At 40.6% G+C, this 230,686-nt stretch carries 220 protein-coding genes, 4 tRNA genes and 1 pseudogene (1 of these 225 cut by a window edge); 180 read left to right on the forward strand and 45 right to left on the reverse strand.

Annotated elements, in window-relative coordinates:
* Window positions 1-316 precede the first annotated feature (316 nt).
* The 7 genes from gyrA to dnaA all read right to left on the reverse strand — a co-directional run bounded on the left by gyrA (window position 317) and on the right by dnaA (window position 9,394).
* Window positions 317-2,884: a DNA gyrase subunit A gene (gene gyrA, locus SFC47_RS14365; protein ID WP_411254990.1), complete on the reverse strand. Its 2,568-nt coding sequence runs from the start codon at window positions 2,882-2,884 to the stop codon at window positions 317-319.
* A gap of 116 nt (window positions 2,885-3,000) precedes the next feature.
* Entirely contained in the window at window positions 3,001-4,923 is a 1,923-nt protein-coding gene (gene gyrB / locus SFC47_RS14370) for a DNA topoisomerase (ATP-hydrolyzing) subunit B (RefSeq protein ID WP_411254991.1), read from the reverse strand.
* Between the two features lie 61 nt (window positions 4,924-4,984).
* Window positions 4,985-5,233, reverse strand: coding sequence for an extracellular matrix regulator RemB (gene remB, locus SFC47_RS14375; protein WP_411254992.1), 249 nt, complete (start codon window positions 5,231-5,233; stop codon window positions 4,985-4,987).
* 9 nt (window positions 5,234-5,242) lie between these two features.
* On the reverse strand, window positions 5,243-6,361 hold the full coding sequence (gene recF / locus SFC47_RS14380) for a DNA replication/repair protein RecF (protein ID WP_411254993.1): 1,119 nt from the start codon (window positions 6,359-6,361) through the stop codon (window positions 5,243-5,245).
* 20 nt (window positions 6,362-6,381) lie between these two features.
* Entirely contained in the window at window positions 6,382-6,597 is a 216-nt protein-coding gene (gene yaaA / locus SFC47_RS14385) for a S4 domain-containing protein YaaA (RefSeq protein ID WP_045519335.1), read from the reverse strand.
* 105 nt (window positions 6,598-6,702) lie between these two features.
* Complete coding sequence (dnaN, locus tag SFC47_RS14390; protein WP_411254994.1) at window positions 6,703-7,839, reverse strand: DNA polymerase III subunit beta; 1,137 nt, start codon at window positions 7,837-7,839, stop codon at window positions 6,703-6,705.
* A 208-nt stretch (window positions 7,840-8,047) separates the two neighbouring features.
* Window positions 8,048-9,394 carry a chromosomal replication initiator protein DnaA gene (gene dnaA / locus SFC47_RS14395; protein WP_411254995.1) on the reverse strand — a complete coding sequence of 449 codons (1,347 nt, stop codon included), beginning with the start codon at window positions 9,392-9,394 and terminating at the stop codon, window positions 8,048-8,050.
* Window positions 9,395-10,092: 698 nt separating this feature from the next.
* On the opposite strand from dnaA, the gene rpmH reads away from it, so the two are divergent.
* From rpmH to SFC47_RS14450, 11 genes are all read left to right on the forward strand, one after another.
* The gene (rpmH, locus tag SFC47_RS14400; RefSeq protein WP_192654778.1) at window positions 10,093-10,227 is read left to right on the forward strand and encodes a 50S ribosomal protein L34; all 135 of its coding nucleotides are present in this window, start codon (window positions 10,093-10,095) and stop codon (window positions 10,225-10,227) included.
* A gap of 82 nt (window positions 10,228-10,309) precedes the next feature.
* Window positions 10,310-10,654 (forward strand): ribonuclease P protein component, encoded by a 345-nt coding sequence (gene rnpA / locus SFC47_RS14405; protein ID WP_411254996.1) that lies wholly within the window; start codon window positions 10,310-10,312, stop codon window positions 10,652-10,654.
* Between the two features lie 153 nt (window positions 10,655-10,807).
* Complete coding sequence (gene spoIIIJ, locus SFC47_RS14410; RefSeq protein ID WP_411254997.1) at window positions 10,808-11,584, forward strand: YidC family membrane integrase SpoIIIJ; 777 nt, start codon at window positions 10,808-10,810, stop codon at window positions 11,582-11,584.
* Window positions 11,581-12,201: an RNA-binding cell elongation regulator Jag/EloR gene (gene jag, locus SFC47_RS14415; RefSeq protein WP_411254998.1), complete on the forward strand. Its 621-nt coding sequence runs from the start codon at window positions 11,581-11,583 to the stop codon at window positions 12,199-12,201. Before spoIIIJ ends, jag begins: the two co-directional genes overlap by 4 nt.
* A 325-nt stretch (window positions 12,202-12,526) precedes the next feature.
* On the forward strand, window positions 12,527-13,912 hold the full coding sequence (mnmE, locus tag SFC47_RS14420) for a tRNA uridine-5-carboxymethylaminomethyl(34) synthesis GTPase MnmE (RefSeq protein WP_411254999.1): 1,386 nt from the start codon (window positions 12,527-12,529) through the stop codon (window positions 13,910-13,912).
* A 153-nt stretch (window positions 13,913-14,065) separates the two neighbouring features.
* On the forward strand, window positions 14,066-15,955 hold the full coding sequence (gene mnmG / locus SFC47_RS14425) for a tRNA uridine-5-carboxymethylaminomethyl(34) synthesis enzyme MnmG (protein WP_411255000.1): 1,890 nt from the start codon (window positions 14,066-14,068) through the stop codon (window positions 15,953-15,955).
* Between the two features lie 24 nt (window positions 15,956-15,979).
* Window positions 15,980-16,696, forward strand: coding sequence for a 16S rRNA (guanine(527)-N(7))-methyltransferase RsmG (gene rsmG, locus SFC47_RS14430; RefSeq protein WP_411255001.1), 717 nt, complete (start codon window positions 15,980-15,982; stop codon window positions 16,694-16,696).
* A 102-nt stretch (window positions 16,697-16,798) separates the two neighbouring features.
* The gene (noc, locus tag SFC47_RS14435; protein ID WP_411255002.1) at window positions 16,799-17,680 is read left to right on the forward strand and encodes a nucleoid occlusion protein; all 882 of its coding nucleotides are present in this window, start codon (window positions 16,799-16,801) and stop codon (window positions 17,678-17,680) included.
* A gap of 242 nt (window positions 17,681-17,922) precedes the next feature.
* Window positions 17,923-18,684, forward strand: a complete 762-nt coding sequence (locus SFC47_RS14440) for a ParA family protein (RefSeq protein WP_411255003.1) — start codon at window positions 17,923-17,925, stop codon at window positions 18,682-18,684.
* Window positions 18,677-19,534, forward strand: a complete 858-nt coding sequence (locus SFC47_RS14445) for a ParB/RepB/Spo0J family partition protein (RefSeq protein WP_411255004.1) — start codon at window positions 18,677-18,679, stop codon at window positions 19,532-19,534. The genes SFC47_RS14440 and SFC47_RS14445 overlap by 8 nt, the downstream gene beginning before the upstream one ends.
* Window positions 19,535-19,645: 111 nt before the next feature.
* Window positions 19,646-20,368, forward strand: coding sequence for a DUF554 domain-containing protein (locus SFC47_RS14450; protein ID WP_411255005.1), 723 nt, complete (start codon window positions 19,646-19,648; stop codon window positions 20,366-20,368).
* A 51-nt stretch (window positions 20,369-20,419) separates the two neighbouring features.
* On the opposite strand, the gene yyaC is transcribed toward SFC47_RS14450, so the two are convergent.
* Window positions 20,420-21,037 carry a spore protease YyaC gene (yyaC, locus tag SFC47_RS14455; protein WP_411255006.1) on the reverse strand — a complete coding sequence of 206 codons (618 nt, stop codon included), beginning with the start codon at window positions 21,035-21,037 and terminating at the stop codon, window positions 20,420-20,422.
* A gap of 217 nt (window positions 21,038-21,254) precedes the next feature.
* Between yyaC and SFC47_RS14460 the strand changes: the two genes are divergently transcribed.
* The 11 genes from SFC47_RS14460 to dnaB all read left to right on the forward strand — a co-directional run bounded on the left by SFC47_RS14460 (window position 21,255) and on the right by dnaB (window position 32,127).
* A complete protein-coding gene (locus tag SFC47_RS14460) occupies window positions 21,255-22,139 on the forward strand; it encodes a mechanosensitive ion channel family protein (RefSeq protein ID WP_411255007.1) in 885 nt (294 codons plus the stop codon).
* 16 nt (window positions 22,140-22,155) lie between these two features.
* Window positions 22,156-22,353 carry a DUF951 domain-containing protein gene (locus SFC47_RS14465; RefSeq protein ID WP_411255008.1) on the forward strand — a complete coding sequence of 66 codons (198 nt, stop codon included), beginning with the start codon at window positions 22,156-22,158 and terminating at the stop codon, window positions 22,351-22,353.
* Window positions 22,354-22,429: 76 nt separating this feature from the next.
* The gene (locus SFC47_RS14470; RefSeq protein WP_411255009.1) at window positions 22,430-24,427 is read left to right on the forward strand and encodes a molybdopterin-dependent oxidoreductase; all 1,998 of its coding nucleotides are present in this window, start codon (window positions 22,430-22,432) and stop codon (window positions 24,425-24,427) included.
* A 167-nt stretch (window positions 24,428-24,594) separates the two neighbouring features.
* Complete coding sequence (ychF, locus tag SFC47_RS14475) at window positions 24,595-25,695, forward strand: redox-regulated ATPase YchF (protein WP_411255010.1); 1,101 nt, start codon at window positions 24,595-24,597, stop codon at window positions 25,693-25,695.
* 178 nt (window positions 25,696-25,873) lie between these two features.
* A complete protein-coding gene (gene rpsF, locus SFC47_RS14480) occupies window positions 25,874-26,161 on the forward strand; it encodes a 30S ribosomal protein S6 (RefSeq protein WP_411255011.1) in 288 nt (95 codons plus the stop codon).
* A 65-nt stretch (window positions 26,162-26,226) separates the two neighbouring features.
* A complete protein-coding gene (gene ssb / locus SFC47_RS14485; protein WP_411255272.1) occupies window positions 26,227-26,754 on the forward strand; it encodes a single-stranded DNA-binding protein in 528 nt (175 codons plus the stop codon).
* A 52-nt stretch (window positions 26,755-26,806) separates the two neighbouring features.
* Window positions 26,807-27,049, forward strand: coding sequence for a 30S ribosomal protein S18 (rpsR, locus tag SFC47_RS14490; protein ID WP_063255175.1), 243 nt, complete (start codon window positions 26,807-26,809; stop codon window positions 27,047-27,049).
* Between the two features lie 132 nt (window positions 27,050-27,181).
* Window positions 27,182-28,123: a YybS family protein gene (locus SFC47_RS14495; protein WP_411255012.1), complete on the forward strand. Its 942-nt coding sequence runs from the start codon at window positions 27,182-27,184 to the stop codon at window positions 28,121-28,123.
* A 29-nt stretch (window positions 28,124-28,152) separates the two neighbouring features.
* Window positions 28,153-30,126, forward strand: coding sequence for a DHH family phosphoesterase (locus SFC47_RS14500; protein WP_411255013.1), 1,974 nt, complete (start codon window positions 28,153-28,155; stop codon window positions 30,124-30,126).
* Window positions 30,123-30,572, forward strand: coding sequence for a 50S ribosomal protein L9 (rplI, locus tag SFC47_RS14505; RefSeq protein WP_411255014.1), 450 nt, complete (start codon window positions 30,123-30,125; stop codon window positions 30,570-30,572). Before SFC47_RS14500 ends, rplI begins: the two co-directional genes overlap by 4 nt.
* Window positions 30,573-30,777: 205 nt before the next feature.
* Window positions 30,778-32,127, forward strand: coding sequence for a replicative DNA helicase (dnaB, locus tag SFC47_RS14510; protein WP_411255015.1), 1,350 nt, complete (start codon window positions 30,778-30,780; stop codon window positions 32,125-32,127).
* 266 nt (window positions 32,128-32,393) lie between these two features.
* Here the strand turns inward: dnaB and SFC47_RS14515 are convergent, their stop codons facing one another.
* Window positions 32,394-33,263 carry a nuclease-related domain-containing protein gene (locus SFC47_RS14515; RefSeq protein ID WP_411255273.1) on the reverse strand — a complete coding sequence of 290 codons (870 nt, stop codon included), beginning with the start codon at window positions 33,261-33,263 and terminating at the stop codon, window positions 32,394-32,396.
* Window positions 33,264-33,511: 248 nt separating this feature from the next.
* On the opposite strand from SFC47_RS14515, the gene SFC47_RS14520 reads away from it, so the two are divergent.
* From SFC47_RS14520 to rlmH, 14 genes are all read left to right on the forward strand, one after another.
* Window positions 33,512-34,804 (forward strand): adenylosuccinate synthase, encoded by a 1,293-nt coding sequence (locus tag SFC47_RS14520; RefSeq protein WP_411255016.1) that lies wholly within the window; start codon window positions 33,512-33,514, stop codon window positions 34,802-34,804.
* Between the two features lie 128 nt (window positions 34,805-34,932).
* Window positions 34,933-35,008, forward strand: a tRNA-Lys gene (locus SFC47_RS14525).
* Between the two features lie 46 nt (window positions 35,009-35,054).
* A tRNA-Glu gene (locus tag SFC47_RS14530) sits at window positions 35,055-35,126 on the forward strand.
* 64 nt (window positions 35,127-35,190) lie between these two features.
* Window positions 35,191-35,267, forward strand: a tRNA-Asp gene (locus tag SFC47_RS14535).
* Between the two features lie 9 nt (window positions 35,268-35,276).
* Window positions 35,277-35,349 (forward strand) — tRNA-Phe (locus SFC47_RS14540).
* Between the two features lie 390 nt (window positions 35,350-35,739).
* Window positions 35,740-37,197 carry a peptidoglycan DD-metalloendopeptidase family protein gene (locus SFC47_RS14545; RefSeq protein ID WP_411255017.1) on the forward strand — a complete coding sequence of 486 codons (1,458 nt, stop codon included), beginning with the start codon at window positions 35,740-35,742 and terminating at the stop codon, window positions 37,195-37,197.
* Window positions 37,198-37,360: 163 nt separating this feature from the next.
* Window positions 37,361-38,071 carry a response regulator YycF gene (gene yycF / locus SFC47_RS14550; RefSeq protein WP_411255018.1) on the forward strand — a complete coding sequence of 237 codons (711 nt, stop codon included), beginning with the start codon at window positions 37,361-37,363 and terminating at the stop codon, window positions 38,069-38,071.
* An 8-nt stretch (window positions 38,072-38,079) separates the two neighbouring features.
* Window positions 38,080-39,903: a cell wall metabolism sensor histidine kinase WalK gene (gene walK / locus SFC47_RS14555; protein WP_411255019.1), complete on the forward strand. Its 1,824-nt coding sequence runs from the start codon at window positions 38,080-38,082 to the stop codon at window positions 39,901-39,903.
* Window positions 39,900-41,222, forward strand: coding sequence for a YycH family regulatory protein (locus SFC47_RS14560; RefSeq protein ID WP_411255020.1), 1,323 nt, complete (start codon window positions 39,900-39,902; stop codon window positions 41,220-41,222). The genes walK and SFC47_RS14560 overlap by 4 nt, the downstream gene beginning before the upstream one ends.
* Window positions 41,209-41,994, forward strand: a complete 786-nt coding sequence (locus tag SFC47_RS14565) for a two-component system regulatory protein YycI (protein WP_411255021.1) — start codon at window positions 41,209-41,211, stop codon at window positions 41,992-41,994. Before SFC47_RS14560 ends, SFC47_RS14565 begins: the two co-directional genes overlap by 14 nt.
* A gap of 20 nt (window positions 41,995-42,014) precedes the next feature.
* Window positions 42,015-42,809 (forward strand): MBL fold metallo-hydrolase, encoded by a 795-nt coding sequence (locus SFC47_RS14570; RefSeq protein ID WP_411255022.1) that lies wholly within the window; start codon window positions 42,015-42,017, stop codon window positions 42,807-42,809.
* Window positions 42,810-42,938: 129 nt separating this feature from the next.
* On the forward strand, window positions 42,939-44,171 hold the full coding sequence (locus SFC47_RS14575) for a S1C family serine protease (RefSeq protein WP_411255023.1): 1,233 nt from the start codon (window positions 42,939-42,941) through the stop codon (window positions 44,169-44,171).
* 120 nt (window positions 44,172-44,291) lie between these two features.
* The gene (locus SFC47_RS14580; protein ID WP_411255024.1) at window positions 44,292-44,390 is read left to right on the forward strand and encodes a CxxH/CxxC protein; all 99 of its coding nucleotides are present in this window, start codon (window positions 44,292-44,294) and stop codon (window positions 44,388-44,390) included.
* A 161-nt stretch (window positions 44,391-44,551) separates the two neighbouring features.
* Window positions 44,552-45,031, forward strand: a complete 480-nt coding sequence (rlmH, locus tag SFC47_RS14585) for a 23S rRNA (pseudouridine(1915)-N(3))-methyltransferase RlmH (protein ID WP_411255025.1) — start codon at window positions 44,552-44,554, stop codon at window positions 45,029-45,031.
* Window positions 45,032-45,216: 185 nt separating this feature from the next.
* Here rlmH and SFC47_RS14590 read toward each other — a convergent pair whose 3' ends face one another.
* Window positions 45,217-45,363: a hypothetical protein gene (locus SFC47_RS14590; RefSeq protein ID WP_411255026.1), complete on the reverse strand. Its 147-nt coding sequence runs from the start codon at window positions 45,361-45,363 to the stop codon at window positions 45,217-45,219.
* Between the two features lie 151 nt (window positions 45,364-45,514).
* Between SFC47_RS14590 and SFC47_RS14595 the strand changes: the two genes are divergently transcribed.
* Entirely contained in the window at window positions 45,515-46,846 is a 1,332-nt protein-coding gene (locus SFC47_RS14595; RefSeq protein ID WP_411255027.1) for a hypothetical protein, read from the forward strand.
* 31 nt (window positions 46,847-46,877) lie between these two features.
* Here the strand turns inward: SFC47_RS14595 and SFC47_RS14600 are convergent, their stop codons facing one another.
* A complete protein-coding gene (locus SFC47_RS14600) occupies window positions 46,878-47,930 on the reverse strand; it encodes a CdaR family transcriptional regulator (protein WP_411255028.1) in 1,053 nt (350 codons plus the stop codon).
* A 542-nt stretch (window positions 47,931-48,472) separates the two neighbouring features.
* Here SFC47_RS14600 and dapA point away from each other — a divergent pair.
* From dapA to SFC47_RS14655, 11 genes are all read left to right on the forward strand, one after another.
* Window positions 48,473-49,369 (forward strand): 4-hydroxy-tetrahydrodipicolinate synthase, encoded by an 897-nt coding sequence (gene dapA / locus SFC47_RS14605; RefSeq protein ID WP_411255029.1) that lies wholly within the window; start codon window positions 48,473-48,475, stop codon window positions 49,367-49,369.
* Between the two features lie 25 nt (window positions 49,370-49,394).
* Window positions 49,395-50,720 carry a gluconate:H+ symporter gene (locus tag SFC47_RS14610; protein WP_411255030.1) on the forward strand — a complete coding sequence of 442 codons (1,326 nt, stop codon included), beginning with the start codon at window positions 49,395-49,397 and terminating at the stop codon, window positions 50,718-50,720.
* Between the two features lie 70 nt (window positions 50,721-50,790).
* Window positions 50,791-51,675: a 2-hydroxy-3-oxopropionate reductase gene (gene garR, locus SFC47_RS14615; protein ID WP_411255031.1), complete on the forward strand. Its 885-nt coding sequence runs from the start codon at window positions 50,791-50,793 to the stop codon at window positions 51,673-51,675.
* A gap of 91 nt (window positions 51,676-51,766) precedes the next feature.
* On the forward strand, window positions 51,767-53,122 hold the full coding sequence (gudD, locus tag SFC47_RS14620) for a glucarate dehydratase (protein WP_411255032.1): 1,356 nt from the start codon (window positions 51,767-51,769) through the stop codon (window positions 53,120-53,122).
* Window positions 53,123-53,197: 75 nt separating this feature from the next.
* On the forward strand, window positions 53,198-54,325 hold the full coding sequence (locus SFC47_RS14625; RefSeq protein ID WP_411255033.1) for a glycerate kinase family protein: 1,128 nt from the start codon (window positions 53,198-53,200) through the stop codon (window positions 54,323-54,325).
* A gap of 113 nt (window positions 54,326-54,438) precedes the next feature.
* Window positions 54,439-55,143, forward strand: coding sequence for a FadR/GntR family transcriptional regulator (locus SFC47_RS14630; RefSeq protein WP_411255034.1), 705 nt, complete (start codon window positions 54,439-54,441; stop codon window positions 55,141-55,143).
* Window positions 55,144-55,330: 187 nt separating this feature from the next.
* Window positions 55,331-56,104: a MurR/RpiR family transcriptional regulator gene (locus tag SFC47_RS14635; protein ID WP_411255035.1), complete on the forward strand. Its 774-nt coding sequence runs from the start codon at window positions 55,331-55,333 to the stop codon at window positions 56,102-56,104.
* A 118-nt stretch (window positions 56,105-56,222) separates the two neighbouring features.
* Window positions 56,223-57,821, forward strand: coding sequence for a PTS transporter subunit EIIC (locus tag SFC47_RS14640; protein ID WP_411255036.1), 1,599 nt, complete (start codon window positions 56,223-56,225; stop codon window positions 57,819-57,821).
* Between the two features lie 104 nt (window positions 57,822-57,925).
* On the forward strand, window positions 57,926-59,188 hold the full coding sequence (locus SFC47_RS14645; protein WP_411255274.1) for a 6-phospho-alpha-glucosidase: 1,263 nt from the start codon (window positions 57,926-57,928) through the stop codon (window positions 59,186-59,188).
* A gap of 177 nt (window positions 59,189-59,365) precedes the next feature.
* Window positions 59,366-59,518 (forward strand): hypothetical protein, encoded by a 153-nt coding sequence (locus SFC47_RS14650; protein ID WP_411255037.1) that lies wholly within the window; start codon window positions 59,366-59,368, stop codon window positions 59,516-59,518.
* A gap of 122 nt (window positions 59,519-59,640) precedes the next feature.
* A complete protein-coding gene (locus SFC47_RS14655; RefSeq protein WP_411255038.1) occupies window positions 59,641-60,279 on the forward strand; it encodes a YczE/YyaS/YitT family protein in 639 nt (212 codons plus the stop codon).
* 66 nt (window positions 60,280-60,345) lie between these two features.
* Here the strand turns inward: SFC47_RS14655 and SFC47_RS14660 are convergent, their stop codons facing one another.
* Window positions 60,346-60,798 (reverse strand): DUF2269 family protein, encoded by a 453-nt coding sequence (locus tag SFC47_RS14660; RefSeq protein ID WP_411255039.1) that lies wholly within the window; start codon window positions 60,796-60,798, stop codon window positions 60,346-60,348.
* Between the two features lie 324 nt (window positions 60,799-61,122).
* On the opposite strand from SFC47_RS14660, the gene SFC47_RS14665 reads away from it, so the two are divergent.
* From SFC47_RS14665 to SFC47_RS14705, 9 genes are all read left to right on the forward strand, one after another.
* The gene (locus tag SFC47_RS14665; RefSeq protein ID WP_411255040.1) at window positions 61,123-61,527 is read left to right on the forward strand and encodes a polyhydroxyalkanoic acid synthase subunit PhaR; all 405 of its coding nucleotides are present in this window, start codon (window positions 61,123-61,125) and stop codon (window positions 61,525-61,527) included.
* A 68-nt stretch (window positions 61,528-61,595) separates the two neighbouring features.
* Window positions 61,596-62,339, forward strand: a complete 744-nt coding sequence (locus SFC47_RS14670) for a 3-oxoacyl-ACP reductase (RefSeq protein WP_411255041.1) — start codon at window positions 61,596-61,598, stop codon at window positions 62,337-62,339.
* Between the two features lie 80 nt (window positions 62,340-62,419).
* The gene (gene phaC / locus SFC47_RS14675; protein WP_411255042.1) at window positions 62,420-63,496 is read left to right on the forward strand and encodes a class III poly(R)-hydroxyalkanoic acid synthase subunit PhaC; all 1,077 of its coding nucleotides are present in this window, start codon (window positions 62,420-62,422) and stop codon (window positions 63,494-63,496) included.
* A gap of 201 nt (window positions 63,497-63,697) precedes the next feature.
* On the forward strand, window positions 63,698-65,158 hold the full coding sequence (locus SFC47_RS14680; RefSeq protein WP_411255043.1) for a spore germination protein: 1,461 nt from the start codon (window positions 63,698-63,700) through the stop codon (window positions 65,156-65,158).
* Window positions 65,155-66,240: a GerAB/ArcD/ProY family transporter gene (locus SFC47_RS14685; RefSeq protein WP_411255044.1), complete on the forward strand. Its 1,086-nt coding sequence runs from the start codon at window positions 65,155-65,157 to the stop codon at window positions 66,238-66,240. Before SFC47_RS14680 ends, SFC47_RS14685 begins: the two co-directional genes overlap by 4 nt.
* On the forward strand, window positions 66,237-67,343 hold the full coding sequence (locus tag SFC47_RS14690) for a Ger(x)C family spore germination protein (protein WP_411255045.1): 1,107 nt from the start codon (window positions 66,237-66,239) through the stop codon (window positions 67,341-67,343). The genes SFC47_RS14685 and SFC47_RS14690 overlap by 4 nt, the downstream gene beginning before the upstream one ends.
* A gap of 377 nt (window positions 67,344-67,720) precedes the next feature.
* Window positions 67,721-68,179 (forward strand): PadR family transcriptional regulator, encoded by a 459-nt coding sequence (locus SFC47_RS14695; protein ID WP_411255046.1) that lies wholly within the window; start codon window positions 67,721-67,723, stop codon window positions 68,177-68,179.
* Between the two features lie 8 nt (window positions 68,180-68,187).
* Window positions 68,188-69,927, forward strand: a complete 1,740-nt coding sequence (locus SFC47_RS14700; RefSeq protein WP_411255047.1) for an ABC transporter ATP-binding protein — start codon at window positions 68,188-68,190, stop codon at window positions 69,925-69,927.
* Between the two features lie 32 nt (window positions 69,928-69,959).
* Entirely contained in the window at window positions 69,960-71,741 is a 1,782-nt protein-coding gene (locus SFC47_RS14705; protein ID WP_411255275.1) for an ABC transporter ATP-binding protein, read from the forward strand.
* Between the two features lie 51 nt (window positions 71,742-71,792).
* Here the strand turns inward: SFC47_RS14705 and SFC47_RS14710 are convergent, their stop codons facing one another.
* The 3 genes from SFC47_RS14710 to SFC47_RS14720 form a co-directional block, all read right to left on the reverse strand.
* A complete protein-coding gene (locus SFC47_RS14710) occupies window positions 71,793-73,457 on the reverse strand; it encodes a peptide ABC transporter substrate-binding protein (RefSeq protein ID WP_411255048.1) in 1,665 nt (554 codons plus the stop codon).
* A 206-nt stretch (window positions 73,458-73,663) separates the two neighbouring features.
* Window positions 73,664-74,071, reverse strand: coding sequence for a hypothetical protein (locus tag SFC47_RS14715; protein ID WP_411255049.1), 408 nt, complete (start codon window positions 74,069-74,071; stop codon window positions 73,664-73,666).
* A gap of 138 nt (window positions 74,072-74,209) precedes the next feature.
* Entirely contained in the window at window positions 74,210-74,899 is a 690-nt protein-coding gene (locus SFC47_RS14720; protein ID WP_411255050.1) for an N-acetylmuramoyl-L-alanine amidase, read from the reverse strand.
* Between the two features lie 159 nt (window positions 74,900-75,058).
* Here SFC47_RS14720 and SFC47_RS14725 point away from each other — a divergent pair, with 159 nt between their 5' ends.
* On the forward strand, window positions 75,059-75,199 hold the full coding sequence (locus tag SFC47_RS14725; protein WP_411255051.1) for a YrzI family small protein: 141 nt from the start codon (window positions 75,059-75,061) through the stop codon (window positions 75,197-75,199).
* 35 nt (window positions 75,200-75,234) lie between these two features.
* On the opposite strand, the gene SFC47_RS14730 is transcribed toward SFC47_RS14725, so the two are convergent.
* Both SFC47_RS14730 and SFC47_RS14735 read right to left on the reverse strand, forming a co-directional pair.
* Window positions 75,235-75,603, reverse strand: coding sequence for a VOC family protein (locus tag SFC47_RS14730; RefSeq protein WP_411255052.1), 369 nt, complete (start codon window positions 75,601-75,603; stop codon window positions 75,235-75,237).
* A 27-nt stretch (window positions 75,604-75,630) separates the two neighbouring features.
* On the reverse strand, window positions 75,631-76,008 hold the full coding sequence (locus tag SFC47_RS14735) for a DUF3899 domain-containing protein (RefSeq protein ID WP_411255053.1): 378 nt from the start codon (window positions 76,006-76,008) through the stop codon (window positions 75,631-75,633).
* 321 nt (window positions 76,009-76,329) lie between these two features.
* Between SFC47_RS14735 and SFC47_RS14740 the strand changes: the two genes are divergently transcribed.
* The 6 genes from SFC47_RS14740 (at window position 76,330) to SFC47_RS14765 (ending at window position 83,949) form a co-directional block, all read left to right on the forward strand.
* Complete coding sequence (locus SFC47_RS14740) at window positions 76,330-78,000, forward strand: peptide ABC transporter substrate-binding protein (protein ID WP_411255054.1); 1,671 nt, start codon at window positions 76,330-76,332, stop codon at window positions 77,998-78,000.
* A 174-nt stretch (window positions 78,001-78,174) separates the two neighbouring features.
* A complete protein-coding gene (gene opp3b, locus SFC47_RS14745) occupies window positions 78,175-79,101 on the forward strand; it encodes an oligopeptide ABC transporter permease (RefSeq protein WP_411255055.1) in 927 nt (308 codons plus the stop codon).
* Window positions 79,102-79,105: 4 nt separating this feature from the next.
* The gene (gene opp3C, locus SFC47_RS14750) at window positions 79,106-80,257 is read left to right on the forward strand and encodes an oligopeptide ABC transporter permease (protein WP_411255056.1); all 1,152 of its coding nucleotides are present in this window, start codon (window positions 79,106-79,108) and stop codon (window positions 80,255-80,257) included.
* Between the two features lie 19 nt (window positions 80,258-80,276).
* The gene (locus tag SFC47_RS14755) at window positions 80,277-81,332 is read left to right on the forward strand and encodes an ABC transporter ATP-binding protein (RefSeq protein WP_411255057.1); all 1,056 of its coding nucleotides are present in this window, start codon (window positions 80,277-80,279) and stop codon (window positions 81,330-81,332) included.
* On the forward strand, window positions 81,329-82,255 hold the full coding sequence (locus SFC47_RS14760) for an ABC transporter ATP-binding protein (protein WP_411255058.1): 927 nt from the start codon (window positions 81,329-81,331) through the stop codon (window positions 82,253-82,255). The genes SFC47_RS14755 and SFC47_RS14760 overlap by 4 nt, the downstream gene beginning before the upstream one ends.
* 149 nt (window positions 82,256-82,404) lie before the next feature.
* A complete protein-coding gene (locus SFC47_RS14765) occupies window positions 82,405-83,949 on the forward strand; it encodes a glycine betaine uptake BCCT transporter (protein WP_411255059.1) in 1,545 nt (514 codons plus the stop codon).
* A 50-nt stretch (window positions 83,950-83,999) separates the two neighbouring features.
* Here SFC47_RS14765 and ilvA read toward each other — a convergent pair whose 3' ends face one another.
* A complete protein-coding gene (gene ilvA, locus SFC47_RS14770; RefSeq protein WP_411255060.1) occupies window positions 84,000-85,208 on the reverse strand; it encodes a threonine ammonia-lyase in 1,209 nt (402 codons plus the stop codon).
* Window positions 85,209-85,486: 278 nt separating this feature from the next.
* On the opposite strand from ilvA, the gene SFC47_RS14775 reads away from it, so the two are divergent.
* Window positions 85,487-87,613, forward strand: a complete 2,127-nt coding sequence (locus SFC47_RS14775; protein ID WP_411255061.1) for a choice-of-anchor J domain-containing protein — start codon at window positions 85,487-85,489, stop codon at window positions 87,611-87,613.
* A 129-nt stretch (window positions 87,614-87,742) separates the two neighbouring features.
* Here SFC47_RS14775 and SFC47_RS14780 read toward each other — a convergent pair whose 3' ends face one another.
* The gene (locus SFC47_RS14780) at window positions 87,743-90,157 is read right to left on the reverse strand and encodes an immune inhibitor A domain-containing protein (protein WP_411255062.1); all 2,415 of its coding nucleotides are present in this window, start codon (window positions 90,155-90,157) and stop codon (window positions 87,743-87,745) included.
* Between the two features lie 342 nt (window positions 90,158-90,499).
* Window positions 90,500-92,335 carry a M6 family metalloprotease domain-containing protein gene (locus SFC47_RS14785; protein WP_411255063.1) on the reverse strand — a complete coding sequence of 612 codons (1,836 nt, stop codon included), beginning with the start codon at window positions 92,333-92,335 and terminating at the stop codon, window positions 90,500-90,502.
* Between the two features lie 246 nt (window positions 92,336-92,581).
* On the opposite strand from SFC47_RS14785, the gene SFC47_RS14790 reads away from it, so the two are divergent.
* The 9 genes from SFC47_RS14790 (at window position 92,582) to SFC47_RS14830 (ending at window position 102,448) form a co-directional block, all read left to right on the forward strand.
* Entirely contained in the window at window positions 92,582-93,043 is a 462-nt protein-coding gene (locus SFC47_RS14790) for a DUF3052 domain-containing protein (RefSeq protein ID WP_411255064.1), read from the forward strand.
* A 1,235-nt stretch (window positions 93,044-94,278) separates the two neighbouring features.
* The gene (locus tag SFC47_RS14795) at window positions 94,279-95,463 is read left to right on the forward strand and encodes an Alp7A family actin-like protein (protein WP_411255065.1); all 1,185 of its coding nucleotides are present in this window, start codon (window positions 94,279-94,281) and stop codon (window positions 95,461-95,463) included.
* A gap of 12 nt (window positions 95,464-95,475) precedes the next feature.
* Entirely contained in the window at window positions 95,476-96,060 is a 585-nt protein-coding gene (locus tag SFC47_RS14800; RefSeq protein ID WP_411255066.1) for a hypothetical protein, read from the forward strand.
* Window positions 96,061-96,213: 153 nt separating this feature from the next.
* Window positions 96,214-97,815 (forward strand): ABC transporter substrate-binding protein, encoded by a 1,602-nt coding sequence (locus SFC47_RS14805; protein WP_411255067.1) that lies wholly within the window; start codon window positions 96,214-96,216, stop codon window positions 97,813-97,815.
* Between the two features lie 20 nt (window positions 97,816-97,835).
* Window positions 97,836-98,822, forward strand: a complete 987-nt coding sequence (locus SFC47_RS14810; protein ID WP_411255068.1) for an ABC transporter permease — start codon at window positions 97,836-97,838, stop codon at window positions 98,820-98,822.
* The gene (locus SFC47_RS14815; RefSeq protein ID WP_411255069.1) at window positions 98,819-99,643 is read left to right on the forward strand and encodes an ABC transporter permease; all 825 of its coding nucleotides are present in this window, start codon (window positions 98,819-98,821) and stop codon (window positions 99,641-99,643) included. The genes SFC47_RS14810 and SFC47_RS14815 overlap by 4 nt, the downstream gene beginning before the upstream one ends.
* 19 nt (window positions 99,644-99,662) lie before the next feature.
* Window positions 99,663-100,586 (forward strand): ABC transporter ATP-binding protein, encoded by a 924-nt coding sequence (locus SFC47_RS14820; protein ID WP_411255070.1) that lies wholly within the window; start codon window positions 99,663-99,665, stop codon window positions 100,584-100,586.
* Window positions 100,576-101,178 (forward strand): ABC transporter ATP-binding protein, encoded by a 603-nt coding sequence (locus SFC47_RS14825; protein WP_411255071.1) that lies wholly within the window; start codon window positions 100,576-100,578, stop codon window positions 101,176-101,178. The genes SFC47_RS14820 and SFC47_RS14825 overlap by 11 nt, the downstream gene beginning before the upstream one ends.
* Before the next feature lie 49 nt (window positions 101,179-101,227).
* A complete protein-coding gene (locus tag SFC47_RS14830) occupies window positions 101,228-102,448 on the forward strand; it encodes a dicarboxylate/amino acid:cation symporter (RefSeq protein ID WP_411255072.1) in 1,221 nt (406 codons plus the stop codon).
* A 38-nt stretch (window positions 102,449-102,486) separates the two neighbouring features.
* Here SFC47_RS14830 and gdhA read toward each other — a convergent pair whose 3' ends face one another.
* Window positions 102,487-103,869, reverse strand: a complete 1,383-nt coding sequence (gene gdhA, locus SFC47_RS14835) for an NADP-specific glutamate dehydrogenase (protein ID WP_411255073.1) — start codon at window positions 103,867-103,869, stop codon at window positions 102,487-102,489.
* Between the two features lie 142 nt (window positions 103,870-104,011).
* On the opposite strand from gdhA, the gene gltC reads away from it, so the two are divergent.
* Complete coding sequence (gene gltC, locus SFC47_RS14840) at window positions 104,012-104,917, forward strand: glutamate biosynthesis transcriptional regulator GltC (RefSeq protein WP_411255074.1); 906 nt, start codon at window positions 104,012-104,014, stop codon at window positions 104,915-104,917.
* 28 nt (window positions 104,918-104,945) lie between these two features.
* On the opposite strand, the gene pepT is transcribed toward gltC, so the two are convergent.
* A complete protein-coding gene (pepT, locus tag SFC47_RS14845) occupies window positions 104,946-106,172 on the reverse strand; it encodes a peptidase T (RefSeq protein ID WP_411255075.1) in 1,227 nt (408 codons plus the stop codon).
* A 568-nt stretch (window positions 106,173-106,740) separates the two neighbouring features.
* Window positions 106,741-107,697 carry a nuclease-related domain-containing protein gene (locus SFC47_RS14850; RefSeq protein ID WP_411255076.1) on the reverse strand — a complete coding sequence of 319 codons (957 nt, stop codon included), beginning with the start codon at window positions 107,695-107,697 and terminating at the stop codon, window positions 106,741-106,743.
* Window positions 107,698-107,858: 161 nt separating this feature from the next.
* Here SFC47_RS14850 and SFC47_RS14855 point away from each other — a divergent pair, with 161 nt between their 5' ends.
* From SFC47_RS14855 to SFC47_RS14915, 13 genes are all read left to right on the forward strand, one after another.
* Window positions 107,859-108,482 carry a TetR/AcrR family transcriptional regulator gene (locus tag SFC47_RS14855; RefSeq protein ID WP_411255077.1) on the forward strand — a complete coding sequence of 208 codons (624 nt, stop codon included), beginning with the start codon at window positions 107,859-107,861 and terminating at the stop codon, window positions 108,480-108,482.
* A 13-nt stretch (window positions 108,483-108,495) separates the two neighbouring features.
* Window positions 108,496-109,380 carry an ABC transporter ATP-binding protein gene (locus tag SFC47_RS14860; RefSeq protein WP_411255276.1) on the forward strand — a complete coding sequence of 295 codons (885 nt, stop codon included), beginning with the start codon at window positions 108,496-108,498 and terminating at the stop codon, window positions 109,378-109,380.
* A gap of 6 nt (window positions 109,381-109,386) precedes the next feature.
* Window positions 109,387-110,184, forward strand: coding sequence for an ABC transporter permease subunit (locus tag SFC47_RS14865; protein WP_411255078.1), 798 nt, complete (start codon window positions 109,387-109,389; stop codon window positions 110,182-110,184).
* Between the two features lie 26 nt (window positions 110,185-110,210).
* Entirely contained in the window at window positions 110,211-111,008 is a 798-nt protein-coding gene (locus tag SFC47_RS14870; RefSeq protein ID WP_411255079.1) for an ABC transporter permease subunit, read from the forward strand.
* Between the two features lie 71 nt (window positions 111,009-111,079).
* Window positions 111,080-111,427 (forward strand): ASCH domain-containing protein, encoded by a 348-nt coding sequence (locus SFC47_RS14875; protein ID WP_411255080.1) that lies wholly within the window; start codon window positions 111,080-111,082, stop codon window positions 111,425-111,427.
* Window positions 111,428-111,533: 106 nt separating this feature from the next.
* Window positions 111,534-113,264, forward strand: coding sequence for an ABC transporter ATP-binding protein (locus tag SFC47_RS14880; protein ID WP_411255081.1), 1,731 nt, complete (start codon window positions 111,534-111,536; stop codon window positions 113,262-113,264).
* Window positions 113,265-115,124 carry an ABC transporter ATP-binding protein gene (locus SFC47_RS14885; RefSeq protein WP_411255082.1) on the forward strand — a complete coding sequence of 620 codons (1,860 nt, stop codon included), beginning with the start codon at window positions 113,265-113,267 and terminating at the stop codon, window positions 115,122-115,124.
* Window positions 115,125-115,172: 48 nt separating this feature from the next.
* Window positions 115,173-116,372, forward strand: coding sequence for an MFS transporter (locus SFC47_RS14890; RefSeq protein ID WP_411255083.1), 1,200 nt, complete (start codon window positions 115,173-115,175; stop codon window positions 116,370-116,372).
* Between the two features lie 296 nt (window positions 116,373-116,668).
* A complete protein-coding gene (locus SFC47_RS14895) occupies window positions 116,669-117,847 on the forward strand; it encodes an ABC transporter substrate-binding protein (RefSeq protein WP_411255084.1) in 1,179 nt (392 codons plus the stop codon).
* Window positions 117,848-117,987: 140 nt separating this feature from the next.
* A complete protein-coding gene (locus SFC47_RS14900; protein ID WP_411255085.1) occupies window positions 117,988-118,866 on the forward strand; it encodes a branched-chain amino acid ABC transporter permease in 879 nt (292 codons plus the stop codon).
* Between the two features lie 17 nt (window positions 118,867-118,883).
* On the forward strand, window positions 118,884-119,858 hold the full coding sequence (locus SFC47_RS14905; RefSeq protein WP_411255086.1) for a branched-chain amino acid ABC transporter permease: 975 nt from the start codon (window positions 118,884-118,886) through the stop codon (window positions 119,856-119,858).
* A complete protein-coding gene (locus tag SFC47_RS14910) occupies window positions 119,833-120,612 on the forward strand; it encodes an ABC transporter ATP-binding protein (protein WP_411255087.1) in 780 nt (259 codons plus the stop codon). Before SFC47_RS14905 ends, SFC47_RS14910 begins: the two co-directional genes overlap by 26 nt.
* Window positions 120,612-121,319 carry an ABC transporter ATP-binding protein gene (locus tag SFC47_RS14915; RefSeq protein ID WP_411255088.1) on the forward strand — a complete coding sequence of 236 codons (708 nt, stop codon included), beginning with the start codon at window positions 120,612-120,614 and terminating at the stop codon, window positions 121,317-121,319. The genes SFC47_RS14910 and SFC47_RS14915 overlap by 1 nt, the downstream gene beginning before the upstream one ends.
* A gap of 682 nt (window positions 121,320-122,001) precedes the next feature.
* Here SFC47_RS14915 and SFC47_RS14920 read toward each other — a convergent pair.
* A complete protein-coding gene (locus SFC47_RS14920) occupies window positions 122,002-123,810 on the reverse strand; it encodes a TIGR04190 family B12-binding domain/radical SAM domain protein (RefSeq protein ID WP_411255089.1) in 1,809 nt (602 codons plus the stop codon).
* Window positions 123,811-124,087: 277 nt separating this feature from the next.
* Here SFC47_RS14920 and SFC47_RS14925 point away from each other — a divergent pair, with 277 nt between their 5' ends.
* The 3 genes from SFC47_RS14925 to SFC47_RS14935 all read left to right on the forward strand — a co-directional run bounded on the left by SFC47_RS14925 (window position 124,088) and on the right by SFC47_RS14935 (window position 126,337).
* Window positions 124,088-124,552 (forward strand): hypothetical protein, encoded by a 465-nt coding sequence (locus tag SFC47_RS14925; protein WP_411255090.1) that lies wholly within the window; start codon window positions 124,088-124,090, stop codon window positions 124,550-124,552.
* 108 nt (window positions 124,553-124,660) lie between these two features.
* Complete coding sequence (gene ybaK, locus SFC47_RS14930) at window positions 124,661-125,137, forward strand: Cys-tRNA(Pro) deacylase (protein ID WP_411255091.1); 477 nt, start codon at window positions 124,661-124,663, stop codon at window positions 125,135-125,137.
* Window positions 125,138-125,215: 78 nt separating this feature from the next.
* Window positions 125,216-126,337 carry a PRK06851 family protein gene (locus SFC47_RS14935; RefSeq protein ID WP_411255092.1) on the forward strand — a complete coding sequence of 374 codons (1,122 nt, stop codon included), beginning with the start codon at window positions 125,216-125,218 and terminating at the stop codon, window positions 126,335-126,337.
* Window positions 126,338-126,445: 108 nt separating this feature from the next.
* Here the strand turns inward: SFC47_RS14935 and SFC47_RS14940 are convergent, their stop codons facing one another.
* Window positions 126,446-126,601, reverse strand: a complete 156-nt coding sequence (locus SFC47_RS14940) for a hypothetical protein (RefSeq protein ID WP_411255093.1) — start codon at window positions 126,599-126,601, stop codon at window positions 126,446-126,448.
* Window positions 126,602-126,750: 149 nt separating this feature from the next.
* On the opposite strand from SFC47_RS14940, the gene SFC47_RS14945 reads away from it, so the two are divergent.
* The 4 genes from SFC47_RS14945 (at window position 126,751) to SFC47_RS14960 (ending at window position 129,696) form a co-directional block, all read left to right on the forward strand.
* Complete coding sequence (locus SFC47_RS14945) at window positions 126,751-127,416, forward strand: DNA alkylation repair protein (RefSeq protein ID WP_411255094.1); 666 nt, start codon at window positions 126,751-126,753, stop codon at window positions 127,414-127,416.
* 74 nt (window positions 127,417-127,490) lie between these two features.
* Window positions 127,491-128,345, forward strand: a complete 855-nt coding sequence (locus SFC47_RS14950) for a Cof-type HAD-IIB family hydrolase (RefSeq protein WP_411255095.1) — start codon at window positions 127,491-127,493, stop codon at window positions 128,343-128,345.
* A 15-nt stretch (window positions 128,346-128,360) separates the two neighbouring features.
* Window positions 128,361-129,440: a PQQ-dependent sugar dehydrogenase gene (locus tag SFC47_RS14955; RefSeq protein WP_411255096.1), complete on the forward strand. Its 1,080-nt coding sequence runs from the start codon at window positions 128,361-128,363 to the stop codon at window positions 129,438-129,440.
* Between the two features lie 22 nt (window positions 129,441-129,462).
* Complete coding sequence (locus SFC47_RS14960) at window positions 129,463-129,696, forward strand: hypothetical protein (RefSeq protein WP_411255097.1); 234 nt, start codon at window positions 129,463-129,465, stop codon at window positions 129,694-129,696.
* A 96-nt stretch (window positions 129,697-129,792) separates the two neighbouring features.
* Here the strand turns inward: SFC47_RS14960 and SFC47_RS14965 are convergent, their stop codons facing one another.
* The 7 genes from SFC47_RS14965 to SFC47_RS14995 form a co-directional block, all read right to left on the reverse strand.
* Complete coding sequence (locus SFC47_RS14965; RefSeq protein ID WP_411255098.1) at window positions 129,793-130,695, reverse strand: FixH family protein; 903 nt, start codon at window positions 130,693-130,695, stop codon at window positions 129,793-129,795.
* Window positions 130,692-131,369 carry an ABC transporter ATP-binding protein gene (locus SFC47_RS14970; RefSeq protein WP_411255099.1) on the reverse strand — a complete coding sequence of 226 codons (678 nt, stop codon included), beginning with the start codon at window positions 131,367-131,369 and terminating at the stop codon, window positions 130,692-130,694. The genes SFC47_RS14965 and SFC47_RS14970 overlap by 4 nt, the downstream gene beginning before the upstream one ends.
* The gene (locus SFC47_RS14975) at window positions 131,366-132,163 is read right to left on the reverse strand and encodes an ABC transporter permease (RefSeq protein WP_411255100.1); all 798 of its coding nucleotides are present in this window, start codon (window positions 132,161-132,163) and stop codon (window positions 131,366-131,368) included. Before SFC47_RS14975 ends, SFC47_RS14970 begins: the two co-directional genes overlap by 4 nt.
* The gene (gene nosD, locus SFC47_RS14980) at window positions 132,127-133,467 is read right to left on the reverse strand and encodes a nitrous oxide reductase family maturation protein NosD (RefSeq protein ID WP_411255101.1); all 1,341 of its coding nucleotides are present in this window, start codon (window positions 133,465-133,467) and stop codon (window positions 132,127-132,129) included. The genes SFC47_RS14975 and nosD overlap by 37 nt, the downstream gene beginning before the upstream one ends.
* Window positions 133,464-134,030, reverse strand: a complete 567-nt coding sequence (locus SFC47_RS14985) for a hypothetical protein (protein ID WP_411255102.1) — start codon at window positions 134,028-134,030, stop codon at window positions 133,464-133,466. Before SFC47_RS14985 ends, nosD begins: the two co-directional genes overlap by 4 nt.
* Window positions 134,031-134,095: 65 nt before the next feature.
* On the reverse strand, window positions 134,096-135,964 hold the full coding sequence (gene nosZ, locus SFC47_RS14990; protein WP_411255103.1) for a Sec-dependent nitrous-oxide reductase: 1,869 nt from the start codon (window positions 135,962-135,964) through the stop codon (window positions 134,096-134,098).
* Window positions 135,965-135,980: 16 nt separating this feature from the next.
* Window positions 135,981-136,424: a cytochrome C gene (locus SFC47_RS14995; protein WP_411255104.1), complete on the reverse strand. Its 444-nt coding sequence runs from the start codon at window positions 136,422-136,424 to the stop codon at window positions 135,981-135,983.
* A gap of 247 nt (window positions 136,425-136,671) precedes the next feature.
* On the opposite strand from SFC47_RS14995, the gene SFC47_RS15000 reads away from it, so the two are divergent.
* The gene (locus SFC47_RS15000; RefSeq protein ID WP_411255105.1) at window positions 136,672-137,415 is read left to right on the forward strand and encodes a Crp/Fnr family transcriptional regulator; all 744 of its coding nucleotides are present in this window, start codon (window positions 136,672-136,674) and stop codon (window positions 137,413-137,415) included.
* Between the two features lie 526 nt (window positions 137,416-137,941).
* Here the strand turns inward: SFC47_RS15000 and bshB2 are convergent.
* The 3 genes from bshB2 to pdxK all read right to left on the reverse strand — a co-directional run bounded on the left by bshB2 (window position 137,942) and on the right by pdxK (window position 140,028).
* Entirely contained in the window at window positions 137,942-138,613 is a 672-nt protein-coding gene (bshB2, locus tag SFC47_RS15005) for a bacillithiol biosynthesis deacetylase BshB2 (RefSeq protein WP_411255106.1), read from the reverse strand.
* A gap of 19 nt (window positions 138,614-138,632) precedes the next feature.
* Window positions 138,633-138,983 (reverse strand): YojF family protein, encoded by a 351-nt coding sequence (locus SFC47_RS15010; RefSeq protein ID WP_411255277.1) that lies wholly within the window; start codon window positions 138,981-138,983, stop codon window positions 138,633-138,635.
* Window positions 138,984-139,200: 217 nt separating this feature from the next.
* Window positions 139,201-140,028: a pyridoxine/pyridoxal/pyridoxamine kinase gene (gene pdxK, locus SFC47_RS15015; RefSeq protein ID WP_411255107.1), complete on the reverse strand. Its 828-nt coding sequence runs from the start codon at window positions 140,026-140,028 to the stop codon at window positions 139,201-139,203.
* A 397-nt stretch (window positions 140,029-140,425) separates the two neighbouring features.
* Here pdxK and fdhD point away from each other — a divergent pair, with 397 nt between their 5' ends.
* The 14 genes and pseudogenes from fdhD (at window position 140,426) to SFC47_RS15080 (ending at window position 153,992) form a co-directional block, all read left to right on the forward strand.
* Window positions 140,426-141,187, forward strand: coding sequence for a formate dehydrogenase accessory sulfurtransferase FdhD (gene fdhD, locus SFC47_RS15020; protein WP_411255108.1), 762 nt, complete (start codon window positions 140,426-140,428; stop codon window positions 141,185-141,187).
* An 81-nt stretch (window positions 141,188-141,268) separates the two neighbouring features.
* The gene (locus SFC47_RS25890; protein ID WP_486348379.1) at window positions 141,269-141,841 is read left to right on the forward strand and encodes a twin-arginine translocation signal domain-containing protein; all 573 of its coding nucleotides are present in this window, start codon (window positions 141,269-141,271) and stop codon (window positions 141,839-141,841) included.
* A 12-nt stretch (window positions 141,842-141,853) separates the two neighbouring features.
* Window positions 141,854-144,253 (forward strand): annotated as a pseudogene (gene fdnG / locus SFC47_RS15025) (formate dehydrogenase-N subunit alpha); the annotation flags it as partial.
* A gap of 2 nt (window positions 144,254-144,255) precedes the next feature.
* Complete coding sequence (locus SFC47_RS15030) at window positions 144,256-145,086, forward strand: 4Fe-4S dicluster domain-containing protein (protein WP_411255109.1); 831 nt, start codon at window positions 144,256-144,258, stop codon at window positions 145,084-145,086.
* Window positions 145,079-145,816: a formate dehydrogenase subunit gamma gene (locus SFC47_RS15035; protein ID WP_411255110.1), complete on the forward strand. Its 738-nt coding sequence runs from the start codon at window positions 145,079-145,081 to the stop codon at window positions 145,814-145,816. Before SFC47_RS15030 ends, SFC47_RS15035 begins: the two co-directional genes overlap by 8 nt.
* Window positions 145,817-145,955: 139 nt before the next feature.
* Complete coding sequence (locus SFC47_RS15040; protein WP_411255111.1) at window positions 145,956-146,789, forward strand: formate dehydrogenase accessory protein FdhE; 834 nt, start codon at window positions 145,956-145,958, stop codon at window positions 146,787-146,789.
* A gap of 113 nt (window positions 146,790-146,902) precedes the next feature.
* A complete protein-coding gene (mobA, locus tag SFC47_RS15045) occupies window positions 146,903-147,502 on the forward strand; it encodes a molybdenum cofactor guanylyltransferase (RefSeq protein ID WP_411255112.1) in 600 nt (199 codons plus the stop codon).
* Between the two features lie 17 nt (window positions 147,503-147,519).
* Window positions 147,520-148,752 (forward strand): molybdopterin molybdotransferase MoeA, encoded by a 1,233-nt coding sequence (locus SFC47_RS15050; RefSeq protein WP_411255113.1) that lies wholly within the window; start codon window positions 147,520-147,522, stop codon window positions 148,750-148,752.
* Window positions 148,753-148,764: 12 nt separating this feature from the next.
* A complete protein-coding gene (locus tag SFC47_RS15055; protein ID WP_411255114.1) occupies window positions 148,765-150,687 on the forward strand; it encodes a molybdopterin biosynthesis protein in 1,923 nt (640 codons plus the stop codon).
* A gap of 13 nt (window positions 150,688-150,700) precedes the next feature.
* Window positions 150,701-151,165 (forward strand): molybdenum cofactor biosynthesis protein MoaE, encoded by a 465-nt coding sequence (locus SFC47_RS15060; protein WP_411255115.1) that lies wholly within the window; start codon window positions 150,701-150,703, stop codon window positions 151,163-151,165.
* Window positions 151,158-151,391 (forward strand): molybdopterin converting factor subunit 1, encoded by a 234-nt coding sequence (gene moaD / locus SFC47_RS15065; protein ID WP_411255116.1) that lies wholly within the window; start codon window positions 151,158-151,160, stop codon window positions 151,389-151,391. The genes SFC47_RS15060 and moaD overlap by 8 nt, the downstream gene beginning before the upstream one ends.
* A gap of 582 nt (window positions 151,392-151,973) precedes the next feature.
* Window positions 151,974-152,993: a thiazole biosynthesis adenylyltransferase ThiF gene (locus SFC47_RS15070; protein WP_411255117.1), complete on the forward strand. Its 1,020-nt coding sequence runs from the start codon at window positions 151,974-151,976 to the stop codon at window positions 152,991-152,993.
* Window positions 152,994-153,144: 151 nt separating this feature from the next.
* Window positions 153,145-153,441, forward strand: coding sequence for a YwdI family protein (locus SFC47_RS15075; RefSeq protein WP_411255118.1), 297 nt, complete (start codon window positions 153,145-153,147; stop codon window positions 153,439-153,441).
* 179 nt (window positions 153,442-153,620) lie between these two features.
* Complete coding sequence (locus SFC47_RS15080) at window positions 153,621-153,992, forward strand: DUF423 domain-containing protein (protein ID WP_411255119.1); 372 nt, start codon at window positions 153,621-153,623, stop codon at window positions 153,990-153,992.
* Between the two features lie 44 nt (window positions 153,993-154,036).
* Here the strand turns inward: SFC47_RS15080 and gerQ are convergent, their stop codons facing one another.
* On the reverse strand, window positions 154,037-154,501 hold the full coding sequence (gene gerQ / locus SFC47_RS15085) for a spore coat protein GerQ (protein WP_411255120.1): 465 nt from the start codon (window positions 154,499-154,501) through the stop codon (window positions 154,037-154,039).
* A 216-nt stretch (window positions 154,502-154,717) separates the two neighbouring features.
* Window positions 154,718-155,461 (reverse strand): hydrogen peroxide-dependent heme synthase, encoded by a 744-nt coding sequence (hemQ, locus tag SFC47_RS15090; protein WP_411255121.1) that lies wholly within the window; start codon window positions 155,459-155,461, stop codon window positions 154,718-154,720.
* Window positions 155,462-155,696: 235 nt separating this feature from the next.
* Here hemQ and pta point away from each other — a divergent pair, with 235 nt between their 5' ends.
* Both pta and lipL read left to right on the forward strand, forming a co-directional pair.
* The gene (gene pta, locus SFC47_RS15095) at window positions 155,697-156,671 is read left to right on the forward strand and encodes a phosphate acetyltransferase (RefSeq protein ID WP_411255122.1); all 975 of its coding nucleotides are present in this window, start codon (window positions 155,697-155,699) and stop codon (window positions 156,669-156,671) included.
* Between the two features lie 259 nt (window positions 156,672-156,930).
* The gene (gene lipL, locus SFC47_RS15100) at window positions 156,931-157,761 is read left to right on the forward strand and encodes an octanoyl-[GcvH]:protein N-octanoyltransferase (protein WP_411255123.1); all 831 of its coding nucleotides are present in this window, start codon (window positions 156,931-156,933) and stop codon (window positions 157,759-157,761) included.
* A 114-nt stretch (window positions 157,762-157,875) separates the two neighbouring features.
* Here the strand turns inward: lipL and SFC47_RS15105 are convergent, their stop codons facing one another.
* Window positions 157,876-158,634, reverse strand: coding sequence for an RsfA family transcriptional regulator (locus tag SFC47_RS15105; protein ID WP_411255124.1), 759 nt, complete (start codon window positions 158,632-158,634; stop codon window positions 157,876-157,878).
* A gap of 265 nt (window positions 158,635-158,899) precedes the next feature.
* On the opposite strand from SFC47_RS15105, the gene SFC47_RS15110 reads away from it, so the two are divergent.
* The 3 genes from SFC47_RS15110 to SFC47_RS15120 all read left to right on the forward strand — a co-directional run bounded on the left by SFC47_RS15110 (window position 158,900) and on the right by SFC47_RS15120 (window position 161,067).
* Window positions 158,900-159,121 (forward strand): YuzB family protein, encoded by a 222-nt coding sequence (locus SFC47_RS15110; protein ID WP_179158007.1) that lies wholly within the window; start codon window positions 158,900-158,902, stop codon window positions 159,119-159,121.
* A gap of 120 nt (window positions 159,122-159,241) precedes the next feature.
* Window positions 159,242-160,540 carry an HD domain-containing protein gene (locus SFC47_RS15115; RefSeq protein ID WP_411255125.1) on the forward strand — a complete coding sequence of 433 codons (1,299 nt, stop codon included), beginning with the start codon at window positions 159,242-159,244 and terminating at the stop codon, window positions 160,538-160,540.
* Window positions 160,541-160,557: 17 nt separating this feature from the next.
* A complete protein-coding gene (locus SFC47_RS15120; protein ID WP_411255126.1) occupies window positions 160,558-161,067 on the forward strand; it encodes a YwgA family protein in 510 nt (169 codons plus the stop codon).
* Window positions 161,068-161,088: 21 nt separating this feature from the next.
* Here SFC47_RS15120 and SFC47_RS15125 read toward each other — a convergent pair whose 3' ends face one another.
* On the reverse strand, window positions 161,089-161,316 hold the full coding sequence (locus tag SFC47_RS15125) for a 2-hydroxymuconate tautomerase (protein ID WP_411255127.1): 228 nt from the start codon (window positions 161,314-161,316) through the stop codon (window positions 161,089-161,091).
* Window positions 161,317-161,382: 66 nt separating this feature from the next.
* On the opposite strand from SFC47_RS15125, the gene SFC47_RS15130 reads away from it, so the two are divergent.
* Window positions 161,383-162,036, forward strand: a complete 654-nt coding sequence (locus SFC47_RS15130; protein WP_411255128.1) for a site-2 protease family protein — start codon at window positions 161,383-161,385, stop codon at window positions 162,034-162,036.
* 18 nt (window positions 162,037-162,054) lie between these two features.
* The gene (locus tag SFC47_RS15135) at window positions 162,055-162,567 is read left to right on the forward strand and encodes a YwhD family protein (protein ID WP_411255129.1); all 513 of its coding nucleotides are present in this window, start codon (window positions 162,055-162,057) and stop codon (window positions 162,565-162,567) included.
* A 136-nt stretch (window positions 162,568-162,703) separates the two neighbouring features.
* Here the strand turns inward: SFC47_RS15135 and SFC47_RS15140 are convergent, their stop codons facing one another.
* Window positions 162,704-164,776, reverse strand: coding sequence for a transglycosylase domain-containing protein (locus tag SFC47_RS15140; RefSeq protein WP_411255130.1), 2,073 nt, complete (start codon window positions 164,774-164,776; stop codon window positions 162,704-162,706).
* Between the two features lie 249 nt (window positions 164,777-165,025).
* On the opposite strand from SFC47_RS15140, the gene speE reads away from it, so the two are divergent.
* The 5 genes from speE to SFC47_RS15165 all read left to right on the forward strand — a co-directional run bounded on the left by speE (window position 165,026) and on the right by SFC47_RS15165 (window position 169,500).
* Window positions 165,026-165,853 (forward strand): spermidine synthase, encoded by an 828-nt coding sequence (gene speE, locus SFC47_RS15145; protein ID WP_411255131.1) that lies wholly within the window; start codon window positions 165,026-165,028, stop codon window positions 165,851-165,853.
* Window positions 165,854-166,046: 193 nt separating this feature from the next.
* A complete protein-coding gene (gene speB, locus SFC47_RS15150) occupies window positions 166,047-166,919 on the forward strand; it encodes an agmatinase (RefSeq protein WP_411255132.1) in 873 nt (290 codons plus the stop codon).
* A 156-nt stretch (window positions 166,920-167,075) separates the two neighbouring features.
* Window positions 167,076-167,492: a YwiB family protein gene (locus SFC47_RS15155; protein ID WP_411255133.1), complete on the forward strand. Its 417-nt coding sequence runs from the start codon at window positions 167,076-167,078 to the stop codon at window positions 167,490-167,492.
* On the forward strand, window positions 167,492-169,162 hold the full coding sequence (argS, locus tag SFC47_RS15160; protein WP_411255134.1) for an arginine--tRNA ligase: 1,671 nt from the start codon (window positions 167,492-167,494) through the stop codon (window positions 169,160-169,162). Before SFC47_RS15155 ends, argS begins: the two co-directional genes overlap by 1 nt.
* Before the next feature lie 38 nt (window positions 169,163-169,200).
* Window positions 169,201-169,500, forward strand: a complete 300-nt coding sequence (locus SFC47_RS15165) for an H-type small acid-soluble spore protein (protein ID WP_411255279.1) — start codon at window positions 169,201-169,203, stop codon at window positions 169,498-169,500.
* Window positions 169,501-169,562: 62 nt separating this feature from the next.
* Here SFC47_RS15165 and SFC47_RS15170 read toward each other — a convergent pair whose 3' ends face one another.
* The 3 genes from SFC47_RS15170 to cls all read right to left on the reverse strand — a co-directional run bounded on the left by SFC47_RS15170 (window position 169,563) and on the right by cls (window position 171,928).
* On the reverse strand, window positions 169,563-169,691 hold the full coding sequence (locus SFC47_RS15170) for a DUF4023 family protein (protein WP_411255135.1): 129 nt from the start codon (window positions 169,689-169,691) through the stop codon (window positions 169,563-169,565).
* A 66-nt stretch (window positions 169,692-169,757) separates the two neighbouring features.
* Window positions 169,758-170,714, reverse strand: a complete 957-nt coding sequence (uvsE, locus tag SFC47_RS15175) for a UV DNA damage repair endonuclease UvsE (protein ID WP_411255136.1) — start codon at window positions 170,712-170,714, stop codon at window positions 169,758-169,760.
* Between the two features lie 14 nt (window positions 170,715-170,728).
* On the reverse strand, window positions 170,729-171,928 hold the full coding sequence (gene cls / locus SFC47_RS15180) for a cardiolipin synthase (protein ID WP_411255137.1): 1,200 nt from the start codon (window positions 171,926-171,928) through the stop codon (window positions 170,729-170,731).
* Window positions 171,929-172,143: 215 nt separating this feature from the next.
* Between cls and SFC47_RS15185 the strand changes: the two genes are divergently transcribed.
* The 10 genes from SFC47_RS15185 (at window position 172,144) to pyrG (ending at window position 186,201) form a co-directional block, all read left to right on the forward strand.
* Complete coding sequence (locus tag SFC47_RS15185) at window positions 172,144-174,243, forward strand: (Fe-S)-binding protein (protein ID WP_411255138.1); 2,100 nt, start codon at window positions 172,144-172,146, stop codon at window positions 174,241-174,243.
* A 360-nt stretch (window positions 174,244-174,603) separates the two neighbouring features.
* Window positions 174,604-175,791, forward strand: a complete 1,188-nt coding sequence (locus SFC47_RS15190) for an acetyl-CoA C-acetyltransferase (protein WP_411255139.1) — start codon at window positions 174,604-174,606, stop codon at window positions 175,789-175,791.
* 92 nt (window positions 175,792-175,883) lie between these two features.
* Window positions 175,884-176,735: a 3-hydroxybutyryl-CoA dehydrogenase gene (locus tag SFC47_RS15195; RefSeq protein ID WP_411255140.1), complete on the forward strand. Its 852-nt coding sequence runs from the start codon at window positions 175,884-175,886 to the stop codon at window positions 176,733-176,735.
* A 15-nt stretch (window positions 176,736-176,750) separates the two neighbouring features.
* Complete coding sequence (locus tag SFC47_RS15200; RefSeq protein ID WP_411255141.1) at window positions 176,751-177,881, forward strand: acyl-CoA dehydrogenase; 1,131 nt, start codon at window positions 176,751-176,753, stop codon at window positions 177,879-177,881.
* Window positions 177,882-178,158: 277 nt separating this feature from the next.
* Window positions 178,159-179,298, forward strand: a complete 1,140-nt coding sequence (locus SFC47_RS15205) for an acyl-CoA dehydrogenase (protein ID WP_411255142.1) — start codon at window positions 178,159-178,161, stop codon at window positions 179,296-179,298.
* 31 nt (window positions 179,299-179,329) lie between these two features.
* Window positions 179,330-179,986, forward strand: coding sequence for a TetR/AcrR family transcriptional regulator (locus SFC47_RS15210; protein WP_411255143.1), 657 nt, complete (start codon window positions 179,330-179,332; stop codon window positions 179,984-179,986).
* Window positions 179,987-180,010: 24 nt separating this feature from the next.
* Window positions 180,011-183,277: a fused isobutyryl-CoA mutase/GTPase IcmF gene (gene icmF, locus SFC47_RS15215; protein ID WP_411255144.1), complete on the forward strand. Its 3,267-nt coding sequence runs from the start codon at window positions 180,011-180,013 to the stop codon at window positions 183,275-183,277.
* Between the two features lie 137 nt (window positions 183,278-183,414).
* A complete protein-coding gene (locus tag SFC47_RS15220) occupies window positions 183,415-183,624 on the forward strand; it encodes a hypothetical protein (RefSeq protein WP_411255145.1) in 210 nt (69 codons plus the stop codon).
* Between the two features lie 158 nt (window positions 183,625-183,782).
* A complete protein-coding gene (gene rpoE / locus SFC47_RS15225) occupies window positions 183,783-184,361 on the forward strand; it encodes a DNA-directed RNA polymerase subunit delta (protein WP_411255146.1) in 579 nt (192 codons plus the stop codon).
* A 244-nt stretch (window positions 184,362-184,605) separates the two neighbouring features.
* A complete protein-coding gene (gene pyrG, locus SFC47_RS15230) occupies window positions 184,606-186,201 on the forward strand; it encodes a CTP synthase (RefSeq protein ID WP_411255147.1) in 1,596 nt (531 codons plus the stop codon).
* Between the two features lie 196 nt (window positions 186,202-186,397).
* Here the strand turns inward: pyrG and SFC47_RS15235 are convergent, their stop codons facing one another.
* On the reverse strand, window positions 186,398-186,895 hold the full coding sequence (locus SFC47_RS15235; protein WP_411255148.1) for a DUF2529 family protein: 498 nt from the start codon (window positions 186,893-186,895) through the stop codon (window positions 186,398-186,400).
* A gap of 171 nt (window positions 186,896-187,066) precedes the next feature.
* Between SFC47_RS15235 and SFC47_RS15240 the strand changes: the two genes are divergently transcribed.
* The 11 genes from SFC47_RS15240 (at window position 187,067) to prmC (ending at window position 197,331) form a co-directional block, all read left to right on the forward strand.
* Entirely contained in the window at window positions 187,067-187,438 is a 372-nt protein-coding gene (locus SFC47_RS15240; RefSeq protein ID WP_411255149.1) for a response regulator, read from the forward strand.
* Between the two features lie 231 nt (window positions 187,439-187,669).
* Complete coding sequence (locus SFC47_RS15245) at window positions 187,670-188,527, forward strand: class II fructose-bisphosphate aldolase (protein WP_411255150.1); 858 nt, start codon at window positions 187,670-187,672, stop codon at window positions 188,525-188,527.
* Window positions 188,528-188,679: 152 nt separating this feature from the next.
* Window positions 188,680-189,327: a fructose-6-phosphate aldolase gene (fsa, locus tag SFC47_RS15250; protein ID WP_411255151.1), complete on the forward strand. Its 648-nt coding sequence runs from the start codon at window positions 188,680-188,682 to the stop codon at window positions 189,325-189,327.
* A gap of 192 nt (window positions 189,328-189,519) precedes the next feature.
* A complete protein-coding gene (locus SFC47_RS15255; protein WP_411255152.1) occupies window positions 189,520-190,809 on the forward strand; it encodes a UDP-N-acetylglucosamine 1-carboxyvinyltransferase in 1,290 nt (429 codons plus the stop codon).
* Between the two features lie 87 nt (window positions 190,810-190,896).
* The gene (gene glpX, locus SFC47_RS15260; protein WP_411255153.1) at window positions 190,897-191,859 is read left to right on the forward strand and encodes a class II fructose-bisphosphatase; all 963 of its coding nucleotides are present in this window, start codon (window positions 190,897-190,899) and stop codon (window positions 191,857-191,859) included.
* Window positions 191,860-192,116: 257 nt separating this feature from the next.
* The gene (gene rho, locus SFC47_RS15265) at window positions 192,117-193,382 is read left to right on the forward strand and encodes a transcription termination factor Rho (protein ID WP_063254578.1); all 1,266 of its coding nucleotides are present in this window, start codon (window positions 192,117-192,119) and stop codon (window positions 193,380-193,382) included.
* A 347-nt stretch (window positions 193,383-193,729) separates the two neighbouring features.
* The gene (gene rpmE / locus SFC47_RS15270) at window positions 193,730-193,942 is read left to right on the forward strand and encodes a 50S ribosomal protein L31 (RefSeq protein ID WP_411255154.1); all 213 of its coding nucleotides are present in this window, start codon (window positions 193,730-193,732) and stop codon (window positions 193,940-193,942) included.
* 116 nt (window positions 193,943-194,058) lie between these two features.
* The gene (locus tag SFC47_RS15275) at window positions 194,059-194,670 is read left to right on the forward strand and encodes a thymidine kinase (RefSeq protein WP_411255155.1); all 612 of its coding nucleotides are present in this window, start codon (window positions 194,059-194,061) and stop codon (window positions 194,668-194,670) included.
* A gap of 151 nt (window positions 194,671-194,821) precedes the next feature.
* Window positions 194,822-195,265 carry a hypothetical protein gene (locus SFC47_RS15280; protein WP_411255156.1) on the forward strand — a complete coding sequence of 148 codons (444 nt, stop codon included), beginning with the start codon at window positions 194,822-194,824 and terminating at the stop codon, window positions 195,263-195,265.
* Window positions 195,266-195,407: 142 nt separating this feature from the next.
* Window positions 195,408-196,481: a peptide chain release factor 1 gene (gene prfA / locus SFC47_RS15285; protein ID WP_411255157.1), complete on the forward strand. Its 1,074-nt coding sequence runs from the start codon at window positions 195,408-195,410 to the stop codon at window positions 196,479-196,481.
* Window positions 196,474-197,331 carry a peptide chain release factor N(5)-glutamine methyltransferase gene (gene prmC, locus SFC47_RS15290; protein WP_411255158.1) on the forward strand — a complete coding sequence of 286 codons (858 nt, stop codon included), beginning with the start codon at window positions 196,474-196,476 and terminating at the stop codon, window positions 197,329-197,331. The genes prfA and prmC overlap by 8 nt, the downstream gene beginning before the upstream one ends.
* 24 nt (window positions 197,332-197,355) lie before the next feature.
* Here prmC and SFC47_RS15295 read toward each other — a convergent pair whose 3' ends face one another.
* Complete coding sequence (locus tag SFC47_RS15295) at window positions 197,356-197,478, reverse strand: hypothetical protein (RefSeq protein ID WP_411255159.1); 123 nt, start codon at window positions 197,476-197,478, stop codon at window positions 197,356-197,358.
* A 149-nt stretch (window positions 197,479-197,627) separates the two neighbouring features.
* Here SFC47_RS15295 and spoIIR point away from each other — a divergent pair, with 149 nt between their 5' ends.
* The 37 genes from spoIIR to SFC47_RS15480 form a co-directional block, all read left to right on the forward strand.
* Window positions 197,628-198,497 carry a stage II sporulation protein R gene (gene spoIIR, locus SFC47_RS15300; protein ID WP_411255160.1) on the forward strand — a complete coding sequence of 290 codons (870 nt, stop codon included), beginning with the start codon at window positions 197,628-197,630 and terminating at the stop codon, window positions 198,495-198,497.
* Window positions 198,498-198,624: 127 nt separating this feature from the next.
* Window positions 198,625-199,071 (forward strand): GNAT family N-acetyltransferase, encoded by a 447-nt coding sequence (locus SFC47_RS15305; RefSeq protein ID WP_411255161.1) that lies wholly within the window; start codon window positions 198,625-198,627, stop codon window positions 199,069-199,071.
* A gap of 174 nt (window positions 199,072-199,245) precedes the next feature.
* The gene (locus SFC47_RS15310; RefSeq protein WP_411255162.1) at window positions 199,246-200,289 is read left to right on the forward strand and encodes an L-threonylcarbamoyladenylate synthase; all 1,044 of its coding nucleotides are present in this window, start codon (window positions 199,246-199,248) and stop codon (window positions 200,287-200,289) included.
* 325 nt (window positions 200,290-200,614) lie between these two features.
* Entirely contained in the window at window positions 200,615-201,061 is a 447-nt protein-coding gene (locus SFC47_RS15315; RefSeq protein ID WP_411255163.1) for a hypothetical protein, read from the forward strand.
* 89 nt (window positions 201,062-201,150) lie between these two features.
* Complete coding sequence (locus SFC47_RS15320) at window positions 201,151-201,708, forward strand: manganese efflux pump MntP (protein WP_411255164.1); 558 nt, start codon at window positions 201,151-201,153, stop codon at window positions 201,706-201,708.
* A gap of 118 nt (window positions 201,709-201,826) precedes the next feature.
* Complete coding sequence (locus tag SFC47_RS15325) at window positions 201,827-202,261, forward strand: low molecular weight protein arginine phosphatase (protein ID WP_411255165.1); 435 nt, start codon at window positions 201,827-201,829, stop codon at window positions 202,259-202,261.
* Between the two features lie 79 nt (window positions 202,262-202,340).
* Window positions 202,341-202,781: a ribose 5-phosphate isomerase B gene (gene rpiB / locus SFC47_RS15330; protein ID WP_411255166.1), complete on the forward strand. Its 441-nt coding sequence runs from the start codon at window positions 202,341-202,343 to the stop codon at window positions 202,779-202,781.
* 10 nt (window positions 202,782-202,791) lie between these two features.
* Window positions 202,792-203,358 (forward strand): TIGR01440 family protein, encoded by a 567-nt coding sequence (locus SFC47_RS15335; protein WP_411255167.1) that lies wholly within the window; start codon window positions 202,792-202,794, stop codon window positions 203,356-203,358.
* A 198-nt stretch (window positions 203,359-203,556) separates the two neighbouring features.
* Window positions 203,557-204,798: a serine hydroxymethyltransferase gene (gene glyA / locus SFC47_RS15340; RefSeq protein WP_411255168.1), complete on the forward strand. Its 1,242-nt coding sequence runs from the start codon at window positions 203,557-203,559 to the stop codon at window positions 204,796-204,798.
* Between the two features lie 117 nt (window positions 204,799-204,915).
* On the forward strand, window positions 204,916-205,545 hold the full coding sequence (gene upp, locus SFC47_RS15345) for a uracil phosphoribosyltransferase (protein ID WP_411255169.1): 630 nt from the start codon (window positions 204,916-204,918) through the stop codon (window positions 205,543-205,545).
* Between the two features lie 334 nt (window positions 205,546-205,879).
* Window positions 205,880-206,896 carry a nuclease-related domain-containing protein gene (locus SFC47_RS15350; RefSeq protein WP_411255170.1) on the forward strand — a complete coding sequence of 339 codons (1,017 nt, stop codon included), beginning with the start codon at window positions 205,880-205,882 and terminating at the stop codon, window positions 206,894-206,896.
* On the forward strand, window positions 206,893-209,079 hold the full coding sequence (locus SFC47_RS15355; RefSeq protein ID WP_411255171.1) for a S8 family serine peptidase: 2,187 nt from the start codon (window positions 206,893-206,895) through the stop codon (window positions 209,077-209,079). The genes SFC47_RS15350 and SFC47_RS15355 overlap by 4 nt, the downstream gene beginning before the upstream one ends.
* A gap of 325 nt (window positions 209,080-209,404) precedes the next feature.
* Window positions 209,405-209,626 (forward strand): AtpZ/AtpI family protein, encoded by a 222-nt coding sequence (locus tag SFC47_RS15360; protein ID WP_411255172.1) that lies wholly within the window; start codon window positions 209,405-209,407, stop codon window positions 209,624-209,626.
* A gap of 7 nt (window positions 209,627-209,633) precedes the next feature.
* Entirely contained in the window at window positions 209,634-210,008 is a 375-nt protein-coding gene (locus tag SFC47_RS15365; protein ID WP_411255173.1) for an ATP synthase subunit I, read from the forward strand.
* Between the two features lie 23 nt (window positions 210,009-210,031).
* On the forward strand, window positions 210,032-210,742 hold the full coding sequence (atpB, locus tag SFC47_RS15370) for a F0F1 ATP synthase subunit A (protein WP_411255174.1): 711 nt from the start codon (window positions 210,032-210,034) through the stop codon (window positions 210,740-210,742).
* 200 nt (window positions 210,743-210,942) lie between these two features.
* Window positions 210,943-211,155 carry a F0F1 ATP synthase subunit C gene (gene atpE / locus SFC47_RS15375; protein ID WP_411255175.1) on the forward strand — a complete coding sequence of 71 codons (213 nt, stop codon included), beginning with the start codon at window positions 210,943-210,945 and terminating at the stop codon, window positions 211,153-211,155.
* A gap of 281 nt (window positions 211,156-211,436) precedes the next feature.
* Window positions 211,437-211,964 carry a F0F1 ATP synthase subunit B gene (locus SFC47_RS15380; protein ID WP_411255176.1) on the forward strand — a complete coding sequence of 176 codons (528 nt, stop codon included), beginning with the start codon at window positions 211,437-211,439 and terminating at the stop codon, window positions 211,962-211,964.
* Window positions 211,961-212,497: a F0F1 ATP synthase subunit delta gene (locus SFC47_RS15385; RefSeq protein WP_411255177.1), complete on the forward strand. Its 537-nt coding sequence runs from the start codon at window positions 211,961-211,963 to the stop codon at window positions 212,495-212,497. The genes SFC47_RS15380 and SFC47_RS15385 overlap by 4 nt, the downstream gene beginning before the upstream one ends.
* Before the next feature lie 25 nt (window positions 212,498-212,522).
* The gene (gene atpA, locus SFC47_RS15390) at window positions 212,523-214,031 is read left to right on the forward strand and encodes a F0F1 ATP synthase subunit alpha (protein WP_411255178.1); all 1,509 of its coding nucleotides are present in this window, start codon (window positions 212,523-212,525) and stop codon (window positions 214,029-214,031) included.
* Between the two features lie 135 nt (window positions 214,032-214,166).
* On the forward strand, window positions 214,167-215,024 hold the full coding sequence (atpG, locus tag SFC47_RS15395; protein ID WP_411255179.1) for an ATP synthase F1 subunit gamma: 858 nt from the start codon (window positions 214,167-214,169) through the stop codon (window positions 215,022-215,024).
* Between the two features lie 167 nt (window positions 215,025-215,191).
* Window positions 215,192-216,613: a F0F1 ATP synthase subunit beta gene (atpD, locus tag SFC47_RS15400; RefSeq protein ID WP_411255180.1), complete on the forward strand. Its 1,422-nt coding sequence runs from the start codon at window positions 215,192-215,194 to the stop codon at window positions 216,611-216,613.
* A 21-nt stretch (window positions 216,614-216,634) separates the two neighbouring features.
* Entirely contained in the window at window positions 216,635-217,045 is a 411-nt protein-coding gene (locus SFC47_RS15405; protein ID WP_411255181.1) for a F0F1 ATP synthase subunit epsilon, read from the forward strand.
* Window positions 217,046-217,484: 439 nt separating this feature from the next.
* Window positions 217,485-218,399 carry a proline dehydrogenase family protein gene (locus SFC47_RS15410; protein WP_411255182.1) on the forward strand — a complete coding sequence of 305 codons (915 nt, stop codon included), beginning with the start codon at window positions 217,485-217,487 and terminating at the stop codon, window positions 218,397-218,399.
* Window positions 218,400-218,589: 190 nt separating this feature from the next.
* A complete protein-coding gene (locus SFC47_RS15415) occupies window positions 218,590-219,591 on the forward strand; it encodes an SIS domain-containing protein (RefSeq protein ID WP_411255183.1) in 1,002 nt (333 codons plus the stop codon).
* A gap of 74 nt (window positions 219,592-219,665) precedes the next feature.
* Entirely contained in the window at window positions 219,666-220,946 is a 1,281-nt protein-coding gene (locus tag SFC47_RS15420) for an ABC transporter substrate-binding protein (protein WP_411255184.1), read from the forward strand.
* 77 nt (window positions 220,947-221,023) lie between these two features.
* Window positions 221,024-221,902: a carbohydrate ABC transporter permease gene (locus SFC47_RS15425; RefSeq protein ID WP_411255185.1), complete on the forward strand. Its 879-nt coding sequence runs from the start codon at window positions 221,024-221,026 to the stop codon at window positions 221,900-221,902.
* A 40-nt stretch (window positions 221,903-221,942) separates the two neighbouring features.
* On the forward strand, window positions 221,943-222,788 hold the full coding sequence (locus SFC47_RS15430) for a carbohydrate ABC transporter permease (RefSeq protein ID WP_411255280.1): 846 nt from the start codon (window positions 221,943-221,945) through the stop codon (window positions 222,786-222,788).
* A gap of 30 nt (window positions 222,789-222,818) precedes the next feature.
* On the forward strand, window positions 222,819-223,664 hold the full coding sequence (locus SFC47_RS15435) for a PfkB family carbohydrate kinase (RefSeq protein ID WP_411255186.1): 846 nt from the start codon (window positions 222,819-222,821) through the stop codon (window positions 223,662-223,664).
* Entirely contained in the window at window positions 223,657-224,484 is an 828-nt protein-coding gene (locus SFC47_RS15440; protein WP_411255187.1) for a TIM barrel protein, read from the forward strand. The genes SFC47_RS15435 and SFC47_RS15440 overlap by 8 nt, the downstream gene beginning before the upstream one ends.
* 34 nt (window positions 224,485-224,518) lie before the next feature.
* The gene (locus tag SFC47_RS15445; RefSeq protein ID WP_411255188.1) at window positions 224,519-225,250 is read left to right on the forward strand and encodes a UTRA domain-containing protein; all 732 of its coding nucleotides are present in this window, start codon (window positions 224,519-224,521) and stop codon (window positions 225,248-225,250) included.
* 18 nt (window positions 225,251-225,268) lie between these two features.
* Window positions 225,269-226,816, forward strand: coding sequence for an L-glutamate gamma-semialdehyde dehydrogenase (pruA, locus tag SFC47_RS15450; RefSeq protein ID WP_411255189.1), 1,548 nt, complete (start codon window positions 225,269-225,271; stop codon window positions 226,814-226,816).
* Between the two features lie 17 nt (window positions 226,817-226,833).
* Window positions 226,834-227,022, forward strand: a complete 189-nt coding sequence (locus SFC47_RS15455; protein WP_411255190.1) for a hypothetical protein — start codon at window positions 226,834-226,836, stop codon at window positions 227,020-227,022.
* 112 nt (window positions 227,023-227,134) lie between these two features.
* Entirely contained in the window at window positions 227,135-227,266 is a 132-nt protein-coding gene (locus tag SFC47_RS15460; protein ID WP_411255191.1) for a hypothetical protein, read from the forward strand.
* A gap of 1,016 nt (window positions 227,267-228,282) precedes the next feature.
* Window positions 228,283-228,657, forward strand: coding sequence for an NADH-quinone oxidoreductase subunit A (locus tag SFC47_RS15465; RefSeq protein ID WP_411255192.1), 375 nt, complete (start codon window positions 228,283-228,285; stop codon window positions 228,655-228,657).
* Window positions 228,648-229,160 carry a NuoB/complex I 20 kDa subunit family protein gene (locus SFC47_RS15470; protein WP_063254614.1) on the forward strand — a complete coding sequence of 171 codons (513 nt, stop codon included), beginning with the start codon at window positions 228,648-228,650 and terminating at the stop codon, window positions 229,158-229,160. Before SFC47_RS15465 ends, SFC47_RS15470 begins: the two co-directional genes overlap by 10 nt.
* A gap of 3 nt (window positions 229,161-229,163) precedes the next feature.
* Window positions 229,164-230,630, forward strand: a complete 1,467-nt coding sequence (locus tag SFC47_RS15475; protein ID WP_411255193.1) for an NADH-quinone oxidoreductase subunit C — start codon at window positions 229,164-229,166, stop codon at window positions 230,628-230,630.
* A gap of 3 nt (window positions 230,631-230,633) precedes the next feature.
* Window positions 230,634-230,686 carry the beginning of an NADH-quinone oxidoreductase subunit D gene (locus SFC47_RS15480; RefSeq protein ID WP_411255194.1) on the forward strand. 1,048 nt of this gene lie beyond the right edge of the window, so 53 of the gene's 1,101 nt are visible here — the first part of the coding sequence; its start codon is at window positions 230,634-230,636; its stop codon lies beyond the right edge, outside the window.

Below are 230,686 nucleotides of genomic sequence, written 5' to 3' on the forward strand. Positions count from 1 at the left end.
TCCAAGAAAGTTGAAATAGCTCATTTGTTACGTTGGCTTAGCTTTTATAAAAAGCTAAAAAATTGTTTGTTGACGTTCTTGTTTGTTTAGTTTTCAAAGATCAATTTTTCTCTTTATCGCTCGTAAGCGACTTTATTAATATATCATCTATTACTATTAGTGTCAACATTTATTTGTTATTGTTTAAAGTCAAACTTAACAATTCCTGCCGACTCAAATGAGTATACCAGTATTAACACTATCTATCAAGAGAAAATTACTAAAACAAGAAATTAATTTAAAAAGGAACACCAAATTTGGTGTTCCCTCCGTACTATTATTCTTCCTCAGTACCAGAATCAGTGTTATCATCTTCAGAACTTAACTCATCTTCAATAAGTTCTGCTTCTGCAATAGTCTCTAAATTCTCTGTTCCTTCAGTATCCTCTGAATCTGTTTCTTCTGAAACCTCTTCTTTTTCTACTTTTGCAACAGTGGCTACAAAGTCATGTTCGTCGCCTTTAATACTAATTAATTTAACACCTTGAGTGTTTCGCCCCATTGTTGAAATGCCAGCAACATCAATACGAATAAGGACACCGCCAGTAGTGATCAACATTAAGTCTTCTTCACCCGTTACAGCTCTTACGGAAACTAGCGGACCATTTTTCTCGGTAACGTGGCATGTCTTAATACCTTTACCGCCTCTTCCTTGAATACGGTACTCTTCAGCTGGTGTACGCTTACCATATCCGTTTTTGGTAACGATAAGGACGCTGCTATCATCTTCAAGAACTTCCATACCTACTACCTCATCATCGCTATCTAAGGTAATCCCTTTGACTCCCGTAGCTGTTCTGCCCATAGATCTGACATCTGTTTCAGGGAAACGGATAAGCATACCCTTTTTCGTACCGATAATCATATCCTTTGTTCCATCCGTTAAGCGGACTGAAATCAATTCATCACCTTCACGCAGATTTAGCGCAATAAGACCATTATTACGAATATGTGCAAAAGAGGTTAATGGGGAACGCTTTGAAATTCCTTCTTTTGTCGTAAAGAATAGGAACCAGTCGTCTACAAATTCCTCTATTGGAATAATCGCATTGACCCATTCGCCTTTTTCAACTCCAAGCAGGTTAATGATAGGCAGCCCCTTAGCCGTACGGCTGAATTCAGGTATTTCATATCCTTTTGCACGGTATACTTTACCTTTGTTAGTAAAGAATAAAATCGTATCGTGAGTAGAGGTCGTGATTAAATGCTCTACGAAATCATCCTCATTCGTACCCATACCTTGAATACCTCTTCCGCCTCTTTTCTGAGCACGATATGTAGAGACAGGGAGACGTTTAACATAACCATTATGTGTTAATGTAATAACAACATTTTCACGCGGGATAAGATCTTCATCCTCTATGTTTTCAATTCCGCCTGTTACAATTTCAGTGCGGCGCTCATCATTAAAACGCTCTTTAATTTCAAGCAATTCCTCACGAATGATTGCAAGAACTTTTTCTTCATCTGCTAGAATAGCTTTTAATTCCGCGATAAGCTTTACTAGGCTTTGGTATTCTTCTTCAATCTTCTCCCGCTCTAAACCAGTTAGGCGCTGCAGACGCATATCAAGTATAGCCTGTGCTTGCTTTTCTGAAAGGTTGAATTGTGTCATTAAACCTTCTCGAGCAATATCTGTAGTCCGTGAGCTTCGAATTAAACTAATAACGGCATCCAGATTGTCCAACGCAATCCTTAATCCATCTAAGATATGAGCACGCGCTTCTGCTTTACGTAACTCAAACTCTGTCCTTCTGCGAATAACTACGATTTGATGATCTAAATAATAGACTAAACATTGCTTTAGATTTAATACCTTAGGATGTCCGTTTACTAGAGCTAATGTATTAATTCCAAAGCTTGTTTGCAGTGATGTTTGTTTATAAAGATTATTTAAGAGTACATTTGCATTCGCATCTTTACGAACCTCAATCACAATCCGCATACCGTTACGATCGGATTCGTCCCGTAAATCTGTTATGCCTTCTATTTTTTTATCGCGATGTAATTCCGCAATTCTTTCCACTAGCTTTGCTTTATTGACCTGATATGGCAGCTCATTAACAATGATAACTTCTTTACCATTCGATTTTTGTTCAATCTCTACTTTCCCGCGAACCGTTATGGATCCTCTGCCCGTTTCGTATGCTTTACGAATACCGCTTCTGCCAACAATGATTCCCCCAGTTGGAAAATCAGGTCCGGGAATAATTTCCATTAACTCCTGAGTCGTAATTTCTGGATCGCGAGAAACGGCTAATACGCCGTCGATAACTTCACCCAGCTGGTGCGGTGGAATATTCGTAGCCATTCCAACAGCAATACCCATAGAACCATTGACTAATAAGTTAGGGAATCTAGCCGGCAGTACAGAAGGTTCTTTTTCCTCACCATCGTAGTTATCTTGGAAATCAATCGTATCTTTGTTTAAATCTCTTAATAACTCCATTGAGATTTTAGACATTCTAGACTCTGTATAACGCATCGCTGCCGCTGAGTCACCATCAACTGATCCAAAGTTACCATGGCCGTCAACAAGCATATAACGATAGTTAAAATCCTGTGCCATCCGTACCATCGTTTCGTAAACGGCAGAATCACCATGAGGGTGATATTTACCAATTACATCCCCTACAATACGCGCTGACTTTTTATACGGTTTATCAGCATGTATTCCCAGGTCATGCATAGCGTATAAAATACGGCGATGAACTGGTTTTAAACCATCTCGAACATCTGGAAGGGCACGAGAAACAATAACACTCATTGCATAATCAAGAAATGAAGTTTTCATTTCTTGACTGATATTGATATCTTTTATTTGAGAATTTGGTGTTTCTGCCATTATAGTACCTCCTATTTTGGTGACAAACTGCCATTTTACAGCACTTGTAGTTCCTAGATAAACGAAAAAAGGAGGATAAAGGTCAACCCTCTATCCTTTTCCATATAGGCTTTTCCTTAAATATCCAGATTCTTAACATACTGTGCGTTAGCTTCAATAAAGTTACGGCGTGGTTCTACTTTGTCACCCATTAACATTTCGAAAGTCTCATCTGCTTCGATTGCGTCTTCTAGACTTACTTGAAGCAAAGTTCTAACAGAAGGATCCATTGTGGTTTCCCATAATTGCTCAGGATTCATTTCTCCTAAACCTTTATAACGCTGGATATTAGGCTTTGGCTGGCTTGGGAGTTCGGCGAATATTTTCTCGAGCTCTTTGTCATCATAAGCATACCTTACCTTTTTTCCTTGCTGTACTTTATATAAAGGCGGCTGTGCAATATAGACATAGCCAGCTTCTAAGATTTTTCGAATATAACGGTAAAAGAAAGTTAACAGTAGTGTTCGAATATGTGCACCATCAACGTCAGCATCCGTCATAATAACAATTTTATGATATCTAGCCTTTGAAATATCAAAGTCTTCTCCAATACCCGTTCCGATTGCAGTGATCATCGAGCGAACCTCATTGTTAGAGAGAATTCTATCTAAACGAGCTTTCTCCACGTTAAGAATCTTACCTCTTAATGGCAAAATAGCCTGGAAGTGACGGTCACGCCCCTGTTTTGCTGATCCGCCTGCAGAGTCACCCTCTACAATGTATAGTTCACTGATAGAAGGATCTTTTGAAGAACAGTCAGCTAATTTCCCAGGTAAACTTGAAACCTCTAAAGCACTCTTCCGGCGTGTCAGTTCTCTTGCCTTCTTTGCAGCAAGTCTTGCTCTTGCCGCCATTAGTCCTTTTTCGACAATCTTTTTAGCAACTTGAGGATTTTCCAATAAGAACTTATCAAAATGGCTCGAGAATAATGAATCGGTTATGGTTCTTACTTCTGAGTTTCCTAGTTTTGTTTTCGTTTGGCCTTCGAATTGTGGATCAGGATGCTTAATGGAGACAATTGCCGTTAATCCTTCACGCACATCTTCACCAGATAAATTCGTATCATTCTCTTTTATCAAGCCGCTTTTTCTTGCATAATCATTAATAATACGGGTTAATCCTGTTTTAAAACCAGATTCATGTGTTCCGCCTTCATAGGTATGGATGTTATTCGCAAAGGAATAAATGCTGTCTGTATAACCTTCATTGTATTGAAGTGCTACTTCAACGCTAATACCGTCGCGTTCTCCCTCAATAAAGATTGGTTCATCATGAATAACTTCTTTCGTACGGTTTAAATGCTCAACATATGATTTAATTCCGCCTTCGTAATAATATTCATTTTGTTTGTTTTCCACACGGTTATCTTTTATTGTGATTTTAATACCGCGATTTAAGAAGGCAAGCTCACGCAAACGAGTTGCCAGCACATCATACTCATATACCAATGTTTCGGTAAAAATTTCACCATCTGGTTTAAAGTGAGTAATCGTACCCGTTTTATCAGTTGTTCCGATAACCTCTAGTTCTTGAACAACAGCTCCACGTTCAAACTTAATGGAGTGAATATTACCATCACGGTGTACCAGAACATCCAGATGTGTAGAGAGGGCATTAACAACGGAAGCACCAACACCGTGCAGACCGCCAGAAACTTTATAGCCTCCGCCGCCAAACTTACCTCCAGCGTGCAGGACGGTCATTATGACTTCAACAGCAGGTCTGCCCATTTTTTCTTGAATGCCGACCGGAATCCCGCGTCCATTATCTTTAACTGTAATGCTATTATCTTCTTCAATGATGACATTGATTTCGTCGCAATAACCTGCTAATGCCTCATCAATACTGTTATCTACTATTTCCCAAACAAGATGATGCAGGCCCTTTCCGCTTGTTGAACCAATGTACATACCTGGTCGTTTTCTAACAGCCTCCAGGCCTTCGAGAACTTGTATTTGATCTGCTCCATATTCTTGTTCTGCGACTAATTTTTGTTCCATTGTCATATCAATCACCCCGCGCTTTCATTCAAAAAATACTCTATTAACCTAAATGAAAATATCAATATTCCTGCATTTCCTTTTGATTTGAACGTTTTTTTAATGTTCCAGAAGAAATAGGGGATAAATAAACCTTGTCGTGCGTAATGACGACAGATTTAAAGGGGTTTTTTGAAAGGTTAACGAGCTTTTCCTTATGCTGCTTTAAGAACTCCTCAAGTAAGTTTGAAGAGTTAACGCACCCTTTATCGAGAATGGCGATAATATCCTTCGCCCTGATATTTAAATCTTCCCCAACATGTATATACACACTTCCACCTCAATTTACCTTATTGATAAAACCGGACTCTACTTCAAAAGTTGAAGCCTCTTTTAATGTTTGATGATGGATGCCGTCAACGCTAGTTGTTGTAACAAATGTTTGAACTTTTCCCTGAATGGTATTAAGCAAGTGTGACTGACGATAATCATCTAGTTCAGATAAGACATCATCAAGGAGTAAGATAGGATATTCGCGAATTTCTGAATGAATTAACTCAATTTCGGCTAGTTTAACAGAAAGCGCGGTTGTTCTTTGCTGGCCTTGTGACCCAAACGTCGAGACATCTCTCTCATTGACAAAAAACAACAAATCATCACGATGAGGTCCAAACAGGGTTGTTCCTCGTTCTATTTCCCTCGTTCTAACCTTGCTAAATTTTTCCTCGAAGCATGCTTTCATTTTCGACAAATCTTGGTCTTCTAATACATCTACTGATGGTTTATAGACAATTTCCAAAGATTCAAGCCCTCGGGAAATACCTTTATGAATGGGTTTAGCCCAATTTTCCAGCAAATGAAGAAATTCAAATCTCTTTAATACAATTCTAACAGCCATACCAATAAACTGCTCAGTAAGAATCTCAAGCATGGTTTGGTCTGTCTGTTTTTTTATTTGCAGCATTTTCAAAAAGTGATTACGCTGTTGGAGTATTTTTTGATATTGACTCATATCATGTAAATAAATAGGCGAAACCTGTCCGATTTCCATATCAATAAATCGCCGTCTAATTTGAGGGCTGCCTTTAACCAAATTTAAATCTTCCGGCGCGAACATGACGACATTCATGTTCCCGACATATTGACTTAATTTTTGCTGCTCTATGTGATTGCATCTAGCTTTTTTACCTTTTTTAGAAATAATTAATTCGAGAGGCAAAGAGCTGTGCTGCTTTTGGACCCTTCCTTCTATTTTAGCATACTCCTGATCCCAGCGAATAAGATCTTTATCATTTGACGTCCGGTGGGATTTTGCCATAGCTAAAACATAGATAGATTCCATCACATTTGTTTTTCCCTGGGCATTTTCCCCGAGGATCACATTTACTTTATTTTCAAACTCTACGGATAGACTCTCATAGTTTCGATAATTTTTTAGTGCTAATTGTTCAATATACATGAAAACGACACAACCTTTAGTTACTCGGTTATCAAAAACTCTCCATGGCCGGGAATTTTCACTTTATCTCCTGCACGAAGCTTTCTGCCTCTTCTCTGATCTTGTTCACCATTAATAAAAATATCGTTTTCACTTAAAAACCATTTTGCCATTCCACCAGATTGGATGACGTCAGCTAATTTAAGAAATTGTCCTAACGTAATAAACTCAGTATTAAGCTTAATTTCTTCAGGCAATGTTTATCACTCATTTCTAAAATGGTCTCAATACTTTATTTTACTAAAAAAAGATAAATAAAGAAAGTCACCAAAAAACTCTGGTGACTATTTGTAAAGTTTATCTTAGTAAGTTCTAACTGGCAGGATCAGCTGCAGTGTAGTTTCATCATGTAAAGGTTTAATCACAAACGGCCTCATCGCCCCGGTAAAGCTTACTCTAATATCAGTTCCTTCAAGTGCTTTTAAGGCATCCATCATATATTTAGCGCTAAAGGAAATCTTTAATTCCTCTCCATCAATCGACTGACTTTGAATTTCTTCAACAACTTTACCTACTTCTGGTGTGTTAGAGGAAATTTCAATAACCCCGCTGTCAATTGTTGAAAGTTTGACTACATTATTCCTTCCTTCGCGTGCTAGAAGGGAAGCTCGGTCTATAGCGTGAAGAAATTCCTTCGTATTAACAGTAATTTCTGTTTTACTTTCATTCGGTATCAGTCTGGAAGTATCAGGATAATTTCCTTCAAGCAGCCTTGAGAAAAATAATAAATGCTTTGCTTTAAACAAGATTTGATTCTCAGTAATAACAATGTCAATCAATTCGTTAGAGTCATCAATGATCTTACTCAATTCATTTAAACTCTTTCCTGGAATTACGACATTGTAGCTTTCGTTATTTTCCGTTTCAATTTTTGCCTTTCTTAATGCGAGGCGGTGGCTATCTGTTGCAATACAGTTTAATTCGCCATTTTCAATCTTCCAGTTTACACCTGTCAAGATGGGGCGGGTTTCAGAAGTAGACACGGCAAAAAAGGTTTGACGAATCATTGTTTTTAACAGATCAGTTGCGATATGAAATTTATTATTTTCTTCGATTTGCGGCAGATGTGGATATTCCTCTGCATCAAGTCCATTTAAGTTAAATTCTGACTTGCCTGAACGAATAACGGTCTGTAATGATCCAAGTACCTCAATCTCAACACTATCTGTCGGCAGCTTTTTTACAATTTCACTAAAGAATTTTGCTTGAAGGACAATGGAACCACTTTGTTTAATCTCAACGATTTCATCTCCAGCTTCCTCATTTGGAATAAACGATTCAATTGAAATGTCTGAATCACTTCCAGTTAGGGTAACTCCCTCGCTATCAGCTGTAATTTTAATTCCTGTCAGAATTGGAATGGTTGTTCTTGATGTAACAGCCTTCATTACATCTTGGACACTTTGGACAAGGCGGTCCCTTTGGATGATAAATCTCATATCGAAAATCCTCCCAGCAATTTTTATTTCTAATTGCGAATAAATTAAATTTTTAAAGCATATAATAATAAGTTTTTTAAAAGAAAAAACAGTAGAAGTACTAGTAGGGCCTGTTAGTATGTGGATAACTTGAATTTACAATGGAAACACAGTCTATCAACATGTGGACAGACTGTGTGTAAACTACAACAAGTTATTCACAATTACACTAAACTTTCAACAGTTCATTTAATTCTTTCATCTGCTTTTGCAGCTGAGCGTCTGTTTGCAAAAGCTTAGATATCTTTTCATGAGCATGGATCACCGTTGTATGATCACGTCCTCCAAACTCTTCTCCTATTTTTGGCAGTGAATAATCAGTCAATTCACGTGATAAATACATAGCAATTTGTCTAGGAAAGGCTACAGATTTTGTCCGTTTTTTAGCTTTAAAATCTTCAAGCTTAACACTGAAATGTTCACCAACAGTTCTTTGGATTTCATGAATCGTGATCACTCTTGGCTTTGAACTTGGAATAATATCTTTTAATGCTTCAGATGCTAAATCTGCATTTATATCTTTATTAATTAAAGAAGAATAAGCAACTACACGAATTAATGCTCCCTCAAGCTCTCTAATATTTGTATCGATCTGATTAGCAATATAGAGCATTACCTCGTTTGGAATGTCCAAGCCTTCTGCTTTGGCCTTTTTCCTGAGGATGGCAATCCTTGTTTCTAGGTCTGGCGGAGTAATATCCGTTATTAACCCCCATTCAAAGCGTGAACGAAGGCGGTCCTCTAGTGTCGGGATTTCCCTTGGCGGACGGTCACTCGAGATAACAATTTGCTTGCTTTCTTCATGAAGAGTATTAAAAGTATGGAAAAATTCCTCTTGAGTTGATTCTTTTCCAGCTAAGAATTGAATATCATCAATTAAAAGCACATCTACATTTCGATATTTATTGCGAAATTCTACAGCCTTATTGTCACGAATAGAATTGATAAACTCATTCGTGAATTTTTCTGAAGATAAATAAACAACCTTAGCATTCGGTTTATGCTCTAATACATAATGACCAATCGCATGCATTAAGTGTGTTTTTCCTAACCCAACGCCCCCATAAATAAATAGGGGATTATACGCTTTCGCAGGTGCTTCAGCAACAGCAAGCGATGCTGCGTGAGCAAACCTGTTACCAGAACCAATTACAAACGTATCAAACAAGTATTTAGGATTTAATATATTTTGCGGAAAATCATGCTGATCTTCCTCTTTTTTTGCCTTTTTTACAGGCAAAAGCAAGTCTGGGTCTTCCTCTTTTTGGTTTTGCGGAATTATGAACTTAACAGTTAGCTCTTCACCAGTAATTTCATACAGAATACCAGCAATTAACTGGGAATAACGCTCCTCGAGCCAATCACGTGCAAATTCATTGGGAGCAGTAATTACAAGTAAATTGCCTTGAAGGGAATGGGCCTTTGTGGACTTCAGCCAGGTGTCAAAACTAGGCTTGCTAATCTTCTTCTCGATATTGGCTAGAGCAGCATTCCAAAGATCCGCAATATTCTCCAACGGTTGTCCCTCCTTTTTCTTTTTTATCTATCTATTACCTAAAATGCACTTTGCAGTTTATCTCGTCTAGACTCCATATATAGTGATATTTTTTCACAAAGAGTTAGGAAGTATCCTCATTGACAATGAACAAAAGTTCCGTGAAAAAACTGTGTTATACAAGCTGTACAACCTACTAATTTATAAATATACGAAACAATGGTTGTGGAAAAACATATTATAGGAAATAAAGTGGAGTTTCGACAATATCCACTGCTTGTGGACAAGTTTCTGCAGTATGCTAGAATAACTTGTCCACACCTTATCCACAATTTGTGGATAACATATTTTTAGACGAAGTTATTCAGAGTGAAAACACAAATATAATATCAAATAAAACGCAGGTGTGCAATGCCTTTTCATGGTTTATCCACAACTATAACATTCTGTGATTAAAACTTGTCCACAAGTAGTGGGTCCTGTGCAAAAACTGTCAATATCTTGTGAAACTGCGTAAAAAAAGTCGAAAAAAATATCCACAGATAAAATTTTTATTTAGAGGTGATGGGAAACTTAAAAAATTGTGTCTGAAAAGAACTTGGTGCAAATTATTTAGATCCTGGGGAACAATATTAGAGGGAGTGTTGACAATATCGGGGTCCCTCTTTATAATAAGTTAGACTGTCTTTAACAGCTATTCCTCAGGGAGGTGTCATATAATGAAAAGAACGTATCAACCAAATAAACGTAAACATAGTAAAGTTCACGGTTTCCGCAGTCGTATGAGCACTGCTAACGGACGTAAAGTTCTAGCACGCCGTCGTCAAAAAGGAAGAAAAGTATTATCAGCTTAGGCCACTGAAACATCAGTGGTCTTTTTTCTAATAAAGTATCTTTCTCATTGGAAAAGTTTTTTGTAGATGGAAGGTGTTTTCTTTGAAGAAAGAATTACGGGTCAAGAAGAATAAGGAATTTCAAGAGGCATTTCAAAAAGGACAATCATTCGCTAACCGACAGTTTGTTGTCTATAGTCTGAAGAAAGAGGATCAAGACTATTTTCGAATTGGTCTGTCTGTCAGCAAGAAAATAGGAAATGCTGTAATGAGAAATCAAGTAAAAAGATACATAAGACAAGCTGTTTTTGAATTATCGGATTTACTTCTACCTGGTAATGATTACATCATTATTGCTAGAAAACCTGCTTCCGAAATGGACTTTTTTGAAATAAAAAAAAGCTTAACCCATGTCTTTAAGGTTGGAAAGGTTTTAAAGAGGAAGTAGACTGCCAAAATAAAATTGTATTCGCTTTAAATTAATGAGACAAATTATTCTAAAAGATGGTAAAATACCTATTGAAATATTCCAATTTGATATTCATTAAAAAGGGTATCCATATTTAAATAGTATATATATTGTTCAAGGAGGAAAATTCGGTTGAAAAAACGAATATTACTTTTGATTGGTATCGTTTCTGTTTTTCTGTTTTTAACAGGATGTACAGAAATTAATAAGCCAATTGATGCTGAAAGCACAGGTTTTTGGAACGAATATATTGTCTATCCGCTCTCTTGGGTTATTGTAAAAGGGGCAGAAATCCTAGGTGGCAGCTTTGGTTTTTCATTGATTGTTGTTACAATTCTAATTCGCTTAGCGATATTACCATTGATGATAAAGCAGACAAGAAGCTCAAAGGCTATGCAGGCCCTGCAGCCAGAAATGAAGGCTCTTCGAGAAAAGTACAGCTCTAAGGATCAGAAAACACAACAGAAATTACAGCAAGAGACTATGGCACTTTTTCAAAAGCACGGAGTAAATCCGATGGCTGGATGTTTTCCGCTAATTGTCCAAATGCCTATCCTAATTGGTTTTTACCATGCAATTTCAAGAACAAGAGAAATAGCTGATCACAGTTTCCTATGGTTTGATCTTGGAGATAAGGATCCTTATTATATCTTACCGATTATCGCAGGTATCACCACATTTATTCAGCAAAAATTGATGATGGCCGGACAAGAGCATAATCCGCAAATGGCGATGATGCTTTGGATGATGCCGATTATGATTGTCATTTTTGCTTTCAATTTCCCTGCAGCTCTTTCTTTGTATTGGGTAGTAGGAAATCTATTTATGATTGTTCAAACCTATTTTATTAAAGGACCGGATCTAAAAAAGGCGCAGGAATCCGGTAAAGCGGGAGGAGCAAAAAAGTGAAACAAGTAACTGCTACCGGACAAACAGTCGAAGAAGCAGTGGAATCAGCTTTAGCTCAGTTAAATACAACAAAAGACCGCGCAGATGTCGCTATTATCGATGAAGGTAAAAAAGGTATTTTCGGAATTTTTGGTTCACGCCCAGCTGTTGTTAAGGTTACGGTGATTATTGATCCAATCGAGGAAGCAAAGAAATTTCTACTTCAGGTTAGTGAACAAATGGGAGCTCCTATCAGTATTGAAATTAAACGTGATGGAAAACAAGTTTTGTTCGTGATGACTGGAGAGAAAATTGCTCTTTTAATTGGAAAAAGAGGACAAACATTAAATTCGCTGCAATATTTAACGCAGCTAGTCATTAATCGCACCTCTAATCAATACCTAACAGTTATATTGGATGCTGAAGATTATCGAAATCGAAGAAATGAAACGTTGATTCAATTAGCTCATCGTCTTGCACTTAAGGCTTTAAAGACTGGCAGAGATGTAGCATTGGAACCAATGCCTTCATACGAGCGTAAAGTCATTCACACAGCTTTATCCGATAATAAACGAGTAAAGACATTTTCAGATGGATCAGATCCGCACAGACATATCGTTATTACACCAGTTAAATAAATATAAAGGAAAGTGCAAGGTGCCCGTATGGCGCCATATGCTTGCCAAGTATAAGACATCCTTTGTCGAGGGATGTCTTTTTTTTGTGCTTTTGCCGAACATTAGTAATAAAAATGTCTTGTTTATAACAAATATATGAAATCTTTGTTTTATTGTTATTCACATGTGGATAAGTTAAAATAATACGTAGTCATTTAAACAAGTTGTGGATAATTTACAGGAAGCTTTCTTGTTTTTCTGTTAAGATTTCTGTGGTATTCTAATAATTTGGTGAAAAATATATTCGTTGATATATAGATAAATTTAATGAAGTGTGGTGAAAGTAATGGAATTTGATACGATAGCTGCTATATCGACACCAATGGGTGAGGGTGCAATTGCAATTGTACGATTGAGTGGCGATGATTCCATTAAAATTAGTGATCAGATTTTTCGAAGCATAAGCGGTAAAAGATTGACAGAGGTGCCAACCCATACGATTCATTACGGACATTTAATTAACCCTAAGAACGGGCAAGTGATTGAAGAGGTAATGGTATCGGTGATGAAGGGCCCGAAAACTTTTACTAAAGAGGATGTAGTCGAAATAAATTGTCACGGCGGAATTGTTTCTGTTAACCGAGTTCTTCAGCATGTACTTGCCTTTGGAGCCAGACTTGCAGAACCAGGAGAATTTACGAAACGGGCATTTTTAAATGGACGGATTGATTTATCTCAGGCTGAAGCTGTTATGGATTTGATAAGAGCAAAAACCGACCGGGCTATGAATGTAGCACTGGGACAAATGGAAGGAAGGTTATCAAAATTAATTAAGGGGTTGCGTCAGGAAATCTTAGAGATACTGGCACATGTCGAAGTTAATATTGATTATCCTGAATATGATGATGTCGAAGAAATGACTCATAAGATGCTATTAGAGAAAGCTAGGTATGTTCGAGAAGAATTAAAAAAGCTGCTGCAAACATCTCAGCAGGGAAAAATACTGCGTGAAGGCCTTTCTACGGTAATTGTCGGACGTCCAAATGTCGGAAAATCTTCCTTATTAAATAGTCTTGTTCAAGAAAATAAAGCAATTGTCACGGATATACCGGGGACAACCCGTGATGTCATTGAGGAATATGTTAATGTCCGCGGTGTACCGCTGAGGTTGTTAGACACGGCGGGAATTAGAGAAACAGAAGATATTGTAGAACGAATTGGAGTAGAAAAATCCCGGCAAGTACTAAAAGAAGCAGATTTAATATTGTTAGTCTTGAATTATGCTGATAAATTTACAAAAGAGGATGAAAATCTTTTTGAAGCTGTTAAAGGGATGGATGTCATAGTTATCGTTAATAAGACAGACCTCATACAGCAAATTGATATGGAACGTGTAAGGGAATTGGCTAGTGAGCATAAAATTGTCACTACTTCATTATTAGAGGACCGCGGGGTCGATGAACTCGAGGAGGCAATATCCTCGTTATTCTTTGCAGGGACAATTGATGCCGGAGATATGACGTATCTATCGAACAGCCGCCATATTGCTTTGATTGGCCAAAGTTTACACACAATAGAAGAAGCGATTGCTGGAGTTGAAATGGGAACTCCCATTGATATTGTCCAAATTGATCTAACCAGGTCGTGGGAAATTCTTGGCGAAGTCATTGGTGAAAGTGTTCACGAAAGTTTAATTGATCAGCTGTTTTCACAATTCTGTTTAGGGAAATAAGAAGAGCGGAAGCGCCTGGTCAGCCCCGACAGCTACTTGTGGCCCAAACGGAGAAGTCGCGCATTTTGACTTCTCCGTTTGGACCGAAGTGACCTCGAGGGGCTAGGCGCTGGAGATAGACAATAAGAAAATTAGAAAAGTAGGTGAAGTAGGATGTCATACGAAGCAGGTAATTTTGACGTTGTCGTCATTGGTGCCGGACATGCTGGCTGTGAGGCGGGCCTCGCGGCGGCACGTATGGGTGCAAAAACATTAATGCTAACAATTAACCTTGATATGGTTGCCTTCATGCCCTGCAACCCATCAATTGGCGGACCAGCAAAAGGGATTGTTGTCCGGGAAATAGATGCACTTGGCGGAGAAATGGGCAGAAATATCGATAAGACACATATACAAATGAGGATGTTGAATACTGGGAAGGGTCCTGCAGTCCGTGCACTGCGGGCACAAGCTGATAAAGTTGACTATCAGTTCGAAATGAAAAATACAATTGAAAATACTCCAAATCTAACACTTCTTCAAGGTATGGTTGAAAGGTTAATCATTGAAAATGGCGTCTGTGTTGGGGTTATTACAAAAACAGGGGCCATTTATCGTGCGAAAACAGTCGTCATTACGACCGGGACATATCTTCGTGGAGAAATCATTCTTGGAGAATTGAAATATTCCAGTGGTCCTAATAACCAACAGCCTTCGATAAAACTATCTGAGCACCTGGAAGAACTCGGGTTTGAGCTGGTTCGCTTTAAAACTGGAACTCCTCCGCGGGTAAATAGTCAAACCATTGACTATAGCAAAACAGAAATTCAGCCAGGTGATGAAGTCCCAAGATCGTTTTCCTATGAAACGACAAAATTTATTACCGACCAGCTTCCATGCTGGCTGACATATACGAATGAACAAACTCATTTATTGATTGACCAAAACCTGCATCGGTCACCGATGTATTCTGGAATGATAAAAGGAACAGGTCCACGTTATTGTCCATCTATTGAAGATAAAGTTGTCCGCTTTAACGATAAGCCGCGGCACCAGATTTTCCTTGAGCCTGAAGGACGAAAAACACAAGAAGTATATGTTCAAGGCCTATCAACGAGCCTGCCTGAAGATGTTCAAGTGCAGCTGCTTAAGACCATTCCAGGTTTAGAAAATGTCCAAATGATGAGATCTGGATATGCAATTGAGTATGACGCAATTAATCCAACACAACTTTGGCCTACATTAGAAACAAAGGTGATAAAAAATCTATATACAGCGGGTCAAATTAACGGAACATCCGGTTATGAAGAGGCTGCTGGTCAAGGGATTATGGCTGGAATTAATGCAGCACTTAATGTCCTGGGAAAAGACCCATTAATTCTTAGCCGCTCCGATGCCTATATTGGAGTGTTAATTGACGATTTAATTACTAAGGGTACCGCTGAACCTTACCGCTTGTTAACATCAAGAGCAGAATATCGTCTTCTGTTACGTCATGATAATGCAGACTTACGGTTAACGGAGATTGGTCATTCCATCGGCCTTATCCCTGAGGAACGTTATCAAGGATTTTTAGCAAAAAAAGCAGCGGTAGAAGATGAAAAGGAAAGACTTGCATCTATCCGAATTAAACCTACAACAGAGGTTCAAGAATTAATTCGCAGCATTGGCGGCAGTGAGCTAAAGGACGGAATCCTTGCTTCTGATTTATTAAAGCGTCCTGAGATGACTTATGAACATATTGAAAAATTAGCACCTTGTGAAGTGGAATTAGATCAAGACATTAAAGAACAGGTTGAAATCCAAGTTAAATATGAAGGATATATTGAGAAATCCCTTCAGCAGGTTGAGCGCCTAAAGAAAATGGAGAACAAGAAAATTCCAGAGAATATTGATTATGATTCCATTTCCGGACTAGCAAATGAAGCAAAGCAAAATTTAAAACAAATCAAACCGCTGTCACTTGCTCAAGCCTCAAGGATTTCAGGCGTAAATCCTGCAGACATCTCCATCCTCCTTATCTATTTAGAACAAGGAAGAGTAGCGAGAACGAGCAATCAATAATTTTTTAAAAGAGGAAGTTTGCTGATGAACATCGAACAATTCAAAGCTATGCTTCATGAAAAGGGCATTACCCTTAGCGATGAGCAGTTAGATCAATTTGATAAATACTTTCACACCTTGGTGGAATGGAATGAAAAAATGAACCTGACTGCCATCACCGAACAAGGAGATGTCTATTTAAAGCATTTCTATGATTCCATATCTGCTGCGTTTTATTTTGATTTCACACAGCCCCTACATCTCTGTGATGTGGGAGCAGGTGCAGGATTTCCAAGTATTCCATTAAAGATTGTTTTTCCTCAATTAGAGGTGACGATCGTTGATTCATTAAATAAGCGAATAACATTCTTAAATCATTTAGCAAATGTATTAAAATTAGAAAAGGTTCACTTCATTCATGATCGGGCAGAAACCTTTGGGGTTAATCCAAACTATAGGGAATCTTACGACCTTGTGACAGCGAGAGCTGTTGCAAGAATGTCAGTTCTTAGTGAACTTTGCCTTCCGCTTGTGAAAGTAGGAGGACATTTCGTCGCGATGAAAGCAGCTCATGCGAATGATGAATTAAATGTTGGTCAAAAGGCTATTCATACACTTGGGGGAAAACTAGAGCAGATGTATACTTTCACCTTACCGATGGAAGAAAGTGAAAGAAACATTCTTGTGATTAAAAAAGAAAAGCAAACGCCGAAAAAATATCCGAGAAAGCCAGGTACACCTGGTAAAATGCCAATTGAATAATTGGATGCTATTTTTGTTTAAATAAACAACGGTTTTTGGCAGGAAGAAAACAGGTAAATAGCGAAATAAGTATTAGGGAGTTTCGTAAAGGTGGTGTTGGGGATGAAGAATTCGTTTTCACGCTTTTTTGGCCTCGGCGAAAAGGGAGTTCAAAAGGTTGAGTTAGAAAAAGAGCTTGAAACGGAATTAGAAGAACTAGATGGTGCAAAAAATGAAGAAATCAAAAAGATTCCGATCGATCGTATTGTTCCAAATCGTTTTCAGCCTCGAACCGTATTTGATGATGAAAAAATAGAGGAATTGTCACAAACAATCCATACTCACGGAATCATTCAGCCCATTGTAGTGCGGCAGTTTGAAGGAAACTATGAAATTATTGCCGGGGAGCGACGTTACCGGGCAATGAAGAAGCTCGGCTGGGATGAAGCACCAGCGATCATAAAAAATTATTCAGACACAGAAACAGCTTCTGTTGCTTTAATTGAAAACTTGCAGCGGGAGGAACTTTCACCAATTGAAGAGGCAATTGCCTATGGCAAGCTGCTTGAACTGCACAATTTAACGCAAGAAGCACTTGCACAGCGTCTCGGAAAAGGCCAGTCAACTGTCGCAAATAAGCTTAGACTGTTAAAGCTGCCGCAGCTTATTCAAGAATCCTTGTTGAACAAAGAGATAACAGAACGGCACGCACGAGCACTTATTCCACTTAAGGATCCTGAAAAGCAGGTTATGCTCTTACAAGATATTATTGAGAAAAACCTGAATGTAAAGCAGACAGAAGATAGAGTCGCCAGGATACTAGAGGAAAAGAATCAAAAACCAAAGCCAAAGAGGAAAGCATTCTCAAAAGATATGAGAATTGCTGTAAATACCATTAGACAATCATTATCCATGGTTTCTGATAACGGGATTAATCTTGACTCGGAGGAAGAAGAGTTCGAAGAGTATTATCAATTTACAATAAAAATTCCAAAGAAAAAATAATATAAACAAAAAAATGGAACCAGACTTTTTAGTAGTTTGGTTTTTATTTTTTTATCCTAAGAGTTATATATTGTAAAAAAATGTAAAAGTTAACTTTTATCTTCTCGAATATTTTTTCAAAAAAAATAACAATAAATCAGTTTCATGATAAAATAAATAGCATGGAAATTTTATATTACTAGTTTTGCTAGTTATTTTTAGTGAATGTAAGTATTTTATTTGAAACAAGGGTAGGTGGCATCGTGGGCAAAACCATTGCAATCGCGAATCAAAAGGGCGGAGTTGGAAAGACAACCACCTCTGTCAATCTAGGCGCCTGCTTAGCATACATTGGAAAAAAGGTTTTATTAGTAGACATTGATCCACAAGGGAATGCAACAAGCGGAATTGGAATAGAAAAAGCAGATGTCGAACAATGTATCTATGATGTTCTTGTAGATGATGTAGAAGCAAAGGATGTAATTAAAGCAACGTCTGTTGAGAATTTATATGTTATGCCCGCTACTATTCAGCTTGCAGGAGCAGAAATTGAGCTGGTTCCTACCATATCAAGAGAGGTCCGATTAAAGCGGGCTCTTGAGGAAGTCAAAGATCAATTTGATTATATTATTATTGATTGCCCGCCTTCATTAGGGTTATTGACTCTTAACTCCTTAACCGCTTCGGACTCTGTATTGATCCCTGTTCAATGTGAATATTATGCTTTAGAAGGTTTAAGCCAATTACTTAATACAGTGCGATTGGTGCAAAAACACTTAAACCAAGACTTGAAAATAGAAGGCGTATTACTTACGATGCTCGATGCCCGGACCAATTTGGGCATTCAAGTAATAGAAGAAGTTAAAAAATATTTTCAAGATAAAGTATATAAAACCATTATTCCAAGAAATGTACGTCTAAGTGAGGCTCCGAGTCATGGTGAACCAATTATTAACTATGATCCAAAATCTCGTGGGGCGGAAGTATATTTAGATTTAGCAAAGGAAGTGGTCTCAAATGGCTAAAGGCTTAGGGAAAAAAGGCATTAATGCATTTTTTACAAATATTGAAGCCGGTAAGGAAGAGACTGTCCAAGAAATTAGTCTAAAAGAATTGCGTCCTAATCCTTACCAGCCAAGAAAAACCTTTCAACAAGAGGCGATTGATGAGTTGAAAGCTTCTATTTTAGAGCATGGAATCCTTCAGCCTCTTGTGGTAAGAAAAAGCATAAAAGGTTATGAAATTGTTGTTGGCGAAAGACGTTTTCGAGCTGCTAAAGAAGCAAAATTAACTGCTGTTCCTGCCGTTGTCAGAGAGTTATCAGAGCAGCAAATGATGGAATTAGCGGTATTGGAGAATCTGCAGCGAGAGGATCTGAATCCGATTGAAGAAGGACAAGCATACCAAACGTTGATGGAGAAATTAAACTTTACCCAAGAAGAAGTAGCGAAGCGTTTAGGAAAGAGCCGCCCGCATGTAGCCAATCATATTCGTCTTCTCTCTCTTCCTCCTAAGATTCAAGAGTTAATTTCTACAGACAAAATTTCAATGGGTCATGGCCGGGCACTTTTAGGACTAAGACAAAAGGCAAAGCTGCCTGCTATAGTTGATAAGATTATCCAAGAATCGTTGAATGTCCGCCAGCTGGAAAAGCTCATCCAACAATTAAATGAGAGTGTTCCACGTGAAACAAAAAAGCCAGAGAAGAAAAAGGATGTGTTTATCCAGGAGCGTGAACACTCCCTTCGCGAACGATTTGGCACAACGGTAAACATTAAGAAGTCAAAAAATAAGGGTAAAATTGAAATCGAATTTTTCTCTGAAGAAGATCTAGAACGAATTTTAGAAATACTAGGCAAGGAAGAAGAGTATTAAACCATCAGTGGATGGTTTATTTTTTTGGTAAAATAACTTTCCAACACTACTAAAAAATGATAGTTTAATACTATTATAAATTTCGAGATTCGAAGAATAGGTGAATACAGAATGTTTTTATTAGGGACGCTTGTAAATGGATTGTTAATCATAATTGGGACCATTATTGGTAAACTCTTGAACCGAATTCCAGACAGCATGAGAACAACCGTTATGTATGCGATTGGATTGTCGGTGATTGTGCTCGGCTTACAAATGGGTTTAAAGAGCGAAAACTTCCTGATTGTGATCATCAGTTTGGTAATGGGAGCAGTTTTTGGAGAGCTCATGCAATTGGAAGAAAGGCTGAACCAGCTTGGTCTTTGGCTGGAGAAGAAGATGGGTTCAATCGGCGCTGGAGGAAAAGGCAGTATTGCTGAGGGATTTGTTACAGCAACCTTAATCTTTGTGATTGGAGCAATGGCAATCATCGGGGCACTAGACAGCGGGATCCGCGGAGATCATGATGTTTTGTATACGAAGGGGCTCATTGATGGTTTCACATCGATTATCTTAACTACCACCCTCGGAGTTGGAGTTATCTTTTCTGCTATACCCGTCATGCTTTACCAAGGGATTATTGCTTTATTTGCGACCCAAATCAATACTTTTATCCCCCAAGTATTGATGGATCAATTTATTGTTGAGATGACAGCAACTGGCGGTGTGATGATTTTTGCAATCGGTCTTAATCTGACAGGACTAGTTAAAATTAAAGTGGCGAACCTCCTCCCTGCTATTTTCGTGACAGGGCTGATTGTTACAGTATTATATTTATATAACCTTTATTTATAAAACTTTTTAAAAAATAGCAAAGAGCAATCCGATTATCTCCAGATTGCTCTTTTAATTGGATTTTTTCTGCTCCTGCTGCATTATTTCCTGCAGTCTTCCTTTTGAATGTAGAAGACTTGCTTGATAAATACCATTGGCGATTGTTTTTGCCATTTTCATAACCAAGTTAAGCCTAGTATTCTGTAAGACAAAAAACTCCATAAAGCCGCTGACATTGACGATACCCGTTATGTGGATATTTCCAACAGCAGGCAGCTCTTTATTAACTCCAGCGCCAGGTTTAACTGGTCCATCACCTACTTGGATCACGCCAACATTTTTCATTCTCCCTAGACAGGCATCTATCCCAATTATATAGGGATCATGATGTTTTATCGAAATTTCCTGCAAACGTTCACTTAGATTTACAGCATGGATCGGCTGATCTAAAGTACCGTATACATAAAAGCTAGACAGGTCCTTTTCTTCTAAAAGTGTTCCAACAAGCGGTCCTAGTGAATCTCCAGTTGAGCGGTCCGTTCCAATACAAACAAATACGATTGGACGTTGTGTATTTCTTGGCAGGAACTTTAATAGTTCCATTGAAAGATGATCAACAGCTTGAATATCATCGTGAGGTATTCGCCCTGTATTCGCCCTCCTATCCAAGAAACTAGGTTTCAGATTCATAAGTCCACTCCTAACTTGAGACCGTATTTTGTCTAGCACGAGTGCCAAGGAAAGGCACTTCCGCTTTTCTTTTTAACAGTATACGGAAAATTTAGAAAATCTATACGTGCCAAATAAAAGATATTCCAGTTGAAAAAATGAATCATTCACAATACTATATAGTTCAAAGGAAACTTTAATAATGGATAGATTCATTTGGAAAGGAAAGGATGCTTAAATGAGTTCTACTGAAAGAATTATTCAAAGATTTATTGATAAATTTCAAAATGAAGATACATGGTTAGCTATTGGGGAAGGGTTACTTAAGATCATTGTTATTTTGATTGTTGCAAGAATTATCATTAAGCTAGGCAGTGTAGCGATAGACAATGTTTTCAAAATAAGAACACGTTCTCCACTTAAGACTTCAGAACGAAGAGAGGAAACGCTGGCAAAGCTTCTCGATAATATCCTTACATATGTTGTGTATTTTATTGCTTTTATGATGATCCTTTCTGTTTTAACGATTGATGTAAAGGCGCTGATTGCAGGAGCGGGAGTTGTTGGACTTGCTGTAGGTTTTGGAGCGCAGAGTCTTGTCAAAGATGTAATAAGCGGCTTTTTTATTATTTTTGAAGATCAATTTTCGGTTGGAGACCATGTTCGAATTGACCAATTTGAAGGAACCGTGCAGACCATTGGTTTACGGACAACTAAGTTAAAAAGCTGGACAGGAGAAGTCCATATTCTGCCGAATGGAAGCATTATTCAAGTCACTAACTTTTCCTTGAATAATAGCCTTGCGATTATTGATATATCAGTTGCCTATGAAGAGGATATCGAAAAAACGCAAAACATCATTAGAGATTTACTAGAGAAAATGCCAGACCATTATGAAGAATTAACAAAAGCACCTGAGCTGTTGGGCGTTCAAACCTTAGGGCCTTCAGAGGTTGTTTTGCGAATTGTTGCCGAAACACTGCCCATGAAGCATGCAGGTGTTTCTAGAAATATTAAGCGGGATATTAAGCAATGCTTAGATGAACATGGAATTGAAATCCCATATCCACGTATGGTTATGTACACAAAGAATTCTGGTAATATCAATGAACCTAGTGTTTAAAAGGAGAGGAATTTAGGTGGAAGAAAAGGAATTTGGCTTATATGATGTCGTTGAAATGAAGAAGCAGCACCCTTGTGGTACAAATCGCTGGAAAATTATTCGGATGGGGATGGATATTCGGATAAAATGCGAAGGCTGCGATCATAGTGTGATGATTCCCCGCCGTGAGTTTTCCCGGAAAATGAAGAAAATATTGGAGAAGCATGAACAGTAGTTCAAGCTTCTTTTTTTTGCCTAAATATATTATCCTATTAAAAAAGCAAAATAGATATTTTGGGGGGTGAGGGAGTTTGGCTGAAGTGTATAAATCAGCCTGTCCTCTAAATTGCTGGGACAGCTGTGGTCTTCTTGTAACGGTTGAGAACAATAAAGTAATAAAAGTTGAAGGTGACCCTTCCCACCCGATTACGAAAGGGAAAATCTGCGGCAGGGGGAGAATGCTTGAAGCAAGAACAAATTCTCCTGAGAGGATTCTTTCTCCCTTAAAAAAGGTGAATGGAAAATTTGAGCAAATTTCATGGGATCAAGCGCTTGATGAAATTTCGCTTAAGTTGAAGGAAATAAAAGATCAATATGGTTCCACCGCTGTTCTGCATAGTCATGATTATGCAAACAATGGGGTCCTAAAAAATCTCGATCAACGATTTTTTAATGGGTATGGCGGTGTGACAGAAATCTATGGTTCACTTTGCTGGGGTGCAGGGATTGAAGCACAAAAGTGGGATTTTGGTGATGCATATGGTCATGAACCCGAGGATGTCCTAAATAGTAAAAATATTATTATCTGGGGAAGAAATGTTGCGCGGACCAATATGCATTTTTATGAAAAACTCCTTGAGGCAAAGAAGAATGGCGCAAGAATATATGTGATCGATCCACTCTATAATGCAACTGCAAAAATAGCAGATGAATATATCTCTGTAAAACCTGGTATGGATGGCCTCTTGGCTGTTGGGATAATAAAGGAAATCCTTCGATTAGGACTTAGTGACCGCGGTTTTATTGAAAAGTATACGTTTGGATTTCAGGATTTAGAAAGTTTAATTGATTCTATTTCTCTAGAAAGAATTAGTGAAATGACAGAAGTTTCAATCGAAAGTATTCAATTATTAGCTAAAGTATTTACGGATAAGCCAACATCAACGTTTATGGGACTTGGATTACAGCGATACAAGAATGGCGGAAATACCATCCGATTAATCGATGCGCTTGTTGCCGTCAGCGGGAATATTGGGATCCCAGGCGGAGGCGCCAACTATGCGAATCTTCAGGTAGGTCAAAGCTTTGATGTTGCTAATTTAACTAATAGTGAGAAAAAGACCAGCCACAGGAAATTTTCAATTATGAAACAGGCTGAGGAAGTACTTGCTGCCATTGACCCAGAAATAAAAATGATTATCGTCACCTGTGGCAATCCTCTAACGCAGGTTCCGGATTCATCCGTCGTGGAAAAGGCTTTTTCATCTGTTGAAACGCTTGTAGTCATTGATCAATTTATGACTGATACCGCGGCATTGGCTGATTATGTTCTGCCTAGCGCCACATCTTTTGAGGAAGAAGATATTTATTATTCTTCTATGTATCATCATTACGTCAATTATGGCCGAAAACTTGTTCAAGCTCCTGGAGAAGCAAAATCGGATTTATGGATTTGGACACAGCTTGCACAGAGACTCGGCTTTGGTGATGACTTTAAGTTTTCTAGAGAACAGCTCTTGGAAATGTCACTTCAGTCGTTAGCTGAAAAGGGAAAAACACTGGACGACCTTAAAGAGCAAAATACCCTTGAATTACCGGTAAAGCGGGTCCCGTGGCAGGATTACCAGTTCAAAACAGCTTCTGGAAAGTATGAGTTTACATCTACAGTTAAGGGCGAAGAAGGAAAGTTAAAATTAGCGGTTCCTGAAGAATCAGTATGGAACAATCCTCAACTGGCTGAAAGGTTTCCATTTAATTTGTTAAGTATTCACCCATTAAGATCAAACCATTCTCAAAATTATCACCTTTTCTCTAAAGCTCCAGAAGTTAAGATTGAAGCAGCTGAAAATATTGCAGCTGAAAAGCAGCTTAAGAATGGCGATATGGTGAGAGTATGGAATGGCCGTGGAGAAGTGAAGGGTTATCTTTCCATTTTGCCCAAGGCACATCCTAACACGATTAATATAGATGAAGGAATATGGAAGAAGTTTGGCGGTTCTGTTAATAACCTAACCTCGAGCGGAGAATCAGATAATGGGCTGGGCAGCATTCTTTATGATTGTCTGGTAAATATTGAAAAGGTGAACTAACTGCCGCATATAGCGGCAGTTTTTCTTTTTTCACTTAGGAGCCCGGAGCACACACTTTTCTTTGCTTGTCTTTTTACGTGCTAATGCCTATAATTGTGAGAGGCATTTTTAATATTTCGGACATTATTTTATTAAAATAGATTTGATTTTTTTAAGGAGTGAAAGTAATGGCATTAACAGCAGGGATTGTAGGACTGCCGAATGTGGGCAAGTCTACTTTATTTAATGCAATCACACAGGCTGGGGCTGAATCAGCTAACTATCCATTCTGTACGATTGATCCAAACGTAGGAATTGTCGAGGTACCAGACCACCGTCTCGATAAATTGACTGAGCTCGTGCAGCCAAAAAAGACTGTTCCCACAGCATTTGAATTTACCGATATTGCAGGGATTGTTAAAGGTGCGAGTAAAGGTGAAGGTTTAGGAAATAAGTTTCTTTCACATATCCGTCAAGTAGATGCAATTTGTCAGGTTGTCCGCTGCTTCAGTGACGACAACATTACACATGTTTCCGGTAAAGTGGATCCTATTTCAGATATTGAAGTCATTAACTTAGAGTTAATTCTTGCTGATATGGAATCTGTGGAGAAGCGGATTAGCCGAGTGGAGAAATTAGCTAAGCAAAAAGATAAAGAAGCGGCTGCTGAGTTTGAAGTGCTTTCCATGCTTCGTGACGCTTTTGAAGCTGAAAAGCCGGCAAGGACAGTTGAATTTACCGAAGAACAGTTAAAGATTGCAAAAATGCTTCATCTGTTAACCATTAAGCCCGTTCTTTATGTGGCTAACGTTGGTGAAGATGATGTTGCGGATCCATCTAATAACGAATATGTTCAAAAGGTACGTGAGTATGCAGCGGCAGATAATGCCGAAGTAATCGTGGTTTGTGCAAAGATCGAGGAGGAAATCTCTGAGCTTGAAGGCGATGAAAAGCAAATGTTCCTTGAAGAACTTGGGATTGAAGAATCTGGACTTGATCAATTAATTCGTGCAGCCTATAACTTGCTTGGATTAGCTACTTACTTCACTGCAGGAGTCCAGGAGGTTCGTGCATGGACATTTAGACATGGCATGAAAGCTCCACAATGTGCAGGAATCATTCACTCTGATTTTGAACGAGGGTTTATCCGTGCCGAAACGGTTTCTTATGATGACCTATTAGCAGCAGGCAGCTACAATGCAGCTAAAGAAGCAGGAAAAGTCCGTCTAGAAGGAAAAGAATACCTAGTAAAAGACGGAGACGTCATTCACTTCCGTTTTAACGTGTAAAACATCCAGCCTTGCGTTTGCAAGGCTTTTTATGTGGGAAGACTTTGTAAGGGAAAAACTAGAATTTGTGAACAACCTTGCATTTCCTGATTAACTATGCTAAAATTTTACCTTGTGAGTAATGAATAATTGCTCCTTGCCCTTTTAGGGCCGTTTAGACCAAAAGGAGGTGACTGTGATGAATAAGTACGAAATCATGTACATCATCCGCCCAAACATTGAAGACGAAGCGAAAAAGGCTCTTGTAGAGCGTTTCAACGGAATTCTTCTTGAAAACGGTGCGGAAACTGCTGAAACAAAAGATTGGGGTAAGCGTCGTTTAGCTTACGAAATCAACGATTTCCGTGATGGTTATTACGAAATCGTAAAAACTACATCTTCAGCTGACGCGGTACAAGAATTTTCTCGTCTTGCGAAGATCAACGAAGATATCATTCGCCATTTAGTAATTAAAGAAGAAGCTTAATATAAATATACTTTGGCTGAATGTTTCACATGAAACATTCACTAGAAGAAAAGGAGTTGATTCTGATGATGAATCGTGTCGTGCTTGTCGGCCGTTTAACAAAAGATCCTGATTTGCGTTATACACCAAATGGGGTTCCTGTAGCTACCTTTACTTTAGCTGTTAACCGTCCGTTTTCTAGTCAGTCAGGTGAACGTGAAGCAGACTTTATTAACTGTGTTGTTTGGCGAAAACCGGCTGAAAATGTGGCTAACTTCTTGAAAAAAGGCAGTCTTGCAGGTGTAGATGGCCGCATTCAAACCCGCAACTATGAAGGACAAGATGGTAAGCGTGTATACGTTACTGAAGTTCAAGCAGAAAGTGTTCAATTTCTTGAGCCTAAAAATGCATCTAGCGGCGGTGGCGGAAGAAGCGACAATGATTACTTCGGTGCACCACCAAGGGAACCGCAGGGAAATCCTTACGGCGGCGGCAATCAGAATCAACGACAATATCAAAACAACAATAATAACAAAGGTTTTACTAAAGTGGATGATGATCCGTTCGCTGGTAACGGTCAGATTGACATCTCCGATGATGACTTACCATTTTAAAGTAACCTTTGAATGAACGTTTCTTATAACAGTAATGAAGGAGGGAAATTTCATGGCAGGTGGAGGACGTAAAGGCGGACGCGCGAAGCGCCGTAAAGTATGTTATTTTACAGCTAACGGTATCTCACGCATCGATTATAAAGATGTAGATTTACTTAAAAAGTTCATCTCTGAACGTGGAAAGATTTTACCACGTCGTGTAACTGGTACTAGCGCTAAATACCAACGTAAACTAACAGTTGCAATCAAACGTGCACGTCAAATGGCATTATTACCATTCGTTGCAGGAGAATAAGAATTGCTACTTAAAGACAGCAGGGGATTTCCCTTGGCTGTCTTTTTATTTTATCTTGCAGATTTGTTGAATAGGAGAGCGTAACTGGCTAAAATTAAGAAATAGGCTTTTTGAAATAATTGGGGTGAAGTAGTGAAGAATGTTCGAAAATTAACGGAAGGTGCAATCCTTTTAGCATCCTTCTCAGTTTTATTATTACTTACGATTTATGTTCCTCTTCTTGGGATGATCGTAAACTTATTCTTAGCTGTGCCATTTATGCTTTTTGCAGCAAAGAATGACGGGAAAAGTATTTTTGTTTTTATCATCGCCTCCCTTCTTCTTTCGTTCATTGTCGGAAGTGTGATGTCACTGCCATTGACACTTGCATATGGAACAACAGGTGTCGTAATCGGATACCTAATTCAAAAACAAAAGAATATGGGTGTTCTATTCATCGCAGGATCCCTTGTCTTTTTAGTTAATTTAGTTATTATTTATGTTTCAAGTATTGTCCTGTTTAAAATAGATATGATTACGGAAATGCTTGATGTCATGCGTGAATCACTCAATATTTCCGCTGATATATTGAAGAACTTTGGGAATGAAGAAGAGTCAAAAAGAGTGTTGGAAATGTTTAATAATGGATTAAATCTGGTCAAAACGTTAATTCCAACCTTATTTGTACTCTCTTCCTTTTTTATCGTATTTATCATGCAGCTTGTATCATTTCCGATTATCAAGCGATTCGGGGTTAAAATAGAAAAGTGGAAGAGCTTTAAAGACATTACCTTGCCGAAAAGCATTATGTATTATTTCCTCCTTACTTTGATTCTTAGTATGTTTATGAATCCTGAAGAAGGCACCTTTTGGTATATGGCCATTATCAACATGACCTATATCCTTCAATTTCTGATCGTTATACAAGGATTTACATTTATTTTCTTCTTTTTTGAACAAAAGGGTATTTCAAAAGCTATTTCTATAACGATCGCGATTGCCGCTTTTCTAATTCCAATTTTCCTTTATATTATAGGGATATTAGGTATAATTGACTTAGGCTTTGATTTACGAAAAGGCCTTACGAAAAAATAGAGATGACTACTGTTTAGGAGCTGAAAAAATTGCCTGCATTTATTGAAAAACGCTCGATTCGCTACCCATTTTACGGGTTGATAGGCATTACAGTGGTTCTACTCATTGTCCTGGCTTACTATAACTGGATCCTCAGCTTAGCTGGGTTACTTCTAATTGTCCCGCCGCTGTACTATATGTTAGTCATTGATACGAGCCAAAGAAAAGAGATGGAAGATTATATCTCAACCCTTTCATATCGAGTGAAACGGGTAGGCGAAGAAGCGCTGATGGAGATGCCAATTGGAATTATGCTCATTAATGATGATTACTTTATTGAGTGGGCCAATCCTTTTCTTTCCTCCTATTTTGATGAAGATACTCTAGTGGGAAAATCACTCTATGAAATAGCGGATACGTTAATACCATTAATCAAACAGGAAGTAGATACAGAAATCATTACCCTGCATGAAAGAAAGTTTCGCGTTATCCTTAAAAGTGAAGAAAAACTTCTTTATTTCTTTGATGTCACAGAACAAAAAGAAATTGAAAAAATGTATCATGACGAGCGAACCGTGATTGCGGTTATCTTTTTAGATAATTACGATGAGCTTACACAAGGTATGGATGACCAAATGCGAGGAAGCATTAACAATATGGTGACTTCCACCCTCAATAAGTGGGCACAAGATAACGGGATCTTTCTCAAAAGGATCTCATCTGAACGGTTTATTGCTGTTTTTAATGAGGGAATATTGCTGCATCTAGAAAAAGGAAAATTTACTGTCCTTGATGAAATTAGAGAAATGACTTCTAAACAGAATATTTCCTTTACGCTCAGTATTGGTGTAGGGGCAGGAACGCCATCTTTGCCTGAGTTAGGTGTGTTAGCACAGTCCAGCCTTGATTTAGCCCTTGGAAGAGGCGGAGATCAGGTAGCCATCAAACATCCTAATGGCAAAGTGAAGTTCTTTGGAGGCAAAACAAACCCGGTTGAAAAGAGGACAAGGGTACGGGCACGTGTCATTTCCCATGCATTAAAGGATTTAATTACTGCAAGTGATAAAGTGATTATTATGGGTCATAAAAATCCCGATATGGATTCGATTGGTTCTTCGATTGGGATTTACAAGGTTGCGCAAATGAACCAAAAGGAAGCCTACATAGTTTTAAACTTTCAAGAAATGGACGGCGCTGTTCATAGGCTTATGGAGGAAATTCGCCATCAAGAGCAATTATTTTCTCGATTTATTGGGCCAGAAGAAGCCTTAGAAATCTCAACTGAAAAAACATTATTGGTTATTGTCGATACTCATAAGCCAGCACTTGTCATTGAAGAGCGACTGCTTAATAAAATTGATAATGTTGTTGTCATCGACCATCATCGCCGCGGTGAAGAGTTTATTGAAAACCCAGTCTTAGTTTATATGGAGCCATATGCTTCTTCAACGGCGGAACTTGTAACCGAATTTCTTGAATACCAGCCAAAACGCGGTAAAATAGAAATGATAGAAGCTACGGCACTGCTTGCAGGAATCGTGGTGGATACGAAAAGCTTTACGTTACGTACGGGTGCTAGAACCTTTGACGCAGCTTCTTATTTACGCGGCCAGGGTGCAGATACCATTCTGGTTCAAAAGTTCCTAAAAGAAAGCGTGAATACGTATATTAAGCGGGCTAAATTAATTGAATCGGTTCAATTTTATCGAGATGGCATTGCCATTGCGAAAGGTGATGAAGGCGAGCTTCATGACCAGGTCCTTCTTGCTCAGGCGGCAGATACACTTCTGACTATGGATGGTGTAGCAGCTTCATTCGTGATTGCAAAACGAAATGAGGCTATGATTGGAATTAGTGCAAGGTCGCTCGGCAATGTAAATGTTCAGGTCATTATGGAAAAGCTTCAAGGCGGCGGGCACCTGACAAATGCAGCCACTCAACTGACTGGTATTTCCATCGCAGAAGCCGAAAGACAATTAAAGATGGCAATTGAAGACTATTTTGAAGGTGGGAAAAAAGAATGAAAGTAATTTTTCTAAAAGATGTAAAAGGAAAAGGCAAAAAAGGTGAAGTAAAGAACGTAGCAGATGGCTATGCACAAAACTTCTTAATTAAGCAAGGTCTGGCAATTGAAGCGAATAACGCAAACATCAGCACGTTAGAGGGCCAAAAGAAAAAAGAAGACAAACGTGCAGCCGAAGAGCTGGCCGAGGCTAAAAAGCTGGGAGAACAGTTAGAAAAAATTACTGTTGAACTGTCTGCAAAAGCAGGCGAAGGCGGCCGTTTGTTTGGTTCAATTACAACAAAACAAATTGCTGAAGAACTTCAAAAGAAGCACGGGATTAAAATTGATAAACGCAAAATGGAGTTATCAGATGCGATTCGCACTTTGGGTCATACAAAGGTTCCCGTTAAGCTTCATCATGAAGTTTTAGCAACCTTAACAGTACATGTAAAAGAAGTAAATTAATTTCCAGTTCACATTTAAGATAAACATGTTAAAATAATAAAAGTTAAGAGAAAAAGAAATTACACTTTTTCCTAGGGAAAAAGAAATACACTTTTTCCTAAGTTAGTGACGTGATCGGTTTTTGGCTGGTCACTTTTCTTTATTTTGGACACAACAATTACTATTAAAATATAAATTATCCTCTTCACAATAGGAGGTTTTGATTATGAATGATTTATATGCAGACCGTCTGCCGCCGCAAAATATTGAAGCTGAACAAGCTGTCCTAGGTGCGATATTCTTAGAGCCTGCGGCCTTAACGGTGGCATCTGAAGTCCTGATACCAGAGGATTTCTATCGTGCTTCCCATCAAAAAATCTATAATGCCATGCTGAAATTGAATGACGAAGGCAAGGTAGTAGACCTTGTTACGGTAACAGAGGAATTAGCAGCAGCAAAGCTCATTGAGGATACGGGCGGTGTAAGTTATTTAAGTGAATTGGCAAGCTCCGTTCCAACTGCAGCCAATATTGAATATTATGCTAGAATCGTAGAAGAAAAGTCTTTGCTGAGACGTTTGATTCGGACGGCAACTGAGATTGCATCGGATGGCTATTCGCGTGAAGACGAAGTGGAAGCACTTTTAAGCGAAGCTGAAAAAAATATTCTTGCTGTCGCACAGCGAAAAAATGCCGGAGCCTTCCACAATATTAAAGATGTCCTTGTTCGTACGTATGACAATATTGAGCAAATGCATCAGAATGCCGGGGAAATTACCGGTCTAGAGACAGGATTTATTGAGCTTGATCGAATGACAGCAGGATTCCAACGCAACGACTTAATCATTGTCGGTGCCCGTCCTTCTGTAGGTAAAACCGCTTTTGCCTTAAATATCGCGCAAAATGTTGCACACAAAACAGGTGAAAATATTGCAATCTTTAGTCTGGAGATGGGTGCAGAGCAGCTAGTCATGCGTCTTCTCTGTGCGGAAGGTAATATTGATGCACAAAGACTCCGTACCGGAACGCTGACCGATGATGACTGGGGTAAATTGACGATGGCGATGGGCAGTCTATCAAGCTCAGGAATCTTTATTGATGATACGCCAGGAGTTAGAATAAGTGATATTCGATCCAAGTGCCGCCGCTTAAAGCAAGAGCACGGTTTAGGAATGATTCTTATTGATTACTTACAGCTGATCCTAGGAAGCGGCCGTGCTGGCGAAAACCGTCAACAGGAAGTATCAGAAATCTCTCGTTCCCTTAAGCAGTTAGCCCGTGAGCTTCAGGTGCCTGTTATTGCCTTATCCCAGCTTTCCCGTGGTGTCGAGCAGCGTCAGGACAAACGTCCGATGATGTCCGATATCCGTGAATCTGGTTCGATTGAGCAGGATGCCGATATCGTTGCCTTCTTATATCGTGATGATTATTATGATAAAGAATCCGAGAATAAAAACATCATCGAAATCATTATTGCTAAGCAGCGTAACGGCCCAACTGGAACTGTTTCACTCGCCTTCGTGAAGGAATATAATAAATTCGTCAACTTGGAAACTCGGTATGATCCGAGTGCTTAGTTGCTATAGAGATATTAAGCTAGCCAAACTTTTGGCTGGCTTTTTTTTTGGTAGATTGGTTGATTGCTTGATTATATGGAAAAGGGTCAATCCAAGGGTAAATGATGCTATTCATGCCCGTTTAGGCTAAAAAAGAGTGTTAGCGGTAACGAATAAAGGCTATTCGTGCCCGTTCAAGTCAAAAAAGAGTGTTAGCGGTAACGAATAAAAGCTATTCATGCCCGTATAGGTCAAAAAAGAGTGTTAGTGGTAACGAATAGAAAAGGTTATTTTTTTAATCTGTAATAGGATGATCTGCTGTGTCTTATTAGTTCGAGGTTTTTTGCTAAAATTCGTCTAATTGTTTTTTTAGACTTTATTATGCTGCACCAATCATGAATACTATCTGTCGTAATCTTTCTATCCGGAAATAGTAAAGTAAATTCCTTTATACTTCTTAAAATTGCTGCATCTACATCTTCAACATATCCACAGTTCTTACATTTCAATGTCTTGTCAGCTAAAAAGCTTTTACAGTTGTAACAAGTTATACCCTTTTTTATTTTTTCAAAGGTGTAAGGAGGTAATCTTGGGTAGGGAGATTCGTCTTTATGGAGACTAGCTAATTGTTCAGCTAAGTGAAAATGTTTATTATTTAATTTTACCGGTCTAGTATTTAATTTTTTTAAAAAGCGGTTAAGCTGTGTTGGAAAAATAATGGAGGACTCTGTTGATGGTATATATAAATGAAACTCGGGGTTGATGAAGATAAGATAGGCTTCAATTGTAAAATGATATCCTAATTTGTTCAGCAACTTTTTAAGTAAGATTTCACAGCGTTCAAGTTGATGTAATGGGTTCTTTTGCAGCTCCCCTGAAGGGTTATACCATTTATCATCTTTGACGGCGTAATCGCCTTCAAAATTTTTAACGTCTAATAGATAAATTTTTTCACAAGCGATGATCAACGTATCAATTTGGAAAATGGATTGATTAAACTCCAGTAATAAATCATGAAGAACTAACCAATTATCAGTAAGATTAAGGAGCCAAATATCGCTTCTTACCTCGCCTTCGTAGCCTTTATTGATTGTCCAAATATGTTTTTTATCATTTTCGGTTAAATTCATTCTAGTATCTAAAAAGTTATTAAGCACCAATTCCAACGGTTCTGGCCGAGATCTAAAATTCATATAACACTTCCCTATTATTATTTTAATAAAACTCTAATACCTATTTTATGGAAAAACCCAAAGCAGCACAAGCTAGATTCCTAATTTAATATTTTACGAACATATTTTAATAAGTTAATATAAATCGTTCGTGTTTTGTTGACTTTTACCTATAATAATTGTTAAACTTGTGTGTGGAAAAAGAAATGCGTATTTAATTTGGAGGTGCCTATATGACGTCAGTAGTGGTAGTTGGTACACAATGGGGAGACGAAGGAAAGGGAAAAATCACTGATTTTCTTTCCGAGAATGCAGAGGCAATTGCTCGATATCAAGGTGGAAATAACGCAGGTCATACCATTAAATTTAACGGTGAAACATATAAATTACACTTGATTCCATCTGGAATATTTTATAAGGAAAAAATCTGTGTAATTGGCAATGGAATGGTTGTCGATCCTAAGGCACTTGTTACAGAACTTGCTTATCTGCATGAAAGAGGAATTACAACTGATAATCTGCGCATTAGTAACCGCGCACACGTGATCCTTCCTTATCATTTAAAACTCGATGTAGTTGAAGAGGAAAGCAAGGGTGCTAATAAGATTGGAACAACTAAAAAGGGAATCGGCCCTGCTTATATGGATAAGGCAGCTCGTGTTGGAATCAGAATCGCTGACCTTCTTGAGCGTGATGTTTTTGAAGAAAAGCTTGAACGCAACCTGGCTGAAAAAAATCGCTTATTTGAACGTATTTACGAGACGACAGGATTTACAAAAGAAGAAATACTTGATGAGTATTTCGAATATGGTCAGCAAATTAAACAATATGTTTGTGATACTTCTGTAGTGTTAAATGACGCACTCGATGAGGGCAAACGGGTTTTATTTGAAGGTGCACAAGGAGTTATGCTCGATATTGACCAAGGTACTTATCCTTTTGTCACATCTTCCAATCCAGTTGCTGGGGGTGTAACAATCGGATCTGGAGTCGGACCGTCAAAAATCACACATGTTGTTGGTGTATGTAAGGCCTATACCTCACGCGTTGGTGATGGACCGTTCCCAACGGAATTATTCGATGAAATTGGTGACCAAATTCGTGAAGTTGGCCGTGAATATGGTACGACTACTGGGCGCCCGCGCCGAATTGGCTGGTTCGACAGTGTAGTTGTCCGCCATGCCCGCCGTGTCAGCGGTCTTACAGATCTTTCATTGAATTCCATTGATGTATTATCTGGAATCGAAACATTAAAGATTTGTACAGCTTACAGCTATAAGGGCCAGTTAATTACGGAGTATCCTGCAAGCCTTAAGGTGCTGGCAGAGTGCGAACCAGTTTATGAGGAGCTTCCAGGCTGGTCTGAGGATATTACAGGAGTTAAATCGTTAGATGAACTGCCTGTAAATGCACGCCATTATGTGGAACGCGTAACACAGCTTACCGGGATTCCTTTAACTACTTTCTCTGTAGGACCAGATCGAAATCAAACAAATGTTGTACGCAGTCCTTGGAGACAAATTTAAACATGAGAAAGCCCTCAACTTCAGAGGGCTTTCATTTTTATTAAAACTTTTTTTAAAAAAGTATTGCACTATATGTATAAGCCGTGCTATTATAAAAAGCGTCGTCACGAACGAGACAACTTAAGTACGAGCCATTAGCTCAGTTGGTAGAGCATCTGACTTTTAATCAGAGGGTCGAAGGTTCGAGTCCTTCATGGCTCACCAGTTATTTTCTAAAGAAAATAATTGCAGTGAAATAACTTTTAGATATGGCCCCTTGGTCAAGTGGTTAAGACACCTCCCTTTCACGGAGGTAACACGGGTTCGAATCCCGTAGGGGTCATTGGCGATTGATTGTTGGCAAAAGGCTGGCAAGCCCGGTTTGCTGCTGACAATCGATATTATCTGGTTTGGTAGTTCAGTTGGTTAGAATGCCTGCCTGTCACGCAGGAGGTCGCGGGTTCGAGTCCCGTCCAGACCGCCATAAATAAATGGCTCAGTAGCTCAGTCGGTAGAGCAAAGGACTGAAAATCCTTGTGTCGGCGGTTCGATTCCGTCCTGAGCCATTAAAAAAAGAAGCTTGCTTATGTAGGCTTCTTTTTTTATTTGTTACAAACGTAATATTATCGTCATAAAACATCCAATTATTTACAGCGGTTTGGCGGTACTTGTCTCATTTTGTAAAATGTGGTCATATTTTAATACCTACTAGAAACGTTGGTATACTAACTTTTACCTACGGAAATAGGAGAAAATGCATAGAAAATTCTCCCAATTCAAATTACTGTGTTTGTAGTAAAATGTCAGCTATTATACAATTTTGTTACATTATCAAGACTAATCGTTGTAAATTATCAAATTATGTTAAAGTTATAAAGTAGAAAAGTGGGAAATTTCTTTTGTGGTTAGAAAGTACTAGATTAAGAGAGTTGTTTCCGTAATTTAGGAGGATTCCAATGTTATTTAATAATAAAGGAAATAAATCAAGTAAATTAAAGAAAAAACAATCTTTGAAAACAGCTGTTATGACAGCGTTTGCGGCTTCTGCACTTATATTTAGCAGCGTGTCTGCAAGTGCTGCAGGTTCATTTAAATTAACGACTGTATACCATGTATATCATGATCAACAATATATAGGAACGGTGTCTGATAAAGAGGTTGTTGAAAAAATTGTCGAAGAAAAGGAAGACACGCTAAGAGATTCTCTTAAGGATAAGGACTTAAACTTCGGTGCAAATATTGAGTACATAAAGGAACAGGTTTTTCATTCTACAGCAAATGATCAAGAAACCATCCAAAAACTTGATACTGCGATCCAGATACAAGCTGAAGCTTCCGCAATCATGATTGACGGAAAGCCTGTTGTTTTCTTAGAAGACCAAGAAAGTGCGGAACATGTCATAAAAAGGCTTAAACTTAAGTATGTGACAGAAGAGCAGCTAGACGAGCTAGAAGCTAGAAAGGCTGCACCAGAAACTGAATTACAACCATTAAAAGAAAATGAAACTCGTATATTAGACGTAAGAGCATCACAAAATGTTTCATTTGATACAGAAAAAGTTTCACCTGATAAAATAATGTCAGTTGAAGAAGCAATGACAATTTTACAAAAAGGTACATTAGAAGAAAAGAAATATACAGCACAAGAAGGCGATGTTCTTGGAACGATTGCCAATAACCATGAATTAACATTAGAACAGTTTCTTGCATTAAATCCTGACCTAAAAGAAGATTCAGTAGTGAAAATTGGACAGGAAGTTAATGTTACTGCATTAAAACCTTTCCTTGAAATTATCGTTGAAAAGGAAGAAAATCGAAAAGAACCGATTGCCTTCACGAACGAAACTGTTAATGACGATTCCATGCCAAAAGGCGAAACGAAAGTTAAGCAAGAAGGTAAAAATGGCGAACGTTCTGTTAACTATCGCATTTCAACACAAAATGGCGTAACACTCTCTAGTGTTGTAACTAGTGAAACTGTTTTAACTGAGCCGGTTAATCATATTGTTGTTCAAGGAACAAAAGTGATTCCTTCTCGTGGTACTGGCAGTCTTGCTTGGCCGACATCAGGCGGTTATATTTCTAGTAAGCAAGGCATGAGATGGGGAAAGAGCCACAAGGGAATTGATATCGCTAGACCAAGCAATCGAACCATTAAGGCAGCTGATAACGGTAAAGTTGTATCTGCTGGCTGGGACGGCGGCTATGGTAACAAAATTGTGATTGATCACCAAAATGGTATTCGCACCGTATATGCCCACCTATCTTCAATCGATGTTAGTGTTGGTCAAACCGTTTCACAGGGCTCTGCTATTGGTGTTATGGGTTCCACGGGTAATTCAACTGGAATACACTTGCATTTTGAAGTATACAAAAATGGTTCTCTTCAGAACCCTCTGAGCTATTTAAATTAACTCTATTTATCATAAAGAGTCTCTAGATTGTACTAGAGGCTCTTTTCGTGTCAAATACTACTAATAGATGAATTACTGTCGAAAGAATGGTAAAGTAAACTAGAGTAGAAATGCCATTATTATTTTTATCAATAGATATTTTAAAAACAAAGGAGCAATGGGTATGGAAAAGAAAATTCTCGTAGTGGATGATGAAAAACCGATTGCGGATATTTTGCAGTTTAACTTAAAAAAAGAGGGCTATGATGTTTACAGTGCTTATGACGGAAACGAAGCCCTTGTGATGGTTGAGGAAGTACAGCCAGACTTAATTCTCTTAGATATTATGCTGCCTTTAAAAGATGGAATGGAAGTTTGCCGCGAAGTCCGTAAGAAATACGATATGCCGATTATTATGCTGACGGCTAAGGATTCAGAAATAGATAAGGTATTAGGTCTTGAACTTGGTGCAGATGACTACGTAACAAAACCTTTTAGTACAAGAGAATTAATCGCCAGAGTAAAAGCAAACCTGCGCAGGCACCAGGTTGTTGTCTCCCAGACAGATGAGGAAGTGGAAACAAACGAAATTGAAATTGGTTCGCTGACCATCCATCCAAACGCATATGTAGTGTCAAAACGCGGGGAGACCATTGAACTAACTCACCGTGAATTTGAACTGCTTTACTATTTAGCAAAGCATATTGGACAGGTAATGACGAGGGAGCATTTGCTTCAAACCGTATGGGGCTATGATTATTATGGTGATGTTCGAACGGTGGATGTAACGGTTCGCCGTTTACGTGAAAAGATTGAAGATAACCCGAGTCACCCTACGTGGATTGTCACACGCAGGGGAGTTGGCTACTATTTGCGTAACCCTGACCAGGAGTAACAGCCTGCATGAAAAAGGTTAGTTTTTTCCGTTCCATACATGTAAAATTCGTCATCATCTATGTACTGCTCATTTTAGTTGCGATGCAGATTATTGGCGTTTATTTTGTCAGGCAGCTTGAAGAAACATTAAGGACCAATTTTCAAACTTCTATTAAAGAACGCGTTAATCTGCTTGCCTATAATGTCGTTGAAGAGATGGAAAGAAAAAGAACTCCCGAAGATCCTACCCTTGAAGACGAAATTAGAAAAATCCTCCGTGATTTTGAATCTGCTGATATTTTTGAGGTTAGGGTTATCGAAGGGAAATCTCGTAAAATTCTTGGAACATCCGATTCAAACCAAGGAGTCGTGGGACAGCGGACGACTGAACGCCGAATTACCCAATCCATCAATCTGGGTGAAGATTCGAGCAGTATCAGAATTGATGAGAATGGCGGTCATCGGATATGGGTCCTTTCGACCCCGATAAAATCAGGTAATAATGTGATTGGTGCAATTTATTTAGAAGCAAAGATAGAAAATGTATTTACCCAGATGAAAACCATCAATGGTATTTTTGCAACAGGTACAGGGATTGCATTAGCGATTACGGCTATTTTAGGAATCCTTTTGGCACAGACAATCACAAGACCGATTACAGACATGAAAAAGCAGGCACTTGCTATGGCAAAAGGAAATTTTTCGCGAAAGGTTCGGGTATATGGGCAAGATGAAATTGGAACATTAGCCATTACCTTTAACAATTTAACGAAAAAGCTTCAAGAGGCTCAGGCCATGACGGAGGGAGAAAGAAGAAAGCTTTCCTCTGTCTTATCTTATATGACTGATGGAGTAATTGCGACAGATCGAAAAGGCAGAGTAATCCTGATCAATGAACCGGCTGCAGAGATGCTGAATGTTTCACGTGAAACAGTTCTCTCACAGCCCATTGTTTCTTTACTAGGTTTAAATGATACGAATTCATTTGAAGACTTATTAGATGAAAAAGATTCATTAATTTTGGATTATAGTACAAAGAAAGAACCCTATATCCTTCGTGCCAATTTTTCAGTGATCCAAAAAGAGACTGGATTTGTAAATGGGCTGATTGCGGTTCTTCACGATATTACGGATCAAGAAAAAATAGAGTCAGAAAGAAGAGAGTTTGTTGCCAATGTATCGCATGAGTTAAGAACACCTCTTACTACCATGAGAAGCTATTTGGAAGCATTGGCAGATGGTGCGTGGAAAGATGAAGAAATTGCACCTAACTTTTTAGAGGTTACGCGGACTGAAACGGAAAGAATGATTCGCTTAGTGAATGACCTTCTTCAACTTTCCAAACTAGACAGTACAGATTATCGACTCTCAAAAGAATGGGTAAATTTTGTTGACTTCTTTCACCGGATTATTGATCGTTTTGAAATGTCAAAAGAGCAAAATGTAAGCTTTCTAAGATTGCTCCCAGCTCATGCTATCTTTGTAGAAATTGATGAAGATAAGATGACTCAGGTACTTTACAATATTATATCGAATGCACTCAAGTATTCTCCAGAAGGGGGACAAGTTACTTTTTCAATAAAAGAGGAGAAAGAAAAAATTATCGTCAGCATCTCTGATCAAGGGGTAGGAATACCGAAGGAAAATATCTCGAAAGTCTTTGATCGTTTTTATCGTGTCGATAAAGCAAGAACAAGAAAATTGGGTGGTACGGGCTTAGGTTTGGCCATTGCAAAGGAAATGGTTAATGTTCATGGAGGCATGATTTGGGCTGTTAGTGAAGAAGGGAAAGGAACTGAAATTTCCTTCTCCCTGCCATACGAGCAATCTGAAGAGGATGAATGGTCATGAATTATGAAAACAGTAAATCAGTCATATTAACTTTTCTCATCCTGGTTAGTATTGTGTTAACCTGGAATCTATGGACGTATCAGCCTAATTTTGACATGATGAAAAATGATAATTATGTTGAGGAAGTAACGTTAAAGGAAAAGCGTCAACTACATGAGGTTATCACTCCTGATCTGGTGCTATTTCATCGGAACGGCCAGCATAATGGAACAACAAATGCTGATGAGATTATTAAGATCATGAGTGAAATAAGGCAATGGTCATTCTATGATGTAAAAAATCATTCTAATAATATAGCGGATATTAAAGAGTTAGTGCATGGAAATGGCAATGCAGAAATTGTATTTCCAACTGATATTCCGATTGAAATTTACAGGAGTGTATTAAAATTCGAAGAAAAAAGAATTCCTGCCTTTAGTTTCAACCGAATCATTATTAACTTTGAGGATTCTGAAAAGGGCAATGGGATCGTATACTTCATTTCTTCTGACTATCGGCAGGTTTTTATCAGTCATATATCACCTGATTTATTAAATGAATTCAGTCGTGATTTTTATAGAAATGCGGATCAGTATCAGCGCTATTTCGCGTATGAAGCAACTGACGAGCGGACTGTTTTTATCCCAGATGGAAATATAGAGATGATGGAATATACTTATTTACCTGTTGTCCTTAACTCAGAGGCATTCAAAGCAGCATTATTTAGTGATCCGAGGACTGTGCAAAGGGGAACGGTATCTGATATCGAAGAATTTAGTGATGCATCAAGTAAGATGACGGTTAATCATGATACCAATATGCTGCTTTATGTGAATCCAACTGGGGAGTCCGATTATGTCGACAACGCTTATGATTTGTTAATGAGGAGCATTGATTTTATAAATGGCCATGGCGGCTGGACAGACCCTTATCGTTATGTGGCCAAGGATGTAAAAAGGAAGTCGGTAACGTTTCGTTTGTATAATAATGATGGTTATCCCGTCTTTAATGAGAGCGGGATGTCAGAGATTAAAGAAGTTTGGGGCAGAAATGAAATAACGAAATATACCAGGCCGAATATAGCCTTAGAGCTGCCGTTAACGACTGAAATGGTAAAGGTAACACTTCCTAAAGGATCAGAGGTACTAGGCTATCTCAGAAGTAAAAAGAACTTTAAGCCAGAATTACTAGAGCAGCTGGTTTTAGGATATAAGATGACAAGGGATAATGGTGAAAATAAACTGATTCTCCTAGAGCCTGCTTGGTTTTACCGTTATAACCAGACATGGGGACAAATCTCGAAGGAAGACCTGGGAGGATTGCTGCATGGATTGGAGTAAAATTAAGACGATTTTTATCTTAACCTTCCTCATATTAGATGTTTATCTTTTATTTCAATTTATGAAAGTGAGAGATGCAAATCAATATGAAGTCGTCACAGAGGCCTCCTTTGTAGAGAAGCTGGAGCAAGAGGATATTGTGTTTAAAGAGCTGCCAAAGGCACCTATTGAGGACCAGTATTTAAGTGCAAAGCCCAAAATGTTTACAAGGGATGACAGTGCAAAATTGAAGGGGCAAACAGTAGTTTTGAAGGAACCCAGCACAGTATTGAATGTGAAGCTTGATAAGCCGATTGCTTTAAAGCCTAAATTTGAAGCAGCCGAGTTAACCCCTTTTGTTAAGGATAATGTTTTGTACGGCGATCAGTATCAATTTTGGAAGAAGGATGATAAGAAAAACACAATCATCTACTTTCAACATTATGAGAATATGACTTTATATGAAAATCTAAGTGGAATGATTACTTTTCATATTGATGATCATAATCAAATTGTATCCTACGAACAGACTTATCTTGAAGATATAGCAAAAATGACAGAAAAGGAGGAAATCCTTCCTCCCTTGAAGGCATTGGAAACACTGCATCAAAAGGGTGCTCTCATGCCAAAAAGTAAAATTACAAAAGTCGAACTTGGTTATTCTACCTTAATTCAGCTTGCGGCCTCGCAAGCATTAGCTCCAACATGGCGGTTTGTAGTTGATGATAAAGAAAGTCTTTATGTTAATGCGCTAGAAGGACAGATTATAGAATTTAACAGCGATGAAAATTAGGGATGTGGAGTGAAAAAAGTATGTCATTACGTTATAGCATTTTAGCGAGCGGAAGTACGGGGAATTCGCTTTATGTTGAATCAGACGAGCATTCCTTCCTAGTAGATGCAGGATTTAGCGGCAAGCAGATGGAGGCATTTTTTCAACATATAAATCGAGATATAAGTAAATTATCAGGAATATTTGTGACCCATGAACACTCAGACCATATTAAAGGAATTGGTGTACTAGCGCGTAAATATAAACTTCCGGTTTATGCGAATGAAAACACTTGGCGGGCAATGGAACGGAATGTAGGCGAAATTCCAACAGAGCAGAAGATGATCTTTAGTACAGAAAGTATAAAAAGCTTTGGTGCAACCGATATTGAATCCTTCGGAGTCTCGCATGATGCTGCAGAGCCGATGTTTTATGTTTTCCATCATACTGGCAAGAAATTGGTTTTAATTACAGATACAGGTTATGTAAGTGATCGAATGAAAGGGATCATCTCAAATGCAGATGCCTATATTTTTGAGTCCAATCATGATGTACAAATGCTTAGAATGGGAAAATATCCTTGGAACATTAAACGAAGGATCTTAAGTGATGTAGGACATGTTTCGAATGAAGATGCAGCGATTGCAATGAGTGAGGTCATCGGCGACAAAACAAGGCGGGTTTACCTTGCCCATTTAAGTCTCGACAACAATATGAAGGACTTAGCAAGAATGTCAGTAGCACAGACGCTTCAAAGCCAGGGATTGATTGTCGGAGAGCAGTTTGACCTCTACGACACAGACCCTAAAGTACCAACAATTTTAACAGCCGTTTAATGAGTAAGAACAAAGATACTTGATTGGTATCTTTGTTCTTTTTTTTATAAAATGAAATTGGACAGAGTATAATTGTAAGTATAAGCCAAAATATTAATTAGTTGCTTACGAAAGGGAGACGTGGTGAAAATGGGTTATTATGATGATCATTCACAAGGGCGTTACCAGAAAAAGAGTGGAAATAGAGGAGGATATTTTTTCGCAAGTATTGTCGGTGCCATACTTGGTGCAATGCTAGTTGTCATTTCCATACCTGCATTATCCAACCAAGGGTTCCTTCCTTATAATGTTCAGCCAAACAATAATCAATCTGCTGGCGGAAATGATGATAATCAAGAAAATTTTATTCAGCAGCAGGTATCATACGATGTAAATACGGATACAACCAAGGCGATTGATAAGGCTGCAGATGCTGTAGTGGGAATAAATAATATTCAAACATCAAATTTTTGGTCCGATGAGTCTGGTGATGACCAAGGCCCTGCTGGAACGGGGTCAGGTGTAATTTATAAAAAGGCTGGAGATAAAGCGTACGTGGTAACCAACCAGCATGTGGTAGAAGGTGCGACTCAGTTAGAAGTCACGTTAAATGATGGCACGAAGATTCCTGCTAAACTTCTGGGCGGCGATATATGGACAGATTTAGCTGTTCTTGAAATTAGTGCAGAGAAGATTAAAAAAATCGCTGAATTTGGTAATTCAGATGCTTTAAAGATGGGGGAACCCGTTATGGCGATTGGAAATCCGCTCGGGGCAACTTTCTCGGGCTCTGTTACTCAAGGGATCATTTCAGGGATCAACCGAACCATTCCCGTTGATATTAATCAGGATGGCATTATGGATTGGCAGGCAGAAGTATTACAAACAGATGCAGCCATTAATCCAGGTAACAGCGGCGGCGCGCTAATTAATATTGGCGGTCAGCTGATTGGAATTAACTCGATGAAAATCGCTCAAAATGCTGTTGAAGGGATTGGATTATCAATTCCAATTAACTATGCACGTCCAATTATTAATGACCTTGAGCAGTTTGGTGTGGTGAAGCGGCCATATATGGGAGTGGATTTAAAGTCTGTTGCTGAAATTCCTGGCTATTATCAAGAGGAAGCATTAAAACTGCCGAGGGATATCAACTATGGAGTAGCGCTAAGGCAAGTTGTTCCAAATTCACCTGCACAGCAGGCTGGATTACAAGAGCTTGATGTGATCGTGGAAATGGATGGCGAAACGATACATGACGTCATAGATCTTAGAAAGCACTTATATCAAGAGACCAAGATTGGCGACCAGATGGAGATAAAGTTCTACCGAGAAGGTAAGTTGAAAACTACTACGATTACATTAGCAGAAGATAGGTCCTAATAGACTCAGCAGAAAGGTGTCAGCACCTTTCTGTTTTTTTATGGTATGATTATGAACTGAATGAGGCAAGCAGGATAGCAAATAATAAAATTAAGTTCTTAATGAAAGGAAGCGTGGAATTTGATTTATTGCTGCGAGGAACATGTAGATTTAGCATTGGATATGGTTGTGGATGAGTTTGAAACGTTTCTCGTATTACCCGAAAATAACTGGGGATAACTTATCAACAGACTGTGAATATTGTCAAAATACAGCTGTATATATTGTGGCGAACAAATGATTCCATACAAGATGTGGATAAAAAATGTGGACATGTGGATAACTTCTGTGGATATCTTGTTTGTAAACTGTTTGTAATATAAAAAAGAGGGTTGTGGATTGTGAATATCTCAATTGTCAGTGTTGGCAAATTAAAAGAAAAATATTTGAAAATGGGAATAGATGAATATTTAAAGCGGTTGAACTCCTACGCAAAAGTGGAAGTGATTGAGGTGCCTGACGAAAAGGCACCAGAAGAACTTAGTGAATTGGAAATGATTCAGGTCAAGCAAAAAGAGGGAGAAAGAATACTGGCAAAGATCAGCCAGGATACATATGTCATTGCATTAGCCATTAATGGAAAAATGCAATCATCTGAAGAACTTGCAGATACATTAGATAAACTAGCCACGTATGGGAAGAGTAAGATTGCCTTTATTATTGGCGGATCGTTAGGATTAAGTGAAGAGGTACTTAAACGTGCGAATGAAAAGCTTTCTTTTTCAAAAATGACCTTTCCCCATCAGTTGATGAAACTCATATTGGTGGAGCAGATTTATCGGGCGTTTAGGATAAATCGGAATGAGCCTTATCACAAATAGAGGTAGTTTTTTGAAGAACTATTTGAGCTGTGGAGATTGATGTATCTTCAGGACTAATTTCTTTTACCATGATTATCTTGACGCAATCATTGCAAAGATAGTGAAGGAGTAGAGACAGTTTTCCATTTGATAAAATAAATCCCTATTCATGATGAAGACGAATAGGGATTTTCCTCAAACTTTGATTAACTTTTTCTGGTATGATCCTGTAGGATGCTTTCTGCAATTTCTAATTCGCCCCAGTCCATTAGATTCTTTCTTTTGGCTTCTTCAAGAATGGAGTAAATCTTTGAAATAATAGTCTGTCTTTCATTAGCACTTTCACGGTCCATTTACTACCACCTCCTTACCTATTAGTATGGTTATAAAAATATCTATATACATAAGCTGCCACTGAATTGTCAAAAAAATTACTTTGACTTTAATCACATTCCATCTAACAATAAATGATTATAACAGATTTCTCAGTCAGGAGAGTTTTTCATGCGCAGTTATCTCATTTTGGGAATGTGTGTATTATATTTAGTTCAATATTTTACAAGGATAGAATGGATTCAATTTGTCGTGGTCGGCTTTTCTTTAGTGGCCTTTATAGGCAGTGCCTTCAAAGCTGGCCGTTTTCCACGGATGCTTGGAATGGTCATGATGTCTGCAGGTATAGTGATTGAATGGAAGAAAGGAACCGGTATAGAAGGCATAAGTGACGGAGTCTATTTAATTCTGCCATTGCTTTGCCTACTTATTTTGGCACCTTTATTATCCATTCCATTAAGACTAGTTGGCTACTTTTGCTCCATTGCAGTTCTTCTCCGTCATTTACTGCATCAGCCCAAAAAGCTATATGCCGGAATTACGGGTACGTTATTTTTTTTAGCTCCCATTTTAAACTTGGGTTCGGTTCGAATCGTTCATGAATTTTTAGAAGAAATTAAGCTTCCTTCCATCATGTCTGCCAAAAGTTATCATGTTGGCTTTGCCACTGCGATTCTATGGTCCCCGTACTTCGGGTCGGTATCGCTTGTTCTTCACTACCTGGAAATTTCGTTTAAGGATTATATCGCTTATGGATTGGGTCTATCTTTATTATCCCTGTTAGTAGGAAATATTCTATTTGCTTTCTGGGAAAGTGCTAATCCGCTTACGGACGAGTTGAAGAAGGTGGTACCGCTGGAAAAATCCCATCGTAATAAGCTTTGGAAACTTGTATTATTTGTTGTAATCCTAATGGGGTCTTGTTTGCTTATTGAGGTTATCACCCATTGGTCCATGATTGTGATTGTATGCTTAGTTTCGCTCATTTTACCGGTCCTTTCTGGTCTTGTTACGAAAGAGTGGAAAGTAATGGGGCAGTCACTCATTGATTATCGGGACCGAACAGTTTTAACGCTGAATAACGAAATAATATTATTTATGAGTGCTGGTATGTTAGCATTTGCATTGAAAGGAACGAGCGCAGCCAATAGAGTTAGTTCCTTCCTAGGCCAACTGGCACACCAATCATTTATCTTATTTGCCTTTGCAGTTATGTTGATTGTCCTGATTATAACGTATTTGGGGATTCACCAAATTGCGATCGTTGGAGCATTGGCCATGCAATTAAATGCAGCGGAATTAGGAATGAGTAATATTGCACTAGCCTTGCTTCTATTGCTGGTTTGGTCGATTTCTACTGCATTGAGTCCATTCTCTGGCCTGAATTTAATGGTGAGCCGCTTTTCTGGGATTTCCGGCATGCAAACCGGACTTCGGGCGAATGGGCTCCATTTATCAATATTTGCTTTAATAGGGATTGCCATTATTTCATATATTAGTTGATTCGTAGAAAATAAAAAAATAAGCCTCCCTGTTAAATAGGTGAAGGCTTATTTTGTATTTTATTAATGATAAACCCCGTATAAAGTTGAAATAAATCAGTAAATTTCTTTGGATTTTTGTTCGTTAGAATCTCAATTCTTTGCAGTCGATAAGCTAAGCTATTCCGATGGATATGAAGTTCCGAAGAGATGGCATTCATATCCCCGCTGTTTTTTATATAACAAAGAAGTGTTTCAATCAGCTCTTGTCCCTTTGGAGTTGCTTCAAGTTCAGCAAAGTAACTACTCATTTCATTAAAGGATTGGTCTTTATTTGTAAGATAATCAATAAACTTTAACTCTTGATAATCACAGCAAGTGGCGGATAACTCTAGCTTTTCGACGATTTCAATCGCTCGTCTTGCTGCCTGCACAGATTTCACGATATGTGTGCTGCTGTTACCAATGCCGATTTTAGTACTTTGCTGGGTAATGATTGGCTCCAATCTTACTAAGAGATTACTATCACTTGGCACAATGAACAATAAGGTAGATTTATTGAGTTTGAATGAAAACTCTTGATCTTTCAAATAGGGTTCTTTTATCGTTTCTCCCTTTACGATTATTGCTTTACGTTCCATTTTCAGATTGATGCCAATGGCCTCCCCATTATTGATAAACGCCTCATCATACTCATCGAGACGAAACACCCATTGGTATAAGAATTCTTCTTTCATTTGCTCTTTTATTCTGCGCTCTTTAAATAAAAATTCCTGATCAATCAACAATTCCGCTGTAACACGCACTAATTCAGCAAAAGGTTCGACAATTTTGGGTTCCCCGCTAATTCCAATCACCCCGACGATGTTGTTTTTGAAGCGGATTGGAATATTGACACCAGGTTTTGACGATTCTCCTTCATCAGAAATGGAAACAATCAACCCCTGTTCCACGGCTAACATGGCTCCTTGATGATAAGTGCCCATTCGATCAGCGTCTCCGCTTCCTATAATCATCCCGGTTTCATCCATAATATTTACATTATAAGGGATAACCATCATAACCTTATTAGCAATTTCTTGGGCTAGTAATCTATTTATCTTCATTATTTATGGGCCTCCTATGTGAAAGGGATTATAGATTCTTTTTGTTTATTTGACTAAAAAAAAATAGAGATTCTTAGTAATTTGAATAATGCTTTATTTGTAAGACAATTATACAATAAATATTGTAAACGGTTACTTTAAATCCTTAAATTTTATAATATGTTGATTTATTGTAATTTTATAGTCACAAAATAGATATTGACTTTTCTGGAAGGTAGTAAAATAACAAATCCTTTGTTCATTTGCCTAAAAAAATATCCTTATTCCTTAGTAAACTGAATGAAGATTTATACGTAAAAACCGTTTACAATTGAATTGTGAATAAATTCACAAGCAAAAAAATTGATTAAGTAAGACAAATTTGATCATGTCCGAAACCTGTCACAAACATCGCATCATTTCTTAGCATAAAGAGGATATTATTAGATTACTAAGTTGCAAATAGTACCAAAGAAAATAATAGACTTTTGAAAAATAAGTTATGTGAAGAGGTTCATAAATCGGACAATATTAATTTAGAAAGAATAGAAGGAGGCAAAACAATGTTTAAACCACATGGAGTCATACCCGCATTAGTAACACCATTGGATCGTAATGGCAACTTAATGGAAAACGCATTAAAACAAGTGATTGATTATACCATAGCTGGTGGTGTTCATGGCTTATTTATCCTGGGAAGCAGCGGCGAAATCTACGGATTAACCAATGAGCAGAAGCGCCGAGTGGTGGAAGTGACGGTTGAACATACTGCAGGCAGAGTACCCGTTTATTGTGGTGCTAGTGAAATTACGACTAGGGATTGTATCCAAACAGCCAAGATGGTTTCAGAAGTTGGCGGTGTTTCTGCACTCTCGGTATTAACTCCCTATTTCATGTCACCAACACAAAGTGAGTTGATTGAACATTTTACAGCGATTGCAAATTCTACGGAATTGCCGATTATCCTATATGGAAATGAAGCAAGGACACAAGTGAAAATCGAAGTTAATTCGTGTAAAGAGCTCTCTAAGGTTGATAATATTATCGGAATTAAGGATAGCAGCGGGGATATGACAAGAATGGCTGAGTATCTTCGAGTGACAGATCGCGAGTCATTCACCGTTCTTGCAGGGAGGGATACACTCATCTATGCAGGTCTATGCCACGGGGGGAGCGGTGCTATCGCAAGTACAGGTAACATTGCTCCTAAATTAGTATCCGAAATTTATAATACGTTTGTTGCCGGCGACTATCAAAAATCACTAGAGTTACAGTTTAAACTTGCTCCATTACGCTTGGCAGTGGATAAAGCAACATTCCCAGTTGTGTTAAAAGAAGGTTTAAGAATGGTAGGAATTGATGTGGGTTATGCGTTCGGACCTGCTGCAGAGATGACTTCTGAGAGTAAGAAAGTTTTAGAAGATGTGTTGAAGGATTTAGGATTATACCAAATTTATTAATTTCCTAAGGGAAGGAAGAAATAACATGCCGTTATTGTATGTTGCCTTAGCAGTTGTCCTTTTACTTATTTTAATGATCCCTCTAAAAATGAACGGGTTCATATCGCTACTCTTGACTTCTATATTTGTGGGTTTTCTTGTAGGAATGCCAATGGAACAAATTTGGGAAACCATTGGTGATGGTCTTGGCGGTCAACTCAGCGGAACAGCCATTATTGTTGGCCTAGGCGCAATGCTTGGAACGGTTATGGCTGATGCAGGTGCCGCACAGCGGATTGCTACCAGCCTAGTCAACAAAATGGGAATTAAACGTGTTCAGCTTGCTATATTGATTACTGCCTTTGTTCTGGGTGTTACCATGTTCTTTGAAGTTGCTTTTGTGTTATTAATTCCACTTGTATTCGTTATTGTTCGTCAAACAAAGTTAAATCTCTTATGGGTTGCTTTACCAATGGCAATTGGGTTATCTACTACCCATAGCTTTCTCCCGCCACACCCGGGGCCAGCAGCTGTAGTTGGCGTGTTCGAAGCCGATATGGGATTAACTCTTTTATACGGTTTAATGATTGCGATACCTGTAGCGACGTTCATTGCCTATATATGGACTAGAGTGCCTTTCTTTAAGAAAATTAATCCTGCCATTCCAGAGGGGCTTGTTTCTGCAAAGCAGTTTAAAGACGAAGAAATGCCATCTTTTGGAGTCAGTATTTTCGTTGCTCTTATTCCAGTAGTTCTGATTGCCATTGATGCTATTAACACCTTGTTCTTACCAGAAGATAACGGCTTTAGACATGTTATGAGTTTCATCGGTTCATCCGAAACAGCATTATTAGTTGGCGTACTCATCTCAATGTGGCTACTTGGACCAAGAATTGGCCGACCTTTAAAAGATGTAATGAAGTCTTGTTCCGATGCTGTTAAGCCAATGGCCATGATCATTTTGGTTATTGGGGCAGGGGGAGCATTTAAGCAGGTATTAGTGGATGGCGGTATTGCGGATTACATCAAATCAATAACAGATGGCTGGGATATGTCTCCAATCATTCTTGCTTGGTTAATCGCTGCAATCTTACGTATTGCTCTTGGCTCAGCAACGGTTGCTGTTATGACAGCTGCCGGAGTGGTGCTTCCAATCGCTCAAGCGTCAGGAATACCGATGGAATTAATGGTACTTGCAGTTTCATGCGGAAGTGTTGCTTTCTCTCACGTAACCGACCCAGGTTTCTGGATGTTTAAGGAATTCCTTAACTTATCCGTTGCGGATGCCTTGAAAGTTAGAACAACCTATACAACTGCATTAGGTATCCTTGGTTTGATAGGAGTATTAATTCTAAATAGTTTTATAGGATAAAAATTTACTAAAGTATAGAGGAAGTACTAGGCTGCTTCCTCTCTAATAAAGAATATTGGAGGAATTTAAAATGAAAATTGGATTTATTGGACTAGGAATTATGGGTAAGCCAATGAGCAAGAACTTGATCAAAGCAGGCTATCAATTAGTAGTCAGTGATTTTAATAAATCAGCAGTAGAAGAACTTGAGGCTTTAGGAGCGGAAATTGCATCTACTCCGAAGGAAATCGCAGAAAGAACCGATATCGTAATTACTATGCTTCCAAACTCTCCAAACGTAAAAGCAGTTGCTTTAGGAGAAAATGGACTAATCGAAGGTGCTCGGGAAGGACTTATTTTTATCGATATGAGCTCCATTGCCCCTGCAGCATCACAAGAAATTTATCGTGCCCTAGTAGAAAAAGGCGTTGATATGCTAGATGCTCCAGTTTCCGGGGGAGAACCAAAAGCGATTGATGGCACCATCTCTGTTATGGTGGGCGGTAAGAAGGAAGTATTCGAGGAAGTGAAGGATGTACTAGCTGCCATGGCTGGTTCGGTTGTCCATGTGGGTGAAATTGGTGCAGGAAACGTAACCAAGCTTGCTAACCAGGTAATCGTTGCCCTTAATATCGCAGCTGTCTCTGAAGCATTTGTATTAGCACAAAAAGCGGGTGTTAATCCAGAAGCAGTATACCAGGCAATACGCGGAGGTTTAGCAGGAAGCACAGTATTAGATGCAAAGGCACCAATGATGCTAGATCGCAACTTCAATCCAGGTTTCCGTATCAACTTGCACATTAAAGACTTAATGAACGCACTAGAAACTAGTCACGAATTCGGTTCTCCAGCGCCATTAACAGCAGCTGTGTTAGAAATGATGTATACATTAAAAGCAGATGGAAATGAATTTGACGACCATAGTGCATTATTAAAATACTATGAAAAGTTAGCAAACACTGAAATTAGCCGTTAATCGGAGACATAAACGTTTCAAACCCTATAAAGAACGTGGCAATAGTAGACCACGTTCTCTCAAAAAAAACCATATGATAGGAGAAATCACAATGAATACCACAACAACTAATGTAGTGAATGTTACTCCAGTCGTTACTGAAATGTCTGTTATCCCTGTTGCGGGCCGCGATAGTATGCTTCTCAATCTTAGTGGGGCGCACGGTGCTTATTTTACAAGAAATATCGTTATTCTGAAGGATAGCGATGGAAATACTGGTGTTGGTGAAGTCCCGGGCGGTGAAGGGATCCGTCAGACACTAGAGGATGCGAAGCCGTTAGTTCTAGGTTCATCGATTGGAAACTATAACAATATCTTAAATACAATGCGTAAAACCTTTGAGAGTCGTGATTCAGGCGGCCGTGGTCTGCAAACCTTTGACTTACGGATCACGATTCATGCGGTAACGGCTGTGGAAGCGGCATTACTCGATTTATTAGGACAACATCTAAATGTACCAGTTGCAGCTTTGTTAGGTGAAGGCCAGCAGCGTGATCGCGTAAAAACTCTTGGTTATTTGTTCTATATCGGAGATCGCAATAGGACAGATCTTCCTTACTATAGCAACCCAGAAGCTGAAAATGAATGGTATCGTATCCGTCACGAGGAGGCGCTAACTCCGGAAGCAGTGGTACGTCTGGCGGAAGCTTCTCAAGAATTATATGGCTTCAAGGACTTTAAACTAAAAGGCGGCGTGCTTGAAGGAAAAGAAGAAATGAAAGCTATTAAAGCTTTAAAAGAAAAATTCCCGGATGCTAGAATTACAATAGATCCTAACGGCGCATGGTCATTAAAAGAAGCTGTTGAGTTATGTAAGGATATGCACGGTATTCTTGCTTACGCAGAAGATCCTTGTGGTGCAGAAAATGGCTATTCAGGCCGTGAAATTATGGCTGAGTTTAGAAAACAAACTGGTCTTCCAACGGCAACCAACATGATTGCAACTGACTGGAGACAAATGGCTCATGCGGTACAATTACAAAGTGTGACGATACCGCTTGCTGATCCACATTTCTGGACCATGCAAGGCTCTGTACGAGTAGCGCAAATGTGCAATGAGTTTGGGTTAACGTGGGGATCTCACTCTAATAACCATTTTGATATTTCACTAGCGATGTTCACGCAGGTTGCTGCAGCAGCACCAGGTGAAATTACCGCGATTGATACGCACTGGATTTGGCAGGAAGGTATTGAACGGTTAACGAAGGACCCGTATAAAATTGTTGATGGACACCTTGCTGTTCCGAATAAACCAGGCTTAGGTATTGAAGTGGATATGGATCAAATCATGAAAGCAAATGAATTATATAATAATATGGGATTAGGTTCTCGTGATGATGCAGTCGGTATGCAGTTCTACATCCCTGGCTGGAAATTTGATAACAAGCGTCCGTGTCTTGTTCGCTAAAATCGAAGGGTGGCTGAAATAGTCACCCTCCTTTTTTAAAGTAGAAAGACCATCAAATGTAAAGGATCGATTAATATGAAGTTTGTACTAGCACCCGATTCATTTAAGGAAAGTATGTCAGCCAGGAAGGCTTGCCTTGCAATGGAAAAAGGAATTATGGCTGTTTTTCCCAATGCGGAATGTGTCATTGCTCCGATGGCTGACGGCGGGGAAGGAACAGTAGAATCACTGGTAAGTGGGTTGAAAGGGAAAATAATTAAAACAGAAGTAACCGGTCCGCTAGGCGAAAACGTGATAGCAGAATATGGCCTAATAGACGAAGGCCAGACTGCTGTTATTGAAATGGCCAGTGCCAGCGGACTTGAGTTACTTAAACTGGAAGACCGAAACCCGTTATTGACAACAACCTATGGCACCGGTCAACTATTCAAGCATGCCCTAGATCAAGGTGTCAAACGGTTTTTGATTGGAATTGGAGGCAGTGCCACCAACGATGGCGGAGCGGGAATGCTGCAAGCTTTAGGAGTTTCTCTTAAGGACCGCTATGGCCAGGAGCTGCCGTTTGGCGGAGGTGTGTTAAGTCGGCTGCATTCCGTTGATATAAGTGGAATGGATTCACGAATTCATTCAGTTAAAATAGATGTAGCTTGTGATGTGACGAATCCCTTAATTGGTGAAAATGGGGCATCATCTATATTTGGCCCACAAAAGGGTGCAACTCCTGAAATGGTGAGGACTCTTGATCAAAACCTAGCCCATTTCGCTGATGTGACAAAGAAACAATTAAGTAAGGATTATGCCCATGTGGATGGTGCTGGGGCTGCAGGCGGACTTGGTTGGGGGTTAATGGCCTTTTTACAGGCCCGGTTAAAAAAGGGAATTGATCTAGTCATAGAGTATACCGGGCTTGAGGATGTAGTGAAAGGGGCAGACTTCGTTTTTACAGGCGAAGGCAGCATAGACGGCCAGACTTTGTTTGGAAAAACACCTTATGGGGTAGCTGCTATAGCAAGTAAATATTCTGTTCCTGTTATTGCCTTTGCCGGCCGAATTGGGAATGGAGTAGAGTCTTTATACGAAAATGGGTTTACTGCCATCATTGGGATACAAAAAGGGGTAACGACTTTAGAAGAAGCCCTTGCATATGGGGAGGAAAATTTAGCTGCCGCGGCAGAAAATATTTGCCGTGTATTAAGAATATAGAAATTATCAACGCGCTGCAGAAGGACTTTTGCAGCGTTTATTTTTGCTTAATGAAAAAGAAATACTATTATATTATAATATGCTTACAAAATGGTAACACAAGGAGCCTTAAAATGGATTTAAATCCTAGAAAAATAAAAGTCAAATCAATTAGCCGCACCACGTTATCCAAACAAGTAGTTGAAAGTATTATACAACTGCTGGTCACTGGGCAGATGAAACCAGGAGATAAGCTCCCAACGGAAATGGAATTAATGGACATCCTGAATGTCAGTCGTCCAGTGTTACGTGAGGCACTCAGCTCTCTTGAATCTTTAGGAGTTATTACGCGGAAAACGCGTGAAGGTACGTACTTTAATAATAAAATTAGCAGTAATCCTTTTTCAATTATGCTATCCTTGGCGCACAACAATCTGCGGGCCATGATTGAAGCACGTATGGCATTGGAATTAGGATTAATTACTATTGCAGCGGAGAAGATTAGTAAGGAAGAGCTTAAGAGACTGAAACAAACCATTGATTTCATCGCAGAAAACTCGGATAAGGACTATGGGGAGGCCGATATAGAATTTCATCGGATTATTGCCTTAAGTGCCAATAATCCCGTTGTGGAAGGGATGGTTGATTCATTAATCATAACTCTTGTAAAAATCAATAAAGAAATTAAAGTTCGTGAACCGGAACGAACGATTCAACATCACATGGCAATTTACAAGGCATTGGAAAAACGGGATCCCTTTGAGGCATTTCATCAAATGTACCTGCATCTTGATTACGTTCGACAAAAAGTGCTAATAGAATACCCCGAAGATAATTAAAGTGATTTCTATCGTTAACACCAAGTTAGTGGGATATATATCCTTCCATTGTTACCTAACCATGATAGAGGACAATTTAGGTCTAAAAAACTGCCTTTTACATAGGAGCGGTGAGCCCTATCATAAGTAAATGAGATTTTTCTGTTACAAACTGCAACAATGTCAGAAGTGAGAGAGTGAAGAACTTATGGTAGATATAAGCAAAATTATTCAAGGGAAAAATTTATCAGAAATAGAAGTCCAAATTGTACGCTATATCATTAATAACATTGACAAAGTCTTGCAAATGGGAGTACGAAATTTAGCGAAAGAGAACTTTACCTCTCCTGCAACTGTAATCCGCCTTTCGAAAAAGCTAGGCTATACAGGATTCATCGATATGTATTACCATCTCCTCCCTTTAGTTAAAAAGGCAGATTTACCAGAAGGCGGCGTAATGGAGGACTTTCTTGAGATTCATTCTAAGGATTTTATGAAACATAATTCAATGGAAGATATTGAAACCTTCATAAAGAAAGTTTTAAATCTTAGGCAAAGCTATATTTTTATTTATGCTACAGGTTTTTCTGCGATTGCTGCAGAGTATTTGTACAAAAAACTATTAGTACTTGGAAGAAAAACAATTTTTGCCAGTGGAACCGATTCGATTGGCGTATTTGAAAATAATCTCGAAGATATCGGTGCCTTAGTGGTCATTTCCAAATCAGGTGAAACACAGCTTGTCCTCGATAAAATCCAGGCTGCCAAAGAGCATCATATTTTTACTGTTTCTTTCACAAAAGAAACGGAAAATCGGATTGCGCTGCTCTCCGATTTAAATTTTAAAATCATCGACCATAATAAGTTAGACGATAGAAACATGCTGCCGAATAGTTTTTTCCCCGGTCTAATGCTGATGTTTGAAAATATTGTTAAACAGTATGTAGGAACATTAATACCAAAAAAAGATAGAAATGAGTGAAACGTGTTTCAATGTTTGAAACACGTTCTTTATTACGTGGAATCTATCGACTGTAAAACGTTTACATTGTATTCTAAACCTGTCAAATATAAAAACATAATAAAAGGGGGAAGGCAAAATGAAAGCAAAAGTCATGGAAGGCATGCAGCGCTTTTCAAAAGCGATGTTCATTCCAATACTTATTTTGCCGATTGAGGGTATTTTAATTGCATTTGGAAATCTATTTACCAACCCAAGGTTGATGGAGGTATTTCCGTTTTTAGATAATCCGATCACTACTGGTTTTGGAACAATCCTTACTGGATCATTGGTTTCGATTCTTACCAATTTGGGACTGATATTCTGTGTCGGGATAGCAATTGGTTTGGCGAATAAAGACAAAGCAATCGCAGGGTTTACATCCCTATTAGGTTATTTGGTATTTGTAAACGCTATGAATAAATTTATGCAGCTCACTGGAGTTCTTTATGAAGGGGAATCCTTGCAGGGAACCGGACAAACTTTTGTGTTGGGCGTTCAAATCCTTGATATGGGTGTGTTTCTGGGACTTATTCTTGGTATTGTAACCGCTATCGTTCATAACAAATTTATTGATACAGAGTTCAAAGGTGCGTTTCAAATTTACGGCGGATCACGATTTGTCTTTATAGTCCTGATTCCTGTACTTGTGTTGTTATCAGTTGTGCTTACGTTCATCTGGCCATTTTTCCAAGCTGGAATTAACAATCTTGGAGGTCTAATCCAACATAGCGGAAGCTTTGGAATTTTCTTATATGGGGCTTTGGAACGTTTGTTAATTCCAACTGGACTGCACCACTTAATCTATACGCCATTTTTATATACATCATTGGGCGGTGTTGCAGAAATCGGCGGCCAAGTATACGAAGGTGCAAGAAATATTTACTATGCAGAAATTATCGATCCAACTGTAAAAGAGCTTTCATCAAGTGTCGTTTGGGATGCTCGCGGTATTTCAAAAATGTTTGGTTTAATTGGTGCGTGTTTAGCCATGTACCACGTTGCGAAGCCTGAAAATAAAGGCAAAGTAAAGGCGATTTTAATTCCGGCTGCCGTTACATCCTTTATTGCTGGTGTGACAGAACCAATTGAATTTTCATTCCTGTTTGTAGCACCATTATTATTTGTTGTTCATGCTGCATTGAGTGGTTTAGGGATGATGGCGTATCATTTATTGGATATCCGTGCCATTGGCCCAAATGGAATGATTGACTTCCTATTGTTCAATGTACCGCTTGGAGTTGAAAAAACACATTGGCCAATGTATATCGTAGTTGGATTATTCTCCTTTGCTGCTTACTATGTGGTCTTCCGTTTCCTAATTGTGAAATTTAACTTTAAAACAATCGGAAGAGAAGATGAAAACGAAGAGACGAAATTATATTCGAAAAAAGACTATGAAAAGAAAAGTAAAGGAGTTACTGGGACTCCCGAGCCACAGTCGAATAATGGAATTGCTCCAGTGATTGTTGATGCATTAGGCGGAGCGAGCAACATTAATACCGTAACAAATTGTTACACAAGACTCCGTTTAACACTGGATAACCCTGAAAAGGTCAACGAAGACGTATTGAAAAGAGAAACAGGTGCCAGTGGAGTCGTGATTAAAGATAAGAATGTGCAGGTTGTTTATGGCTTACAGGTAACAAACATTCGGAAAGCTGTCGACAGCTATTTAGGATTATCAACAAACGAATAGAACCTAGAGACAACAAAGATTACAAGAAGGGAATGGAGAAAATGAAAAAGTTCTCAATCGTTATTGCAGGTGGAGGAAGTACTTATACACCAGGGATTGTTATGATGTTATTGGATAACCTGGACCGTTTTCCGCTTCGAAAATTAAAATTATATGATAACGACCGCGAAAGACAAGCCGTATTAGGGGAAGCAATTGAAATTGTATTAAAAGAAAAAGCACCGGATATCGAGTATTGTTATACAACGGATCCGGAGGAAGCCTTCACGGATATCGACTTCTGTTTTGCTCATATCCGTACAGGCAAATATGAAATGCGTGAAAAAGATGAAAAAATTCCATTAAAGCATGGTGTTGTCGGCCAAGAAACTTGCGGACCTGGCGGAATTGCTTATGGAATGAGAAGCATCGGTGATATGATTGAAATGATTGATATGATGGAAAAATATGCACCTGATGCTTGGATGTTAAACTATTCTAATCCTGCATCCATTGTTGCGGAAGCTTGCCGCGTGCTTCGTCCAGATTCAAAAGTATTGAATATTTGTGACATGCCTGTCGGAACACTGCGCAGAATTTCACATATTATCGGCAAAGAGCCACAAGATTTAGAAGTCCGTTATTTTGGATTAAACCACTTTGGCTGGTGGACTAGCATTAAAGATAAAGAAGGTAATGAATATCTGCCTCAAGTTCGAGACTATGTGGCAGAGAACGGCTATTTGACTCAAAAAGAAGTAGATACGCAGCATACGGATGCCAGCTGGCAGGAAACACATAAAAAGGCGAAGGATTTGTTAGCCGTTGATCCAAGATTCTTGCCAAATACGTATCTAAAATACTATTTATATCCTGATTATGTCGTGAAGACGTCAAATCCGGAATATACAAGAGCAAATGAAGTCATCGCTGGCAGAGAAAAGACCGTCTTTTCTACAGCTAGACAAATCATTGAAAGAGGAACAGCAGAAGGCTGTGAATTTGAAATGGGCGCTCATGCAACCTTTGTCGTTGACCTTGCCCGTGCCATTGCCTTTAACACGCATGAAAGAATGCTGTTGATCGTTGAAAACAACGGTACGATTGCGAACTTTGATGATGATGCTATGGTAGAAGTTCCATGTATAGTCGGAAGCAATGGTCCAGAGCCTTTAAGCCAAGGGAAGATTCCTGAATTCCAAAGAGCGTTAATGTACCAGCAAGTAACGGTTGAAAAATTAGTTGTACAAGCTTACATTGAAGGAAGTTATCAAAAGTTATGGCAGGCTTTAACACTATCAAAAACAGTACCAAGTGCAAAAGTTGCAAAAGAAATCTTGGATGATTTAATTGAAGCTAATAAAGGTTACTGGCCTGAATTAAACTAACCTATATATACTAAAAAAGGCGAAAAGCTGAAGAGCTTTTCGCCTTTTTCTGTTTAAGTAATGAGAGGATCAGGTTAAGGAGCATCTGATAAATAGGCGGAAGAATTCCTCTTAATTAGAAAATAGCATTGAAATTCGCCTAAATAGACGGAGAGATTCCGCCTATTGGCTCAAAAAATGGGGAAATTGGGGATTTTGTTTGAAGTAAGCGGAAATCCTCCGCCTATTTACATCGAAACGAGCTCCAATTTGCATTTAGCCGGAAATCCTCCGTTTATTTACTTCCGCTGGTTATTAGGAGAAGACTTCTTATTTAAAAACCTCCTTTGATGCGTTAAGGTGAACCATACCAAATGCCCTAGGCAGATTTCCATTTAATGATTATAGTTTCTATTCTAAAGGATGTGATATAGTAGTTTAGTTAAAAAAAGTTTGGGATTAGAGGGGAAATAATGAAAAAAGAATGGATTCTTCGCTGGTCCTTTTTTGTATTTGGACTAATGGTTTTAGCGTTAGGCGCGGCTTTAACGATTGAGGGGAAGTTAGTGGGAGCCGGTCCTTGGGATGTGTTTCATTATGGGATGTTTCTTAAGCTGGGTCTGTCGATTGGCACATGGTCAATTATTATCGGCTTTATATTATTGACTGCTGCCTCCTTTGCAGCGAAAAAGCTGCCTAAAATTGGAGCATTTTTAAATATGCTGTTATTAGGTTTATTCATAGATTTATTTTTATGGCTTTTACCAAATGTCGAAAGTTTAATGGGCGCATCATTATTTTTTATTTTAGGTGTTATTCTCATGGGATATGGAGTCGGAATCTATGTTTCGGCTGATTTGGGTTCTGGACCGCGGGATAGTATTATGCTTTTGATTGTCGAAAAATCTGGATGGAGTATACAGTGGGTTCGCAATGGAATGGAACTGCTCGTCCTCATTCTAGGTTGGGCGCTGGGCGGCCCAGTGGGGGTTGGATCAGTAATCATTGCTTTATTCCTAGGACCAATTGTAGGCTTTTCCTTACCGCAATGTAAAACACTGCTAAAGCATCTGCTTGTTAGACAAGAAGAAGATCAAAATCTCGCTGCCTAACAGAAAAATGTATATGAAATGGAGAAAGGCGCAGGAGTTAATTCTGCGCCTTTGTTCGTTGTTTACTTAAAATGGCTTTACAGACATAAGGAAAATCATCACTACAGCAATTAATGCTGAGCCAGCTCCTGCCATACCAACGGATTTATTAAGTGTTAAAACTTCACTCGGAATGTCATTTCCTTGATGAGCATCTAATAGTGCTACAGCCTTTTTTGTTCTCTTTCCTGAGAACACAACTGCCAAATAGACACCTGCAAAGAATAGTACGATCGAAGTGATATACCAAATTTGTGTAAATAAGTCTGGATTTATCAACCCCATGGTCAATCCTGACAGCAAGAGAACAATACTGCCAATCGTGACTACCTTTTCTGTCTTTTCAATAATGTGATTAATTAGTTGTAGACTTTGCTTTGTTGTCCCAAACGATTGAATGATTGGAAAAACAAAACTTGGTCCCATTCCAATTACCGCGGCTAATACGTGGATTAAAACCAATCCCCCATAAAGTGTCATGCTGACTCCCCCTAATTATCTCTATTTTTTCCATTTTTTATTATATCGAACTTGTTAATGGTTTTTAATAGTTTTCATAATTTTTATGTAAAAAGACTCTATTTTTTTATAATTAGCCTCAATTTGACCTAATTGATATCGAAAAGTCCATGTCTATTTTCTCTCATAGTTTAGAAGACTAACAATTGCGTATACGCGAAAAAAGGGGAATTATGTCAATAAAAGAAGAAAAGTATTTCGATAATTTTCAATATTTAATCTTTAATTATTCCCATATAGTTAGTATGATTGAAACGACTAGAAGATATATAAGGAGGAAATAAAATGAATCAAAGCTTTAACTTTTATGATATGTGGAAGGATTACTATTCACAAACCAGCAAATTATTTGATGAAAAAATCAGCAAGGATTTCCCTTCTGAAGGAATGGGACAGCTTTTGGAGATGAATCTCCAGTTTAAGAAAATGATTGATGAATCAACATTAAAGTATTTAGAGTTTATGAATGTACCAAGTCGTAATGACATTGCAAATCTTTCTTCATTGATTGTGAATGTAGACGCAAAAGTGGATGATTTAGAAGAAAAGTTAGAAGAGAAACTGGAAAGCCAAGATGCACAGGGATCATTTAAAACAGAACTATCAAATTTAAAGAAGGATATGAAGAATTTAGATAATAAATTAAATCAAATCCTTACGCTGTTGAAAACACAAGAAAAAGCGAAATAATATAGGATTACATATTTGTTTAAGGGCATGCTTTTTTAAGGCAAATACTATAGATGGGGTGGATAAAGGTGGCAGAATTAACAGGTAAAGTAGCAATTGTAACAGGCGGCTCACGAGGTATTGGTGCATCAATTGCACTAGAACTTGCTAAAAATGGTGCAAAGGTTGTCATTAACTATAATATCCGCAAAGAATTAGCAGATAAAGTAGTCGCAGAAATAAACGAATTTGGCGGAGAGGCTTACGCAGTTCAAGCAGATGTTTCAGATAGTAATGAAGCATCCTATCTGGTTCATGAAACCATTAAACACTACGGCAGATTAGATATTTTAGTTAATAATGCAGGGATCACAAGAGACAGCACCTTCAAAAAGCTGAATGAAGAAGATTGGAGAAAAGTAATCGATGTGAACTTAAACAGCGTTTACAACAATACTTCTGCAGCTCTGCCTTACCTTTTAGAATCAGATGCAGGCAGGATTATCAATATTTCTTCTATTATTGGACAAGCTGGAGGTTTTGGACAGACAAACTACGCTGCTGCAAAAGCAGGCCTTATTGGATATACGAAATCTCTTGCTCTTGAGCTGGCAAAAAGTAATGTAACTGTTAATGCTATTTGCCCAGGATTTATTGGTACCGAGATGGTTCAAGCAATTCCTGAAAAAGTTCTTGCGGGAATCGTTGAAAAAGTACCACAAAAACGTTTAGGCAAGCCAGAGGAAATCGCGCGTGGTGTTGTTTTCCTATGTAAAGATGGTGACTATATTACTGGACAGCAATTGAACATTAACGGTGGACTTTACATGTAAGTGTCATGAACACACAGATTGATTAATAAATTGATAGAGTAAATATATCATGTAAGGAGTGAACAGTCATTAGCGTACTTATGCCAACCGATTGGAACGAACTGCTCGAATATACACCTCCGCAATACAAGGAGATGTATCAGCGTGCATTAAGGGCAGGTCAAGTGCTGACAACTGATGCTGAGCCGGAGGTAGGGCCAACACCAAAGGAACTTATTTGGTCAAGAAATAAAACGAAGCTTTATCGTTATATATCAGATAAACCAAAGAAACATAAAATTCCGCTGCTCTTGGTTTATGCCTTAATTAATAAACCTTATGTATTAGATTTAACTAAGGGTGGAAGTTTAGTAGAGTATTTGGTTGACCGCGGGTTTGATGTCTATCTGCTGGACTGGGGTGAACCAGGTTATGAAGATAGAAAAATGAAACTTGATGATTACATTATGGACTATATACCGCGTGCCGTACGCAAGGTGTTGAGAAAATCAAATGTGGACGAAGTTTCAATCCTAGGTTATTGCATGGGCGGAACAATCACGTCTATATTTGCAGCACTTCACCCTGAATTGCCGATTCGCAATCTTATCTTTATGACCAGTCCATTTGACTTTGAGAAGACAGGTACTTATGGTGAACTGCTAAATGAAAAATATTTTAATATTGATAAGGTAGTAGATACCTTGGGTGTTATACCGCCTGAAATGATTGACTTTGGAAACAAAATGATCAATCCTATGGGTACGAACTATGGACCATATATTAGTCTTTATGAACGCGCAGATAATGAGAAGTTCATTAAGAGCTTTAAACTGCTGCAGAAATGGTTAAACGATGGAATTAATTTTCCAGGCGAAGCTTATCGTCAGTGGATTAGAGACTTTTATCAACAAAACAAGCTGATAAAAGGGGAAATGGTGATTCGCGGTAAAAAGGTTAATCTTGAGAATATTAAAGCTAACGTGCTAAATTTATCTGGTAAAAACGACCTCATTGCCCAGCCGCATCAAGTTGAGGCACTGATGAATGCTATATCTAGTGAAGATAAAGAGTATAAATGTTTACCAGTAGGGCATACATCGATTACCTTTGGCAGTCAAGCTGTCAAAATAACCTACCCAACCATTGGTGACTGGCTCGAGCAGCGATCGAACTAAATAGTATTAGAAGTGTCCCAGACTATCATTTGGGGCACTTTTTTTGATGAGATAACAATTTAAAGATAGTGGTAAGGGTAATTATATAAAATTTCCAGAAATTGTACAATACTAAAAGACTCCGCTTTCATACATATTAGCATATAAGGAAATATTAGGGAGATAATAGGGGGTATCTACTCTTCTAAGGAGTCATCTCAAATGAGCAACGCTGATCAATTTTGTGAAGATATAGAAAAAAATATAGAAATGTTAGAAGATCATTTCTGCCAGACAGAAGACCTAATGAAAAAGGAACTGCTATTCAATAACCAGAAGTGTGTGGTTATGTATCTAGATGCCTTGGTGAAGAAGGAGCTTCTTCAAACTTCCATAATAGAGCCGATCTTAGAAAGCAAAAGTGATGATATGAAGAACACCATCCATGCTGCAGAAGTTAACAAAACTTCAATGCTCTCTGAAACTGGAGATCAGTTATTAGATGGATATTGTGTAATTTTATTAGAGAAAGATCATCAGTGCTATTTGGCTTCTGTCGGTGGTATTGAAGGAAGGCAGCCTCAAGAACCGAATAACGAGCGCACTATTAAAAGCGCTCATGATGGATTTGTGGAGGATTTTGGTTCGAATCTGCATCTTCTGCGAAAGAGAATAAAAAGCCCGCAGCTAAAGGTCAAATACTATAGTATTGGAAACATAACGGCTACCAAAGTGGGGATCGTATATCTAGAGAATCTTGCTAATAAAAAGCTTGTTCGTGAAGTCGAGCGTAGATTAACTTCGATTGAAATCGATCAGCTCTATTTAACAGGTGAATTAGAGGAACTGATTGAAGATTATCCTGCTTCTCCTTTCCCAAAAATTTTGGCTACCGAAAGGCCAGACAGAGCTGTTTCCTATCTAACAGAGGGGAAAATTACCATCATAGTTGACGGAAATCCCCGTGTGCTGGTTGCTCCGATTACCTTTTTTGCCTTTTACCAAGCACCAGATGACTATAGCAGCAGGTGGATGATTGGATCGTTTTTTCGTATCATTCGGATTTTTAGTTTTATCATAACGATAAGTTTACCGGCTATCTATATCGCAATTGTATCGTTCCATTCTGAGGTCCTTCCCATTGGAATTCTTTACACCATTAGGACTTCACTAGAGTATGTTCCATTTCCTCCGTTTGTGGAGGCCATAACAATGCAAATCATCTTAGAACTATTAAAAGAGGCTTCAATTCGGCTGCCTTCACCTATCGCCCAAACAATCGGAATTGTTGGAGGGTTAGTAATTGGGACTGCCATTGTTGATGCCCATATCGTTTCAAATATGATGATTGTCGTAATTGGCTTTACTGCCATCGCTTCCTTCGTGGCACCCATCAATGAAATGGGGACAAGTGTAAGATTATTGGGGTTTCCTGTCATGATTGCAGCATCACTGTTCGGTTTCTTTGGAATTGTATTTGTGCTGATGCTGGTCTTTATGCATTTGAGTAAATTAGATTCATTTGGAACACCATATTTTGCTCCCTTAGCTCCATTAAAAAAAGAAGATCTTAAGGATACATTCATTAGGCTGAATATAAGGAAACTAAAAACTCGCCCGACTGACTCAAGGCCGGCATATGCCAAACAACTAGGGCAAACAAGGTCGTGGAAGAAGAAATGACAAACAACATTACTAAATTTCAGCTGTTTTTTATTTTCATCCAAACTCAAGTTGGTGTCGGTCTTTTATCCTTGCCGCATGAAGTGCAAAAAAGTGCAAAAACTGATGGATGGCTTTCTACTCTAATAGCAGGAGTGGCCGTTCAATTAATGCTAGTCATTTATTGGCAGCTGCTTAAACGATTTCCTACGCTCATTTATACCGAAATTACGCAAAAGATTCTCGGCGTTTTTTTAGGAAGGTTCCTTAACCTATTTATATACCTTAATTTTATTTTGGTTGGAGGATTAGCGGCAATATTATTTATTAAGATTATCAAGTTATGGCTATTACCGCTGACACCGGGTTGGATTATTTCGTTAATGATTCTTACAGCTTGTGTTTATTTAGCGATCAGTGATTTAAAAGTAATCGCCAGATTCTATGTTCTAGCCTCTTCTTTAATCTTGTTGTTGGCCATTACTTCAATTTTTGGCTGGTTCACACCGAAAGAGTTTCACTACCTCCTTCCTATTGGCAGTTCGGGATATAAGAATATTGTCCTCGGAAGTAAGAACTCTCTGCTTGCAATGCTAGGATTTGAGGGACTGCTTTTTCTATTCCCCTATCTTATTGACAATAAAAAGGGAGTCTTAAAGACGATATCATTGGCTAATATATTTATCACTTTAATTTATACCTATTTTGTTTTTATTACACTCATTAGCTTTAGTGTGGACCAACTGGCATTAATGAGAGAGCCTGTTCTAAATTTACTAAGAGGCATTTCTTATAAAATGGTTGATCGTGTGGACCTCATTTTTCTGTCTATATGGATTGTCCCTATGGCCACCTCTACAATTAGTTACTTGTATTTTGCCAGCAAAAGTGCAGGGGCAAAAAAGGAACACTACCCTAAGGTCGTTTTGTTTAATGGGCTCATCATTTTTTTAATTACCTTAATCCCGCACGAAGATGCGATTGTTACGATTTTTAACAAGTATGTCTCTTACTTAAGTTATGTGGTGGTATTTTTTATTCCTACTCTGTTATTAATTCTTTCTATTCTATTGAAAAAGAATGAAATGAGTGAATCCACATGAAAAAAATGGTGCTGTTGATTTTAGTTATGATCCCCCTGCTCTTATCTGGCTGTTGGGATCAGCGGCTTCTCGTGAATCGAACACTTGTGAATGGAATTAGTTTCGATTTAACAAAGGAGGGGAAGATTGCTTCCTCCGTTCGAGCGTTAAACATAAAAAGTATGGGCGGAGGCCAATTTGAATTAAATGATGAACTGGTAAAGGCAGAGAGACCAACTGTTGTTGGGCTGGGGTTAGACTTGGACAGTACCATTGCAGGTGAGATTGATGCAAGTAAAGCACATGTTGTTATCATTGGGGAAGAACTAGCGAAAAAAGGAGTTCAACCATTAATTGAATTTTTCTATCGGAATCGAGATTCGTATATAGCTTCTAAAATTGTCATTGGCAAAGGAAAAGCGAAAGAGATCCTCTCCGTGGAAAAAGAAAAAAGTCCCATTGCCTTTGTCATTTTGCAATTAATAGAGGGTGCTGAAAAAGATACAGTTATCCCTAGAAAAAATACCTTTACCGTCTGGAATAATATATTAGATCCAGGTATCGATATGGTTCTGCCATACGTTAAGCGAATCAAGTCGGATAAAGTGGAAATTGCGGGTGTGGCCTTATTTAACGGTGATACCTATACGGGGGAAACTCTGCCAAAGGAAAAAAGCAGTATACTTTTGTTAATGACGAATCAATTAGACAAGTTGAACAGAATGGCAATGATACTAGACCCAAAAGGAAAAAGACAATCCATTTCTTTTACAGTTAGAAATTTAACACGAGATTTAGAAGTTCAGGTGGATAAAAATAATCAAATAACCTGTAAAATTGATCTCAACCTTGATATTGAAGTGTTAAGCTTCCCACAGGAATTTAAAGACCCGCTCAATACAAAAGAATTAAATCAAAATTTGTCCAATGAATTAACAAAACAAGCGAAAGAGGTTACTGATACTCTGCTCGAAGCCAATTGTGATGCACTGGGGATTGGCAGACGAATTTCTAGCTATCACCATGAGCTATGGGGGAAAATCAATTGGGATGAAGAATATAGAAATGTTCGATTTGAACCAAATGTGAAGGTTAATATTATAAAAACAGGGATATTATTTTAGTCTTAGGATCTGTGTTGATTTTTACTGTGCTTGAAGAATAAGCGGAGGATTTCCGTTTATTTTGAAAAATACCCATATTTCATTAAAAATAAGCGGAGCTTTTCCGCTTATTGTATAAAAATCCTTGAATTTTGTCTTATTTTTAGCGATTAACCGGAATTTCTCCACTTATATCTGCTTCGAAAGCCTTCTCAAGAAACAATAGCCGGAAAATCTCCGCCTATGTATTCTTTATCCGTTATGAAAATCAACAACAGAGCCTAACTTAATAAAATTCTTAGGATTCTCCCCAATCGGGGTGAATCTTTTTCTTTGTATTACGTTTGAAAGTAATCGATATATCGAATATAATTATCGATATAACTAGGAGGGATTTAATGAGGAGACGAAGAGGGTTTGTCCAAGCGGCCATCCTGCACTTATTGAAAGAGGATTCAATGCACGGCTACCAAATCATGAAGGAGTTGGAGGTGCGCTCAAGCGGCGCATATTCAGCAAGTGCTGGAACGGTATATCCAGCTCTTCAAGAATTATTGGATAAAGGCTTAATTGAATTGAATAGTAAAACAGATAAAAAGATTTATTTTATCAGTGAACAGGGCAAGAAAGTGTTGGAGGAAAAACAGGACGATGGCAATTTCTGGGGTGAATGGAAGGAACGTATGATGTGGAAGAATTCCGTGGAGTTCATTCAACTAAAAGAAGCGGTGGACCGCTGGGAAAAAGAAGTACGGCATTCAATGAAACAAACTCGAGGGAAACCAGAACAGGTGCGTGAATTAATTGCCTTTATTGATGGAATGACTGAACTTTTGAAAAAGAATGGATCGAAGTAGGGATCACTATGAAATCGATGATAAAATTACTTCACTATATGAGACCTTACAAACTTTTTGCCATCTTTGGACCGTTATTTATGTGTATAGAAGTGCTGATGGACCTTCTGCAGCCAACCATCATGCAGAAGATGATTGATACAGGCATTGCCAATCAGGATAATGCTTATGTGATAAAACTTGGTGTTCTAATGCTGTTAAGTGCATTAATCGGGCTCGTTGGCGGGGCGGGGAGTTCCATTTATGCAGCAAAATCGGCTGTTCATTTTGCAACTGATATTCGCCGTGATGTGTTTAAAAAAATGGAGCAATTTTCAAATAAAAATACAGATTCATTTGGTACAGGCAAGTTAATTACCATCGCAACCAGTGATGTTGAAACACTGAAACAGGCTGTCATTATGACATTACGGATGTTTATACGGGGGCCATTATTATTTATTGGATCTGTTGTTATTGTTTGGATTACAGCCCGTGAACTATTTCCAGTGCTGCTTGTATCCATCCCTATTCTGATTCTATGTATCTATTTCTTTTCAGTAAAGTCAGGACAGCTTTTCTTGAATGTTCAAAAAGCAATGGACCAGGTAAATACAAAGCTTCAAGAAATGTTAGCGGGGATTCGGGTGATTAAAGCGTTTGACCGCCAGGATTATGAAAAAATCCATTTTAAAAGTGTAAATGATTTATTAATGAAGAGAAATATGACTGCTGAACAGCTGATATTAACTCTGATGCCAATAATGATGTTCATTGTAAATTTAGGGATTATTGCCGGCCTGTGGATGGGGGTTATTAAGGTAAATGAAGGTACACTTCAAGTCGGGGTAATCTTGGCGTTTATTAACTACTTAAACATAATGATGAATGGACTAATGAGCAGCAGCCATGTGTTAATGCAGATAGCGCGTTCCTTTTCCTCCGCGGAACGAATTAATCAGGTTCTAGAAACAGAAATTGATATTAAGGCACCTCACAAGCGTAGTTCAATCCGAGAGATAAGAGGTGAGGTTGAGTTTAGAAATGTGAACTTCAGCTACAGCAAAAATGGAAACTATGTGCTTCACAACCTATCTTTTAAAGCAAATGCCGGGCAGACAATTGGGGTTATTGGATCAACAGGGAGCGGGAAATCTACCTTGGTTAAATTAATTCCGCGTTTATATGACCCCGATTCTGGAGCTATTCTTATTGATGGGGTTAACATCAAGGAATTACCGCTTGAGAAACTCCGTACAGCAATTGGGTTTGTACCGCAAAAGACGACTTTATTTTCAGGCACCATAGAAGAAAACTTACGATTTGGAAAGGATGAAGCAGACGATTATGACTTAAGTCAAGCAGCCGAAACAGCTGCCGCCAATGAGTTTATCGAAAGACTTGATAATAAATTTGAACATTCACTGATGCAAGGCGGAACTAATTTATCAGGCGGACAAAGACAGCGGTTAGCGATGGCACGTGCCTTTATTCGCAATGGCAGTATTTTGATTTTAGATGATTCTACATCTGCCATTGATGCTTTGTCAGAAGCAGCAGTACAACAGGCATTAAGTCAAACACATTCCCATACGACGATGTTTATTATTTCATCGAAAATTTCCTCCGTACGTAATGCGGATCAAATTATTGTGATGAAAGATGGGAAACTTGAAGCACGGGGTACACACGAAGATTTACTGAAAAATAGTGCAGTTTATAGAGATATTTATACTTCACAAAGTGGATTGGAGGTTGAATATAATTGAGTAAATCAGCTTCACAACACAATCCAAACTTTATGAATAGAGTGCGTGGTCCAGGAGGGTTAAGCGGGCCGGTTGTAAAGGCAAAGGATTGGAAGGGAACGATAAAACGAATCTGGAAATACATGGAGAGGCAAAAGGCGGCACTCATTGCATCGATTATATTTGTCTTTGTTTCAACGGTGTTAGGTCTTTTGGGACCATTTCTAATTGGGATCATCATTGATGAATATATTATTCCAAAGGATATTGCCGGAACACTTAAGTATTTGGCTATTCTAGCTGCTGTTTATTGTGCTGCAGCAGTATTTACCTGGCTGCAATCCTACATGATGGTGCGGGTATCAATACAAACCATACGGAATTTACGGCAGGATCTATTTAATAAGTTTCAAACTTTATCTTTACGGTTTTTTGATAAACGAACACATGGTGACTTAATGAGCAGGGTTACGAATGATATTGATAGTTTGAACAGTGCCTTAAGTCAAAGTATCATTCAAATCTTCTCCTCGGTTCTGATGCTTATAGGTGTGGCGGCTGCGATGTTTTCCCTTAATTGGGTACTTGCCATTGTGGCGTTATTAATTATTCCATTAATCATTTTTACCACTAAAAAATTGATTACCTACAGCAGCAGTCATTTTATTAAAAGACAGCGCGATTTAGGGGAATTAAACGGATTTATTGAAGAGTCCATCTCGGGTAATGAAGTGATTACACTTTTTGGCAAAGAAGCAAAAATGAATCAGCAATTTTCTTTCGTGAATGAACGTCTTCGTCAATCTGCCATGGATGCGGATACTGTATCGGGATATCTTGGACCGGTTAACAACTTTATTAATAATCTTGGGCTTTGTTTGATTATTGCAGTTGGAGCAGTCATGACGGTTCAGGAATTAGCTTCTATTGGAACTATTGCAGCTTTTGTGACATATTCCCGCCAGTTCTTTAGACCGATATCACAGCTGTCTAATTTGTTAAATATGTTCCAATCGGCCATTGCTGGTGGTGAGCGTGTATTTGAAATTATGGATGAAACACCGGATTTAGTAGATAAAGAGAATGCCATAGTTGTAGATTCATTTAAAGGTGATGTTGATTTTTCTCATGTTCATTTTGGTTATGAGAAGGACATCCCTATTTTGAAAAATATCCATTTTCAAGTTAAATCGGGCGAAAAAATTGCCTTAGTAGGTCCTACGGGTTCAGGAAAAACAACGATGATCAATTTACTGATGAGGTTTTATGATGTGACTGCAGGCGGCATCAAGCTGGATGGGCGGGATATTCGCGATTACCAAATAAGCGGACTTCGGAAAAAGATTGGAGTCGTGCTTCAAGACACCTTCTTATTTTCAGGAAGTATTATGGAAAATATTCGTTATGGCCGCCTAGAGGCAGCCGATGAGGAGGTCATCACTGCAGCAAAAATGGCATCCGCTCATCAATTCATTAAACATTTGCCTGAAGGCTATCATACATCGATTACATCTGGAGGATACAATTTAAGTCAGGGCCAGCGACAATTAATAGCAATCGCAAGAGCAATTTTGGCAGACTCCGATGTATTAATCCTTGATGAAGCGACGTCAAGTATTGATACAACCACTGAAATAGAAATTCAAAAGGGAATCAATCAGTTAACCAAAGGACGAACCAGCTTTATCATTGCTCATCGTCTAAAAACGATTGAAAATGCTGACCGTATTTTCGTCCTTCATCAAGGAGAGATCATCGAGTCAGGAACACATCAAGAGCTGTTACAGAAAAAGGGATTTTACTTCAATATGTACGATAGTCAGTTCAATTATTAATAAAAAAAGGGAGAAATACCAATTTGGCATTTCTCCCTTTTTCTTATGATTTTACTCTTCGCCTACGTCAGCCCATTTGTATTCGTATGTTGCACCAAATGGGTTCACAAACACACCTTGAACTTTTGGAGAAATCAATTGTGCACGAGAAGCTTGGTATACAGGCGCAATCGCTGCATCTTCAAACAGCACTTTTTCAGCTTCTAAGAAGTTTTTATAACGTGCTTCTTGGTCAGTCGCAAGTGTTGAAGCTGTATCTTTTACTAGCTTGTCATATGTTGGATTGGAATAACCTGTCCAGTTGTTTCCACTGTCCGTCGTCCATAGGTTCATAAAGGTATATGGATCAAGGAAGTCAGGGCCCCAACGAGAAAGCTGAAGCTGGTAATCCATCGCTGTGTCTAAAGCAAGACGCTGCTTTTTCGGTACTTGTTTGATCGTAACCTTTAATCCTTCTAAATTCGTTGAAAGCTGGTTAGCAACGTATTGAACAAGGTTCTTGGTTGTCTGGTCATCATCTGCCAAGAACTCAAGTTCAACTGTATCAGTTCCTAACTCTGCCAATCCTTTTGCCCAGAATTCTTTCGCTGCCTCAATGTCATATTTCACAAGGTCACCACTTACTTTACGGAAATCCTCTCCTGAACCTGGCATTGGCGTGAAGTCTCTTGGAACCAATCCATTCGCTGCGATGGATCCATTGTTTAAGATCTCTCCTACTAATGCATCTTTGTCAAATGCACGGCTAAGTGCAGCACGGATATTTTTATTTGCTAATGCTTCTGATTTTGTTTGATTAAACTTTAAGAAGTAAACGAATGTATCTGCTGCAACCGCATAGTCCTCACTAGAAGAATATTGGTCTACTAAGTCGGATGTTAAATCCATACGATCAACGGTTCCTTCTTCATATAGATTTAGAGCAGTTTGTGGATCTTTAACGACTTTGAACGTTAATTTATCCATTTTCACTGTTTTTGCATCCCAATAATCTTCGTTTTTTACAAGTTCCCATGAATCGCTTGTGCTTGACCAATTGGACATAACGTATGGTCCGTTGGCTAATAGGTTTTCAGAACTTGTTGCAAATTTATCGCCTTTTTCTTCAACAAACTTTTTGTTCATTGGTAAGAATGTTCCGAAGGTTGTTAATGTTTCAAAGTATGGTGTTGGATTTTCTAATTCGACAACAAGCGTGTAATCACCTTCCGCTTTTACGCCAAGTTGATCCACTTCCATTTCACTCTTGGTAATTGCAGTAGCATTTTTGATAACGCCGCTAATCATGTACGGGCCGTATTCTGATTGTGTCGCAGGATCAACGGCACGCTGCCATGAATACACGAAATCATGCGCTGTTACCGGGTCGCCATTTGACCATTTTGCATCCTCTCGTAATGTAAAGGTCCAAGTCAGACCATCATCACTTACTTTATGTTCTTTAGCAATTCCTGGTGTCGCCTGCGTCTTTTCATCTAGTCGGTATAGACCTTCCATTGTTGCAGCTAAGTAGATAAAGGAAGACTCATCCGTTGCTAAAGAAGGATCCATCGAAGGGATGGCTTCTGGGTTTAAAAAGCTAAGGACTTTTTCACCCTTTTCTTCCTCTTTAGCATCTGTACCTGCTGGTTCCTTTGACTCGTCTCCGGAACAAGCTGCTAGTACACTTAGTAACAATCCAAATGTTAAAAGCAATAACCAATGTTTGACCTTCATTTGTTTTACCCCCTAAAAGAATTTAATTCTGAATATTATATATCTACAGAAAATTGAGACTCTAGGATTGATTATACTCATTAACTTGTTTACTTGTAAAGTAATGTTGCTTAATTTAGGGAGTGAATTATCTGATATTACTAGGTAAGGTATTCTCTATTAAAATAGCAGTAAAAAAAAGCCCTGAAAAATCAGGACCTTTTTGTTTAGTCAATAATTTTTAATGAAATTTTCATTGCTTCATGGTCATCAGTAGCACCACAAATAGTAGAACAAATTAATTCATATTCTCCTGTTGATTCAGCAGTAAACTCAGACGGAGCATCAGCCTTGAGGTCAATTCCTAACTCCTCATTACTAATCGTATGCATTCCTTCTTCGTTAACCAAATTAATTTTTACCTTGGTGCCTTTTTTAATTGTTAATTCCTTATCAGAAGTGAAATCCCAGTTCGTTGCAGTAATCGTATATTCTTCAACATCACTAGCAGCTGTTGAGGTCTCGGCTGTTTTTGCTTCATCTTTCGTAGAAGCTTCTTCCTCCGCTCCTCCACAAGCTGCCAAGCCAAATAGGATTGCCCCCATGATTAATAAAAATAAACTGAACTTCTTCATAATATGTAGTCTCCTTTTCCTCTTTGATTTTACTCTTTTAATTTAAGGCAAACAGCCATTCATTTCCTTGACCTAGGTCAAGAAAATGAATAGTTTTTAGAGGAAAAGAAATTGCGCCATGGGCTTGTACTATATTTACTATTGTCCAGATTCTAATATTTCTTCTATTTTATCTGATATTAATGGATAGAAATTATTCTTAGCGCTAATTGTCGAGTTACCGCCAAAAAATCCGGTGCCTGGACAGGACTTTACATTGTAACTTGCTGCAGCATCTAAGACTCTTTCCTTCGTCTTTAGGTGCCACCAATGGTGATAGGTAATACTGTCAATGGATGGCGTGAGTCCAAACCTTATACACAGCAATGCATTAATGTAGAGAATAGTTTCTCGATGTTCCTTTGTCATGATATCATGCCCAAGATCAAAGTTCCCCACATGTTCAATAGCAATTCCATAAGTATTGGCTATAGGACCAATAGTTCCTTCCGGAGCAATGTTAAGTGGTCTGGATACAGCTATTTTTCCATCAGGAAAGGTAGTGATATTTTGCGCTATATTACTCCAGCCCATCGTTTTTTTATGGTGATTCTCCATACCTTGCAGCATTCTGAAATGATTCGAGCCATTGAATTGTTTATATGATGGCAGCCAGGTGTGATGCTGCTGGATTAAACGTATTTCTCGGTTAATTTGAGCGTTAGATAACCAATTCTTAAATTCCTCCCTTGTCATCAGGATATGCTGTCCCTCTGTTTCAGCTGCAGAAATAGGAGCAATCGGCATAAAAAGCAAGCTAAGGATAATTAGTACAAGTGTTTTTCTCATTTTGGGATCCTTTCAAACCTTTTATGCTTAGTTTGTAGAACACCTATTAGATTATTCGCAAAAAAAACTTACGAATTCACAAACACTGCGCTGTCTTTAATCGTTATCTAGATGAGAAGCATAAAACATCACAATTGATTTGAGAAGGAGGAAATATCAATGACCTTAAATATTCTCTTTTTCACTATTATCATAAAACCCCGTAAAATTTCACTTGATGAAGCGATTCATAGAGAATTGGTTGAAAAACGTATGCAGGAGAAGTGGGACCGCTATATTCACAGGATGGGCAGATACTAAAAGAGACCGAGTTTTCACTTCGGTCTCTTTGCAATCTATACGTCAAATTCACTCATTAATGCATGTGTATTATCTTCACTGTCTTTAAAAAAGGCCATCCAAGTTTCAGTCTGCCCCATTTTTGCAATCAGGTGAGGTTCATCTAGAAATGTAATTTCCTTGTTAACCAACTCTTCATATGCTGCATGAATATCTTCTACTTGAAAATAAATAATTGAGCTCGCTTGTGTTAATTCTTCATTTTCAGGAACACTCAGCAAAAGACGTAAACCGCTGCAGTTAAAGAATGCTAAACCATTTGAAGAAAATAAATGAGGAAGTTCTAATTTTTCTTTATAAAACAGTACAGCGCGATCTAGATCCTTAACTGGTACTGCAATTTGTCCAACCTTTTGGATTTTCATAGATAAAATCTCCCTTTTAGAAATTATTTATAATGCATAGAACAGCAAAAGTAAAAGGATTAGCAGCAAAAACAAAGCGATGGTTTGGAATTTAAGACGCTGATAGATAGAAGCATTAAAGTTTTCTGATGGCAGCGGCTTATCTAGGTATTCATCGAGATAGCTATTTCGATTAAACATGATACTTTTAAACCGTCTGAACCCGAATGTAACCCCGTCAAAAAAGCCCCCTCTTCGGGTATACATAAATAAAACAACTATTAGATAAGTGAAACAAAGATAGAATAACGCGTTAATAAAATGCAGTAGATTATAATCATCTGCGAAAATCAGAAAAAATATAAGAGTTAATAAAATATTAATCGCTAAAAATTTCCATTTATTCTCGAACATAATTGTCACCATTCATTTAATATTATTTTAAACATGCAATAAAGAATAAAGGTATTTTAACCTAATACGCTATGAAAGTATACTTCATCAGTTTTTTTTCTAATAGTTAAGAAAGCGCATTCCTATTTTAAAATAAAATTTTTCATGTTTACCACTGGAAAAGTATTGATATAACAACTGTAATCTGGCTGTAATCTATAATGATATAATAATTTTTTGACTCTTTTATATATTTAGTCTTTACAAGAGTAGTAGAAAAATAGTATGATTTGCTTAGCTTCTTTTTTAAGAGCGAATTTACAGAAAAATAAAACAATAGGAGGTCATTTTTTTATGAAGAAAAAGTATGCATGGCTTTTAGCTCTAAGCCTTGTGCTAAGCATGTTTTTAGCAGCTTGCTCAGGCGGCGAAAAGAACACAGCTGATGATGATAAAAAACCAGCTGAAGATGCGCCAGAAGTAGAACAAGTATTAAACTTTATTAATGGTGACACAATCCCTTCTATGGACCCTGGTATGGTAACAGATGAATACGGTATCCAATTCACAGCTGCTATTATGGAAGGTTTATACCGTCTTGATGAAAGCGGTAAACCAACTGAAGGTATTGCTACTAAGCACGAAGTAAGTGAAGACGGTAAAACTTGGACATTCACTTTACGTGAAGATGCAAAATGGGAAAATGGTGATCCTGTAACAGCTAACGACTTCGTATTTTCTTGGCGTCGTGCAGTAGACCCAAATCAAGGATCTGAATATGGTCCATACATGATGGGCGGCGTTATCAAAAACGCAACTGCTGTTAACAAAGGTGAAGTTCCTTTAGATCAATTAGGTGTTAAAGCTGATGGCGATTACAAACTAGTTGTTGAACTTGAAAATCCAACTCCTTATTTTGAATCTTTAACAACCTTCCCAACTTTCTTCCCATTAAATGAGAAGTTTGTAACGGAAAAAGGTGACACATATGCAACTAGCGCTGATACATTATTAGCTAACGGACCATTCAAGTTCTCTTCTTGGACTTCTACTGCTCAAAAGTGGGAATTAGTTAAGAACGAAACTTACTGGGATGCTAAAACTGTTAAGTTAGAAAAAATGACTTATGTAGTAGTTAAAGAACCTCAAACAGCTGTTGACTTATATGAAAAAGGTGAAGTTGACCGTGCAGGTTTATCTTCTGACTTAGTTGACCAATACTCAACTCATGATGATTACACAGTAGAACCTGATAATTCAGTATTCTATATTAAGATGAACCAAACAAGAAACCCAGCTCTTAAGAACGTAAATGTACGTAATGCAATTGCTAGAGCATTTGATAAGGAAGCATTAGTAGATGAAATCTTAAACAACGGTTCTATCGTTGCTAATGGTTTAGTGCCAAAAGATTTCGTTCCAACTCCAGATGGTAAAGACTTCCGCGAAGCTAGTGGAGATCTTATGGAATACAATGTAGAAGAAGCAAAGAAATACTGGGAAACAGCTTTAAAAGAATTAGGAACTGATTCAGTTGAAATCGAATTCCTTGGCGGCGACAACGAAGTTTCTAAAATGATGAACCAATATCTTGCAAACCAATTATCTACTAACCTACCTGGTTTAAAAGTTACTTTAAAAGAAGTACCATTTGAACAACGTCTAGAATTAGACACAGCTATGGATTATGACATGCAGTTTGCTGGATGGGGACCTGACTTCCTTGATCCATATACTTTCATGAATCTTTGGTTAACTGGTGGCGGAAACAACCAAATGGGCTACTCTAACCCAGAATATGATAAGCTAATTAATGAAACTGCAACAACTTTAGCTTTAGAACCAGAAAAGCGTTTTGAAAACTTCTTAAAAGCAGAAAAAATCTTATTTGAAGATGCAGCAATTGCTCCTGTATATCAAAGAGCTGGTGCTCTATTAGTTTCTCCTAAAATTGAAGGTGTGTTTACAAACCAATTCGGAGCAACTTACGAATACAAGTGGGCTAGCGTTGGTGCTGTAGAATAATCAGTATAAAAGATTAGTATAAAAATTATACTATGATGAAAAATTGAAGGGAGTGTATGCTATCAGGCATATACTCTCTTTTCTCCTGTTTGGACTTGAATATTCCGATTATAACAAAAATTTATAATCGAAAAGATATAACGTATAATAAAGAGAAATTTAGGAGGTGCAAACATGACTCGATATTTACTTCGTCGCGTATGGTACATGCTCATAACATTATTTATTATCGCAACATTCTCATTCTTTCTTATGAAAATCTTGCCGGGCAGCCCGTTAAATGCAGAAGATAAATTAAGTGAAGAACAAAAAGAGATTATTTTAGAAAAGTATGGGTTGAATGATCCAATCCCTGTTCAATATGCCAAATATCTTGGCGGACTTGTAAAAGGTGACCTAGGTGTATCCTTTAAATTTGATAATACGCCTGTTTCTAAAATCTTGGTTGACAGAATCGGGCCATCTGCACTATTAGGCTTTCAAGCATTGGTGGTAGGGTCTATCTTGGGAATAATTCTAGGATTATTGGCGTCTATCTTTCGAAATAGTCCGATTGATTTCTCGTCTACAATTATTGCGGTTATAGGAACGTCGATACCGTCGTTTGTATTTGCTGGTTTATTGCAATATGTGTTCGCTGTAAAACTTGGCTGGTTCCCAGTAGCACTTTGGGGCAAATTTGATCATACCATTTTGCCGACGATTGCTTTGGCCATTCACCCGATGGCGACAGCTGCACGTTTTACAAGAACTGAAATGGTAGAAGTGTTACATTCTAATTACATCACCACCGCGCGCGCGAAAGGTGTTTCTGAATCTGGAATTATTTTAAAACATGGATTGCGAAATGCACTTATTCCGTTAATTACAGTATTAGGTCCAATGGCAGTTGGATTAATGACTGGTTCAATGGTTATTGAACAAATTTTCGCGATACCTGGTATCGGTGAGCAATTCGTTACATCTGTTATGGTAAATGATTACCCAACAATAATGGGTACAACACTGTTGTTTGCCTTTGGTTTTATTGTAATTATCTTAATCATTGACCTCCTATACGGATTGATTGATCCTAGGATAAGACTAGCAGGAGGGAAATAAGTAAATGGATAAAAATAACTTAAATAACATACCAAAAGATTTATTTGTCCCTCTTGTACGTAAAGAGGATACGAGTGATAAAATTTCAGCTCCGAGCAGAACGTTTTTTCAGGATGCTAGAAGAACACTTCTTAATAATAAACCTGCTGTTATAAGCATGATTATTATCCTGTTTATTATTATCATGAGTATTGTTGGTCCTTGGATGAACAATTTTGGTTCGGATGATCAGGATTTAAAAAGGGCTAAAATGCCTCCTCGTGTACCTGTTTTAGAAAACGTTTCTTGGCTTGGCTTGGACGGTACATTAAAAAGTACATTCCAAGGTAAAGATGTTCAGCAGGCGACTGCTAAAGCAAAGGCAAGATTTGATAAAGAAGAATTTCTTGAAATTGAAGTATTAAATAAAGGTGACGGCACTAGAAACTCTGCTGAAATCAAAGCAAATTATCGTATTTATGAAGCAAAAGATATGAAAGACACCTATTTCTGGTTTGGAAGTGATGCCTTAGGTCGTGACCAGTGGACAAGGCTATGGGAAGGTACAAGGGTTTCTCTTATCATCGCTTTTGTTGCTGCAGTACTTGACCTTGTTATTGGGGTTGCTTATGGTGGTATTTCCGGATTTTACGGAGGAAGAGTCGACAATATCATGCAGCGTATTGCTGAGATTTTAGTCGGTATTCCAAACTTGGTTATAATCCTATTAATGATGCTGGTTCTTAAGCCAGGTATCATTTCGATAGTTATTGCATTATCGATTACTGGCTGGATTGGGATGTCCCGAATTGTCCGTGGTGAAGTATTAAAGTTAAAAAACCAAGAGTTTGTATTAGCTTCAAGAACATTAGGAACATCAAATGGTACAATTATTCGAAAGCACTTGGTTCCAAATATTAGTGGTATTATCATTATTAACACTATGTTTACTGTTCCAGGCGCAATCTTTTTTGAAGCATTCTTAAGCTTTATCGGATTGGGTATTGTTCCTCCAGATGCTTCACTAGGTTCATTAATTGACCTTGGGTTTGATAACCTCAGACTTTATCCATACATGCTTGTGTTCCCGGCAATTGTAATATCTGTTCTTATGATTGCATTTAATATTGTTGGTGATGGTTTGAGAGATGCATTTGATCCGAAAATGCATAAATAAGAAGGTAGGTGTTTAATAAATGAGTAAATTATTAGAAGTCAAAGATTTAAAAGTATCATTTAACACCTACAATGGTGAAGTGCATGCTGTTCGGGGTGTTTCCTTTGAATTAAATAAAGGTGAAACATTGGCAATCGTAGGTGAATCTGGTTCCGGGAAGTCAGTTACCTCTAATGCCATTATGAGACTTCTTCCAGAGCCTCATGGTTTTATCAAAGAAGGACAAATACTCCTTGAAGGAGTTGACCTTGCTAAGAAAACCTTGAAGGAAATGCAAAAAATCCGCGGAAAAGATATCTCTATGGTCTTCCAAGATCCAATGTCATCTCTAAATCCGACAATGAAAATTGGAAACCAGATTATGGAGGGCTTGATCAAGCACCAAAATATGAGTAAACAAGAAGCAAGAAAGACGGCACTTGAGCTTCTTACACTAGTAGGTATTCCGAGACCGGATGTTCGTATAAATCAATATCCACACCAATTTTCAGGTGGTATGCGTCAGCGTGTGGTTGTAGCGATTGCATTAGCATGTAATCCAAAAATCTTGATTGCAGATGAACCAACAACAGCTCTTGACGTAACGATACAAGCTCAGATTCTAGAATTGATGAAGAGTATTCAACAAAAAACAGATAGTGCGATTATTTTCATTACGCATGACCTTGGTGTTGTAGCAAACGTTGCAGACCGTGTTGCGGTTATGTATGCTGGGAAAATTGTAGAAATAGGGACAGTAGATGATATTTTCTATAACCCTAAACATCCATATACATGGGGATTGATTGGCTCAATGCCAACATTGGACAGCACAGACGAAGAGCTTTTTGCGATTCCAGGAAGTCCCCCTAGCATGCTTACGCCTCCTGTTGGAGATGCGTTCGCACCACGAAATCAATTTGCATTAGAAATTGATACAGTAATGGAGCCGCCTATGTTTAAGGTTTCAGACACACATTATGCGGCAACCTGGCTGCTGCACCCAGATGCGCCTAAAATTGAGCCGCCTGATGCCGTTAAGCACAGGATGCAGGGATTTGCTCAAACAGGTACTAAGGGCGGTGGAAAAAGGTGACAAGAGAAAAGTTACTTGAAGTAAAAAATTTACAAAAACATTTCGCAGTTGGTAAAAATAATACCATCAAGGCTGTCGATGGCGTCAGCTTTGATATCTATAAAGGTGAAACTTTTGGTTTAGTTGGAGAGTCAGGCTGTGGAAAATCCACAACGGGCAGAACCATTATCAGACTTTACGATGCATCAGGCGGAGAAGTAAAATTTAATGGCGAAGATGTTCATGGCAAAAAGAATAAATCTGAACTGCTTAAATTTAACCGGAAAATGCAAATGATTTTCCAGGATCCTTCTTCTTCCTTAAATCCACGGATGACCGTTTTGGATATTATTGCAGAGGGCCTAGATGTTCATAAGCTCGTAAAGAGTGAGGCTGAACGAAAACAGAAGGTTGAAGAATTATTAGCAGCTGTTGGATTAAATAAAGAGCACGCAACCCGTTTCCCGCATGAGTTCAGCGGCGGTCAAAGACAGCGTATTGGGATTGCCAGAGCGCTTGCGGTTGACCCTGAGTTTATCATTGCCGATGAGCCTATCTCTGCATTGGATGTATCCATACAAGCACAGGTGGTAAATCTGCTTAAGAAACTGCAAAAGGAACGTGGATTAACGTATTTGTTTATTGCCCATGACCTTTCAATGGTTAAATATATCTCAGACCGTATTGGCGTTATGTATATGGGTAACCTTGTTGAACTAGCGGATAGTGATGAGTTATATAATAATCCGATTCACCCTTATACAAAATCATTGTTATCAGCGATTCCACTGCCAGATCCGCGATATGAGCGTGCTCGTAAGCGTATTGGTTATGATCCTACCGTACATGATGATGGTGAATTTGAATTAAGAGAAGTGGTTCCAGGACACTTTGTACGTTGTACGGCAAAGGAATTCGAAAGATATCAAAATGAGCAAAAGTAATAGAATACATTAATAACTCCTTATCTCTGTTGAGTAAGGAGTTTTTTTATATTCTTATAATACTAGCGTTCTAAATGAATTCATTATTTCCCTAAATTCGGGAAGGATAACATTATCTAGATTCGAAATTTACAGGGGAGTTGGATTTATTGGCTAAGGTATCAAATGTATTTTGGGTTTCACTTGTTATCGCAAGTGCATTTGTTATTTGGGGGATTGTCGCCCCCATACAATTAGGTCAAATAATGGACGAAACCAAAGCTTTTTTCTTAGACACATTTGGCTGGTTTTATCAGTTATCAGCAACGTTCTTCTTGTTATTTGCCTTGTTTCTCATTTTTAGTAAGTATGGAAAAATTAAGTTAGGTGCCGATGATGATAAACCAGACTTTAAAAATTTGACATGGTTTGCAATGCTATTCAGTGCCGGAATGGGAATAGGGCTATTATTCTTTGGGGTATCTGAACCTATCTCACATTTTATGAGTCCTCCGATTGGTGAAGGAGGGACAGGCGAATCTGCAAAGGTCGCCTTGCGTTACACCTACCTGCATTGGGGATTTCATGCATGGGCGATATATTCTGTGATTGCACTTATTTTAGCTTACTATAAATTTCGAAAAAAACAGCCAGGGTTGATGAGTGTTACCTTAATTCCTTTATTAGGAAAGCGGGCGACCGGTAAAATTGGAACAGCCGTTGACTCGATTGCAGTATTTGCTACCATCTTCGGAGTTGCAGCTTCGTTAGGTCTAGGTGCTGCACAAATTAATGGGGGACTACACTATGTATTTCCAACGGTACCTAACAGCTTCACCATTCAACTTATTATTATGGCTGTTGTAACAGTGTTATTTATTCTTTCAGCCAGTACAGGCCTTAAAAAGGGGATATCATTCCTGAGTAATGCAAACTTGGTACTCGCCGTTATCCTACTCTTTGCTATTCTATTTTTGGGTCCAACAGGATTTGTACTGGAACTGTTTACCACTACACTTGGAAGTTATATTCAAAACCTGCCTAGTATGGGGCTAAGATTAACTCCTTTTAATAAGGAGCAGGCTGCATGGATAAAAGATTGGACAATCTTTTATTGGGCTTGGTGGATCGCCTGGGCACCCTTCGTCGGAACATTTATTGCCAGAGTCTCTAAAGGCAGAACAGTACGAGAGTTTATGGTTGCAGTTCTTGTTATTCCAACACTTGTTTGTGCGTTCTGGTTTAGCGTTTTTGGCGGTACAGCAATTTACTTTGACTTTTTTGAAGGCACAAGTATAGCCACGGAAAGTCTTGAAACAGCACTATTTGCGGTTTACGATCTATTGCCTTTTACAAGTGTTTTAGTAGTAGTTACACTATTATTAATTACCACTTTTTTTGTTACATCAGCGGACTCAGCCACCTTTGTGCTAGGGATGCAAACTGCTCATGGGATGTTAAATCCCCCTAACATAGTAAAAATAGTCTGGGGACTGTTTCTATCTGCTTCAGCTGTTGTTCTAATGCTTTCTGGAGGGCTTGACGCTATGCAGACTGCCATTATTGTAAGTGCATTTCCACTAACATTCATTCTGATTGCCATGACAGTTTCAATATTAAAGGACTTTAGTAAAGAATCTTTGGTAAGAAGCGGGGAAAAGAAAAAGGCAAGGAAAGTGAAACCTGAAGAAGAACCAGATGCAAACCCAATATAGGACAAAAAGGAAGAGTGTTGATTGTTCAACACTCTTTCATTGGTAGTGTGTTAGAAATGATTCATTTCAACTATGTAATTTTTCTCTCTAAGAACCTTATACAGCATATCAATATGTTCGTTATTCTTTGTCTCTACGGCAATTTCCAGGCCGGCATATCCTGGATATATATTTTTACCCATGTGGTTGAGATTTACGGATTGAATGTTTGCATCTAAATCAGTCAAAGCTGTTAGCACCTTTTGAAGTTCTCCAGGTTTGTCTTTTAAGGTTATAGTAAAAGCAGCATAGCGTCCTGACTCTACTAATCCTCTCTCAATGATTCTTGAAATAAAGTTCATATCTACATTTCCACCGCTTAAAACAGCTACAACCTTCTTTTCCTTCAGCTTCACTTTTTCATAAAGAAGTGCTGCGAGGGAACAAGCTCCGGAACCCTCTACTAAAAGCTTATTTCTTTCTAATACCATTAACATGGTTCTAGCAATTTCCATCTCATCAACACAATAAATATCATCAACATACTTTTGAACGATATCGAAGGTTCTCAGTCCAGGCTTTCTTACAGCAATCCCATCTGCCATTGTCGGTGTTGAATCCACTGTAATAGGTTTGTTTTCGAATAATGATTGTTTCATACTCGGACAAGCCTGCGCCTGGACGCCATAGACGGCTATATGAGGGTTTTTCTCCTTAACCGCCATTGCTACTCCTGCAATAAGTCCCCCGCCTCCTACAGGGCAAATAATAGCCTCAACATCCGGGAGTTGATCAAGTATCTCTAAACCAACAGTTCCTTGTCCAGCTATGACAGCTTCGTCATCAAAGGCATGGATAAAAGTAGCATCTCTTTGCTCTTTTAGTTCTAGGGCATAGGCAAGTGCATCATCAAATGTTGCCCCCTCTAAGACTACCTCCGCACCATATTGCTTCGTAGCGAGCACTTTGCTGAGAGGTGCTCCTTTTGGCATGACAATGGTGCAGTTCACACCAAGCATTTGGCTTGAGTAAGCTACCCCCTGTGCATGGTTGCCGGCAGAAGCTGCTACAACCCCTTTTTGAAGCTCTTCCTTTGAAAGGGATATTAACTTATTATATGAACCTCTGGCCTTAAAGGAGCCCGTTTTTTGGAGATTTTCAAGCTTTAAATATACTTCATTATGAGCGAGGCTGCTAAATGTTTTCGAATAGTCAAGCGGTGTCATGTGGACGATTTCCTTCATCTTCTCACGTGCAATTATAATGTCATCTGCATTCATAACCCATACCTCCTATATCCTGCCTTTTCCTTAGGATGTGCTTCTAAAAATAATCTATGAAATATTTCCGGGAAATTATTCTATTATAAGACTGGTACTTTTGTATGAGTGATTTTGGCATGGATATTAATTTTATATGAAAAAAGAAACGCGATATAACCTAGTAAAATTGAACCTTTTGGGGTAATAGTTTGTGCTTTATTAACTATATATTCAAAAAATTCATTATGTTACTATTATTTGGAAAAGATTAATAGATAAAAGGGAGGAACCAGAAGTTGAAAAAGAAAAAACTATTATCAATACTATCAACTGGTGCATTAGCTCTATCGCTTTTTGCTCCATTAACAGCTAATGATTCAAAAGCAGCTGCTGCTACGGCTCCAAAATGGGACGTAGAGCGTTATGGAGATCGTGTGGATATTGATGGTCAATTAAATCAATTATCTACTGATTCTGCCTATCTTAAACAGGCAGAAAAGAAAATGAAAGAGCAAGCTGCAAAAATAAATTTTGATGGTGAAGTTCAAGCAGAATCAGAAACTGCTGCTGATAAAAACTTTACATTTGATGGAGGGACTAAACTCTTTTTAAATAGGCAACTAGCCTTTAAAGAATTTACTCTTCGCAGTGTAGGGGAGAACGTTGAAATCTGGGTAGCTAAGGATCTATCTTTTCCAGATGACCGTCCTGCACATGTGGTAACGCAGGAACAAGTGGATAAGCTTCGTGACGAATTCGACTCTAATATTTATCCAAAAGCTACAGAATTCTTTGGAACACCTGATGTTCTTGATGGGTCACATTCCCCGCTTCCGGGTATGGTTGGGCTACCAGAAGGCTACTATGAAGGCAGCGACAAAGTAATCATGTTAGTTGATAACATTATCGATGAAGGGTACACAAATCCGTCCTACCCATTCTTTGTTGCAGGTTTCTTCTGGCAGACACTAGAGAACTATATTGATAGAAATATCATTACAATTGATACAAATAGCTGGGAAACTCGTCTAGAGTCAACCTTCTTCGGGACTACCATTCATGAGCTGCAGCATTTAATCCATGCTGATAACGATGGTGCTGAGGAAACATGGTTAAATGAGGGGATGTCTACTTTCTCTGAATATCTTGGGGGTTATGGACATGATGCCGGCTCCATTAACTTCTACCTAGATCATCCAGAAAACTCTCTTGTAAATTGGGATGAACACCAAGGGGCAGGAACAGGACCTGAGACAATCGCTGACTATGGTCAAGTGTACCTGTTTACGTTATACATGCACGACAAGTTCGGAAAAGAGTTTATACGTGACTTAGCATTAAAAGAAACACAAGGTATAACTAGTGTAAATGATGTTTTAAAAGCACATGGTTCTAGCCTTGACTTCACTCAGGTTTATCAAAACTTCATTACTGCACTAACATTAGATTCTGATCGAGTTGGTAATGGGGTGTATGATATTGATAGTATTAATCTACGTGAGCTTCCTGTTGGAAGCACAGGCGAAATGCGAGGAAAGACAGTTGACTTTGAGAAGGCAGTAACATATGAAAAAGAAGGCGTTCCTGCATGGGGCGGAGACTTCAAAGAATTAGATGTCGAAGGTAAAATTAGAAGTATTTCTTTTAATGGTATTGATTTCTTAGAAATCCCTTGGAAATCTGTTAAAGATCCACTAGGTTCTGATAATCAAGTGCTTTGGGGTAACCAAGGTGACGAAGCGGATAACGGTTTGATCTTTGAGGCTGACCTTACTTCCGTCAGCAATGCTACACTTCAATTTGATCATTACTATGATATTGAAGAGGCTTGGGATTACGGAATGGTTCAGGTATCAACAGATGGTGGAACGACTTGGACTAGCTTAGAAAATGGAAATACTCGCAGTGATGTAGATCCAGGTGGATATCCAAAGATTAAAGATAACGTTCCTGGTTTCACGGGAACAAATGCGGAATGGAAGCCAGAAAGCTTTGATTTGAGTCAATATGCGGGGCAAAAGGTTCTAGTGTCCTTCCGTTATTTAACGGACTGGGCATCCAATGAAGCAGGCTGGTATGTAGATAACGTTGCAATCCCTGAAATCGGCTATAGCAATGACGGCAGCTCAACAGATGCATTTAAATCCTTCCAAGAATTAGCTGGGCAGTATGTAAACTATACTGTAACCTTTATCAACGAAAAAGAAGTTGGTAATAAAAAAGGTGCGAAAACGAATTACAAAGTCATTACAGTAGATCCATTTAATGTAACAGAAACAGAAGCATTAAACTTAAAACAGTTATTCAAAGATGGTAAGAATTACATGATTACATCATATGCAGCTCCTGCAAATGATAAAAATCCAGTAGAGTTTACGTATGAAATAGAGTTAAAAAAGAATTCACCGAAAAAGAAGAAGTAATATAAACGTTTAAAGCTCGGATTTATGACTATTACACTGGTCATGAATCCGGGCTTTTTGTTTGAAGTTGAGACCATAAAAATTGGCTCTGGAGAGTACCAGAGCCAACCTTTTCTCAAATGATACAGTTTATTTGAAGATTAATACCTTACCAACCGTACCATCAGCACTTTCACCAACAACACGGAACTTTAATCCGTATTTAGGTACGTTACGGCCAGCGTCTACAAGACCAGGGTTAGAGTAGTTTGCGCTGTCGTCGAATAGTGGATTACGTTGAGTGAAGTTGTCTGTTATTGTGTAACCAAGAAGTGATGTATAATCAATGAACATTTTTTCAGTTTTATTTAAGCTAAATGCGGCATCATGCATTTGGAACCGTGAATTAGCTACTGATTTATTGCTTTGTGTAACAGTATGTTGATCTGCATCGACAACTCCTAGGAAACCATCACCAGGGTGAACTCCAGTCCAGTTGTCTCCATAAGAATCATCGACATACCAAACTACTAGACCTGGATCATAGCTCATTAAGCTGGCACCACGGCGAATATTTTTTAGTCCTTCGTCAACACCATTGTGTGATCTCCACTCTAATAGATAATAGTGGTTCGTACTAGATTTTCCCTCGTGCTTTTCGAATCCATCTAACTCAAATAGAAGCTCTTCTCCTTCGGCACCATCAAATAATACTTCACTACCATCTGCAGTTACCTTAATATTGTCAGCAAAGAATCCATCTAAGTTGGTTGCCCAATCTGACATGGAACGGAATTGAAGCTGAATTTCCTTTCCAAGATAGGCACTTAAATCAATAGTTTCATGAATCCAACCATTGCTTGAGCCCGTGTACCCTGGAAGATTATCAGATATTGCAGGGTAACCATCTGGGTCAAGAGTTGAGGTAGTTCTATCACTTGATAAAGACTCCCAAGTTTCTCCACCGTCCTTTGACACTTGAACCATTGCATAATCCCAATCTTTTTCAATGTTATACCAAGCATCAAAGTCAAGTGTTGCACTTGTTGCTTTTGATAAATTGACTGTTGTGACCATTTTATGGTCAACCTCATCGCCTTTACCGCCATAGTATTCGAATAAACCGTCTTTTGGAGTATTCAATATTCTTAATTTACCTGGAAGGTCAATTCTAACTGCGTCATTATTGGAACCTTTGGTATTTGCCTGGTCAATAAGTACTTCAATTCCTTCTTTAGTTACATCATTTGCATTTATTGTTTTTCCATTTAACCAATTGCTACGTGGGTTATTCTCTTCATTCCCAACCATAGAGGCATGTAAAAATTCTTTTGCCCATGGGCTAAATCCAGTTGGTTCAGTTCCAGGAATAGCACCTGCCCAGCTGCCGCCAGACATGATAGACCAATACTCAACTGGCTCTCCTGCTCCAGAATAAATTGTATCATATTCATCAGGAAGGCCTAAATCATGCCCATATTCGTGTGCAAATACACCTGCAGCGCCATCTGCTGGTTCTATTGTATAATCATATGCATACATAACACCCTCACCCCAGTAGTCTACTTCTGGAGCAGGAGAGCCTGTAATTGGTGCGACTCCACCAAGATCCCAACGATGTGACCAAATTGCATCTGCACCCAAGGAACCACCACCAGCTTCCTCACCTACTGAAGAGTGTACAACCATTAAATGGTCAATAATTCCATCAGGCTCACGGAGGTTGCCATCACCGTCCAAATCATAGCGATCTTCTTTGTCAAATTTATTTAATTCAACCCCGTCTGCAGCTGCCGCTAATAAAGCTTCATAAACGAGATTACGGGGTCTACTATCGTTGTCACTCGCGTTATTTCCACCATAGTAGGCTGCGTTATTTTTAGCTTTATACCAGCCAACTACATCTCCTCCAATTGTGTAGCTTCCACCAGATTGTTCTTCATAGTATTTTTTTACGGAGATTAGTTTTTCACCATTTGGTCCATCGTAATAACCATCTTCACCACCAAATAGCATGTCTTCATAATGTTCTTTTGTATATTCATCATAGAACATATCAGTTTCATCTGCAGTGATATTTGATGCTGGGAAGTCTGGATATTCTATTAATACAACAAGAATATCATCCTGTCGTACAGTCCCATCCCATTTTTCCTCTTTTACTTTGTCAACGGTATTCTTTTTTGCTTGTCCTAGTTTATTTCCTTTTCCGTTTAACAAACCAGTGTTTGCTAGTTTATCCTTTAATGAGCTTTGTAATTCTTTTTTCTGCTTGTGCAGTTGCCCAGTTTCTTTTGTAACCCCTGCTGCTTTATTTTTTAGAAATTTTTGTAGTGCTTTTTCAGCCTCTGTTGGTGTAGCATTTTTGGCAATTGTGCCATTCTTTTTTAACATTTCTATTAATCTCTCATCATTAGCAATTCCTAGGTCAACTGGTGCACCTGAAGAAGTCAATTTATTAGTTAAATCATTTGCCTTTACACTTGGTGATGCTGCTGCAACATTAAACAAACCTAGTCCTAAAGATAGTGTTAAAGCCGTGGACAGTACTTTTCTCTTCTTCATATAGAACCTCCCTATATTTACTTTTACCCCTTTTAAAGACCGTATCCTTTTATGTATGAATACCCCCTTTTACAGTAGAATCTACTAATCTTAAAATGGTTCGAGTCCCTAAGAGTGTAGTAGTGTAATAAGATAATATAATTTAGATTGAATATTGTAAATATTAAAATAACTTGTGACAAAAATAGAAGAATTACTTCGAAAAGCGACAACAGTAAACGAGGATAAATGAATTTATTTTACAAGAAACAACTAAAATCCAGAATGGAAGGGTTTCCATTAAAGGGGGATGTTGTCAAAAAACCTGAGCCTAATGAGACTCAGGTTTTTCAAATCTAGTATTTATTTTTTACCTTCATTAAAACTGTAATAAAACTTAGCAGTGATAGAACCATCAGCATTTTCTTTAATATCCGTTACATGAATTCCAGAGTCAGCTGGAGTAGCACTATAGCCCTTCCAGAAGTAGTAGGAGCCGGTATGAACATTAGAAGAATTTGGAGTAATCTTCGCGCCTGTCTTGAAGAAGTCTCCAGCGTCACCGCGGTTTAAATTCTTCTCAAGTTGATATTTACCGTCAGCTTGAAGGACAGATAGCCCGTAATGAGTGACTACAGTTCCATTGCTGGCTGTTTCTGATTGGTTGAATTGGAAGCGTTTGTTCATCCAGTTTTCAACATTGTTTGGACGGAAGCCGGCAGTTTGATATAGATTGATGATATTTTCATCGACATGCCATGCTACTAATCCGTGAGAATCTTCGCCCTGACGAATTAATCCTTTATTAAAGCCATCCTGTTGAACGTTTTCAAATAAGAAGTACTCAGTACCGTTAGAACCAGGAACCTCCATTTTTACGATTCCGTTTGTCGCATTGGCTTTATTAATAGCTGGTAAAGTAATCTCTTGTACACCGTCTGCAGGTGTTATATTAATAGGTTCAGTCCATCCAAGAAAAATCTTTGAGAATGGGTCAAAATGAGTTGGTGAGTTACCAGAGTAGGCGTTATTGTCAGGATAACGCATCCAAGAACCGCCAGCCATCATCGAGTAGTTTCCAACACCTTCAGAAGAATAGACAGTATCATAGAAATCTGGTAAGCCTAAAGCATGGCCGAATTCATGAGCATAAACCCCAGCCTGCGCAGGAAAAGGTCCAGTTTTTAAGGACTCATTATAAGTTCCAGTTGCAACATCATATCCAGCAACGTTTCCGCCAATAGCAGGCTGGATATTATAGTTATTAACAATTACGCCATCATATGTCATATCTTCGGCAACAGTCTTATTGATCCATGCACCTTGACTCATTCCAGCGTGAACATCTGCTGGTTTACCAGTTTCATAGTATTTGCCGTAGTATAGTGCACTTAATAAACTCCATTTATGAGACCAGAATTGAGCAGGATCCTGGCTCCATTCCGCTCCTGTTCCTTCATGGATAACAAAGATATTTGGAACTTCTCCATCTTCAGCATACTGAGAAAAATCTATTTGATCATCTGCTGCCTTTAGAAGGTCGCGGATGAACTCACCTGTATGAGCATCACCATTTACATTTCCAAGTACATATTTACCATTCTCAGCATATTTTCCTTCTTGATCTAAATAGTAAGAAGCGCCTTTAGGAAGCTCTACCCAGGCAAAGTCAGTATTTTCTTTTCGAACCAAATTAACTCTGCCATTACTAGATTCTTTATAGGCATTTTGCATGGTCCGGTCGGTTGGGGCTTCAACACCATTAAATTCTGCATATTTTTTAAATGCTTCTAATTCATATGGATTATATTGCGTACCAAAAATTAAGTCTTCAAAATATTGAGGAGGAACTTGTCCAGGTAAGTCGCCGACTGGTTCGTCGCCATCCTTATATTTTGCTAGAATTACTAGGACAGGCACATCACCAGTTGCATGTTTATAGGCTACATGATTATCGCCAGGCTCCTGGAATTTAGTTCCTAGGTTACTTGCTTTTTGTGCGGGATCAACCTTTGATAAATCGACTCCTAGATTCTTTGCCTTTTCAGCTAGCTCTGGTGCAGCACCAACGAAATGAGCTGGATTTATACTGTATGTACTTTTGGTTGTGGATGGGATTTCAACAGGTTGGTACCCTGCTGCCACAATACTTCCAGCTAATGCTAGAGTTAGACCGGTTTTTGATAGTACTTTTAACATGCGCGTCACTCCTAAAGTTATTTGGGAATTAAAATATATCAGAATTATCAAATAACTAGTAGAATCGAAGTACCTAATTGCCCCAATATATTTAGTGTGCCGAAATAACTAGACAACATGTTTTGTGCCAATATTAACAGGGAAAAGGATTTAATAAATAGGCAAAAGGATATACTGCTGTTATGTTTCACTAATTTTTGTAAGCTAAAATTAGTGAGTAAACTTTAAGAGAGGCAGGTCTCATAAATGACAGAAGCAGCTCAATTATTAAAAAAGTTGAATTTTAAGGACCAAGGGCAGCCGGTATTAGTAATCAATGCACCTAAGTCATATGATGAGATTAAATTGGCATTCGAAGGGGAGATACATGAACAGTCTGAGCGAGAGACCTACGATTTTGTTCAGGTATTTGGAGCGAGTAATGAAGAGCTTCAGTCATATGCTAAAAGTGTGGTAGGTCATGTAAGTGATGATGGACTGCTATGGCTCTCTTATCCTAAAAAGTCATCAAAAGTCTATAAAGGTTCTGATTGCAGCCGCGAAACAGTTATGGGCATGCTCTCAGAAGAAGGTTATGAACCGGTCAGGCAAATTGCCATTGATGATGATTGGTCTGCATTAAGATTTCGAAGGACTGAAAAAATTAAGAAAATGGTTCGTACTTTTGCTGTTACCAAAGAGGGGAAAAAGCGAACACAGCAGGAATAGATCCTTAATATTTTAGGGTCTATTTTTATGTATACAGAAAACGTAAACGTGTGCACAGAAAAGTGTACTTGTTTACGTTAGCGTATACAATGTGTTTACAAAAATGTTTTCGTGTAAACAAACCTGTACACATGTTGGTATGAAGCTTGTTTACGGGTTTGTCTTTGTTGCATACGAAAATGTTTACAATTTTAGTCTTTGATTTTTTCGGTTAACTATAATTGTTGAATCTATTATTATCTTCTATACTTTTGTAATACAACAGTTTGATGCATGTTTTCACTTACACCTAAAAATAACATTGAAAATTCACTGGAGTTCTAGCAGTGGATGGCAGCAATGATTTTATTTAGGAAGTAATTTATATATGAACTTAATATCAGAAATACTTTTGCAAGCCAGGCATGACCTCCCTGTTATTGGATTTAAGAGATAGATGCTAAAATTCCACTTAATGGTATTCGTGTAAAGGTACACTCTTAAGGATCAAGGGCTGGTAGTTATCAATGCACCAAAGTCTTTTGGTTTGATAAAGCGGCACTTGAAGTCGAAGTACATCAACAGGTTGAGCTGGGGACGTTTGATTTTTTACAGGTATATGGAGCAAGTAATAATGAGCTCAGTCCTATGCTAAAAGTGTGGTAAGTTTTGTAGATGGTAATGGACTTCTATGGATCCTACTATCCTAATAAGTAATCAAAAACCTATAAAGGCTCTGATTGCAGTTCGAAACAGTTATGGGTCTTCTCTCTGATAAAGGTATAAGACGGTTAGGCAAATTGCCATTGATGATGAGTGATCTGCTTTACGTTTTCGAATGACTGAAAAAATTAGGAGAATGATTCGTATCTTTGCTGTTATTAATGGGAAAAAAGTGTACCGAACAGAAATAGATTCTTACTATTTGAGGGTCGGATTTTTTTGTATACAAATAGCGTATACATGTCTACATAAATTGTGTACTTGTTTACAATAATGTATACATCGTGTTTACAAAAATGTTTACGTGTATACAAATCTGTGTACATGTTGATGTGTAGCGTTTTGTGCAACTTTGTAATCGTTGTATACAGAAATGTTTACAACGATTACATTAAGTTTACAATTTTACACTTTCATTTTTTTTACTCAGTAATATTGATGAATCTATAAATCTTCTATACTCTTATATAGTAGAGAAGCTAGATACATAACTTCATTAACACCTAAATTCATAGAATGAAAGGATGACAATTTTGAATAATACTAGAGTTGCAGCAATTGATGTCGGAAATGATTCCATTAAGGCGATTTTTGGAGAATTAGAATATGAACTTAATATCCCAAATATTATTGCAAGGGATACGGAAGACCGCCCTGTTATTGGGATTGAAGAATTAGATGATAAAAATCCGCTTGATGGTATCCATGTAAGGGTACATTCTCCAGCATTAAAAGAGAATAACGTAATTTATCGTGTCGGAAATCTAGCAACTAAAAGTCACAATGGTACGGAATTAGATCCTGGCAGCAGTAAGTCTGAAGAAGATCAAACATTGATTCTTCTTTTTACTACATTGGCATTGGACGCTGTTAAGGAAGGAAATAATCATAATTTTCGCAAGACAAAAAACATCATTGATGCGAACTATACACTCGGAACAGGCCTCCCCCTTCGTGAAGTTAAGGAAGGAAAAGATGCTGGCTACCGTTCAAAATTAATAGGTTCTGTCCATCAAGTAGAGTTTCTCGTTACACCTAAATACCAAGGTTTAAAGGTGAATATCAAGTTTGATGAGATCAAGGTATACCCAGAGGGGTTTGCGGCTTATATTAACCTCGTAATGGATAACAATTCGAAAATTATTAATAAGGATTTAATTGATAAGCGAATTCTTATCCAGGATATCGGCGGATTATCAACAGATATTGCTGTTATTAAAAACCGTAATGTAGATGATGATAAGGCACAAGGTTTTAATCTTGGGGTTTCAGAATCATTGGAAGAAATCCGAGAAGAGATTAGAAAAAAGCATGGTGTAGAGTTAGACAGCCGTCGCGATGTTGTTGAAATCATTACTAAGAAAAACGACCGTAACCATATCATGGTTAAAGGAAGCAGAACAAGTGTTCATGATATCACTGACCGCATTCTACTTGATTTAGCGAAGAAACAATATCGTTTATTACGTAATGTTTGGTCAAAGAACTCACAAACAGAAATTTGCTACTTTGTTGGCGGCGGTGCAACTGTTTTGAAAGATTATCTTAAAACATTAAATAACAACTTAGATGGCTTTAATATTGATTTCTTTGAAGATGAAAAAGAAAGTATTTGGATGATGGCAAATGCCTATTATAAGCTCATCATGGATTATGCTAGAAGAGCAGAAAAACAAAAGCCTGCTACTGAGCAAACTAAAAAACCTGTTACGAATTAATAAGGTGATGACATGAAAAAGGCTGGATCAAATGAAATTCAGCGGGGGCAGGCGATTTCTTTCCGAATCCCTTCTGATACACCTGACCATTTAGTTAAGCAGCTGCAGAAGCTAAAGGAAACAGAACGACGGAATTTTTCCAGCAAGATTGCAGAGTTTGTAATGGAGGGTGTTGGCAGCGTTAATTCGAGAGAACGGGAGATGATTACCGTTCCGCTGCCAAAACAGCTGACGAAAGCACAACGTGACTGGTTGAAACACGAGCATTCTGAGGCCTTATTAGGAAGTATTATCTATCAATTGATCACTGACCCAGTACGGTCTACCTCCCTGCTTGCCAGCTTAAATAGTAAATCGACTGATATTGACGAAGCATTGTATCTCCAAGAAGATATTCTTCCTGAGATACCTTCATTTGAGAATGAAAGTAGTGGAGTAGAGGAAATGGCTGCGTCTATTGATCTTTCTGATATGAATGATGATTTAAGTGAATTTGATTGGGAAAAGGCAAAACCTATAGAGAGAGAAGAAAAAGTAGAGGAAGAGCCTGATTTAGATGACTTGCTGGGCGGATTCCTTGCGAGTATGAATAAATAATCATGGCTATCTACTATAAGATGAAGAGATAAGCAGTTTTTCTTGCTTATCTCTTTTTTATGAGAAGTTAAATTTCCTCGAACCATTAATCCACTAAAATTCCTATGCTATAATTTCATTAGCAAAAGAGTAGAAGTTATTGGAGTGGATCAGTTGAATAAGCCTATTTTTTTAATTCTAGCAATTGTTTCATTGATCTTTGCAGGATGTTCGAATGGTGAAAATATTGAGACAGAAAATCATAGAGATACTATGAAAGATGAACTGATTTTAGCACTTGGAAATGAGCCAGAAACAGGATTTGACCCGGCGCTTGGCTGGGGACAATATGGTTCACCTCTGTTTCAAAGCACACTTTTGAAAAGAGACAATGATTTAAATGTTACATATGACGCAGCAACACATTATGAAGTAAGTGAAGATGGCAAGGTTTGGACTGTCAAACTGCGTGATGATGTTTTATTTTCTGATGGCAAGCCACTGACAGCTGAAGATGTCCAATTTTCCTTTGAAACAGCGCTTACCAGTAATTCTGTTTTAGATTTAAATATCTTAGAAAAAGTAGTGGTAAAGGATCCAACAAGTGTTGAATTTCATCTGCATCAAGCAAATTCAACCTTTATCCATTCATTATTAACGCTTGGGATCATTCCAAAGCATTCATATGGTGATGATTATGCAGAAAGCCCTATTGGGTCTGGACCTTACAAGCTTGTGCAATGGGATAAGGGACAGCAAATTATCATCGAAATGAACCCTGAATACTACGGTAAAGTGCCATTTTTTAAAAGAATCACCTTCTTATTTTTAAATGAAGATGCAGCCTTCGCAGCGGCAAAAGCGGGGCAGGTTGATTTGGCCTATATCCCTGCTTCTTTTAGTAAAAATCAGGTGCCGGGTATGGTTCTTCATGAAATACAAAGTGTCGATAACCGCGGAGTCATGTTCCCTTATGTCCCTAGCGGCGAGAAGACAAAAGATGGTTATGACATTGGAAATGATGTGACCGCAGATATCGCAATTCGTAAAGCCATTAATCTCGCAATTGACCGCCAAGCACTTGTTGATGGGATTTTAGAGGGCCATGGTACACCAGGTTATTCAGCATCAGATGGCCTGCCTTGGGCAAACGAAGAAACAAAGTTTAACGATGGTGATTTAAAAAAGGCTAAAGAGATCTTGTCAAGCGCTGGATGGAAGGACCAAGACGATGATGGAAATCTCGAAAAGGGGAATTTACAGGCGGAAGTTAACCTCTTATATCCTGCAAATGATGTCACGAGACAATCTTTAGCGATTGCTGTTAGCGATATGGTAAAGCCGTTAGGTATACAAATAAATGTTGAAGGTAAAAGCTGGGATGAAATAGAAAAGCTTATGCATTCAAATGCTGTGATGATGGGCTGGGGAAGCCATGACCCAATTGAGATCTATAATCTTTTCAGCGGGAGTATGGCTGGAATGGATTATTATAACTCTGGGTATTATTCCAATCCCAAAGTAGATGAATATTTAGAAAAGGCGCTTGGTTCAAAAAGTGAAGATGAGGCTATTGAATATTGGAAAAAAGCTCAATGGGATGGATCGACTGGCTTCAGCTTTTTAGGGGATGCTCCTTGGGCGTGGTTAGTCAATATTAATCACCTCTATTTAGTGAATGAAAAGCTGGACATTGGGGAGCAGAGAATTCAACCGCATGGACATGGCTGGCCAATTACAGATAATCTTGTTGACTGGAAATGGGATGAGAAATAAATGCTGGGTATCAGACTAAAATGTTGAGAATAGTTACGTTTTTTGGAAGGAAAATGATTAGGCTCCTTTCTCTCCTTTTTGCAATTTGCGTCATTACCTTTATATTAATCAGCCATTCTCCTATTGACCCTATTCAGTCATATATTGGTGCAGATATGATGAGGGTTGGTCCGGAGCAGCGTGAGAAAATAGCAGAACACTGGGGGTTGAATGAACCTCCTAGAGAACAATTTTTTCGCTGGAGCTCTTCGGTAATGGAAGGAGATTTAGGAACATCAATGATCTATCGCCGGCCTGTCAGCGAAATCATAAGTGAGAAATTCCTTAATTCTCTTGCTTTGATGATTATTGCCTGGGTTATATCGGGTATTATAGGCTTTTCACTGGGAATAGCAGCAGGTATGAAAAAGGATAGATGGCTTGATAGAATCATTAAATGGTATTGTTATACACTGGCTTCGACGCCTGCATTTTGGATGGGGCTGTTATTAGTAATGATTTTTGCCGTATGGTTGGAATGGTTTCCGATTGGAATGGGAGTCCCTGCAGGTGTGCTGGCTGAAAATGTTACCCTAATGAACCGGATTAACCATTTAATCCTCCCTGCTCTTACACTAAGTATTGTCGGTGTTGCGAACATAGCCTTGCATACAAGACAAAAATTAGTTGAAGTCCTTTCTAGTGAGTATATGTTATTTGCAAAAGCTAGAGGTGAAAAAGGCTTAACACTAATCTGGAGGCATGGGATCCGGAATATTTCTTTGCCAGCCCTTACCCTGCACTTTGCTGCTTTCAGCGAGCTTTTTGGCGGAGCTGTATTAGCAGAACAGGTTTTTTCATATCCAGGTTTAGGACAGGCAACAGTGGAAGCAGGGCTCAGGGGCGATGTTCCACTTCTTCTTGGGCTGGTTATTTTTAGTTCCTTATTTGTATTTACCGGAAATTTAATTGCAGACTTACTATCTTTTATTGTCGACCCAAGAATGAAGGTGAAAAGGCACCTATGAAATCTTTAAATAAGAGGCAAAGTACAGTAATGGCAGTACTCATTACTTCTGCTATACTATTGGCTGTTTTTGCGTTCGGCTTATTCATTAGCAATGATAGAATTGTGACCAATTTAGATCAGCGCAACCTCCCGCCAACGCTGGATCATCCATTTGGTACGGATTGGCTGGGGCGTGATATGCTCATTCGAACGGTAAAAGGGTTGTCCGTCAGCATCGGCGTGGGTCTAATCGCGGCAACAGCTTCCGTTATAATAGCGGTAGGGTTAGGTGTCATCGCCGCAACGATGGGCCGGATTGCTGATGGGATTATTTCTTGGCTTGTGGACTTATTTTTAAGTGTACCTCATTTGGTGATCCTTATTTTAATCTCATTTGTGGCGGGCGGCGGTATGAAGGGTGTTATCATTGGATTAGCACTTACCCACTGGCCAAGCTTAACGAGGGTGATCCGTGCGGAGGTTATGCAGCTTAAAAACCAAGAGTTTGTCCAAGTCTCAAAGAGGCTGGGGAAATCACCTTGGTTTATTGCTGCAAAGCACATACTTCCCCATTTAGTACCGCAATTTTTAGTAGGCTTATTTTTATTATTTCCTCATGCTATTCTTCATGAAGCTGCGGTCACTTTCTTGGGTATGGGTTTATCGCCGCATCAGCCGGCTGTCGGCATTATTCTCTCTGAATCAATGCGTTACTTGTCAACTGGCATGTGGTGGCTGGCATTTTTTCCAGGCTTATGTTTACTGTTAGTGGTCCGTGCCTTTGATTTTGTAGGAGATCGCCTGCGGTCACTCACTGACCCTTATCGTGCCAATGAATAAGATGGGGGTGGGAAACTTTATGTCTATCCTAGATGTTCAAAATCTATCTATATCTTTTACAAAGTATTCAAAAGGATTAAGGCAGGAAACCAATCAAGTGATTCATAACTTGAATGTGTCTATTAATCAGGGTGAAATTGTGGCAGTCGTGGGTTCAAGCGGGTCGGGAAAAAGCCTGTTAGCACACGCTATTCTTGGGTTATTACCAAGTAATGCAGCGGTGACAGGCACTATGTATTATGATGGACAAGTCCTTACAGACGAGCGAAAAGCCAAATTGCGCGGTTTGGAAATTGCATTTGTTCCGCAGTCTGTAAAATCCTTAGATCCATTAATGAAAATAGGCCGCCAAGTTCAAACTTCTGTTAAAAAGAAAAATGCGGTAACAGCACAAAGGAAAATTTTTAAAAAATATAAATTACAGCACCTGGTAGAAAAGTTATATCCCTTTCAGCTCTCTGGAGGGATGGCACGGCGTGTTCTGGTCTCGATGGCGGTAGTAAGCGAGGCCCGCTTAATCATCGCAGATGAACCCACTCCAGGGCTTGATAGTGAGGTAATAAAAGAGGCGGAGATCTCTTTTAGAGAACTGGCTGATAATGGAAGTGGTGTCATGATTATTACGCATGATATTGATTTTGCTTTAAAAGTTGCCGACAAGATTGCCGTTTTTTATGCGGGTACAACTGTTGAGACAGCACCTGTTTCTGATTTCAGCGGTAAGGGTGAGAACTTGAGACACCCCTATACAAAAGCATTATGGAGAGCACTTCCTCAAAATGAGTTTATTCCCATTAAGGGGTCACAGCCGCTTGCAGGTGAGCTGCCTAAAGGCTGTCCTTTTGCTCCAAGGTGTGAACATGCTACGAAAGAGTGCAGAGAAGAAATGCCGGCTGAAAGAATGATTCGAGATGGGATGGTTAGGTGTTTGTATGCTACTTGAAGCGATAAATGTCGGTTTTGGTTACCAAAAGAATAGCTGGACTTTTCGTCATATTAATTTAAGTATCAAAAGAGGCGAAATAGTAGGTCTTGTTGGCCCAAGCGGCATTGGAAAAACAACGCTGGGACGAATTCTTGCAGGCTATGAAAGGCCCTTGGAAGGCGCTGTGAAGCTAAATGGCTTTCACCTGCCAAGAAACGGCTATCATCCTGTTCAGCTCGTATTTCAGCACCCTGAGAAGGCTGTAAATCCAAAATGGAGAATGAAGGATATTCTTCGTGAGGGCTGGAATCCTGATGTTGAATTACTAGAAAGGTTAGGGATTGAGGAAGAGTGGCTTAACCGCTGGCCGAATGAGTTATCCGGCGGGGAATTGCAGCGCTTTTGTGTGGCTAGAGCGCTGGGACCAGAGACAAAATTTCTAATTGCAGATGAAATGACAACCATGCTTGATTCGATTACCCAAGCCCAAATCTGGCAGGTGGTTCTCGATATGGCGAAAGTGCGCAATATGGGTATACTAGTAATCAGCCATGAACCCCGCCTCCTCGATAGACTTTGCAGTAGAATTATTGATATTTCGCAAGTATAATAAGATTCAGACAGCTTAGCTAGATTAGAACATCTAAGGAGAAAAACAAATGGAAAAATTAAAGAATTATCGTTTTCCTATCATCCTGATGGCATCCATTTTGCTTGGAGCGATCATTGGTTTAGTCATGAAGGAAGACGCAGTAGTGTTACAGCCAATTGGCGATGTCTTTTTAAATCTATTATTCACGATTATTGTTCCGTTAATATTCTTCACAATTTCCTCTTCAATTGCATCGATGAATGGTGCGAAACGATTAGGAAAAATCATTGGCTGGATGTTTGGAACCTTCTTGTTTACAGGACTAGTATCTGCTATTTATATGTATTTTGTCGTAAAATTTGTAAATCCTGGTGAAGGTGTCAATATTCAATTAGTGAAACCGGAAGCGGCGGAAGAACTAAATCCTGTCGCACAAATTGTTAAAACCTTTACAGTACCAGACTTTGTAGAGTTATTCTCTAGAAGCAATATGTTAGCGCTCATCGTCATCTCTATTCTGGTTGGATTTGCTGCTCAGTCTGTTGGCGAGCGCGGCAAGGCATTTACCAGCTTTTTAAGCGCTGGTTCTGAAGTAATGATGAAGGTTGTTTCCTTGATTATGTACTTAGCGCCAATTGGTCTTGGAGCGTATTTTGCCACGCTGGTCGGCCAGTATGGTCCAATTTTATTAGGCTCTTATATTAAAGCAGGGATCACGTATTATGCCGCTTCGATTGTTTATTTCTTTCTTGCCTTTACGATTTATGCCTTTATGGCTGGAAAGGGTAAAGGAATCCGCGTGTTTTGGAGCAATATGCTGGCACCTTCGATTACGGCGCTTGCAACTTGTTCAAGTGCTGCTTCCATTCCCGTCAACCTAGAGGCTTCGAAAAAAATGGGAATCAAGCAGGATATCCGTGATACAACCATTCCATTAGGAGCGGCTTTGCACAAGGATGGTTCTGTTCTTGGCGGCGTATTAAAAATTGTCTTCCTGTTTGGAATTTTTGATATGAATAATTCTGGAATTGGAACGTTTTTCTTAATTATCTCTGTATCTCTTTTAGTTGGGGCTGTTATGGGTGCAATTCCAAGCGGAGGGATGATCGGGGAAATGTTAATCCTAAGCTTGTTTGGATTCCCGCCAGAGGCGCTTCCGATTATCGCAGCCATTTCTACGTTAATTGACCCGCCTGCTACGATGCTGAATGCAAGCGGCGATAATGTTGCAGGGATGATGGTATCCCGCATGGTGGAAGGCAAGAATTGGCTTAAGAAAATCGCATAAAATAAGGGGTGCTCTATTTTAGAGCACCCCTTTGATTATTAGATAACACCTTGTGCAATCATAGCGTCAGCAACTTTTAAGAAACCAGCAATATTGGCACCGACAACGAGGTTGCCAGGATAACCATATTCTTCTGCGGCATTCATGCTGTTACGATAGATGTTGATCATGATTTGGTGTAATTTTGCATCAACTTCTTCAAATGTCCAAGATAATCTTTGGCTGTTCTGTGCCATTTCTAGAGCAGAAACAGCTACACCGCCGGCATTTGCTGCTTTACCAGGAGCAAATAAAATATCATTCTCTAAGAATACTTCAATAGCTTCAAGAGTGGAAGGCATATTTGCACCTTCTCCAACTGCTTTTACACCATTTGATACAAGTAGCTTAGCTGAAGAATGATCGATTTCATTTTGAGTAGCGCATGGTAATGCAATATCACACGGAATCGACCAAATACCTGAACAGCCTTCGAAGTATTGAGCTCCTGGATGCTCAAGAACATATTCGCTGATTCGTTTACGTTCCACTTCTTTGATTCGTTTAACGGTTTCAAGCTTAATGCCAGATGGATCGTAGACATAACCATTTGAATCACTGCAGGCTACAACCTTGGCACCTAGTTGAGTCGCTTTTTCGATCGCATAAATAGAAACGTTTCCTGAACCAGAAACGACTACCGTACTGTCTTCAAAGCTTAGACCCTGGTCAGCAAGCATTTCTTTTACAAAGTACACTGTTCCATATCCAGTAGCTTCAGTTCGTGCTAAGCTTCCGCCGTAACCAAGTCCTTTACCTGTTAACACGCCTGCTTCATAAGCACCGCGAATCTTCTTATATTGTCCAAACATATAACCTATTTCACGTGCACCTACACCAATATCTCCTGCTGGTACATCGACATCTGGTCCGATATGACGGTAAAGCTCTGTCATGAAGCTTTGAGTAAAGCGCATGATTTCGCCATCAGACTTGCCCTTAGGATCAAAGTCAGAACCGCCTTTTCCTCCGCCAATAGGCTGGCCAGTAAGGGAATTCTTAAAGATTTGCTCGAAGCCTAGGAATTTAATAATGCTCGCATTCACCGATGGGTGGAAGCGTAATCCGCCTTTATAAGGTCCGATTGCAGAGTTAAATTGAACACGGAAGCCGCGGTTAACTTGAACTTTTCCTGAATCATCTACCCACGGAACACGAAATGAAATGACTCTTTCAGGTTCTACGATTCTTTCAAGAATACTTTGTTTCATATATTTTGGATGTTTTGTAAAAACAGGAATCAATGAGTCGAAAATTTCCTTAACGGCTTGTTGAAACTCAGATTCATATGGATTACGGTTCATTACTGTAGTAAACACCTCATCCACATATTGAAGTGCTGTACTTTGATTGTCTTGTTTTAACTGCTCAATTGTTTTCAAGTTACCCACCTCTTTTATGAGAAATTAAATTTTTAAATTATTAGAATATTAATAAGGAATATTTTATAATTAAATAATAATCTAAACAATGCTAATAATAGATAACATTCATCTCATATTGAGATGAATGGAGGTGAATGCGATGGAATTACGACAAATTCAATACTTTATGGAAGTGGCCAAGCGGGAGCATGTCACAGAGGCAGCACTGGCTCTACACGTGGCGCAATCGGCTGTCAGCAGGCAGATCTTCAATTTGGAAACAGAACTCGGTGTGAACTTATTTATCCGCGAGGGACGTAATGTCAAATTGACGATGATCGGACAGATGTTTCTCGAACATATGGAACAGGCGATGAAGGTAATTGAGGAGGCGCAGAGGGAAGTTGAAGAATACCTTGATCCGTTAAAGGGTACGATCCGGATTGGTTTTCCAAGCAGCCTCGCGTCCTATACGCTCCCTACAACCATTTCAGCCTTCCGCGAACACTACCCTCAGGTGAAATTCCAACTTAAACAAGGTTCCTACGCTGAGCTGATTGAGGGCGTTATTAATGGTGATTTTGATATGGCATTAATCGGTCCGGTTCCAAAACAGGAAAAAAAGGTAATTGGGACAACATTATTCACAGATAATATTGTGGCGCTCTTGCCTGAAAATCATCCATTGGCCGATCAGCCTGCCATAAAGTTAGGCCAGCTTCGTGAGGATTCCTTTGTTTTGTTCCCAAAAGAATATGTGTTACGAGAAATTATCGTTCGCGCTTGTGAGCAGATTGGCTTTACACCGAAGGTATCGTTCGAAGGGGTCGATACGGACTCAATCAAAGGATTAGTGTCAGCCGGTCTCGGAATCACCTTAATTCCTGAAATTACACTGGTGGATGGATTCCCCCGGTCAACCGTTAAAATACCTATTATAGAGCCTAATGTCAGCCGTACGGTTGGTGTCATTGTTCCAAGGGAACGTAAACTGCTTCCTACGGTCAGGCTGTTTTATGATTTCTTGAAAGATTTCTTTTCCAGATTAGACCGATATCAAATGTAAAGCCCAACTTTAAAAGTTGGGCTTCATTTTATGCTTTTTGTTCAAATAATTTAGTGATTTCGATGACAGTGTTCGTTGCTTTAATCATGTTATCAACGGAAATAAACTCATACTTTCCGTGGAAATTTTCCCCGCCTGTAAAAATATTTGGAGTCGGCAGTCCCATATATGACAGCTGTGAACCGTCGGTGCCGCCGCGGATTGGTTTGATCAGCGGTTTAATGTCGAGATTCTCCATGGCCTCCTGAGCGATATCAACAATCTCCATAACCGGTTTAATTTTTTCACCCATATTGTAATATTGGTCTTTTAATTCAATATAAATGGTATTCTTGCCGTATCTTTCATTGAGCAGGTCAACAATACTTTGCATTCTGTTTTTTCTTGCTTCGAAAATTTCCTTATCATGGTCGCGGATAATATAGTACATCTTCGTTTGCTCAACTTCACCATTGAAGGAAATCAGGTGATAGAAACCTTCATACCCTTCCGTGTGTTCAGGTGCCTCAAGCGCCGGCAGCTGGCTATGTAATTCCATGGCTATCTTCATTGAATTCACCATCTTGTCTTTCGCTGAGCCTGGGTGAATATTTGTACCTTTAATTGTGATTTTCGCTGCCGCTGCATTAAAGCTCTCATATTCTAACTCCCCAAGCGGACCGCCGTCCACGGTATAGGCATACTTGGCATTGAACGCCGCGACGTCAAATTTATGTGGACCTCTGCCAATCTCTTCATCCGGCGTGAACGCAACGCGGACCTTACCGTGCTTAATTTCAGGGTGCTGAATCAAGTAAGCCATTGCAGTCATGATCTCAGCAATCCCCGCTTTGTTGTCAGCACCAAGAAGAGTCGTGCCATCGGTTGTAATCAGCGTGTGACCTTTGTAGCTAGGCAGGGCCGGGAAGTCTTTTGTTGACATGGTGACGTTTGGATTGAGTGCGATATCATTTCCATCGTAGTTCTCAATGATTTGCGGGTTCACATTAGTGCCCGTGAAATCTGTCGCGGTGTCGACATGGGCCAGGAATCCGATAGTTGGCACGTCTTTATCAGTATTGGATGGCAGGGTCGCCATCACATACCCATTCTCATCAATGGTTACCTCGTCCATCCCAATCGACTTTAACTCCTCGACTAGCATGTTGGCTAAAGTGAGCTGTCCAGGTGTCGATGGGCAGTTCTCATTACTCTCATTTGACTGTGTATCCACCTTTACGTAGGAGGTAAAACGGTTGATAATTTCATTTTTCACTTTTGGAGCACTCCCCTATTCGTTATTTACCACTTAATAATAGCAGATGGGTGGGGTTTTATGGAAATAGGTAATTTTTTAGTTTTTAGGTTGGGGAGGTTGCGGCGGTGGCGGTAATACTGGCGGATGGCAGGAGGTTACTCTCGGATAGTGGGAGATTACTCTCGGATGGCGGGAGATTACTCTCGGATGGCGGGAGATTACTCTCGGATGGCGGGAGATTACTCTCGGATGGCGGGAGATTACTCTCGGATAGTGGGAATAACTCTCGGATGGCGGGAGATTACTCTCGGATAGTGGGAGATTACTCTCGGATAGCAGAAAACACTCTCGGATGGCGGGATTAACTCTCGGATGGCGGGATTAACTCTCGGATGGCGGGATTAACTCTCGGATGGCGGGATTAACTCTCGGATAGCGAGATTAACTCTCGGATAGTGGGAGATTACTCTCGGATAGCAGAAAACACTCTCGGATGGCGGGATTAACTCTCGGATAGCAGAAAACACTCTCGGATAGCGGGAATAACTCTTGGATGGCAGGAGATTACTCTCGCATAAAAGGATACCTATTTAAAGGGAAACCTTTTAAAGTCGAGGATATAGGACCTGTTACGAAATGTACCTATTTTTTGCAGCGGCATGCTTTGCAATATCCTAGTTGCAGTATGTATATCCACCCCCAAAAACTCCCGGCACTCCCGATTAGTAATACTACTCTTCACCACCAAAAACCACTCCACCAAAGCCGCCTGATGCGCGAGATGATTGTTCACCTTACAAGATGGACAATGCCAGGTCCTGGGCAATTTAGTCATCCCGATCTTCCCGCAGGCCGCACATCGCACCCCTGGTTGAATATCACCCACTGGTATTTGATACGATTCACAAATGGGTTTAGGTATATAGGTTCGATGGCTCTTTAATAGTTCCTTGGAAAGCCTTTGGAACACTGAAGGGTCCAGCCCCTTCCCTTCCTGTGGGAGACTTTTAATAAACGGCGGAATTAGATTTGGGAATAATACCTTGGTATTGGCAGGGGGAATTTCCACATGCTGCTTTGGATAGGCTAATACAATGGCGCCATAAAGTGGAAGGTCGATATCACGCTGTGACAGCCAAGCTGACATAAGTTCCAAATTTCGTTCTAATTGCACGACGGGACTCTCATAATACTTGATCTGTCCATCCTCCCGCTTTTGCACCAGTTGCGGGGGATTTTCCCTGAATTCTAAGCTGCCAGCTAAATTTTTGGTTTCGAAAATAACGCCGAAATGTGGTGTTTTGAAAAAGTGGTCCATTTGAAAATAGGTGTCTGAGGAGAGCGATAAGTCGTGGAAAATGTTGTTTTTAAATGGAAAACGGTACTTTTGAAGAACTTCAGCAACCCGCTGCTCGCCTCCTATTCCTGCCTCTATACTTTGTTGTTTGGATAGAAGGGTAGAAAACATTGGGTGTGCTGCGGGCAGCCTGCCTTGCGCTGCAATTAAGCCCTTTAACGTAAGTGAGTCAGAACGTTCTTTCATGTGTCACCTCCACCTGTATCCTAGCACATCCCTCCCCATAAAAATATGAACTTCATCATTTTGTAAAAAATATAGCTTGTCTAGTATTGACCAGTGCGGTCAGTGGGATTAAACTATAGTTGACTGGAGTGGTCAACGCAATTGGAAAGGAGGCTGCCAGTTTGTTTTCAAAGTTTTTTAACCTGGATAGAGAAAAGCAGGATCGAATCATTAACGCAGCTATTAAGGAATTTGCCCAAAAGGGATATGATAACGCTTCGACAAATGAAATCGTTAAAGAAGCGGGTATTTCAAAGGGACTTCTTTTCCATTATTTCAGTAATAAGAAGCAGTTGTTTTTCTTTCTGTTTGACTATTGCTACGACCTCGTTGCCGATGAGTTTTATAAAAAGGTCGATTTAAGCGAGAGAGATTTTTTTAAAAGAATTCGTCAGGCTGTGCACATTAAAATGGACCTGCAATCAACTTATCCCGATATTTTGAACTTCATCCAAGAAGCCTTTATGCAGGATTCGCCCGAAATAAAAGTCGAGTTTGATAAAAAGAAACAGGAACTTAACGCCATTAATATTGGGATTATTTATGATGGGATCGACCTCTCTAAATTCAGGGATGATGTTGATGTCCAAAAAGTCCTGAAGATTATATCGTGGACGTTTGAAAAAATAAGTGACGAGGAGCTCATCAAGGCCAAAATGATTCCTGGCCACAAAATTGATTTCGATAAAGTCTTTCTGGAAGCGGAAGAGTATTTTGAGATTTTCATTAAAGGTTTTTATAAATAAGGGGGCTGTGATGATGAATGTGATTGAGATTAAGAATCTAACAAAGACTTACGGTAAAGCAAGAGGAATCAGCGACATTAGCTTTTCTGTCGAGGAAGGTGAGATTTTTGGATTTATCGGTCCGAACGGTGCAGGGAAATCAACCACAATTCGGACGCTCCTTTCACTCATTTATCCTACAAGCGGCAGTGCGACCATCTTTGGGAAGGACACGGTCCAGTTTGCCCCAGAAATAAAGAAGGAAATTGGCTATCTGCCATCGGAAGTTTTTTATTACGACAATATGAAGGTTAAGGATCTATTAAACTATTCAGCTAGTTTTTATAAAAAAGACTGCAGTAAGAGAATCAGAGAATTGGCTGAGGTGATGGATTTAGACCTTAACAAGAAAATAGATGATCTTTCACTGGGAAATAAAAAGAAAGTCGGAATTGTTCAGGGGCTGCTTCATGAGCCGAAACTGATTATCCTTGACGAACCTACTAGTGGATTAGATCCGCTGATGCAGCAGAAGTTCTTTGAATTGCTCGAGGAAGAGAATAAAAAGGGTGCGACGATCCTCTTTTCTTCTCATATTTTAACCGAGGTTCAGCGCTTGTGTAATCGGGTTGCGATTATTAAAGAGGGTAAGATTGTTACTGTTGAAAAGATAAGTACCTTGAAAGAAAACACCTATAAAAAGTTCAAGGTAGAAACAAAATCACCACTAGATCAAGATTACTTCAACATTTTAGGTGTAAATAAATTAGAGGTTAGGGAAAATCACACCAGTTTCTTATTTAAAGGGAACATTAATGACATTATGAAGAAAATAGCGGACATCGAGATTACCAATCTATGGATTGAGGAGCCGGATCTTGAAGAAATATTTATGCACTATTATGAAAAGGAGGCATAAAAGGCGATGAACATTTTGCTGCATGAATTGAGGGCTTATCGTAAGTCCATAATTATTTGGACGTTATCGCTGATTGCAATAGTAGCGTTGTTTATGTCATTTTACCCTTCTTTTAGTAAGGACACAGAGGAATTTACTAAGCTTCTTGAAGGTTATCCAGCGGCAATAAGAGAGGCATTCGGCATTAATCTTGATACTTTCTTTTCAATTCTAGGATTCTACTGTTATGGTCTTTCCTTTGTGACACTTTGCGGTGCGATTCAGGCTATGAATCTAGGAACGAGTATAGTCAGTAAAGAAGTCCGTGAAAAAACAGCTGACTTCCTGCTGACAAAACCTGTTACACGTACTGCTGTTTTGACAAACAAATTATTGGCATCACTGATTTCAATCATTGTAACAAATGTTATTTATTTAATCGCTGCAGCACTCATTGTCTCTCAAGTGAAAACGGAGGATTTTAGCGTAAATATTTTCATCCTTCTTTCATTAACAGTCTTTTTCGTACAGTTAATATTTCTAGCAATCGGGATCATTATTTCTGTGATTGTTCCCAAGATAAAATCAGTGTTGACTATTTCACTCGCAACCGTTTTTGCTTTTTATTTTTTAGGAATGTTTAGTGCTACTTCTGGTGATGAAGTGAAACGATATCTTTCTCCGTTTAAATATTTTGATACTACTTATATCATAGAGAAATCGGGATATGAGCTGTCTTTTTTAATCACGGGAGCAGTGTTTATTATTGCAGCGATTGGGGCTAGCCTTTTTATTTATGCTAAAAAGGATATTCACTCGGTATGACGGTTTCGAGGGAGGAGTGAGGCAGGATGAATATTTTTTTAAAAGAAATGAAGTCACATAGAAAATCACTTGTTTTTTGGAGCATTGGTATTTTTCTCATGGTTGCTTCAGGGATGATTAAATATGAGAGTCTAGCATCCTCTGGTCAGTCAATGAATGACATGTTGGCGGGAATGCCCAAATCGATGCTTGCCATATTAGGGATGGCTGATTTTGATATTTCAAACGCAACAGGCTATTATGGGTTACTATTCATCTATTTGCTATTAATGGCAACCATACATGCTGCAATGCTTGGAGCAACTATTATTGGGAAAGAAGAACGGGACAAAACGACAGAGTTTTTATTTGTTAAACCTGTATCCAGAAATAACATCATTGCCGCTAAGTTAGCTGCAGCCTTTTTCAATATTATCATTCTGAACTTAGTTACATTCATTTCATCACTTATACTGGTCGGAAAATACAGCAAGGATGAGGTGGTTACAGGTGATATTACGATTACAATGGGAGGTATGTTCATTTTACAGGTTTTATTTATGGTGATTGGAAGTTCACTTGCAGCTTTTAAAAGGAAATCAAAAACTGCAGCCTACCTGGCAACCGGTATTCTTTTGCTTACGTATGTTATCTCAGTAGCCATTGATTTAAATGAAAGTTTAGAAGGGTTAAAATACCTCACTCCATTTAAATATTTCGAAGCTAAAAACGTGATGTTTGGCGGGGGATTTGAATTCATTTTTGTCTTGTTATCAGGAGTTTTAATTGCAGCGCTGACGGCGGCGACTTTTGCTTTTTATAAAAAAAGAGATTTGAATGTGTAACAGGGTTTTTAATACTGCGGTGATAGTGTTAAAATAGGTAACAGCACATTTAGTAAAAGGAGGATCACAATATGCAGCAAAATGAAAACACTACACTGCCGCCAAAAACTTGTTCCGTTGACCGTTTGGTTACTATGGAAAGTGACGTTAAAAAGGTACTTGCAGGAGAAAAGACAGCTACCCGCAGAAATGGAAGATATGCAGATCCAGGAGAAATCATGACGCTGGATGGCCGTCAATTTGTAGTAGAACGAGTATACTCACAAAGCTTAGGGGAATTGACCGACGATGATGCTAAGAGCGAGGGGTTCTCGACGGTGGAGGAATATAAGCAATCAATCTTGGCTTATCACCCAGGTATGCCATGGCTTCCACAAATGCGTGTTTGGGTTCATGAGTTTCGCCCGCTTGAAGATTAATAAAAAGTATGAGTTCTTTTCATAGGACTCATACTTTTTTTTGCTATAATATCTTTATCATAATGTTCTAAAGATTTCCAAATGGGTACTTTTTGAGGTGAAGAGAATGGGGTTTTTATCGAAATACATAAGGAAGTATTGGAAGTCTTTTAGCTTAGCGGTTTTATTTTTAACCTTTGAAGCGATTAGCGATTTGTTAATGCCAACCATTATGGCAAAAATTATCGATGTTGGTGTTGCAGGCCGGGATATCAATTACGTACTTAAAATGGGCGGATTAATGCTTTTAATTACACTATTTGGTGCAATTGCCGCTTCGACTAGAAGTATCATTGCCAGCAATGTCTCACAAAGCTTTGGGGCGGAGTTGAGGTCGGATCTGTATCGAAAAATCCAAAGTTTGTCCTTTAAAAATATCGATAAATTTGAGCGGGCATCGTTAATCACCAGGCTGACCAATGATGTGACGCAGGTGCAGGTATTTGCGAATGGGTTGATGCGGATTTTTGTTAAGTCTCCGTTACTGGCCATTGGCGGTTTAATTATGGCGACGCGATTAAATCTTCATTTATCGGTTGTCTTAATTGTCGTGGTTCCGATTGTGGCGATTTTTATTATTTTAAACTTAAGACTTGGTTTCCCGATGTTTTCAAAAGTACAAAGAGCACTTGACCGGGTGAATGGTGTGATGCGTGAATATTTGTCCGGTGTCCGTGTTGTTAAAGCATTCAATCGCTTTGATGTCGAGGTAAACAAATTTGAGAAAACAAATGATGATTTTAAAAAGCAATCAATTGCCGCGGCGAGGCTGATGGCAATTTTCAGTCCAGCTATTATGCTGACAGTAAACCTTGGAATTGTTGCTGTCCTTTGGATTGGCGGACATGGCGTCACCAATGGGGAGGTGCAGGTTGGTCATATTATTGCTTTTATCAACTATATGACACAAATACTGTTTTCACTAATGATGATTTCAATGGTATTTAATATGTTTGTCCGGGCGAAAACTTCGGCTGTAAGGATTAGCGAGGTATTTGCTCAGGAAGATGATTTAACTTGGAAAGATGAAGCCGGCGAAACACCTGCTGAACAAGGGGAAATCGAATTTAAGCATGTAACATTTTCTTACGAAGGGACAAGCGGTGAGCCTGTGTTGAAAAATATTAATCTTACCATTCTGCCAGGGGAAACAGTCGGAATCATAGGTTCTACGGGCTCTGGTAAAAGCACTCTAGTTGGTCTCATACCCCGCTTTTATGATGTAAGTGCCGGGAGTATCCAAGTAGATGGTGAGGATATTCACCATGTTGATCCTAAAAGATTAAGAGAAAAAATTGCTTTTGTCCCGCAAAAAAACATTCTTTTTACCGGGAGTGTTGAGGAGAACATCAAGTGGGGGAATGAAGATGCTTCTATGGATGATGTTGAAAAAGCAGCAGAGATTGCCGGGGCGCATAATTTTATTTCCTCTTCCCCTGAAGGATATCAAACGAGGATCGGCCAAGGCGGAGTAAACTTTTCTGGCGGGCAAAAGCAGCGAATTGCGATTGCTCGGGCATTAATTAAAAACCCAAAAATTTTGATATTAGATGATAGTACCAGTGCGGTTGACGTTACGACGGAGGCAGGTATTAAAGCAGGACTAAAAAAATATGCAAAAGGCCTGACGTGTCTGCTCATTGCGCAGCGGATTACTTCAATTATCGATGCTGATAAAATAGTTGTGATGGATCATGGGGAGATTGCCGGGATCGGAAAACATGAGGAATTACTAAGAGACTGCAAGGTTTACCAGGAAATCTATCAATCGCAAGTGGGTATGGAGGTGGAAGTCTAAATGTCGAAGGATAGAAATCAATCCAGTAACACACCGCCTCCCCTCTCACTTCCGGGAAGACCAGGCTTTGGCGGCCATCGCCGAGGCGGACCGGTTGTAAAACCGAGGAATTTTAAGGAGACCATAAGGAGATTATGGCATTATTTTGGCAATGAGCGGAAGATGCTTAGTATTGTGTTTTTGTTCATTCTGTTCAGTTCAGCTCTATCGCTGCTCTCTCCGTTCTTAATCGGAAAAGCCGTGGATGCCATCAGCCTTGATACAAAAGTAGATTTTAGTTTTCTTGAAATCATGATTATCATCCTAATATCGGCCTATATCTTAGATGGCGTGCTGTCGTTTTTGCAGGGCTGGATGATGGCTGGTGTGTCACAGCGAATTGTAAAAAGGCTTCGGGATGCATTGTTTAGAAAGCTCCAAAACCTACCCGTCTCCTTTTTTGATAAGCGGACACATGGAGAATTAATGAGCAGGCTTTCGAATGATATTGATAACGTCAGCAGTACCATCTCACAATCGACAACACAGCTGATGTCAGGTGTCATCGTTATTTTGGGCTCATTTATTATGATGCTGATTCTTAGTCCAATCTTGACTGTGGCAAGCTTACTGACCGTTCCACTCGTCTTTTTATTAACGAAGACAATTGCCAAAAGAACGAGTGTCTACTTTAAAGAACAGCAAATTCAGCTTGGAATGTTAAATGGACAAATAGAAGAAACAATTTCAGGAATTGAAGTTGTTAAAGCATTTAATCATGAGGATAAGGTTATTTCTGAATTTGAAGAAGTTAATCAGAAACTGCGTGAGGTTGGCCTTAAGGCGCAAATATGGTCTGGATTTTTGATGCCAATCATGAATGTAATCAATAATTTAGGCTTTGCGATTGTGGCAGTAACGGGCGGCTTTCTTGCTGTCAAGGGAATGATTACGATCGGTGCCATTGCGAGTTTTATTACCTATTCAAGGCAGTTTGTCCGGCCGCTCAACGACCTTGCACAAATTTTTAACATGCTGCAGTCAGGTGTAGCCGGTGCGGAGCGGGTGTTTGAGATCCTAGATGAAGAAGAGGAGCCTGATGATAGCAAGAATGCTATTGTGTTAGACAATCCAAAAGGGCATGTCGTTTTTGAGAACGTCAGCTTCGGCTACCGCGGAGATGTACCGATTTTAAAAAATGTTAGTTTTGAAAGTGATATTGGGAGCAGTACGGCATTAGTGGGGCCGACAGGAGCAGGGAAAACGACGATTGTTAATTTATTGACGCGTTTTTATGACGTCACAGAAGGCAGAATTCTGCTGGATGGCCATGATATAAGAGAATATACACGTGACAGCCTCAGAAGCTGTTTTGGATTTGTTCTGCAGGATACCTATTTGTTTTCAGGCAGTATTAAGGAGAATATTAAGTACGGAAAGCCTGAAGCAAGTGATGAGGAAGTCATTCAGGCTGCGAAAATGGCCAATGCACATGCTTTTATAAGAAGATTGCCTAATCAATATGAAACATCTCTTTCGGAAAACGGCGGAAACTTAAGTCAGGGACAGCGCCAGTTGATTGCGATTGCCAGGGTGATTCTGGCAAAACCCGCAGTTCTGATCTTAGATGAGGCAACCAGCAGCATTGATACCCGCACAGAGCTTCATATTCAAGAGGCCCTGTTAACCTTAATGGAGGGACGAACGAGTTTTATTATCGCCCATCGGTTAAATACGATTCGGGATGCAGATAACATTATGGTAATTGAAAATGGTCAAATCCTAGAAAAGGGCAGTCATGCCGGGCTAATGAGTAAGAAAGGGAAATACCACGATATGTTCTTTAACCAATTTAAAAATGTTGAGACTGCGGCAGATTAATGAAAAAACCGGCATTTGGGAATAATGTAGTCGTAAAGGGGGCTGGTTATGAAAAAAGAGATTTCTAATCGAAAATTACTATGGGTTTCCGGAACGGGCTGGATGTTTGATGCAATGGATGTGGGCATGCTTTCCTTCATTATTGCAGCACTCAGTGTAGAATGGAATTTAACATCTGAACAAATGGGCTGGATTGGCAGCATTCAATCGATTGGTATGGCCGTTGGAGCACTAATTTTCGGATTAATGGCTGACAGAATTGGCCGGAAGAATGTTTTTATTATAACATTATTATTGTTCTCAATTGGAAGCGGCATTTCGGCATTTGCTACATCCATAACACTCTTCCTTATATTAAGATTTTTTATTGGAATGGGGCTTGGCGGTGAGCTGCCTGTTGCCTCGACGCTTGTTTCTGAGAGTGTTCCTGCTGAAAAACGAGGGCGGATTGTCGTATTACTAGAAAGCTTTTGGGCAGCTGGCTGGCTGATTGCAGCAGTTATATCCTATTTTATTATTCCAAAGTTTGGCTGGTCGACTGCCTTGTTAATTAGCGCAACACCTGCACTATATGCCTTATATCTGCGAGTGGGCCTCCCTGATTCGCCGCGATTTGAAGCAATTAAGGAAAAAGAAAAGATTTCTGCGTTTCAAAGTCTTGCGAATCTATGGACGAATGAGTATCGGCGCCGTACGTTAATGCTATGGATTGTATGGTTTTGCGTCGTTTTCTCCTACTATGGTATGTTTCTATGGCTTCCAAGTGTGATGGTATTGAAGGGCTTTAGTCTAATCAAAAGCTTTGGATATGTATTAATTATGACTCTCGCTCAGTTACCAGGATATTTCACGGCTGCCTGGGCGATTGAAAGATTCGGCCGAAAATTTGTTTTAGCTGTCTACTTGGTTGGAACAGCTATTAGTGCCTTGCTTTTTGGAAATGCAGAGTCAACAGCACTTTTAATTACCTCCGGAATTCTTTTATCCTTCTTTAATCTTGGAGCATGGGGAGGATTATATGCTTATACACCGGAACAATATCCTACACTGATCCGTGGAACCGGTTCAGGGTCTGCGGCAGCCTTTGGCAGGTTAGGCGGAGTGCTTGGACCGTTATTGGTTGGTTATTTAGTAGCCCAAAATACACCCATTTCCACTATCTTTACTATTTTTTGTATATCAGTTTTCATTGCTGCCTTTGCAGTCATTTTCTTAGGAAAAGAAACAAAAAATAAAGTATTAGTATAATGTTTAGATAAGAGAGATTTCTCGTGGAGGAGTCTCTCTTTTATTTTTTAACACAGCATCATTTTAACCCTTTAGTTAGTAAAAGGCTTTTATGCTCCATATTTATCCTATGTTTACTGTAGTAAATAAATATTTTATTAATTTTTCAGAATAATATTAAAATAAGAGATATAAGTACTAGACGAATATGAAATAATTATGTACAATGTTTTCAGAATATTATCTTTTTTTAAACATCTTATTGAGCAAACATCTATGAAAAGGGGAATTTTATTCAAAAATAGGGGGTATGGTCAGTGAGAAAGAAAAAACTTGCAGGTATTTTTATGTCGTTTATGATGGCGGCAGGTGTGTTGGCAGGCTGCGGGGGATCATCTAGTACAAGCGGTGAAAAAGACGGCGATGTCATTAAAATTGGTGCCAACCTTGAGCTTTCCGGCGGTGTGGCTTCATACGGCCAGTCAATTGAAGAGGGTATCAAGTTAGCGTTGGAAGAAATCAATAAAGAAGGCATTGATGGAAAGAAGCTGGAGCTTGTAACCTTCGATAATAAATCTGATGCTGCTGAAGCAACAAGCGGTACAACAAAGCTGATCAGCCAGGATAAGGTATCAGCGATCATTGGTGCAGCAACTAGTACAAATACACTAGCTCAAGTTCAAATTGCTCAGAAGAACAAAATTCCTTTATTAACACCAACAGGAACAAATCCAACTATTACAAATAAAGACGGTGTCCTAAGTGACTATGTTTTCCGTACTTGCTTCATCGATCCTTTCCAAGGAACGGTAGCAGCTAACTTTGCTTCTAAGGATCTTAAAGTTAAGAATGCAGCAATCATTATCGATAGCTCAAGTGACTATGCAAAAGGTCTAGCAGCAGCATTTACAGAAGCATTTGAAGCAAATGGCGGAAAGATTGTTAAAGAAGAAGCTTATGTTGCGAAGGATACAGACTTTAACGCAATCTTAACCAACATTAAATCGGCAAACCCAGATTTTATCTTCCTTCCTGGATATTATGAAGAAGTTGGTTTGATCATTAAACAAGCTCGTGCTCTTGGTATTGAAGCTCCATTTATGGGCGGCGATGGCTGGGATTCTCCTAAACTAGTAGAAATCGCAGGTAACGATCCATTAAACAATACGTTTATCACAAACCACTATTCTTCTGGTGACTCTGATCCAAAGGTACAAGATTTCGTGAAAGCGTTTGAAGCAAAATACAATGGTAAATCACCTGATGCCTTCAATGCATTAGGCTATGACTCACTATACTTCCTAGCAGATGCGATTAAGCGTGCTGGAAGTGCAGACCCAGAAAAGATTCAAAAGGCCCTTGAAGAAACAGATGGATTGCAGTTAGTTTCTGGAACAATGAAGCTTGATAAGAACCACGATCCTATTAAATCTGCTGTAATCCTTGAATATAAGGGTGGTAAGCAAGAATTTAATACGAAGGTTGACCCAGAATAGAAAAGCAGAAGCGTCTAGGCGCTGGAGCTGGCTAATAAAAAAAAGCGGACAAACAAATATAGACAAATGAATAGGGAGCGTTAGGTCTCCCTATTCCTTATTTAGAAGATACTTTCCTTATTTTAGGAGGAGACTTAGACATGGAATTTTTACAACAGCTGGTCAACGGGGTGTCGTTAGGAAGTATTTATGCCTTGATTGCCCTTGGTTACACGATGGTTTACGGTATCGTAAAATTAATTAACTTTGCCCATGGAGATGTCTTCATGGTCGGTGCATTTATTGGTTTTTATTCTATTACTATATTAGATTTAGGATTCTTCCCTTCCCTGCTTATTGCTATGACAGCCTGTGCCATTTTAGGGGTTCTCATTGAAAGAATTGCCTACAAACCTTTACGTAATGCCACTAGGATTGCCGCTCTTATTACCGCAATTGGGGTATCACTGTTAATTGAATATGGAGTTATTTATGTACGCGGTGCCCAGCCAGAAGCTTATCCTGGTGACTTAATTCCGGCAACAAGCCTTGATTTCCTGGGAGTAAAGATCAGCAGCCAGTCATTGCTAATCTTAGGTACCTCTGTAGTATTAATGATTCTTTTACAATTTATCGTGCATAAAACAAAAATTGGGAAAGCCATGCGTGCTGTTTCTCATGATATGGATGCAGCGAGATTGATGGGAATTAACGTTAATAATACGATTTCCGCAACCTTTGCGATTGGTTCAGCGTTAGCGGGAGCAGCGGGTGTTGCCTTCGGGATGTATTATACAAAAATCGAACCTTTAATGGGAATTATCCCAGGTCTTAAAGCCTTTGTTGCAGCCGTATTAGGCGGTATCGGAATTATTCCAGGCGCGATGGTCGGCGGGCTGTTATTAGGTGTTATTGAATCACTGGTAAGTGCTGCAGGCTTCTCACTATGGCGTGATGGGGTAGCATTTGTTGTATTGATCTTAATTTTGATTTTCCGTCCAGCCGGTTTATTCGGTAAAAATGTACGGGAAAAAGTGTAAGGGGGTGCGCAGCTGAAATGAATATACTCAAGACAGCGAAAGGTTTTTGGTCATCGATCGTTTTAGCCATTGTTTTTGGTGTTGTCATGCAATTTTTAATTACCGGAGAAATAATTAACTTCTTCTATGTGAACACATTATACTTTATTGGTATTAATATTATTCTTGCTGCCAGCTTACATTTAATCATTGGAATTACTGGACAGTTTTCGATTGGACATGCAGGCTTCCTGGCTGTGGGTGCTTACGCCTCTGCCATTATTACGATGAAATTAGAACTTCCTTTCTCGCTTGGATTATTGGCGGGTGGAGTTGCAGCTGCGATTGCAGGCTTAATTATTGGAATTCCTACACTTCGGCTAAAAGGAGATTATCTGGCAATTGCTACACTTGGGTTTGGTGAAATTGTCCGGATTGTCTTTTTAAATATTGAATATGTTGGCGGAGCAAGCGGGATGACGGTTACCCAGCTTACAACTTGGCCATGGCTATTTGGCAGTATCCTTTTAACAATTCTTGTCATTCGAAACTTTACCAATTCAACACATGGACGCGCCTGTATCTCTGTTAGAGAAAATGAAATCGCAGCGGATGCCATGGGGATCAACACGACTTACTATAAGGTCATTGCATTTGCCATCGGTGCCTTTTTTGCAGGTGTTGCCGGGGCATTATATGCACACAACTTTTTCATTATCCAGCCGACGAATTTCGGTTTCTTAAAGTCTTTCGATATCTTAATCTTTGTTGTTCTTGGCGGATTGGGAAGCTTGTCTGGAGCCGTTTTATCTGCGATTTTGTTAACAATTGTCTCTACATTCCTCCAAAGCTATCCAGAACTGCGGATGATTATCTACAGCTTAGTGTTAATCATTATGATGCTTTACCGTCCACAGGGACTGATGGGAACAAGAGAATTGACCTCATTCTTTAAGTTTGGAAAGTCTGCAAAAGGGGGATCAGCTCATGGCAGCAAAAACACCGTTGCTTAAGGTAAATAATGCAGGCATCCGTTTCGGCGGATTAAAGGCTGTTTCAGACGTGAACCTCGAGTTAAAGCAAGGTGAATTAGTAGGTTTGATTGGACCAAACGGTGCCGGTAAAACGACTTTTTTCAACCTGTTAACTGGAGTATATGTGCCTACAGAAGGCAGTATAGAATTAGATGGAGATAAATTAAATGGTTTGGCTCCCTATAAGATTACTAAAAAGGGCATAAGCAGAACCTTTCAAAATATCCGCTTGTTTAATGAATTGTCTGTGCTTGATAATGTTAAGGTTGCTTACCACTCACTGGCAAAGCATTCGATTATGAGTTCAATCTTCCGCCTCCCTAAGCACTTTTCAGAAGAAAAGTATATGGAAGAAAAAGCGGTTGAATTTCTTAAAATTTTCAATCTTGATACGGTCATGCATGAAACAGCAAAGAATCTCCCGTATGGCCAGCAGCGCCGTCTCGAGATTGCGAGAGCACTCGCAGCTAATCCGAAGCTCCTTCTGCTCGATGAACCTGCAGCGGGTATGAATCCGCAGGAAACAGAAGAGCTAATGAATTTAATTGCTTTAATCCGTAAGAAGTTCGATTTAACCATCCTTTTGATTGAGCATGATATGCTCCTTGTAATGGGTGTCTGTGAGCGTATTTATGTACTCGACCATGGTCAGCTTATTGCAGAGGGGACTCCTGAACAAATCAGAAATAATCCAAAAGTCATCGAAGCGTATCTTGGAGAGGAGGTTTCGTAATGCTGAAAATTGAGGATATTAACGTGTACTATGGTAATATTCATGCCTTGAAGGGCGTTTCACTTGATATTAATCAAGGGGAAATCGTAACCTTGATTGGAGCAAATGGTGCGGGGAAAAGCACGCTGTTAAAAACAATTTCCGGCTTACTTAAGCCAAAGAATGGAAATATCTTGTTTGAAGGGCAGTCAATTTCAGGCAAAGTTGCTCAGTCTATCGTAAAGCAAGGACTTTCCCATGTTCCTGAAGGCCGTCGTGTGTTTGCTAACATGTCGGTGGAAGAGAATCTTGAATTAGGAGCTTATTTACGCAAGGATAAACAAGGGATTAAAGAGGACTTTGAAAAGGTCTATCACCTCTTCCCTCGTCTACTTGAACGGCGTAAGCAATTGTCTGGTACGTTATCAGGCGGTGAACAGCAAATGCTCGCAATGGGCAGAGCCTTGATGGCACGTCCTAAGCTCTTACTGCTGGACGAACCATCAATGGGGCTCGCACCACTCTTAGTTAAGACGATTTTTCGAATTATCGAGGAAATTAATCAAACAGGCACTACGATTCTGTTAGTTGAGCAAAATGCTAACATGGCGTTATCCATTGCTGACCGAGCTTATGTTATTGAGACTGGGAAAATCGTGATCTCCGGCTCCTCCGAGGAGTTAAACCAGAGCGATCAAATCCGAATGGCTTACTTGGGCGGCCATTAATAACAGCAGAAAGACGTGTGAAAATATAATTCACACGTCTTTTTGCGGATATAGGTAAATACTCTCGGATGGCGTGAGGTTACTCTCGGATGGCGTGAGGTTACTCTCGGATGGCGTGAGGTTACTCTCGGATAGAGTGAGATTACTCTCGGATACCGGGAAACACTCTCGGATAACGTGAGATTACTCTCGGATACCGGGAAACACTCTCGGATAGCGTGAGGTTACTCTCGGATACCGGGAAACACTCTCGGATAACGGAAAATACTCTCGGATAGCGTGAGGTTACTCTCGGATAGCGTGAGATTACTCTCGGATACCGGGAAACACTCTCGGATAACGGAAAATACTCTCGGATGGCGTGAGATTACTCTCGGATAGCGTGAGGTTACTCTCGGATACCGGGAAATACTCTCGGATAGCGTGAGGTTACTCTCGGATACCGGGAAACACTCTCGGATAACGGAAAATACTCTCGGATGGCGTGAGATTACTCTCGCATAGCGTGAGATTACTCTCGGATACCAGGAAACACTCTCGGATAGCGTGAGATTACTCTCGGATAGCGTGAGATTACTCTCGGATATCGGGAAACACTCTCGGATAGCGTGAGGTTACTCTCGGATACCAGGAAACACTCTCGGATACCAGAAAACACTCTCGGATACCAGAAAACACTCTCTTATATCTTAGCCTTATGTCGTTCTGTTTCTAGTTTGAATTGATGACGCAGCTTAGGCTGTAAGGCATGTTTGATCTTTGTTGCATACTCTTCATACAGCTGCTCTAAACCAACTAAAGCCAAGGAGAAGAAGTTTGCGTAATTCTTTTGTACCTCCCACTTCAACTCGTTTTTACCACAGATACTGTATTTATTTAATTCTTCAATTTCCTTCTGGATTAAGTCCAATTCTGCCTTCTGCTCTTCTTCAGGCAGGGAAAGAACATAATCAATTTTTTCAATATAGGCTTGTGATTTCTCAATTTTTCCTTTGATTTCATCATAGCCAGCTTGGTCAATAAGGCCATATTTTAGTTTAAAGTCATTTAATTTCTGAGCAGAATCGTAGGTGGACCTGACGATATCATCACGTGTCATTTGTGTTGTTTCATAGCTGAGCATATGCTTCCAGGATGGCTGGGTAATCGCCTTGCGGTGATCCTCTAGGGTATGACAGAATTTCTTGAAGCCGTGAAGCTCTGGATTTTCAAATGCCGGGCTTGCAGGGTCAAGGAACGGTGCAAGCGGCGCTACAAAGTAGAATAGTCTAGGGTCTTGATTACAAGCAAGATGAATTTGTTCACAGAAATCAATGTTTTCAATGGCACTTTGATACGTTTGACTAGGAATACCAGTCATAAAGAATAGGTCTATCTTTTTTGCTCCATGCTTTAAGGCAAAATTAAGCGTTTCAATTACTTTAGGGTTAGTGCAGTTGAATTTACCGTTATAACGTCTAATTTTTTCATCATGGGTTTCCAGGGTAATCTCAATGCTGTATTTAGCACAGCTGTCATTCATCATTTGGAAAAACTCTTCGCCCGCGTATTGGAATAATTCAAAGACAATTTCGTTTTTGAGATTCAATTTTTTCAGCCGGCTGAAGAACTCTTTTACATATTCACGTCCGCCCTGCCTTAAATCGTGGAGGATGAAGATGGGTGCACGGCTGAAGCGTGAAATAAACTGAATGTCATCTATTAGCTTTTCTGGTGAGCGCAGTGCCAGAGAGCTTCTGCCGCAGTTTTGATCATAGGCATCTTTTGAACCGCCGCAGATGAGACAGTTTTGCGAACAGCCTCTTGCTGTGAGTAACGCAGTATTAGGATACTCCAGCCATCCTTTATATGGCAGCGGATCTAGGAAGTTACGATATTTAAACACAGACCGGACGGTGTAGCGATAGCCTGGGACGTCAAGATCGTCTAAATCTTTTGGTACATAGGTGATAGGGTTATAGCCGACCTCACCGCTCTTTTTCCATGTTAAGTTAGGAATATCAGCATAGTGCGTGTTTCCAAGCTCCAATTTATTCATCAAGAGAAGCATAAGCTTTTCAGTTGAATCTCCGCGCATAACGAAATCAATAAATGGATAATCAATTAATTCTTTGTGGTAGTAGGTTGCAGATAAGCCTCCGAAAATCATAGGAGTATCAGGATGCAGCCTTTTAACAATTTTCGCAAGTTCGATACTGCCATGCGCATGCGGCAGCCAGTGAAGGTCAATTCCAAAAGCACGAGTTTTTATTTTACTAAGCTTCTTTTCAACATCGAATTTCTCACTCATCAGCATTCGGTTTGCGATGTTAATGATTTTAACGCGAAGGCCGTACCGTTCTAGATAATCAGCAATGCTTGTTAAGCCAATCGGATACATTTCAAATACTGGTGATGACGGCACTACATCGCTTATTGGCCCTGCCAGCAGGGAATTTTTTCGGAAGTCATAAACACTTGGTGCGTGTAAAAGGACTAAATCATACTTCATATAAGCCACCCTTTTCGATTTTAATAATATATCACTATAATTGTGAAATAATTCACATGATTTCTTTGTATTAAATGTGGCAAAGTGATAAACCGGCTAAATGTTTATCAAAACCACTTTTGTAAATATTTATTAACTACTTTAAGTTTACTATATTAGAGGAATAATAGAGTGACAAACGGGTGACAACAATGTGGAGATTCGGTGTAAAAGGCTGGCCTCTCACCATATTGGGCAGAGAACATATAGTAGAGGGAAAACATATTAAAGGAGGATTATGCCCTTGAATTATGGTTATGATATGCCTTTTATCCCTTCACGCTTTGGCGGCGGCCAGCAGCCAGGATTCCCGCCCCCTGGGTTTGGCGGCGGCCAGCAGCCAGGATTCCCGCCCCCTGGGTTTGGAGGTGGACAACAGCCAGGATTTCTTCCTCCTGGATTTGGCGGCGGCCAGCAAGGTTTCCCGCCATTTGGAGGAGGACAACAACAAGGCGGACCGCCATCTTCACCGCCGCCATCCTACACGCCGCAGGAATCAGCCTCTTTATTTGCTGTTGACCCGGGAGCGATCAGAGGCTGCCTTTACCGCTTTACCTTTATCTGGCTAAACAATGGCAGCAGTTTCTGGTTTTACCCAACCTTTGTTGGAAGAGATTCAGTTGCCGGATATCGCTGGAGGAACTTCCGCTGGGTATATTATGGAACAGATCTAAGGAGAATTCGTTCATTTAGATGTTCATAGTTCTTTAGGAAACGGGGTGGTAAGCCGCAGGGTTCATGACCCCGTTTTTATAGTTTTGCTGGTGATAATTGGTATAATGATTGTAAAAAAACTGAAGGATGAAGCAAAATGGCAAAGGTGAAAACAAACGCTATTAGGATACTCGATGCAAAAAGAATCGCCTATGAGGTGCTTACATACGATAATCAGGATGGAAAAATCGATGGGGTTTCTGTTGCAGCGAAAATAGGCAGAGAAGCCCGTGAGGTATATAAAACGCTTGTGGCGCAAGGAGCAAGTAAAACAATCTATGTTTATGTGATACCGGTTGAATCGGAACTGGATTTGAAAAAAGCGGCAAAGGCTGCTGGGGAAAAGAAAGTGGAGATGATTCCGGTTAAGGATATTCAGAAATGGACGGGTTACATCCGCGGCGGCTGCTCACCTGTAGGCATGAAAAAAGAGTACAAGACATTTTTAGACGATAGCTGCTTAGCGCTTTCTAAGATGGTAGTCAGTGCTGGAAAAATAGGTGTGCAAATGGTGATAGAGCCGAAAGTGTTAATAATCCTGACAAAGGCTGAAACGATAGAGGTTAGAAAATAGTGCAATAGGCATTCACCCATAAAAGTTGCTTTGCATAGGATATGGTGAATTGATGAGAAGCAATGTCACGTAAAGGAGATGTTTAGTGTGGCAGGAAAGGTCAAAAATTACTATGCGGGCGGGAATACAGCTAGAGGGTTTCACAGCCTATATGAATCAAATCTCCAAGGACTAGAGAGAGTCTATATTCTTAAAGGTGGTCCTGGGACTGGAAAATCTTCATTGATGAAAAAAATAGGCAATGAATGGGTCGAAAAGGGATATGATATCGAATACTTACATTGCTCGTCAGACAACGATTCCATTGATGGTGTCATCATCCACGCCTTAAAGGTGGGAATCGTTGATGGTACTGCTCCACACGTCATTGAGCCTAAGGCTCCGGGTGCGGTTGAACAGTATATAAATCTGGGTGAGGCATGGGATACGAAGGCTCTTGGTGCAGAGAAAAAGAACATTGAACGGTTAACGAAACAAATTAGTGCTTCTTTTCATTTAGCCTACTCAACCTTTAAGCAGGCATTAGATGTGCATGATGATTGGGAGAAAATTTATATTGATAACATGGATTTTGAAAAGGCAGACCAGCTGACAAATAAATTAATTCAATCCTTTTTCGGCAAGCTGAAAATTAATAAGCAATCTGATATCCGTCACCGATTCTTAGGGGCGGCGACACCAAAAGGAGCTGTCGACTTTGTCCCGAATTTAACAGAGGATATAGAAAAGCGTTATTTTATTAAAGGACGCCCGGGTTCTGGAAAGTCAACCATGTTAAAGAAGTTAGCAGTTGCTGCAGAAGCAAGAGGAATTGATATCGAGGTATTTCACTGCGGTTTTGACCCTAACAGCCTGGATATGGTTATTTTTAGAGAGCTTGGCATTGCCATATTTGATAGTACGGCCCCGCACGAGTATTTCCCAAGCCGTGCCGGCGATGAAATCATCGATATGTATGAGCTTCTGATTACACCGGGAACCGATGAAATTTATGAAGACCAAATTAAACCGATTGCGGCAAGCTATAAAAGTAAAATGAAAGAAGCAATCTCATATTTGGCGAGAGCAAAGGAACTTCATGATAAGCTTGAGGCCATTTATGTCCCTGCAATGGACTTTTCTGTGGTTGAACAAATTCAAAACAGAATTGCGGAAGAAATTAGAGAACTTGAATCAGCGGATACGGTAAGTATCCAATAGTAAAATGCCGGTTTTCCTTGTAGGAAAGCCGGCTTTTATTAGTACTGTCCAGCGCGAGGCGCCACCCGGATCGGGTCATAAGCCAATAAGCAGGCGCCTTCCGCTTTTCTAATTATGTGGATTGGTTTTGCTTTGCTGGCTCTTATTTCGTTTATTTCCCTTGCTGTTATCGCCGCTGACAAACTCACTTGCGAATTCAGCTTCGGCATGTCCTGCCTGCGGAGAATTTTGATTATTACTGCCTTTATTAACCTTTTTTGTCATAGTTCCTTCTCCTTTCATCAATGGGTACAGTTTAGTTTGGCATTTGTGAAAGTGTTTATACACCTTAATAGAGGGGATAGAATGGGTTTATCCGAATAACTAGGAGAGCAAAATAAAAGGATAGAATTTTTTTTAGGAGTGAAGGATTGTTGAAAAAAGAAATAGAAAGACTTGCTGCCTTGTTTGAAGAGAACTCGAATGATGAAAATGCCGGCCCGATGAAAAAGTATATGAAAGATCAATTCCCTTTCTTAGGAATAAAGTCACCGCTCCGGAAAGAGCTGGAAAGAAAATTCTTTAAAGAAACTGAGATCTTGAAAAAGCCATTTGAACAAGAATTTGTGACAGGGCTTTGGGAGAAGGAAGAAAGAGAATATCACTATACAGCGATTACCTATATAGGGAAGTACATAAAGAAACTGCCAAAGAGCGTGATTCCTTTCCTCGAAGAGTTGATTACCACAAAATCATGGTGGGATAGTGTGGACTCTATTGCCCCGCTGGTTGGGGAAATCGCCCGCAAATATCCTGAGGTTATACAAGAGACAATTGATGGCTGGGCGGTCAATGATAACCTTTGGCTGCGGAGAAGTGCTATTCTTTTTCAATTAAAATATAAGCACGAGACCAATGAGGGCCTCCTTTATGACTACATCATTAAGAATGCTGAAAGTAAGGAGTTTTTTATTCAAAAGGCAATTGGCTGGGCATTACGAGAATACTCGAAAAGTAATCCTGTGTCTGTGAAGGCGTTTATCGAAGGAAATACTCTTGCTCCATTAAGTGTAAGAGAAGGAAGTAAGTATCTTTCGTGAGCAGAATGGTGAAAATGTCTAGTGGAATCATGTTAGAATGGCAGTAACTTTGAAAAGGAAAACAGGTGAACAACATGATTAAGTGTATTGCAACAGATATGGATGGAACATTATTGAATTCCGTTCAACAAATCAGCCCGGAAAACAAAGAGGCGATTTTAAAAGCACAATCACAGGGAATTGAAGTGGTTGTCGCAACAGGAAGGTCATATCAAGAAGCAAGCTATGTCTTAGATGCAGCGGGGTTACAATGCCCAGTTATTGGTGTCAACGGTGCGGAGGTACGTACTAAAGAAGGTGAAGTTCTCTCTTCTGTACCCCTTCGTAAAGAAGATGCGAAAAAGGCAGCAGACATGCTGACAAAGCGTGATATCTATTTTGAAGCTTACACGAACAAAGGCACATACAGTGTTGACCTAGAAAAGGCAGTTTCTATAATAGTGGATATTGTAGTCAGCGCCAATCCTGACGCCGATCAGGAACAAGTCCACTATGCGGCGGGAGCTAGAATTCGAGATGGTTTGGTTCACGGAATTGAAAGCTATGACCTTCTTTTTTGTGATGATGAAGTACAAATTTATAAACTTTTAGCATTTTCCTTTGACACCCAGAGGCTGGAGGCTGCAGCTGCAGAACTTCATGAGTTAGAAGATCTCGTTGTTTCCAGCTCTGGACATGAAAACCTTGAAATTACCAATAAGAACGCACAAAAGGGTATCGCACTTGAAGCATTTGTGAAAGCAAAGGGAATTCAATTAGGTGAGACTATGGCAATGGGTGATAGTTTTAATGACGTCTCAATGCTGGAAAGAGTCGGAAGAGCCGTAGCGATGGGGAATGCAGCCTATGAAATAAAATCGCTATGTGATGTGATAACAGAGACAAATGATGAACATGGGGTAGCCAAGGCAATTCTGGAAGTTTTATAGGAAGGGAAGAAATCGATGGGCAAAGTACGTTCTGTTTTTTTACTAATGATTTTACTGTTATCAGGTTGTTCTCTTTTTGAAAAAGAAAACCTGCAGCCAAAAGACCAGCAAGAGGATGAGGCGATTTTCCAGCAGCCAGAGATTGAAGTGGTGGCAGAAGAATTACGGGTTCCGTGGTCTATTAATCAGGTGAATCAGGTTTTTTATGTGAGTGAACGAACAGGAAGTATTGTGAAAATTGTTAGTGGAAAAAGTGAACGGCAGCAAGTGGTTTTGGAAAAGCCGCTCTCGAAGGCAGCTGAAGCGGGACTGCTTGGCTTTGTCCTCGACCCAGGGTTTCCTGATAACCAAAAGGCTTATGCCTACTATACGTATGACAATGGACAGGGACAGTTTAACAGAGTAGTTGTTCTCAAGCTTGAAGGGAATAAGTGGACAGAGGACACAGTCCTTCTTGACCGTATTCCAAGCGCTGCATATCACCATGGCGGCCGTTTGAAGATTGGAACTGATGGAAAACTGTACATTACCACTGGAGATGCAACTACCCCAGAGCTGGCACAGGATCTGGGGTCCCTAAATGGAAAGATACTAAGGATGAATGTCGATGGCACCATTCCAGAGGATAATCCATTTGCTGATTCCTATGTGTACAGCTATGGTCATCGGAATCCTCAGGGGCTTGTGTGGGTCGGTGATACGTTATATTCGAGTGAGCATGGTCAATCGGCACATGATGAAATCAATTTGATTAAACCTGGCGGTAACTATGGATGGCCGGTCATTCAGGGAAGTGAAAGGAAAGCAGGGATGGAGACGCCATTGTTTCATTCAGGTAATGAAACATGGGCACCTTCAGGAATGGCCATTTTGGATGGAAAGTTGTATGCTGCAACACTTAGAGGAAATGCAGTTAGAGAATTTGATTTAGACAAGAAGATGACAAGTCCAGTTATAACAGGATTAGGACGGATTCGTGACGTTTTTGTAGATGGTGAATACCTCTATTTTGTCAGCAACAATACAGACGGCAGGGGAAATCCGGACGAAAAGGATGATAAATTGTATCGTGTATTGCTAGCGGATTTGAAATAAAGTGGTAAAGGCTGGTGTGAAGATGACGACGAAAAGCAATAAACTGCAATACGGATGGACACTGATTGCTCATCCAACCTATCAAATTTTTACAAACAAAAACTCTTACGCCATCATCGACGAAGACAATGACGTCATGCTCAGATTTACCCTCCAAGAAAACGAAATCGAAATCCATGGCGCAAACTGGAACCTAAACTACAAAATCAACCTAGGCTTCAAAACCCTTAAAATCATCAACACACCCGAGGTATAATGGCTAATGGTGACAGCAATGGTGACAGGCACCAAATATACAAAAACCGCTGTTTATGCAGCGGTTTTTGTATATTTGGCGCCTGTGGTGAATGAATTATAGGATGACTATTTCCATTGAGTTAACCTGCGAGACTAGCAGTTCTTCGTATTGTTTTTGGGCTTGGAAGTTGATTTCCTGCTGGCCCATTTTTGGGTTTTCTTTTTTTACTTTTTCGATGATGTCTTTTTGTACTTTTTGGGAGAGGACAATAAGTTGATATTGTTGTTTTTCAGTTTCCCAAAACTTATCTTCTCCGTATTCGCTGATCATGGCCTTGGCCGATTCAAACTGGTTGTATTGACTCCGGACTTTATTCATTTCTGTTTCAACTTCTGCGTCACTCGCGGAATGTCCTTTTTCTTCAGCGAGCATCGCCATGGAGCGAAGGCGGATGATTTGCGTTAATAATTGATTTTGGTCTTCCACAAGCTTTTCCTGAGAATCCCAGTAAGATAAGGCTTCTTTTAGCTGGTCGCCTGTATAACGCTTTTGATCGGTTTCACGGTTGATGGCAAGCTGGAGATAGTTGATAAACTTGTAAAACTCGATATCTTCATTCGTAATCCATTCTCCGTTAATCGAAGCCACGCCTTTTGATTCTTTGACCTCATAATTGATGACCTTTTCTGCCTTTTTCCCGTCCTTTTCTAACACAAAGAAAATTTCATATTTCCCGGTCATTGGGAGTTCAACTTTCCCAGAATAAATCCCAGCTTCCTCTTCTGTAAGTTCAACTTCCGTTGTGCCGTGGTCCATATTGGTCATAGAAAACTCAGCTGATACGTTAAGTCCGCTGACTGCTTCATCCTTTTCTGTAACTTTGATTTCAAAAGGCAATTCTTTATCAGCCAGCTGATAAATCGGTTTTGTCACTTCAATATTATACTCAGGGTCGGCACTACAGCCTGCTAGTATGGCTAAAAGCAGCAGTGCGGCCAGCATCATCGCTTTTTTCATGATTCAATCCCTCCAAGATTATGTGTTTGTAGAAAATCCTCAACGGTGTATTTCTCCATTTTTCCATTATTTAAATAGGCAACATGGGTACAAACCTGTTTAATTTCATCAAGATGGTGAGATGAAAGCAGGATCGTTTTATCATGAAGCGACTTTAACACTTCTAATATTTCCTTTCGTCCCATTGGATCAATCCCGCTCGTAGGCTCATCGAGAATCAAGATACTAGAATCCTGATAAAGGGTGATGGCCAGCCCGAGGCGCTGCAGCATACCCTTTGAATACTTCTTGACCTGAACAGTGCGGTCTTCCCACAAACTTACTGACTTAAGGACACTCTCGATAGTGTCATGGTCTACTGTCTTACCGACTGCTTCAGCAAAGAAGGTGATATTCTCAAGACCCGTCAGCATCGGATAGAGCATGAATTTCTCTGGCAGATAGGCGATCGCCTTTTTCCAGTCCTGATTTTTCTTGGTTACGTGAACGCCGTTAATGGTAATACAGCCTTGTTTAACAGGAAGGAGCCCAAGAAGACTATTGATAAAGGTAGACTTTCCAGCACCATTCCGGCCAACTAAGGCACAAATCTCATGTTTGTTAATTTCAATATTAATAGATTCCAGAACTAATTTTTTTCCGAAGGATTGGTTTAAGTCAGATACCGTAATCATTCGAATCCCTCCTTACGGTGAAAAACAATACCAGTGACGATGGAAGTAATAAGCCAAAACACTAGATTATAAAGCAGGAAGAATGCTGGTTTTGTCCACATGAAGGCTTGCAGAAGCCGTGACATATGACCGAACGAATAAACATCCATCCCGGTTTCTAAGAACATTCGAACAGACTGCAGTGGATTTAAGAAATACAGTGATGAAAATAGCTTTACATTATCATGGGTCACATCAGGTAAAAACGAGAGCAAAATAAAGTCGTGCAAGAAGAAAAAGTAAAACCAGACAAAAATCGTATAGCCGATAATCTGCATTCTGGAAGAGCTGAAGCTGCCGATTGCCGCTCCCATCTGCAAAAACACAAGTGATAGAGTCACAATACCGATAATAAAGACGAAATATGCCTTCATATCAAGCTGGAAGTTAAACTTGAGCAATAGCAGGTAAAGAAAAAACCAGACCAGAATGGGCAGAAGGACTACCGTATACAGCCCCGCACTTTTCTTTAATAGAAAGCTTGCATAGGAATCCTTTTTTGTCAGCAGCATGATTAATGTCTTTTGTTCCTTTTCCTGAAAAACCGAAAAGGCGCCGATAAACAAGCAGAGGATCGGAATAAAGTAAATAATTGTATCAAACAAATTAATTAAGAGAACATAGTAGCCTTTATCAAATGAAAGGGCAGTGGAACGAAACAAGATGCTGACTGATATCAGAACAATAATGCTTAGAGCAAGCCATAATCCTTTTCCTCTTATATTTTCCTTCCATTCCTTCCAAATGTAATGCATAGTAAATGTCTCCCTTTAAGTAATATCAGCACTGCGGCGAGCCCTAACGCTGCAAAAAGGATCAAATGATTATTTCCTTTTTCAGCTGTGAGCGGATGTGGATCATGGAACATCACTTTATCATCCGCTAATAGTGCATTCATTTTTTCATAGATGCCTAGTGCTGGGCTTTTTAAAAATAAATAAGCTAATTCTTGATCTTCGATTAGCTGATAAAGCGAAGATTTATAGGTTATAGGAAAGTCCCCAATGCCGTTTTGGTCTAAATCAGTGAGCGGGAAGGAATCTCCCCAGTCATTTCCTTTGCCATTGTGGCTCCAAAAATTACTTTCTCCTGTTCCTCCTATTGTCACGGCGGGAATAGTGTTTTCAGTAAGTAAGTTTTCCGTAAAGATTTGTTCATTCGAACTAGCCCAAAGCTCAATTCCAATTTGGTTTTGAGTGATTGAATTGCCTTCTATCAAATTTCTTGTGGCTTGGTCGATATAAATACCTCTTTGGTTCATGTAAAAGGTATTATTTTTTATTTGATTATCATTCGCTTGAAGCAGTAATAAACCGAATGATTGGTTTCCGTAATTTACGATGAAATGGTTATCCTCTAGGACCAGGTGATTAGAATTCATGACCGCAGCGCCGCCCGTATTCATGGTAAAGGTATTATTTTTAAAAATATTTTCATCAGAATACATGTAATGCAGACCGTACCGCGTATTGCTTATATTATTTTCATAGCTTTCATTGTTGTTGCCATAATCGAAGAACATTCCATCACGGGTGCCTTCGATGGTGTTATGTGATAAAAGATTCTTGTTCGCATAATAGACATGGATTCCGTTACCTTGTGCTGCAATTTCTCCTTTGCCCATTCCTTTTATTTCAACATGAGTGATGGTATTTTCATGTGCCTGGCTTAAATAAATTCCGTGAAAGGAATCCGTAATTTTGACATGGTCCACAACATTGTTGTTGGTATGAATCTTAATGCCGGCATATTCCTCTGCAGAGTTGCGGTCCATGCTGCTATTTTTAACATTCAGTTTCTTAAGCGTTACATGTGGAGTTTTGATGGAGATAACGTTCCCCGTACCGTCTCCCTTGATAACGGTCTTAGCCTTTCCAATGATCGTAATGGGTTTGTTGATGACAATATTGCCTTCATACGTTTTACCTTCGAGCTGCAATACTGCTCCTTCTTCCAAGCTGTCGATCATGGCTTGCAAGTTTTCGGCAGCATAATTTTTCTCAGGGCTAAGGCAAAAGGTGACAGAGAAAACGAATAGAAAGAGCAGAAATTTATTCATCTTGTTCGATCCTTCCATAACGGAATCAGTAATAAAAGAAAGGCTGCAATAAGGAAATACGCACCGTAACCTAGAACACTCTCAGTAACAAAGTTTGCAACTGTATTATGCCCTAAAAGCGGCGGAACAAATGGGTCAACCTTGATTGGCGCTGTTGGACTTAAGTTCGTGCCGAATTTACGTAGTGCCCGGGTCAGATCCCAAACACCAAGACTGCCGCCAATGACAAACAGACCAATTAAACCGTACAGCACTGCCTTTTTACGCAGGATGGCTGTTAAGAGTGTAAGAGCAGCTAGACCGATGACTAAGTAGGATAGATAAGCTAACTCAGGAAAGTTCTCTTCACTGAAATTATCCATGCCGATATAGTGATTTAAGCTGTTAACGATATCAATTTCACCTTCGAGCTTATTGGGGTGAACGATAATATTTAATCCTTCTGGATACTGCGGCGCAAAGAAAATCATTTGCCACCACGGAAAGTATAGTGATAGTACCACTAAAGCTGCTGCCAGCGTAATCACCAGTGATGACACAAGTGATAATTTTTTAGCTTTCATGTAAAACAAGTCCTTTCTAAACGGAGAAGGGTACCAATTGAATCAATTGATACCCATCATCCGATTTATTTACTAGGCTTTACAAGGAAATAGCCGGTCATTTCTTGGTGCAGTGCGGAACAGAAGTTAGTACAGTAAAGCGGGAATGTACCTGCTTTGTCTGCAGTAAATTCGATTGTATTGGTTTGACCTGGCTGAACCTCAATGTTTAAGTCGTATTGGTTGATGGCAAATCCATGGGTAATATCCTCATCAAAATCCGTGTTCGTTAAGTGGATAAACACCTTATCTCCTTGATTGACTTCAATTACATCAGGACGCTTTGCTTTTGCATCAAAGATAAACTTCGACCGCATTGCAATACCATAGACATGAACTTCGTTTCCATTCCGTTCAATTCTAGCTTGGTCCTGCTTATATGTCGCAAGCTTATTGTTTTCATCCTTCTCATAAACTTCAATCGTTTTAATCTTATCTGCCTTAATGATTTGTGCGTAGTGCGGTTCAGGGTTAACTGGTGAAGATTGGATAACCTTCATTTTGCCGCTGATATCGATTAATTGCATGGACTCAGGATGTGAAGGTCCTACCGATAAATAACTGTCTTTGGCAATTTTGTTCAATGCAATCAGCCATTTTCCATCTGGTGCAACGGTGTCACCTTCGGCAGCTACAGAGTGTCCTGGTGAATATTGAACAGGTACACGGTCTAGCGTTTCGCCTGTTTTTGGATCCCATTTCACGATTTCAGAAGAAATGAACATTGTTGTATACGCCATTCCTTTGTCATCGAATTGAGTATGAAGCGGTCCAAGGGCATTTTCAGGGTTAACTTCTCTTTCCATAATAGAATCGTAGTTGATAATCGGAATACCATTGCGCTCGCCAGCGAAATCTTGCTTTTCGATCGCTTCGAATGCTTTTTCAAACGAGAATACTGTCATAGCTGGTGCTAGTTTACCAGAAGCAATAAAGTGCTTTCCGTCAGGAGTTACGTCCACGCCATGCGGTGATTTCGCAACAGGAACGAGGTAAATGCCGCCTTTATGCTTTTCAGGGAAAATCATTTTTTGACCTGTAACTTCATCATACTGACCGTCCGCAACCATTTTCTCAAGCTCTTTCCAGTTAAAAAGAACAATGAAGTCACGGTCCGCTTGTGATGCGTTTATTTCAAGGTTAGTTGTAGCTTCTTCTGTGTTATACGTTGTCATAACGGCCCAGTCGCCAGATTCCTTTTTACCAGCGTCAGATAGGTCATAAGACCATGGCGGAAGAGCAACCTGGTAAGCAACATTAAGTTTGTCTTTGTCCTGGTCAAACGTTACGGCAGACATTACGCCGCGGTACTGCTGGCTGTACTCGTCCAATGACTTATACTCAGAGCCAATAGGAACGGCAAACCGTGTTGGCAGGAACATGTACTCTGTGTTCTCGGTAACGAAGGCCGCACAGTGCGGACCGCTTGTATTTGGAACGTTGATAATGTCCTTTACGGTAAATGTTTCTAAGTCCATGGCAGCGGCACGGCTGTTTCCGACATCCGTTGCGAACATATACTTACCGTCATAGTCACCATTTGTTTCTGAGAATGCCGGGTGATGCAGGTCTCCCCACGTATAGTCACCCATCAATTTCTTCGTATGCTCATCAAATCCATATCCTGTTGCAGAATCTGGTGAAAATACAGGAACCGTTCGAATGTGACGCATCGATGGAACACCGTAGATAAACATTTGTCCGGAGTGACCGCCTGATGCGAATAGGTAGTAATCATCTTTTTCACCAAATGGTACATAAACTTTTTCTGCATCGCTTTTGGTATTACTAGAAGCAACCTGGTTGTTGGTACTCTTTGAAAAATCAGCAAAGGAGATCGTTGCTGCTACAAATCCTGCTAGTAATCCAGAGGCGATAGGAACCCATTTTTTCATCAATTACACCACCTTATTATTTTTCTGATGCTTGCTTCAACATATCTAACACTTGCGTGCGTTCTTCATCTGTTAACGGGCTGCCGCCAATTACGCTCGACATAACCGCTGAAGTTGGTTCTTTTAAGAATTCATCAAGAGACTTGCCATGCTTTCCTTCTACCTCAGTAAATGCTTTGGAAAGATCTGGGCCGGTTGCCCCGCCATCTAGGCCAAGCATATCCACTGCGTGGCAGCCAAGACAGCCTTTACTGTTTAGGATGTTATCGGCATCTACCGCTGCTGTTTCCTCTTTTGGTTCTTCCTTTTGACTCTCTTTTTCACTTGCTGTGTCTGTTTGTTCTGTTTGAGCGACCTGAGGCTGTTGATCGGAATCTCCCATAATAACGCCAAATACTAAGTACCCAAGACCAAAACCAATGACAATGCTGACGACAAAGCTGATAATCGCCTTATTCATACTTCCCCCTCCTTTATGTCTAATGAACACCTTCATCCTAATTTGAATTCAAGTTTTAAAATGTGACGTTTCTCACATTTTTTTATCCAACTTTGAACGTTTTGTGAAGGGGCTTGAAATGACAGGGTTTTCGGAAATTGAACGTTTTGTGAAATTTATCACTTCGAGAGGGAGGGATTTTCACTACAATGGATGTAACATCTGATGGATTCACAGCCTTGATAAAAGATAGAAAGGAGGAACTGGAATGAATCCCGTACATGCATTAAAGGAACAGCCATTAGCTAGAGTGAGAGAGTTAAAAATTGAAGACTTTCTCCGGAAAATTGTCATTTTTAAGGATTTATCGGCCAAATCCATTCATTTAATCGCCAACCGTATTCAATCGTTAACCATTAAAAAAGGGGTACAGGTTATCTGTGAAGATGAGGTTGCAGAAGGGGTGTTTTTCATTCACTCTGGTGCAGTCAAGCTGACGAAGCAGGATGAAAATGGCAATGAAATCATTGTGTGTATGAAGCAAAAGGGTGATGTGTTTGCGGAGGCTTGTTTGTTCTCGAAAACCTCAGAGCTTTATCCGGCGACGGCCACGATGCTAGAGGACGGCCAGTTGTTCTTTTTAGATAAACTGGAATTAGAGAAGGGTCTCCATGAATATCCCGATCTTGCGGTTCAATTGATTGAATACATGAGCGATTCGCTTCGTGAAATGACGTCAACCTTACGAGACGTTGCTTTGTTAGATGTGTATGCGAAGACGGTGAAGACGTTAGAGCGGTTAGGCAATAAATTTAATACGTCAGCCACAAGATGGGACATTGAAATCCCGTTGACGATTCAAGAGTTTGCAACGGTAGTGGGGACCTCACGGGAAAGTGTGAGCCGAGTATTTTCGAAGTTGAAAAAAGAGGGCATTATTGATATGAAATCGAGGAAAATTATCATTCTTGATATGTGCAAGCTGTGCACGTTGATGAATCCAGTTTATTAAAAAACCTTCGCCGCTTTTTGACGAAGGTTTTTTAGGTATATGTTAGTTGGTATGAGCCCCTTTTTTTGAAAAATCATCTAGGATTGGGCTTTATGAAGCGGCCATGAAACCTGTTTAAGAGAAATCATCTAGGATTGGGCTTCATGAAGTGGTCATGAGGCCTGTTTTAAGGGAACTCAACCGATTTTGGGCTCCATGAAGTAGTCATGAGACCTGTTTCAATAGAACTCAACCGATTTTGGGCTCCATGAAGTGGTCATGAGGCCTGTTTTAAGGGAACTCAACCGATTTTGGGCTCCATGAAGTGGTCATGAGACCTGTTTCAAGGAAACTCAACCGATTTTGGGCTTCATGAAGTGGTCATGAGGCCTGTTTTAAGGGAACTCAACCGATTTTGGGCTCCATAAAGTGGTCATGAGGCCTGTTTTAAGGGAACTCAACCGATTTTGGGATCCATGAAGTGGTCATGAGACTCGTTTTAAGAAAACTCAACAGACTCTGGGCTTCATGAACTCGAGAAAAACGATTATGAATCGAATTTATACGTCCAAAAGCGTTCGTTATTGATCCAGACCATCATCTGCGGGTCTTGATTCTTCAGCTTTTCTGTCACGTCTCCAAACATTTGCTCCGTCTGGGAACGATGAGCTTGAATTGCAGCGAGCTTTTTATCAGCAACGGCACTGATATTAAGAACAATGTCGGCCTCACCGAGTTCTTCCACACAATTGTTTGAAAAAGCAACGCAGTGCAGCTTCGGTCTTTTGTCAGCCGGAATCTTTTCTAGTGCCCTTACGACCGCCGCACCGGTCGCATCGTGGTCGGGGTGAACAGAATAGCCTGGATAAAAAGTGATCACAAGGGATGGATCTACCACACTGATCAACGACAACATGGCATTGGCTAATACCTCATCATCTTCAAACTCGACCGTTTTATCACGGTACCCGAGCATTCGCAGATCCTGAATCCCTAAGGCATCAGCGGCCGCTTTAAGCTCCTCTTTTCGAATCTTCGGGAGATTTTCGCGGTTGGTAAAAGGGGGATTCCCCATGTTACGCCCCATCTCACCCAAGGTTAAACATGCGTAAGTGACAGGAGTACCATTTTGTACATGGGTGGCAATGGTTCCAGATACTCCAAAAGCTTCGTCATCCGGATGTGGAAAGATGACTAATAGTTGACGTTCTTTTTCCATAAAAGGTTCCTCCTTTCCTTTACTCAAACGGTGTAGGGCTGATTTCAAGTGCAACCGCGAGTTTCCCTTTGTTATCATGTCCTGCTAACAGCAGGCGGTCTTGTTCATCGACTTCAAAATGAGTGAGACCTTCCGCATAAATCCAGCCAAGGTTGATTTTTAGGCCCACACGATAGGGGTCGCCTCCAGTGATTTTCCCATGTTCGTAACGGACCAGAGCATTTCGAATATAGGCACCTGCTGAGAAGAAGGTTTGATCATGGTGGGATGCGTAGGCACCATTGGTTGTTTCCAGGTGAATGTAAACATCCTGATTCGCGTATCGGTTAATTTCTTTTTGAACCTGGAGATGATTTTTAATCGGTTCCATCATTACTTTTCTCCTTTCCCTATACATGGTATGTAATCTATCAACTAGTGTATTTATTAATGTAACTATCATACTAAAATCACTTTGAAAAAGCGAAATGTACGACTTATTTTTTATTTAGGCTGTGTTAACCTAGGAAATTAGTTTCCGCTCCAATTAAAAGTTTCCTCAACACATCCTGAAATAAAAAAGCCGTCCACTTGGAACGGCCTGTTGATTAGCAATCTGTACAGTATTCGGTTTTTGAACTGCGGTAGGCGCCGTGCCATGTTGGTCCTACAAATTCATTTAAACGGAAGCCTTGGCTGATGGCAGCAGAAATGAAGTCCTTTGCAACTTCAATCGCTTCAACAACGGAGCTTCCTTTTGCAAGCTCTGCAGTGATCGCAGAAGAGAAGGTACAGCCGGCACCATGCGTGAAGTCTGTTTCAATTTTATCTGATTCAAAAATGGTGAAGTCCTTGCCATCGAATAATAGGTCAATGGACTTTTCTTCTGTTAAAAGCTTGCTGCCGCCTTTAATGACCACATACTTTGCACCTAAATCATGAATTTTTCGTGCTGCTTCTTTCATTTGCTCTAAAGTTTTAACAGGGCCTGTCTGCGCTAATTGCCCAGCCTCGAAAAGGTTAGGTGTCACAACTAAAGCGCGCGGCAGCAATAATTCACGCATTGCATCCGTCGTTTCAGGATTTAGTACTTCATCTTCACCCTTACACACCATTACCGGGTCAATGACGACAGTCTCTAATTTATGTTCATCGATCACTTTTGCTACTAATTCAATAATTTCAACAGTACCTAACATACCTGTTTTCATCGCATTGATTCCTACTGATAAAACGGTATCGATTTGTGGTTTAAGAGTATCAACAGAGATTGGAAACACACTATGGTGCCAATCCTTAGGATCCATCGTCACAATGGTAGTCAGTGCTGTCATGCCGTACACACCTAGTTCTTGGAATGTTTTGATATCAGCCTGAATCCCTGCACCTCCGCTTGTGTCCGAACCCGCGATTGTCATCACCTTTTTAATTGTCATATGTAGTCCTCCTAAAGCAAGTTGTGAAAATCACTATTCCTATTATAAATCAAACGTAGAAATATAGCAGAAATTTAAAATGCATGAATTTGTCAGAAAGATGACAAATACCTGTTTTTATACTATTTGGATGTTTATCTGTGATAAATCTTACTTCAGTTAAAAAGGACTCATCGTACGATAGTACTAAAGATACAAAAAGTGTTTTGAAATCGCTTGCGTCTAGCGTTTTTGACACAATTTGAACAGTCCTAAAGATATTGATTACTGAGAAAATTCGATATTCCGACACAGAAATGTCCATGATTCGTCAAAGTCCAATGAGTTAGGGTTCAATATTTATTATAAATTTAAAAGGCATAGATTATCACATTTCCTGAAAAAAGGAGGGAAAACAATGTACCGCAAAGGATGTCCCGATGAATACCCGATTACCTTGGTTTTAAATGGGTATGAGATAGCTGTATTTCAACTAACAAAACACGATTTAGAGGATTGGGCCTATGGTTATTTGTTTTCTGAAGGATTTATTCAGGAAGCTAGTGAGATTGAATACATCACCATTAATGAGGAAATGGGGAGCATCAACGTCTCACTTCTGAATGGATTTAATGAAGAAGAGCTATTTACAAAAAAGAAGCATTATACAGCTGGCTGCGGCCGCGGCGTCACATTTTTCTCGATGACAGACGTGAAAAATTTTCAAAGAGTTTCTTCAGAACAACAATATAAATTAAGTTATTTGTTAAAAAAACGAAGTGAATTTGCTCAAAACTCACCGTTTTATTTAGAAACTGGCGGCATGCATGGAGCCTGTATTGTAGATGAAAGAGGCGATATCACTGTCCGTGAAGACATTGGGCGGCACAATGCAGTCGATAAGATCATCGGCCACACATTACGAAAAGGGTTGCAGCCTGAAAGGTTAGTTCTATTAACAACCGGCAGGGTTTCATATGAAATGCTCTCCAAAGCAGCAAAATTTGGCTTTCCTGTGATTGGTTCACGAACAGCAGCCACTAAGCAGGCTGTTCAGTTAGCAAAATATTTGAACATAGAGGTTATTGGCTATTTACGAGGGAAAATGGCCAATATCTACACTGCAGCAGGAAGAGTTGAAAATGATTTATTGGAAGTATCCGCTGTAGAGATGCATTGAAAGGGGGGAATAAAGAACAAGGCAATTTTTAACTAGAGATAATGGGATATTCTATTCATTTAATGGGAAGGAGATAGAAAAATGGTTGAAATCAACTTAAACCGCCGGCAATTCTTGAAGTTGTCTGGTGCTACTGCCGCGACTCTAGCAGTAGTGGAACTAGGCTTTAATGAAAAAAAAGCCTATGCCAGCACAAAAGAATTTAAAATTGCCAAATCAACTGTAACACCAACCATTTGCTGCTTTTGCGGCGTGGGCTGTGGAATCTTAGTCCATACCAAGGACAACACCGTGGTTTATACGGAAGGGGATCCGGATAACCCAATTAACGAAGGTAAGCTATGCAGTAAAGGAACCACTATTAGACAGTTATATACTTCTGAAAAACGAATTAAGAAACCGCTTTATCGTGCACCAGGCAGCAGTAAGTGGGAAGAAAAAGAATGGGAATGGATGTATGAAACCATTGCCAAACGAGTGAAAGAAACGCGTGACAAAACATTTGTCGTAAGTGAAGATGGCATGACTGTAAATAAGACCGAGGCAATTGCCAGCCTTGGCGGAGCAGCTCTTGATAACGAAGAGACCTACCTGCTTTCAAAAATGATGAGAGGGCTTGGTGTCACCTATTTAGAGCACCAGGCACGAATATGACATAGTTCTACGGTTGCCGGTCTGGCACCTTCATTAGGTCGTGGAGCAATGACAAACAGTTGGAATGATGTGCAATATACCGATTGTGCGTTGATTATGGGTGCAAACCCTGCGGAAAATCATCCAATCAGCTTTAGATGGTTAACAAAAGCGAAAGAGAATGGCGGAAAAATTATCAGTGTTGACCCTCGTTATACAAGAACATCGGCAATGTCTGATATTTATGCACCACTGCGCTCTGGAACAGATATTCCGTTTATGGGCGGTATGATAAAATATGCGCTTGATAATAATCTTTACCACAAAGAGTATGTCGCTAAATATACAAATGCAAGTTTTATTATAAAAGACAGCTATAACTTTGAAGACGGCTTATTCTCAGGATATAACGAAGAAAAGCGCGCTTACGATAAGACGAAGTGGGCAATTGAGAAAGATGCTGAAGGAAAACCAGTTAAGGACTTCACTCTAGAACATCCAAGGTCTGTTTTCCAATTAATGAAAAAGCATTATTCGCGCTATGACGTTGATACAGTTGTAAAAATTACAGGAACACCAAAAGAAGATTTATTAAAGGTGTACGAAAACTTCTGTGCAACAGGTAAAGTGGGTAAAGCAGGAACAATCATGTACGCAATGGGAACAACCCAGCATACAGTGGGTACACAAAACGTTCGTGCATTTGCGATTATTCAACTTCTTCTTGGTAACGTGGGTGTCCCAGGCGGCGGTATTAACGCAATGCGCGGTGAGTCAAACGTACAAGGATCAACAGATTTTGGTTTGTTATATGGTAACCTGACAGGATATTTGAATACTCCAACATCAACAGATAAATTGAATGCCACACTAGCAGGGCACTTAGAAAAAGAAACACCAAAGACCGGCTATTGGAGCAACAAGCCTAAGTTCATTGTCAGCTTATTAAAAGCTTGGTACGGACCGAATGCAACAGCAGATAATGAGTTCTGCTATCAATTCCTGCCAAAAGGAAATAAAAACTACTCACATATCAACCTGTTTAAGGCGATGTACGATAAAAAGCTAGAAGGGGCATTCCTTTTCGGAACAAACCCTGTTGTCGGCGGCCCGAATGCAGGAAAAGAAAAAGAGGCACTTTCTAATCTTAAGTGGTTAGTGGCTGTTGACCTATGGGAAACAGAAACATCAGCATTCTGGCAAGAAGAGGCTGGCAGTAACCCATCAAAGATCAACACTGAAGTATTCCTTCTTCCAGCATGTTCTTCTTATGAAAAAGAAGGAAGCGTATCAAACAGCTCCCGCTGGATGCAGTACCGCTGGCAGGCCATTAAGCCGCTTGGTGAATCTAAGGCAGACCTAGAAATTATTCATGAGCTTATGACGAAGATTAAAGGTCTTTATAAAAATGAAGCAGGTCCAGCCTCAGCTCCTATCAATGCTCTTTATTGGAACTATGGTGAAGGTCACCATCCTGATATTGATCTTGTTTGTAAAGAAATCAACGGGTATGACGTCAATACAGGCAAGCTGATCGCCGGCTTTGGTAATTTAAAGGATGATGGATCTACTTGTTCTGGTAACTGGATTTATTGCGGTTTCTATCCAGAAGAAGGCAAGAACCGTGCGAAGAACCGTGATAAAAAAGATACAGGAATGAGTTTGTATTTAAACTGGGCGTATGCATGGCCAATGAACCGCCGAATTCTCTACAATCGCGCTTCATGTGATCCAAATGGTGTTCCATACAATAAGGAAAAAGCAGTTGTGTGGTATGACGCGGCATTAGGTAAATGGACAGGAGTGGACGTTCCAGACTTCGTTGCAACAAGAAAGCCTGGGGATGCAGGATTTGAAGATCCATTTATCATGATGAATGACGGTGTTGGCGGCGTATTTGCACCAACATTAAATGATGGACCATTCCCTGAACACTACGAGCCATTTGAAAGTCCGGCAAAGAATCCTTTTTCCAGCCAGGAAATTAACCCTACTATTCAGTTATTTGATGGTAAGTTTAATGAGCGCGGCTTCAAAGCAGATTATCCAATTGTGGCAACCACTTACCGTGTAAGTGAACACTGGCAGTCTGGAACGATGACACGCAACCAGGAATGGCTATCAGAGCTAGTACCACATATGTATATTGAAATCAGTGAAGAACTGGCAAAAGAAAAAGGAATTAAAAACAAAGATAAAGTGATTGTCAGCTCCGCACGCGGCGAGGTAAAGGCATATGCGATGGTGACAAAACGCTTTAAGCCTCATACCATCGATGGTAAAAAGGTACACCAAATCGGAATGCCATGGCATTTTGGTTATAAAGGTTTCGCAACTGGGGATACAGCAAACCGCCTGACTCCTCATATCGGGGATGCCAATACAACCATTCCAGAGTACAAAGCATTCCTCTGTGACGTAAGGAGGGCATAACAATGGCTGTAGAATATGTAAAATTTGTTGATGTAACCAAGTGTGATGGCTGTCGTGCCTGTATGGTTGCCTGTAAGAACTGGAATGACCTTCCGGCAGAACAGCAGGACTTCTTAGGAAGTGCACAATCCCATGCTAAAACAACAGCTGATACTTGGAATGTACTGCAATATATCGAGCACGAAGATTCAAAAGGCAAACTTGACTATCTATTCCGCCACTCTGCATGCTTCCATTGTACAGATGCTGCCTGTGAAAAGGTTTGTCCAGAAAATGCAATTAGCTACACTGATTTTGGTTCAGTTGTAATTGACCATGAAAAATGTGTAGGCTGCGGCTATTGTGTCAATAACTGTCCGTTTGAAGTCATTTCTCTTAAAGAATATGTTGATAAAAATGGCGATAAATACAGAAAAGCTCATAAATGTACAATGTGTACGGATCGTCTTGAAGAAGGCTTACAGCCTGCCTGTGTTACAACCTGCCATACAGGTGCAATGGAGTTCGGCGACAAAGCTGCGATGATCAAGAAAGCAGAAGAGCGTGTTAAACAAATCAAAGACCGCTATCCAAACGCAATGGTTTATAACCCACAAGGCGTAGGCGGTACACATACAGTTTATGTATTAGCAGAAAAGCCATCTGTCTATGGTCTTCCGGAGAACCCTAAAGTTCCAACCTCAGCTGTGATCTGGAAAGACTATGCACAGCCAATTGGAAAAATGATGATCGGCGCAACCACAATGGCGGTTGTTGGAGCATTTATTACCAATACGATCATTAGCAAGAAAAAGAATGGTAAAAACGAAGACGGAGGTGACAGCCATGAGTAAACCTCAAAATTCGACTGTAAAAGTAAGACGTTTTTCAAAGGCGTTTGTTTGGGCACATGGTATTAATGCGGTTTCGTTCTTTGCCCTCTATATCACAGCCCTGCCAATGTATACAGAGTTTTTCGACTGGCTGTATCCAGTTCTTGGCGGACCAGAAGGAGCTCGTTTACTTCACCGGATATTCGCGGTTGCTTTTATCACACCGACATTTATCTGGGTAATCTTTGATCCAAAAGGCTTCAAGCGTTGGATGAAAGAGCTTGTAACTTGGAAGAAACGTGATCTTCAGTTCTTTACTGAATTCGTAAAAGAGCTTTTCGGTTTCAATTTCAAGCATGTAAGACAAACATTCTTTAACGCCGGTGAAAAGATTAACTCAATCATTCAAATTTTCACCGCAATCCTAATTATTGGTTCAGGTATCCCAATGTGGTTCCCTGAATATTTCCCAAGAGCTGTGGTTCAATGGGGATATTTGTTACACAATGTCGGTTTCGGTCTTTCCATTGCCGTTATCGTTGGACACATCTATCTAAGTGTTGTTCACAAAAACTCTCGACCAGGCTATTCAGGTGTTGTTACCGGCGAGGTTCCTGCATGGTGGGCGCATGACCACTATACAGACTGGTATGACGAAGAAGTCGCAAAAGGCAACTTCCCTGACATTGATGCCAATGGCAATCCTAAAAAACCAACTAGCCCAGATAAGAAAAAGAAAAAAGGCGCTTAGGCCCGAAAAGCGGAAACGCCTTGACCCGAGCCACTAGGCGTTGGAGCTAGACAAGGCCATTGAAAGAGTGAATAAACCAAATGGCTGTCTGTAAAAGGACAGCCATTGGTTTATAAAAACAAAAAAGAGGTGCACAACGATGAAAAAATCTGTTGTTTCGAAAGAATATCAGAATTTACAGAAGGATATTTTAACCCTTCAGGAGAATTGGAAGAAGAGGATCAATCCTGAATCTATTATTCCAAACCTGGATAAGGGAGCAATGTCTATAGGGGTCCCTGCGGCAGCATTAGCGTCTATTAATTTTGAAATTTCACTATTCATACAGTGGATAGAGGAGATAAATGCACTTTTAATCAAAAACAACCCTGAATTAGAAACGAAACTAGGTGTTATTAACACTCTATTAAATGAAGAAACAGCGATTCGCTGGATTGATGAAGCCTTTTCTTTTAATAGTGTTTATTTTGCTAGTTTTGCTGAGGAAAATGGAATTGATGAGTGGGTTCCTCAATTTCTTGCTGAAACAGCACTTAGGCCATATCTGCGGTTAACAGCGGAGAAAGTTCAGCACGAAATCACTCATGCTGCTTTTGGTGCAGGCTGTCCTGTTTGCGGGGAACCAGCTCGACTTGCCGTTCTAGAAGATGAGGGTAAAAAAGTGATGACTTGTCCTCGCTGTCTTGCGCATTGGCATTCAAAACGAATTGAATGTGCACACTGTGGCAATGATGACCATAACACCATTCAGTTTATCACCATTGAAGGCGATGCATCCTCACAAATTCAGGTTTGCGAAAAGTGTACAGGGTATATTAAAGTGATAGATACAAGACAATATCTCGAGAAGCCATCGGCGGCCATGCTGGACTTAAATAGTATTCATCTTGACTTTGTAGCTCAAGAGCAGGGATATCAAGCAGTGGGGAAAGCGAAAAGCGGAAGCGCCTTGTCCAGGGGCGACAGGCATTAGTCGATCCGGCGAGAAGGTTGGTTTTTACCTTCTTGACGGATTGGCAAATGACCCGAGCCCCTAGGCGCTGTAGCTAGACAAGTAAAACAAACCAATTAAGAAGGTGCTTTTTCATGAAAGCTGCAGCTATCATTTTAGCAGGCGGGAAATCAAGCAGAATGGGTACAAACAAGGCCCTCCTAAAACTAAACGAGAAGACCACGATTGAAAGAATGGTTGATACTCTCAAAATCTACTTTGATGATATCATTCTCGTTACCAATGAGATGGAGAACTATCAATTTTTAGGAGTAAAGATGGTGCCAGACCACTATCCCGGGAAAGGTCCGCTCGCCGGATTTCATGCCGGATTAAGTGCTTCGGAATATGATGTGAATTTTATTACAGCCTGTGATATGCCATTTATGTCCGGAGAACTAGCTGCCACCCTTGTAAGTATGATTGACTATCATGATGCTTTAGTTCCTGTTATTAATGGGAAAATGCAGACTCTTTGTACGGTTTTACAAAAGAAGACGGTAACAAAGATTGAAGAATGTATTGAGAATGGACGTCTTCCAATCAAACATCTGCTTGAGCATTTAAATGTCCTTTATGTAACAGAAGAAGATTTGTTAGTCTATAGCAATACTGATATGGAGCGAGTCTTTTTCAATATGAATCATCCCCATGAGTATGAGGACGCAAAAAAGTGGCTCGAGGCCGATCGCTAGGAAGGATGTAGGGCACAGTGCAATTTTTCAAAGTAAAAACAGTTGAAGAAACCTTTGCAATGATAGAAGAAAAAGTTCAAGCAATAAAAGATAAAGAAGTGCGCTCACTCGAAGAGGCTCTTCATTATATAACAGCCCAGAGCGTTACCGCGAAGGAAAATGTCCCTGGCTTTGATCGTTCAACCGTGGATGGCTATGCGGTCAAAGCAAAGGACACATATGGATCGTCTGATTCGATGCCTGGGTTTTTAAATGTGGTTGGTGAAGTTGCAATGGGAGAGGGTGCAGCACTCCCTGTTGGTCCAGGAGAAGCCGTTTATGTACCGACAGGCGGAATGATTCCAAAAGGCAGTGACAGTGTGATTATGATCGAGCATTGTGAGGACCATGATGGGCTGCTAAACACCTATAAATCTGTGGCACCGGGTGAAAATATTATTCGTGCAGGTGAAGATATCTCTCTTGGGGAAACTCTTCTTCCTGAAGGAACCCTGCTTCGTCCGCAGGAAATAGGTGCAATGGCTGCATTAGGTATCAGCCATGTAAATGTCTATCGCAAATTAAAGGTCGGATATCTATCATCTGGCGACGAAATTGTTCCCTATCAAACAGAAAAACTTTCAGAAGGACAAATTCGCGATATCAACTATTTGACGATATCCGGGCTCGCACAGCAATGGAATGTTGACGTTGTGTACGGCGGAATTGTGAAGGATGATTATCAAGAGTTTCAACAAAAAGCACAGGCTTTATATGATGAAGTCGACTGCTTGATTCTCTCGGGGGGAAGCTCAGTCGGTGCAAAGGATTACACAACAGAGGTTATCCAGTCGCTAGGTTCACCAGGCGTATTTGTCCATGGTATCTCCATCAAACCAGGAAAGCCGACCATTCTTGCAATGGCAAATGGAAAACCTGTTATTGGGTTGCCGGGGCATCCAGCTTCCGCAATGATAATCTTTATGCTTTTTGGCGAAAAAATACTGAAAAAGCTTAAAGGTGAAAAAATCGAAAAAAAACCTGATCGGTTTTTTGCCCGAATTACGAAGAATATTCCTTCTGCACCAGGGCGTTCCGATTATATTCGTGTTCGTTTGATTGAAAAAGAAGGAGAATGGTGGGCTGAACCGATTATCGGTAAATCGGGGTTAATTACTACGTTAGTAAAAAGCGATGGAATTGTTGAAATTACTTCAGAAAAAGAGGGTATTTCACAGGGAGATTATGTACCTGTGATTGCAACACGATGAGGGGGATCATAGATGGACCAGAAACGCTATAAACGGAAAATATATTTAGAGGACAAGCCCCGCTCGGAAGCTAAGAATGAAATTCTCGAAAATTTTTCTCTGACCTCAGAAATTGAAATGATTCCAACAGTAGATGCCCTTGGCCGTGTAACAGCACAGCCGATTTTTGCCAAGGTTTCAATGCCGCATTACCATGCATCTGCTATGGATGGAATTGCGGTAATCGCTGAAAAAACGTATTCCGCCCATGAGCAAAATCCGCTTCAGCTCAAATTTGGGATTGACTTTGCCATTGTGGATACAGGAAATGCCATTACAGCACCGTTTAACGCGGTGATTATGATTGAGCATGTCGATATGATTGATGAGGAAACGATTGAAATTATCGAGCCGGCAACACCATGGCAGCATATCCGTCCGATTGGCGAGGATATTGTCCAGGAGGAAATGCTTTTTCCTCAAGGACATACGCTTAGACCAGCGGATTTAGGCGTTCTTTTAGCATCGCAGCAGCTTGTGGTTCCGGTTGTGAAAAAACCGATTGTCGCCATCATTCCAACCGGTAACGAGCTGATTGAGGCGAATAACGAACTATCGACAGGGAAAATTATTGAGTTTAATGGAACCGTCTTTGCGAATTTTGTCAAAGATTGGGGCGGGGAGCCAAGGCTGCATCGAATTGTGAAGGATGACCCAGAAATGATAAAGTCCGTACTGCTTGAAGCGGCAGAAACTTCGGATATTATTGTCATCAATGCCGGCTCATCAGCAGGCTCAAAGGATTATACCGTTCATATTATTGCAGAAATTGGCACAGTCTTTACCCATGGTGTGGCCGCAAGACCAGGGAAACCCGTAATTTTAGGGAAAATAAAGGAAAAGATTGTTGTAGGTGTTCCAGGTTATCCTGTTTCCGCCTATTTAGCATTAGAATGGTTTGTCCGGCCGCTCGTTTGCAAGTACTTGCAAATTCCTGAGCCAAAGCGTCAAACCGTTACAGTTAAGCTCGGCCGCCGAATTGTTTCGGGGATGGGGGCTGAGGATTTTGTCCGAATGAATATCGGCTATGTGAATGGACAGTTTGTGGCCAATCCGCTGACACGAGCAGCGGGTGTAACGATGTCCTATGTGAGAGCAGATGGCCTTCTAGTCGTACCTCCCAACGTAATTGGCTATGAACAAGGTGAATTTGCTGAAGTCGAGCTGTTACGTCCGCTTGAGGAAATCAAAAATGCCATTATGTTTTGCGGCAGCCATGATTTGACCATTGACCTTTTATCCTCTCAGCTAAAAAGAGTGCGTGAAGATATGAAAATCGTCTCTGCACATGTTGGCAGTATGGCTGGGATTATGGCAATTCGAAAAGGCGAGGCCCATGTAGCGGGCATTCATTTGCTTGATCCGAATACGAAGCAATATAACATCTCTTATATCAAGAAAATATTAGCGGGTATGGATGTTGTTCTCTATCCATTCTTAAAAAGAAAGCAAGGATGGATTTTACCAAAGGGAAATCCGCTTGGGATTGAGTCTGTGGTCGACATTGCTGAGAAAAAAGCAAACTTTGTTAACCGTCAAAAAGGAGCAGGAACGAGGATTCTTCTTGATATGCTGCTTGAGGAAAACGGAATTTCTTCAGAAGAAATCACCGGCTACGATCGGGAAATGTTCTCCCATCTTGCTGTAGCGGCAGAGGTAAATGGAGATAATCACGGTGCAGGTCTCGGGATTTACCCGGCAGCGAAAGCAATGAATCTTGATTTTGTTCCTGTAGGTGATGAAGAGTATGATTTACTCATGACACGGAGCTTTTATAAAAGTGAAAGCTGTCGATTATTAATCGATATAATCCAATCACCACAATTTAAGGAACAGGTTGAAAAGATTGGCGGATATGAAGTAGTGGAAAATGCTGAGCCAAAGAATTTGGTTTAAAGAGGTGCAGATAATGAACTTTCAGATTTCAAAAGAACCTATTGATATACAATCGGTTATTGATAAGGTTGTTCAGCGGAATGCCGGGGCAATCACGACTTTTATTGGGACGGTTCGTGAATTAACAAAGGGAAAAAAAACGCTTTTTTTAATTTACGATGCCTATGAGGCAATGGCCGTGAAAAAGCTTGAGCAAATTGGCAGAGAGATTGAGGAGCGCTGGGAGGGTTCACAGGTGGCGATTACCCATCGTGTCGGCCGTCTCGTCATAACCGATATCGCTGTTGTCATCGCTGTTTCCACACCACATCGTGCCGATGCCTACGAGGCCAATCGTTATGCAATTGAGAGAATAAAAGAAATTGTCCCAATTTGGAAAAAAGAACATTGGGAAGATGGCGAAGAATGGATGGGCAACCAGCTTGAAACGGTCGCATATCCAAGCGGAAAGCCGGAGGAGGAAGATCTGAATGAATAAGGTATTGTTTTTCGCTCATTTACGGGATGCAGTCGGCGAAGAGTTTCTACGCTTAGATGCTGCCGGCAAGACTGTGGGAGAAGTGAAAGCAGAATTGGCGGCCATTTACAATCTTCCAAAGTTAGACACCGTGATGACTGCAGTTAATGAAGAGTTTGCACAGGATGAGGAAGTCATCAAAGACGGTGATGAAATTGCATTTATTCCGCCAGTGAGTGGTGGTTGAGCCTTTGATAGCGGAGGGTACTCTCGTATGGCGGGGGATAACTCTCGTATGGCGGGGATAACTCTCGGATGACGGGGATAACTCTCGGATAGCGGGAATTACTCTCGGATAGCGGGGGATAACTCTCGGATGGCGGGGGATAACTCTCGGATGGCGGGGGATTACTCTCGGATGGCGGGGGGTTACTCTCGGATGGCGGGGGATTACTCTCGGATGGCGGGGGATTACTCTCGGATGGCGGGGATAACTCTCGGATAGCGGGAATTACTCTCGGATAGCGGGAGATTACTCTCGGATAGCGGGAATTACTCTCGGATAGCGGGAATAACTCTCGGATAGCGGGAATTACTCTCGGATAGCGGAGATTACTCTCGGATAGCGGGAATTACTCTCGGATAGCGGAGATTACTCTCGGATAGCGGGAATTACTCTCGGATGGCGAGGGATAACTCTCGGATAGCGGGGAAATACTCTCGGATGGCGAGGGATAACTCTCGGATAGGCGAGAGATAACTCTCGGATAGCGGGGTATACCCCTGCTAAGCCCAGAGTATTAAGCGATTTTGGAAAGGGGAATACACAATGGATGAACGATATTCACGGCAGGTCCTCTTTCCAGGGATCGGAAAAGAAGGACAAGAGAAGATCCGCAGAAAGCATGTGTTAATGATTGGGGCGGGAGCGCTTGGTTCTGGGAATGCAGAGATTCTCACACGTGCAGGAATTGGCCGGTTGACGATTGTGGACCGGGATTACGTGGAGGCGAGCAATCTGCAGCGTCAGCAGCTTTATACCGAAGAGGATGTCGCAGAAAAGCTTCCAAAGGCAGCGGCAGCTGAAAAACGCCTAAAGGCCATCAACTCTGATGTAGAAATAAACGCCATAATCGGCGATGCGACACCGGAAATGCTTGAGGAATTGGTGAAAGACGTTGATATCATTATAGATGCCACCGATAATTTTGAAACGCGGATGGTGATAAATGATGTTTCACAAAAGCATCAAATTCCATGGATTTACGGGGCCTGTGTCGGCAGTTATGGCATGAGTTTTTCAATCATTCCAGGAAAAACTCCGTGCTTAAACTGTTTGTTGCGGAGTATTCCGATGCAGGGTTTAACGTGTGACACCGGCGGTATTATTTCACCTGCTGTGCAAATGGTTATTGCTCACCAAAGTGCCGAAGCGCTTAAAATGCTTGTCGAGGATTGGGAAGCGGTACGAACTTCGTTTGTCAGCTTTGACTTATGGCGGAACCAATATAGCAGTTTGAAAATGGGGAAGGCCAAGTTCGCAGGCTGTTTATCATGCGGCGAGGACAGGACCTATCCTTATCTCGACCAAGAAAATATGACAAAGACCACGGTTTTATGCGGACGTGATACAGTCCAAGTCCGTCCATCCTCTCACCGGGAAATCTCACTTAAGAATCTTGCAGGACAACTTACCAGATTAGGATACAGCGTAAAAGGCAACCCTTATCTTTTATCCGTAGAAATGGGAGAGGACCGGATGGTTATCTTCAACGACGGCCGTGCACTCATTCATGGAACAAAAGATTTAACTCATGCTAAAACAATTTATCAGAGAATATTAGGATAGAATCTAAAGCTCGTACCTTAATGATGGTACGGGTTTTTCTTTTGTGACAAAAATTTACATGTTTCACGTGAAACAATGAAAGGTGTCGAATTTCTAATTAGAAGAGTAATTTGGTATGATGATATGGAGATTGAAATAGAGGAGTTAAGATATGGTGGATATTTCAGTAGATAAATTATTAAGGAAAATCGAAGAGGAATTGAAGCTGGCAAAAGGCAGCACAAGAAAAGAAAACTTGCGGGAAAAAGTATACTCTATTAAAATATTATGCGAATTGATACTAGATGAAAAACCGGGGCAGCAGGAGGCGCCGGCGATACCTGTAACATCCTATCAACCTGTGATAACCCAAACACAGCCAGTCTTTCAGCAGCCAGTATCACTGAATCAACCCAAAAAAATAGATATGGAAGACGAAGCAAATGGAGATTCATTATTTGACTTTTAGACGAAAAGCGGAAGCGCCTTGTTCAGGGGTGACAGGTATAAGCCAATCCGTCGAGAAGGTTGTTCTTTAACCTTCTCGACGGATTGGCTTATGACCCGAGCCCCTAGGCGCTGTAGCTAGACAAAACGAAAAGCTGAAGCCCCTAGGCGTTTCAGCTAGACATGAAAGAGGAGGAAAACATGAAAACTTTTATTATTCTAGGCGCGATTAACGCCTTTTTAGCGGTGGCTCTCGGAGCCTTTGGAGCACACGGACTTAAGGACAAGCTTGATGCCTATTACTTAGATATTTGGAAAACAGGTGTAACCTATCAAATGTTTCACGCATCTGGATTATTGATCATTGGACTGCTCCTTGGAAAAGTTGAAGTGAGTTCCTTCTTTACTTGGTCCGGCTGGTTATTTTTAATCGGGATTATTCTTTTTAGCGGCAGTCTTTATGTTTTAAGTTTGACGAAGGTAGGAGTGCTTGGTGCGATCACCCCGTTTGGCGGAGTCTGCTTCTTGGCAGGCTGGGTTCTGATGATCATCGGTACTGTTAAAGATTTATAAAATAGGAAAAAGGCATTGGACTAAGCTTCCAATGCCTTTTGTTTTTATCTTGGAGGAAAAGTACCCATAGCTGGTGCTCCGGCTCCAAAAGGATACTCATATTCAATTTCTTCATCAAATGTAATGTAGTCGACCGGCACCATTGGGATAAGGAAACGCGTACCAACCTGCGGGTCACTTAAAATCACATGGTCTCTTCCGGCAGCTTCAATAATCCCAACAAATTTCTTGGCATTCCATTGATTGTTGCCCTCAAAGGTTGCATAAACGGTGGCTAGCTTTCCTTTGTTTAATCGTAAAATATTTTCGATGTACGATTGTTCAACTGGCAGCATTCCCTGAGGCTGCGGAGCTCCTGCAGGAGGACCCGATGGAACGCCTTGCTGCGGAAACTGAGGAAATCCTTGCTGCTGCCCGCCCGGGAAAAATCCCTGCCCTTGAAATGGAGTTTGTGCTCCCTGTCTAGCTTGATAGGGCTGATACCCTTGTTGATTATAATACTGATTCATCTTTTCCCCTCCTAAAAATAACTAACCCTTTTGTACCAACATTTTATTGATACAAAAAGAAGCCTAAATGGTGACAATCGGGATAGTCCCGTTTGTAAGATGATTCGGAGCTAAAAACTTAAGACTCGCTGTTTTATTAGTATGAGGAGGAAAGGGGAATTATGACTTAACGAAAAGACAAAAAAAGTCCCCAGCATATGCTAGGAACTTTTGAAATTAAACATGTAAGAATCGGGATACTCTCTCTTCTTCTAGCAGGTTGCCGACAAAGAAGGCCCCAAATTCACCGAAACGTGCACTAACTTCGTCAAAACGCATTTCATATACAAGCTTTTTGAATTGAAGTACATCTTCAGCAAAAAGTGTTACGCCCCATTCGTAGTCGTCGAAGCCGACAGAACCAGTAATAATCTGCTTCACTTTTCCTGCATATGTACGGCCGATCATTCCGTGACTGCGCATCATATTGCGGCGATCTTCCATCGGAAGCATGTACCAGTTATCACTGCCTTGACGACGCTTATCCATTGGATAGAAACAAACATGCGCCGTTTTAGGAAGCTTAGGATAAAGGCGGGCAAGAATTTGTGGATTTTGGTATGGATCCTCACCAGCAGGCAGATAGTTGCTGAGTTCCACAACGGATACATAAGAATGCGCTGGGATGGTAAACTCAGCTAATTTTGTTTTATTAAATTCTGTTTCGATTTCATTAAGTTCTTCCATGGTCGGGCGCAAAATCATCATCATGAAATCTGCTTTTTGACCAACAATTGTATATAGAGCATGGCTGCCTTCGTTACGTTCCTGAGTGTGATTCCACTTTTCAACTAGACTTAAAAACTCGTGAATCGCACTTTGACGTTCATCACTAGAGAGCATCTTCCAAGTGGTCCAATCAACCGTACGGAAATCATGCAAACAATACCAGCCATCAAGCGTTTGAGCTGCTTCACTCATTGTAATCACTCCTAAATCATCATTCTTCTTATTAACAATCTTTACTATATCATAGTTTGACCAAGACACGCTCGAATAAACCTCTATGGATAATTTTAAAAAAAGAGGTAAATAGTAAAGGATAGTGTGAGTTTTTTGAATAAAAGAACATTTATGGTGGAAGCGTTACCTAAGTTGAAATTTTCAACAGGTAAAGTATGCTAAAAGAAGTAGATGTATTTAGGGAGGATTTAATGTGGCAGATTTATTTGAAGGTTTAAAACAAAAATTATCCGGCCGTGATATGAGGATTGTGTTTCCTGAAGGCTTAGATGAGCGAATTGTTAGAGCAGCGAGCAGACTTGCAGAGGAAAAGCGGTTAACGCCAATCCTAATTGGAAATATCGAACAGGTTCAGGCAAAAGCACAGGAGCTGGGTGTTTCTTTAGAGTCAGCGGAAATTTATGACCCGGCAAGTTATGCAGCCATGGACGAGCTTGTGGCTGCGTTTGTGGAACGCCGTAAAGGGAAAGCAACAGAAGAAGATGCACGTAAGATTCTTTTAGATGAAAACTACTTTGGCACCATGCTGGTTTACTTGAATAAGGCAGATGGTTTGGTAAGCGGTGCGGCTCACTCTACGGCCGATACGGTCCGCCCTGCGCTCCAAATTATCAAAACTAAAGAGGGCGTGAAGAAAACGTCTGGCGTGTTTATCATGGTTCGTGAGGATGAAAAATATGTATTTGCTGACTGCGCGATCAATATTGCACCAGACAGCAATGATTTAGCGGAAATTGCTGTAGAAAGTGCGAAAACAGCGGATATGTTTGATATCGAACCGCGGATTGCGATGCTGAGCTTCTCAACAAAAGGTTCCGCAAAGTCACAAGAAACAGAAAGAGTCTCTGGTGCAGTGGAAGAAGCAAAGCGCCGCGACCCATCCCTGGTTATTGATGGTGAGTTCCAATTTGATGCGGCTTTTGTACCGTCTGTGGCAAAAAGTAAAGCGCCGGATTCACCGCTTCAAGGCGATGCAAATGTGTTTATTTTCCCAAGCCTCGAAGCTGGAAACATCGGCTACAAAATTGCTCAGCGTTTAGGCGGGTTCGAAGCGGTTGGCCCGATTCTTCAAGGGTTAAACAAACCTGTGAATGATCTATCACGCGGCTGTAACGAAGAAGATGTCTATAAATTGGCATTGATTACGGCGGCACAAGGAATAAAATAGTTTTTTTTAGAGCCAGTCCAGGGTTGGGCTGGCTTTTAAATTGGGGGTTTTTGAGTTTTGGACTATTTTTGAGGGTTATGGACTTTTTTGGGTGGTGTTTGGACTATTATCGATAGGTTATGGACCTTTTTGGGAGTCTTTTGGACTTTTTTAAAGCGGATTTGTACTTTTAGACATTTTATGGAAAAACCAACAACTGTTTTATCCAGCTTCTTTTTGCTAAAATAAGCTTACTATTCATTTTGAGGAGATATACAATATGGAAGGTTTATTACGTCAACCAGAATGGCGGATCATTGATCAGTCGACGGCTGGACGCCATTTTCACGCCTTGCAGTCATTTGGGACAGATGATACGCTATGTGCCTCTGTCGGCACTGGACAAGCCCCAGCAACGGCTAGAACCTGGGTTCACCACAACACCATCGTCCTCGGGATTCAAGATAGCAAACTGCCTTACATCAAAGCAGGCAGGCAATTTCTCGAAAGCCAGGGCTATCAGTCTATTGTTCGCAACTCTGGCGGATTAGCAGTCGTGCTTGATGAAGGAGTTTTAAATATTTCATTGATTCTGCCTGAAAAGGAAAAAGGGATCGACATTAACCGCGGATATGATACAATGTGGCAGCTTATTCAAGATATGTTTGCGGAATATCATAAGAATATTGAGGCAAGAGAAATTGTCGGCTCTTATTGTCCTGGCAGCTATGACCTCAGTATTGATGGCAAGAAATTTGCTGGTATTTCCCAGCGCCGGCTCAAAAAAGGGGTCGCGGTTCAAATCTATTTATGCGTGAGTGGCAGCGGCAGTAAACGTGCTGAGGTTATTAAACAATTTTATGAGATTGCTAAAGGGAGCGAAGAGACAAAGTTCACCTATCCGGAGATTGTACCGGAAGTAATGGCTTCACTATCTGAGCTTTTAGACACACCGATTACCCTATCAGATGTGATGCTGCGTCTATTAAACCAATTAAAAAACAACAGTGAAACCCTTTACTCAGGAACCTTAAATGAGCATGAATTAGAGCTCCTGCCCGGCTATTACCAAAGAATTCTGGAACGAAATGAAAAACTGAATGAAATGTAAAAAGCCGTAAATCCATGCGCTCGGATTTACGGCTCTTTTTTTAAGAGGATATTGTTCTTCTCCCATTACATTAGCTTTAGCGCCGGGTAGGCAGGCGCTTGTCAGCTTTTCGTTTTACTCAGCGACTTTTTCTAAATTCCCATTACGGTCCATTTTAAATTTTGTCGCAGGTCTTTCTTCTTCTTCAAATAATACAAGCTTGCGAGCGCGGTTCATGATCTTCATGAGTGTCTCGTAATCTTCCTGGATTGTTTCAGTGTTTTGCTCAAGACCTTCAATTTTTGCAGAAAGTTCCTCATTTTGCTTCCGCAATTCAGCGATTTCACGCTTCAATCTTTCATTCTCACTTTTTAATGCTTCATTTTGCAGATTCGCATGATTAAAGTTTTGCAAGTAATCAATGACGCTATCAAGTGAAAGACCTGACGAAGCTGGTGCTGATACTGTTACTGATGGTCTATAAGTCTGTGCAACTGGCGGCTTTACATAGCTTTCAGCCGCAGTTTCAGTTGTTAAATCTGGCATTTCATATGAAGCTTCCATTTGTACTTCGAGTGGTGCAGATAATGTTTCAAAGTCATCTACAGCTGGTACTGGAGGGTTATAAAGTAACTTCTTCTTGCCTCCTTGGTCTTTCCCTAACACTCTTTGTCTTTGTTTACGCTGCTTCTTAGCTAATTGCAATGCTTTTTCATAGCGATGGCGCACAACCGCATTCCATCTGAATCCACAGGCTGCAGAGGTGCGATTTAGCTTGTCGCCGACCTCCTCAAACGCGTTCAGCTGCGTACTTCCCTCGCGTACATGACGAAGGACGGTTTCGGCTAACAATAAATCATCTTCATCTGTCCAGGCATCTTGCCGTACTTTCATTCTTTTCAACTCCCTAAATAATAATTTCAAATGTACTCGTAGACCGAGTTTTTAAAAGTTCTAGTCTTATCTTGGACAAGATTTTCAGGCTTTATACCAAAATCTTGCAAGGATAATAGTTTTTTTAACTAAAAGAGTTAGAAGGATTGGTAAAAGAAAAGCAACTTGCAATGGATTGAAAGAAATTGTAAAATACCTAAGGAGTTAAACCGTATAGATATTGGACAAAATAATAGATGAAACGAAAAATGAAAGGGTGGAAATAATGTCAAATGAATTCCGCGTTTGTGATGATTGTCAGGCCGTGAATCTAAAGACATTAATCCCTCGTTTGAAAGAATTGGATCCTGAAGCTGAAGTTAAAATTGGCTGCCAATCTTATTGTGGACCTGGCCGGAAAAAGACATTTGCCTTTGTTAATAACCGCCCGGTTGCTGCCCTAACGGAAGAGGAATTAATGGAAAAGGTTAATAAAAAGCTAAAATAATCACCTAAGACCTCACGATCCTAGGTGATTTTTCATTTCATGCCTTTGTCGAAAAATCCTGCAGAAAATTGTTGGGAATTGGGATATAATAGAAGAAAGTTTAGAGGAAGAGGGAAAGCGATGGTATATTCGGCGGAAAAACTGAAAGAAGAAAAAGTGTTTAAAGATCCTGTTCATCGCTATGTCCACGTTCGTGACCGCGTAATCTGGGATTTGGTTGGAACAAAAGAATTTCAGCGCCTGCGCCGTATCAAACAGCTTGGCACCACCTTTTTGACCTTCCATGGTGCAGAGCACAGCCGCTTTAACCATTCTCTTGGAGTTTATGAAATTGTCCGGCGCATCATCGATGACGTGTTTGTCGGCAGGCAGGAGTGGAATGATGAAGACCGTCTCCTTACTCTCTGTGCAGCGCTTCTCCATGATTTGGGGCATGGCCCATTTTCCCATTCATTTGAAAAAGTATTCGACTTCGATCATGAAGATTTTACACAAGCCATTGTGTTAGGAAATACAGAGGTTAACGCTGTATTAAAAAAAGTTGGCCCTGATTTTCCCCAGCAAGTTGCTGAGGTTATTGCGAAAACATCTGCTAAAAAGCTCGTGGTCAGTCTCATTTCCAGTCAAATTGATGCCGATCGGATGGATTACCTGCAGCGCGATGCTTATTTTACCGGAGTAAGCTATGGCCAATTCGACATGGAGAGAATTCTTCGCGTGATGAGGCCGAAGGAAGACCAAGTGGTAATTAAAAAAAGCGGTATGCATGCGGTTGAGGATTATATTATGAGCCGTTATCAGATGTATTGGCAGGTTTATTTTCATCCTGTGTCCCGCAGTGCTGAGGTGATTTTGACCAAAATCCTTCACCGTGCCAAGCAGCTTTATGAAAACAACTATTCTTTTAAAAATGAACCGATTCACTTTTATTCCTTCTTTACCGATAAGGTAACATTAGAAGACTATCTAAAGTTAGATGAATCGATTATTATGTATTACTTTCAAATCTGGCAGGATGAAGATGACCAGATTTTAAGCGACCTTTGCCGGCGCTTTGTGAACCGGAATTTATTTAAATATGCCGAGTTTGACCCAGCAAAAGAGTATAAGAAGCTCACGGAATTGACGCGCCTGTTTGAAAAGGCAGGAATAGATCCTGACTATTATTTAGTCGTAGATTCTTCATCTGATTTACCTTACGATTTTTATCGTCCAGGTGAAGAGGAAGAGCGGCTGCCGATTCATTTACTAATGAAAAGCGGGGAATTGAAGGAGCTTTCCAGGGAGTCCGAGATTGTTGACTCAATCTCTGGTAAAAGAAGAACCGACCATAAACTTTATTACCCTGGCGACTTCTTAGAGGATGATTCCTCAGATATTAAAAAACAAATACGTAGCCTATTAGAGATAAACCAGTGAGTAGGAGCTGACGAGCGTTGTTAAAAGATCATGCTAAGCTGATGCAGGCTGTTTTAGTATCCGGAGAAATCATCGGAAGAAAAAAGCTGCAAAAGATGATATATATTGCAAAAAAAGTGAGCTTTCCGTTCCACGAGCGGTTCCAGTTTCATTTTTATGGCCCATATTCCGAGGAATTGACATTGCGAGTAGAAGAGCTCTGCAATATGGGATTCCTCAATGAAATCAAAGAGAAAAAAGGCGGATATTTTCAGTACCGCTATACGCTGACAGACACCGGAAAAGAGTTTTTGAGCTTAAATGAAGTGGACATGCCATTTTTAGAGGATTGCTTAGAGGATATGAACGAACAGAATGCTAGATTCCTCGAGCTTGTTTCGACTGTTTTATATTTTGATAATCTATCGAAAGAAGAAGTATCCGATAAAGTCTTCACTTTAAAAAGCAGCCAGCGTTATACAGAGGAAGAAATTGACCAGGCTTATGCTTATATTGAGGCTTTGAAAGGAAAAGCTAAACTCCAGTAATATGGGGTTTAGCTTTTTCTTTTATTTGTCACTTGCTCGAACCCCAGCAACACCGTAGTGTTCCTTCTGCATTTCTTCAATAAACACTACAACCGCTTCTTTTGGTGCGCCAGTTGTTTCACTGACAGCATCGGTTACTTTTTCAACAAGCGCTCTCTTTTGATCATCCGTACGTCCTGGAAGCATCTTAACTGTTACATATGGCATTATGTATTCCTCCTTTTCATCACAACATAGATAGTTTAGCAAACATTTTCATTTTATATCCAGTTTCATGTATACTAAAAGGAAAAAAGAGGAGAAGGGGAAACTAATTTGGAAGGATTTCTTGCTTATTCATTAAGGGAAATTCCCTATGTCGCGATTACGTTAATGATTGCGTTCACGTTTCATGAATTTGCCCATGCGTATGTTGCCTATAAGTTCGGAGATCATACAGCACAAAAACAGGGGCGGTTGACGTTGAATCCGCTGAAGCATCTAGATCCGTTCGGTACCATTTTAATTTTCATCGCTGGATTTGGCTGGGCTCGTCCGGTGCCGGTTAACCGTTTTTTCTTTAAAAAGCCCCGTCTTGCAGGTATTTTAGTTTCTGCAGCCGGCCCTCTCAGTAATCTGATCCTGGCAGCCCTCGGTTTCTTTGCTGCCTTTGGATTAGCGCGAACAGGATTGGCTGTTAATCTTCCGGGGATTTTTGAGTTTCTAGAGATCTTTAACTGGCTTAATTTAGTGCTGTTTGTCTTTAATTTATTGCCGTTTCCGCCTTTGGATGGCTACCGGATTGTGGAGGATTTAGCGCCAAACGATATTCGCGCCAAAATGACTCAATTTGAACAGTATGGAGTATTAATTTTTATCATTTTGGTTATTACTCCTCTTGATCGCTACACGATTCAGCCGATTTTTCAATTCATTATCCCTGGATTATGGCAGGGATTAAATAATTTCTTTTATCAATTGTTCTTTTAACATAGGAGGTTAAGCGTTTTGGAAGAAAATAAGAAAAAACCACTTGGCTTTAATATTATAAAACCTGACCCGACTGATGGACATAAGGGTTTTGGCAAGGGGGCGCTGAGCCTTGATAATGTTTCCCCGGTAATAGTGGATGTCGAAGCTGGTGACGCGGTGATCGATGTCGGGGCAATGCATGCCCGCAGTGTCGTTGAGAAGGGAATCAAATTCCTGAAGAACAAAGAAGAGGTGCCGAACGGCAAACCATACTGGCTGGTGTGGGTGACCGTGGACCGTAAACAAGAAGGTCCTTATTATGCTGGAGTCACAGCCTGCGAAATGACAGTTGATCGTGAAATCCGCCGCGGCTACAAGTCGCTGCCAGAGCATGTTAACAGGATGGATAAGTCGTTGAAGCGTTATATTATTGTCGACCATATGGACGATAAATCGAAAAAAATCCTATCCGATTTTCTGCAAAATCATAATCAAGACATGTGGAACAATTCGGCTGACGAGCTGAAAAAGGGCTTAAACGCTGAATAATAATTTTTTACAATAGCATTTTTAAAAAATAAGTAGTAAAATTAAGGAAGTGTTTAAGCACGATATAACACTAGGACACTGAAAAGCTCCGGAGACATTCTCCGGAGCTTTTCTACTTTCAACCAAGGGAGGGGGCTTAGGCACCCCACTTGAAAATCCTCTTATACCAAGGATCCTCCTTTGTTTCCTGTTTCTTTTTACCTGACTTATCATTTTTATGATCTAGGTGTTCGGTGCAATATTCAGTTGGCTCGGTGCCGGTAACAAAATAGGTAAAGCGGCGGACAGGGCAGTCCTTTGAAGCAAGCTTGCCGTTTTCCGGATTGACGTAAACGCCAATAACCCCCTCCTTCGGCGGAGTAAAGGCCTTGACCGGCTTCCCTTTAAGGGATTCCTCCATAAATCTTGCCCAGATGTTTTTAGCATAGCTTTTTTCTGCTGTAAGGGTAATTGGTTTACCCACATCATGACCAGCCCAAACAGCAGTAACCAGCTGAGGTGTGAAACCAACCATCCAACTGTCTGTCTCGGTTGAACCGGATTTACCTGCATACGGACGTGTAATGTCGTCAATAAGGGAATTTCCGGTGACCTTCGCATAGCCGTTCAGCTTCTTATCGAACATTCCGGTCATCATTTGTGTCATAACATAGGCCTTAGCTGGATCCAGCACCTTTTCGGGCTCGTGGTTTCTTTCAAAAATAACATTTCCATTATAGTCTTCTACCTTTGTAATCAATGTCGGTTCTACCTTTTTTCCGCCATTTGCAAAAAGGCTATAAGCATTGGCCATGTCAATCACTCGAACGCCTGACGTACCCAGTGCTAGTGATGGAACGTTATCCATTTTGGTTGAGATGCCAAATTTCTTAACTGTATTAATCAATGTTTTCGCACCCATAAAAAGGTGTGTTTTGACAGCATAAATATTGTCTGAGACAGCGAGTGCCTGCGCTAGGGTGATTTCTCCCTCTGCATACTTGTTATTAAAGTTATGTGGCGAATATTCCGCTCGTCCATCATCAATTTTAAAAGTAGTTTTTTCACTTCTCATTGTTGACGATGGAGTGAATCCTTGACCTAGTGCTGCGTAATACAGGATTGGCTTGATGGTCGAGCCTGGCTGCCTGACGGCTTGAATCGCACGGTTAAACGGACTTTCTTCATACTTCCTGCCGCCAACCATTGCTTTAATGTGGCCGTTTTTTGGATCCATGGCAACAAGACCAACCTGAATTTCGGAATCACTCGCGATGGTTTCTTGAATTTTTTCCTCCGCAGCCTGCTGCTGCTTTAAATCAAGTGTGGTATAGACTTTTAAACCGCCAAGTTCGATGATTCGATCATCCAGCTTGAGTTGATTTTTTAATGCATTTCTTACAGCGTCCTGAAAGTACGGTGCCGCTTCTACACGCTGATGCGGATGTTCGCCGACGAAAGTCAGCTGAGTTTCCTTTGCCTTTAATGCACTTTCTTTTTTGATATAGCCGTTTTCTACCATTGAATTCAGGATAATTCCTTGCCTTCTTTTTGCATTATCCAAGGACGCAAGCGGCGAATAGTGGCTGGGTCCTTTTGGAACACCAGCTAACACCGAGCTTTCTGCCAAGGATAATTCAGAGGCGTCTTTTCCATAATAAAATTGGCTGGCCGCTTGGACACCATAAGCACCGTTGCCATAATAAATAGTGTTTAAATAGCCTTCTAAGATTTCCTCTTTTGAATAATTCATTTCAATCCGGATTGCATAAAAGGCTTCATGCAATTTCCGTGACCATGTCTTGTCGTGCTCAAGAAATAGGTTTCGTGCGTATTGCTGGGTGATTGTGCTGGCACCCTGTACCTTGGCACCCGCTTTGATATCAGCAAGTATCGCTCCTAATATTCGTTTATAGTCAAAGCCGTTATGTTCATAAAAATTTTTATCTTCAATTGAGACGGTTGCGTTAATTAAATCGGGCGAGATTTCTTCAAGCGGAACCCAATATCGCTTTTGTCCGCTATTGCTTTCACCAATCAGCGTCCCATCACTGGCAAAGAATAAAGTGGATTGTGGAACGGCAAGCGGCGGCGCCCCAAGAATCTTGGCATAACCAAGAATTCCAAGGAAAACAATCAGCATACATGCCAAGCCTATCAAACTAATGATAATAAAAGCGCGCAAGTACTTTATCGTCTTACGAAACCCATGATTCGTCATCACTTCCACAAGAATACCCTCCTTTGCCAAATTAATAAAAATTGCCATAGTAACAGTATTGAGACAAATTAGAGGTTTTAAACTTTCAATAAGAAAATTTTTCTAGAAATTTTGATAGATTATGCTAGACTTTTCTTTATGTTTGTAATTCAATAGTTTGGGTACTATAAAAAAAAGAAAAGCGGAAGGCGCCTGCTTATCGGCGACAAGAGCTAGATAGGTATCAAATAAATTAAGAATCCGGAAGGAAGATGAAACATGTCAATTTGGTTTACAGAAAAGCAAACTGAAAACTTCGGCATTACAATGAAAATAAATAAAACTTTACATACGGAACAAACAGAATTTCAAAAGCTTGATATGGTGGAAACAGAAGAATGGGGCAACATGCTTCTATTAGATGACATGGTTATGACCTCTGTTAAAGACGAGTTCGTCTATCATGAAATGGTAGCCCATATCCCTTTATTTACACATCCAAACCCAGAGAACGTGCTAGTTGTCGGAGGCGGCGACGGCGGTGTAATCCGTGAAGTATTGAAGCACCCAAGTGTGAAGAAAGCAACACTTGTTGATATTGATGGAAAAGTAATCGAGTACTCTAAAAAGTTTTTACCAGAAATCGCTGGCATGCTTGACGACCCACGCGTAGATGTTCAAGTAGATGACGGCTTCATGCATATTGCAAACAGCGAAAATGAATATGATGTAATCATGGTTGACTCAACTGAGCCAGTAGGACCGGCAGTAAACCTATTTACAAAAGGATTTTACGCTGGAATTTCCAAGGCATTAAAAGAAGATGGAATCTTTGTAGCACAGTCTGACAATCCGTGGTTCAAGGCAGATTTAATTCGTAACGTACAGCGTGACGTAAGAGAAATCTTCCCAATCACACGTTTATATGTAGCAAACATTCCAACATATCCAAGCGGACTATGGGCATTCACCATCGGATCCAAAAAATACGACCCGCTGGAAGTAAGCGAAGACCGCTTCCACGAAATCGAAACCAAATACTACACAAAAGAACTCCACAAAGCAGCATTCGTACTGCCTAAATTTGTTGGGGATTTATTGAAGTAGAGTGGTGATTGCGCATGAGGTGCCCATGCGCGGTGCCTGTCACCGCTCGTGGACACTGTCCACCTCAGGCGGACAGTTAGTGACCGGACCGTCTGGGAATAAGGATCTACGGTCACTATAAGAACTAATGGTGAATCCCATCTGTTAACTGCAGAGTTACCTAAGTTATTACATAGAAGTGAGGGAAGTTTAGATGCGTTTTGATGAGGCTTATTCAGGTAATGTGTTTATTAAGAGTCATCCGAATTTTGAGGATAGTCAGGTTGTGCTTTATGGAATGCCGATGGACTGGACGGTTAGTTATCGCCCGGGTTCACGTTTTGGTCCGGCTCGGATTCGCGAGGTTTCCATTGGTCTTGAAGAGTATAGCGCCTATCTGGACCGCGAGCTGGAAGATGTTAAGTACTACGATGCTGGTGATATTCCGCTTCCTTTCGGAAATGCACAGAAGAGCTTGGATTTGATTGAAGACTTCGTGGATCAAGTATTAGCTGCTGGTAAGTTTCCTTTTGGAATGGGCGGAGAGCACTTGGTGTCGTGGCCGGTAATGAAGGCTGTTTATAAGAAATATCCTGATTTAGCGATTATTCACATGGATGCACATACCGATCTTAGAGAGAACTATGAAGGTGAGCCATTATCCCACTCCACTCCGATTCGCAAAATTGCGGAACATATCGGTCCAAAGAATGTCTACTCTTTTGGAATTCGCTCTGGAATGAAGGAAGAATTCCAATGGGCAAAAGAAAACGGCATGCACATTTCAAAATTCGAAGTGCATCAACCATTAAAAGAGGTCCTTCCTGAGCTTGTTGGACGTCCGGTTTATGTAACGATTGATATCGATGTGCTGGACCCTGCCCACGCGCCTGGTACAGGTACGGTTGACGCTGGCGGAATCACTTCTAAGGAACTGCTTGCCTCAATTCATGAAATTGCCCGTTCTGGTGTGAATGTAGTGGGCTGTGACCTTGTTGAGGTTGCCCCAATCTATGATCACTCTGAACAGACTGCGAACACAGCAAGTAAATTGATTCGTGAAATGATGCTTGGCTGGGTGAAATAAATGTACGAATTTGGTGCCTGTCCCAATAATGGGACGGGCATCTTTTGAATTGTGTTTAGATTATAGTTTATAATAGAAAAAGTGCCTTAGTTGGCAAATTGAAATATTAGAAGGACCTGCAAAAGGTTATTTTTATATAAAGGGTGTGCGTTTCGATTGTCAATCCCTGAAGTGCCAATGAAAATAAACGTAAAAACAACGATTGATCAAGATGAGACTTTTGAATTGACGGTATTTGGTACATACTTTGAAAAAGGAAATAGTGCTTATCTCAAATATGAGGAAGCAATGGATGAGGGAAGTGTTCGGACGATTGTAAAGATGGCCAGGAATGACGCTTTGATACTGCGGGGCGGTGCGATCAAAATGCGCCTGCCGTTTGAGCTGAATCGTAAACTGAATGGCAGCTATGAAATGCCGTTTGGCCAGTTTGCAACCGTAACGAAGGCAAGAAATATAGACTATTCCTATGAAAATGGCAAAGGCTTCTTCGGGGTTCTTTATGATTTTTCAATGGAGGGCGGTCCAACGAGTACATATCGATTAGAAATTGCGTTTCAGGAGGAGAAGTAATGAACATAGTTGAACAGGTTCAAAGTAAATTAAAAGAAGAAATTCGGGCAGCGGTTGTAAAAGCAAATCTTGCGACAGAAGACCAAATTCCTGATGTAATCTTAGAGGTGCCGAAAGAAAAGGCGCACGGAGATTACTCAACAAACATGGCGATGCAGCTTGCACGCGTTGCCAAGAAAGCACCTCGTGTGATTGCCGAGGCACTTATTGAGAATTTTGATGTTTCAAAAGCCTCCATTGAAAAAATGGAAATCGCAGGGCCGGGGTTCATTAATTTCTATATGAATAATGCATACCTAACTGATTTAATTTCAACGGTTCTGGATGCAGGGGAAAAGTATGGAGAAACAACAGTTGGCGGCAGGCAAAAGGTTCAAATCGAGTTTGTTTCCGCGAATCCAACCGGTGACCTCCACCTTGGACATGCACGCGGTGCGGCAGTCGGCGATTCGCTTTGCAATATTTTAGCCAAAGCGGGCTATGATGTTTCTCGTGAGTACTATATAAATGATGCCGGGAATCAGATTAATAATCTGGCATTGTCTGTGGAGGCACGGTACTTCCAGGCGCTTGGTCAGGATAAGCCAATGCCGGAGGACGGCTACCATGGTGCAGACATCATTGGAATTGGGAAGTCGCTGGCTGAAGAGTTTGGCGATAAGTATGTGAACGTCGATGAGCAGGAGCGGTTTGAATTTTTCCGTGAATATGGCTTGAAATATGAAATGGCAAAGCTGCAAAAGGACCTTGAGGATTTCCGGGTTAAGTTTGATGTTTGGTACTCTGAAACATCGCTTTATAAAAATGGAAAAATCGATGAGGCGCTAAAGGTGCTCCGCGAGAGCGGTTATATTTATGAGGAAGAAGGCGCGACTTGGCTGAGATCGACGGATTTCGGTGATGATAAGGACCGCGTGCTGATCAAGCAGGATGGTTCGTATACGTATTTAACGCCGGATATCGCTTACCATAAAGACAAGCTTGACCGCGGCTTTGAAAAGCTGATTAACATCTGGGGTGCGGACCACCACGGGTATATTCCGCGGATGAAGGCGGCTATTCAGTCGTTGGGTTATGCTAGTGACGCCCTCGAGGTTGAAATCATCCAGCTTGTTCACTTATATAAAAACGGTGAGAAGATGAAGATGAGTAAACGTACCGGAAAAGCGGTAACCATGCGTGATTTGGTTGATGAGGTCGGCCTCGATGCCACCCGTTACTTCTTTGCGATGAGAAGCTCGGATACGCATATGGATTTCGACTTGGATTTAGCTGTTTCAGAATCTAATGAAAATCCCGTTTATTATGCGCAATATGCGCATGCGAGAATTTGCAGTATTCTTCGCTCTGGTGAGGAGCAGGGAATATCAATCGATAAGGATGCAAATTTCTCCTTAATCGGTGCCGAAAAGGAAATTGAATTATTGAAGAAGCTTGGAGAATTCCCGCAGGCAGTAGGTGAGGCGGCGGTGAAGCGTGTGCCGCACCGCGTAACCAACTATATCATGGAATTAGCGTCAACATTCCACAGCTTCTACAACGCAGAAAAAGTACTAGATCCCGAGCAGCCTGAACGCACTAAGGCCCGCCTCGCGTTAATCAAAACCGTACAAATCACACTCCGCAATGCATTAGCATTGATTGGGGTTTCAGCTCCAGAGAAGATGTAAGGTAAAAAACGGCCCCCTTTTAGGGGGGCCGTTTTTTGGTGACAGTTTTAGTGACAGTTTTGGTGACAGGCACCATTTATTCATCACTGCATATTTATCCGTTTATTGGTAAATATTATGAGGGTGATTTTATGTTGAATGAATGGGGTGTGGCTTTGATGAATGTGGGACGAGCGAAGGAGATTGCTGAGTCGATGGAGATGATTAATGTTACGTATGAGGGGACGCCTGTTATTATTCAGCATGTGGATGATAACACGAAGATGGCGCGGATTTATGCGAAGTCTGATCCGGAGAATGAGCGGGAAGTTCCAATCTTAAATCTAATTGAAGAGTAAAAGAGTCTCCTTCTAGAAGGGAGACTCTTTTTCCTTTTACAGCATATTCACCTATTAATAGCTTATACACCTTGTGAGTGCTTATGGTTCGGTAATTTGCTCTCTGGGTGGTTTTTGCCACGCTTTTTATTTTTCTCTTGCTTCTTTTGGTTTTCAGCTAATCTTTGAACGAATTGGCTGGTGCTTTCCATCGACAATCCCTCCTTGTATGAATCTGTAGTTACTTTAACCATTCCGGCCAGAATTAATGCTGGGAGTTATTTCACCTCAATGGCAGCCCCGCTGATGCGTTTATAGCCGCGCACCTTGCTGATATCTTCGACTAATTTCAGCGTTGCCTGGTCTTTTGCCTTTGCCTCAATCATGAAATCAACATCATGCCCGATATCTTTCAGCATTTTTAACAGCGGCATGATAAATTCCAGGTCCACGTAATCAGCATGGGAACGGAATTCCTTTTCAGTCTTAGGCGAGGAAATGTGGATTTTTGGGACCAGGTCAACATGATCCCAGGTCTTGAATATCCTTGGCAGTAACTCCTCCAGCGGCGGCTCGCAAAGGTTTGCCATGTGATGGTGGTAATCAAACACAAACGGAATTCTTTCTTTTTCACAGGCAATCAGCGTTTCCTCCGTATGATACGTTTTGTCATCGTTCTCTAAGGTCATGGCTTTTTTAATATGACTTGGAAGCCTCTTTAAATTTTCATGGAACCGGACAATGGTTTCCACCTTATCTCCGTAAGCCCCGCCTATATGAATATTCATCATCCCTCTGTCCTCGACCCCCATGGCTTCAAACATCCGATAATGGTATTCCATATCGATGACGGCATTGCTTGTGATTTTTTCCTGTGGAGAAGTAAATAGCGTGTATTGATTCGGATGAAAGCTCACCCGCAAATTGTTCTTTTTGATTAATGTGCCGATTTCCTTCCATTGTTTCTTAAATGGTGTAACAAAATCCCAAAATACCTCTGGATGGGTAGCTAATGGAACAATGGAGCTCGAAAGCCGGTACAATTCAATCTCATGGGCGAGATTGAAATAAAACATTCGAAGCGTATGGGCGAGATTAAGCCGGGTCAGTTCAAGCAATTTCTGTTTTCGCTCTTTGTCTGATAACTGCTGGTAGCGTGTAAAGGTAAGTGTCTTCGACGGAGAGGCGTCCCACAAGGTAATGGCCGTCGAAACATAGCCGAAACGAATCTTCATCGCATAACTCCTTACTATAAAAAGAATGACATAGCACCTGCAATGCCTTCCTTCAAGGTTCTGGATAAATTAGGTTTATTGATATCCTCGAGCCTTAAAGGTTTAGAGTCTAAAATGTCTTTGTGAATCACTTCTTTAAATCGATTTACAAAGGCAGGATCATAGAAATAACAATTGATTTCTTTGTTTAAAAATATGCTTCGTTTATCAAAATTTGCGGTACCGATATCACATAACGTGTCGTCGATAATGATGGATTTTGCATGGTAAAATCCATTTTTGTACTGAAAAACCTGTGCTCCACTTTTTAACATCAAACGTAAATATCGGTATGAAGCTTCTTGTACAAGCATATGATCAGTGATAAAGGGAACGACGATGGTAATCTTAATCCCGCGCTTTGCGGCAGTCATAAGTTCATGGATGAGCTTGTTACTTGGAATGAAATAAGGTGTACCGATTATAATCGACTTTTTGGCATTTTTTATTAAGGACAGATACTTATCTTCAAGAAAGCCCACTTCAGTGGGGACATATTGATGTGGTACACTTCCTTTTGGCTGCTGAGGAGCATAAACATCTGGATGCACCTTTTCAGAAGAGTATTCATTCCAGTCAATAAAAAACTCTCGCTGTAAAAAAGGAATACTCTCACCGGTTATTTTTAAATGATAGTCCCGCCACGGGGTCAGCTTTGGATCTTGATCAATATACTCTTTCCCAACATTAAAGCCGCCAAGATAACCAATTTTTCCATCAATAATGGAAATCTTGCGGTGGTTTCGCACTTGAGAGGAATAAAAGAGAAACGGAAGCCGGATCCGGTTGCTAAAGGCGAATTGAACACCGGCTGCGCGCAGTTCGTTAATGGCATTCTTTTTGACTTTATGACTGCCAATTCGGTCGACCAACAGCCTGACTTCAATTCCGTCTCTTGCTTTGGCCTTTAAAATATCAAAAAACTGCTGGGTAAATTGGTCATCTCTCACGATATAAAAAAGAATGTGAATATGGAATTGGGCATTTTTTAATTCATGAAAGTAGTCGGCAAACAACTCTTTCCCATGCGGAAATATATCAAAGTTACTATACATTACAGGTGTTTCTCGTTTTTGAAAAAGGGTAAGGTGCTTCTTCCTGCCCAAGGTAAAATCAAGATATAACCATACAATGATAAGAAGTATAAGAGCGATGACTATGGATGGTAAATTCATTTCAGTATCGTTCCTCCAATCATTTCTGTTAGGTTTGCCAAACAGGTGCTATAGTATGAATTTGATGAAAGTCAAATAAATTTTCAGAAAACCATTTGACTGAATGCTCATTCATTATATAATGGTGTTAATAGTATTCAGAAAATTGTATTGTTTTTAAATTTTCTAGTAAGGGTGAACAATTTTACACAGGTAGAAAAAAGGGGGCGTATTGAATGAATGGGCTTTTATGGGTAAACCTCATTGCATTCCTGGCTGTAACCGCTTACGCGATCAGTCTGTTCGTTTACGTAGTCAAAACGAGGATTGAATTCATTAAGCTGGGGAAGAAAGTCGAGTTTGACAACAAAGTCAAAGAACGAATGCAAAAAATCTGGGTGAATGTTTTTGGCCAAAAGAAATTGTTAAAGGACAAGAAAAGCGGGATCATGCATGTCATGTTCTTCTATGGCTTTATTCTCGTCCAATTCGGTGCGATTGATTTTATTTGGAAGGGATTAGTACCTGGGTCTCACCTGCCGCTGGGACCGCTTTATGCTGGATTTACCTTCTTCCAAGAAATCGTTACACTCATGATTCTCATTGCGGTCATTTGGGCATTTTACCGACGTTATGTTGAAAAACTTGTCCGTCTGAAGCGTAATTTTAAATCAGGTCTTGTGTTAATTTTTATCGGCGGACTAATGCTTTCAGTGCTTGTAGGAAATGGTATGGGCATCATCTGGCACGGTCATGAAGCTACATGGACAGAGCCAATTGCTTCGTTAATTGCGCTTATTTTTTCAGGGATTGGTGAAACCGCTTCAATTGTCATATTTTATGTGGCATGGTGGGTGCACTTATTATTCCTATTAACTTTCTTAGTGTATGTTCCGCAATCCAAACACGCACACTTAATTGCCGGACCGGCAAACGTATATTTTAACCGCTTAGAAAAACCAGGTAAGTTGAAGAAGGTCGATTTTGAGGACGAGTCACAAGAATCCTTCGGTGTTGGAAAAATTGAAGACTTTACACAGCACCAAATGATCGACTTTTATGCCTGCGTAGAATGTGGACGCTGCACCAATATGTGTCCAGCAACAGGTACAGGAAAAATGCTGTCACCAATGGACTTAATTGTAAAAATGCGTGACCACCTAACCAATCATGGTGCGGCGGTTACCTCGAAACAGCCGTGGGTGCCGACCTTCGCGTTTGGCAGCACAAAAGGCAACCAAATCGCTCTTGCTGCAAGCGGACAAGGTGCAGAGGAAACTGCTGCAGCACTTGCTTACAGTCCAAGCTTAATCGGTGACGTGATCACCGAGGAGGAAATTTGGGCTTGTACTACTTGCCGTAACTGTGAGGACCAATGTCCAGTTATGAACGAACATGTTGATAAAATCATCGACCTCCGCCGTTATCTTGTTTTAACAGAAGGCAAGCTCGATGCAGATGCTCAGCGCGCGATGACCAACATCGAACGTCAAGGAAATCCATGGGGGTTAAATCGTAAAGAGCGGGAAGCATGGCGTGAGGTTCGCGAGGATGTAGAAATCCCAACGGTAAAAGAAATGAACAAAAAAGGCGAAGAGTTTGAATACTTATTCTGGGTTGGTTCAATGGGCTCCTACGACAATCGCAGCCAAAAGATTGCTCTTTCTTTTGCCAAGCTGTTAAACGAAGCAGGCGTAAAATTTGCAATCTTAGGCAACAAAGAGAAAAACTCAGGTGACACACCGCGCCGTCTCGGCAATGAGTTCTTGTTCCAAGAGCTTGCAACGAAGAATATCGAGGAATTCGAAAAGGCAGAGGTGAAGAAGATTGTTACAATCGACCCGCATGCCTACAATATTTTCAAAAATGAATATCCTGACTTCGGTTTAGAAGCTGAGGTGTATCACCATACAGAGGTTCTTTATGAACTCGTTCGTGATGGAAAGCTTGTTCCGAAGCATGCTGTTAACGAAAAAATTACCTTCCACGATTCTTGTTACTTAGGACGTTACAATGACGTTTACGATCCGCCAAGGGAGATTCTGAAATCAATCCCAGGTGTACAGCTCGTGGAAATGGAAAGAAACAGAGAAACAGGAATGTGCTGTGGCGCAGGCGGCGGCTTGATGTGGATGGAGGAAGAAACCGGACACCGCATTAACGTTTCAAGAACCGAGCAGGCACTTGCTGTTAATCCATCTGTAATCAGCTCTGGATGTCCATACTGCTTAACGATGTTATCAGACGGAACCAAGGCGAAAGAAGTAGAAGAAAAGATTTCGACCTATGATGTAGCAGAATTGCTAGAGAAAGCGGTTTGCGGGGAAGTGGCTTAGAAAAGCGGAAGCGCCTTGTCCAGGGGCGACAGGCATAAGACGAGCCGGCAGAAAGGTTGCTCTTTAACCTTTCTACCGGATTGGCTTATGACCCGAGCCCCTAGGCGCTGCAGCTAGACAGATAGAAAAGCGGATGCACTTTACCTCCGTTAAATGACCAAGGCAGAAGTTGCAATGAGATACCTGAATTCATAAAATCTTAAGAATTTTGTGTAAAACATTTCAACTTTTGCCTTTTTTTATGTAAAATAGATAGTGGGCAGGAAAACGCTTTCAGAAGTTAAATATTTTTTTGAGATGTTATCGAGCGAGCGTTCAGTCGGTAATGATTTAAAGCGATAAAAAGGGAGAGTGTTTGGAATGGGAAGAACAGTCATTTTAAGCGGAGTTAGAACACCATTTGGAAAATTTGGCGGAGCGCTCAGCAGTTTTACAGCAGCACAGCTCGGAGGAATTGCCGTCAAAGAAGCGATAAACCGTGCAGAAGTAAAAGCAGAAGATGTACAGGAAGTTATTTTAGGCAGTGTCCTGCAAGGCGGCCAGGGACAAATTCCTTCGCGCCAAGCAGCGAGAGAAGCTGGACTTCCTTGGGAAGTGAAAACAGAAACGGTTAATAAAGTTTGTGCATCCGGAATGCGCAGTGTCACGCTGGGAGATCAAATTATCCGCGCTGGCGACGAAGATTTGATTGTTGCAGGCGGCATGGAATCGATGAGCAACGCACCATATATTTTACCAAAAGCACGCTGGGGCTTAAAGATGGGCGATTCGTCTGTGAAGGATTTAATGATTCATGATGGCTTAACCTGCAGTTTCACCGGCGTTCATATGGGAACATACGGAAACTCTACAGCAAAAGAAATGGAAATCAGCCGACAAGCCCAGGATGAGTGGGCATTAAGAAGTCACCAGCGAGCAATTGCCGCGATCGAAGGCGGTATTTTTGCAGAAGAAATCGTGCCTGTCACCGTACCGCAGCGTAAAGGCGCACCGGTGGTCGTAGAGCACGATGAAGCACCACGAAAAGACACCTCTATTGAAAGACTTTCAACATTAGCACCTGTGTTTAATTCAGATGGAACCATCACAGCAGGGAATGCACCTGGAATCAATGACGGTGGTGCGGCCCTCGTCTTAATGAGTGAAGAAAGAGCCGTCCGCGAAGGCAGAAAGCCGGAAGCTGTGATCTTAGGGCATGCGGCGATTGCTGTTGAAGCAAAAGATTTTCCACAAACACCAGGACTCGTCATCAACGCCTTATTGAAAAAGACCGGTAAAACCGTAGAAGACATCGATTTATTTGAAATTAATGAAGCCTTTGCCGCAGTTGCCTTGGCGAGTGGAAAAATAGCCGGCCTTGACCCTGAAAAGCTTAATGTTAATGGCGGTGCGGTCGCACTTGGTCATCCAATCGGAGCAAGCGGTGCAAGGATCATCATTACGTTAATGCATGAACTGAAACGCCGTGGAGGCGGAATCGGGATTGCCGCGATTTGCTCAGGCGGCGGCCAGGGTGATGCGGTTATGATTGAGGTTCCTCGGGGATAGGTTGATTTTTGTATAAATGGCAATGAAACATACATTAAATTTTTAAAAAAAGGGGCTTGGACAGTTTCAAGCCCCAAATTGGAGGAGAAGTAATGAAGGTTGAAAAGGTATTGGTCATCGGTGCGGGTCAAATGGGATCCGGAATTGCGCAGGTTTGTGCCCAGGCTGGCTACAAGGTGTATCTTAATGATTTGAAGCCTGAATTTGTCGAGCGCGGTTTAGGAATCATCAGCAAAAACTTATCCAGAAATGTGGATAAAGGCCGAATGACTGAAGAGCAAAAACAAGAGGTCTTAAATCAAATTACAGCTTCTACGGATTTGAATGATGCCCGCGAGGTCGACCTCGTGATTGAAGCAGCGGTTGAAAATATGGAGATTAAAGCGAAAATTTTCGCGCAGTTAGATGAAATCGCGCCATCACATGCGATTTTGGCAAGTAATACTTCATCCCTGCCGATTACGGAAATTGCGGCAGCAACGAAGCGTCCGGAACAAGTTATCGGTATGCACTTTATGAATCCGGTGCCGGTTATGAAGCTGGTTGAGATCATTCGCGGCTTGGCAACAGCTGATGAAGTTTACCAAGTGATTGAAGATATGACAAAAACATTAAGTAAGGTTCCTGTTGAAGTAAATGATTTTCCAGGTTTCGTTTCAAACCGTATTCTGATGCCGATGATCAATGAAGCGATTTATACGCTCTATGAAGGTGTGGCAACGAAGGAAGCGATTGATGAAGTGATGAAGCTCGGGATGAATCACCCAATGGGGCCGTTGACTTTGGCTGATTTTATCGGACTTGATACATGCCTTTATATTATGGAAACCTTACATGAAGGTTTTGGGGATACAAAATACCGCCCATGCCCGCTGCTGCGCAAGTATGTGAAAGCTGGCTGGCTTGGCAAGAAATCTGGTCGAGGCTTCTACACATACGAATAGTCAGGAGTGTTACTTATGAATCTTAGATTCTCAGAAGAGCAGGAAATGATGCGGAAAATGGTTCGGGATTTTGCTGAAAATGAAATTGCCCCGTTTGTGGAACGCATGGAGCAGGGCGAATTCCCACGTGAAATCCTTCGTAAAATGGGTGACCTTGGACTGATGGGGATTCCGGTTCCGGAAAAATACGGTGGTGCCGAAATGGATTTTGTCTCCTACATCATCGCGATTAACGAAATTTCAAGAGTGAGTGCGACGGTGGGAGTGATTCTTTCAGTTCATACATCGGTTGGAACGAACCCGATCTTGTACTTCGGTTCTGATGAACAGAAGCAGCGATTTCTGCCAAAATTGGCATCAGGTGAGTATTTGGCGGCTTTCTGCTTAACAGAAGCGGGATCCGGTTCAGATGCAAAGAGCATGAAATCACGCGCCGTTAAAAAGGATGACCATTATGTGATCAATGGCTCGAAAATGTTTATCACCAATGGCGGAGAAGCTGATGTGTATATTGTATTTGCTTCAACAAATCCAGAACTCGGCAGCAAAGGAATCTCCGCGTTTATTGTAGAAAAAAATACCCCTGGCCTGGTTATTGGCAAGGATGAACATAAAATGGGCCTTCATGGCTCAAGAACGGTCCAGCTTTCCTTTGAAGACATGCATGTTCCAGTGGAAAACCTCCTCGGTCAAGAAGGAGAAGGCTTCAAAATTGCAATGGCCAACCTGGATGTCGGACGAATCGGAATTGCGGCCCAAGCATTAGGAATTGCAGAAGCAGCACTAGGTGCAGCGGTGGATTATGCAAAAGAACGTGTACAGTTCGGCAAACCAATTGCCGCTCAACAGGGGATTGGCTTTAAATTAGCTGATATGGCAACCAATGTTGAAGCTGCTAGACTATTACTCTATCGGGCGGCAGACCTGCGGGCTCAAGGGTTAAAATGCGGTATGGAAGCTTCGATTGCAAAGTTATTTGCGTCGAAAACAGCTGTGGAGACGGCAACAGAAGCAATTCAGGTATTTGGCGGATATGGGTATACAGAAGATTACCCGGTTGAGCGTTACTTCCGTGATGCTAAAGTGACTGAGATTTATGAGGGAACTAGTGAGATTCAGCGGATTGTTATTAGTAAGTATCTGTAGTTTGGAGATTTGGTGCTAGTTTGGGTAGATGTTTTAGTTAATTGTAGAACCTGTATGGTTTTGTGTAGGAACGTTATGGTTTCGTGTAGAACCTGTATGGTTTTGTGTAGAAACGTTATGGTTTCGTGTAGAACCTGTACGGTTTTGTGTAGAAACGTTATGGTTTGATGAAGAACAAGAATGGTTTTGTGTAGAAACGTTACGGTTCATTGTAGAACCTGTACAGTTACCCGAAAAAACACGTAATAGAGATGTTACCTTGAGGAGGATATATATAATGAACTTTCGCTTAACTGAAGAACATGAAATGATTCGAAAAATGGTACGAGATTTTGCGCGAAATGAGGTTGCACCGACTGCGGCTGAGCGGGATGAGGAGGAGCGTTTTGACCGTGAGATTTTTGACAAGATGGCGGAGCTGGGCTTAACAGGAATTCCATGGCCGGAGGAGTACGGCGGAATTGGAAGCGATTACCTTGCGTATTGTATTGCGATTGAGGAGCTATCAAGAGTTTGTGCATCAACGGGTGTAACGTTATCCGCACACACTTCTTTAGCGGGCTGGCCAATCTATAAATTCGGTTCTGAGGAGCAAAAGCAGCAATATCTTCGTCCGATGGCAGAAGGCAGAAAAATTGGCGCCTACGGCTTAACGGAGCCGGGGAGCGGTTCGGATGCAGGCGGAATGAGAACTACAGCAAGACTTGAAGGCGACCATTATGTCCTTAATGGTTCAAAAATTTTCATCACAAACGGCGGTATTGCTGACATCTATGTAGTTTTTGCCTTAACAGATCCGTCCAGCAAGCAAAAAGGAACAACTGCTTTCATCGTCGAAAGTGACTTCCCAGGCTTCTCGGTTGGTAAAAAGGAAAAGAAACTTGGCATTCGTTCGTCACCTACAACAGAAATTATTTTTGAAGAATGTAAGGTGCCTGTCACCAACGTACTTGGTCAAGTAGGCGAGGGTTTCAAAATTGCGATGATGACGCTTGATGGCGGACGTAACGGTATTGCGGCGCAGGCGGTTGGAATTGCACAGGGTGCACTTGACGCTGCGGTGGACTATGCGAAGGAGCGCCAGCAGTTTGGCAAGCCAATTGCGGCAAACCAAGGTATCGGCTTTAAATTGGCAGATATGGCGACAAACATAGAAGCAGCAAGACTATTAACCTATCAAGCTGCATGGCTCGAGAGTGAAGGGCTGCCGTACGGCAAGGAATCCGCAATGTCGAAGCTGTTCGCAGGAGACACCGCGATGAAGGTAACAACAGAGGCGGTTCAGGTATTTGGCGGATATGGATATACCAAGGATTATCCAGTAGAGAGATATATGCGCGATGCAAAGATTACACAAATCTATGAAGGAACACAAGAAATTCAGCGCCTTGTTATTTCTAGGATGATAACGAAGTAAACACTTTTTTGAATAAAGGCGGTTAAAAGGGATGAAAAAGCGTGAAGTGCAAGCTTCAGTAAAAGATGAACGCCTTGTACAACGAAGACGGGATCAGATGATCAAAGGGGCCGTATCACTTTTTAAAGAAAAAGGGTTTCACCGGACGACGACCAGGGAAATTGCAAAGGCATCAGGCTTTAGCATTGGGACGTTATACGAATATATTCGTACGAAGGAAGACGTTCTTTACCTTGTTTGTGACAGTATTTATGACCACGTAAGCGAGCGTCTTCAGGAAGATCTTGAAGGTAAGCAAGCCACACTAGAAAGTCTGAAACATGGGATTGCCAATTATTTTCGGGTGATTGATGAATTGCAGGAGGAAATCCTGGTCATGTACCAAGAGGCAAAGTCTCTTACGAAGGATGCCCTTCCTTATGTATTAAAAAAGGAAAATGAGATGGCGGGGATGTTTGAAAAGCTCATCACACTGTGTGTCGAAAATGGTGAATTGAACTTAACAGAAATGCAAATCAAAATCCTTTCCCATACAATAATTGTAGAAGGGCAAATGTGGAGTTTCCGCCGCTGGACCTTGCAAAAGCTGTTTACCTTAGAAGAGTATATTGAAATGCAAACAGAGTATTTATTTTCGGGAATTAACGGTCTTAGTCGGGCTCAAGGTACAGGGACGATTACCAAGTAATTTGAAAAACAAAGGGGGAGACAAATGAGTACGACGGAGGTTTATCAGCCGAAGCACCATATTCGTTTTGTAACGGCGTCGAGTTTGTTTGATGGACATGACGCTTCAATTAATATCATGAGGAGAATTCTGCAGGCATCGGGAGCAGAGGTCATCCATCTTGGTCATAACCGTTCGGTTGAAGAGGTAGTTAATGCGGCGATTCATGAGGACGCGCAGGGAATCGCGATTTCTTCTTATCAAGGCGGCCATGTGGAATACTTCAAGTATATGTATGATTTGCTAAAGGAGAAAGGGGCTCCGAACATCCGTATTTACGGCGGAGGCGGCGGTGTTATTATCCCGCGCGAGATTAAGGAACTGCATGATTATGGGATTGCCTGGATTTTCTCACCTGAGGACGGCAGAAAGCTGGGTCTTCAGGGAATGATTAACCGCATGCTCGAAGAGTGCGACTTCCCAACTGTTAGCGGCGACCATAGTGAATACATCGAAAAACTTCCGGCTGGCGATGTGAACGCGATTTCAAAATTGATTACCTTAGCTGAGCTTCATGTTGACAGCAGCCGCGAAGCAGCAGCAGCGGCAGAAAGTCTGCTTGAAAAAGTAAAATCGCTGACAAAAGAGATTCCTGTTGTCGGAATCACCGGTACGGGCGGTGCAGGTAAAAGTTCACTGACCGATGAATTAATCCGCCGCTTTATCAATGAACTTCCTGATAAAAAGGTAGCAATTTTATCGGTTGACCCGACGAAGCAAAAGACGGGCGGCGCGCTTTTAGGCGACCGAATTCGGATGAATGCGATTTTCAATCCTAACGTTTATATGCGCAGTCTGGCAACTCGTTCTTCAAAAAGCGAGCTTTCACTTGCGATCAAAGACGCGGTGTCGGTTGTAAAGGCAGCAGGATTTGACCTAGTAATTGTTGAAACGAGCGGAATTGGCCAGGGTGATGCCGAGATTACTGAGATTTGTGATGTTTCTCTTTATGTGATGACCAGTGAATTCGGTGCACCATCACAGCTAGAAAAGATTGATATGATTGACTTTGCGGACCTAATTGTCATTAATAAATTTGAGCGTAAGGGCTCTGAGGATGCATTGCGTCAGGTTCAAAAGCAATACCAGCGCAGTCATATGCTGTTTGAAAAAGATACGAGCGAAATGCCGGTTTACGGTACAATTGCCAGTCAGTTTAATGATCGCGGCACGAATGCGCTGTTTGCAGCGTTAATTGAAAAAATCAATCAAAAAATGGGCACCGATTGGGTTACATCTTTTAGTAAGTCGGCGTTAGTAGAGAAACAGAATGTAATTATTCCGACGGACCGCCGTTATTATCTCCGGGAAATATCGGAGACAGTCCGCCGCTATCACCAAAAAGCTGAAGAGCAGGCAAATATTGCCCGGAAATTATTCCAGCTTGAAGGGGCGATTGCAGCAGTCAAAGAAACAGAAGGCAATGGTGAAGTGGTTGCTTCTTTAGAAGCCATTAAAATAGCAACGGAAGAGAAATTAACACCAGAGTCGAAAAAGATACTAAGCGGCTGGGAGAAAACCAAGGCTGCCTACCAAGGAGATAAGTTTGTAACGAGAATTCGTGACAAAGAAATTATCACGGTGTTAAAAACAAAGAGCCTTTCCGGCATTGATATTCCGAAGGTTGTTCTGCCGAAATACAAAGATTACGGCGAAATCCTCCGCTGGGTTTACCGAGAGAATGTACCAGGTTCTTATCCGTTTACAGCGGGTGTGTTCCCGTTCAAGCGGGAAGGGGAAGACCCGAAACGCCAGTTTGCTGGCGAAGGAACACCGGAAAGAACGAACCGCCGCTTCCACTATTTATCTAAGGATGATCAAGCAAAACGTTTAAGTACCGCGTTTGATTCGGTTACGCTGTATGGTGAAGACCCAGATTATCGTCCCGATATTTTTGGGAAGATTGGCGAAAGCGGAGTGAATGTGTGTACACTTGATGATATGAAAAAGCTTTATGACGGCTTTGACCTTTGTCACCCGTCTACATCGGTATCGATGACAATTAATGGTCCAGCTCCGATTATTTTAGCCATGTTCATGAACACAGCGATTGACCAGCAGGTGAAGAATAAAGAAGCAGAGCTTGGCCGTGTGTTAACCGTAGAAGAATTTGCCGAAGTGAAGGCTTATACATTGAAGTCTGTCCGCGGTACCGTGCAAGCCGATATTTTAAAAGAAGACCAAGGTCAAAATACATGTATTTTCTCAACCGAGTTTGCCCTCAGAATGATGGGTGATATTCAACAATATTTCATCGATCAGCAGGTGCGTAACTATTATTCTGTTTCGATTTCTGGCTATCATATTGCCGAAGCTGGTGCGAATCCGATTTCGCAGCTGGCATTTACGCTATCAAACGGCTTTACTTACGTGGAGTACTATTTAAGCCGCGGAATGAAGATTGATGATTTTGCACCGAACCTTTCATTCTTTTTCTCCAATGGCTTGGATCCGGAGTATACCGTTATTGGCCGGGTAGCCCGCCGGATTTGGGCAACGGTTATGCGTGATAAATATGGTGCAGCTGAGCGAAGCCAAAAGCTGAAGTACCATGTTCAAACCTCAGGTCGTTCACTGCACGCACAGGAAATTGACTTTAATGATATTCGTACAACGCTGCAGGCATTGATGGCACTGCAGGATAACTGTAATTCGCTTCATACCAATGCCTATGATGAAGCGATTACAACACCGACTGAAGAATCGGTTCGCCGCGCAATGGCGATTCAGATGATTATCACCAAAGAGCACGGTTTATCGAAAAATGAAAATCCGCTTCAGGGGGCATTTATTGTTGAGGAACTAACCGACCTGGTAGAGGAAGCGGTTCTTCAAGAGTTTGAACGCTTAAATGACCGCGGCGGTGTACTTGGTTCGATGGAAACCCAGTATCAGCGCGGAAAAATTCAAGATGAATCAATGTACTACGAAATGAAGAAGCACTCAGGTGAGCTGCCAATTATCGGCGTGAATACGTATTTAAATCCGAATCCGCCTTCAGAAGAAGACATCGACAGCATGGAGCTGGCACGAGCATCCTATGAAGAAAAGGAATTACAAATTCACAATTTACGTGCCTTCCAAGAAGCACACGCGGCTGAAAGCGCAAAAGCACTTGAGCGCTTAAAAGCAGCAGCCGTCAACAACGAGAATATTTTTGCACAACTAATGGAAACCGTAAGAGTAGCCAGCCTTGGCCAAATCACAAAAGCACTCTATGAAGTAGGCGGGCAGTATAGAAGGAATATGTAGTGAATCAAACAATGGCTTAAATTATTAAGCCATTGTTTTTATTAAAATTATTTTTTACTAGTACTAATATTGGCTCTTTTTTTCTTATATAATAGATGGACATACATACATCATTGTCCCGGGGCGGGTGTTGACAGATGAAAATCAGTAAAATGATAATATTATTAATAATATTTGCCTGGCCGTTATACTATCTCTATCAACATCAGTTAGGGGCAATTTCCTTTCTAGCCCTGGCTTTATTCTTCCTGGTTACGGCAATGAGAGAGCTTAAAACACTCAAAAAAGAGAAAAAACCTGACGATACCGGGTCAAAGAGGGAAAATATCAAGCAAAACAATAGATAGAACTAGCATAAACGGGAGAATATTGTTTATAATGAAGAATATGTCAAAATTAGAAAAGCGGAAGCCCCTAGGCGCTGCAACTAGACAAGACATAGTTATAAGCCCGTTATCACTCCTAAATACTAGAGAGTGTTAAATAGAGAAAGGAAGTGCCGATATTGAGTTTACAAGGTTACTCAAAAGAGCAATTAGAAGAGTTATCCCTCATTGAGATGGCGTATGAATTTCTAAAAAACAGCAAACAGCCAATTTCCTTCCATGATTTAGTGAATGAAATTGCAGCAGCGACGGAAATGACAGAGGATCAAGTTAGATCCAAAATTGCACAATTCTATACGGATATAAATATCGACGGCCGTTTTCTTTCATTAGGTGATAACCGCTGGGGACTTCGTGTTTGGTATCCAGTCGATACACAGGAAGAAGAAGTGGTTACCGTAATTAAACCGAAGAAGAAGAAGGCGAAGAAGGTTGTCGATGAAGACGATCTTGAAGACTTTGATGATGTTGATGATGATTATGAAGATCTTGATGACTTTGCCGACGAAGATGATCTCCTTGATGACGATGAGGATGATCTTCTGGATGACCTTGACGATGTCGATGATCTCGACGATGATGATGATGTCATCGATGACGATGATGAATTTGAGCTTGATGATGAAGAAGACCTTGACGAGGACCTTGATGATGAAGAAGACTTAGATGAGGTAGACGAAGAGGACGACCTATTATAGGCTTGACTTTTTAACTCTGCACTTGTAGAATCTTTTTTGGGCTCCTTTAAACAGGAACGGATCATAATTAGCTAATAAGCGCTCCCCTTACATTTGCGTAAGCGGAGTGCTTTTTTATTTTTTCATGCAATGATACATAGCTCTTTCGGAAAAGTCCGAGACTTCTTTACGATTAAAAAAATTTATAAAAGAAGCCTTAAACAACAAGAATATTGCACAAACTGAATTAGAGGAGGATTATTTTATGACAAAGTATATTTTTGTAACTGGCGGTGTGGTTTCATCGTTAGGAAAAGGGATTACCGCAGCCTCTTTAGGTCGTTTATTGAAAAATCGTGGATTGAACGTAACGATTCAAAAATTTGACCCATACATTAACGTGGACCCAGGAACGATGAGCCCATATCAGCACGGTGAAGTATTTGTTACCGATGATGGTGCTGAAACGGACTTAGACTTAGGACACTATGAGCGTTTTATTGATATTAACCTAAACAAGTATTCCAACGTGACTACTGGTAAAATTTATTCTACGGTATTACGTAAGGAACGCCGCGGTGATTACTTGGGTGGCACCGTTCAGGTTATTCCACACATTACCAATGAAATTAAGGACCGAGTTTTCCGTGCTGGCAACGAAACTAATGCAGATGTTGTCATCACTGAAATTGGTGGAACAGTAGGGGATATCGAGTCATTACCATTTTTAGAAGCGATTCGCCAAATTAAGAGTGACATTGGCAGCTCCAATGTCATGTACATTCACTGTACCTTAATTCCGTACATTAAAGCGGCAGGCGAAATGAAGACGAAACCAACGCAGCACAGCGTGAAAGAGCTTCGCAGCCTTGGTATTCAGCCAAATATTATTGTTGTTCGTACGGAAATGCCAGTTTCACAGGATATGAAGGATAAAATTGCACTGTTCTGTGATATCGATTCAAAAGCAGTTATTGAGTGTCAGGATGCAGATACTCTTTATTCAATTCCACTAGCTCTTCAAGAGCAGCACATGGATCAAATTGTTTGTGACCACTTGAAGTTAACAACACCAGAACCAGAAATGACTGAATGGAAAGCATTAGTCGACAAGGTTCTAAACCTTTCAAGCAAGACACGTATTGGTCTTGTTGGAAAATATGTTGAACTTCAGGATGCTTATATTTCTGTTGTTGAGGCAATGAAACACGCTGGTTATGCGTTTGACGCCGATGTAGAAATTAAATGGATTAATGCTGAAGAGGTTACAGCTGAAAACGTAGCAGAACTTCTTCAAGATGTTGATGGAATTCTCGTTCCTGGCGGCTTTGGTGACCGTGGAATTGAAGGGAAGATTCAAGCGACCCGCTATGCACGTGAAACGAAGAAACCTTTCCTTGGCATCTGCTTAGGAATGCAGCTGGCAACGATCGAATATGCACGCCACGTACTAGGTTACTCAGATGCGCACTCTGCAGAATTTGTACCGAACACAAAGCATCCAATCATCGACCTGCTTCCAGAGCAAAAGGATGTAGAGGACTTAGGCGGAACATTGAGACTTGGGCTTTATCCATGCCGTGTTACTGAAGGAACCAAAGCATTCGCTGCCTATGAGGATGAAGTGGTGTACGAGCGTCACCGCCACCGCTATGAGTTTAACAATCATTACCGTCAAGAAATGGAAGACGCAGGCTTTGTGTTCTCTGGAACCAGCCCAGACGGCCGTCTTGTGGAAATAATTGAGCTTAAAGACCATCCATGGTTTGTGGCTTCCCAGTTCCATCCGGAATTTGTATCAAGACCAAATCGCCCGCAGCCGCTATTCCGTGACTTTATTAAGGCTACTTTGCAAAAATAAATGTATTGTGCCAGTTCTCTACTTGGGGGACTGGCTTTTTTATGGGGTGTTGTTTCCAGAAAATGTATAATAGTCCAAAACTATATTGAAAAAGTCCAAAACATCAAGAAAATAGTCCATATCCTGAGCTAAATAGTCCAAAGCCACCCCAAAAAAGTCCAAAACAAAAAAACGGCCCTTTTAAGGCCGCAATCCATCACTCATATTCCGCTAAAATCTCATCAATTGTAAATTTTAAGCCATAATAAACGTACAAAGCAGCCATTGAAGACGGATAGCCGAATCGATTGCCGAAATCATCTGGCATAAGACCCTTCAAAAGCTGTAAATTAATATGTACATCTGCCATTTCTTCCAGTTTCCCATCTGGTACGGAAGTTGATATGGCAACAAAGGGGATATCTTTTTCCTTAAGCCTGGATGCCAGCTCTAGCGCATCTCTATCAATGGAGGTGCGTGTAAGTAGCAGCACTCTGTCTGCGCTGGTTGTAGCTTCAATATCTGTTGATGCACCCTTTAATGGTTCTTTGCCCTCTATGGCTTCAAATTCAGCGGCCTTCATTTCTCGAAAGCCGGCAATACAGATATTCTGGCCTTGTGCAAGCAGACGGGCACCATCTTCAAAGGAAAATTCCTCTTTTTCCTGTATTCTTTTGAATAATCCGGTCAATTGGGTCGTAAACATTTTTAACAAGCAGAACCCCTCCTTCACAACGTTATTATAGCGTTTTGAAAAAACAAAAGACAATTACCACAAAATACCTCTAGAGGAAAAAGAGGATTTTTAAAAGAAATGTCGAAGATTATCATGGTGGAAGAAATAGGAATCAACTGTAAATAAAAGTAGGGTGGAAGAGGTGGAGTTATGAAAGAGAAAATTTTAATTGTTGACGATCAGTTTGGGATCCGCATTTTGCTAAATGAGGTATTCTCAAAGGAAGGGTATCAAACCTTCCAGGCAGCAAATGGAATTCAAGCACTAGATATTGTTACGAAGCATGACCCTGATCTCGTCCTATTGGATATGAAAATACCTGGTATGGATGGTATTGAAATTTTAAAAAGAATGAAAGTCATCGATCCTGATATCCGCGTTATTATTATGACGGCATATGGTGAATTGGATATGATTCAAGAGGCTAAGAATTTAGGAGCGATTACACATTTCGCAAAGCCATTCGATATTGATGATATTCGGGCAGCAGTGAGAAAACATATTCCTCAAAAAACAAACTAATACCTTTTTATAAAATGATTGTCGAAAAGTGTTGCCGCTTTCATTGTGAACGTTTATAATATTACGGTTTCTTTAATGGCATTTTATGAATCAGTTTGGTATGATACTTATGAACTTTTAATGGTCCATGTATCTTTCTCGGTGAATACATAATCACTAAAATGATAGGAAATCCTTAAAGAGGAAAGCCCTAATCGAGAAGATAAACACCCATACCAAGGAGGAAATAAAATGCCTTTAGTTTCAATGAAAGAAATGCTCATCAAGGCGAAAGCAGAAGGCTACGCTGTTGGGCAATTTAACCTAAATAACTTAGAATTTACTCAAGCTATTTTGCAAGCAGCAGAAGCTGAAAAATCACCTGTTATTCTTGGTGTTTCTGAAGGGGCAGCTCGTTATATGGGCGGCTTTAAAACTGTTGTTAAAATGGTAGAAGGCTTATTAGAAGATTACAAAATTACTGTTCCTGTTGCGATTCACTTAGACCACGGTTCAAGCTTTGAAAAGTGTAAAGAAGCAATCGATGCAGGCTTCACTTCTGTTATGATTGACGCTTCTCACCATCCGTTTGAAGAAAACGTAGCAACAACTTCTCAAGTAGTTGAATACGCTCATTCAAAAGGTGTTTCTGTTGAAGCTGAATTAGGAACTGTCGGCGGACAAGAGGACGATGTTGTGGCAGAAGGCGTTATTTACGCAGATCCTGCTGAATGTAAAGCACTTGTTGAGCGCACTGGTATCGACTGCCTTGCACCAGCACTTGGTTCTGTTCACGGTCCTTACAAAGGTGAACCACAACTTGGTTATAAGGAAATGGAAGAAATCGGTAATGCAACAGGTCTTCCACTTGTATTACACGGTGGAACTGGTATTCCAACACATGATATCCAAAAATCAATTTCACTTGGTACTGCGAAAATCAATGTAAACACTGAAAACCAAATTGCATCTGCAAAAGCGGTTCGTGAAACATTAGCAGCAAAGCCAAATGAATATGATCCACGTAAATACTTAGGCCCAGCTCGCGATGCTATTAAAGCAACTGTTATTGGCAAAATGCGCGAATTTGGTTCATCAGGCAGAGCTTAATTTTCATTTTAATATAAGAAGACCTTGTCCTCTTTATAAAACGATGGTACATTGTTAGTAACTCGAAACCGCCCCTTAATAAGTGGGCGGTTTCAAAATGCAGAGAGAAGTTAGAATATTGCGAAACTTGTCGAAAAATGGAGGAGAAACAGATGAAGTTTTTTATTGATACAGCTAACCTAGAGGAAATTCGTGAAGTACATGAGCTTGGTTTATTAGCAGGTGTAACTACAAATCCATCGCTTGTAGCAAAAGAAAAAGGTGTTTCTTTCCATGATCGAATCAGAGAGATTGCAGCGCTTGTTCCTGGATCTGTAAGTGCAGAAGTCATTGCGCTTGACGCAGAAGGCATGATCAAAGAAGGAAAAGAGCTTGCAGCCATTGCCCCGAATGTAACTGTTAAAGTTCCAATGACTCCGGACGGTTTAAAAGCTTGTCACGCATTTGCAGAAGCTGGCATTAAAACCAATGTTACATTGATCTTCAATGCAAACCAGGCGCTTCTTGCAGCAAGAGCAGGAGCATCATATGTATCTCCTTTCCTTGGAAGATTAGATGATATCGGTCAAAACGGTTTAGATTTAATCTCTCAAGTAGCTGACATTTTTGCAGTCCACGGAATTCAATCAGAAATCATTGCAGCCTCCATCCGTAATCCAATTCATGTAACAGAAGCGGCACTAAGAGGTGCACATATTGCGACAATTCCTTATAAAGTACTAATCGGGTTATTCCATCACCCATTAACAGACAAGGGAATTGAAGCTTTCATCAAGGATTGGGAAGGCCGAAACGTATAAATTTTACCAATTTCTAAAACTTTTTTTCAGATTCATACATGAAAATAATATATTGGTGTAAACTAGATGATAGACAAATTGTCGGATTATGTAATTTGCTATTGGAAATAATTACCTAAAGACAGATTGATATCATTTAGTTGATTAATAAAGGAGTAAAATCCATCCCAATGGCGTAGAAGGGAGTCGAAAATGGAAAAACTTAAAATTGCGGGCGGATATCCGCTTAAGGGAACCGTAAGAATAAGTGGTGCAAAAAACAGTGCAGTTGCGTTGATACCAGCAACCATTTTAGCAGAATCACCGGTGACAATTGAAGGGCTGCCAGATATTTCAGATGTAGAAATATTGAAGGATTTGCTTGAGGAAATTGGCGGGAAAGTACAGCTTTCCGATGATTTTGATATGACGGTTGACCCATCGACGATGATTTCGATGCCATTGCCAAACGGAAAAGTGAAGAAGCTTCGCGCATCTTACTATCTTATGGGGGCGATGCTTGGCCGGTTTAAAAAGGCTGTCATCGGTCTGCCGGGTGGATGTCATCTTGGACCACGTCCTATCGACCAGCATATTAAAGGGTTTGAAGCACTGGGTGCTCAGGTAACAAATGAGCAGGGCGCTATTTATCTGCGTGCGGACGAGCTTCGCGGCGCACGTATTTATCTCGATGTTGTCTCTGTTGGCGCAACGATCAATATTATGTTAGCGGCAGTAAGAGCAAAGGGCAGAACAGTTATTGAAAATGCGGCAAAAGAACCGGAAATTATTGATGTTGCTACTTTGCTTACAAATATGGGGGCAAAAATCAAGGGTGCAGGAACCGATGTCATTCGTATTGATGGAGTGGACAGTCTCCATGGCTGCCGTCATACGATTATTCCTGACCGGATTGAAGCGGGAACGTATATGATATTAGGTGCTGCCGTCGGCGAAGGCGTGCTAATTGATAATGTCATTCCCCAGCACTTAGAATCGCTGATTGCAAAGCTCAGGGAAATGGGTGTGAAAATTGAAACAGGCGACGATCAGGTGTTTGTCTCAAGTTCGGACAAGCTGAAGTCTGTTGATATAAAAACCCTTGTTTATCCTGGTTTCCCGACGGATCTGCAGCAGCCATTTACCACACTGTTAACGAAAGCGGCTGGTTCTAGCGTTGTAACGGATACGATTTATGGTGCTCGTTTTAAACATATAGACGAATTAAGAAGAATGAATGCAAACATTAAAGTGGAAGGCCGTTCAGCCATTATAAGCGGACCTGTGAAGCTTCAGGGAGCAAAAGTGAAAGCCAGTGACCTGCGGGCAGGAGCTTCACTCTTCATTGCGGGGCTTATGGCAGAGGGAATTACCGAAGTGACGGGTCTCGAGCATATTGACCGGGGTTACAGCCAGCTTGTTGAAAAATTAAATGGGCTTGGTGCTACGGTTTGGCGTGAAGCTTTGACAAAAGATGAAGTAGAACAGTTAAAGAATACGTAAATAGGCTATACTAATTCGCCAAATCTGTTATACTAATAATATTGACATGGTCAAGTAGAGTATAAGAGAAAATTGGGGGATGAGAACATGGAGAGAAGTCTATCAATGGAGCTTGTCCGCGTAACTGAAGCAGCTGCACTTGCTTCTGCACGCTGGATGGGACGCGGGAAGAAAGATGAAGCAGACGGTGCTGCCACATCAGCCATGCGCGATGTTTTCGACACAATTCCGATGAAGGGTACAGTGGTCATTGGTGAAGGCGAAATGGACGAGGCCCCAATGCTTTATATCGGTGAGAAACTGGGCAACGGATACGGACCTCGTGTCGATGTCGCAGTCGATCCTCTTGAAGGGACCAATATTTTAGCGTCAGGCGGCTGGAATGCACTGGCTGTTTTAGCTGTAGCCGACCACGGAAATTTGCTTCATGCGCCAGATATGTACATGGAGAAAATCGCTGTTGGACCGGAAGCAGTCGGGCTTGTCGACATCAACGCTTCCGTACTTGATAACCTAAAGGCTGTCGCAAAAGCGAAAAACAAGGATATTGAGGATGTGGTTGCGACTGTTTTAAACCGTCCGCGACATGAACATATCATTGCACAGCTTCGTGAAGCAGGCGCACGGATTAAATTAATCAATGACGGTGATGTGGCAGGAGCCATTAATACGGCATTTGATGATACGGGCGTTGACATTTTATTTGGCTCCGGCGGTGCGCCAGAAGGTGTAATCTCAGCGGTTGCCTTAAAGTGTCTCGGCGGCGAAATCATTGGGAAATTACTCCCTCAGACAGATGCTGAATTAGAGCGCTGCGTGAAAATGGGACTAGATGTCAATAAGGTGCTTCGCATGGAAGACCTTGTGAAGGGTGATGACGCGATTTTTGCTGCAACCGGCGTAACAGACGGCGAATTGCTGCGCGGTGTCCAATTCAAGGGCTCTTATGGGTCTACACATTCGATCGTTATGCGTGCAAAATCAGGAACGGTTCGATTTGTTGAAGGCCGTCACAGTTTGAAAAAGAAGCCAAATTTAGTGATTAGATAAAAAGATAATAGTAAACACTTACTAAGAGACTAGACATAGATTCTAGTCTCTTATCTCCATATTCTTCAAATAGGAATTTTCCAGTTGATTATTATTTTGAACAAAGGGTACAATAGATAGTGTTTTAACAACGTATTCTGCTATTCTATTCATTTCTACTACTTCCTCAATTTTTATAGTAATGTGAGAAATCCTCTATTATACGATTAGGTTCTCGGTAACGAAAATAGAGTAAAAATTTTAAAGTGTGGTGTACTATGGAATTAACAATATCAAGTTTAGAAAACATGAAGCTGAAAGAGCTTTATGAGCTTGCGCGCGAATTCAAAGTGACGTACTACAGCAAGCTGTCAAAGAAAGAACTTATTTTTGCGATTTTAAAATCTCGTGCGGAGCAGCAGGGCTACTTCTTCATGGAAGGTGTACTTGAAATTATCCAATCGGAAGGCTTTGGATTTTTACGTCCGATCAACTATTCGCCAAGTTCGGAAGATATTTATATCTCAGCATCGCAAATCCGCCGTTTCGACCTTCGTAATGGGGATAAAGTATCCGGTAAGGTCCGTCCGCCGAAAGAAAATGAACGCTATTACGGACTTTTACATGTAGAAGCAGTTAACGGTGAAGACCCAGAATCAGCAAAAGAACGTGTTCACTTCCCAGCATTAACTCCTCTCTATCCAAACAGACATATGAAACTCGAAACCACTCCAAAATATATCTCTACAAGAATTATGGATGTAGTTGCTCCAGTTGGGTTTGGACAAAGGGGCTTAATTGTTGCGCCTCCAAAGGCAGGGAAAACGATGCTGTTGAAAGAAATTGCCAACAGTATTACAACGAATCACCCTGAAGTGGAATTAATTGTGCTTTTGATTGATGAACGTCCAGAGGAAGTAACTGATATTGAACGTTCAGTTGCCGGCGATGTTGTCAGCTCAACGTTTGATGAAGTGCCAGAAAATCATATTAAAGTGGCAGAGCTTGTGTTAGACCGTGCGATGCGTTTAGTTGAGCATAAACGTGATGTTGTCATTTTGATGGACAGTATTACGCGTTTAGCTCGTGCCTATAACCTAGTTATTCCGCCAAGCGGCCGTACCCTTTCTGGTGGTATTGACCCAGCGGCATTCCACCGTCCGAAGCGTTTCTTCGGGGCAGCCCGAAACATTGAAGAAGGCGGAAGCTTAACAATTCTTGCAACAGCTTTAGTGGATACAGGCTCACGTATGGATGACGTGATTTATGAGGAATTTAAAGGAACAGGTAATATGGAACTGCATCTCGATCGTTCCCTTGCAGAACGCCGTATTTTCCCTGCGCTTGATATCCGCCGCTCCGGCACAAGGAAAGAAGAACTGCTTCTTCCAAAAGACCATCTGGACAAGCTATGGGCCATCCGCAAATCGATGTCCGACTCACCAGACTTCGCCGAGCGCTTCCTGAAAAAACTAAAACAAACCAAATCCAACGAAGAGTTCTTCGCCCAAATTGGGGAAGAATTAAAAGGAAGAAGATCTTAGTCTTTATTATTTAATGCGTAAAGCAAAATTGGATTTTGCACCTGTTGATTGGAGTGGAAGGGCACGAAGACTCCTGCAGGAGTACGGGACTGGGGAGACCCCGCAGGCGCTGCAAGCGCCGAGGAGGCTCCCCGAACCGCCTGCGGAAAGCGAAGTGCCCTGGAGTGGAAATCAACAGACCCATTGCGGACAGAAATAAATCAAATCCATAAAAACCCAACTTGCCAAAATAGGTTCACCTTGTTATAATGTGAACAGTGTGTTTTTAGTATTTGATGCTGAGTTTTAAGACAGGCATATATATAACTCTGTTTCGAAATGATTCAGGGCGGAAGGAGATGAAAAGAATGAAAACAGGAATTCATCCAAATTATAAAACAGTAACGGTGTCATGCGCATGTGGCAACACATTCGAAACTGGTTCTGTTAAAAACGAAATTCGCGTTGAAACTTGTTCAGAATGTCATCCATTCTATACTGGTCGTCAAAAGTTTGCTGAAGCTGGTGGACGTGTAGACCGTTTCAACAAAAAATACGGCCTTAAGAACCAACAACAATAATTTCACAAAACAGGCAAGCAGAAACTTACTTGCCTGTTTTTTAATTGAATAAAACATGTTAAATGTTAAAAATATAGACCTATTAGGTTTCGTACATAGGAAGGAGACGCCGATATATGTATCTAATGAAGCAACTCGGATGGATTGAGGTTATTTGCGGCAGTATGTTTTCAGGAAAATCAGAGGAATTGATCCGCCGCGTCAGACGGGCTCAATTTGCTAAACAAAAAATTGCTGTTTTCAAACCGAAAATAGACAATCGCTATAGCGAACAATCTGTCGTTTCTCATAATGGCAGCTCTTTTCAAGCGAAGCCCATTTCCCATTCGATTGAGATTTTACATCATGTAGAGGCGGATATCGACATCATTGCCATTGATGAAGTGCAATTTTTCGATGAAGGGATTGTCAGGGTGGTTCAACAGCTTGCGGACAGTGGACACCGCGTCGTTTGTGCGGGTCTCGACATGGACTTCCGCGGTGAGCCTTTCGGACAAATGCCTGCATTAATGGCGATAGCAGAAACGGTAACGAAACTTCAGGCTGTCTGCAGTGTTTGCGGGTCGCCATCAAGCCGGACACAGCGTTTAATCGACGGCCGGCCAGCTTCTTATCATGATCCTGTGATCTTGGTTGGAGCTTCGGAAGCATATGAGCCGCGCTGCCGCCATCATCATGAAGTACCTAAAACTGCATCCTACCGCATACAAGAACCTGTGGTGAAATAAGATAGAAACCGTCTGAGACTCTCTCAGGCGGTTTTTTTATTTGTCTTGCGCTTCCCGAGCTTGGGGACTATCCGCTATTCTATTTTGGCATAATCTTACTAGAACGTTCCTTACAATGCTTGGGAAAGATAGTTGTAGGGGGTGCAATACTTTGAAAAAAATGCTGTGTTTAGGGGTATTAACGACCCTAATGCTGACAGGTTGTATGAAAGGGAACGATACGGAGAATACCGCCTATAATTTGAAGAATGACAACACCAATCCTAATTTTATGACTAACAATGCAAATCAGGATATGGGACCAATGTCGGACCAAAATCCTAACTTCCTTAATTTGCGCGGTACGCAAATGAACGATGCTTCCAATCGAAACAATACCGGCAGAGATATAGATGTCGCCAGAGATATTGTAAATGGAAGTGAACATTTTAGATCGGAATCGATTTGGATTAATAACGGAGGAGACCGGATGACCGTTGCGGTAGATACACGCGGGACACTTAATGGCAAAAACCATGATAAAGCCATCGAAGGCCTTCGCAAGAAACTTCAGCAAGCTCTGCCGCGTTATTCTTTCGAAATAAGAGAACGATAACATGCTCTGGTTTCAGGGCATGTTTTTTTGAAATAAGCTTTGTACATAGAATAAAAAATTTTCTCCAAGAATTTGGTTTTGACGGGGGTTTTCACCTATACTATAATTAGAATGTTATGGACAAAAACTAGAGGTGGTAACTGTGTTTGATCGTCTTCAATCCGTTGAAGATCGTTACGAAAGATTAAATGAACTTTTGAGCGATCCAGAAATTATTAATGATTCAAAAAAACTACGTGAATATTCAAAAGAACAATCTGATATACAAGAGACCGTACAAACGTATCGTGAATATAAAGATGCGCGCGAACAGCTTATGGATGCTAAGGCAATGCTTGAGGAAAAGCTCGATAACGAAATGCGTGATATGGTCAAAGAAGAAGTGAATGAGCTTGAAAAACAGATCGAGGAATTAGAAGCGAAGATGAAGTTTCTAATGATTCCGAAGGATCCAAATGATGATAAGAACGTTATCTTTGAAATCCGCGGTGCTGCCGGCGGTGAGGAAGCGGCACTATTTGCTGGAACGCTTTACCGTATGTACAGCCGTTATGCCGAAGCACAGGGCTGGAAAACGGAGCTTATTGACGCGAACCCAACTGGACTTGGCGGCTACAAAGAAATCAGCTTTATGATCAATGGCCAAGGTGCGTACTCCAAATTAAAGTTTGAAAATGGTGCTCACCGCGTACAGCGTGTACCGGAAACAGAATCTGGCGGACGTATTCATACGTCAACTGCTACCGTGGTATGCTTGCCGGAAGCGGAAGATGTGGAAGTTGAAATCCATGATAAAGATATCCGTTTTGATGCATTTGCTTCAAGCGGCGCCGGCGGACAGTCCGTTAATACAACGATGTCAGCCGTTCGTTTAACACATATTCCGACGGGAATTGTAGTATCAATTCAGGATGAAAAGTCTCAGCATAAAAACAAAGACAAGGCGATGAAGGTATTACGTGCGCGTGTCTATGACAAGTTCCAGCAGGAAGCGCAGGCGGAATATGACCAGGTGCGTAAATCTGCGGTGGGTACGGGTGACCGTTCGGAACGAATTCGTACTTACAACTACCCGCAAAACCGAGTAACCGATCACCGTATCGGCTTAACCCTTCAGAAGCTTGATCAAATTATTGAAGGCAAGCTTGATGAAATCATCGATGCGTTAACGCTGGAAGATCAAACAAGCAAGCTTGATAGTGGTTCTGATGAGTAAGAAAGTCTACGAAGCTCTGCAATGGGCTTCTTCTTTTTTAAAAAAAGCAGACCGGGACGAAAACGCGGGTGAGCTGCTGCTCCGTCATTTTACAGGAATGTCTCGTGCACAGCTATTTGCCAATGTCCGCGATGACCTGCATGATTCCCAGTGGGATTTGTTTGAGAAAGCTGTCCTTCTACATGTGAAGGGAACGCCGGTTCAATACATAATTGGTTTTGAAGAGTTTTATGGGCGGAAGTTTATCGTCAATGAAGAAGTGCTGATTCCGCGGCCGGAAACCGAAGAACTCGTTTATGAAACCTTGAAACGAATCAATAAGCGGGAAGTAAAGGTAGTCGATATTGGAACAGGCAGCGGGGCGATTGCGATTACCTTGAAGCTTGAGCAGCCGTCGTTAGAGGTACATGCCTCTGATATTGCTAGAGAATCGCTTGAGGTTGCTTTAGAAAATGCCAAGCAGCTCGGCGCTGAGATTGAATTTGTTCAAGGCGACCTTTTGCAGCCGTTTCGCGGACAGCAGTTTGATGTAGTCATCTCCAACCCGCCGTATATTCCGGTTAGTGATGTAGAAACCATGTCAGAGGTAGTAACAGAGCATGAGCCGCACCGGGCATTGTTTGCGGGCGAGGATGGACTAGACTTTTACCGCCGTTTTATGGATGAGCTTCCAGACGTGATTGCACCGTCTGCGCTGGTTGGCTTTGAAATTGGAGCTGGTCAAGGGGAGGCGGTAGCCGACCTTTTTAAAAAGGCGTTTGTAAATGTTAAAGTGGAAATCCTTAATGATATTAATGGCAGGGACCGGATGGTGTTTGCAGAAATAATTCAAAAGCAGAACGGCTCATAATTGGTCGCTCTGCTTTTTTGTTTCTTACTTGTTTTGGCGTTCTTGGGCTTTCATTGCAACTTGTTCGAGTCCATTATGGGCGAATTCTACATCTGTTTTCGGCATCGCCGGGTTATTCTTCATTTTCTTTTTCTTTTGTTTTGACATGGTTTCACCACCTTAATTGTTGTTCACTGCTGTTTTAGTTTGCTTTGTTTAGGAAGAAAAAATTCTAAAACTAGTTTTTTTAATTTTACTAGTTTAAGATTCTTGGCATTTGTCCAAAATGAGGATAGTGAAGGGACGGTGCTTAGAATATGAACAGTAAAGTACTAGTGTGGTCTTATTTAATCATTTTATCGTTAGGAACGATTTTAAATTTATATATACCAAAAACAGAAGCGGTGGCGAAGGATGCTGTGGTGATTCCAGCGGAAGCGATTCGACTCCGGATTCTAGCGAATAGCGATAGTGCTCAGGATCAAGAGCTTAAACGGATGGTCCGTGATGAAGTCAATAAGCAGATTACGGTGTGGGTTCAGGAGTTAACGTCACTGGAAAAGGCAAAGTCGGTGCTGAAATCGAAGCTCCCAGAGGTTCAAACTATTGCAGAGAGAGTGGTCGCCGAGCAAGGGTCGACTCAAAGTGTAAAAGTGGAGTTTGGAAAAGTTCAGTTTCCTACTAAATTGTATGGTGAGTTTCTATATCCAGCCGGTGAGTATCAAGCAATTCTGATTACATTAGGTGAAGGAACAGGCGCTAACTGGTGGTGCGTACTTTACCCACCGCTATGTTTCTTGGATTTCTCAAATGGTGTTGCAGTACAAAGTGAAGGATTCGAAAGTAAGGCTTATGCGGCAGAGAATGAAAAACCTGTTAAAAGTGATGCAGTAGAAGAAGTAGAAGCAGAAGAAGTAAAGGCTGCGAAATTAAGTAAGAAAAAGGATTTAGAAGAAGAGGTTGTTGAAGAAGACAACGCTGCGATTGAGGAAGAAGTTATAGAGGAAGATGTTGAGGTTGTAGAGGAAGTAGAAGAAGAAGAGGAAAAAGTAGAAACGAAGAAGCAAAGTGAAGTGAAAAAGGAAAGCAAAAAGGAAAAAGAAGCTCCCGTGTATACAGCAGAAGATGAAGAACCAGTGAAAGTGAAATTCTTTGTGGTAGAATTGTTTGAAAGTATTTTTAATTAGTTGCGATGATACCAGCCTCTCTAAAATGGGGCTGGTTATTTATTTTTACAAAAATTTTAATAGATTTCAGTTCTAGTTCTCTTAAATGCTCATATTCATAGAGTATCAAATAAATGAGGTGGTAGAGATGCAAGCATTGATACGCTGCGCGGCTAAAGAGGATTTGGGAATTTTAAGAGAGTTTCTGACGAGGGCGAATCTTGGGATTGATGGATTAACGGAGGAAAGTGTAGAGTACTTTTTATTGCTGGAGGATGAGGATGGGGTGATTAAGGGTACACTGGGAATGGAGGCTTTTAGTGATTGTGGATTACTGCGTTCGCTGGTGGTTTCACCGGGACAAGCCGAAAAGGATATCATGCTGTTGATCACCCGAATGATGCAGCTGGCAAAAGAAAAAGGATTGGGAAGCTTGTTTTTGGCAACAAATAAAGGTGCAGCCTTGCCGTTTTTTGAATTGCTAGGGTTTGTGAAGGTGACCCGGGACCAATTGCCTGCTGAACTTTATTCATTAGAACACATTCGACATGTATTTAATGTGGATAACTCGTTATTTTTGAAATTTTCGCTATAACTGTGGATTAATCCACAAAGTTATCCACTTTTTCGGAATAGTTATACACAAATTGTGGACAAAGGGTTGTGTTTATCCCCACCTTCTTTTATACTTTCAAAAGTAATATGAGACAAAGAGCCTAAATTCGGCAAATTTCGATATCATTTGCGTTTCAGATAAAGGTGGATAAGTATGTACACAAAAGTTTGGAAAGTGGATAAATATGTGGATAACCTAAGAAATAATCCACAGGTTGTGGATGCCGCTCATCTTTTACAGGAAAATGAAGTGGTTGCACTGCCGACAGAGACGGTTTATGGGCTGGGTGGAAACGCGAAAAGTGATGTGGCGGTGGAAAAAATCTTTGCGGCAAAAGGCAGGCCAAGTGATAATCCACTGATTATCCACATTGGTGATAAAAAGCAGCTTACTGCATTTGTTGCGGAGATTCCGAATAAAGCAGAAGTTTTGATGGAAGCGTTCTGGCCGGGACCGTTGACGATTATTTTTAAAAAGAAAGATGGCGTTCTTTCGGAGAAAGCCACTGCTGGCTTAGAGACTGTAGCCGTTCGGATGCCGGACCATCCTGTGGCACTGGCCCTTTTGGAAAAATGCCAGCTGCCAATCGCGGCGCCGAGCGCGAATAGCTCCGGTAAGCCAAGTCCGACCAATGCACAGCATGTATTGGATGACCTAAATGGAAAAATTGCCGGTGTGCTGGACGGCGGTGCGACCGGTGTCGGGGTAGAATCGACGGTGGTGGATTGCACAGAGGACATTCCAGTTATTTTGCGGCCGGGCGGAATTACGAAGGAACAGCTGGAAGCAGTCGTGGGTGAGGTTCATCTGGATGCGGCATTGATCAATGAAACTTCCAAACCGAAAGCCCCGGGAATGAAGTATCAGCATTATGCGCCGAATGCCCCGCTTTATTTAGTGAATGGAAGTAATACTTTTCTGCAGCGTTTAATAGAAGAAAAGCAGGCAGAAGGTTTGCGGGTGGGTGTGCTCGCGACGGAAGAGAGTGTGGAATCTTACTCTGCTGATGTTTCGATCGCTTGTGGAAAAAGAGCGGAGCTTGAAACTGTGGCCACGGCGCTATATGAAACATTACGTGCGTTTAACCAGGAAAAAGTGGACATTATTTTTAGTGAGACTTTTCCTAATACCGGTGTCGGCCATGCGATTATGAATCGGTTGCAGAAGGCGGCTGGGAATAAGGTTATTGAGGAGTAAAAATGCTGGGCACCTGGAAGGGGTTCCGTTATATCAGTAATCGGCAAGTGTGAAATAAGCGGAAGTTTTCCGGTTATTTGCAAAGAGGAGCTTGTTTCGGGGCATATAAGCGGAGATTTTCCGGTTATACAATGGAAACTCTATCTTTTTCACGTTTTTTTGGTCAATAGGCGGAAACTCTCCGTCTATTTTTGCTTTTTTTAATAAAAATTTATGATTAGACGGAATTTCTCCGTCTATTTTTCACAGATCGGGGGCTAAGCCCAATCCTTAACTGATATTCCTCTTAAAAAAATGCATCTATGGAAAAGTTGGTGTGTCTAATATGAAACTTCCCAATGGAGTGAGTGGTTTTTATGATTTCGAAGGTAATAAACCGCCTCGTATAGACGGAAAACAGTTTAAACAACTGTGCTATCAAATTGCAGCTAGTAATGGCGGGAGAGTCATAGAGTTTAATCTCCCCCAGGCTTCAGCCAATTTCTATACCGTTCAGGTTAAGATGTTTGATGGGGTGTTTTATCTCCTCCTCAATGAACATTATCCATATTTAGCTTTTGCAGCTGCCGTTGAGTCTGGTGACATTCAATTTGTGGATATCCCTGCACTTGCTGAAAAGTTTTCTCCCTATTATCATGTTTTAGATACAATCGAGCTTAGTATCCCAATAGAAGACAAGCATAAAAGTGAGTTGAATCGTGCTGAGCTGGTGCAAATTTCGTACTGGAAGCCGAAAAAAGTTTGCCAGATCCTATTTAATTTCTGGGATTAGCGGAGGCAGGCTGGTTGAAGCTTTTCGATTCTAAAACCTTTTGGACGTGCATATGTTTAATCAGGGCAAGTCCGAGGGGGTTAATATATATGTATGGGATGATTGGCGAGCTGGTAACGCTGCTGTTAATGGCGTTTGCACTGGGAATGGATGCCTTTTCTATTGGCCTTGGGATGGGTATGTTTAAGTTAAGGCTGCGGCAGATTTTTAAAATAGGAATCACCATTGGGTTATTCCATGTATGGATGCCGCTTGTTGGAATGCTGGCCGGAAAATTTTTATCTGATAACTTTGGAGCCTTTGCGTCATTAGTTGGCGGGATGCTTCTTATTTTGCTCGGGGTGCAAATGATTTGGTCAAGCCTTAGAAAAAGCGAGGAACCGGTGATGACACCGGTTGGATTTGGATTGCTCATTTTTGCAACAAGTGTGAGCCTCGATAGTTTTTCGCTCGGACTTACACTTGGGATCTATGGAGCAAAGACGATTTTGGTGATTATCTGCTTTGGGGTGGTGGCAACACTATTAACATGGGCGGGATTGCTGCTGGGGAGAAAGGCTCAAGGATGGATTGGGTCGTATAGCGAAGCCCTTGGCGGCAGTATTCTCTTAGCATTTGGTATCAAGTTACTATATCCATTTTTATAATACCTTTCCAAAAACGTGAAAGGTTTTTTAATTAGTGTTGCAGAAATGATAGAATGGTACATATAAAAGCGGAAGCGCCATGCGCTAAAGCTGGACATTTTGAAAGGAGGCTGGCAGTTTGCAGCGCATTTTGTTTGTTTGTACAGGGAATACGTGCAGAAGTCCGATGGCGGAAGCGATTTTAAAAAGCAAAAAGATAGACGGTCTGGAAGTGATGTCCGCGGGAATTTATGCAGCCAGCGGCAGTGAGGCATCTGCTCACGCCAAAAAGGTGCTCGATGATCATCATATTGACCATAACCATTCCTCTGCGATGTTAAATGGAGAAAGTGTTCAATGGGCCGATTTGATTTTAACGATGACAGCTTCGCATAAACATGCGATTCTGGAACAATATCCTTTTGCGGAAAGAAAGGTTTTCACGTTAAAGGAGTTTACGGGTGAGAACTATAATATTGATGTTGTTGACCCTTATGGCGGAAGCTTGGCTATTTATCAGGAAACCTTTCAGGAGCTGGAAAAGTTAATCACTAAGGCAATTGAAAAAATGTAAAGCTCTCGGATGCCGGGGGCTTTATATTTTTTTACCGGTATGTCAATATTAAGGAAGGATTAATACAGGAGGTTTTGATATGAAAGTAGCATTAGCGTCTGATCATGGTGGAGTGAATATTCGTAAGGAAATTGCCAATTTAATGGATGAGCTTGGAATTGAGTATCAGGATTTCGGCTGTAACTGCGAAGGGTCCGTTGACTATCCGGATTATGCGCTGCCGGTTGCTGAAAAGGTAGCGAGTGGTGAATTTGATCGCGGGATTTTGATTTGTGGAACGGGAATTGGCATGAGCATTGCTGCGAACAAGGTGAAGGGCATCCGCTGTGCGCTTGTGCACGATACGTTTAGTGCAAAGGCAACACGCGCGCACAATGATACTAATATTCTTGCGATGGGTGAGCGGGTAATTGGACCGGGGCTTGCGCGGGATATTGCTCAAATTTGGCTGACAGAAGAGTTCGAAGGCGGCCGCCATGCTGCTCGTGTGGGCAAAATCACCGAATACGAAGAAAAGTAGGTTGAGAGCGATGATTCAAGAGTGGGAAAAAGAGCTTGAAACAATCTTAACTCAATTTCAATACCAGGCATCTTTAGTGCCGGGACAGCTGGTGGTTGTTGGCTGCAGTACGAGCGAAGTCATAGGTGAGAAAATTGGAACTGCGGGGACATTGGATGTCGCTGAAATGATCTTTCGGCAATTGAGTCGATTTGCAGAGGATAATGGTGTGTTGCTCTCGTTTCAATGCTGCGAGCATCTAAACCGTGCATTGGTCATCGATAGAGCTGAAGCTGCCAAACGCGGATTAGAGGAAGTATCGGTGGTGCCGGTTCGGACGGCGGGTGGAGCCATGGCAACGTATGCTTTTGAAAAACTGAATGATGCTGTTGTGGTTGAATTTATAAAGGCAGATGCTGGAATTGATATTGGCCATACCCTTATTGGTATGCACCTGAAGCATGTGGCAGTTCCGATCAGAGTGGCTCAGAAAAACGTAGGTCATGCACATGTAACACTGGCAAAAACACGGCCGAAACTCATTGGCGGAGCTCGTGCGGTTTATGAAAAGACAGCGGGGAATTCCAGCTGCAGTTAACTTCTTTACACGAACATTATTGATAAATTTTTATATAATGTTCGTGTATAGCCTATTTTCATTATGATTTTTATAGGGTAAAATAAAAAATGTGAGGATTTTACGAATCCCCATTTCTCTTTTGGGGAGAAACGTGCTATCATATAGAGGGAATTTTCAAAAAGTTATTTCAGGTTTTTACATACAGGGGGGATTACCATGAAGCATTTGTCTAATCAGGACAAGCAGGTATTTGAAGCGATTCAACAGGAATTAGGACGCCAGCGCGGAAAAATCGAATTAATTGCCTCAGAAAACTTTGTTAGTGAAGCGGTAATGGAAGCACAGGGTTCTGTGTTAACCAACAAATATGCAGAAGGCTATCCAGGACGCCGTTATTATGGCGGCTGCGAATACGTAGACGTAGTTGAAGATCTTGCCCGCGAGCGTGCAAAGGAGATTTTTGGTGCGGAGTATGTAAACGTCCAGCCACACTCTGGTGCGCAGGCTAATATGGCTGTTTACTTTACGGTCCTTGAACAAGGCGACACCGTTCTTGGTATGAACCTTTCACACGGCGGTCACTTAACTCACGGCAGCCCGGTAAATTTCAGCGGTATTCAATATAAGTTTGTTGAATACGGTGTAGATGAGACGACTCATCTGATAAATTATGATGATGTTTTGGCAAAAGCACGTGAGCATAAGCCAAAGATGATTGTTGCTGGTGCAAGTGCATATCCTCGTGCAATTGATTTCGCGAAATTCCGTGAAATTGCGGATGAAGTGGGCGCTTACTTAATGGTTGATATGGCTCATATTGCTGGACTTGTGGCAGCTGGCCTTCACCAAAATCCAGTACCATACGCTGACTTTGTTACAACAACTACACATAAAACATTACGCGGACCTCGCGGCGGTATGATTCTTTGTAAAGAAGAGTGGGGCAAAAAGATTGATAAGTCGATCTTCCCTGGAATCCAAGGCGGTCCATTAATGCACGTAATCTCTGCAAAAGCGGTTGCGTTTGGTGAAGCTCTTCAAGACAGCTTTAAAGACTATGCGGCTCAAATTATTGCGAACGCAAAGCGTTTAGCAGAAGGCTTGCAAAAAGAAGGAATCAAGCTTGTTTCTGGCGGTACTGACAACCACTTGCTGCTTTTAGACATGCAGACACTTAACTTAACTGGTAAAGTTGCCGAGAAAGTACTTGATGAAGTGGGAATTACCGTTAATAAAAATACAATTCCGTTTGATCCGCAAAGCCCGTTTGTAACAAGCGGTATCCGTATTGGTACAGCAGCGGTAACAAGCCGCGGCTTTGGTTTAGATGATATGGATGAAATTGCATCAATTATCGCGTTTACCTTGAAAAATCATGAAGACGAAGCAAAGCTTAAAGAAGCGGCTGCTCGTGTTGAGGCTTTAACAGGTAAATTCACGCTTTATCCTGAATATTAAACAACTTTTGAAATCGACTCAGAAATTGGGTCGATTTCTTTTTTAATATTATTTGCTCTCGATATCGTTTTTCTGTAAAATGAGACGGAGTTAAATTTTAATAAAGGGGCGATCATTGTGGCAAAGGTATACGTCTTCGACCATCCACTTATTCAGCATAAACTTACATACATACGTGATAAAAACACAGGAACGAAGGAGTTCCGCGAATTGGTAGACGAAGTGGCAACACTGATGGCATTTGAAATCACAAGAGATATGTCGCTTGAAGATATCGAAATCGAAACGCCAGTCTGCCCGGCGAAATCAAAGGTTTTATCAGGAAAGAAAATGGGGATTGTACCAATTTTGCGCGCAGGAATTGGTATGGTTGACGGGATTCTGAAATTAATTCCGGCTGCAAAGGTTGGACATGTCGGCTTGTACCGCGACCCGGAAACGTTATTGCCGGTTGAATACTACATTAAGCTGCCAAGTGACGTGGAAGAACGTGAATTTATCGTTGTCGATCCAATGCTCGCAACGGGCGGTTCAGCAAATGTCGCGATTGACAGCTTGAAAAAGCGCGGCGCGAAACATATCAAGTTCATGTGTCTGATTGCGGCACCAGAAGGCGTTGAAGCAGTGAAGGCAGCGCATCCGGATGTTGATATTTATATTGCGGCATTAGATGAGAAGTTGAATGATCATGGATATATCGTACCTGGGCTTGGAGATGCTGGGGATCGGTTGTTTGGGACAAAGTAAAGATTTTGGAGCTGAGCGGACAGTTGTCTGCTCAGTTTTTTGTGTTTGGATTAATACCTATATAGGTATTTTTGTTTACAAATATTGGTTAAAAGTCCAAAATCCTTTTGAAATAGTCCAAAACTGGTTGGAAACAGTCCAAAACCCCTCGAAAAAAGTCCAATACGACAAGAAAATAGTCCATATCCCCCCTAAAAAAGTCCAAAACTCCACTACCACCTATTTTTCCAAAGATAACCATCAAAAGGTTCACCTTATCTCCTTATTTTTAAAGCAGGATTACCCAATTGGAGTAGAGAATTACCCTCTTGATTACAAAAAAGAGGTGATTTTGTTGATTAGGTTAGAATTAACACTCCCTGTTCAGGCTGAGCAATGTATAGCTTTATTAAGAAGGATGCCAAAAGGGCACCCAGTAAGGTCGATTGTGGAAAAGGATCTTCGGTCGTGGCTGAAGGGGTACTATGGTGAACAGAATGTGGCGTATCATTTATCATTTTTACCTGAAAATGATTATTACATTTTTCATGGGTTGCGATTAAAGGATAAATATGAGTTCCAAATGGACGTTCTGCTAATATCCTCAAAATTTGCCTTAATTATAGAAGTAAAGAATATTTCAGGTAAATTGATTTTTAAAAAAGGGTCAGATGTAATGACGAGGGTATTAAATAACTTGGAAGAAGGTATGGATAATCCGATTCAACAGGTCAAAAGGCAGCATCTTCAGTTTAAAAATTGGCTGAAGTTTCACCAATTTAAAGGGATACCGCTTGAGCACCTTGTGGTAATCAGCAAGACGTCGACGATTATCGAAACGACTCCAGATAACCAACAAATTTTTCAAAAATTAATCTATGCCCAATCGCTGCTGGATAAAATCACAGAATTGGAAGAGAAGTATTCAAAGCCCCGCATTACAAAGAATACCCTAAGCCACTTATCAGATACCCTTTTAAACGCACATGATATCTCCATTTCAGATATCCTTCAGAAATACCAATTATCCCAAACTGATTTGATCCCTGGTGTACTGTGTAATAGCTGTAACTGTTATCCAATGGAGTTTATTTCAGGATCTTGGCGGTGTAAAACATGCAAAGAAACCTCGAAGACAGCACATATTACTGCCGTAAGTGACTATTTTCTCCTTTACAGTTCAACGATGACCAGGAAACAGTTTGCGGAGTTTCTCAAAATTGATTCCTCCATAAAAGCAAGATATTTACTTCTTGCTCTAAATCTCCCTTCCGCAGGAACAAAACGCGCTACCAAATACTTTCTCCCAAAAAACTGCATATTTTCCCCTCACGATGAAAACTCTATGAAAAAAGGGGAACTTTTTAAATGAAAAAATGGACAATTTTATTCGTACTCATTTTCTCCCTCCAGACGGCAACTTCTGCTCGGTCGCTTGAGACACCTCCAATCCCGAAAGAACGTGTTGCCATTGTGGTTCTCGAAGAGCCGCAGACTCCTCAGGAAATCCAACAATTAATTAAACCCTATAAAGATATTCACCTAAGGCGTGTTTTTCGTGAGGCGATAGATGGTTTCTCGGTGGAAGGGAACCCGGAATCAATCGAGAAATTGGCGGAAGCCACTAAACAAATTATTAGCGTTTCGCCGGTCAACCAGTATAAGGTGCAGGCCGAGGAAGGGGTCAAGATTATTGGCGGCGAAGAGATCCGCGGTCTTTTTGATAAAAATAACCGCCGCTTGACCGGGAAAGGGGTGACGGTCGGCGTGATTGATACCGGTGTGGATTATACACATCCGGATCTTAGAAGAAATTATGGCGGCGGACGAGATCTTGTGGATAATGATGGTGACCCAATGGAAACGAAGACGCTGGGGAGGGCGACGGTTCATGGCACCCATGTGGCGGGGATTATTGCGGCAAATGGGAAGCTGAAGGGAGTTGCACCAGAGGCGAAAATTTTGGCGTACCGTGCTCTTGGTCCAGGGGGCGGGGGCACGACCGAGAATGTTCTTGCGGCAATCGAGCAGGCGATAAGAGACAAAGTTGATATTATGAATCTTTCGCTCGGTAATGATATTAATGGGCCGGACCTGCCGATCTCCCTTGCATTGAATCGAGCGGTTGAGAAGGGAATTGTCGCCATCGCGGCATCGGGTAATTCTGGTCCGAATATCTGGAGTGTCGGCTCGCCGGGAACAGCGTCAAAAGCGATATCGGTGGGCGCTTCGACTCCAACTTTAGAAGTGCCTCACATTCTAATAGAAGGAAGCCGGAATAAAATAAAGATTCAGCCGCTGGCAGGCTCGGATAAATGGGCTATTGACCGGTCCCTTCCGATTGTAGATGGCGGGCTCGGTATGAAGGAAGAATTAAAGGATGTTACCGGAAAAATTGTCCTCCTAAAAAGGGGGAAAATAACGTTTACGGAGAAAGCCAATAACGCCCGGGAAGCGGGGGCGAAGGCAGTTATTATCTACAATAATCTGAGCGGCGGATTTATGGGGAACTTGGAGACTCAGATGGATATTCCAGTTGGTTCGGTTACAAAAAAAGAAGGGGAGCTTTTAAAAAGCAGAACCAATACGCTGGCAAAGATTCAGGTTACAGAGGAAAAAGATTTGCTGGCAGACTTTAGCTCGAGGGGACCGGTTACGGATACATGGGAGGTTAAGCCGGATCTTGTCGCGCCAGGTGTGGCCATTAATTCGACAATTCCCGGCGGTTATCTTTCGCTCCAGGGAACGAGTATGGCGGCACCCCATGTCGCAGGAGCGAGTGCGCTGCTAAAACAGGCCCACCCAGATTGGACTCCGGACCAAATCAAAGCGGCGCTGATGAATACCGCCAAACCATTAGAGAAAAATGGAAAAGTGTATCGGACATATGAACAGGGAGCAGGGAGGATTCAAGTGAATGAAGCAGTTAAAGCCACCTCGCTTGTCAGTCCAAGTTCGCTCAGATTTGGCAAATACGAAAGTGAAGGGGATACGCACAAAGCCTTTTTGCATGTGGAGAATCTTAGTGAAAAACCTCTGCGCTACACCTTCGAGATCCCCAAGCGGGCAGATGGCCTGGAATGGCACTTTCCACTGGCCTTTACACTACAGCCGGGAGAAAAGCGGGACGCCAAGCTTGAATTAAAGGTGAATCCAGCACAATTAAAGGGAAAGATTCATGATGGATATTTAAGCATTCATGCAGGAAGTGATACCATCCAAATTCCATATATCTATGTCCTGGAAGAGCCTAATTACCCGAGGGTCATGGGATTTGATTTTAAGGATGGCGACAAGCCTGGTACTTATCGCTATGAAGTGTACCTCCCGGGTGGGGCGGAGGAGTTTGGGATTGCTCTTTTCAATCCGGATGATTTCCGTTTTGTTGGCTTTTTGGATTCTCATCAGAATGTAAAGAAGGGCTTAATCAACAAGGTAATCACAGAAGAGGACCTCCCGCCTGAAGGAACGTATCTTGCCAAGGTATTTGCGAAAAAAGCAGGAAAAGAGGATTTTGTTGAAACAATGATCGTCATTGGTGCTGTAGTAAGATAATGTTGTTGGAGTGGTATCCGTGACCACTCCTTCCACAATTTGTTCACAAAATGGTCACATTTTCAACATAAATCTAATGGGTATTTACACTACAATTATAGTGTTAACTAAAACTTCCAAATGGAAGAAATTACGCTGAATAGTTTGTGGATATTTTCACGTAAATCCATTGACTTTGCATAATTGCTATTGTATGCTAACAAAGGATGTAAAATGAGAGGGTTTTCATATATTTCGACAAAATCCTTGAAATTTCTACATGTCTTCTTTTGGTACATACCTCGTTTTTTTGATTGTATTCTCTAAAGGTGAGAGAGCGATAAGTATGCGTAATGAAAACCGTAATCCGTTTAAAGCCTATGCGTTAATGTCCGCTATCCTGGCATCGCTGGTAGGATCAATTCTTATCGGGATTTTTGCAGGCAGATGGCTGGATAAGCAGTGGGGTACAGAACCAATTTTCTTAATAATTGGACTGTTTATTGGTTTGGCGGCCGGTATTTACTCAATGCTTATTACAATTCGCAAGTTCAATTCAGGAGATTAAATCAACCATGCCAGAATTTCAACAAATGTTTACCCGACAGCGAAAGTGGATGTTTTTTTTATTGTCTTTTTATGTGCTTGGCTGGGGGTTCACTGCGCAGCAATCGATCTTTCTAGGGTTGATTCTTGGGACAAGTTTGAGCCTCTTTAATTTGTGGTTAATGGCACGAAAGATTGACAAGTTTGGTGAAGCGGCAGCTGAAGGAAGACAGGTTCGTTCACTTGGATCATTTTCACGAATGGCAACCGGTGCTCTTGCGATTGTCATCACAATGAGGTACCCTGAGCAATTTCACCTCATTAGTGTGGTTATAGGATTAATGACATCCTACATTGTCATTATGATAGATTTTTTTACGCACAATTTCTTTTTAGATAAATAGCGGGGGAAGCGAGGTGAATACTGTTGCATCACGAAGCTCCAATAGTTAAGTTTCTTGGGCTCCAATTTAACCTGGCGAACATTTTGATGATTACCGTAGCAAGTGCAATTGTCTTTTTGTTAGCCGTCCTATCTACTCGTAGACTGGCCATGAAACCGACCGGAATGCAAAACTTTATGGAATGGGTCATGGATTTTGTTAAAAACATTATAAACAGTACGATGGATTGGAAAGATGGCGGTAGGTTCCATATTCTCGGAATTACCATCATTATGTATATCTTTGTATCAAATATGCTGGGACTGCCATTCTCTATCGTAGTAGACGGAGTTCTTTGGTGGAAATCTCCAACAGCTGATCCAGCTGTAACCTTGACGCTGGCAACATTGATCGTGGGATTATCTCATTTCTATGGTGTTAAGATGAGAGGTGCTGGAGCATATGGAAGGGAATTCTTTAAACCATTCTGGTTCATGTTCCCGATTAAAATTATTGAAGAGTTTGCAAATACTCTGACGCTTGGTCTCCGTCTTTACGGAAACATTTATGCGGGGGAAATTTTATTAAGCTTACTCGCAGCTGGTTTAGCAACCGGTGTGGGCGGAACTATCGCCGCTGCACTCCCAATGCTGGTATGGCAAGGCTTCTCAGTCTTTGTCGGCGCCATCCAATCATTTATTTTCTGTATGTTAACAATGGTGTACTTAGCTCATAAAGTGAGCAGTGACCATTAGCATAAAAACCGTTCTTAATAAAAAGCGGAAGCGCCTTGACCAGGGGCGACAGGCATAAGACGAGCTGGCATAAAGGTTGCTCTTTAACCTTTAGGACAGATTGACTTATGACCCCGAGCCACTAGGCGCTGGAGCTAGATTAAATAAGAACAAAAAAATAAGAATTCATTTTTTTATACATTAAAGGAGGAAATTTTCAAATGGGTCTTTTAGCAGCAGCAATCGCAATTGGTTTAGCAGCACTAGGTGCTGGTATTGGTAACGGTCTTATCGTATCAAAAACTGTAGAAGGTATCGCTCGTCAGCCACACGCACGTGGTATGCTTCAAACTACAATGTTCATCGGGGTTGCGTTAGTTGAGGCGATTCCAATCATCGCGGTTGTTATCGCGTTCATGGTTCAAGGTCAATAATCGAACACCTTCGTGTTCATATAAATGGCGAAGATATCATTCGTGAGAACCTTCGCCATTCGTTTATGTTAATAGAAAAGCGGAAGCGCCTTGCCCAGGGGCGACAGGCATAAGACGAGCCGGCAGGAAGGTTGCTCTTTAACCTTTCTGACGGATTGGCTTATGACCCGAGCCCCTAGGCGCTGGAGCTAGACATTGACAATAAACGCCTGATTTCGACAATTATTTCGACTGATATATAGGTTGTTTTAAGGAAAGACCTTGAAAGGAGTGAATCGCGGGTGTTAAAAAACAGTTTTGTATTAGGAGCTGCAGCAGCACATTCAGGTGTGAACTGGGGAGATATTATTTTCCAATTAGTTATGTTCATTATCTTAATGGTATTGCTTAAAATCTTCGCTTGGGGTCCATTAATGGGCATCATGAAACAGCGTGAAGAGCATGTTGCTGGCGAAATTTCTGCGGCAGAACAAAGTCGCGTAGAAGCAAAGAAACTATTAGAAGAGCAGCGTTCTCTTTTAAAAGAAGCTCGTTCAGAAGCACAAGGTTTAATTGAAAATGCGAAAAAGCAAGGCGATCTTCAGCGTGAAGAAATCATTGCTTTAGCTCGCACAGAAGCGGACCGTATTAAAGAATCTGCTAAGCTTGAAATTGAGCAGCAGAAAGAAAAAGCGGTTGCGGCTATTCGTGAGCAAGTTGCTTCATTGTCTGTATTAATTGCTTCTAAAGTAATTGAGAAAGAATTGAATGCAGCGGACCAAGATAAACTCATTAACGAATATATTCAAGAGGCAGGAGATCAGCGATGAGCAACTCCATGGTAGCAAAGCGCTATGCGTTGGCTCTTTTTCAAATCGCAAAAGAACAACAGCTTCTTGAAGTAATAGAAGAAGAACTTCGTGTAGTTAAGGAAGTTTTTGTTTACAATACCGATTTAAAAGCAGTTTTGAACTCTTCTAAGCTTACATTAGATAAGAAAAAAGAGATTTTTGCGAATGCTTTTGTAGCGGTTAATCCATATGTACAGAATACACTATTAATCTTAATTGATCGCCATCGTGAAGATGAGATCCTTGAGGTTGCAAACCAATTCTTTGAATTAGCAAATGAAGAAAAGGGAATTGCTGATGCTGAAGTTTACAGCACACGTGAGCTGACAGATGCTGAACGTGAAGCAATCTCTGCAACATTTGCCGCAAAGGTTGGCAAGAAATCACTAAGAATTGAAAACATCGTGGATTCCGAATTGCTCGGCGGCGTTAAGCTCCGAATCGGAAACCGTATATACGACGGTTCATTGCGCGGGAAGCTAGACCGTTTAGAACGTAAATTGTTAAGCTAGATTCGAAAGAATAGGGGTGAAACTCATGAGCATCAAAGCTGAAGAAATTAGTGCCTTGATAAAAAAGCAAATTGAAAACTATCAGGCTGAAATTCAAGTGAGTGATGTTGGTACTGTTATCTCCGTTGGTGACGGTATCGCACGTGTTCATGGCCTCGACAATGTCATGGCTGGAGAACTTGTTGAATTTTCAAACGGCGTTATGGGTATGGCACAAAACCTTGAAGCCAATAACGTTGGTATTATCATCTTAGGACCTTTCACTGAAATTAAAGAAGGTGACGAGGTTCGCCGTACAGGACGCATCATGGAGGTTCCAGTAGGTGAGGAACTAATTGGTCGTGTTGTTAACTCTCTAGGACAACCAGTTGATGGTATGGGTCCAATCAATACAACAAAAACTCGCCCGATTGAAGCAGTAGCTTCAGGCGTTATGGCTCGTAAATCCGTTCATGAGCCATTACAAACAGGTATTAAAGCGATTGACGCACTTGTGCCAATCGGCCGCGGTCAGCGTGAGTTAATCATCGGAGACCGTCAAACAGGTAAAACATCTGTTGCGATCGATACAATCTTGAACCAAAAAGGTCAAGACATGATTTGTATCTACGTTGCAATTGGTCAGAAGGAATCAACTGTACGTGGTGCGGTTGAAACTCTTCGTAAGCATGGTGCGTTAGATTACTCAATCGTTGTAACAGCATCTGCTTCACAACCAGCTCCGCTATTATTCTTGGCTCCATATGCAGGTGTTGCAATGGCTGAAGAATTTATGTATGCTGGCAAGCACGTGTTAATCGTATACGATGACTTATCAAAACAAGCGGCTGCATACCGTGAACTTTCCCTACTACTTCGCCGTCCTCCAGGTCGTGAAGCATATCCAGGGGATGTATTCTACTTGCACAGCCGTTTACTAGAGCGTGCAGCGAAATTGAACGACACACTTGGTGCTGGTTCAATCACTGCATTGCCATTTATCGAAACACAGGCAGGTGACGTTTCTGCTTATATTCCAACAAACGTTATCTCCATCACTGATGGACAAATTTTCTTACAATCAGACCTTTTCTTCTCCGGTGTTCGTCCAGCGATCAACGCAGGTCTTTCCGTATCTCGTGTAGGTGGATCCGCGCAAATCAAGGCGATGAAGAAGGTAGCAGGTACACTGCGTCTTGACCTTGCTTCATACCGTGAGCTAGAAGCATTTGCTCAGTTCGGTTCTGACTTAGATAAAGCAACACAAGCGAAGCTAAACCGCGGTGCCCGCACCGTTGAAGTTCTAAAACAAGATCTTCACAGACCGCTTTCTGTTGAAAAGCAAGTTGCAATCCTTTATGCGTTAACACGCGGATTCCTTGATGATATTCCATTAGAAGATATCCGTCGTTTTGAATCAGAATTCCTTAATTGGTTAGACCACAATCGCAAAGACTTGTTAGACCATATTACAAAAACGAAGGATCTTCCTTCTGATGACGATATGGCTGCTGCACTTAACGCTTTCAAAAAGACGTTTGCAGTTTCCGAATAAGTAGGGTCTGACATTTAGTAAAGGGGTGACAGGGGTAACTGGTACGGGTGACAGGCACGGTTTTGGGTGCCTGTTACCCCGTAACCTTCCCCTGAACCTCGAAACACAATCTTTGTAAGAGGGTGGTGAGAACCTATGGCATCATTACGCGATATAAAAAATAGTATTAATTCGACAAAAAAGATGAGTCAGATCACAAAGGCGATGGAGATGACTTCTGCTGCTAAATGGAACCGTGGAGTTATGAATGCAAAAGCATTTGTTCCTTACATGGAAAAAATCCAGGAAGTAACTGTTGCAGTCGCAATGGGAAGTAACGGAGTTAACCATCCAATGCTTGAATCTCGTCCTGTCAAGAAAACGGGCTATATTGTTATGACAAGTGATCGTGGATTAGCTGGTGCTTTTAACAGTAACGTAATCCGTCGTGTGTTCCAAACAATTCAAAGCCGTCATAAATCGAAGGATGAGTATTCGATCATTGCAATCGGTCGTGTCGCTCGTGACTTTTTTGTTAAACGTGGGATAAATGTCGATCTCGAAATTATCGGGATTTCCGATCAACCGAGCTTCGAAAGCATTAAAGATATTGCCAGTAGTACAGTAGGTATGTTCTCCGATGGAACCTTCGATGAACTTTACTTATATTACACTCATTATAAAAGTGCGATAACACAAGAAGTAACTGAGAAGAAGCTGCTTCCGCTAACGGATCTTTCAACTTCTGCTGAGCTTACCTCTTATGAATTTGAGCCATCTGCAGAAGAAATATTAGACGTTCTCCTGCCTCAGTACGCTGAGAGCTTAATTTATGGCGCTCTTTTAGACAGTAAAGCGAGTGAGCATGCTGCTCGTATGACTGCAATGAGAAACGCTACTGATAATGCGAAAGAAATGATTAAGAATTATTCACTTATCTACAACCGTGCGCGTCAAGCAGCAATTACACAAGAAATTGCGGAAATTGTCGGCGGTGCGGCTGCATTAGAATAGAATTTTGTTATAAAAATTAACCCTATCCAGGGTTCTTGATTAGTCCGGCAGTGGGAGTGAGTTCAGCGTTCCCGGCTGCATTTTAAGGACGATAACGAGTAATGTGTGATTCACAGTGTTTCTTATTTAAAAGAATGTTGTGAAAAAGTAAGATAGGAGGGAAAACGATGAACAAAGGACGTGTTCTTCAGATTTTGGGTCCGGTTATTGACGTTAAGTTTGAAAACGGCCAATTACCTGAGATTTATAACGCTTTGCGAATTGCATACAAAGCGCAAAATCAATCTGAAGTTGATATCAACTTAACCCTTGAAGTAGCCCTTCATTTAGGTGATGATACAGTTCGTACAATTGCAATGGCTTCCACTGATGGTGTTATGCGCGGAATGGAAGTTGTTGATACAGGAGCTCCGATTTCTGTACCAGTTGGGAACGTAACACTTGGCCGTGTATTTAACGTATTAGGTGAAGTTATTGACCTTAATGAGGAAATTCCAGCGAGTGAGCGCCGTGATTCGATTCACCGCGAAGCTCCAGTATTTGAAAATCTTTCTACTGAGGTAGAAATTCTTGAAACAGGTATTAAAGTAGTAGACTTACTTGCTCCTTATATTAAGGGTGGTAAGATCGGTCTATTCGGTGGTGCGGGTGTAGGTAAAACCGTATTAATCCAAGAATTGATCAATAACATCGCTCAAGAGCACAGCGGTATATCGGTATTCGCGGGTGTTGGTGAGCGTACACGTGAAGGTAATGACCTTTTCCACGAAATGACGGATTCAGGCGTTATCAAGCAAACAGCGATGGTATTCGGACAAATGAACGAGCCGCCAGGAGCACGTATGCGTGTTGCACTGACTGGTTTGACTATGGCTGAATATTTCCGTGATGAGCAAGGACAAGACGTTCTTTTCTTCATGGATAACATCTTCCGTTTCACGCAAGCAGGTTCTGAGGTTTCTGCGCTATTAGGCCGTATGCCTTCTGCCGTTGGTTACCAGCCGACTCTTGCTACTGAAATGGGTAAATTACAAGAACGTATTACTTCAACTAATAAAGGTTCTGTTACATCTATTCAAGCGATTTATGTACCTGCCGATGACTATACGGATCCGGCTCCAGCTACAACATTCGCTCACTTAGATGCGACAACAAACCTTGAGCGTAAGCTTTCTGAAATGGGTATCTACCCTGCGGTGGATCCACTTGCATCAACTTCTCGTGCATTGTCACCTGAAATCGTTGGTGAAGAGCACTACAATGTAGCTCGTCAAGTACAATCAACATTACAACGTTACCGTGAATTACAGGATATCATTGCAATCCTAGGTATGGATGAACTTTCTGATGATGATAAGCTAGTGGTACTTCGTGCACGTCGTATCCAAAACTTCTTATCACAGAACTTCCACGTTGCTGAACAGTTTACTGGACAGCCAGGATCTTATGTACCTGTTAAAGAAACGGTTCGTGGTTTCAAAGAAGTCCTTGAAGGTAAGTATGACCACCTTCCAGAAGATGCATTCCGCTTAGTCGGCCGTATTGAGGACGTAGTGGAAAATGCAAAACGTATGGGTGTAGAGGCCTAAAACGCGTCAGGAGGGTAAAAAATGGAGACGATTAAAGTCAGTGTTGTTACTCCCGATGGCCCGGTCTATGAGTCAGATGTGGAAATGGTTATTACCAAGGCTCAAAGTGGCGAATTAGGTATTTTACCTGGACATATTCCAATGGTCGCTCCTCTTGAAATCGGCGTGGTCCGCCTCTTCAAGTCTGGCAGCAAACAAGAGGATCTGGTTGCAGTCAGCGGCGGCTTCTTAGAAGTTCGTTCTGAAAAAGTAACCATCCTTGCGCAATCAGCTGAAAGAGCAGAGGATATCGACGTGGAACGTGCACTGCGAGCAAAAGAGCGTGCTGAGCAGCGTATGCGTGATCAGAAAGCGGAAGACATTGACTTCCGCCGTGCTGAACTAGCCCTGCAACGTGCCATCAACCGTCTAACGGTTACAGGAAAACAATAATCTTTTATTTATGGAAACCCCTGCTGGTCGACGGACTGGTGGGGGTTTTTTTGTGCTTGTCCTTGTTTAACCTGCGGGGATAGGCGGAGATTTTCCGGTTAAGAGTAAAATGGGTCTAATTAAGGGGGAAATAGGGGGAGGATTTCCACTTATCCTGTTTAAAAACTATTATTTTTGAAGTTTTTTAGTTAATAGGGGGAATTTGTCCGTCTATATATGCTTTTTTAAATGATATTTTTTGGTTAAGCGGAAATTCTCCGTCTAACTATCTGTTCGGTTGCTTAACCTGGACCAACATTCGGTAATTGTGTCTATTAAAGCATAATTATTAGACTATTAAAAAAAGTTAGAAATAATTGTTTACAAATATTTTGTAATAATATAATATTTGGATTAGTACTACAATGTATATTTCATACATAGGACTTTGGAGGTGGATATGGAAGTTTTACTTGGAAACTTTTTTCATGCGTTAGCACGGAATCGAGTAGCAAACCGCGCTGCAAAGAAGTTTGGTTTTAAGATGGGAGCTAGAAGGTTTGTAGCAGGTATTTCGATTGAAAATGCAATTAACGCTGTTAAAAGTCTTAATAGTCAAGGTAAGATGGCAACAATGGACCACCTAGGTGAATTTGTTGCAAGTAAAGAAGAAGCTGCTGCAGCAACAACGATGTGTGTAGAAACATTGAAAGCAATTGCTATATCAGGTGTGGATTCAAATCTATCGTTGAAATTAACATCATTGGGTCTCGATGTTAGTAAAGAAATTTGTATCAGTAATCTAGAAATTATCTTGGCATATGCAAGTCAACAAAATATCTTTGTTAGAATTGATATGGAGGATTATGCACATTATCAAATAACCCTGGATATTTATAAACAGCTAAAGGAAAAATACGATAATTTTGGACTGGTTATGCAGGCATACCTATTCCGGGCAGAAGAAGACTCGGTAGATTTGAATAATTATAATACAAATCTTAGGATCGTAAAGGGAGCCTACAAGGAATCCAGTACAGTAGCATTCGAGAGTAAACAGGATGTAGATGATAATTATATCAAACTGATTAAGCTTCATTTATTAAACGGTAATTATACGGCAGTAGCGAGTCATGATGAAAAGATCATTAACCAGGTAAAGGAATTTATCAGGCAGGAGAATATTTCAAACAATCAAGTTGAATTTCAGATGTTATATGGAATTTCAGAAAGCTTGCAAAATCAATTAGTCAGTGAAGGGTATCGAGTACGGGTCTATGTACCTTATGGTGTGGACTGGTTCGGATATTTTATGAGACGTTTAGCTGAACGTCCAGCAAATGTACAATTTGTAATTAAAAACTTTTTCAAATGAGTGTATAAGAAGTATACATTTTTTTACAAGTATAGTATGACGTCATATAACAACATACACATACTGATGGTTTATTTTTTAACTAGTTAGCATGATGTCATATGACAACATAATAAAATTTTTTAGATTGTTATATGATGTCATATGATGAATTAGTATAATAAAAGTAATTGAGATGGGGGATTTTGATATGGTCAACGCACAGGTAAAGGTTAATGAGGATGTAAGGACAATATTGGAGGTTTTGAAAGATAAGACAATTGAACATGTATATTTTATTGCATGCGGGGGCTCACTAGCAGTCATGCACCCGAACAAATACTATTTAGATCAAAACTCTGAAAAATTGTCTACGGATTTTTATAATTCGCATGAGTTCGTTTATCGAAATCCAGTCGGAATAAATGAGTCTTCTCTAGTCGTACTGTGTTCACAAACGGGTAATACTAAGGAAACAGTAGAAGCTGCAGAATTTGCGAAAACTAAAGGGGCATTAACAGTAGGGTTAACGGAGGATATAGAATCTCCGCTCGCAAAAGCAGTAGATTATACGATTAAATATAAAGCTTTTTATACAACTGGAATCCCAATTGATATAGTGGATAGTAATTATTCTGTGCTCTATCAATTCGTTTCAGGTTTAGTAAAAATTTATGATGGAAAAGACCAAATGGCAAAAATGATTAATAGTTTATCAAATCTGCAGGCAGTCATTGATCGTACACATGAACAATACGAAGAATATACCAATACTTTTGCTAAAGCTTTTAAGGACGAGAAAGTTATTTATACGATGGCCAGTGGTGCAAACTACGGCGCTGCCTATTCCTATGCAATCTGTGTATTAATGGAAATGCAATGGATTCATTCACAGGCCATACATGCAGGAGAGTTTTTCCATGGACCGTTTGAGGTTCTTGATAAAGATGTCCCATTTATTATGCTTAAGGGTTTAGATCATACAAGACATCTGGAAGAAAGAGCACACAACTTCTTGAGTAAGTTCGGCGGTAATACCCTCGTACTTGATGCAAAGGACTTTGATTTCACGGGTGTAGATGAAGATGTTCAAGGTTATCTAGCACCGATTGTATTCTTTGAGGTACTTTGGAAGTTTGCGTATAAGCTGGCAGAAGAACGAAATAAACCGATGCTGGTAAGCAGACGCTATATGAAGAAATTCGATTACTAATCAGTAATTCTAGATTTGTGATGAAAAGAAACATATAGTAGAAACTATATTCTAATAAATGGGGCGGATATTGAATGAAAAAAATGTTGAAATCATTGTTATTATCTGTTTTAGTAATCGTTTTGATTGCTGGATGTTCATCCGGAAAATCTAACACAACCGGAGACTCAAGTGATGATAAAGTAACTTTGACCCTATTACACCGTTGGCCGAATGAGCCATTTAAGAGTTATTTTGAAGAGGCAGTTGAAGAATTTAAGAAAGAGAATCCAGATGTTGAATTTAATATTATTTCCGTTCTAAATGAGGATTACAAACAAAAAATTAACGTACAGCTTGGCAGTGATAATCCGCCTGACATTTTCTTTACTTGGGCTGGTGAGTACGGAAAGAAGTTCATCCGTGATGGAATAGCGTTAGATTTAACGAGTTATGTGGAAGAAGATAAAGAATGGTCAGATCAGATCATTCCATCCACCTTGCAGCCATTTAAAGAGGAGAATAACGTCTTTGGACTTCCAGTTTTAATGGATGTAAGAATGATGGCATATAACAAGGAAATATTTAAAGACCTAGGGCTTGAACCGCCGACAACATGGGAAGAGTTTATTGACACACTAAAGGCGATTAAAAAGAGCGGTAAAATCCCACTTGGATTAGGAAACAAAGCACCATGGAATGGCGGCTTATATGTAACGACTTTAAATCAACGTATGGTATCTTCTGAGGTTTTAGAAAAAGATAATAATCGAGCAACAGGTGAGTTCACTGATCCTGGTTATGTTAAAGCTTTAGAAAAACTAGAAGAATTAATTCCATATATGAATGAACATCCTAATGCACTAAGCAGAGAAGAAGAAAGAAGTTTATTTGTAACAGGCCAGCTGGCGATGATGGCGCTTCATACGATTGAGTTTCCTTACGTAAAGGATGCCCAGTTTGAATGGGGTACTTTTAACTTTCCTGAAATCAGCGGTGGAGAGGGAGATCCTTCGGTTATAACAGGTGCTCCAGAAGGCTTTATGGTTTCTGCAAAAACAAAACACCCGGATGTGGCTGTGGACTTTTTAAAGTTTTTAACTTCTAAACCAATGGCAGAAAAATGGGTAGAAGACACGGATGTTATTAGTACAACAAAGGGTGCTGTTAATGAGCAAAACTCAACTCCTTTAATGGTAGATGTAATAAAGGATGTTGAGGAAGCGAATGATATGGCGATTTGGATAGATACCGCTTTGGATGCAAAGGTTTTTGAACCTTATCTATCAGGAATTCAACAAATACTAAATGGTGAAAAGACGCCTGAAGAATTGATGAAAGATATTCAATCAGCTGCCAAAGAGGTAAGAGAGTAGTGGAAGAATAATATAGTCAATCCAGGAACAGTAGATTTCAGCACTGTTCCTGGAACTATAGTAAAAGGTGTGATGAAATGGTAAAAAGTAGATTTGCTCCATATTTGTATATAGCCCCTGGTCTATTAATCATATCTATTTTTATTTATTACCCAGTAGTTGAAAATGTCATTTCTAGTTTCTATAAGTGGACACCATTTTCGGATACAAGGGAATTTACTAATATTGATAACTATGTAAAATTATTTAAGGATTCTATTTTTATAATCGCTTTAAAAAACAACTTCATTCATGCAATCATTTCCCTTATTATTCAAGTAGGGGGCGGACTGATTATTGCAGCGATCTTAGAGGATAAAGTCTTTCGCAAATTTGCACCCTTTTTAAGAACGATTTATTTTATTCCAGTCCTCATCTCTATCACTATTGTGGGTCTTCTTTTTAGTTTTATTTACAATCCCCAATTCGGACTGTTAAACAAGTTCTTGACTGTAATTGGTTTGAGCGAATTGACGAATGGCTGGTTAGGAGATAGCAGCACCGCCTTTTATGCGGTTATTGCGATGGGGCAGTGGATTGGTACAGGCTATATTGTTATGCTTTTCATTGTTGCTATCCAAAAGGTGCCGCAAGAGCTTTATGAGGCTGGAAGAGTAGATGGTGCTAATAAAATACAGACATTTTTCCATGTGACGATTCCTCAAGTAAAGGAAACAACCTTTGTGGCAGTTATTTTCACATTAAGCCAATCAATGCTGACCTTTGCGGATGTTTACGTGCTGACACAGGGTGGACCAGGTAACAGTTCGCAGGTGTTAAGTACCTATCTATATGACACCGCATTTGTAGATAATGAAATGGGCTATGCATCTACCATTGCAAACGTAATATTTGCGATCTCCATTGTCTTTTACGTGATTCAGACGAAAGTATTTAGAACAGGCGAGGGGGATTAGAATGGAGACTATTACCAAGGTTACAAAGGAAGAGGTAGTCATGAGAAGTAAATTTAAAATAAACATAGGCTCCCGGCTGGGGATATCTCTCATTTCACTGGTATTAATAGTGTATTTTCTAGCCGTTGCTTACCCCTTATTTTGGATCATCATTAATTCATTTAAAACCACTGATCAAATTTATGCAAGCAGCTGGTCAATGCCCATACAATGGCTATTTTCGAATTATGTGGAAGCCTGGAACAATGGGGTTTCAAAATACTTTTTAAACAGTGTAATTGTAACAACATTTTCGGTTGTTATAACAGTTACGCTAAGTGCCTTAAGTGCATTTGGACTTACAAGGTTCGAATTTAAAGGGAAATCTTTAATTCTAGGTTTGCTGGCAGCGGGATTGATGTTTCCTCCTCAAGTTAGTTTAATTCCACTTTATAAACTGGTGCAGACGCTTGGGATCTATGATACCCATTGGGCGTTGATTATTCCTTACGTGGCTTTTAGGATTTCGTTAATATTATTATTAATTCGATCCTTTTTCCTGCAAATCCCCAAGGAATTGGAGGAGGCAGCCTATTTAGAAGGATGTACGACATTTGGGATATTTTATCGGATATTCCTGCCGCTGAGTAAGCCGATTTTATGGACGTCGGCACTGTTGACAGCCTATTATGCTTGGAACGAATTCTTATTTGCCAATATTTTTATTGACACAGATACAACAAAAACGATTACGGTCGGTCTATTATCCTTTAGAGATGCCTTATATACCAATTGGGGTGTATTGATGGCAGGTTTAGTACTCTCTGCTTTACCACTTGTGATCTTATTCTTGATTGTACAGAGACACTTTGTTCGTGGACTAGCTGAGGGCGGTGTAAAAGGATAATATCATTAAAAAGTAAAAGAGGGATTTTCGGTGAAATTAATTGGAATTGGTGATGCTGTAGTAGATTATTATAAAGATCAAGATGTATTTTACCCTGGGGGCAGTGTCGTAAATGTTGCGGTATTTGCGAAACAAAACGGTGCAGAGGAAGCTGCTTATTTAGGAATAGTAGGGTTGGATAAAGAGGGAGATCATCTTCTTGATTCCCTAAAGAAGGAAAACGTGGATACCTCAAGGGTTCGCCGTGTATTGGGACCAACAGGTGAGGCGGTAGTTACCTTAAATGAAGAAGGAGATAGGGTCTTCATTGGGACGAATAAAGATGTCAGGGTACAATCCTTAGTTAGTATCCAAATAAATGAATTGGATTTAGCGTATATTCAACAATTTGATATTGTCCACGCGACCATCAGCTTAAATAGCGGGATTGAGGAACAGTTAGGTAAGTTAGCCGGGAAAGAAATTTCATTTGATTTTTCATCAAGTGAGTATTGGGATATGGATTATGTGAAAAAAGTAGCTCCTTATCTTAATTATGCGTTTTTCTCAGGAAGTGATTTAACGGAATCGGAAATTACTGATTTGATTCAATCTGTTCATGATCTGGGTGTTGAGGTTGTTGGAGTAACGAGAGGTGCAGAACCAGCAATATTCTCAAAAAATGGCCAGTACTATCTTCAAAGACCCATAGAAACAGATGTACTAGATACCATGGGTGCAGGAGATTCCTTTATTGGTGCCTTTTTATGTCATTATTTTGAGAAAAGGAATATGGAAGCTGCCTTGGAACAAGCAGCGAAGTTTGCTTCAAAAGTTTGTCAGTATTATGGGGCATTTGGACATGGCCGCATAAAGGATTTACTTTCTAATGTTTAAGTTTGCGAATATGAATCTTATCTATCAGAGATACCCTTTAGATTATTTTCTAGATTCTACCGTAAAGCTTGGAATGAAGGCGATAGAGCTTTGGGCGGGTGCACCGCATTTTTATATTCCGAACACTTCTCATTATGAGATTCAAGGGATAAGAAAAGAAATAGAAAAAAGAGATTTAGAGTTGATTTGCTTTACACCGGAGCAATGTTTATATCCAATTAATTTAGCATCACTTGATCAGGCTATTTATAAAGATAGTATCAATTATTTTAAAAAGAGTATTGATATTGCTAATACATTGGAATCTCCGATGATACTAGTCTCAGCGGGCTACGGATTATTCACAGAAAATGTTCAGGAGGTTTGGAAGCGCTCTCGAGAAGCATTGCGGGAAATAGCGGAGTATGCAGAAAGTCAGGGTGTAACCCTAGCACTTGAGCCTTTCTTTTATCCTTATTCAAACGTAGTGATAGACTTGAACACAACAAAGGAAATGTTGTCAGAAGTAAATTCCCCCAATCTGCGCGCAATGGTCGATTTACCCTGTATCAATGTGGCAGGGAATACGTTAGAAGAATATCTAACTGCTTTTTCAGGTGAATTAGCGCACATTCACTTTGTGGATGGAGATGGAAAAAGCTCGGCTCATTTAGCGTGGGGAGAAGGGGTGTATTCAGCGGATTCCCTGCTGAACGATTTAAGGGTAAGCCATTATGACACTTATCTAACATTGGAGTTAATTGGTACCCAATATTTCGAAGTGCCTGAGGAAGCAGTCAAAAAAAGTTTGCAGTATTTAGGCTTCGGTACTGGAGCGTAATGGTTTTATTATTAATGAAGAGAAGGAATATGTTATGAAATTAAATGAGAGAAAAAGTCTAAAACCGTTGTATGTGCAGTTAGTAGAAGAAATCAAGAAAAATATTAATAGTGGAAAACATTCCGTGGGGTCAAAACTTCCCACTGAAAATGAGCTTTGTGAAATTTATGGGGTAAGCCGGATAACCATACGAAGAGCCATTACGGAATTAGAGGAACAAGGAGTTGTGCTGAAACAGCATGGGATTGGTACCTTTGTGTTAAATCAGCACAAAATTAAACGTGACCTTGTTTCTGTGAATGGATTCTCGGAGTTTTTAGTACAGTCAGGCAAGCAGCCTGCTACAAAAATATTATCTAAACAGGTTACAGAAGCAAATGAAATATATGCTGATATCTTAAAAGTTAATATAGGTGATCCTATATTAAAAATTAGAAGGCTGCATCTAGTCGATAATGACCCTATCCATTTAGAAAGTAGCTATTATTCTCTATTAAAATTTCCGGATCTCGATAAATTTTTAGAAGAATCTAGTTCAATATATAGTATTTTGAAAAATAGATATGGTGTGCAGGCAGTTAAGAATACAAAAACATTAAATGTGATTCAACCATCCATTGAACAGGCAAACTTGTTAAATTGTACACAGGATAATACCATTTACAGAGTTGAAAAGATTGCCTATGACTCTCTAGGTGAACCGATTCATTATGCAAAATCGTATTTGCCGACAGATAAAGTGACGTTTACGATTACGACTGATTGAGAATTGGAGGAATGAGCAATGTTACCAGAATATAAGCATGAACCATTTTTGGACTTTACTATAGAAGAAAATAGAAAAGTACTTGAAGCAGCACTAGAGAAAGTTCAGTCTGAATTCGGTGAGAACTATCCGCTTATCATCAATGGGGAAAGAATTGAAACAGCTGATAAATTTGAATCCGTCAATCCTGCGGATAAAGCGGAGATAATCGGATACGTTTCCAAGGCAACAAAGGATCATGTAGAACAGGCATTTGGTGCTGCTGAGCAGGCTTCTAAAAGATGGGCACTGGTTGACCCTGAACAACGCGCTAACATATTAGTTCGTGCTTCCGCCATCATTAGACGCCGAAAAGCAGAATTCACAGCACTTTTAATTAAGGAAGCGGGCAAGCCATGGAAGGAAGCGGACGCTGATATTGCTGAAGGTATCGACTTTATGGAGTATTATGCCCGCCAGATGATTGAGTTGAAGGAAGGCAAGCCTTTAAAAAGCAGGCCAAATGAACATAATCGATACATTTATACGCCAGCAGGTATCACGGTGGTTATTCCACCTTGGAATTTCGCTTTTGCGATTATGGTAGGTACTACTGTGGCACCATTAGTTGCAGGGAACACGGTATTGCTCAAACCGGCAGAACCAACACCGGTTATTGCTTATAAGTTTTTTGAGGTATTAGAAGAGGCGGGCCTGCCGAATGGCGTGGCAAATTTCCTTACTGGCGACCCGGCGGAAATTGGAGATTATCTTGTTGACCACCCCAAAACGGCAGTGGTTACGTTTACGGGTTCCCGTCCTATTGGAACAAGAATTTATAATCGGGCTTCGGTTATTCAGGAGGGCCAAACTCACTTGAAGAAGGTCATTGCTGAAATGGGCGGTAAAGATACCGTTGTGGTGGATGAAGACGCTGATCTAGATTTAGCTGCCGAATCGATTGTTTCCTCTGCCTTCGGTTTCTCCGGACAAAAGTGTTCAGCGGGTTCCAGGGCTGTAATCCACGAGAAAGTATATGATGCTGTTTTAGATAGAGTAATAGAATTGACGAAGGAATTGTCTGTTGGAAACCCAGTTGAGTATGGTATCTACATGGGACCAGTTATAAACCAAAAAGCTTTTGATAAAATAACAGGCTATATAGAAATTGGCAAAGAAGAAGGCATATTAGTTGCGGGTGGAAAAAGTGATGATTCAAAGGGCTGGTTTATTGAGCCTGCAATTTTTGCTGATGTAGATCCAAAGGCAAGAATTATGCAAGAGGAAATTTTCGGGCCAGTCTTAGCCATTGCTAAAGGAAAAGATTTCGATGAATTAATAGAGATTGCAAACAATACGGAATATGGTTTAACAGGTGCGGTTATTACAAAGAACAGGGAGCATATTGAAAAAGCAAAATACGGTTTCAATGTTGGAAACCTCTACTTTAATCGCAATTGTACGGGTGCAATTGTTGGGTATCATCCATTTGGAGGCTTTAAAATGTCCGGAACAGACTCTAAAGCAGGTGGACCAGATTACTTGACCCTTTATATGAATCCAAAGACTGTTTCTGAGATGTTTTAAATTTTATATGGATGTGAATGGAGGAACTTGAGTTTAGGCTCGAGTTTTTTCACTTTTTGTATGATGGTGAGGGGAGATATAAAGCTTATATTATAGTAGGGATTGGGTCGATTTTATGTTTTATGGGTAAGGAAAACGGCGTGGCCAGTCTTGCGACTGGCTTTTTTGGTGTTTGGTATGGTGTTGGATTTTTGTTAGGCAGGTAAACAAAGGGGTTATGCAGGTGAATTTGTAAAATAGGCAGGTAAGGGTGTGGAATAGGCAGGAAGAGGAGGATAATATGCAGGTAAGAGGGGGAGATTATGATTTCAATTGGGAATGGGAGTGCCCGAAGCGATCAGGAAATGGGAAAATGACGATGGGCCAGTCTTACGACTGGCCTTTTTAGTGTTTGGAGCGGTGTTAGATTTAGTTAGGCAGGTAAACAAAGGGTTTATGCAGGTGAATTGAAAAATAGGCAGGTAAGGGTGTGGATTATGCAGGTAGAGGAGGATAATATGCAGGTAAGATGGGATAATGGGGATTTCAATTAGGGATGGGAGTGCTTGCAGCGATTAGGGAATGGGAAAATGACGATGGGCCAGTCTTGCGACTAGTCTTTTTTGGTGTTTGGTATGGTGTTGGATTTTTGTTAGGCAGGTAAACAAAGGGTTTATGCAGGTGAATTGAAATACTTGCAGGTAAGAGTGTGAATTAGGCAGGAAGAGGAGGATAATATGCAGGTAAGAGGGGGAGATTGGGATTTCAGATGGGTTCGTGGATGCCGAAGCGATCTCGGAATGGGAGAATGTCGAGGGGGCAGTCTAGCGACTGGCATTTATAGGAATTTAGTATGATGTTTATTATAATTCTTCCATTTTAATAGAAATTATTGAATGAATTGGGTTATGGTGAATATGATGTTGGTGACGGGTTGTACAGTATTTAAATTTATTTGTATAAAGAGTTAAGGTTTGGTGGACTTTTTATGACAATTCTCACTGACAGTTGGTGAACTATGTTGTTAAATGTCGGTATAGGGAACACTTGCGGCTCTTGCGAGCCTCATTATTATGCACGTCATCTTCCGCTCCGCTTCAGATCACGTGCATTAGGTTCAGGGTTTTGCCGGTTCGCTCTTGCGTCATCTTTGGGGTGATTTCAGGGAGTTTCTCTGCGAGATCACGCAAACGCTCAGGGGGGTGGGGCCCTTGTGTCGCAAAACCAGGTTGCCGACAAAATTGGAAATTCTATCGCCATGGGCTAACGCCCATTGCGCTTCCGCTAACGCTCCAGCTTGCAAAACTCCCCAATCCAAGGCGATTTTGCGAGCAAGCTCTCAATCGCTTGGATTGGGAAGTTTTGCGGCGATAGAATTTCCAATTTTAATGGGGTGGTGTTGTCGACACAGGTTTGTAACAGTGCTATAATGTTATCGGTTACAAGTTTCATTTGTATGAAAATTTTCAACATTGGAGGGGATGGACTTGGAACTTTTGAATTTATATCAGAATAATTATCTGATAGTTTTTGTGTTCCTCTGTCTAGGGGTGCTGCTGCCGTTGGTGGCTTTATTTTTAGGTAAGCTTTTGCGTCCTCATAAGCCGAGTGTCGAGAAGTATACCACGTATGAGAGCGGTATTGATCCATTTCACGATTCCCGTGTACAGTTTAATGTCCGCTATTATATTTTCGCCCTTATGTTTGTTATTTTTGATGTAGAGACTGTGTTTTTATATCCATGGGCGGTTGCCTATGACAGATTAGGAATTTTTGCGTTAATTGAGATGTTGATTTTCGTAATTATGCTGTTAATTGGCTTAATCTACGCTTGGAAGAAGAAGGTGCTACGATGGACTTAAAACTAGATGACCTTTCACCACAGGAAATGAAAGAGTTAGAGCGAAATGTATTTTTTGCGACGCTGGAGCAAATCAAGGCATGGGCACGAAGTAATTCTTTGTGGCCGATGACGTTTGGTCTGGCTTGTTGTGCGATTGAAATGATGGGTACGGGTGGAGCAAACTATGACCTTGACCGCTTTGGGACGATTTTTAGGACGTCGCCGCGGCAGTCGGATTGTATGATTGTGTCTGGTACGGTGACGAAAAAAATGGCGCCGATTGTCCGCCGTTTGTATGATCAAATGCCAGAGCCGAAGTGGGTTATTGCAATGGGATCTTGTGCAACAGCAGGAGGACCGTATGTGAAGTCGTATTCGGTCGTGAAGGGTGTTGACCAGATTGTTCCGGTTGATGTTTATATCCCTGGATGTCCGCCAAACCCGGCCGCATTAATTTATGGAATTAATAAGTTAAAGGAAAAGATTCGCTATGAGGCGAAGACTGGGAAGAAGGTGATCTAACCGATGAGCGGGGAAAAGGATCTCGATCAATTAAAAAGAGAAGCGGCTGAGAAAGCAAAGGCGGCAGCGTTAGCGAAGCGTCAGGCGAAAGCTGCTGGGGAATCTCCATCTGCTCCAAAGCAGGAGGACAAACCTTCTGAACAAGTTTCGGCTCCGGAAGGGCAGTCTGCCAAGCCAGCTGAAATACCTGCTGAAGACAGTTCAGACCTTGCGAAGAAGAAGGCCGCGGCAGCTGCGAAGGCAAAGGCAGCTGCACTCGCTAAGAAAAAGCGTGAGGGTATCGTAGAGGAAGAAGCTCCTGCTCCGGTTGAAACCGCACCAGCTTCAGCCGAAACGAGCGATGACGGCGACGATTTAGCAAAGCAAAAGGCAGCGGCGGTAGCGAAAGCAAAAGCAGCGGCAGCAGCAAAGCGGAAAGCAATGGAGTTAGCGGGAGAATCAGCACCTGCAGAGGAAACCCCAGCAGCTGAAGCAAGCGATGACGGCGACGATCTAGCGAAAAAGAAAGCAGCGGCAGTAGCAAAGGCAAAAGCGGCGGCAGCGGCCAAGCGGAAAGCAATGGAGTTAGCGGGAGAATCAGCACCTGCAGAGGAAACCCCAGCAGCTGAGGCGGGCGATGATGGCGATGACCTTGCGAAGAAAAAGGCAGCGGCAGTAGCGAAAGCAAAAGCGGCGGCAGCAGCCAAGCGGAAGGCAATGGAGCTTGCAGGTGAAGCACCGGCTGATGAACCTGCTGGAGATGACGCGAAGGCGAAAGCGGCAGCAGCGGCCAAGGCAAAAGCAGCGGCGGCAGCAAAAGCAAAGGCTGCAGCAGCGGCGAAAGCGAAGGCAGCTGGTACGGGTGACACTGTATCGGGCAGCGATGATGAAAAAGCCAAAGCAAAAGCGGCAGCTGTAGCGAAAGCAAAGGCAGCGGCAGCAGCGAAGGCAAAAGCAGCAGGCGCAGCAAAGGGCGGCGACGTATCGCCAGCCGATACGGCCGAACAGCCATCACCAAATCAACACTTCCTAGACAAGTATAGGAAAGTGATTGAGGAAAACTTGGGTTCAGATGTTTTAGAAGATTCTTATATTAATAAATTGTCGAAAGACGTTCCGACACTTGTTGCGAAGAAAGATACATATTTCAAGGTAGCTCAATTTTTAAAATATAATGAGCTCCTGGGCTTCGATTATCTATCTGAGCTGCATGGAACTGATTTTGTCACACATATGGAAGTATATGTTCACTTATTCTCATACAAAAATCGCCAATCTGTGGCGTTAAAAGTGAAGATTGACCGCGATGAACCAACAATCGAGTCCTTGCAGCCAATTTGGGCAGGAGCCAACTGGCCTGAGTGCGAAGCTTATGATTTATTAGGAATAAAGTTTACCGGACATCCGAATTTACATCGGATCTTGCTTGGAGAAGATTGGGTTGGCCATCCACTGCGTAAAGATTATGAACAGTATGATGTGGAGGTGTAACCAATGATCAGAACAGAAGAAATGCTGCTTAACGTCGGTCCTCAGCATCCTAGTAC

This window comes from Neobacillus niacini, from assembly GCF_046591715.1.
GTDB lineage: Bacteria > Bacillota > Bacilli > Bacillales > Cytobacillaceae > Neobacillus > Neobacillus niacini_L.

Bases quoted from the DNA above. Each gene is read 5' to 3' on its own strand.
- gyrA (WP_411254990.1), bottom strand. From the start codon at position 2,884: ATGGCAGAAACACCAAATTCTCAAATAAAAGATATCAATATCAGTCAA.
- gyrB (WP_411254991.1), bottom strand. From the start codon at position 4,923: ATGGAACAAAAATTAGTCGCAGAACAAGAATATGGAGCAGATCAAATA.
- recF (WP_411254993.1), bottom strand. From the start codon at position 6,361: ATGTATATTGAACAATTAGCACTAAAAAATTATCGAAACTATGAGAGT.
- dnaN (WP_411254994.1), bottom strand. From the start codon at position 7,839: ATGAGATTTATCATCCAAAGGGACCGCCTTGTCCAAAGTGTCCAAGAT.
- rpmH (WP_192654778.1), top strand. From the start codon at position 10,093: ATGAAAAGAACGTATCAACCAAATAAACGTAAACATAGTAAAGTTCAC.
- mnmE (WP_411254999.1), top strand. From the start codon at position 12,527: ATGGAATTTGATACGATAGCTGCTATATCGACACCAATGGGTGAGGGT.
- mnmG (WP_411255000.1), top strand. From the start codon at position 14,066: ATGTCATACGAAGCAGGTAATTTTGACGTTGTCGTCATTGGTGCCGGA.
- rsmG (WP_411255001.1), top strand. From the start codon at position 15,980: ATGAACATCGAACAATTCAAAGCTATGCTTCATGAAAAGGGCATTACC.
- noc (WP_411255002.1), top strand. From the start codon at position 16,799: ATGAAGAATTCGTTTTCACGCTTTTTTGGCCTCGGCGAAAAGGGAGTT.
- SFC47_RS14445 (WP_411255004.1), top strand. From the start codon at position 18,677: ATGGCTAAAGGCTTAGGGAAAAAAGGCATTAATGCATTTTTTACAAAT.
- SFC47_RS14450 (WP_411255005.1), top strand. From the start codon at position 19,646: ATGTTTTTATTAGGGACGCTTGTAAATGGATTGTTAATCATAATTGGG.
- yyaC (WP_411255006.1), bottom strand. From the start codon at position 21,037: ATGAATCTGAAACCTAGTTTCTTGGATAGGAGGGCGAATACAGGGCGA.
- SFC47_RS14460 (WP_411255007.1), top strand. From the start codon at position 21,255: ATGAGTTCTACTGAAAGAATTATTCAAAGATTTATTGATAAATTTCAA.
- ychF (WP_411255010.1), top strand. From the start codon at position 24,595: ATGGCATTAACAGCAGGGATTGTAGGACTGCCGAATGTGGGCAAGTCT.
- rpsF (WP_411255011.1), top strand. From the start codon at position 25,874: ATGAATAAGTACGAAATCATGTACATCATCCGCCCAAACATTGAAGAC.
- ssb (WP_411255272.1), top strand. From the start codon at position 26,227: ATGATGAATCGTGTCGTGCTTGTCGGCCGTTTAACAAAAGATCCTGAT.
- rpsR (WP_063255175.1), top strand. From the start codon at position 26,807: ATGGCAGGTGGAGGACGTAAAGGCGGACGCGCGAAGCGCCGTAAAGTA.
- rplI (WP_411255014.1), top strand. From the start codon at position 30,123: ATGAAAGTAATTTTTCTAAAAGATGTAAAAGGAAAAGGCAAAAAAGGT.
- dnaB (WP_411255015.1), top strand. From the start codon at position 30,778: ATGAATGATTTATATGCAGACCGTCTGCCGCCGCAAAATATTGAAGCT.
- SFC47_RS14520 (WP_411255016.1), top strand. From the start codon at position 33,512: ATGACGTCAGTAGTGGTAGTTGGTACACAATGGGGAGACGAAGGAAAG.
- SFC47_RS14545 (WP_411255017.1), top strand. From the start codon at position 35,740: ATGTTATTTAATAATAAAGGAAATAAATCAAGTAAATTAAAGAAAAAA.
- yycF (WP_411255018.1), top strand. From the start codon at position 37,361: ATGGAAAAGAAAATTCTCGTAGTGGATGATGAAAAACCGATTGCGGAT.
- walK (WP_411255019.1), top strand. From the start codon at position 38,080: ATGAAAAAGGTTAGTTTTTTCCGTTCCATACATGTAAAATTCGTCATC.
- SFC47_RS14560 (WP_411255020.1), top strand. From the start codon at position 39,900: ATGAATTATGAAAACAGTAAATCAGTCATATTAACTTTTCTCATCCTG.
- SFC47_RS14565 (WP_411255021.1), top strand. From the start codon at position 41,209: ATGGATTGGAGTAAAATTAAGACGATTTTTATCTTAACCTTCCTCATA.
- SFC47_RS14570 (WP_411255022.1), top strand. From the start codon at position 42,015: ATGTCATTACGTTATAGCATTTTAGCGAGCGGAAGTACGGGGAATTCG.
- SFC47_RS14575 (WP_411255023.1), top strand. From the start codon at position 42,939: ATGGGTTATTATGATGATCATTCACAAGGGCGTTACCAGAAAAAGAGT.
- SFC47_RS14590 (WP_411255026.1), bottom strand. From the start codon at position 45,363: ATGGACCGTGAAAGTGCTAATGAAAGACAGACTATTATTTCAAAGATT.
- SFC47_RS14595 (WP_411255027.1), top strand. From the start codon at position 45,515: ATGCGCAGTTATCTCATTTTGGGAATGTGTGTATTATATTTAGTTCAA.
- SFC47_RS14600 (WP_411255028.1), bottom strand. From the start codon at position 47,930: ATGAAGATAAATAGATTACTAGCCCAAGAAATTGCTAATAAGGTTATG.
- dapA (WP_411255029.1), top strand. From the start codon at position 48,473: ATGTTTAAACCACATGGAGTCATACCCGCATTAGTAACACCATTGGAT.
- SFC47_RS14610 (WP_411255030.1), top strand. From the start codon at position 49,395: ATGCCGTTATTGTATGTTGCCTTAGCAGTTGTCCTTTTACTTATTTTA.
- garR (WP_411255031.1), top strand. From the start codon at position 50,791: ATGAAAATTGGATTTATTGGACTAGGAATTATGGGTAAGCCAATGAGC.
- gudD (WP_411255032.1), top strand. From the start codon at position 51,767: ATGAATACCACAACAACTAATGTAGTGAATGTTACTCCAGTCGTTACT.
- SFC47_RS14625 (WP_411255033.1), top strand. From the start codon at position 53,198: ATGAAGTTTGTACTAGCACCCGATTCATTTAAGGAAAGTATGTCAGCC.
- SFC47_RS14630 (WP_411255034.1), top strand. From the start codon at position 54,439: ATGGATTTAAATCCTAGAAAAATAAAAGTCAAATCAATTAGCCGCACC.
- SFC47_RS14635 (WP_411255035.1), top strand. From the start codon at position 55,331: ATGGTAGATATAAGCAAAATTATTCAAGGGAAAAATTTATCAGAAATA.
- SFC47_RS14640 (WP_411255036.1), top strand. From the start codon at position 56,223: ATGAAAGCAAAAGTCATGGAAGGCATGCAGCGCTTTTCAAAAGCGATG.
- SFC47_RS14645 (WP_411255274.1), top strand. From the start codon at position 57,926: ATGTTATTGGATAACCTGGACCGTTTTCCGCTTCGAAAATTAAAATTA.
- SFC47_RS14650 (WP_411255037.1), top strand. From the start codon at position 59,366: ATGGGGAAATTGGGGATTTTGTTTGAAGTAAGCGGAAATCCTCCGCCT.
- SFC47_RS14655 (WP_411255038.1), top strand. From the start codon at position 59,641: ATGAAAAAAGAATGGATTCTTCGCTGGTCCTTTTTTGTATTTGGACTA.
- SFC47_RS14660 (WP_411255039.1), bottom strand. From the start codon at position 60,798: ATGACACTTTATGGGGGATTGGTTTTAATCCACGTATTAGCCGCGGTA.
- SFC47_RS14665 (WP_411255040.1), top strand. From the start codon at position 61,123: ATGAATCAAAGCTTTAACTTTTATGATATGTGGAAGGATTACTATTCA.
- phaC (WP_411255042.1), top strand. From the start codon at position 62,420: ATGCCAACCGATTGGAACGAACTGCTCGAATATACACCTCCGCAATAC.
- SFC47_RS14680 (WP_411255043.1), top strand. From the start codon at position 63,698: ATGAGCAACGCTGATCAATTTTGTGAAGATATAGAAAAAAATATAGAA.
- SFC47_RS14685 (WP_411255044.1), top strand. From the start codon at position 65,155: ATGACAAACAACATTACTAAATTTCAGCTGTTTTTTATTTTCATCCAA.
- SFC47_RS14690 (WP_411255045.1), top strand. From the start codon at position 66,237: ATGAAAAAAATGGTGCTGTTGATTTTAGTTATGATCCCCCTGCTCTTA.
- SFC47_RS14695 (WP_411255046.1), top strand. From the start codon at position 67,721: ATGAGGAGACGAAGAGGGTTTGTCCAAGCGGCCATCCTGCACTTATTG.
- SFC47_RS14700 (WP_411255047.1), top strand. From the start codon at position 68,188: ATGAAATCGATGATAAAATTACTTCACTATATGAGACCTTACAAACTT.
- SFC47_RS14705 (WP_411255275.1), top strand. From the start codon at position 69,960: ATGAATAGAGTGCGTGGTCCAGGAGGGTTAAGCGGGCCGGTTGTAAAG.
- SFC47_RS14710 (WP_411255048.1), bottom strand. From the start codon at position 73,457: ATGAAGGTCAAACATTGGTTATTGCTTTTAACATTTGGATTGTTACTA.
- SFC47_RS14715 (WP_411255049.1), bottom strand. From the start codon at position 74,071: ATGAAGAAGTTCAGTTTATTTTTATTAATCATGGGGGCAATCCTATTT.
- SFC47_RS14720 (WP_411255050.1), bottom strand. From the start codon at position 74,899: ATGAGAAAAACACTTGTACTAATTATCCTTAGCTTGCTTTTTATGCCG.
- SFC47_RS14725 (WP_411255051.1), top strand. From the start codon at position 75,059: ATGACCTTAAATATTCTCTTTTTCACTATTATCATAAAACCCCGTAAA.
- SFC47_RS14730 (WP_411255052.1), bottom strand. From the start codon at position 75,603: ATGAAAATCCAAAAGGTTGGACAAATTGCAGTACCAGTTAAGGATCTA.
- SFC47_RS14735 (WP_411255053.1), bottom strand. From the start codon at position 76,008: ATGGTGACAATTATGTTCGAGAATAAATGGAAATTTTTAGCGATTAAT.
- SFC47_RS14740 (WP_411255054.1), top strand. From the start codon at position 76,330: ATGAAGAAAAAGTATGCATGGCTTTTAGCTCTAAGCCTTGTGCTAAGC.
- opp3b (WP_411255055.1), top strand. From the start codon at position 78,175: ATGACTCGATATTTACTTCGTCGCGTATGGTACATGCTCATAACATTA.
- opp3C (WP_411255056.1), top strand. From the start codon at position 79,106: ATGGATAAAAATAACTTAAATAACATACCAAAAGATTTATTTGTCCCT.
- SFC47_RS14755 (WP_411255057.1), top strand. From the start codon at position 80,277: ATGAGTAAATTATTAGAAGTCAAAGATTTAAAAGTATCATTTAACACC.
- ilvA (WP_411255060.1), bottom strand. From the start codon at position 85,208: ATGAATGCAGATGACATTATAATTGCACGTGAGAAGATGAAGGAAATC.
- SFC47_RS14780 (WP_411255062.1), bottom strand. From the start codon at position 90,157: ATGAAGAAGAGAAAAGTACTGTCCACGGCTTTAACACTATCTTTAGGA.
- SFC47_RS14785 (WP_411255063.1), bottom strand. From the start codon at position 92,335: ATGTTAAAAGTACTATCAAAAACCGGTCTAACTCTAGCATTAGCTGGA.
- SFC47_RS14790 (WP_411255064.1), top strand. From the start codon at position 92,582: ATGACAGAAGCAGCTCAATTATTAAAAAAGTTGAATTTTAAGGACCAA.
- SFC47_RS14800 (WP_411255066.1), top strand. From the start codon at position 95,476: ATGAAAAAGGCTGGATCAAATGAAATTCAGCGGGGGCAGGCGATTTCT.
- SFC47_RS14810 (WP_411255068.1), top strand. From the start codon at position 97,836: ATGTTGAGAATAGTTACGTTTTTTGGAAGGAAAATGATTAGGCTCCTT.
- SFC47_RS14815 (WP_411255069.1), top strand. From the start codon at position 98,819: ATGAAATCTTTAAATAAGAGGCAAAGTACAGTAATGGCAGTACTCATT.
- SFC47_RS14820 (WP_411255070.1), top strand. From the start codon at position 99,663: ATGTCTATCCTAGATGTTCAAAATCTATCTATATCTTTTACAAAGTAT.
- SFC47_RS14825 (WP_411255071.1), top strand. From the start codon at position 100,576: ATGCTACTTGAAGCGATAAATGTCGGTTTTGGTTACCAAAAGAATAGC.
- SFC47_RS14830 (WP_411255072.1), top strand. From the start codon at position 101,228: ATGGAAAAATTAAAGAATTATCGTTTTCCTATCATCCTGATGGCATCC.
- gltC (WP_411255074.1), top strand. From the start codon at position 104,012: ATGGAATTACGACAAATTCAATACTTTATGGAAGTGGCCAAGCGGGAG.
- SFC47_RS14850 (WP_411255076.1), bottom strand. From the start codon at position 107,697: ATGAAAGAACGTTCTGACTCACTTACGTTAAAGGGCTTAATTGCAGCG.
- SFC47_RS14860 (WP_411255276.1), top strand. From the start codon at position 108,496: ATGAATGTGATTGAGATTAAGAATCTAACAAAGACTTACGGTAAAGCA.
- SFC47_RS14865 (WP_411255078.1), top strand. From the start codon at position 109,387: ATGAACATTTTGCTGCATGAATTGAGGGCTTATCGTAAGTCCATAATT.
- SFC47_RS14870 (WP_411255079.1), top strand. From the start codon at position 110,211: ATGAATATTTTTTTAAAAGAAATGAAGTCACATAGAAAATCACTTGTT.
- SFC47_RS14875 (WP_411255080.1), top strand. From the start codon at position 111,080: ATGCAGCAAAATGAAAACACTACACTGCCGCCAAAAACTTGTTCCGTT.
- SFC47_RS14880 (WP_411255081.1), top strand. From the start codon at position 111,534: ATGGGGTTTTTATCGAAATACATAAGGAAGTATTGGAAGTCTTTTAGC.
- SFC47_RS14885 (WP_411255082.1), top strand. From the start codon at position 113,265: ATGTCGAAGGATAGAAATCAATCCAGTAACACACCGCCTCCCCTCTCA.
- SFC47_RS14890 (WP_411255083.1), top strand. From the start codon at position 115,173: ATGAAAAAAGAGATTTCTAATCGAAAATTACTATGGGTTTCCGGAACG.
- SFC47_RS14900 (WP_411255085.1), top strand. From the start codon at position 117,988: ATGGAATTTTTACAACAGCTGGTCAACGGGGTGTCGTTAGGAAGTATT.
- SFC47_RS14905 (WP_411255086.1), top strand. From the start codon at position 118,884: ATGAATATACTCAAGACAGCGAAAGGTTTTTGGTCATCGATCGTTTTA.
- SFC47_RS14910 (WP_411255087.1), top strand. From the start codon at position 119,833: ATGGCAGCAAAAACACCGTTGCTTAAGGTAAATAATGCAGGCATCCGT.
- SFC47_RS14915 (WP_411255088.1), top strand. From the start codon at position 120,612: ATGCTGAAAATTGAGGATATTAACGTGTACTATGGTAATATTCATGCC.
- SFC47_RS14920 (WP_411255089.1), bottom strand. From the start codon at position 123,810: ATGAAGTATGATTTAGTCCTTTTACACGCACCAAGTGTTTATGACTTC.
- SFC47_RS14925 (WP_411255090.1), top strand. From the start codon at position 124,088: ATGCCCTTGAATTATGGTTATGATATGCCTTTTATCCCTTCACGCTTT.
- ybaK (WP_411255091.1), top strand. From the start codon at position 124,661: ATGGCAAAGGTGAAAACAAACGCTATTAGGATACTCGATGCAAAAAGA.
- SFC47_RS14935 (WP_411255092.1), top strand. From the start codon at position 125,216: ATGTTTAGTGTGGCAGGAAAGGTCAAAAATTACTATGCGGGCGGGAAT.
- SFC47_RS14940 (WP_411255093.1), bottom strand. From the start codon at position 126,601: ATGACAAAAAAGGTTAATAAAGGCAGTAATAATCAAAATTCTCCGCAG.
- SFC47_RS14950 (WP_411255095.1), top strand. From the start codon at position 127,491: ATGATTAAGTGTATTGCAACAGATATGGATGGAACATTATTGAATTCC.
- SFC47_RS14955 (WP_411255096.1), top strand. From the start codon at position 128,361: ATGGGCAAAGTACGTTCTGTTTTTTTACTAATGATTTTACTGTTATCA.
- SFC47_RS14960 (WP_411255097.1), top strand. From the start codon at position 129,463: ATGACGACGAAAAGCAATAAACTGCAATACGGATGGACACTGATTGCT.
- SFC47_RS14965 (WP_411255098.1), bottom strand. From the start codon at position 130,695: ATGAAAAAAGCGATGATGCTGGCCGCACTGCTGCTTTTAGCCATACTA.
- SFC47_RS14970 (WP_411255099.1), bottom strand. From the start codon at position 131,369: ATGATTACGGTATCTGACTTAAACCAATCCTTCGGAAAAAAATTAGTT.
- SFC47_RS14975 (WP_411255100.1), bottom strand. From the start codon at position 132,163: ATGCATTACATTTGGAAGGAATGGAAGGAAAATATAAGAGGAAAAGGA.
- nosD (WP_411255101.1), bottom strand. From the start codon at position 133,467: ATGAATAAATTTCTGCTCTTTCTATTCGTTTTCTCTGTCACCTTTTGC.
- SFC47_RS14985 (WP_411255102.1), bottom strand. From the start codon at position 134,030: ATGAAAGCTAAAAAATTATCACTTGTGTCATCACTGGTGATTACGCTG.
- nosZ (WP_411255103.1), bottom strand. From the start codon at position 135,964: ATGAAAAAATGGGTTCCTATCGCCTCTGGATTACTAGCAGGATTTGTA.
- SFC47_RS14995 (WP_411255104.1), bottom strand. From the start codon at position 136,424: ATGAATAAGGCGATTATCAGCTTTGTCGTCAGCATTGTCATTGGTTTT.
- SFC47_RS15000 (WP_411255105.1), top strand. From the start codon at position 136,672: ATGAATCCCGTACATGCATTAAAGGAACAGCCATTAGCTAGAGTGAGA.
- bshB2 (WP_411255106.1), bottom strand. From the start codon at position 138,613: ATGGAAAAAGAACGTCAACTATTAGTCATCTTTCCACATCCGGATGAC.
- SFC47_RS15010 (WP_411255277.1), bottom strand. From the start codon at position 138,983: ATGGAACCGATTAAAAATCATCTCCAGGTTCAAAAAGAAATTAACCGA.
- pdxK (WP_411255107.1), bottom strand. From the start codon at position 140,028: ATGACAATTAAAAAGGTGATGACAATCGCGGGTTCGGACACAAGCGGA.
- fdhD (WP_411255108.1), top strand. From the start codon at position 140,426: ATGTACCGCAAAGGATGTCCCGATGAATACCCGATTACCTTGGTTTTA.
- SFC47_RS25890 (WP_486348379.1), top strand. From the start codon at position 141,269: ATGGTTGAAATCAACTTAAACCGCCGGCAATTCTTGAAGTTGTCTGGT.
- SFC47_RS15030 (WP_411255109.1), top strand. From the start codon at position 144,256: ATGGCTGTAGAATATGTAAAATTTGTTGATGTAACCAAGTGTGATGGC.
- SFC47_RS15035 (WP_411255110.1), top strand. From the start codon at position 145,079: ATGAGTAAACCTCAAAATTCGACTGTAAAAGTAAGACGTTTTTCAAAG.
- SFC47_RS15040 (WP_411255111.1), top strand. From the start codon at position 145,956: ATGAAAAAATCTGTTGTTTCGAAAGAATATCAGAATTTACAGAAGGAT.
- mobA (WP_411255112.1), top strand. From the start codon at position 146,903: ATGAAAGCTGCAGCTATCATTTTAGCAGGCGGGAAATCAAGCAGAATG.
- SFC47_RS15055 (WP_411255114.1), top strand. From the start codon at position 148,765: ATGGACCAGAAACGCTATAAACGGAAAATATATTTAGAGGACAAGCCC.
- SFC47_RS15060 (WP_411255115.1), top strand. From the start codon at position 150,701: ATGAACTTTCAGATTTCAAAAGAACCTATTGATATACAATCGGTTATT.
- moaD (WP_411255116.1), top strand. From the start codon at position 151,158: ATGAATAAGGTATTGTTTTTCGCTCATTTACGGGATGCAGTCGGCGAA.
- SFC47_RS15070 (WP_411255117.1), top strand. From the start codon at position 151,974: ATGGATGAACGATATTCACGGCAGGTCCTCTTTCCAGGGATCGGAAAA.
- SFC47_RS15075 (WP_411255118.1), top strand. From the start codon at position 153,145: ATGGTGGATATTTCAGTAGATAAATTATTAAGGAAAATCGAAGAGGAA.
- SFC47_RS15080 (WP_411255119.1), top strand. From the start codon at position 153,621: ATGAAAACTTTTATTATTCTAGGCGCGATTAACGCCTTTTTAGCGGTG.
- gerQ (WP_411255120.1), bottom strand. From the start codon at position 154,501: ATGAATCAGTATTATAATCAACAAGGGTATCAGCCCTATCAAGCTAGA.
- hemQ (WP_411255121.1), bottom strand. From the start codon at position 155,461: ATGAGTGAAGCAGCTCAAACGCTTGATGGCTGGTATTGTTTGCATGAT.
- lipL (WP_411255123.1), top strand. From the start codon at position 156,931: ATGGAAGGTTTATTACGTCAACCAGAATGGCGGATCATTGATCAGTCG.
- SFC47_RS15105 (WP_411255124.1), bottom strand. From the start codon at position 158,634: ATGAAAGTACGGCAAGATGCCTGGACAGATGAAGATGATTTATTGTTA.
- SFC47_RS15110 (WP_179158007.1), top strand. From the start codon at position 158,900: ATGTCAAATGAATTCCGCGTTTGTGATGATTGTCAGGCCGTGAATCTA.
- SFC47_RS15115 (WP_411255125.1), top strand. From the start codon at position 159,242: ATGGTATATTCGGCGGAAAAACTGAAAGAAGAAAAAGTGTTTAAAGAT.
- speE (WP_411255131.1), top strand. From the start codon at position 165,026: ATGTCAATTTGGTTTACAGAAAAGCAAACTGAAAACTTCGGCATTACA.
- speB (WP_411255132.1), top strand. From the start codon at position 166,047: ATGCGTTTTGATGAGGCTTATTCAGGTAATGTGTTTATTAAGAGTCAT.
- argS (WP_411255134.1), top strand. From the start codon at position 167,492: ATGAACATAGTTGAACAGGTTCAAAGTAAATTAAAAGAAGAAATTCGG.
- SFC47_RS15170 (WP_411255135.1), bottom strand. From the start codon at position 169,691: ATGGAAAGCACCAGCCAATTCGTTCAAAGATTAGCTGAAAACCAAAAG.
- uvsE (WP_411255136.1), bottom strand. From the start codon at position 170,714: ATGAAGATTCGTTTCGGCTATGTTTCGACGGCCATTACCTTGTGGGAC.
- cls (WP_411255137.1), bottom strand. From the start codon at position 171,928: ATGAATTTACCATCCATAGTCATCGCTCTTATACTTCTTATCATTGTA.
- SFC47_RS15185 (WP_411255138.1), top strand. From the start codon at position 172,144: ATGAATGGGCTTTTATGGGTAAACCTCATTGCATTCCTGGCTGTAACC.
- SFC47_RS15190 (WP_411255139.1), top strand. From the start codon at position 174,604: ATGGGAAGAACAGTCATTTTAAGCGGAGTTAGAACACCATTTGGAAAA.
- SFC47_RS15195 (WP_411255140.1), top strand. From the start codon at position 175,884: ATGAAGGTTGAAAAGGTATTGGTCATCGGTGCGGGTCAAATGGGATCC.
- SFC47_RS15200 (WP_411255141.1), top strand. From the start codon at position 176,751: ATGAATCTTAGATTCTCAGAAGAGCAGGAAATGATGCGGAAAATGGTT.
- SFC47_RS15205 (WP_411255142.1), top strand. From the start codon at position 178,159: ATGAACTTTCGCTTAACTGAAGAACATGAAATGATTCGAAAAATGGTA.
- SFC47_RS15210 (WP_411255143.1), top strand. From the start codon at position 179,330: ATGAAAAAGCGTGAAGTGCAAGCTTCAGTAAAAGATGAACGCCTTGTA.
- icmF (WP_411255144.1), top strand. From the start codon at position 180,011: ATGAGTACGACGGAGGTTTATCAGCCGAAGCACCATATTCGTTTTGTA.
- SFC47_RS15220 (WP_411255145.1), top strand. From the start codon at position 183,415: ATGAAAATCAGTAAAATGATAATATTATTAATAATATTTGCCTGGCCG.
- pyrG (WP_411255147.1), top strand. From the start codon at position 184,606: ATGACAAAGTATATTTTTGTAACTGGCGGTGTGGTTTCATCGTTAGGA.
- SFC47_RS15240 (WP_411255149.1), top strand. From the start codon at position 187,067: ATGAAAGAGAAAATTTTAATTGTTGACGATCAGTTTGGGATCCGCATT.
- SFC47_RS15245 (WP_411255150.1), top strand. From the start codon at position 187,670: ATGCCTTTAGTTTCAATGAAAGAAATGCTCATCAAGGCGAAAGCAGAA.
- fsa (WP_411255151.1), top strand. From the start codon at position 188,680: ATGAAGTTTTTTATTGATACAGCTAACCTAGAGGAAATTCGTGAAGTA.
- SFC47_RS15255 (WP_411255152.1), top strand. From the start codon at position 189,520: ATGGAAAAACTTAAAATTGCGGGCGGATATCCGCTTAAGGGAACCGTA.
- glpX (WP_411255153.1), top strand. From the start codon at position 190,897: ATGGAGAGAAGTCTATCAATGGAGCTTGTCCGCGTAACTGAAGCAGCT.
- rho (WP_063254578.1), top strand. From the start codon at position 192,117: ATGGAATTAACAATATCAAGTTTAGAAAACATGAAGCTGAAAGAGCTT.
- rpmE (WP_411255154.1), top strand. From the start codon at position 193,730: ATGAAAACAGGAATTCATCCAAATTATAAAACAGTAACGGTGTCATGC.
- SFC47_RS15275 (WP_411255155.1), top strand. From the start codon at position 194,059: ATGTATCTAATGAAGCAACTCGGATGGATTGAGGTTATTTGCGGCAGT.
- prmC (WP_411255158.1), top strand. From the start codon at position 196,474: ATGAGTAAGAAAGTCTACGAAGCTCTGCAATGGGCTTCTTCTTTTTTA.
- SFC47_RS15295 (WP_411255159.1), bottom strand. From the start codon at position 197,478: ATGTCAAAACAAAAGAAAAAGAAAATGAAGAATAACCCGGCGATGCCG.
- spoIIR (WP_411255160.1), top strand. From the start codon at position 197,628: ATGAACAGTAAAGTACTAGTGTGGTCTTATTTAATCATTTTATCGTTA.
- SFC47_RS15305 (WP_411255161.1), top strand. From the start codon at position 198,625: ATGCAAGCATTGATACGCTGCGCGGCTAAAGAGGATTTGGGAATTTTA.
- SFC47_RS15310 (WP_411255162.1), top strand. From the start codon at position 199,246: ATGTACACAAAAGTTTGGAAAGTGGATAAATATGTGGATAACCTAAGA.
- SFC47_RS15315 (WP_411255163.1), top strand. From the start codon at position 200,615: ATGAAACTTCCCAATGGAGTGAGTGGTTTTTATGATTTCGAAGGTAAT.
- SFC47_RS15320 (WP_411255164.1), top strand. From the start codon at position 201,151: ATGTATGGGATGATTGGCGAGCTGGTAACGCTGCTGTTAATGGCGTTT.
- rpiB (WP_411255166.1), top strand. From the start codon at position 202,341: ATGAAAGTAGCATTAGCGTCTGATCATGGTGGAGTGAATATTCGTAAG.
- SFC47_RS15335 (WP_411255167.1), top strand. From the start codon at position 202,792: ATGATTCAAGAGTGGGAAAAAGAGCTTGAAACAATCTTAACTCAATTT.
- glyA (WP_411255168.1), top strand. From the start codon at position 203,557: ATGAAGCATTTGTCTAATCAGGACAAGCAGGTATTTGAAGCGATTCAA.
- SFC47_RS15355 (WP_411255171.1), top strand. From the start codon at position 206,893: ATGAAAAAATGGACAATTTTATTCGTACTCATTTTCTCCCTCCAGACG.
- SFC47_RS15360 (WP_411255172.1), top strand. From the start codon at position 209,405: ATGCGTAATGAAAACCGTAATCCGTTTAAAGCCTATGCGTTAATGTCC.
- SFC47_RS15365 (WP_411255173.1), top strand. From the start codon at position 209,634: ATGCCAGAATTTCAACAAATGTTTACCCGACAGCGAAAGTGGATGTTT.
- atpE (WP_411255175.1), top strand. From the start codon at position 210,943: ATGGGTCTTTTAGCAGCAGCAATCGCAATTGGTTTAGCAGCACTAGGT.
- SFC47_RS15385 (WP_411255177.1), top strand. From the start codon at position 211,961: ATGAGCAACTCCATGGTAGCAAAGCGCTATGCGTTGGCTCTTTTTCAA.
- atpA (WP_411255178.1), top strand. From the start codon at position 212,523: ATGAGCATCAAAGCTGAAGAAATTAGTGCCTTGATAAAAAAGCAAATT.
- atpG (WP_411255179.1), top strand. From the start codon at position 214,167: ATGGCATCATTACGCGATATAAAAAATAGTATTAATTCGACAAAAAAG.
- atpD (WP_411255180.1), top strand. From the start codon at position 215,192: ATGAACAAAGGACGTGTTCTTCAGATTTTGGGTCCGGTTATTGACGTT.
- SFC47_RS15405 (WP_411255181.1), top strand. From the start codon at position 216,635: ATGGAGACGATTAAAGTCAGTGTTGTTACTCCCGATGGCCCGGTCTAT.
- SFC47_RS15410 (WP_411255182.1), top strand. From the start codon at position 217,485: ATGGAAGTTTTACTTGGAAACTTTTTTCATGCGTTAGCACGGAATCGA.
- SFC47_RS15415 (WP_411255183.1), top strand. From the start codon at position 218,590: ATGGTCAACGCACAGGTAAAGGTTAATGAGGATGTAAGGACAATATTG.
- SFC47_RS15420 (WP_411255184.1), top strand. From the start codon at position 219,666: ATGAAAAAAATGTTGAAATCATTGTTATTATCTGTTTTAGTAATCGTT.
- SFC47_RS15425 (WP_411255185.1), top strand. From the start codon at position 221,024: ATGGTAAAAAGTAGATTTGCTCCATATTTGTATATAGCCCCTGGTCTA.
- SFC47_RS15430 (WP_411255280.1), top strand. From the start codon at position 221,943: ATGAGAAGTAAATTTAAAATAAACATAGGCTCCCGGCTGGGGATATCT.
- SFC47_RS15440 (WP_411255187.1), top strand. From the start codon at position 223,657: ATGTTTAAGTTTGCGAATATGAATCTTATCTATCAGAGATACCCTTTA.
- SFC47_RS15445 (WP_411255188.1), top strand. From the start codon at position 224,519: ATGAAATTAAATGAGAGAAAAAGTCTAAAACCGTTGTATGTGCAGTTA.
- pruA (WP_411255189.1), top strand. From the start codon at position 225,269: ATGTTACCAGAATATAAGCATGAACCATTTTTGGACTTTACTATAGAA.
- SFC47_RS15455 (WP_411255190.1), top strand. From the start codon at position 226,834: ATGGAGGAACTTGAGTTTAGGCTCGAGTTTTTTCACTTTTTGTATGAT.
- SFC47_RS15460 (WP_411255191.1), top strand. From the start codon at position 227,135: ATGGGAGTGCCCGAAGCGATCAGGAAATGGGAAAATGACGATGGGCCA.
- SFC47_RS15470 (WP_063254614.1), top strand. From the start codon at position 228,648: ATGGACTTAAAACTAGATGACCTTTCACCACAGGAAATGAAAGAGTTA.
- SFC47_RS15475 (WP_411255193.1), top strand. From the start codon at position 229,164: ATGAGCGGGGAAAAGGATCTCGATCAATTAAAAAGAGAAGCGGCTGAG.